This is a genomic window from Marinobacter sp. 1_MG-2023 (genome assembly GCF_030549045.1).
In the GTDB taxonomy this organism is placed as follows: Bacteria; Pseudomonadota; Gammaproteobacteria; order Pseudomonadales; family Oleiphilaceae; genus Marinobacter.
On sequence record NZ_JAUOST010000002.1, the window covers coordinates 576716 to 740606 of the forward strand.

Annotated in this window: 157 protein-coding genes and 1 pseudogene (1 of these 158 only partly in view); 51 read left to right on the plus strand and 107 right to left on the minus strand. The window is 53.8% G+C overall.

Features of this window, described 5'->3' with window-relative positions; genetic code table 11:
* From Q4606_RS08655 to Q4606_RS08740, 18 genes are all read right to left on the minus strand, one after another.
* Positions 1-123 carry the 5' end (the start) of an ion channel gene (locus Q4606_RS08655; protein WP_303607276.1) on the minus strand. It extends 891 nt beyond the left edge of the window, so the window shows 123 of its 1014 coding nt (coding positions 1-123); the start codon lies at positions 121-123; its stop codon lies beyond the left edge, outside the window.
* Positions 124-126: 3 nt separating this feature from the next.
* Positions 127-717, minus strand: a complete 591-nt coding sequence (locus tag Q4606_RS08660) for a hypothetical protein (RefSeq protein WP_303607277.1) — start codon at positions 715-717, stop codon at positions 127-129.
* A 219-nt stretch (positions 718-936) separates the two neighbouring features.
* On the minus strand, positions 937-1890 hold the full coding sequence (thpD, locus tag Q4606_RS08665) for an ectoine hydroxylase (RefSeq protein ID WP_303607278.1): 954 nt from the start codon (positions 1888-1890) through the stop codon (positions 937-939).
* Positions 1891-1941: 51 nt separating this feature from the next.
* Positions 1942-2463, minus strand: a complete 522-nt coding sequence (locus tag Q4606_RS08670) for a hypothetical protein (RefSeq protein ID WP_303607279.1) — start codon at positions 2461-2463, stop codon at positions 1942-1944.
* Between the two features lie 102 nt (positions 2464-2565).
* On the minus strand, positions 2566-2757 hold the full coding sequence (locus tag Q4606_RS08675) for a CsbD family protein (protein WP_303593861.1): 192 nt from the start codon (positions 2755-2757) through the stop codon (positions 2566-2568).
* Between the two features lie 99 nt (positions 2758-2856).
* Positions 2857-3027: a DUF1328 domain-containing protein gene (locus Q4606_RS08680; RefSeq protein ID WP_303593863.1), complete on the minus strand. Its 171-nt coding sequence runs from the start codon at positions 3025-3027 to the stop codon at positions 2857-2859.
* A gap of 394 nt (positions 3028-3421) precedes the next feature.
* Positions 3422-4417 carry a branched-chain amino acid ABC transporter permease gene (locus Q4606_RS08685; protein ID WP_303607280.1) on the minus strand — a complete coding sequence of 332 codons (996 nt, stop codon included), beginning with the start codon at positions 4415-4417 and terminating at the stop codon, positions 3422-3424.
* Between the two features lie 2 nt (positions 4418-4419).
* Complete coding sequence (locus tag Q4606_RS08690; protein ID WP_303593867.1) at positions 4420-5307, minus strand: branched-chain amino acid ABC transporter permease; 888 nt, start codon at positions 5305-5307, stop codon at positions 4420-4422.
* A 115-nt stretch (positions 5308-5422) separates the two neighbouring features.
* Entirely contained in the window at positions 5423-6637 is a 1215-nt protein-coding gene (locus tag Q4606_RS08695) for an ABC transporter substrate-binding protein (protein ID WP_303607281.1), read from the minus strand.
* A 78-nt stretch (positions 6638-6715) separates the two neighbouring features.
* Positions 6716-7438: an ABC transporter ATP-binding protein gene (locus tag Q4606_RS08700; RefSeq protein ID WP_303593869.1), complete on the minus strand. Its 723-nt coding sequence runs from the start codon at positions 7436-7438 to the stop codon at positions 6716-6718.
* Positions 7435-8229: an ABC transporter ATP-binding protein gene (locus tag Q4606_RS08705; RefSeq protein ID WP_303593870.1), complete on the minus strand. Its 795-nt coding sequence runs from the start codon at positions 8227-8229 to the stop codon at positions 7435-7437. Before Q4606_RS08705 ends, Q4606_RS08700 begins: the two co-directional genes overlap by 4 nt.
* Before the next feature lie 77 nt (positions 8230-8306).
* A complete protein-coding gene (locus Q4606_RS08710) occupies positions 8307-8732 on the minus strand; it encodes a PaaI family thioesterase (protein ID WP_303593871.1) in 426 nt (141 codons plus the stop codon).
* Positions 8729-10378, minus strand: a complete 1650-nt coding sequence (locus Q4606_RS08715) for an AMP-binding protein (protein WP_303607282.1) — start codon at positions 10376-10378, stop codon at positions 8729-8731. Before Q4606_RS08715 ends, Q4606_RS08710 begins: the two co-directional genes overlap by 4 nt.
* Positions 10379-10471: 93 nt before the next feature.
* Complete coding sequence (locus Q4606_RS08720; RefSeq protein WP_303593875.1) at positions 10472-11515, minus strand: proline racemase family protein; 1044 nt, start codon at positions 11513-11515, stop codon at positions 10472-10474.
* Positions 11512-12657, minus strand: a complete 1146-nt coding sequence (locus Q4606_RS08725; protein ID WP_303593877.1) for a zinc-binding dehydrogenase — start codon at positions 12655-12657, stop codon at positions 11512-11514. Before Q4606_RS08725 ends, Q4606_RS08720 begins: the two co-directional genes overlap by 4 nt.
* Positions 12658-12773: 116 nt before the next feature.
* Positions 12774-13886 carry an AI-2E family transporter gene (locus Q4606_RS08730; RefSeq protein WP_303607283.1) on the minus strand — a complete coding sequence of 371 codons (1113 nt, stop codon included), beginning with the start codon at positions 13884-13886 and terminating at the stop codon, positions 12774-12776.
* 166 nt (positions 13887-14052) lie between these two features.
* Positions 14053-14496 (minus strand): DUF4124 domain-containing protein, encoded by a 444-nt coding sequence (locus Q4606_RS08735; RefSeq protein ID WP_303607284.1) that lies wholly within the window; start codon positions 14494-14496, stop codon positions 14053-14055.
* A 224-nt stretch (positions 14497-14720) separates the two neighbouring features.
* Entirely contained in the window at positions 14721-16682 is a 1962-nt protein-coding gene (locus Q4606_RS08740) for a type VI secretion system Vgr family protein (protein ID WP_303607285.1), read from the minus strand.
* Positions 16683-16866: 184 nt separating this feature from the next.
* Here Q4606_RS08740 and Q4606_RS08745 point away from each other — a divergent pair, with 184 nt between their 5' ends.
* Positions 16867-17109, plus strand: a complete 243-nt coding sequence (locus tag Q4606_RS08745; RefSeq protein WP_303607286.1) for an RNA-binding protein — start codon at positions 16867-16869, stop codon at positions 17107-17109.
* Positions 17110-17127: 18 nt separating this feature from the next.
* Here Q4606_RS08745 and Q4606_RS08750 read toward each other — a convergent pair whose 3' ends face one another.
* The 8 genes from Q4606_RS08750 to Q4606_RS08785 form a co-directional block, all read right to left on the minus strand.
* A complete protein-coding gene (locus tag Q4606_RS08750) occupies positions 17128-17427 on the minus strand; it encodes a YkgJ family cysteine cluster protein (protein WP_303593886.1) in 300 nt (99 codons plus the stop codon).
* 37 nt (positions 17428-17464) lie between these two features.
* A complete protein-coding gene (locus tag Q4606_RS08755; protein ID WP_303607367.1) occupies positions 17465-19648 on the minus strand; it encodes an OsmC domain/YcaO domain-containing protein in 2184 nt (727 codons plus the stop codon).
* A gap of 114 nt (positions 19649-19762) precedes the next feature.
* Entirely contained in the window at positions 19763-20695 is a 933-nt protein-coding gene (locus Q4606_RS08760; protein ID WP_303607287.1) for a DMT family transporter, read from the minus strand.
* A 209-nt stretch (positions 20696-20904) separates the two neighbouring features.
* Positions 20905-21792 carry a 3-hydroxyisobutyrate dehydrogenase gene (gene mmsB / locus Q4606_RS08765; RefSeq protein ID WP_303607288.1) on the minus strand — a complete coding sequence of 296 codons (888 nt, stop codon included), beginning with the start codon at positions 21790-21792 and terminating at the stop codon, positions 20905-20907.
* A gap of 69 nt (positions 21793-21861) precedes the next feature.
* On the minus strand, positions 21862-22944 hold the full coding sequence (locus Q4606_RS08770) for an enoyl-CoA hydratase/isomerase family protein (protein ID WP_303607289.1): 1083 nt from the start codon (positions 22942-22944) through the stop codon (positions 21862-21864).
* A 24-nt stretch (positions 22945-22968) separates the two neighbouring features.
* Positions 22969-23748, minus strand: coding sequence for an enoyl-CoA hydratase (locus Q4606_RS08775; RefSeq protein WP_303607290.1), 780 nt, complete (start codon positions 23746-23748; stop codon positions 22969-22971).
* A 26-nt stretch (positions 23749-23774) separates the two neighbouring features.
* Complete coding sequence (locus tag Q4606_RS08780; protein WP_303593896.1) at positions 23775-24941, minus strand: acyl-CoA dehydrogenase family protein; 1167 nt, start codon at positions 24939-24941, stop codon at positions 23775-23777.
* A gap of 93 nt (positions 24942-25034) precedes the next feature.
* Complete coding sequence (locus Q4606_RS08785; RefSeq protein WP_303593898.1) at positions 25035-26525, minus strand: CoA-acylating methylmalonate-semialdehyde dehydrogenase; 1491 nt, start codon at positions 26523-26525, stop codon at positions 25035-25037.
* 165 nt (positions 26526-26690) lie between these two features.
* Between Q4606_RS08785 and Q4606_RS08790 the strand changes: the two genes are divergently transcribed.
* The 7 genes from Q4606_RS08790 (at position 26691) to Q4606_RS08820 (ending at position 33528) form a co-directional block, all read left to right on the plus strand.
* Entirely contained in the window at positions 26691-27566 is an 876-nt protein-coding gene (locus tag Q4606_RS08790; protein ID WP_303607291.1) for an AraC family transcriptional regulator, read from the plus strand.
* Between the two features lie 102 nt (positions 27567-27668).
* Complete coding sequence (locus tag Q4606_RS08795; RefSeq protein ID WP_303607292.1) at positions 27669-28097, plus strand: SRPBCC family protein; 429 nt, start codon at positions 27669-27671, stop codon at positions 28095-28097.
* A 147-nt stretch (positions 28098-28244) separates the two neighbouring features.
* Entirely contained in the window at positions 28245-29045 is an 801-nt protein-coding gene (locus Q4606_RS08800) for an MBL fold metallo-hydrolase (RefSeq protein ID WP_303593904.1), read from the plus strand.
* A gap of 94 nt (positions 29046-29139) precedes the next feature.
* The gene (locus Q4606_RS08805) at positions 29140-29865 is read left to right on the plus strand and encodes a YebC/PmpR family DNA-binding transcriptional regulator (protein WP_303607293.1); all 726 of its coding nucleotides are present in this window, start codon (positions 29140-29142) and stop codon (positions 29863-29865) included.
* The gene (locus Q4606_RS08810; RefSeq protein ID WP_303607294.1) at positions 29862-30596 is read left to right on the plus strand and encodes a glutamine amidotransferase; all 735 of its coding nucleotides are present in this window, start codon (positions 29862-29864) and stop codon (positions 30594-30596) included. Before Q4606_RS08805 ends, Q4606_RS08810 begins: the two co-directional genes overlap by 4 nt.
* A gap of 26 nt (positions 30597-30622) precedes the next feature.
* A complete protein-coding gene (locus Q4606_RS08815) occupies positions 30623-32068 on the plus strand; it encodes a phospholipase D family protein (protein ID WP_303607295.1) in 1446 nt (481 codons plus the stop codon).
* A gap of 152 nt (positions 32069-32220) precedes the next feature.
* On the plus strand, positions 32221-33528 hold the full coding sequence (locus Q4606_RS08820; protein ID WP_303593912.1) for a short-chain fatty acid transporter: 1308 nt from the start codon (positions 32221-32223) through the stop codon (positions 33526-33528).
* Between the two features lie 40 nt (positions 33529-33568).
* Here Q4606_RS08820 and Q4606_RS08825 read toward each other — a convergent pair whose 3' ends face one another.
* Both Q4606_RS08825 and Q4606_RS08830 read right to left on the minus strand, forming a co-directional pair.
* On the minus strand, positions 33569-34234 hold the full coding sequence (locus Q4606_RS08825) for a class I SAM-dependent methyltransferase (protein ID WP_303607296.1): 666 nt from the start codon (positions 34232-34234) through the stop codon (positions 33569-33571).
* Positions 34231-34953, minus strand: coding sequence for an ABC transporter substrate-binding protein (locus Q4606_RS08830; protein WP_303607297.1), 723 nt, complete (start codon positions 34951-34953; stop codon positions 34231-34233). Before Q4606_RS08830 ends, Q4606_RS08825 begins: the two co-directional genes overlap by 4 nt.
* Positions 34954-35091: 138 nt before the next feature.
* Here Q4606_RS08830 and rluF point away from each other — a divergent pair, with 138 nt between their 5' ends.
* Positions 35092-36042 (plus strand): 23S rRNA pseudouridine(2604) synthase RluF, encoded by a 951-nt coding sequence (gene rluF, locus Q4606_RS08835; protein WP_303593916.1) that lies wholly within the window; start codon positions 35092-35094, stop codon positions 36040-36042.
* Between the two features lie 29 nt (positions 36043-36071).
* On the opposite strand, the gene Q4606_RS08840 is transcribed toward rluF, so the two are convergent.
* Both Q4606_RS08840 and Q4606_RS08845 read right to left on the minus strand, forming a co-directional pair.
* Positions 36072-36773, minus strand: coding sequence for an SDR family oxidoreductase (locus Q4606_RS08840; protein WP_303607298.1), 702 nt, complete (start codon positions 36771-36773; stop codon positions 36072-36074).
* 47 nt (positions 36774-36820) lie between these two features.
* Complete coding sequence (locus tag Q4606_RS08845; RefSeq protein WP_303607299.1) at positions 36821-37135, minus strand: DUF2007 domain-containing protein; 315 nt, start codon at positions 37133-37135, stop codon at positions 36821-36823.
* Between the two features lie 139 nt (positions 37136-37274).
* On the opposite strand from Q4606_RS08845, the gene Q4606_RS08850 reads away from it, so the two are divergent.
* Positions 37275-38351 carry an alpha/beta hydrolase gene (locus Q4606_RS08850; RefSeq protein ID WP_303607300.1) on the plus strand — a complete coding sequence of 359 codons (1077 nt, stop codon included), beginning with the start codon at positions 37275-37277 and terminating at the stop codon, positions 38349-38351.
* Here the strand turns inward: Q4606_RS08850 and arfB are convergent.
* On the minus strand, positions 38342-38755 hold the full coding sequence (arfB, locus tag Q4606_RS08855; protein ID WP_303593920.1) for an alternative ribosome rescue aminoacyl-tRNA hydrolase ArfB: 414 nt from the start codon (positions 38753-38755) through the stop codon (positions 38342-38344). The two genes, Q4606_RS08850 and arfB, sit on opposite strands and share 10 nt — an antisense overlap.
* Before the next feature lie 93 nt (positions 38756-38848).
* On the opposite strand from arfB, the gene Q4606_RS08860 reads away from it, so the two are divergent.
* Positions 38849-39349 (plus strand): C40 family peptidase, encoded by a 501-nt coding sequence (locus tag Q4606_RS08860; protein WP_303607301.1) that lies wholly within the window; start codon positions 38849-38851, stop codon positions 39347-39349.
* A gap of 2 nt (positions 39350-39351) precedes the next feature.
* Here Q4606_RS08860 and Q4606_RS08865 read toward each other — a convergent pair whose 3' ends face one another.
* Positions 39352-39960 (minus strand): LysE/ArgO family amino acid transporter, encoded by a 609-nt coding sequence (locus Q4606_RS08865; protein WP_303607302.1) that lies wholly within the window; start codon positions 39958-39960, stop codon positions 39352-39354.
* A gap of 88 nt (positions 39961-40048) precedes the next feature.
* Here Q4606_RS08865 and Q4606_RS08870 point away from each other — a divergent pair, with 88 nt between their 5' ends.
* Positions 40049-40915: a LysR family transcriptional regulator ArgP gene (locus Q4606_RS08870; RefSeq protein ID WP_303593926.1), complete on the plus strand. Its 867-nt coding sequence runs from the start codon at positions 40049-40051 to the stop codon at positions 40913-40915.
* Here the strand turns inward: Q4606_RS08870 and Q4606_RS08875 are convergent.
* On the minus strand, positions 40912-41514 hold the full coding sequence (locus Q4606_RS08875; RefSeq protein WP_303607303.1) for a CPBP family intramembrane glutamic endopeptidase: 603 nt from the start codon (positions 41512-41514) through the stop codon (positions 40912-40914). The genes Q4606_RS08870 and Q4606_RS08875 overlap by 4 nt on opposite strands.
* Positions 41515-42369 (minus strand): crotonase/enoyl-CoA hydratase family protein, encoded by an 855-nt coding sequence (locus Q4606_RS08880; protein ID WP_303593928.1) that lies wholly within the window; start codon positions 42367-42369, stop codon positions 41515-41517. It lies immediately after the preceding gene.
* Positions 42370-42662: 293 nt separating this feature from the next.
* Here Q4606_RS08880 and Q4606_RS08885 point away from each other — a divergent pair, with 293 nt between their 5' ends.
* The gene (locus Q4606_RS08885; protein ID WP_071266268.1) at positions 42663-42869 is read left to right on the plus strand and encodes a cold-shock protein; all 207 of its coding nucleotides are present in this window, start codon (positions 42663-42665) and stop codon (positions 42867-42869) included.
* A gap of 56 nt (positions 42870-42925) precedes the next feature.
* On the opposite strand, the gene Q4606_RS08890 is transcribed toward Q4606_RS08885, so the two are convergent.
* On the minus strand, positions 42926-43999 hold the full coding sequence (locus tag Q4606_RS08890) for a GGDEF domain-containing protein (protein ID WP_303593934.1): 1074 nt from the start codon (positions 43997-43999) through the stop codon (positions 42926-42928).
* Between the two features lie 267 nt (positions 44000-44266).
* On the opposite strand from Q4606_RS08890, the gene Q4606_RS18215 reads away from it, so the two are divergent.
* Positions 44267-44443: a CCGSCS motif protein gene (locus Q4606_RS18215; protein WP_368497018.1), complete on the plus strand. Its 177-nt coding sequence runs from the start codon at positions 44267-44269 to the stop codon at positions 44441-44443.
* 70 nt (positions 44444-44513) lie between these two features.
* On the opposite strand, the gene Q4606_RS08895 is transcribed toward Q4606_RS18215, so the two are convergent.
* Both Q4606_RS08895 and Q4606_RS08900 read right to left on the minus strand, forming a co-directional pair.
* Positions 44514-45023, minus strand: coding sequence for a copper chaperone PCu(A)C (locus tag Q4606_RS08895; RefSeq protein WP_303593936.1), 510 nt, complete (start codon positions 45021-45023; stop codon positions 44514-44516).
* A 157-nt stretch (positions 45024-45180) separates the two neighbouring features.
* On the minus strand, positions 45181-45519 hold the full coding sequence (locus Q4606_RS08900; protein WP_303593938.1) for a zinc ribbon domain-containing protein YjdM: 339 nt from the start codon (positions 45517-45519) through the stop codon (positions 45181-45183).
* Positions 45520-45686: 167 nt separating this feature from the next.
* Here Q4606_RS08900 and Q4606_RS08905 point away from each other — a divergent pair, with 167 nt between their 5' ends.
* Both Q4606_RS08905 and Q4606_RS08910 read left to right on the plus strand, forming a co-directional pair.
* Positions 45687-46148, plus strand: a complete 462-nt coding sequence (locus Q4606_RS08905; RefSeq protein WP_303593940.1) for a YaiI/YqxD family protein — start codon at positions 45687-45689, stop codon at positions 46146-46148.
* A 188-nt stretch (positions 46149-46336) separates the two neighbouring features.
* Positions 46337-47461: a PQQ-dependent sugar dehydrogenase gene (locus Q4606_RS08910; RefSeq protein ID WP_303607304.1), complete on the plus strand. Its 1125-nt coding sequence runs from the start codon at positions 46337-46339 to the stop codon at positions 47459-47461.
* Here Q4606_RS08910 and Q4606_RS08915 read toward each other — a convergent pair.
* Together Q4606_RS08915 and Q4606_RS08920 are read right to left on the minus strand one after the other, a co-directional pair.
* Positions 47455-47868, minus strand: coding sequence for a GFA family protein (locus Q4606_RS08915; protein WP_303593943.1), 414 nt, complete (start codon positions 47866-47868; stop codon positions 47455-47457). The genes Q4606_RS08910 and Q4606_RS08915 overlap by 7 nt on opposite strands.
* Before the next feature lie 100 nt (positions 47869-47968).
* Positions 47969-48736, minus strand: coding sequence for a glutathione S-transferase N-terminal domain-containing protein (locus Q4606_RS08920; RefSeq protein ID WP_303607305.1), 768 nt, complete (start codon positions 48734-48736; stop codon positions 47969-47971).
* Positions 48737-49041: 305 nt separating this feature from the next.
* Between Q4606_RS08920 and dacB the strand changes: the two genes are divergently transcribed.
* Complete coding sequence (gene dacB / locus Q4606_RS08925; RefSeq protein ID WP_303607306.1) at positions 49042-50610, plus strand: D-alanyl-D-alanine carboxypeptidase/D-alanyl-D-alanine-endopeptidase; 1569 nt, start codon at positions 49042-49044, stop codon at positions 50608-50610.
* A 65-nt stretch (positions 50611-50675) separates the two neighbouring features.
* Here the strand turns inward: dacB and Q4606_RS08930 are convergent, their stop codons facing one another.
* Both Q4606_RS08930 and Q4606_RS08935 read right to left on the minus strand, forming a co-directional pair.
* Positions 50676-51698 (minus strand): fasciclin domain-containing protein, encoded by a 1023-nt coding sequence (locus Q4606_RS08930; protein ID WP_303593948.1) that lies wholly within the window; start codon positions 51696-51698, stop codon positions 50676-50678.
* A 132-nt stretch (positions 51699-51830) separates the two neighbouring features.
* On the minus strand, positions 51831-52097 hold the full coding sequence (locus tag Q4606_RS08935) for a DUF2798 domain-containing protein (RefSeq protein ID WP_303607307.1): 267 nt from the start codon (positions 52095-52097) through the stop codon (positions 51831-51833).
* A gap of 142 nt (positions 52098-52239) precedes the next feature.
* Here Q4606_RS08935 and Q4606_RS08940 point away from each other — a divergent pair, with 142 nt between their 5' ends.
* Positions 52240-53154: a DUF6279 family lipoprotein gene (locus Q4606_RS08940; protein WP_303607308.1), complete on the plus strand. Its 915-nt coding sequence runs from the start codon at positions 52240-52242 to the stop codon at positions 53152-53154.
* Here Q4606_RS08940 and Q4606_RS08945 read toward each other — a convergent pair.
* Genes Q4606_RS08945 through Q4606_RS08965 form a run of 5 tightly spaced genes read right to left on the minus strand, consistent with a single transcriptional unit; the run spans position 53151 to position 57795 of the window.
* Entirely contained in the window at positions 53151-53921 is a 771-nt protein-coding gene (locus tag Q4606_RS08945; RefSeq protein ID WP_303593952.1) for an SDR family oxidoreductase, read from the minus strand. The two genes, Q4606_RS08940 and Q4606_RS08945, sit on opposite strands and share 4 nt — an antisense overlap.
* A gap of 17 nt (positions 53922-53938) precedes the next feature.
* Positions 53939-54628, minus strand: coding sequence for a histidine phosphatase family protein (locus Q4606_RS08950; RefSeq protein WP_303593954.1), 690 nt, complete (start codon positions 54626-54628; stop codon positions 53939-53941).
* A complete protein-coding gene (locus tag Q4606_RS08955; protein WP_303607309.1) occupies positions 54628-55692 on the minus strand; it encodes a phosphotransferase family protein in 1065 nt (354 codons plus the stop codon). The genes Q4606_RS08950 and Q4606_RS08955 overlap by 1 nt, the downstream gene beginning before the upstream one ends.
* Before the next feature lie 31 nt (positions 55693-55723).
* Positions 55724-56545, minus strand: a complete 822-nt coding sequence (locus tag Q4606_RS08960; RefSeq protein WP_303607310.1) for an SDR family oxidoreductase — start codon at positions 56543-56545, stop codon at positions 55724-55726.
* 38 nt (positions 56546-56583) lie between these two features.
* Positions 56584-57795, minus strand: coding sequence for an acyl-CoA dehydrogenase family protein (locus Q4606_RS08965; protein ID WP_303593960.1), 1212 nt, complete (start codon positions 57793-57795; stop codon positions 56584-56586).
* A gap of 146 nt (positions 57796-57941) precedes the next feature.
* Between Q4606_RS08965 and Q4606_RS08970 the strand changes: the two genes are divergently transcribed.
* Entirely contained in the window at positions 57942-58835 is an 894-nt protein-coding gene (locus Q4606_RS08970; protein ID WP_303593961.1) for a LysR family transcriptional regulator, read from the plus strand.
* Here the strand turns inward: Q4606_RS08970 and Q4606_RS08975 are convergent.
* Complete coding sequence (locus Q4606_RS08975) at positions 58829-59185, minus strand: hypothetical protein (protein WP_303593962.1); 357 nt, start codon at positions 59183-59185, stop codon at positions 58829-58831. The genes Q4606_RS08970 and Q4606_RS08975 overlap by 7 nt on opposite strands.
* 186 nt (positions 59186-59371) lie before the next feature.
* On the opposite strand from Q4606_RS08975, the gene Q4606_RS08980 reads away from it, so the two are divergent.
* On the plus strand, positions 59372-60538 hold the full coding sequence (locus tag Q4606_RS08980; protein ID WP_303607311.1) for an isocitrate/isopropylmalate dehydrogenase family protein: 1167 nt from the start codon (positions 59372-59374) through the stop codon (positions 60536-60538).
* A 55-nt stretch (positions 60539-60593) separates the two neighbouring features.
* Here Q4606_RS08980 and Q4606_RS08985 read toward each other — a convergent pair whose 3' ends face one another.
* The 3 genes from Q4606_RS08985 to Q4606_RS08995 are packed head-to-tail and all read right to left on the minus strand — an operon-like array spanning position 60594 to position 62646.
* Positions 60594-61166: a DUF1439 domain-containing protein gene (locus Q4606_RS08985; RefSeq protein ID WP_303594352.1), complete on the minus strand. Its 573-nt coding sequence runs from the start codon at positions 61164-61166 to the stop codon at positions 60594-60596.
* 52 nt (positions 61167-61218) lie between these two features.
* Positions 61219-61410 carry a CPXCG motif-containing cysteine-rich protein gene (locus Q4606_RS08990; protein WP_303593964.1) on the minus strand — a complete coding sequence of 64 codons (192 nt, stop codon included), beginning with the start codon at positions 61408-61410 and terminating at the stop codon, positions 61219-61221.
* 9 nt (positions 61411-61419) lie between these two features.
* Positions 61420-62646 carry a pyridoxal phosphate-dependent aminotransferase gene (locus Q4606_RS08995; protein ID WP_303593966.1) on the minus strand — a complete coding sequence of 409 codons (1227 nt, stop codon included), beginning with the start codon at positions 62644-62646 and terminating at the stop codon, positions 61420-61422.
* Between the two features lie 268 nt (positions 62647-62914).
* Here Q4606_RS08995 and Q4606_RS09000 point away from each other — a divergent pair, with 268 nt between their 5' ends.
* Positions 62915-63898: a D-2-hydroxyacid dehydrogenase gene (locus Q4606_RS09000; RefSeq protein WP_303607312.1), complete on the plus strand. Its 984-nt coding sequence runs from the start codon at positions 62915-62917 to the stop codon at positions 63896-63898.
* A 77-nt stretch (positions 63899-63975) separates the two neighbouring features.
* Here Q4606_RS09000 and Q4606_RS09005 read toward each other — a convergent pair whose 3' ends face one another.
* The 4 genes from Q4606_RS09005 to Q4606_RS09020 form a co-directional block, all read right to left on the minus strand.
* Positions 63976-64641 carry a response regulator transcription factor gene (locus Q4606_RS09005; RefSeq protein ID WP_303593968.1) on the minus strand — a complete coding sequence of 222 codons (666 nt, stop codon included), beginning with the start codon at positions 64639-64641 and terminating at the stop codon, positions 63976-63978.
* Between the two features lie 40 nt (positions 64642-64681).
* On the minus strand, positions 64682-66631 hold the full coding sequence (gene acs, locus Q4606_RS09010) for an acetate--CoA ligase (protein ID WP_303607313.1): 1950 nt from the start codon (positions 66629-66631) through the stop codon (positions 64682-64684).
* A gap of 155 nt (positions 66632-66786) precedes the next feature.
* On the minus strand, positions 66787-68337 hold the full coding sequence (locus Q4606_RS09015) for a fatty acyl-CoA reductase (RefSeq protein ID WP_303607314.1): 1551 nt from the start codon (positions 68335-68337) through the stop codon (positions 66787-66789).
* A 168-nt stretch (positions 68338-68505) separates the two neighbouring features.
* On the minus strand, positions 68506-69819 hold the full coding sequence (locus Q4606_RS09020; protein ID WP_303607315.1) for an AAA family ATPase: 1314 nt from the start codon (positions 69817-69819) through the stop codon (positions 68506-68508).
* Positions 69820-70024: 205 nt separating this feature from the next.
* Here Q4606_RS09020 and Q4606_RS09025 point away from each other — a divergent pair, with 205 nt between their 5' ends.
* The 4 genes from Q4606_RS09025 (at position 70025) to Q4606_RS09040 (ending at position 76158) form a co-directional block, all read left to right on the plus strand.
* Positions 70025-72007 carry an HDOD domain-containing protein gene (locus Q4606_RS09025; RefSeq protein ID WP_303607316.1) on the plus strand — a complete coding sequence of 661 codons (1983 nt, stop codon included), beginning with the start codon at positions 70025-70027 and terminating at the stop codon, positions 72005-72007.
* 23 nt (positions 72008-72030) lie between these two features.
* Positions 72031-74208 carry an EAL domain-containing protein gene (locus Q4606_RS09030; protein ID WP_303593977.1) on the plus strand — a complete coding sequence of 726 codons (2178 nt, stop codon included), beginning with the start codon at positions 72031-72033 and terminating at the stop codon, positions 74206-74208.
* A gap of 248 nt (positions 74209-74456) precedes the next feature.
* On the plus strand, positions 74457-75110 hold the full coding sequence (locus Q4606_RS09035; protein WP_303593979.1) for a class I SAM-dependent methyltransferase: 654 nt from the start codon (positions 74457-74459) through the stop codon (positions 75108-75110).
* Between the two features lie 40 nt (positions 75111-75150).
* Positions 75151-76158, plus strand: coding sequence for a DUF2156 domain-containing protein (locus tag Q4606_RS09040; RefSeq protein WP_303607317.1), 1008 nt, complete (start codon positions 75151-75153; stop codon positions 76156-76158).
* Here Q4606_RS09040 and murI read toward each other — a convergent pair.
* Positions 76153-76986 (minus strand): glutamate racemase, encoded by an 834-nt coding sequence (gene murI / locus Q4606_RS09045; RefSeq protein ID WP_303607318.1) that lies wholly within the window; start codon positions 76984-76986, stop codon positions 76153-76155. The two genes, Q4606_RS09040 and murI, sit on opposite strands and share 6 nt — an antisense overlap.
* Positions 76983-77810: an NAD(+) diphosphatase gene (gene nudC, locus Q4606_RS09050; protein WP_303607319.1), complete on the minus strand. Its 828-nt coding sequence runs from the start codon at positions 77808-77810 to the stop codon at positions 76983-76985. The genes murI and nudC overlap by 4 nt, the downstream gene beginning before the upstream one ends.
* 139 nt (positions 77811-77949) lie before the next feature.
* Between nudC and plsB the strand changes: the two genes are divergently transcribed.
* Positions 77950-80418, plus strand: a complete 2469-nt coding sequence (plsB, locus tag Q4606_RS09055; protein WP_303593984.1) for a glycerol-3-phosphate 1-O-acyltransferase PlsB — start codon at positions 77950-77952, stop codon at positions 80416-80418.
* 30 nt (positions 80419-80448) lie between these two features.
* Here the strand turns inward: plsB and Q4606_RS09060 are convergent, their stop codons facing one another.
* The 6 genes from Q4606_RS09060 to ppc all read right to left on the minus strand — a co-directional run bounded on the left by Q4606_RS09060 (position 80449) and on the right by ppc (position 87416).
* A complete protein-coding gene (locus Q4606_RS09060) occupies positions 80449-81312 on the minus strand; it encodes a class I SAM-dependent methyltransferase (RefSeq protein ID WP_303607320.1) in 864 nt (287 codons plus the stop codon).
* Positions 81312-81671, minus strand: coding sequence for a UDP pyrophosphate phosphatase (locus tag Q4606_RS09065; RefSeq protein WP_303593988.1), 360 nt, complete (start codon positions 81669-81671; stop codon positions 81312-81314). The genes Q4606_RS09060 and Q4606_RS09065 overlap by 1 nt, the downstream gene beginning before the upstream one ends.
* 77 nt (positions 81672-81748) lie before the next feature.
* Positions 81749-82447 (minus strand): tRNA (adenosine(37)-N6)-threonylcarbamoyltransferase complex dimerization subunit type 1 TsaB, encoded by a 699-nt coding sequence (gene tsaB / locus Q4606_RS09070; protein WP_303593990.1) that lies wholly within the window; start codon positions 82445-82447, stop codon positions 81749-81751.
* Between the two features lie 33 nt (positions 82448-82480).
* A complete protein-coding gene (adk, locus tag Q4606_RS09075; RefSeq protein ID WP_303607321.1) occupies positions 82481-83134 on the minus strand; it encodes an adenylate kinase in 654 nt (217 codons plus the stop codon).
* A 201-nt stretch (positions 83135-83335) separates the two neighbouring features.
* The gene (locus tag Q4606_RS09080) at positions 83336-84709 is read right to left on the minus strand and encodes an HDOD domain-containing protein (protein WP_303594353.1); all 1374 of its coding nucleotides are present in this window, start codon (positions 84707-84709) and stop codon (positions 83336-83338) included.
* A gap of 61 nt (positions 84710-84770) precedes the next feature.
* Entirely contained in the window at positions 84771-87416 is a 2646-nt protein-coding gene (gene ppc, locus Q4606_RS09085; RefSeq protein ID WP_303607322.1) for a phosphoenolpyruvate carboxylase, read from the minus strand.
* Positions 87417-87539: 123 nt separating this feature from the next.
* Here ppc and Q4606_RS09090 point away from each other — a divergent pair, with 123 nt between their 5' ends.
* Positions 87540-87773, plus strand: coding sequence for a hypothetical protein (locus tag Q4606_RS09090; protein ID WP_303593995.1), 234 nt, complete (start codon positions 87540-87542; stop codon positions 87771-87773).
* A 26-nt stretch (positions 87774-87799) separates the two neighbouring features.
* Here Q4606_RS09090 and Q4606_RS09095 read toward each other — a convergent pair whose 3' ends face one another.
* From Q4606_RS09095 to cysM, 5 genes are all read right to left on the minus strand, one after another.
* Positions 87800-88144, minus strand: a complete 345-nt coding sequence (locus Q4606_RS09095) for a pilin assembly protein (protein WP_303593997.1) — start codon at positions 88142-88144, stop codon at positions 87800-87802.
* A gap of 134 nt (positions 88145-88278) precedes the next feature.
* Positions 88279-89133, minus strand: a complete 855-nt coding sequence (mazG, locus tag Q4606_RS09100; protein WP_303593999.1) for a nucleoside triphosphate pyrophosphohydrolase — start codon at positions 89131-89133, stop codon at positions 88279-88281.
* Positions 89130-91370, minus strand: coding sequence for a GTP diphosphokinase (gene relA, locus Q4606_RS09105; RefSeq protein WP_303594001.1), 2241 nt, complete (start codon positions 91368-91370; stop codon positions 89130-89132). Before relA ends, mazG begins: the two co-directional genes overlap by 4 nt.
* A gap of 58 nt (positions 91371-91428) precedes the next feature.
* Positions 91429-92778 (minus strand): 23S rRNA (uracil(1939)-C(5))-methyltransferase RlmD, encoded by a 1350-nt coding sequence (gene rlmD, locus Q4606_RS09110; protein ID WP_303607323.1) that lies wholly within the window; start codon positions 92776-92778, stop codon positions 91429-91431.
* 26 nt (positions 92779-92804) lie between these two features.
* Complete coding sequence (gene cysM, locus Q4606_RS09115) at positions 92805-93698, minus strand: cysteine synthase CysM (protein WP_303594005.1); 894 nt, start codon at positions 93696-93698, stop codon at positions 92805-92807.
* Positions 93699-93921: 223 nt separating this feature from the next.
* On the opposite strand from cysM, the gene Q4606_RS09120 reads away from it, so the two are divergent.
* Positions 93922-96798, plus strand: coding sequence for a response regulator (locus Q4606_RS09120; RefSeq protein ID WP_303607324.1), 2877 nt, complete (start codon positions 93922-93924; stop codon positions 96796-96798).
* Positions 96799-96828: 30 nt separating this feature from the next.
* Here Q4606_RS09120 and pdxJ read toward each other — a convergent pair whose 3' ends face one another.
* The 13 genes from pdxJ to rpoE all read right to left on the minus strand — a co-directional run bounded on the left by pdxJ (position 96829) and on the right by rpoE (position 110122).
* Positions 96829-97569 (minus strand): pyridoxine 5'-phosphate synthase, encoded by a 741-nt coding sequence (gene pdxJ / locus Q4606_RS09125; RefSeq protein ID WP_303607325.1) that lies wholly within the window; start codon positions 97567-97569, stop codon positions 96829-96831.
* Positions 97559-98287, minus strand: a complete 729-nt coding sequence (gene recO / locus Q4606_RS09130; RefSeq protein ID WP_303607326.1) for a DNA repair protein RecO — start codon at positions 98285-98287, stop codon at positions 97559-97561. The genes pdxJ and recO overlap by 11 nt, the downstream gene beginning before the upstream one ends.
* A 31-nt stretch (positions 98288-98318) precedes the next feature.
* Positions 98319-99236, minus strand: coding sequence for a GTPase Era (gene era, locus Q4606_RS09135; protein ID WP_303594011.1), 918 nt, complete (start codon positions 99234-99236; stop codon positions 98319-98321).
* Complete coding sequence (rnc, locus tag Q4606_RS09140) at positions 99236-99925, minus strand: ribonuclease III (protein ID WP_303594013.1); 690 nt, start codon at positions 99923-99925, stop codon at positions 99236-99238. The genes era and rnc overlap by 1 nt, the downstream gene beginning before the upstream one ends.
* The gene (locus Q4606_RS09145) at positions 99922-100311 is read right to left on the minus strand and encodes a DUF4845 domain-containing protein (RefSeq protein WP_303594015.1); all 390 of its coding nucleotides are present in this window, start codon (positions 100309-100311) and stop codon (positions 99922-99924) included. Before Q4606_RS09145 ends, rnc begins: the two co-directional genes overlap by 4 nt.
* Positions 100312-100338: 27 nt before the next feature.
* Entirely contained in the window at positions 100339-101118 is a 780-nt protein-coding gene (gene lepB, locus Q4606_RS09150) for a signal peptidase I (RefSeq protein ID WP_303594017.1), read from the minus strand.
* Positions 101119-101129: 11 nt separating this feature from the next.
* A complete protein-coding gene (gene lepA / locus Q4606_RS09155; protein WP_303594019.1) occupies positions 101130-102932 on the minus strand; it encodes a translation elongation factor 4 in 1803 nt (600 codons plus the stop codon).
* A 105-nt stretch (positions 102933-103037) separates the two neighbouring features.
* The gene (locus Q4606_RS09160) at positions 103038-105761 is read right to left on the minus strand and encodes an EAL domain-containing protein (protein ID WP_303594021.1); all 2724 of its coding nucleotides are present in this window, start codon (positions 105759-105761) and stop codon (positions 103038-103040) included.
* A gap of 135 nt (positions 105762-105896) precedes the next feature.
* Positions 105897-107276, minus strand: coding sequence for a DegQ family serine endoprotease (locus Q4606_RS09165; RefSeq protein ID WP_303607368.1), 1380 nt, complete (start codon positions 107274-107276; stop codon positions 105897-105899).
* Between the two features lie 114 nt (positions 107277-107390).
* Positions 107391-107858 carry a SoxR reducing system RseC family protein gene (locus Q4606_RS09170; protein WP_303607327.1) on the minus strand — a complete coding sequence of 156 codons (468 nt, stop codon included), beginning with the start codon at positions 107856-107858 and terminating at the stop codon, positions 107391-107393.
* Positions 107855-108898: a MucB/RseB C-terminal domain-containing protein gene (locus tag Q4606_RS09175; RefSeq protein ID WP_303607328.1), complete on the minus strand. Its 1044-nt coding sequence runs from the start codon at positions 108896-108898 to the stop codon at positions 107855-107857. Before Q4606_RS09175 ends, Q4606_RS09170 begins: the two co-directional genes overlap by 4 nt.
* 21 nt (positions 108899-108919) lie before the next feature.
* The gene (locus tag Q4606_RS09180; RefSeq protein WP_303607329.1) at positions 108920-109489 is read right to left on the minus strand and encodes a sigma-E factor negative regulatory protein; all 570 of its coding nucleotides are present in this window, start codon (positions 109487-109489) and stop codon (positions 108920-108922) included.
* Positions 109490-109504: 15 nt separating this feature from the next.
* Complete coding sequence (gene rpoE, locus Q4606_RS09185; protein ID WP_303607369.1) at positions 109505-110122, minus strand: RNA polymerase sigma factor RpoE; 618 nt, start codon at positions 110120-110122, stop codon at positions 109505-109507.
* 202 nt (positions 110123-110324) lie between these two features.
* Here rpoE and nadB point away from each other — a divergent pair, with 202 nt between their 5' ends.
* From nadB to Q4606_RS09210, 5 genes are all read left to right on the plus strand, one after another.
* The gene (gene nadB / locus Q4606_RS09190; RefSeq protein WP_303607330.1) at positions 110325-111929 is read left to right on the plus strand and encodes an L-aspartate oxidase; all 1605 of its coding nucleotides are present in this window, start codon (positions 110325-110327) and stop codon (positions 111927-111929) included.
* 11 nt (positions 111930-111940) lie between these two features.
* Positions 111941-112207 (plus strand): succinate dehydrogenase assembly factor 2, encoded by a 267-nt coding sequence (locus tag Q4606_RS09195; protein ID WP_303594029.1) that lies wholly within the window; start codon positions 111941-111943, stop codon positions 112205-112207.
* Positions 112191-112652 (plus strand): hypothetical protein, encoded by a 462-nt coding sequence (locus Q4606_RS09200; protein ID WP_303607331.1) that lies wholly within the window; start codon positions 112191-112193, stop codon positions 112650-112652. The genes Q4606_RS09195 and Q4606_RS09200 overlap by 17 nt, the downstream gene beginning before the upstream one ends.
* Before the next feature lie 21 nt (positions 112653-112673).
* Positions 112674-113684, plus strand: a complete 1011-nt coding sequence (locus tag Q4606_RS09205) for a folate-binding protein YgfZ (RefSeq protein WP_303607332.1) — start codon at positions 112674-112676, stop codon at positions 113682-113684.
* A gap of 118 nt (positions 113685-113802) precedes the next feature.
* Positions 113803-114636 (plus strand): HDOD domain-containing protein, encoded by an 834-nt coding sequence (locus Q4606_RS09210; protein ID WP_303607333.1) that lies wholly within the window; start codon positions 113803-113805, stop codon positions 114634-114636.
* Positions 114637-114640: 4 nt separating this feature from the next.
* Here Q4606_RS09210 and ung read toward each other — a convergent pair.
* From ung to ffh, 13 genes and pseudogenes are all read right to left on the minus strand, one after another.
* A pseudogene (ung, locus tag Q4606_RS09215) lies at positions 114641-115354 on the minus strand (uracil-DNA glycosylase); the annotation flags it as partial.
* Between the two features lie 2 nt (positions 115355-115356).
* Complete coding sequence (gene lysS / locus Q4606_RS09220; RefSeq protein ID WP_303607334.1) at positions 115357-116889, minus strand: lysine--tRNA ligase; 1533 nt, start codon at positions 116887-116889, stop codon at positions 115357-115359.
* A gap of 53 nt (positions 116890-116942) precedes the next feature.
* Positions 116943-118038 (minus strand): peptide chain release factor 2 gene (gene prfB, locus Q4606_RS09225; protein WP_303594039.1). Its coding sequence is split into 2 segments (ribosomal slippage): positions 116943-117965 and positions 117967-118038, totalling 1095 coding nucleotides; the frame shifts between segments, so codons are not numbered across the junction.
* Between the two features lie 393 nt (positions 118039-118431).
* A complete protein-coding gene (gene recJ, locus Q4606_RS09230) occupies positions 118432-120165 on the minus strand; it encodes a single-stranded-DNA-specific exonuclease RecJ (RefSeq protein ID WP_303594040.1) in 1734 nt (577 codons plus the stop codon).
* Between the two features lie 6 nt (positions 120166-120171).
* Positions 120172-121572 carry a threonine synthase gene (gene thrC, locus Q4606_RS09235; RefSeq protein ID WP_303607335.1) on the minus strand — a complete coding sequence of 467 codons (1401 nt, stop codon included), beginning with the start codon at positions 121570-121572 and terminating at the stop codon, positions 120172-120174.
* Between the two features lie 26 nt (positions 121573-121598).
* Positions 121599-122900: a homoserine dehydrogenase gene (locus Q4606_RS09240; RefSeq protein ID WP_303607336.1), complete on the minus strand. Its 1302-nt coding sequence runs from the start codon at positions 122898-122900 to the stop codon at positions 121599-121601.
* Positions 122901-123074: 174 nt separating this feature from the next.
* The gene (locus Q4606_RS09245; protein ID WP_303594044.1) at positions 123075-123806 is read right to left on the minus strand and encodes a DsbC family protein; all 732 of its coding nucleotides are present in this window, start codon (positions 123804-123806) and stop codon (positions 123075-123077) included.
* Between the two features lie 145 nt (positions 123807-123951).
* Positions 123952-124854, minus strand: coding sequence for a site-specific tyrosine recombinase XerD (gene xerD / locus Q4606_RS09250; RefSeq protein ID WP_303607337.1), 903 nt, complete (start codon positions 124852-124854; stop codon positions 123952-123954).
* A 115-nt stretch (positions 124855-124969) separates the two neighbouring features.
* Positions 124970-125326: a 50S ribosomal protein L19 gene (gene rplS / locus Q4606_RS09255; RefSeq protein ID WP_303594046.1), complete on the minus strand. Its 357-nt coding sequence runs from the start codon at positions 125324-125326 to the stop codon at positions 124970-124972.
* 25 nt (positions 125327-125351) lie between these two features.
* Positions 125352-126110, minus strand: a complete 759-nt coding sequence (trmD, locus tag Q4606_RS09260) for a tRNA (guanosine(37)-N1)-methyltransferase TrmD (protein WP_303594047.1) — start codon at positions 126108-126110, stop codon at positions 125352-125354.
* 3 nt (positions 126111-126113) lie between these two features.
* Positions 126114-126641, minus strand: coding sequence for a ribosome maturation factor RimM (rimM, locus tag Q4606_RS09265; RefSeq protein WP_303594048.1), 528 nt, complete (start codon positions 126639-126641; stop codon positions 126114-126116).
* 26 nt (positions 126642-126667) lie between these two features.
* Positions 126668-126907, minus strand: coding sequence for a 30S ribosomal protein S16 (gene rpsP / locus Q4606_RS09270; RefSeq protein WP_303594049.1), 240 nt, complete (start codon positions 126905-126907; stop codon positions 126668-126670).
* Between the two features lie 165 nt (positions 126908-127072).
* Complete coding sequence (gene ffh, locus Q4606_RS09275; RefSeq protein WP_303594050.1) at positions 127073-128461, minus strand: signal recognition particle protein; 1389 nt, start codon at positions 128459-128461, stop codon at positions 127073-127075.
* 181 nt (positions 128462-128642) lie between these two features.
* On the opposite strand from ffh, the gene Q4606_RS09280 reads away from it, so the two are divergent.
* From Q4606_RS09280 to Q4606_RS09300, 5 genes are all read left to right on the plus strand, one after another.
* Positions 128643-129449: an inner membrane protein YpjD gene (locus Q4606_RS09280; RefSeq protein ID WP_303594052.1), complete on the plus strand. Its 807-nt coding sequence runs from the start codon at positions 128643-128645 to the stop codon at positions 129447-129449.
* A gap of 82 nt (positions 129450-129531) precedes the next feature.
* On the plus strand, positions 129532-130815 hold the full coding sequence (locus Q4606_RS09285) for an HlyC/CorC family transporter (protein WP_303607338.1): 1284 nt from the start codon (positions 129532-129534) through the stop codon (positions 130813-130815).
* 152 nt (positions 130816-130967) lie between these two features.
* The gene (locus Q4606_RS09290) at positions 130968-131570 is read left to right on the plus strand and encodes a Yip1 family protein (RefSeq protein WP_303607339.1); all 603 of its coding nucleotides are present in this window, start codon (positions 130968-130970) and stop codon (positions 131568-131570) included.
* Between the two features lie 217 nt (positions 131571-131787).
* Complete coding sequence (locus Q4606_RS09295) at positions 131788-133986, plus strand: DUF1631 domain-containing protein (RefSeq protein ID WP_303607340.1); 2199 nt, start codon at positions 131788-131790, stop codon at positions 133984-133986.
* A gap of 84 nt (positions 133987-134070) precedes the next feature.
* Entirely contained in the window at positions 134071-134820 is a 750-nt protein-coding gene (locus Q4606_RS09300) for a TonB family protein (protein ID WP_303607341.1), read from the plus strand.
* Between the two features lie 16 nt (positions 134821-134836).
* Here Q4606_RS09300 and grxD read toward each other — a convergent pair whose 3' ends face one another.
* On the minus strand, positions 134837-135163 hold the full coding sequence (grxD, locus tag Q4606_RS09305) for a Grx4 family monothiol glutaredoxin (protein WP_303607342.1): 327 nt from the start codon (positions 135161-135163) through the stop codon (positions 134837-134839).
* Between the two features lie 243 nt (positions 135164-135406).
* Between grxD and argF the strand changes: the two genes are divergently transcribed.
* Together argF and Q4606_RS09315 are read left to right on the plus strand one after the other, a co-directional pair.
* Positions 135407-136321, plus strand: a complete 915-nt coding sequence (gene argF, locus Q4606_RS09310) for an ornithine carbamoyltransferase (RefSeq protein WP_303594063.1) — start codon at positions 135407-135409, stop codon at positions 136319-136321.
* A 5-nt stretch (positions 136322-136326) separates the two neighbouring features.
* Positions 136327-137400, plus strand: a complete 1074-nt coding sequence (locus Q4606_RS09315; RefSeq protein WP_303607343.1) for an ABC transporter ATP-binding protein — start codon at positions 136327-136329, stop codon at positions 137398-137400.
* A gap of 8 nt (positions 137401-137408) precedes the next feature.
* Here the strand turns inward: Q4606_RS09315 and glpK are convergent, their stop codons facing one another.
* The 7 genes from glpK to Q4606_RS09350 form a co-directional block, all read right to left on the minus strand.
* Positions 137409-138890 (minus strand): glycerol kinase GlpK, encoded by a 1482-nt coding sequence (glpK, locus tag Q4606_RS09320; RefSeq protein ID WP_303607344.1) that lies wholly within the window; start codon positions 138888-138890, stop codon positions 137409-137411.
* Between the two features lie 301 nt (positions 138891-139191).
* Positions 139192-140760 carry an ATP-binding protein gene (locus Q4606_RS09325; protein WP_303607345.1) on the minus strand — a complete coding sequence of 523 codons (1569 nt, stop codon included), beginning with the start codon at positions 140758-140760 and terminating at the stop codon, positions 139192-139194.
* A 64-nt stretch (positions 140761-140824) separates the two neighbouring features.
* Positions 140825-141562, minus strand: coding sequence for a response regulator (locus Q4606_RS09330; RefSeq protein WP_303594068.1), 738 nt, complete (start codon positions 141560-141562; stop codon positions 140825-140827).
* 175 nt (positions 141563-141737) lie between these two features.
* Positions 141738-142205, minus strand: a complete 468-nt coding sequence (locus Q4606_RS09335) for a peptidylprolyl isomerase (protein WP_303594071.1) — start codon at positions 142203-142205, stop codon at positions 141738-141740.
* Positions 142205-144415, minus strand: coding sequence for an acetyl-CoA hydrolase/transferase C-terminal domain-containing protein (locus tag Q4606_RS09340; protein WP_303607346.1), 2211 nt, complete (start codon positions 144413-144415; stop codon positions 142205-142207). The genes Q4606_RS09335 and Q4606_RS09340 overlap by 1 nt, the downstream gene beginning before the upstream one ends.
* Before the next feature lie 224 nt (positions 144416-144639).
* A complete protein-coding gene (locus tag Q4606_RS09345; RefSeq protein ID WP_303607347.1) occupies positions 144640-144960 on the minus strand; it encodes a hypothetical protein in 321 nt (106 codons plus the stop codon).
* Between the two features lie 241 nt (positions 144961-145201).
* Entirely contained in the window at positions 145202-146239 is a 1038-nt protein-coding gene (locus tag Q4606_RS09350) for an NADP(H)-dependent aldo-keto reductase (protein ID WP_303607348.1), read from the minus strand.
* A 119-nt stretch (positions 146240-146358) separates the two neighbouring features.
* Between Q4606_RS09350 and Q4606_RS09355 the strand changes: the two genes are divergently transcribed.
* Positions 146359-147579, plus strand: coding sequence for a glycosyltransferase family 1 protein (locus tag Q4606_RS09355; RefSeq protein ID WP_303607349.1), 1221 nt, complete (start codon positions 146359-146361; stop codon positions 147577-147579).
* Entirely contained in the window at positions 147545-148117 is a 573-nt protein-coding gene (locus Q4606_RS09360; RefSeq protein ID WP_303594079.1) for a phosphatase PAP2 family protein, read from the plus strand. Before Q4606_RS09355 ends, Q4606_RS09360 begins: the two co-directional genes overlap by 35 nt.
* Before the next feature lie 2 nt (positions 148118-148119).
* Here Q4606_RS09360 and dinB read toward each other — a convergent pair whose 3' ends face one another.
* Positions 148120-149184, minus strand: a complete 1065-nt coding sequence (gene dinB, locus Q4606_RS09365) for a DNA polymerase IV (RefSeq protein ID WP_303594080.1) — start codon at positions 149182-149184, stop codon at positions 148120-148122.
* 115 nt (positions 149185-149299) lie between these two features.
* On the opposite strand from dinB, the gene Q4606_RS09370 reads away from it, so the two are divergent.
* The 5 genes from Q4606_RS09370 to minE all read left to right on the plus strand — a co-directional run bounded on the left by Q4606_RS09370 (position 149300) and on the right by minE (position 151867).
* Positions 149300-149578 (plus strand): DUF1244 domain-containing protein, encoded by a 279-nt coding sequence (locus Q4606_RS09370; protein WP_303607350.1) that lies wholly within the window; start codon positions 149300-149302, stop codon positions 149576-149578.
* Positions 149578-149967 (plus strand): HopJ type III effector protein, encoded by a 390-nt coding sequence (locus Q4606_RS09375; protein ID WP_303594083.1) that lies wholly within the window; start codon positions 149578-149580, stop codon positions 149965-149967. Before Q4606_RS09370 ends, Q4606_RS09375 begins: the two co-directional genes overlap by 1 nt.
* Complete coding sequence (minC, locus tag Q4606_RS09380) at positions 149964-150722, plus strand: septum site-determining protein MinC (protein WP_303594085.1); 759 nt, start codon at positions 149964-149966, stop codon at positions 150720-150722. The genes Q4606_RS09375 and minC overlap by 4 nt, the downstream gene beginning before the upstream one ends.
* A 77-nt stretch (positions 150723-150799) precedes the next feature.
* Positions 150800-151612 carry a septum site-determining protein MinD gene (gene minD, locus Q4606_RS09385; RefSeq protein WP_303594087.1) on the plus strand — a complete coding sequence of 271 codons (813 nt, stop codon included), beginning with the start codon at positions 150800-150802 and terminating at the stop codon, positions 151610-151612.
* Positions 151613-151615: 3 nt separating this feature from the next.
* Positions 151616-151867 (plus strand): cell division topological specificity factor MinE, encoded by a 252-nt coding sequence (gene minE / locus Q4606_RS09390; RefSeq protein WP_303594088.1) that lies wholly within the window; start codon positions 151616-151618, stop codon positions 151865-151867.
* Between the two features lie 82 nt (positions 151868-151949).
* Here the strand turns inward: minE and Q4606_RS09395 are convergent, their stop codons facing one another.
* Entirely contained in the window at positions 151950-152957 is a 1008-nt protein-coding gene (locus tag Q4606_RS09395) for a DUF2804 domain-containing protein (protein WP_303607351.1), read from the minus strand.
* A 135-nt stretch (positions 152958-153092) separates the two neighbouring features.
* Between Q4606_RS09395 and Q4606_RS09400 the strand changes: the two genes are divergently transcribed.
* From Q4606_RS09400 to Q4606_RS09410, 3 genes are all read left to right on the plus strand, one after another.
* Positions 153093-153833, plus strand: coding sequence for an START domain-containing protein (locus tag Q4606_RS09400; RefSeq protein ID WP_303607352.1), 741 nt, complete (start codon positions 153093-153095; stop codon positions 153831-153833).
* A gap of 66 nt (positions 153834-153899) precedes the next feature.
* A complete protein-coding gene (locus tag Q4606_RS09405; RefSeq protein WP_303594094.1) occupies positions 153900-154391 on the plus strand; it encodes an HPP family protein in 492 nt (163 codons plus the stop codon).
* A 51-nt stretch (positions 154392-154442) separates the two neighbouring features.
* Positions 154443-155798, plus strand: a complete 1356-nt coding sequence (locus tag Q4606_RS09410) for a PhoH family protein (protein WP_303607370.1) — start codon at positions 154443-154445, stop codon at positions 155796-155798.
* A 17-nt stretch (positions 155799-155815) separates the two neighbouring features.
* Here the strand turns inward: Q4606_RS09410 and Q4606_RS09415 are convergent, their stop codons facing one another.
* The 4 genes from Q4606_RS09415 to Q4606_RS09430 form a co-directional block, all read right to left on the minus strand.
* Positions 155816-157168, minus strand: a complete 1353-nt coding sequence (locus tag Q4606_RS09415) for a sigma-54 dependent transcriptional regulator (RefSeq protein WP_303607353.1) — start codon at positions 157166-157168, stop codon at positions 155816-155818.
* Complete coding sequence (locus Q4606_RS09420) at positions 157165-158979, minus strand: ATP-binding protein (protein WP_303607354.1); 1815 nt, start codon at positions 158977-158979, stop codon at positions 157165-157167. The genes Q4606_RS09415 and Q4606_RS09420 overlap by 4 nt, the downstream gene beginning before the upstream one ends.
* A 136-nt stretch (positions 158980-159115) precedes the next feature.
* The gene (locus Q4606_RS09425; RefSeq protein ID WP_303594099.1) at positions 159116-161296 is read right to left on the minus strand and encodes a TRAP transporter permease; all 2181 of its coding nucleotides are present in this window, start codon (positions 161294-161296) and stop codon (positions 159116-159118) included.
* Positions 161297-161392: 96 nt separating this feature from the next.
* On the minus strand, positions 161393-162370 hold the full coding sequence (locus Q4606_RS09430; protein ID WP_303594101.1) for a TAXI family TRAP transporter solute-binding subunit: 978 nt from the start codon (positions 162368-162370) through the stop codon (positions 161393-161395).
* A 575-nt stretch (positions 162371-162945) separates the two neighbouring features.
* On the opposite strand from Q4606_RS09430, the gene Q4606_RS09435 reads away from it, so the two are divergent.
* Positions 162946-163371 carry a hypothetical protein gene (locus tag Q4606_RS09435; RefSeq protein ID WP_303607355.1) on the plus strand — a complete coding sequence of 142 codons (426 nt, stop codon included), beginning with the start codon at positions 162946-162948 and terminating at the stop codon, positions 163369-163371.
* Positions 163372-163891 lie beyond the last annotated feature (520 nt).

Consider the following 163891-nt stretch of genomic DNA (forward strand, 5'->3'; position numbering starts at 1 on the left):
AAATCTCGACAGAGTACCCGTTGAGGAAGCTGTCATTGCGGTAGCAATGAAATCCAGCCACACGCCGGCAACAATTAAAATACCTGCCACTGTAAAAGCGACTGTCTCAAAACCAGTCGCCATCGCCTACCTCCCTGCCCGGCTCGCCTGTTCGGCGGCAGATCGATTATCAACACCTTGCTCCCGGTCAGCGCGCTGAAACGAGGAAGAGGACGAAAAATCTGTCGCGTTCAGCGTTTCAACGGATTTACGCAGCTGTCGGCGTTGCCACATAGATGCCAACTGCTTTGTATCCCAGGACGTTGGTACAAGGCCAAAATGACTTTCGCTCGCCTTGAAATCAAAACTGCGCTCTGCCCCAATCGGCATATTTTCGGGTCCATAAATTCCTATCAGTCGCAGTGTAAGACGGTGAAACTCAAGATTGCCTTCGGGCGCGTCAGTCTCCATCTGGATACCCTCACTTCGGGCCAGGCGCTGGATCAATTCACAAAAAGTACCGATATGTATAAAGCCTCCGGGCTCAATCGGCCCTTGCCTGGTATTTTCCTTTACGCTCATTGATAAAGGCTTGTCTGACGACCCGGTACGCTTCTGATCATCTTCGTCGCCTTCGTTGTAATCCTGCTCGAAATCGGTCACATCCATGGTGATAACGCCTTCCGAAGTTTCGAGTTTCGCAATTATGTATTCGATAAACACGGACTCTGCGCTCATATTACTTATGAGGCAGAGTGCATTGATGTCTTTATTACGACCTCTATTTATAATCAGGCGAGGGCTACGCTGTCTCCGAAAGCCCAGGTACAGAAGTTGGGCATAAACTACCCATATAATTACCGATCCCAGGCTCGCGCACACAGAAAGTACCTGATGGTGCTTTGCTATCCACTCATACACGCATACGTCCCCTTCGCATAATCTTGTTAGCAGACCTTATTTCTTGAGCAGTGGCACGCCCTGGTGAGAAAGTTCGGGGAAATCATCATGCATCGACAAAGGCGCGCAATTTTTCCGAACCCCCAGATGTTCAGGACGTTCACGCTTCGCCGCGTACGGCTCACCTAACTTATTATCAACACTGTTATAAACGAAGAACAGATTTGAACGAGGCCAGGGTGACATATTCTTGTTAGACGCATGCAAGGTATTACACTCAAACAACAGCAAGGATCCAGCCGGACCTTTAGGTGCCTCAATACCACCACGCTCCGCCAGTCTCGCTAAACTATCACGGTCAGGAACGCCCACTTGCTGGGCTTTGAGGGAGTCTCGCCAGTTAAGGTCGGGGGTTTCACCCACGCAAGGTACAAAATAATGGTGCGAGCCAGGGATCAACATCAATGGTCCGTTAAACTCGTTGTTGTCGGTGAGCATCAAGGAGGCACTCACTGCCCTCATGCGCGGCATTCCATCTTCCGCATGCCAGGTTTCGAAATCCGAGTGCCAATCGAAACCACTACCCTCAAAGCCGAACTTGTCGTTAATGCGAGACTGATGGATATAAACCTCGCTACCCAGGAGTTGGCGCACCATTCCCAGTATCCGGGGGTCTCGGGTTAAACGACTGAAGTTATCGGATAGTTCGTGCATACCAAAAACGGATCGTAGCTCTCCGCTCTTCGGATCGCTAATGACCTTATCCGACTCCTTAAGTTTTTCGTCTTTTGCCATTTCCACAAGCTCATCAAAAAACGGCATCATCCGTTCTTGACTGAAAAAGCCTTTAAACCACAAAAACCCGTCTCTCTCGTAACGCGAAAGAGACACTTCATCAAGAGGGCCTTCCCAGCGATGCTGATTTCGCGAGTGGACAACGGGATCCGATCTCAGGAACGGATCTTTCTGGTGTTTTAACCGGGAAGGGAATGAATCCTTTCTCTTAACCATATCGACACCTCACTCAAATTCTGACAGAACCAACTTCCACTTTAATGGGCCCTACAGGGTTTGTACGCTATTACCCATCGCTGTCTTCGCCAGCTTCTGCTGTTCAATGCTGTCGCAGTGGGCCACTACCGTCCAGCGACCGTCATCTTTGGCCATACGCGCCTTTTCGATCACAATGTCATGATCAGGTCGCAGAGATACCGCGCCTGCGATGAGAAGGGCCAGCACAGAGAACAAAAAGCCTAAAGCGATAAATGTCAGCACAGGGCTGGACCGGGTCAGTTCCGGGCCAAGGGTTACCATCAGGGCGGCAACAACCAGTCCGATCACAAGGCCAACCAACCCGAATCGCACATGTGCTTGAACCAGAGAACGGGCTATACCCTGTGTCTCAGGCTCCACTTTACGCTCCATGCCAGGATCATTTGGCTGGATGACCTGGACCTGCTCACGGGAAACGCCCAGACTTTCGAGCGACTCCAGACAACGCTCCGCAGCATCCTGACTATCAAATTCCTCGCTGATTTTGTGGGAATACTCTTCTCCCAGAACCGATCTATCGTGTTCAGACATCTTGTCATCCCCCGTAAGATTAGGACGCTGAGCAAACCTTCGATGGCCCCTGTTACCGATTGCGCATGACGCGCAATCGGTAACAGGGCATAGCGACGATAACTACTTAGTGAGCCTGTCCCACTCTTTCTCAGCTTCGTCCCTTTTCATGCCGTACTTTTCCTGAATTTTGCCAACAAAGTGCTCTCTCTTACCCGCGATCTCGTCGACATCGTCATCTGTCAACTTACCCCAGTTTTCGCGCACTTTTCCTTTAAGCTGTTTCCAGTTTCCTTCCATAATATCGTCATTCATGATTTTCTCCTCTTGGCTCAAAACAGCATAATGATGTCGCTGTAGTGATTTAAAGTTGGCATTACATTGGCATTACAATATACGCTGTTTAACCGGCGCTTATGGCCCACGCCCTTTCATTGCATTCATAACGAGAGAAACAACAAGCAATACAACGAAAATGAAAAACAGAACTTTAGCGATGCCTGCTGCCGTACCTGCGATACCGCCAAAGCCCAGTACGCCTGCAATGATAGCGACAACCAGACAAACCAATGCCCAATACAACATGATTTTTCCTCCCTTTTAAATGACTCCTAAACAATCCATTACTTCGCGTTTTGGAGCCAAAACATTTAACAGCTCGGATTTTATAAAATCACCATAAGGCTAATAAAAACTCTTATGCTGTTCCGAAACGCTCGCCTACAAACTGGCATATAACTTTATATAGCACAACAAATGAGCCACTCACCCAAGCTTAAAAAACCAACCAAAAATATATAAATTTCTGATTCACCTGAATTTTACTTATTGATTATCATTTATTAAGACTCCGGTAATGCAAAAATACGCTAAAAGAAATTTGGGCACGGATGGCGGTTATCGTTCTACTTAGTAAAGCGGACAAATAAAAAGGGCCACTATTAAAGTGGCCCTTTTACGGTGTACGGAGCTATATTCACTACCCCAAATTTTTCCTCACGAACTTCTGAATTTCACCCACGATACCGCTGCGGAACGCCAGCACGGTGATGACAAAGACACCACCAAGGATCGGGTCGACCCAGTCTCTGAGTGGGCCTTGAGCAAGTTGATACTCAACGTTAACCACAAACATTGCACCTATAACAGGCCCCAACAAAGTGCCCATCCCGCCCACAAGCGTCATCAGAATAACTTCACCGGACATGTGCCAATGCGCATCATTCAGAGAGGCCAACTGGAATACCACAGACTTCATGGAGCCCGCCAGGCCGGCCAGTGCTGCCGAGATCACAAATGCAAGTATCTTGTAACGATCCACTTTGTAGCCCAGGGATACGGCACGCGGCTCGTTCTGTTTAATGGCTTTGAGCACCTGACCATAGGGGCTGCCGACGATCCGTTGAACCAACAAGTAGCAACCGAGAAAGACAGCCAGCACGAAGTAATACATGTTCAGGTTGTCTTCAAGATTGATAAACCCGAGCAGCTCCCCTCTGGGTACGCCGTGCATACCATCCTCACCACCGGTAAACGGCGACTGTACAAAGAAGAAGAACACCAACTGGGCCAATGCCAGAGTTACCATGGCAAAGTATATGCCCTGGCGACGAATGGAGAGGAGAGCAAAAGCCAACCCGAGCACAGTTGCCACCAGCGTACCGGCAATAATCCCCATCTCTGTAGTGAGGCCACTATAGTTGCTGAGCAGATAGCCCGTTGTGTATCCGCCCGTCGCGAGAAACGCCGCATGGCCAAAAGACAGAAGCCCGGTGAACCCGAACAACAGGTTGAAGGCGACGGCAAACAGCGCGAAGCACAGGATTTTCATCAGGAACACAGGGTAAATCACAAACGGTGCAAGCAGCAGCAACACCAACAGGAACCCGTTCAGCATCAGTTTTCTGCGGTCCTCAGCTTTTTGCTGTTTGAGGATAGATTGATGAATCTGGGAGTGGATATCGGTCTGGCTCATGATTATGCCTCCTTGCCGAACAGGCCATTGGGCCGGATCATCAGCACAACTACCATGACCAGAAAGATCACAGCAGACGACGCAGGCGGGTAGAAGGTTTTGGTTAGCCCCTCTACTACACCCATGAGAATGCCGGTAATAATGGCGCCACCAATGGAGCCCATACCGCCGATAACCACCACAGCGAACACCACAATCAGAATGTGCGAGCCCATTACGGGGGTTACCGAGTAGATAGGTGCAGCGAGCACACCCGCAAACGCAGCGAGCATAACGCCAAACCCGTATGTAAGGCTGACCAGCAAAGGCACATTTATACCAAAGCCCTGCATAAGCTGGGAGTCTTCAGTACCTGCACGCAGGTAGGCACCCAACTTGGTTTTCTCAATCATGAACCAGGTGCCAAAGCACACAATAAGGGCGGCCACGATTACCCAGGCGCGGTAGTAAGGCATGAACATAAACCCGAGGTTTATACCGCCTTTGAACACATCAGGCATCGCATAGCGAAGGCCGGATACACCATAAATATTGGTGAGAATGCCTTGCATGATCAACGCGACACCGAACGTCAGGAGCAGGCTGTAAATATGATCCTGCCCGGCGATGCGACGGAGAAGAAAGTATTCGAGAAGTACCCCGGCTATGCCAACCAGAACAGGCGCCAGGAAAAGAGCCACCCAGTAGTTCACCCCCAGGGTGTCGAACATGATGACCGTGGCCATGGCGCCGAGCATGTACATGGCACCATGGGCAAAGTTGATAATTTTGAGAAGGCCGAAAATAACAGCCAGCCCGAGACTCAAGAGCGCGTAAAAAGCACCGTTGATTATCCCGATCAGAAGCTGGCCAGACAGCACCGCCATGGGCACGCCGAAAATCATGGACATGTTGCTAACTCCAGAAGCAGCACAGACATTGAATCAATTTTTATTTTTGCGTAATGCTTTGAGCCGTGTTTTGCGCTCCCCGGCAAACGCCAGGGAGCTCACACTTGCTTACGCGTTACTTGCTGCTAACCAGCGCGCATTTGCTATCCGAAAGCGGGCGAAACGCCTCATCACCTGGAATGGTGCGGATAATTTTGTACAGATCCCATTCGTTGCTGGACTCTTCCGGAGTTTTGACTTGTGCCAGGTACATGTCATGAACCATACGGCCATCTTCACGGATGCGGCCATTTTTGGCGAACATGTCGTTAATTGGCGTATCCATCATCTGTTTGCGTACAGTCTGCGAATCATCGGAGCCTGTTGCCGCAATAGCGTTCAAGTAATGGATCGTACTGGAGTAGATGCCCGCATGAACCATAGTCGGTCTTACGCCGGTTTCATCCCAAAAGCGGTCGGACCAGGCCCGGGCTTCTTCATCCTTATCCCAGTACCAGCCGGTGGTCAGCTGAATACCCTGAGCGGTTTCAGCACCCAGTGCGTGAACGTCAGTCAGAAACAGCAGCAGCGCGGCCAGAGTCTGGCCCGACTGGGTTAAACCGAATTCTGCAGCAGTGGTAATGGCATTGGTGGTATCAGCTCCGGCGTTTGCCAGGGCGATAACATCGGCACCAGAGGCCTGCGCCTGCAGGATGAATGAGGAGAAATCCGGAGTCGGGAACGGGTGGCGAATGCTACCGATTATTTCCCCGCCATTGGATTCGACCATACGGGTAACGTCTGCTTCCAGGGAGTGCCCGAATGCGTAGTCGGCTGTCAGGATATACCAGCTTTTGCCGCCTTCCTTAACGATCGCGGTAGGCGTACCGACTGACAATGGATAGGTATCATAAGCGTAATGGATATGATTCGGGGTGCAGTGTTCGTTGGTAATACTGGATGCGGCAGAGCCGTTAACCAGACCAAGCTTGTTGTTCTCTTCAATAACTTTGGTCGCGGCGATGGTTACAGAAGATGCAACGAGGCCCGCCACCATATCGACGTTATCGTTCTCCACCCAACGACGCACTGTACTGGAGGCTACGTCCGGACTGTTACGATCGTCCGCGGTAACAATTTCAATCTTGGCACCTTTAACCGTGCCACCGAAATCGGCGACGGCCATTTCCAGTGCCTTCAGGCCATTCGGACCGGCCAGGTCACGATAGGTACCGGACATATCGGCCAGGTAGCCAATCTTTACCGTATCATTGGTGATGTCCGCCTGGGCACCGCCTACCATCAGGGCTGAAGCGACAGCTGAGGTCAGAAGCTTTTTCATAATTGTCATTATTATTTCTCCGCTACTGTTTTGCGTTGGTTCGGTTTTTGTTGCTCTTTTTTTACTTTCACATACATCTATCCGAGTTCAGACACCCAAATAGCCATCCAGCACCGACTGTTTTGCTTCCAACTCGCCGGCACTGACTTCCTCTACAATCCGGCCATGCTCAACCACGTAATGACGGTCGGCCAATGGCGCTGCAAAGTGGAAGTTTTGCTCTACCAGAATGATGGTAAGACCCTTGTTTTTCAGATCTACCAAGACCTCGCCCAGCTTCTCTACAATAACGGGAGCCAGACCTTCGGTGATTTCGTCCAGTAAAAGCATGTTGGCGCCCGTACGCAGGATGCGCGCAAGAGCCAACATTTGTTGTTCCCCACCTGATAACTTGGTGCCCTGGCTGAAGCGGCGCTCATAGAGATTGGGGAACATTGTGTAAATTTCTTCCAGGCTCATGCCACCACTGCGCACAACCGGCGGCAAGGTAAGGTTTTCATGCACGCTGAGGGAGGCGAAAATTCCCCGGTGCTCGGGGCAATACCCGACGCCCAACCTGGCAATATTGTGGGGGGCACAGGACATGGTCTCCTCGCCGTTTATCATGATTGAGCCAGTGCGTCGGCCCACCATATTCATGATCGCTTTAAGAGTGGTGCTTCTGCCCGCACCATTGCGGCCGAGCAGCGTAACCAGTTCGCCCCGTTTAACGACCAAATCAATACCATGCAAAATGTGGGATTCACCATAAAATGCGTGAAGCCCCGAGATGCGCAGCTGATCGTACTCCCTCGTCGCGTCCTGGCTCATTGGGTGGCCTCCTCTGCTGCTACCGCTCCCCGTTCACCACTGGCGCCGGTCCCCATGTAGACCTCACGAACCCTGGGATCAGCAGAAACTGCCTCATAATCACCCTCGGTGAGCACGGAGCCTTGAGCCAGTACGGTTATCCGATCGCACAGCTTGGAAACAACACTCAGGTTGTGCTCGACCATCAGAACCGTTCGCCCCTTAGCCGCCTTACGAACCAGCTCCACAACTCGGTCAACGTCTTCCGTCCCCATGCCTTGGGTCGGCTCATCGAGTAGCAGTATTTCCGGCTCCATGGCCAGAGTAGTTGCCAGCTCGAGGGCACGTTTTCGGCCATAGGCCAGTTCAACCGTCATGGTGTTTGCAAATTCAGTGAGGCCAACGGACTCCAGAAGCTCCATGGCATGCTCGTTCAGTCGATTCAGCGAAGCACCTGACTTCCAGAAGCTGAAAGAGCTTCCTTCGAAGCTTTGCAGCGCAACACGGATATTTTCCAGGGCTGTCATATGGGGAAAAACAGCAGAGATCTGAAACGAGCGAACCATACCTTTGCGGGCAATGGCAGCAGACTTCATGGGCGTAATATCTTCGCCTTTAAAGAGAATCTGTCCACGTGTCGGGATCAGGAACTTGGTGAGCAGGTTGAACACGGTCGTCTTACCAGCACCATTGGGGCCGATAAGAGCATGTATGTGGCCTTTCTGAATCTTCAGATTCACGTCGTCGACCGCAACAAAACCCTTGAACTCTTTAACAAGGTTTCGGGTCTCCAGTACGAACTGGTCACTCATGAGCCAATCTACCTTTTGTTATTGTTGTACATTTGTACTTGTCTACAGATTAGATTGACGTTTACGTAGACGTCAATCTAATTCTCATGTTTTTTTGGCGGTATGGAGTAAGTCATCGTTGAGTGGGCAACCGGCTCTTCCCCGCCTTCCGAGTAAACAAAAACCTCACCCACTCCCATGGTGCGCCCCACCTTAAGCATGGTTGCCCTGGCCCAGATCGGGGTATGGGCGGCGGGCTTGCGCAAAAAGTTGATATTGAGATTGGTGGTCACTGCCAGAGGCACCAGGCCAATCCTGCTCAGTAGCGCTGCATAGAGGGTTACATCCGCCAGTCCCATCATCACCGGGCCGGACACCGTCCCGCCCGGCCTGAGGTGCCCGTCGTCGACATCCAGGCTCATCTCGGCCCAGCCGTCGCCAAGCTTCCTCAGGGTGCCGTAGGCGGCTCCCTGGGGAAACTGCTCCTGAAGAAACCGGTCCAGCTCTTCAAAAGTGATTTTCATGAACCCGGCTCTTCCTGAGCACGGTTGCGCAACACGAAACGCTGAATCTTGCCGCTGGGCGTCTTTGGAAGCTCGTCCACGAATTCAATTTCCCGAGGGAAGGCATGCGTCGAAAGCCTGCGGCGAACCAGCTCCTGTAGCTCATCCCGCAGAGCCTGATCATCAGCCGGCTGCTGATCGCCTTTGATCACCACGTAGGCCTTGATGATCGAGCCACGCTTTTCATCAGGCTTGGCAACGACCCCGGATTCAGCAACCGCTGCGTGCTCCAGCAGAGTGCTTTCCACATCGGCAGGACCCACCCTGTAACCGGCCGTGGTAATAATATCGTCGTCGCGACCACTGAAGGAGAAACTGCCATCACCGTGGCAGATCGCCATATCGCCGGTGAGGTAGTAGCCTTTTACGAACGGGTCTTTTTCACCCCAGGTGTAGCCATCGAAGTGAAACAGGGGAGATGCCTTTACATCCACCGCAATCTGCCCAACCTCACCTTCACCCACTTCTTCGTTTTTTTCATTCAGGGCAACGACTCTGTGACCTGGCGATGAATAGCCCATTGCACCCTGGCGCATGGGGTGGGCAAGCTCATGGAAGTTACAGCAGGTCATACCGGTTTCTGTCTGTCCATAGTGATCCATGACCGGGCAGAAATGACGGTTTTTGATCCAGCTGACCACTTCCGGGTTCAGCGGTTCACCCGCACTACTGGCAACACGAAGCCCGAGGTTCTCGCCCTCAGGGAGAACGTGATCATTGGCCTTAAGAAGGCGATAGGCCGTAGGTGCCGCTGCAAGATTGGTGATCTTGTATTTGCGGATCATGTCGTAGGTGGACTCGGGCGTGAACGCTCCCGGATTGAAGTGGGTAGCGTGCCCCATCAGAAGCGGCCCGACTACTGCGTAATACAAACCGTAGGCCCAACCCGGATCTGCGACGTTCCAGAAGGTATCGTCATCACGCAGGCCAACGGCGTACTTCATGTATACATAGAAGGCCATCAGAGCTCGGGCTGGCACGGCCACGCCTTTCGACTTGCCAACGGTGCCCGAGGTAAACATTTGCAGGAATGGATCTGTGCCCTTGACCATAACCGGCTCAAAATCAGCGCTCTGCTCGGCAAGAGTGCTATGGAAGTCCGGAACCTCAGCACCCACTTCCCCGGCATCAACACAGAGAACTGGCGGACAATCCTTTACATCGTCGAGTTTCGGGTAGTTTGTCGGATCTGTCACGACCAGCTTTGTGCCAGCGCGTTCTAACCGATACTCGATAGCGCCGGACCCGAAGGCTGTAAACAGCGGCTGGTAAACGCCGCCTACACGCAAGGTGCCGGCAATAACAATAAGCAGCTCTGGCCCCCGGGGCAGCAGGCCGGCAACCCGGTCGCCTTTGCCAATGCCCTGGGAAGCCAGATAGTTCGCAAACCGGGCAGACTGCTCTTTCAGCTCAGCAAAGGTGAGCACACCATCGCCACCGCCATCTTTTTCGTAGAAGAGCGCCACTTTCCCGGGGTCAGTCGCCCACTTGTCGCAAATTTCATGACAAACGTTCAACCCGTTCTCCAGACTTCCGTCCAGAATGTCCGCCTCAAGTGCGGCGGCATCGAAGTTTTTATAAACGTCAGCGTATTCCGGAAGACTCATGATCAACTCCTGCTATTTTTATCATTGAATGCATGGATGAAGATTTATCATAGCCTTCACTTTACGTAAAGGTAAACTTTAGGCGAACGAGTGTCAGGATGATGATCTATTGGTGAGAATATGATGAAGACCATCACAGTCTACGAGCGAGTCGTCGCAGTTCACCACAATATCCGACCGCGCAATAACATAGCTCTTTCCGGTTATATTGTTTTTCACGACCTGATAACGGCCTTCCTGCTCGATTGCCGAGAACTCACCAATAAAGCCGGTCTCCCTGAGCGACACCGTCTCCAACTTGTCTCCCGGCTTTATAAGCCCTTCATAATTCATGAGCGCCAGCCTCGCAGAAGTACCCGTACCGGTCGTGCTCCGACAAATCACGCCCGGGTGCACGTAGGTCGCTGAACGGGACCGGTAGTAGCCATCAGCCACCTGTTCAACCGGCCCCATGAAGTGCAGGAATGGCAGAGGGCCGACATCCCCAAGGGTATAATGGGAAAAGCCCCGCTCAGCCTGAATCGCCTCAACAATGGCGTGGGCAGCTCTTGCGAGATCGCGTTCCTCGTCCAGGGTGAGATCAAATCCAAGCGGTTGTGCATCCACCAGTGCGTAAAACCCACCACTGTAGGCCACGCTGTATGTAACCGTGCCTAGTGAAGGGACATTGATTGTCGCTCGATGGGTCTCTATATAGCTTGGAAGACCTTCGCAGGTGATCGCCTCAACCACTCCGTTTTCAACCAGGGCGTCGATGTGGACCAGGCCTGCCGGAGATTCAAGGATGAAGCTTTGTCTCCCCTCCTTTTTAGGCACAATGCCAGTTTCAAGCACTGCCGTCGCAGTACATATGGTGTTAGAGCCGGAATAGATCGGGTACCCCATCACTTCCATAATGATGTACCCCGCCGCCGCACGGGGGTCGGATGGCGGAACCAGCAAGTCCACAGACATCTCGGGAATGCCGTAGGGCTCTTCAAGCAACAGCTTTCTCAAACCGTCTGCATCGTCACGCAGATACTCCATTTGCGCTCGCACCGTGTCGCCAGGCAAGGGGTCAATGCCTCCGGTCACTATGCGACTGACATCCCCTCCAGCGTGGGTATCGATAAGTTGAATTGTCAGTTCTTGAGTCATGAGTTGCTCTCCAGAGACCAGGGTTTTCCGTGCTCTTCCCACTGAGAATCGGGAACAATCACAATCTTGCCCAGATAATTGCTACCACGATTCATGAAATAGCGCTCCGCCTGATGCAGCTCCGAAAGCCGGAAAGCACCGTGAAGCACCGGCCTGAGTTGTCCGCCACGAATCCAGGCCACCAGTTGCTCTGCTTCCTCCCGGGTGCCATGGGATACGCCAAAGATCTGCACCTGATACAGGTAAATCCGTGTCCAGAGGATTTCACTGATGTTTCCACCACTGGCGCCGGCAATGCTCAGGCGTGGATATGTTTCACGGGCATTCATGTCAAAGATCATGGTATCGATGAATCGGTCGGTCATATCACCGCCGACCAGATCCATTACAGCGTCAAAGGGCTTGCCGCCAGTTTCCGCTTTTACGCGCTCAACAAAGCTGTCCATATCTGAACGATCGAGCACTGCCTCAGCTCCCAACTCCCTGAGAGCCGCCGCTTTGTCCGCTTTACTCAGGGCGTAAGGTATGGCCCCCATAACCCGGCAGAGCTGGATCAGAGCTGTGCCTACACCGCCACTTGCGCCGGTAACGAGGACACGCTCTCCAGCTGTGACGTTGGCAGATGTAAGCATGTGCATGGCCGTTTGATAGGAACACATTCCCATTGCTGCCAGCTCGGAATCCGCCAGATCCTCATTTAGCACGGCATGAAACTGGTCGGATGGAACGGCGATGTATTCCGCGTATCCACCGTCCGCGCCATGGCCGTAATAATCAGGGGTCAGGTTTATGTCCCGCCGGTCAGTGGCATAAATGTTGAAGTCCAGCAGACCCCGCTCACCAACTCGGTTGCTATCAACATCGGAGCCCACAGCAACAATGCGTCCGGCTATATCAGCGCCCTGAATGCGAGGAAAAGTCAGAGTGGGTTTACCTCCCATCTGAAATGAAGTGGTTTCACCCTTTTTGGTGGGGTACAGGCCTTCTCTGGCCTTACGGTCTGTATTGTTTTTGGCAGTAGCGGTTACCTGAACCAGAACCTCACCCGCCGCCGGGGATGGCGTGGGCATATCTTTATATTCAAGTTTATCAATATCACCATGGCCGGTTAGAACCATGGCTTTCATCGACTTGGGGATCATGAGGAGACAACCCTCCCTATCTGCGAAATGTAAGGCATCCCGTCAGGATAGGTGACATCTTCCCCTGTGTCAGGGGGGGGGTGCAGGTATTTGTTCCCTATTGAAAACCGACCATTCTAGCGGGCAATCACTTTATAGATAGGTCGCAACCTGGGGATCTGTTTCAGAACGACCTGAATAACCGTCATCAATGGTACTGCCAACAAAACGCCTACCGGCCCCCATAACCAGCCCCAGAAAAAAATCGAAACGAAGATAATGATAGGGTTGATAGCCATGCGGAAGCCGTGAATCCAGGGCTCGATAAAGAAGCCCACCATTGTGGTCAGGGCAAGATAACCCACCGGTGCAACCGCCATCATCCACAAAGTATCCAGGCTTACTGCAGAGACAACCGCCAGCAACAGAATGGTGAGAATAACACCCAGGTAAGGAATAAAACGCGCCAAGCCAGCAACCAACCCCCAGACTGCAGGATCAGGCAAGCCCACCGCCCAGGCCATCAGGCCTGTAGCCACCCCGACGGCGGTATTGCTGATACCGAGAACAGCCAGATACTGGGCGATCTGATGCTGGGAATCCCGGCTGATGCGCATTACCCTTCTGCGCTGACTTCTCGGCAACTGCCGTACAAAATTCAGCATTAGCCTGTCACCACTGACCAGAAGGAAATAAGTCAGGGCCATGGCGAGAGCGAGGCCCGCCACTCCATCCCGGGCTTTGCTCATAAGCTGGGCTCGCCAGGACTCGGTCTGCAGAACTACGGTTGTTGGCTCCGCGTCAGGCTTTTTCCCATCTCCATCTGAGAGACCACTAACAGAGTCCTCCACCTTCTGGGCAGACTCCGTCACCTTGCTGATCTGCCGTTTCAGTTCGCTTTCGCCGACCAGCAAACGGGAAATACCTTCAGGAGCCTTCCCTGCCCACTCCAATGCGGGTGTGGCAACGGCCATAGTTACCCCTGCGATAGCTGCAAGTAACGACAACACCAGGATCAGTGAACTGATCACCCTGGGGATGTGTAGACCTGAGCACATTCGAGACACCAAGGGTGACAACAACAGGCTAGTGAGAAGCGCCAGCACCATGGGCAATATGATCTGATGCGCAAGGTACAAGGTGTAAAGCACACCCAGAATAAACAGCCCATAGATTGGCGTGGCGAGATCGGCCAGTGTTTTTCCGGGCTCGGGAGCGGGTTGTTTACCCGAATGCTGTTCGTCATCCATATAAAAACCATTACCTGTCGACATGCAGCGATTAAAGGCGCCGCATGCCTGAATTGGTGCCCCCCCGAAGGTTTCGGCTGGCAAGCGGACCAGTGTACCTTTGGTGAAGCTTTATCGCATTATAGAATGGCTTAGGTTGGGGTGAGGGCAACACACCGAAATTGACTCAATTCTTGCATTCATTCTGGACACGCGAGCGAAACTCGTTACGGATGCGCTCGTTTTCATCATCATTCACGAAAACGCGTTCCCCGTCCTTATTCAGCCGGTAAATTCCCGAAACACTTTTCAGATATTTCAGACGCGCCTCCAAGGATTCACAGTGAACTCTATGCTTGGCGGCTTTAGTGGCCTGACTGGCTTGCGCCTGTTCCCGGGCGTTGCGCTCTTTTTCAGCTTGTTGAAGAAACTCATTCACTCGCTGCTTTCGTTCACTGGCTACTGAATCAATGGAGGAAGGTGCTATGTCCAGGTGCACTTCGTCAGAAACCGCATTCACGGGTGGTCGATCACCAAAGTGAGTCTGGCCGTTTTCATCAACCCAGCGATAGGCGCCAGCTTGGGTGATTGGGGCTGCCATGATTAAAAAAGTGAATATGAGCCCTTTCATCAAATTTGTTCTCTTTATTCAAGTAATGTGTGCAAAGGAACCAGGAAGCGAAAACGCTTCATGCATTTATTATACGGAAACGGGCTGCATCGGCCACGGCGTATCCCTTACGCAGCTGAATGGCCGGCTCATTGCAGACCTGATTTCTGGCGTAGATAGCGAACTGGGTCGGTTCTGGATCGTTAACAGAAACGCGATTCCAGTACCGTCTGGTTGATTGTGTTCTATGTCGACCCAGGTATCTCAGGTACGGCCACCTTTTGGCCACTTCCCGTTCCAGCCGCTCCGCCGGCGTTCATTTTGATTGCTGCCCCGCCGATGGCCACACCGCTGGGGTCAATCTTTACAAAGCTGCCGCCAGCCTTAAGGGTTATTTCAGCCCCCGCTTCAATAACGGCATTCTGTCCAGCCTTGATATGAAGCTCTGTTCCGGAGTCACTGAGCCAGGCAGTACCGGCTTTCAGGTGGAGCGTACCGGTTACGTTGAAACTGTGGTCCTTGCCGGTCTGTTCGCGCTTTTCCCCGTCGATGGTTTGATGTTCGTTGCCTTTGATATGGGTGAAGAGGTCATTCTCAACAGTCAGATGACTATCGTTTTTAATGACTTCAGTGCGATTATTTTCAGTGAGCAGGTCCAGATCTTTCTGGGCGTGAATGTAGACCTGCTCCTCGCCCACTTCATCTTCAAAACGCAGCTCGTTACTACCCTCGCCCTTATGCGTTTGAGTCTTCAGGGTGGTGCGGGTTTTATGTTCTGGCAACGCATAGGGAGGCATGTTGGTGGCGTGGTAGGTGCACCCGGTAATAATAGGCTGATCCGGGTCGCCGTCCAGGAAAGAGACGATGACTTCATTACCGATTCTGGGCAGGGCCATAAAGCCATACTGGCCACCGGCCCAGCCCTGGCTGACTCTTAGCCAGGCACTGCTATGCTCATCGTTCTCCGTGCTCTCTACCCCATTTCGGCGCTGGCGCCGATCCCAGGGAAAGCGCACTTTTACCCGACCAAACTCATCGCAGTGGATTTCCTCACCTTCGGGACCGGTAACAATGGCGATCTGAGGCCCGTCCATCAGGGGGCGATAGGCGCGTTTCGGCCGCCAGGTTTTGTCGGTGGGTATGGCACTGAAGGTATTGTGGTAGGAGGTGGGTTCAGAACCGCCCTCTTCTTCCATTGCCTGGGGTTGTTTGCCGATATGGGTAACGGCTGTAAGCAGCCAGTCCCGGTTCAGCTTTGGGTTGTCGTGACCGGTCAGCCTGGTTTTGGCGCCGCAGGAAAAGTCCGGGCGGCTGCTTTCGCCCATTGCCGTGCTGGCGTCGTTTCTCAAGGCGTCCAGCCGCGCTTCGGTAAAAGGCTGGCCGCTGGCGTCGGCCTTGAACCGGCCCGGGTAGTCGAAGTGCTCATAGTCCTGGCGTTGACTGGGGCTGGCGCCACTCTGTTCGTGCATCAGGGCGTAGGCAGGGTTCCTGAAGGTGTAGTCCTTCATGGTCACGGAGGCGGCACGGACCCGTTCTTCGTAGCGGAAGCAGAACACGGCAGCTTGCTGGGTGCTGCCACCGGCTTTGCCATTGTATTCGGCGGTTTCCAGTCTGGGTGCATTGCCGTGATGGTCCGCAATCAGGAATCCGGGCTTCTCCTTTCCTCCTTTCTTACCGTCTACGCTGCCGTGCTGATAGCGATAATGCCAGCCTTCTTCTGCGGCCAGACGCTGAATAAACGCCAGATCACTTTCCCGGTGCTGTACGCAGTATTCCCGCTCCTGAGGTGTGCGCTTGAGCTCAAACACCAAGTCCATAATGCCCCGTTCCTCCAGGAGGGTTCGCACAATAGTGTCTGTGGTCTGGTTCTGGAAGATGCGGCTGTTGTACATCAATCCCAGGCGCCATAAAGGCGGCTGTATGACCAATTCATAAAGGGTGCGGTGGTGGCCGCTATCACCCCGGGCAAACTCGTTCACCACACCTGAGAAGCCGCGAAGGGGCGCGCCGTTTTGCCAAACCACCAGATCTACGGGCTGCTCCAGAACCTCGGAGGCATCAATGCCGGGATCGGTGCTGGCCAGCTCAAGACGGCCGTGAAACAGGTCCGATAGTCGTTCAGTCAGCGTAAAGCCAACCACAGAAAATAAATCAGAGGGGAGTTCGCCAACACGGGCGGTAAACTGCAGTCCGTTTGCCTTGGACATATCTTCAATCCTTGAAGGTATGATTCTGTTTAGATTCGGGCTGGAATTCTGTCGTAAACGCCCTGGTTAATCAAACGTTCACTGGGCCAAAGGCGCAACCTATCTCATCACTGATACAAAACAGCTTGTTCTTGCCAACTCACACTGGAACAATTGCGCTCATCATTCCTCTATATGGCCAATCATGAAACTACTCGTCCGCAACCTCGCACGCACCACAACAGAACAGGAAATTCGGGAGCTTTTTGAAGCCCACGGAACCGTCACTGAGTGCACTCTGGTACTGGATAAAGAAACCGGGAAATCAAAAGGCTTCGGCTTTGTGAAAATGCCGAATGTAAAAGAGGCCAAGCTTGCCAAGGCTCGCCTGCATGAAACCCGAGTGGGCTCAAATCGGATTCGGGTAAAAGTCGCCCAGGATTCGTAGTGGCCATGAAGCCGGTTTTTATTCCACCGGCTCGTTGGCGGCGCGTTCAGCGATACACTCGTAGCCGCCCATTTCGAACTCCCTGCAAATAAACGGCCTGCTCTCATAAATCGAGCAGGACATGGTGCTGCGATCCAATGCTGCACACCAACCATCCTCTGATCGCGCCATGGTCTGGCCGCCCCACTTATCGGTCTCGATAAACCGTTCAGGAACGCCTGTCTCTGAAATCAGCATTACTTCGAGGCGACAGCAACACGCCTCACAATTCGAACAGCTAACGGCGGGAGCTGCCCCCGCCTTCGTGTCTATCAACATCTGTTACTGCGACCATGAGAAAAGTTGCGCCTGGTCACTACACAGCCTTAGCCGCACGGGCAGCGTGGAGTTTTTTGTAGCTTTCGATCAGGCGCAGATGTTTATCCAGGCCTTCCAGCTGCATATTGGTTGGAGTAAGCCCGTAGAAGCGCACACTGCCTTCGACTGAACCAACAACCGCATTCATAATCTCTTCGCCAAACATGCGCTGGAGATTAAACAGGTAATCACTCAACTCAAGCTCGTCATCCAGAGTGATCTCCAGCACGGCATTCACAGCTCGATAAAACAGCCCACGCTCAACCGTGTTGTCGTTGAACTGGATAAAGGTCTCAACCTGCTCAAGCGCTTCTTCGTAACGTTGCAGCGCCAGATTGATCAGCAGCTTTAATTCGAGAATGGTTAGCTGACCCCAAACGGTGTTTTCGTCGAATTCGATACCAATCAGGGTAATAATATCCGTATGTTCATCGATCTGGCTCTCGTCCAGCCGTTCAACCAATGCACTCAATTGCTCATCGCTCAGTGAGTGAAGATTGAGAATATCTTCACGGTAATCCAGAGCTTTATTGGTGTTATCCCAGATCAGATCTTCGACCTCGTAAACTTCAGAATAGCCGGGTACCAGCATGCGGCAAACGGGAGCGCCCAGATCTTCAAAAACCGCTGTGTACACTTCTTTGCCCATGTCTTCAAGAATGCTGAACAGGCAGGCGGCTTCTTCCTCGTTGGTACCCGAGAAGTCCCATTCATTGAATTCATAGTCGGGCTTGGCACTGAAGAAACGCCAGGAAACAACCCCGCTGGAATCAATAAAGTGCTCCACATAATTGTTTGGCTCAGAAACTGCGAAGCTGTTAAACGTCGGTGGCGGCAAATCGTTCAGGCCCTCAAAACTACGCCCCTGCATCAATTCTGTAAGGCTGCGTTCCAGCGCCACTTCCATAGTGGCGTGCGCGCCGAAGGAGGCAAAAACACCGCAGGTTTTCGGATTCATCAAAGTGACGCAGGCCACCGGAAACTGACCACCAAGAGAGGCATCTTTTACCAGGACCGGGTACCCCTGAGCCTCCAGCGCCCGAATACCCTCAAGAATGCCTGGGTATTTTTCCAGCACGTGCAAAGGCACATCAGGCAATGAAATTTCTTCCTGGATAATCTGTTTTTTGACCGCTCGTTCAAAGATTTCCGACAGACACTGAACCTGCGCTTCCTGCAACGTGTTACCGGCACTCATGCCGTTGCTGAGAAACAGGTTTTCGATCAGATTCGAAGGAAAGTACACCTCTTGCCCATCGGAGTGGCGCACAAACGGCAATGAGCAAATTCCGCGTGCAACATTGCCAGAGTTGGTGTCGATCAGGTTAGAGCCGCAAAGCTCGTCTTCCGGGTTATAGATGGCCAGGCAATGGTCATCCAGAATCTCTTCTGGTAGCTCGTCATTGGGCCCCGGCTTGAACCATCGCTCCCTCGGATAATGAACGAAATCGCTATTGGCAATTTCTTCACCGAAGAACTGATCGTTGTAAAAGAAATTACAGTTAAGGCGCTCAATAAACTCACCCAGCGCCGAACACAGAGCACTTTCTTTGGTGGCACCCTTACCGTTGGTAAAGCACATCGGCGAAGCCGCATCTCGCATGTGCAGTGACCACACGTGAGGCACTATGTTGCGCCAGGACGCGATTTCAATCTTCATGCCCAGATCCGCCAGAATGGCGGTCATGTTGGCTATGGTTTGCTCCAAAGGAAGGTCTTTACCAGCAATGTAGGTACTGGCGCCGTCCTCCGGTTTCGCAATCAGCAGGGCTTGTGCGTCGGCATCCAGGCTATCCACCAATTCAATCTGGAAGTCCGGACCGGTTTGCACAACTTTTTTAACGGTACAGCGATCAATTGATCGAACTATGCCCTGGCGATGCTTTTCGGAAAGATCTTCAGGCAACTCTACCTGGATCTTGAAAATCTGTTTGTAGCGATTTTCAGGATCCACAATATTGTTCTGGGACAGGCGGATATTGTCGGTTGGAATATCCCGCGCCAGGCAGTACACCTTCACAAAATAGGCAGCGCACAACGCTGACGAAGCCAAAAAGTAGTCAAATGGACCGGGTGCCGAGCCGTCACCTTTGTAGCGAATAGGCTGATCGGCAATCACCGAGAAGTCATCAAACTTGGCTTCGACTCGGAGGTTGTCGAGATAATTGACGTTGATTTCCATTGCGAGGGTACCCGGTTTGTAGATTTCGGCGCGCTTCGGCCATGCAGGGCCGCCATTATAGACTTTACGCTGCGTCACTCATACCTAGTACCAATCACTACCCTGGCTACGCACTCACTCAGCTGGGCGAGTAACCACTGGCCGGAAGATCCGCCACACCCGTTGCAATTTTTCTTTCGGCAGAATCACCAGCAGGTTGCCGGCAAGCACCAGCGAGACGCCGGCAACCGCCTCTATAGTCCAGTGGTAATCTTCGAATACCGTAGAGAGCGCAAGTGCCACGATCGGGAAAAGCACCATGCAGTAGGCTGCCCGCTCCGGCCCTATTCGCCCGAGCAGAGTAAGGAAACTCCCGAAGCCCAGCACCGATCCAACCAGGGCCAGGTAAGCCAGGGAGCCCGTATAGGTCCAAGTGGTGTCAAAAACAAACGCCTCACCCCTGCCCCAGGCAATGAGCGCCAGTGTAAGGGCGCCATAAGCCATGCCATAGGCGTTGCTCTGCATGACAGGCAGTTTTGCAGACTGGTTGCGGGCCGAGAGCATATTCCCGAACGAAGTGATAAAAGTTCCTACCAGGCTAAGGATGATCGCGCGCAAGGTCGTGCCATCTGCGTCCAAAGCGCGAACTTCCGGTAAAAATACCAGGCAAATACCCACAAGCCCCAGAGCTGCCCCGCCGATAACTGCCCGGGGCACGCGATTGCCAAAAAACAGGGCACCATTGATGATGTTCATCACGATAATTGTGGAGAACACCACCGCAATTAATCCACTCGTGATGTCGGCAGAAGCCTGATAAACCAGCATGTAGTTGAACCCGAATAACATGAGGCCCTGGCCCGCCATCCAGAGATGCTGACGAAATCCGAACCTCATATTCCTCCGCGTAAGGCTGCACCAAAGCATCAACACCAGCGCAGACAACCCGAAGCGGTAGGCAATGGAGACATCGCCCGGGACCTCACCGAGTTGCAGGGGTATCGCTATAAACGTCGATCCCCAGATCAGAACGGTGGATAAGTAGAGTACAAAGGTATTCGTCAGCATAGGTAAAACAGCCTGCAACCATGGTCAGTAACCGGCCAGGTTTTACGAACCGCCGATCCAACATTCAGAAAACTCATTGTCCTACTTATAGTTATCTTGCTCAACAGTTTTTACACTGACATACGGCGACATTCAGGACAGGAAAAGATGAGCTGGGAGAGGGGCTCAGAAGGAGATTCCGGGGCACGGAAACCGTGCCCCGGAGGGTTTTACTCAGGCTTGTAAAGGCGCTGGATACTGGAGAAATCCAGCGCTCCATTGCCCTGCCCTGCGTGGAGCTCAAACAGGTTTCGTGCGAGAGAGCCCATGGGAATCGCTGCGTGGCTCTTCACGGCGTTATCGAACGCCAGGCCAAGATCCTTGTTCATCAAATCAACAAGAAAGCCACCTTCGTATCCCCGTGAGGCAGGCGCTGCTTCCATGACTCCAGGCCAGGGGTTATAAACATTCAATGCCCAGTTACCACCAGAGCTCTGCTTCATGACTTCCGAGAGAACTGCTGGATCCAGACCGTTTTTCACACCCAGTGCAAGGGCTTCACTTGTGCCTGCCATCAGGATGGCCAAAAGCATGTTGTTGCAGATTTTGGCAACCTGCCCCGCGCCATGATCGCCGGCATGGAAAATGTTCTTGCCCATGTCCTCAAGTATTGGCTTCGCTTTATTGAAAGTGCCTTCATCGCCACCGCAGATAAAGCTCAGAGTGCCCGCTTTGGCACCACCCACACCGCCTGAGACCGGAGCATCAAGGAACGGAATGTGTTTGGCCTCAGCCTGCTCAGCCACACCGCGAGCGGTTTCCGGAGAGATAGTAGACGAATCAATAACCAGAGTGCCTTCGGGCAGCGCAGCCAGCAAGCCATCTTCACCCAGATACACAGCTTCGACGTGCTTGCCTGCCGGCAGCATGGTGATCACACATTCTGCGCCCCTGGCGGCTTCATGGGCCGTAGCCGCGGTTTTTGCGCCTTCGGAAACCAGTGCAGCAACCGCATCTTTCGACAGGTCAAAAACGGTTACATCGTGCCCGGCTTTTACAAGGTTGCTGGCCATAGGGCCACCCATGTTGCCAAGGCCAATAAAGGTAATCGTTGCCATAATCATCCCCTTGTTTTTGTATTCGGTTGAATAGGCCGCTGCTCGTATCAAGCCAGACGGCCTGTTTGGCTAATTTGCGAAAAAGCTGTCGATCCACTCGCTGTCCATTTCCGCCAGCGAAGCGTAACGCCAGCGCGGCTGCTTATCCTTGTCGATAAGGAGCGCACGAACACCCTCGGCAAACTCTCCTTTGCTCAGGCAATTGACCGACAATGTCAGCTCCTTGGCCAATACTTCGCTGAGGCTATCCTGGCGGCAATTGCGCAGGTGCTGCCAGCACAGTGCCAACGACGTGGGTGAAGCGGCTTCCAATGGGCGGGTTGCCTTACCAAGCCAACCTTCAGCACTCGAAAGCTCCTTCATCTGTGCAACCATATCGGTAAGGTTGTCCGCATCGGTAACACGATTAATCTCATCAAAATGAGTTCGTACGTGAGACTCGGGTAATTCACTCGCGCTTTGATTTTCGTGCTGCCGGAGCACGCTGCCGACCACGGCAAAAGCGTCTTTGTCCTGCCAGTTCTGAGCAACCAGGTCAGCAACGACTTCAGCTTTCAGTTCGTGTTTGATAAAGCGATCGGCAAGGCCCACGAACAGCGCATCGGCTGCGTTCATGCGGGCGCCGGTCAATCCCAGAAACAGCCCTGTGCGGCCGGGAGCCCGGTTCAGAAACCAGCCGGCCGCAACATCCGGGTATAGCCCGATACTGCTTTCAGGCATAGCCAACATGGATGCTTCCGTGACCACCCTGTGGGAGGCGCCAGCCATGATGCCAATGCCGCCACCCATAACAATACCGTGGCCCCAGCACACCACAGGCTTGGGAAACGAGTGGATAAGGTGGTCCATCTCGTATTCTTCTGTGAAAAAGGCTTCGCCTTCGCTTTTACCGCCCACGCTCTGTGGTTCGGTCATACTGCGGTAAAGCGCCACAATATCGCCGCCGGCACAAAATGCCTTGTCGCCTTCGGCCTCGATCCAGACAGCACGAACTCGGTCGTCATCGGCCCAGCGCTTGAGCATGGGGGTCAGCATCCGAATCATCTCGAGGGAGAGCGAGTTAAGCGCTTTAGGCGTATTTAGCCGGGCAACGGCAATCAAGGCGTCGTCAGCGGTTTTCCACTCTTCAAAAACAATCGGTTGATGGCTCATATCAAATCCTTGGACCGGTAGGTTTCAGCGGTTTTTCCATTCCGGTTTACGCTTTTCCAGGAAGGCATTCACGCCTTCTTTCTGGTCTTCAGTTGAAAACAGTTCAACAAACAGCTCGCGCTCCATACGCCAGCTATCGGAATGGCTGCGACCGTCACGGGAGCTCATTACCAGAGTCTTGCAGCGCGCGACCGACGACGGGCTTTGCTTGCAGGCCATTTCCGCCAATTCCAGCGCCTTTTCCAGGCTCTTCCCACTGGCAACCACTTCTTCAACCAGACCGATTTGCAGCGCCTTGTCGGCTTTCACCCGCTCACCGCACATAATCATGCGCTTGGCCCAACCTTCACCTACCAGCCACGGCAGGTTCTGGGTGCCGCCAGCACACGGCAGCAAACCAACAGACGCTTCCGGCAAGGCCATCTGGGCATGTTCTTCTGCAATCCGGATATCACAGGCAAGTGCGCATTCCAGTCCACCGCCCATGGCGTACCCGTTTACTGCAGCAATCGAAACGCCGCGAAACTCTGTCAGTGCCGCAAACGCTTCTCCAAAGAGCTGAGCCATCTGGTTGGCACGAGCCTTGTCGCCATCAGCAAAGGTTTTAAGATCTGCACCGGCAGAGAAAAACTTCTCACCTTGCCCGGTCAGAACCAGAGCAAAAATGTTGGTATCTTCATTAAGCTCACGAACCGTTTTTGTTAAAGCCGGTAAGGAGTCCGCGGTCCAGGTATTGGCTGGCGGATTATTGATGGTAAGAACCGCAATATGGCCACGTTTTTCGAGCTGAATCAGATCGCTCATCTTGTTTCTCCTGTTATTGTTGCGGTTTATTGAATGGCCTCGGCCACACCGTTGTCCAGCACGCGGCGGGCAACAATCAAGCGCATGATTTCGTTGGTACCTTCCAGGATCTGGTGCACGCGCAGGTCGCGCAAGAAACGCTCCAGAGGGTATTCCCGGATATAGCCATAACCGCCATGCAGCTGAAGTGCGTCATTCACCACGTCAAAGCAGGCATCGGTTGCAAAACGTTTAGCCATGGCACAGTGCAGTGTGGCTTCGGTATCGCCGCTGTCCAGCTTGAACGCCCCCAGGCGAACCATCTGTCGGGCAGCCACGAGATTGGTTGCCATATCTGCCAGCTTGAACTGCAACGCCTGGAAGGCGGCCAAAGGTTTGCCGAACTGTTCACGCTCGTGCATATAGTTGCGGGCTCTCAGCAGCGCAGCTTGCGCTCCGCCGAGAGAACAGGTGGCAATATTGAGGCGGCCGCCATCGAGGCCTTTCATGGCAATGGCAAAGCCGTCACCCTCTTCACCTACCCGGCTGGTTGCGGGAACACGAACGTTTTCAAGATTAATCGTGCGGGTGGGCTGGCTGTGCCACCCCATTTTCTCTTCGTTCTTGCCGTAGGAAACACCTTCGGCATCCGCGGGAATCACGAAGGTCGAAATACCTTTGGCTCCGGAATCTGCTGCACCGGTGCGCGCCATCAGCACAAGAATGTCGGTATCACCTGCCCCGGAAATAAAAACCTTGCTGCCGTTGATCACATAACTGTCGCCATCACGAACAGCCTTGGTTCGGAGATTCGCTGCATCAGAACCGGCACCCGGCTCAGTCAGGCAGTAAGAAGCAAGCTGCTCACCACTGGCCAGTTTAGGCACAACCTCTTGTTTGAGATCATCAGAGGCGAAGCTCGCAACCATCCAGGTTGCCATATTATGGATGGTTATAAACGCAGCTGTGGAGGGGCATGCAGCTGCGAGCTCTTCCACGATAACAGACGTATCCAGCCTCGAAAGGCCCATACCCCCAAGCGCTTCCGGGGTGTAAATCCCCATGAAGCCCATTTCACCGGCTTCTTTTAAAACATCTACAGGGAAAATATGCTCGTCATCCCATTTGGCCGCATGGGGCGCCATGGATTTTTCAGCAAAGGTACGAGCCGCTTCACGGAAGGCCAGCTGGTCTTCAGTCAGATTAAAGTCCATCGTCAGGCTCCAGATTAAAAGGTCCTGGGTCACGCGGAATGAAAAAGGGGCCGAAAACAGGTTTCGGCCCAAGTCATCCCACCGTCAACGCAATTAACGCAACTGAATAGAGAAGTTGGCTTCCGCTGTCGCCTCACTGGAGAACCAGCGTGACGTAACAGTTTTAGTCTCAGTATAGAAGCGCACGGCCTGCTTGCCGTAAGCGTGCTGATCACCGTAGAAAGACCCCTTCCAACCGGTGAAGGAGAAGAACGGCAGGGGCACAGGAATGGGGATATTCACGCCAACCTGACCGACTTCAATTTCATGCTGGAACTTGCGGGCTGCGCCGCCTGAACTGGTAAAGATTGAAACACCGTTACCGTAAGGGCTGTTGTTGATCAGGGTAATGGCGTCTGCCAGGCTTTCCTCTTCCATGCAGGTCAGTACCGGACCGAAGATTTCCTCGTTATAGATGTCCATCTCGGTGGTCACGCCTGAGAACAGGGTGGGGCCAACCCAGTTGCCGTTCGGCAAGCCATCAACTGTGCAGCCACGGCCGTCCAGAAGCAGGTTGGCGCCCTGAGCTTCGCCAGTGGCAATGAGTGATTCAACGCGATCTTTGGCTTTGGCAGAGATCACCGGGCCGTAACTGGCACCGGAATCATTCCAGGCACCCGGGCGAACTTTTGCCATGGCTTCTTTCAGCTCCGGAATCCAGGCCTGCGCTTCACCTACAAACACAGCTACGGAAATAGCCATACAACGCTGGCCTGCCGCACCTACAGAAGCACCTACCAGGGCATTGATAACCTGCTGCTTGTCAGCATCCGGCAGGATAACCATGTGGTTCTTGGCACCGGCGAAGCTCTGAACACGCTTCATGTTTTGAGTGCCAGTCTCGTAGATATAACGGCCAACCGGCACAGACCCTACGAAGGACACTGCTTTGATTGCAGGATCAGTCAGCAGCACATCCACTTGCGCCTTACCACCGTGCACTACCTGCAGAACGCCTTTCGGTGCGCCGGCCTCTTCAAACAGTTCAGCAAGACGCATCGGAGTCAGCGGATCCTGCTCGGACGGTTTAAGAATAAAGGTGTTACCGCAGGCAATCGCCATGGGGAACATCCACAACGGAATCATCGCAGGGAAGTTAAACGGGGTGATACCTGCGCAAACGCCCAGCGGCTGGATCCAGGAATGGGTATCCACTTCACGCGCTACGTTTTCAACCGTTTCGCCCATCATCATGGAAGCTACGTTGGCTGCGTGCTCAACTACTTCAATGCCACGCCACACGTCGCCTTTGGCATCATCAAATGTTTTACCGGTTTCCTGTGACAGGATCTCAGCAATTTCATCGTGGTGCTGTTTCAGTAGGGCCTGGTAACGCAGCATTACGCGGGCACGCTCGGAAACCGGAACTTCTTTCCAGGATTTGAATACTTCCCCGGCAGTATCGATGGCTTTGCGCATTTCAGCGTCTGTGGTACTGGGTGCCCGGGCGATCACCTCGTTGGTGGCCGGGTCGGTAACGTCAATCCATTCGTTGGTCTGGCTCTGAACAAATTCACCTGCCAGGTACAGTGGAACGTTCTTCATCTTGAGATCCCCATTTGTTGTTGTGCGAGATTCGGGCCAAAGCAACAGGGCTTCAGCAATGTATGGGTAAGACCATAGCACGCCACCCGGAACTTGAAGATTGACTAAATTTCGCACTTGATGGACTATCTTTCGATTACCAAACAACAAACGACTGCGAAAACCATGACACAGACCTCCATGTGGCCGGTACCGAGGGACAGCATCCGTTACGTGGTACCAGCCCCCATCATCAGGCTTTTGTCTGAACACCCGCTTACCCGTGACCTGTATCCGCTGGCTTTCGGTCACTACCGACGAGCCGCAGGCCATCACATGCATCGCGAACACCATCGCGACAGTCTTTTGATCTACTGCACCGAAGGAAAAGCCTTTCTGAACGTGAAAGGTGAGCCCTACACCGTCGAAGCAGGGGATCTTCTGTTGCTGCCGGCCGGCGCCAGCCACAGATACACCGCCGACCCCGAGAACCCCTGGACGATTCACTGGGTGCATTACACCGGGCCACTGGCAGGTGAGTTTCACAAGTACATGGGGTTAAACGATTCGACCCCAATCCGCCATCTGGGGCGACAACCACGCCTTTTGGTTGACTTTAACGGGTTGCTTTCAGTTCGCCAGACAGGTTTCCGCGCCCGCGGACTAATTCATGCGGCAAACCGCTTGCGGCAGCTGCTGGCAGCCGTTCCGATCAGCGTCGATGAAACCAGCCATGAGCGGCAGGCCGAACTCGAAACCATCAATAATTATATGCGCGAACACCTTGATGAACGAATTACTCTGGAACAGCTTGCGGATCTTGCCGGGCTTACCCCGACCCACTTTGCGACTCGCTACAAGGAGCAGACAGGAACCTCTCCCATTCAGCATTTTCTGCATCTGAAAGTAGAGAGAGCCTGTCAGATGCTGGACACCACAAACCTGAGCTTTACAGAAGTCAGCCACCGTCTTGGTTATGACGATGCCTACTATTTCTCCCGCCTGTTCAAAAAAGTCATGGGACAGTCACCAAGGGACTATCGACTTGCTTCCAGACATTAACCCGTACAGAGGGTTAGTTATCAATCTTCCGCGGCGTGCAACTTTTGTTGTAGATATTAAACCGCTAGTCTGAGTATCAAAAGCAACAACAAGAGCATATTGATGGCTACACATACCTTTGAAATTGATGAAACCTTCAACATACCGCGCAGCAGGGTTTTTGCGCTGTTTGCCGACCATCACCGCTTCGGAAAGCTTCTCGGGGCGCCCGTGAAGCGGATAAAGGACAGTAATCAGGCAGACCCTAACGGCCTCGGTTCCGTACGCAAGCTTGGCATCGGCCCAGTCGGGCTAGAGGAAACCATAACCTGCTTTGAGCCCGACTTGCTGATCGAGTACACCATCACCAGCTTTAGCCCGATCCGAAATCATCTGGGCCGCATCCGCTTTGAAGATACACCGGAGGGGCTCACTCGCGTGCGCTATCGCATCTCATTTGACGATCTTGTGCCGTTTACCGGCAAACTCGTCAGTGCCGCCCTGGAGAGTGCCATCCGGCGTGGAGTCAGGCAGGTACCCAGGCTGGCATAATCCGGGCTCATAAAGGACACAAAACGTTACTTGATGGATCTCAGATAATTGACCTGACGCAATGGTTGTTTTTCGTCAATTTTGTAATCTCCGCGCAACTGGCAACATCCGGCCCTCCAAGCCGACACTTACCCTGCGGAGTTCAAAATGGCAAACGAGCCAATTATTCTTTTTGATAATGGGCACCACAAGTGTCTGATGTTCGATTCTCTGGTGACCGGTGAGGGCGTCCAGTCCAATCAGTTTCTGATCGTTGACGGCAAACACGAAGCGCTGATCGACCCGGGTGGGGACCTTACCTATACTCCGCTTGCGATGGCTGCATCCAAGTTCATGAACATCAAGGACATGGACTATGTATTTGCCTCGCACCAGGACCCCGACATCATTGGAGCCATTGACCGTTGGATCGTCCATACCAGCGCGAAGATCGTGACATCGAAGCTGTGGGCCAGATTCCTCCCCCATCTGGTCTCCAGTTACGTTACCAATCAACTCAGCGGCAGTGTTTACGATCGCATTGTCAGCATCCCGGATACAGGCGCCAACGTAAGATTCGGCGAGTCCTACCTCCAGTGTCTGCCGGCCCACTTTATGCACTCTGTAGGAAACCTGCAGTTTTACGATCCGGTCTCGAAAATCCTGTTTTCCGGCGACCTCGGCGCATCGATAGGTGCTGAAGACGACCACATGCCCGTAAGCGATTTTGATCGACACATTCCCCACATGGTCGGCTTTCATCGGCGTTATATTGCCTCACAAAAGGTGTGCCGGTTGTGGGCGAACATGATTCGGGACATGGATGTATCCATGATCGTACCCCAGCACGGGAAACGGTTCGAAGGCCCCGCAATGGTGGATCGATTTCTGAACTGGGTCAGCAATATTGAGTGCGGCATCGACCTGATGGCCCAGGACAATTACCGCCCTCCCGTCGATTACGTCTGAGCACTTGGGGGCAGTCCAGCAAATAGGCCTGTCCCAAATCGCTATTCTTGCGTAAAATCCTGCCTTTTCTCCAGCAAGTAAAGGGCAGCGCAAAATGGGCAGAGCCTACCAGAACCGCAAAGAATCCATGGCCAAGACAGCTCAGGCCAAAACCAAGGTATACAGCAAATACGGGCGCGAAATTTACATGAGCGCCAAATCCGGCGGCACAGACCCGGATGGCAACCTATCCCTGCGCGGTCTTATAGATCGTGCCAAAAAGGATCAGGTGCCTAGCCACGTTATCGAAAAAGCCATCGATAAAGCCCGGGGTGGTGCCGGTGAAGATTACTCACCCGCCCGTTATGAAGGCTATGGCCCTGGCAACTGCATGGTGATTGTGGATTGCCTTACCGATAACCCTAACCGTACCTTCGGCGATGTTCGTCTGGCCTTCACCAAAACAAAGTGCAAGATCGGAACACCCGGCACCGTCGCTCATATGTTTGACCATAGCGCGATATTCGTTTTCAAAGGCGACGACGATGAAGCTGTGCTTGAAGCACTGATGGAAGCCGACGTCGACGTAACTGATATTGAGAACGAAGACGGCCAGATCACGGTATTCACCCCGAACACCGAATACGCCAAAGCCCGTCAGGCACTGACAACCGCTTTTGCCGACATTGATTTCGACGTCGACGAGATCCAGTTCCTGCCAAAAACCACCACGCCTGTGGAAGGCGACGACATTCCCATGTTTGAAAAATTTTGCGACATGCTGAATGAACTGGACGATGTACAGAACATTTTCCACAACGCGGAATTACCCGACCAGTGAGCCAGCCCAACCCAAGAGTGGTGATCCTTAAAACGGGCAGCACCTACCCGGCCATCAAAGACCAGTTCGGTGATTTCGATGAATGGTTCGTGCGCGGGCTCTCGCCCGGGCTCGACATTACCGTGCTCAATACGGACGCAGGAGAGTTGCCCGGAGACCCAGCCGACTGGGACGGAATTGTTGTGACAGGCTCCCCGGCGATGGTCAGTGACCGTGAACCCTGGAGCGAAAAGGCCGCCGAATGGCTGGCCCAGGCCGTAGACAAGGCTGTTCCTTTGCTCGGTGTGTGTTACGGGCACCAACTTCTGGCCCACGCACTGGGCGGTGAGGTTGGCTACCACCCAGACGGTCGGGAAAGTGGCACGCATAGCGTCGCGCTGCTGGAAAGCGCACAGTATGACCCGCTGTTCCGCGGCATGCCAGGAAGCTTCGACGCCCAGCTAACCCACAAACAATCCGTGCTGCGCCTGCCCAAAGACGCCATTCTGCTTGGCCGGAACGAATTCGAACCACACCAAGCGTTTCGGGTGGGTAAATTCGCCTGGGGTGTGCAATTTCACCCTGAATTTTCGGCGGCCATCATGAAGGCCTATCTCGGCGTGCAGGCACCGGACCTGGAGCGTGAAGGGCTTGATTCACAAGCCATGATCGACTCGGTTACCAGTTCCCCTGACGCCTCTGGGCTTCTGGAACGCTTCTCCTCTCTGGTCTTTGAGAACCGAACCAGCTAATACCACACAGTAAGCACTGGAGCCGTATGTCTCTGAAGGTACTACTCGCACTCGTTGTTCTGACGCTTATTGGTATAGGTTTTTATCATAGCTACAAGCCCATACCCCAGGGCATCAGTTACAACGGTGACGACCACCCCTTACACGATGCGGTTCTGTTAACAGATACCACCTATCATCACAGCGATGGGTCAGAAACACGCGACCATGAAATCTTCAACGAAATACTGCGCCTGGTCAGCCAGGCCAGATCCTTCGTTCTTGTCGATATGTTCCTCTACAACAGCAGCAGCCCGGAGGACGTTGAACATCGGCAGCTTTCAGAACAGCTTACGGAAGCATTGATCCAGCGAAAGACTGAGCAGCCGGAGTTGGAAATTATTGTTATCTCTGACCCATTAAACACTCTCTATGGAGGTTCCGTTTCACCCTGGTTTCAGGCGCTACGGGAGGCAGGTATTGAGGTAACAGTAACCAATCTCCGGCCGCTTCGTGACAGTAACCCTGCATGGTCAGCCATCTGGCGACTCTGCTGTCAGTGGTTCGGAAATAATTCAGAGGGGGGCTGGCTGCCGAACGCCCTGGGGACAGAGCCAGTTACCATACGCAGCTACCTTGCATTGCCCAACTTCAAGGCAAACCACCGGAAGGTTTTGGTAACGGATGAAGGCAACCGGCTACGCGCCCTGGTAACCTCCGCCAACCCTCACGATGGCAGTAGCCGGCACAGCAACACAGCCATCAGTTTTACGGGCCCGGCGGTAACCGACATTCTGAAAACAGAGCAAGCTGTATTGGCCCTGTCGGACCAGGCCAACCCCAGCCTGGACACCCTGATCAACGCACCAAATACGGGCCAACCAGCAAACCAGAGCGACGCCGGCAGGATAGCGGTTAAAACAGAATCAGCCATTCTAGACTCTGCGCTCCAGATGATTTCCGAAGCCCAAAGTGGCAGCCAGTTGGATCTCGCGTTCTTCTACCTCTCACACCGGGAAATTGTTGGTGCCCTGCTCGATGCTCACCACCGCGACGTGCATGTGCGTGTGCTTCTCGACGCCAACAATGAAGCCTTCGGCCATCAGAAAAGCGGCATACCCAACCGGCAGGTCGCCCTTGAACTTCACAGGGCGGGCATCCCCGTGCGCTGGTGTAACACTTTTGGTGAGCAGTGCCACAGCAAATTACTGATCCTGCGCCCTCTTACCGGCCATACCGAGCTGTTGCTTGGCTCAGCAAACTTCACACGCCGCAATCTCGATGATCTGAACCTGGAAACTGATGTGTGGGTTTCCGTCCCAGCTGATTCTGAGGTAGCCATGAAGGCTGTCGATTTCTTCGAACGGCAGTGGCAATCCGGCCCTGGCAGCGATCCTGTCATGAGTCTGCCCTACGAGCGCTGGGCAGATGATTCAACACTGCGTTACTGGCGCTACCGCTTGATGGAAGCAACCGGGCTTTCAACTTTCTGAACCAGTACGTCTGCATTCTCTGGTTGTATAAGCCTTAGCTCTCCAGAAGGCTTAACCTACCTCCTGTCTGACCCATCAGGCTTCGCTTGGTTTCCCGCCCGGAATCACCTATGCTCCTCTACGTCAAACCTAACAAAAACAAGGGGATAATAATGTTAGATAAAGCTGCTCGACCCATGGTCAGCCTGGTGGATAAATATCTGCCAGACCCATATATTTTTGTATTGATTCTATCCCTGTTCGCATTCATCGCAGCCATGGTATTTGAAGGCCACGGCCCGATGGCAGTGATCGAAATGTGGGGTAACGGTTTCTGGAACCTGCTCACTTTCTCGATGCAGATGTTGCTGGTTCTGGTTACGGGGTTCATGCTTGCCAGCACCCCGTTTGTTCGCGGCATACTGAACCGAATTGCTGCAGTTGCCAGCACGCCAGGCCAGGCGATTGTTCTGGTTACCTTCGTAGCGCTTATTGCTAGTTGGATTAACTGGGGGTTCGGCCTTGTAGTTGGTGCTCTCTTTGCGAAAGCTCTTGCCCGGCAGGTCAGGGTCCACTACCCGTTATTGATCGCAAGTGCCTACTCCGGTTTTATCGTCTGGCATGGCGGTCTCGCCGGTTCAATCCCTCTGGTGATCGCGACCGACGGGCACTTCACCGCCGATGTGATCGGTGTGATTGGCACCGGCGAAACTATCTTTGCGTTTTTCAACCTTGCGATCATCGTGGCGCTGTTTATTGTTGTTCCTCTGGTAAACCGCTTGATGCTGCCCCCTGAGAAAGAGAGCGTCTATGTCGACCCCGCCGTCCTGGATGACGAGCCCGATACCCGCGTTTCTATTCACCGGCCGGCTGATCACCTGGAAAATAGTCGGACATTGGCCTGGCTCATTGGTTTCAGTGGTCTCGCGTTTATCTTTCAGTACTTCATGGACGGTGGTGGCCTGAACCTGAACATAGTCAATTTCATGTTCCTGTTCCTTGCAATTATCCTGCACCAGACGCCGAAGAGGCTGCTCGACAGCTTGCATGAAGCGGTGAAGGGTGGTTCGGGTATCGTTATTCAGTTCCCGTTCTATGCCGGCATCATGGGAGTGATGACCGCCTCGGGCCTGGCTGCCAGCATTTCCTCCGGTTTTGTCTCCATGGCAACAGCTGAGAGCCTGCCATTCTGGAGCTTCATCAGCGCCGGGCTGGTGAACATTTTCGTACCCTCTGGGGGTGGTCAGTGGGCGGTGCAGGCACCTGTCATGCTGCCAGCAGCTCAGGAGCTTGGTGCAAGCATTCCACGGGTGGCCATGGCCGTTGCATGGGGCGATGCGTGGACCAACCTCTTGCAACCCTTCTGGGCGCTACCTGTACTCGCCATTGCAGGGCTAAAAGCCAAAGACATTATGGGATACTGTCTCATCCTGCTGATAATCACGGGCGTGATCATCAGTGTCGGCCTTACCTGGCTATAAAGGCTCAAGGGAAACAACCGGGGACATATGGTCCCCGGTCTCATAAAGGCTTATGAAAAATGGCGACATCTTTTCTTGGCACCGAAAGGACCCAGCCCAAGTGATCGGCTATCTGGGCCAAAGTCTTCTCCCGATAAAACACAACATGTGTGGGGTCCCTACGGTAATGCCAGTTATCAAACCGTTCGTCACAGGTCTGAAAACACGTCATTACACCAAGCCACCCGCCGGGCTTTAACAAGCCGTCCAGTTGACGCAACACCTTTGCCGGCCGATGCAGGTGCTCGACCACTTCGGTACAGGTAATGAAATCATACTGGCGACCCAGCGCTGCCTGAGAAGGGTAGAAAAAAGGGTCGTAAAGTTTTACCTCCATTCCCGCTTCGCGCAGCATGCCAGCAAGGGCTGGCCCTGGCCCACAGCCGAAATCCAGCCCCAGAGCGCCCGGCTGAATGCACTCAAGCAGAGGCACCACAAGCTTGTTGAGGAAGGCCCGGTAACCCGGATCCGCCGGATCATTATCATGAAGATTATAAACGGTCTGCTCTTCTTCAGACGTAAGCCAGTTAGCCTGCGCCATGATGGTTGCCTCGCAGTGCGGGCAACGCAGATATTCCCGCCCTTGCACTGCACGAAAGCGCGTCAGCCTGCCCTGCCCGCAAACACTGCAGGCCGAGCCTTCACATAGAATGACCTCGGCCATCATGGACGATTTGCGTAAAATGTCTCCAGAGCACTGGAAAACGCTTCTAGGAACTCTGTTGATGTTTCGGGACTGAAGGCCAGATATACCGGTCCGACGCTAACGGGCCTCTCAGAAGCCTTTATTTTATAGACAATATCCAGCCGTTCCGCCTGAATCCCGGCAACATACCGGTTAGCCAGTATGGCGTCGAGCCGCCCGAGCAGCAGCATCTTCAGTCCCGACTCGATAGAGGGCATTTCTACTCGTTCAAAATGGAGTGCAGACGCGATCTCCGGTGAGTAGGTGTAGCCGGGGGAGACACCAACCCTCATACCTTTCAATGAGTCCAGGTCTTCATAGTCAAAAGTATGGTCCTGTTTCGTATAGACGGCTGTTTCACTGATCAAAAGGGCCTTCTCCGGGAACTGGAACACTTTCTCTCGCTCGGGCGTTATGCCAATACCAACAATGCCGTCACGCTCGTTCTTCAGAGTCAGACGTTGAGCTCGCTTCCAGGGCACAAAGTCCAGTTTTACGTCATACCCCATACTCTCGAGCACCTCTCTTGAGATCTCCCAAAGGACACCACTGGGACCTTGCGGAGTATCGTCAATTAGCCCTGGCCACTCCTCAGTCACCAAATGAATCGTCTGCGCCGAGACCGGAAGCGCAATCACGAGGCAAAGGGCGGCACAGGCTTTGAAGAAATTCAGCGACCGGATAAAGCGACGGGGGCTCATGGTTCAGAACGACCTTAAAAACGGATGTTTACAACCTGAAAGAATGACAGACTCCACGCCAAAGCACCAACCGTCTGGCTGCGAGAGCGGCAGTCGCCTGTTATGATGCCAGCACCCAGATACGCAACCGGATAATCGATGACAAGTAATCACTCTACGCGCCTTAATAAATACATCAGTGAAAGCGGCATGTGTTCCCGCCGGGAGGCAGATCGCTACATTGAACAGGGCAATGTCTATATTAATGGCAAGCGGGCCAGTGTCGGAGATCAGGTATTACCGTCAGACACAGTCAGAGTAAACGGCCAGGTTATCGAACCCCGCGCCGAAGAAGACCTGGTGTTTATTGCCCTGAACAAGCCAGTGGGCATTGTAAGCACCACCGACGACACGGAAAAATACAATATTCAGCGCTTTGTTGGCCACAGCGCGCGGATATTTCCGATCGGCCGCCTCGATAAGGACTCCCAGGGGCTGATTTTCATGACCAGCAATGGCGACCTGGTGAATAAAATCCTGCGCGCCGGCAATAATCATGAAAAAGAATATTTGGTGACAGTCGACAAACCAATCACCAAATCGTTTATTGAGGGTATGGCGGGGGGCGTTCCAATTCTCGGCACCATGACCAAAAAGTGCAAAGTGGTGCAAGAGAGTCGTTTTGTATTTCGCATAACACTGGTGCAAGGACTGAACCGCCAGATTCGTAGAATGAGCGAACATTTCGGGTTTGAAGTCACCCGGCTGGAACGTGTTCGCATTATGAACATTAACCTGAAAGGGCTTGCTGTGGGCCAATGGCGGGATCTTACGGAGAAGGAGCTGGCCAGTCTTTTTGAAGCGATTCGTGATTCAACTTCTGATGCCGTAACGGATAAGCCTGCCGCAGTTAAAAAGAAACCTGCCCGAAAACCCAGCCGTTCATCCGATCAATCCTCACGGCCACCGGAATCAGGTCGCAAAGGCAGGCCTAAAGCTCCGGGAGCCAGGCCGAAACCACCAGGAGGGCGGCCTGAAACCGGCAAAAAACCCAAATCATCAAAGCGCCCCAAAGCCGGAAAACCCCGACAACGCAGCGTTAAACGATAAGCAGGGCCGAGCGTTAAGGGGCTGCGCTCTTATTCGGCAGGCGTTGGCCGCACCAGAATTTCGTTTACATCCACATGGGAAGGCTGAGACACCGCGTAAATAACAGCGCGGGCGATGTCGTCTGGCATCAACGCATGCGCCGGTTGTTTATCGAAAAATGGCGTATCAACCATCCCTGGCTCTATCAGGGTGACCCGCACCCCAGAGCCGCGCAGTTCTTCCCGAACGCCATAGCCAATCGCGGAAACAGCCCACTTGGTTGCGCTGTACATTGAACCGGGAATCGTCACTCTGCCTGCGGCAGAGCCTGTCAGTAACAAGTGCCCCTTGCTTTCCCGAAGAGCTGGCAGGCAATGCTGAATGGTCAGCCCGACCCCGTAAATATTGGTAAGAATCATATCTTTCCATACTTCGGGGTCAGCTTCGCTGAAACCGCCGGGCTCCCCTCCGCGACCAGCGTTGGCAAACACCGTGTCAATGCGACCGAAGGTCTGCAGGGCCTGCTCGACCATCGCTTTCTGGTCATCAGCGCTCTGCACGTCGCACTCTACAATCAATACCCTGCTGTCACCGCCGAGCTCCGCCTGCAAGGCTTTCAATTTGTCGGCCGAGCGTGCTGCAAGCACAAGCCTGTAACCTTCTTTGGCCGCAGCCCGGGCCGTTGCCGCACCAATGCCTGAAGATGCACCGGTGATCAACATTACCGGGTTTTTCGAGTGGCTATCCGCCATAAGCTTTATTCTCCGTTTATCAAATAAATATCATCTACAGGTACTTCTCAAAGATTCAGCCAGATCACCGCCAACACTGCGATAACCAGCAAAAACCACCGGACATAAGAATCGGGTTTATCATCATTTCGTTCCCTTGCCCGGGCAACACGATGGCTTGCCTCATACTCTGCAATCAACTGCCGGGCCGGGAAGAGATCGTCATCTTCTACGTGAACATTGCTGAAACCTGCTGCGCCAATCTCACCCATAGCACCCTGCAGGTAATGACCACCTACATAAGCTTCAATGTCGTTGGCATTCAGCAATCCGGCCACAATATGCGCTTCAGTGATGTCTCTGGCCCGATAGGCTATTTGCATCACCCTTCTCCTTTTGTGAGATTAAGGAGCCTCTGACAGACGCCTTGAGGAGCAAAAATCGCGAAAATCTGCGATGCTTTGTACACAGAGCTTAGTGCCCCAGCATTAACAGAGCCAACTTTCAGGATACGGACAGCTTATGTTCTGGATTATCGCCGTCGTTATTTTATTAATCGTCGCATTGACGTTGTTTCTGTTTCGCATTGAAGATTTGTCTTATCTGGACGATGACAAGTACGCCGCGAGCGAGGCGAGCCCCAGCGCAGAAAATGACAAGGTTCTGGACCGCATTCGGGAAATGGGCAGGGCTGGCAAAGGCCTTCACGGCAAAGCGCGACTGATAGCATTGCGTAAGCATATGGACAGCCTGAGTGATGGCCTGACGTTCGAGTCCGAATTCCGCCAGTGCAATAACCCGAACGGCGAATGGGTCATTGCCCCGGGTGTCGACACCCGGCGGCGAATTCTCTACATCCACGGTGGCGCCTGGGCCGCGGGCAGTCCCCGCAGCCATCGATCCATTACAGACCGCCTGTCTCACATTGCCAATGCCGCTGTCTTCGCCGTCGATTATCGCCTTATGCCAGAGTACCGTTTCATGGATGGTGTACGTGATTGTCGCAAAGCCTACACCTGGTTGACAGAAAACGGCCCGGAGGGGCCGGGGGAAGCCACGTTTATTCTGGTGGCAGGAGATTCCGCCGGTGGCAGCCATACCCTTGGCCTGCTGGCATGGATTCGAGAAAGCGGCCTGCGCCAGGCAGATGGCGCCATAGCGTTTTCTCCCTCCACCGACCTAACCCTGAGTGCGCCGAGCAACCGCGGTAATATCGCAACAGACCCAATGCTGGGGCCAATGCTTGGCGGCCTGTCGAAAATTCCCCGGCCGGTTCTCTGGTGGGCCACGCTCGCTGCATTTCGCACTTCGCCCACCAGTCCGGTCGCATCACCACTGCTAGGCAATCTTGCCAATTTGCCGCCCATACTGATTCAGGCCAGTGACACAGAGATGCTTCTGGATAACGCCAGGCGATACGCAGCGAAAGCAAAAGCTCAGGGTTCGAAGGTGGAGCTACACACCTGGCCAGGCATGGTTCATGTCTGGCAGATTTTCACGCCGGTACTACCGGAGGCCGAAGAAGCTTTCGCCGATATAAAAGAATTCATCAGGGACATCGAATCCACCAAGCAGGAACCCGACACAGCTCAAATCTGAACTTTGCCGCGCAGGGCTTTGGTTTTGCCTTTTTGCGTCTTGCGGTCAACCCTTTTGCGGCGGGCAGATTTTGAAGGGCGGGTGGCTCGGCGCGCCTTCTGTACCTTGACCGCCTCGTGTATCAATTCCTTGAGGCGTTCAAGAGCATCCTCTTTGTTCAGCTCTAACGTACGGAAAGACTGAGCCTTGATGACTATCACGCCTTCCTTGCTTATACGCTGATCCTGCAGCGCCATCAGGCGCTCTTTATAAAACGGCGGCAGCGCAGAATTCAGCACATCGAAACGCAGATGCACCGCCGAGGCTACTTTATTGACGTTCTGGCCACCGGCGCCCTGTGCCCGGATCTGGGTAATTTCTATTTCCCAGTCGGCGATTTCAACAGCATTTGATATTTTCAGCATTCGCTAATGTTATCAAATCCCGGAAACCGTAACCTGACTTCCCGGGAATTCGGTAATAAAGTGGAATTAAAGAACAGTAGCTCAGGAAAAAGCATGATTCAGGCTTTCAGGTACGTCATCATTCTGGCTTTCACCTCCCTTGTTCTGGGTGGCTGCGCCAGCAATCAGCAATTGCAGCCCGGAAGTGCCGCTCTGCAATACTCCCCTGCAGAGTCCGCACCGGGTTCTGTGAAAGCTGAAAAACTATGGCAAGCCTTTGAACGTTATCAAGGCACACCTTACCAGTACGGCGGCACAACAAGCCGCGGCTTCGACTGTTCAGGGTTCATCACAACAGCGTACAGTGAAAGCCTGGGACAACAACTGCCGCGCACAACCTCACAAATGCTGAGGCACGGAGATGTAGTGCATCGGAACAGCGTCGAGCCCGGTGATATCGTATTCTTTCGAATAGCGGGGAAAGACCAACACGCTGGTATTTATATGGGTGACAACCTCTTTATTCACGCGTCGACGTCTTCCGGCGTCATTATGTCGGAACTTGACGGATACTACTGGAGAGATCGCTTTTCCGGCGCCCGGCGGTTCGACTGACGCTAGAGGCTTCCATTAAGAGCCAGTTGAAGGGCGATCGCCGCCATCATCATACCGATTACACCGTCAATAATACGCCAGGCCAGCGGACGTGACAGAACAGGTGCCAACGCCGAACCACTCCACGCCAGTAAACCGAACCAGAGAACTGACGCACTGCTGGCGCCCGCGACAAAGGTCGTTGCGTTCTCCTGCTGAGCGCCCACCGCCGGAATAAGCAGCAGGGTATCCAGATACACATGGGGGTTCAGTAAGGTGACTGCCAGCGTGGTAAACAGAACGCCCTTCAAGCTGCGGCGTGTTACTTCAGCGGTTTCAAGTGCCGCACGGCCGCGACTGGCCCGCACAAATGCCTGGAGTGCGAGCCACCCAAGGAATACCACCCCCAGCCACCGTAGAATTTCCAATGCCTGCGGCATGGCCATCAGCGCCGCGCTTACCCCGAACATGCCAAGCGAGAAAAGGGCAATATCCGCAGCCATACACAAACCGGCCGCCCACCAATGATGTTCACGCCGAATGGCCTGGCTAAGCACATAGGCATTCTGCGCTCCAATGGCAACAATGATGCCGCCACCTACAATTAATCCCGTCAAATAACTTTCAATCACGGCCCTTCACTCCATTTTGATGCGAAAAGAATAGCCGCTGGAAGCTATACTTGAAATTCATATTGATAATGATGCATCAGTTTTACTTATGATCGATTATAAATTACTGGAAGCCCTCGCTACGGTTATAGAGACCGGTGGCTTTGAACGGGCTGGCATTGTGCTGGGTCTGAGCCAATCCGCCATTTCACAGCGCATTCGAACCCTGGAAGTACGCATCGGACAACCGGTTCTGATTCGCGGCCCGGTTACCAGAGCCACACCGGCTGGGCAGCAGCTATTGAACCACGTTCAGCAGGTTCAACTGCTTGAGCGGGACCTGGCAAAATCACTGCCGACCCTTTCCGAGCCTGCTGCGCGGTTGCGCATCGCCCTCAATGCCGACAGCCTGGCAACCTGGTGGGCAAGTGCTGTGGGTGAATTCTGCCGGGAAGAATCTTTGTTGCTGGACATGGTAGTCGAAGACCAGGACATAGCTCTACGCAGGATGCGCGAAGGTGATGTCGCCGCCTGCCTGTGCAGCAATCCGCAACCAGTAGCAGGGGCCCGCTGCGTGCCGCTTGGCACCATGACCTACCTGCCCTTGGCGACGCCTGCATACCAGGCCAGGTATTTCAGCCAGGGCTTTGATGAACAGAGCTTGCAGACAGCACCGGTTATTGTATTCGGGCCAAATGATCAGTTGCAGCACCGGTTTTTGGCTCAAAGTGGCTACCACGGCGCCTTCCCCTATCATCTATGCCCTTCTTCTGAAGGCTTTGTAAAATTGGCACTGGCCGGCATGGGTTACGGCATGATTCCGGAGAGTCAGGCTAAGCGTGAGCTCGAGGCGGGGCAACTGGTCAGCATTGCTCCCGGCCAATCTCTTGAAGTCGAGCTGTACTGGCATTTTTGGCGCCACAGCGGAAGGGTTATGGAGCGGCTGACGACCGCATTGAAAGCAGCGCACCCTTAATCATTCGGTCGAATCCTAATCCCAAACCATTGAGGATACCGAAGCAGAAAATACAGCGCGATCATGTCATAAACACCGTGCCAAACCATAACCAGAAGAATGCTGTCGGTAATCACATAGGTCAGCCCGAACACCAGCCCAAGGCATGTCGCGATCACAAAGTAAGTAAAGGATGCGTAGTGCACCAGGCCAAAAAGAACTGATGCAGCCAATACAGCGGTAGTGGCATTCGTGTGCACATTGAGCCAGCCCTGCAACGCACCCCGAAACAGTAATTCTTCGCCTACACCGGCAAAGACTGAGAGCAAAAAAAGCACCCTCCAGGAATACCCGGATGCAAACCTGTGCAAACCGCGCATTTGGCGGTCAAGGTTGTCGGGCAACAGGCGTGGAATTTGCGTGAGCAGAAGCAGAGCACCGTAGGTGCACAGAGCGCCCAGCACACCAAAAAGCACACTGAATAACAGCCTGTCTCCGGAGAAACCCACTGGAATGTCTGCAAAGAGGATTGCCAAAAGCCCGATGACCCCGATTCCACCCTGAAATGCCAGGGCGGTAACCGGAGAAATTTTCGACTTCGGCTGTTTATTCAGAGCCATTTATTGCTCAAAAAGCCCTTTTACAGCAAACAGGTCATCGTACTTGGGCGCCTGTTTTTGCGCTTTAGCCTGGAAGGTTTTCATCATGTCGGTAGGGCGGAACATGCCAGCCTGCCAGGTTGCCATGTACTTGAGGCTGTCGGCTACGGTGTGATCACGGCTGTAATTCAGCATCTCTTTACAACCAGTGACCGCAAGCGGCGAATTGGCCGCAATCTGAGCGGCTATGTCCATAACACCGGTAATCAACGCTTCCTGATCTGCATAAAGAGCATTTACAAACCCCAGATCCTTTGCTTCCTGAGCAGAAAACTTACGACCGGTATAGGCCAGCTCTCGCACAACGCCTTCCGGCATCAACTTGGGCAAACGCTGAAGAGTTCCAACGTCGGCTGTCATACCAAGTTCGGTTTCCTTGATCGTGAAGTATGCGTCTTCCGTGCAGTAACGGCTGTCCGCTGCACACACCAAATCCAGAGCCCCGCCGATGCAGCCGCCGTGGATGGCCGTCAATACCGGCAGGCGAACGTTCTCCAGGGAAGTCAGCGTATCCTGTAGCTGGAGTACAACCCGTCTCAGGTTTTCCGCCATCCGACCAGGATCACCGCTCATGGGAACAGCCTTTGAGTCAGTAAAAACCCCAAGATCCATTCCCGCAGAAAAATGCTTACCCGTAGATGACACAACAATAACCCGGGCATCGGTTTTCGATTCGATTTCCTGCATGCACCTGGGCAGTTCAAGCCAGAATGCTTTCGTCATGGTATTCATCGCTTCCGGGCGACTGAACTGCACATGGGCAATCTTGTTTTCGACGGTGATAGAAAAACTTTCGTAATTGGATAGCTCAGACAAGACAAAACTCCTTTATCAATTTATAAAAACTCTGAAATGCTGAGGCAAACATACCTCATGTTGCTGAAAATGTCGGGTTTATGCCTACAAGAAAGTTCTTTGCTTTTCAGCAACCAACAGGTACAGTTCACTCCGTTGGAAAGATTTAGCAAAGCACTTCATCAATAAGACGCATTTCAGTAGTTGTACGTCCTGTTTTTGATCACGCCCGTTTTTTGTTTCCGCATACCGCTGACCAGCCATCCAAACGATGAACTGGCGGCACTTTAAATGATTGAATTCAGGATTATATTATGTCTACTGTTACCGGTACTGTTAAGTTCTTCAACGAAGCAAAAGGTTTTGGCTTTATCACTCGTGAAGGCGGCCCCGACGTATTTGTTCACTACAGCGCTATTCAGGGCGGCGGTTTCAAGACTCTGGCTGAAGGCCAGCAAGTCGATTTCACCGTGACTCAGGGCCAGAAAGGTCCTCAGGCTGAGAACGTTGTTGCTGTTTAATTAACAGACAACGCTAAAAAAAGGCAGCTCCGGCTGCCTTTTTTGTTGCCCTCGTTTTATTGCTCCGGGGCTCCCCCACACTCTACTCGATTTCGACCTCCAGCCTTACCACGGTATAGCGCCCTGTCTGCGCGACCTATAACAGAACCGCGGTCGTCATTTTCATACATTTCACTCACACCAACGCTGGTCGTTACATCAATTGGCTCACCTGTAACCATCTTCCAATCGTGACTGCGAAGTGCAACCCTGATCCTTTCGGCGCTTGCCAACGCACTTTCAAGCCTGGTATCCGGAAGAATAACCAGAAATTCCTCCCCACCCCAACGCGCAACTATATCCTGAGTTCGCAGCTGAGCCGGAATTAGCTGCCCGATCTCTGCCAGTATTTTGTCACCCATTTCATGGCCATAACGATCGTTAATTGGTTTGAAATGGTCGACATCAAGCAGCATAAAGGTCACAGGGCGCCCCACCCTCCGAAAGCGTGCGATTTCATTATCGGCCAGATCACTTCCGTGGCGACGATTAAACAGGCCTGTCAGCGAATCGACCGTAGCCAGCTTACGAAGCTTACGTTGCGCTGAAACCACCATGCTCATGTAAAAGAAAGACAGGTAGGCAAACATCGCGAATACGACGCTTAGATTAAACAGGTGAACGCCCAGCAAGGCTTCAGGTGAGATTGGCTGAACCGGCTCGATAAACCACATGAGAATATCAAGCGCTATGTAGTAGCCCCAAAGACCAATTAATAACGAATAAATCGTGCTGCGCCGCACGGAGCTAATGCACAGCGCCGGAATGAACATCAGCAAATAATAATGAAAGCCACTGCCCCACCCGAGCATTATCGTACCAAGTGCCGAGTGAACAATAACTTCCAGCCAGATCAACGCGATAGCCAGACGGTTCTGCCTGCGCTCAAGGGCGTAATAAGCGGCAGCGTACATAGCGACACTGCCAACATTTATCCAGGCAAGAATGGGCGACCCGAGAAAATGAAACATGAAGAAGAAAGAGATATCGACAGCCGCTGCAATCTGGCACGCACGGCGGGCAACCTGCCAGAATTTCAGCCCCCGCTCACGCCGCGATGCAGGGTTAACAGTACTATTATCGTTATTCATATACTGCAAATTTCCCTGCAACAGAGCAGCCTGTTCTATCTGAATTTCGCCATTGAGCGCCCGGGCAAAAACACCGGGAAGCGAACCTGCTTACTATAGGTATATTCGCGCATGACTGTAGCACAAAAGCGAAACTCTGAATCCTTTTTCAGCAGGCTTGCGGTCACTTCCCACTCAAACAGCCGAAACATCCGTTGACTCCCCGCTTGACGCAAAATAAGATACATTGCATATGAATCTTATAGAAACCCAAAAGAGATATTTCTGATGACACAGTTATTTAAAGAAGTAGCCAGCCCCAAAAACGCTGACAAAGCAGAACAGGGAAAACCTGAAGATGGGATCGGTGCGCAAGCCGCCGGAGGGTCCGACAGCACCGAAAAAGAAACTGTAAAGAAAGGTAAACACGGAGACTCAGGCGTCTGCTGCGGGGGTTGTTCTTAAAAGCAAACCAAGTCAATAACATTGGCAGTGACGCCCTGAGGGCGTCACTGGCCACTCAAACCAGAGAACATCAGTGGTCCATGTGGTGCCCGGAATGGTCCATTTCGGGCTTTTTCATGTCACTGTCCAGCGACTCTACGGTGAGCTCTACTTCAATCGCGTCTGCGCCTTCAAACTCCAGCGTCACGGGAATATTTTCGCCCTCCTTCAGCGGTTTCGGCAGTTTTTCCAGCATCAAATGGTAACTGTGCGGCTTGAGCTCTACCGCTTTACCAGCCGGAATTACCAGCCCACTTTTCAACGGCTGCATACGCATAACACCGTCTCTCATTTGCGTTTCATGGATTGAAACATGGCCCGCTCTGGGCGTACTCGCGCTGACCAGTGTGATATCCCTGTCGCCGTGATTTTCGATCACCATATAACCGACACCCATAGGCGTCCCTGGCGGAGTCGGCCGACTCCAGGGATGATCAATAGCAATGTTTCCATGAGAGTACTCATGGGCCATCGCAACATTGGCAAAGACCGATACGATCAATGCGCTAGTGGCAAACAGCAATGTTATTAGTTTTTTCATGATATCTCGCGTCGCTACTGTTGAACGGTTGAACATTTGTATCAGTTTCTGAAGCTACAGTGCCGACAGTGTTGCGCTCAGACCGGTTCAGCGCAAGTGACGGACTGCGTCGAATAGTCGCAGCCTTCAGAGCAGCCGGAACTCGACGCTGCCAGTCTCAGGCTTTTTTTACAAACTCGGATTTAAGTTTCATGGCGCCAATACCATCAATCTTGCAATCAATGTCATGGTCGCCGTCTACCAGACGAATGCTCTTAACCTTGGTGCCAACTTTTACAACCGAGCTTGAACCCTTGACCTTCAGATCCTTGATGACAGTAACGGCGTCGCCGTCCTGAAGCTCGTTACCGTTGGCATCGCGAACGACCTTTCCCGCATCGGCTTCAGCCGCCTCTGCTGCTGTCCATTCATGGCCACACTCGGGGCAAACTAACTGAACGCCATCTTCATAGGTATATTCAGAAGCACACTGGGGACATGGTGGGAGTTGTGACATTTCAGTTTCCTGTTCGTTGAATTGAAACAGGATTATACCACCAACGTCGTGGTGAGAAGCTTGCAAGAACTCTGGCGATGCCGACAATTACAATCAGGTATCTACTACCAGGCTCACAACAACAAAAGGTAAACTCTCAACAAACTGAACCAACGAAGGAGCCATTCATGCCAATCTGGGTCGATGCCGACGCCTGCCCCGTGCCCATCAAGGAAATTCTCTGCCGTGCTGCCACGCGCTGGCAAATACAGACTACCTTCATAGCAAACCATGTCATCAAGCTGCCGCCCGGCCCTCATATCAAGGCCAGACAGGTTATGCAGGGTTTCGATGTGGCGGACAACGAGATCATGGATCAGCTTAGTGCCGGAGATCTCGTAATTACCCAGGATATCCCGTTAGCGGCCGAAGCTATTGAGAAAGGTGCCGATGTTTTTAACCCGAGGGGTCAGGCCTTCACGAAGGAAAATATTCGCCAGCGCCTAGCTATGAGGAACTTTATGGAAGAGATGCGTAACGCTGGACAGGTTACTGGCGGCCAGGCTCCATTCAACCAGACCGACAAAAAAGAATTTGCTGACAAGCTGGACCGGTGGCTACAGCGCAACCGCAAGCCCGACAATAACTAAGGTAACAAAAAGACCGGCGCCCGCCGCAATCTTCAGCCCTTCCATCATTTCCTGTTCTGCCGTCATGGCTGTATCTCCCTGGCCTAATGGTGTAAACAGATCGTATGAAAAACATCTGCCTTGATTCAGCAACTGCACAATTATATTAATGATAGTGATTATCATTTGCAATACAAAGAGAGGCTCATATGCAAACTGCCCGATCCTTGGTAACACTCATCGGCTTGTTTCTTTCGGGGCTACCCCTCATCGCCTCAAGCCAGACCTATACCGGCGAAGATACTCGCTTCATGCTGGAAACCGTCGCCGAGGATCTCGAGCACCCCTGGAGCCTGGCCTTTCTTCCCGATGGTTCCATGCTCGTTACAGAGCGGGCTGGCAGGCTACGCGTCATCCAGGATGGAAAGTTGTTGCCGCAAGCCGTTCAAGGGCTTCCTAAACCTGCTGTATCAGGCCAGGGCGGGCTTTTCGATATAGTTCTGCATCCGGAGTTTTCAGAAAACCGGACACTGTTCCTCAGCTACGCACACAACTCCGGCGACGGAATGACTACTCGGGTAGCGCGTGCAATCTATGACGACGGAAGGCTGAAAGACGTGAAGATCATCTTCGAAGCGCTCCCGCGTTCCGGTGGTTCCCGCCACTTCGGGGGCCGAATGGCTTTCGACGCACCTGGCTACCTTTATATTTCCGTTGGGGACCGCGGCGACAAGGATCGGGCTCAGGACACTGAAGACGACGCAGGCGGGGTCCACCGTGTCACCATTAATGGCGAACCGGCACCTGGCAATCCGGGGCTTAATAACTCGGCCATTAATAGCACCCTGTTTACCTGGGGAAACCGGAACATTCAGGGCATGAGCGTTCATCCCGAAACCGGTGAGATCTGGACTCATGAACACGGCCCGCGAGGCGGCGACGAGGTCAACATCTTAAAAGCCCGCACCAACTATGGATGGCCGGAGATAACATACGGTATTGGTTACTCCGGCATTCCAATCAGCTTGCGAACCGAAGAAGAAGGTATGGCACAACCCCTGCACTACTGGGACCCGTCTATTGCACCTTCAGGCATGGCGTTTTACCGCGGCTCTGAGTTTCCTGAATGGCAAGGCAGTTGGTTCGTTGGGGCGTTAAAATTGCGGAAACTGGTTCGGCTTGAAGTGACAAACGGAGAAGTGACCACGGAAGAAGACTTACTCACCGATCTTGAAGAACGCATTCGAGATGTCAGGACAGGCCCGGACGGAAGCCTATGGCTGCTAACGGACTCCTCGCGGGGCAAAGTCTACCGAATAGTGCCGGTTCAGTGAGGATCGCCAGTACGCTCGGTTTTTTCGTACTGGGGTAAGGTATCGGTAATCTCATACCAATCCGATTTCGAACCGGTGTAGACATGCTGCGCCGGCCCCTTTCCCAGAGGCTCGTTGATCACGCCAACACGCAGCCGGAGAATGCCGGGAATTGCGTCAACGCGACTGTACAACTGGCTTCCGCAACGACTGCAGAAGGCTCGGTATTTCCCCGGGCGCGATTCGTATTCCGTCAGCTTGTCTTCTCCGGATAAAAACCGGAAACGCACTTTCTGCACCGGGGAGCTCGCAGAGAACGCACTGCCGTGAGCGCGGCGACACTGGCTGCAATGGCAAAGAGAAAGCGGGCCCAGCGGGCCCTCATATTCAAAAGTAATATCACCACACAGACACTGACCGGTATACATAGACTTCCTCTTGATCATTTCCCGGGAGCTTTAAAGCTATTCGATAGCCAACCATGATACCTGCCATGGCGCCGGCGAAACAGCGCGAACGACCTTTGTTTTAGCCATATTGCGCGTTCAGATAATCCAGTATGCAGGCAGACTCGAACAACCCCTCCCCGGTATTCGGATCCTCAAGATAAGGCACCTGAACCCTGCCGTGCGCCTTGAAGAAAGCATCGCGCTTTCCGCCAGGTGCCGGCGCGTATGGCCCTGGCTTGATGCGCTGCTTCGCTGGGCCGATTTCGGTCCAGTGCTCCTTACCCAGGTTATGCAGAGTGTAAGGGATCTCCAGCTCACAAAGCCTCTCTCGCACCAGCCGGGAGAAAGGGCTGCCTTCAAAACTCCACAAGTGCAGCGGCTGCTCCGGCTGTTTTCCCGAAGCGGCTCTTAGACCTCTCATGGCGCTGGCTACAGAAGCAAATGAACCCAAAACCGGCTGCCAAACACGCTCGCGGTAGTACCCAGGCACAGGTCGACCTGCATACTGGAGGAACAGGTACTTGATGATAGCTTCCGACTCGTACATCACCGTCTGCGTATTCTGGTCGACCAGCATAGGAAATTGTTGCTTGCCCCCTGCGGCCTCTGCCTGTCTACGGAATATGTGGCCACCTTTCGGGCAAGGCCGGATCTCAACATCAAGATTAAGCGCGGTCAGAGCTTCGCGCACCCGACGGCAGTAGGGGCAGCCTTCCATGTCGTAAAGCACGAGAGGCTGCTCCGGCTGTGGCACTTCGCTTACCACCAGGCATCCACGCCACGCTGTAAACGATGAGGTTGCGACGGAGCCCAGTACGTTCGCGTGGTGAGCGAGTTTATTAAACATAATCAAATCCTCAATTGGTAACCCGACCATTATCATTAAATAACAAGGCTTTCCATTGGCTTACGATTGCGGGAACGACCGACAAGAGCGCATCAGCCGGTATCTTCTTGACGCCTGCATCTCCGCTTCCACCACACTGACTTACACTCGGTCACAAAAACCCATTATAAACAAGCAGGCTACTGGCATTTTTTAACGTCATGTAGAGGTTTTCTGCATAGTACAACAAGCAAAGATGAGCTATTGTTAATTTTAGGAATCTAATTTTCGCAGCTTTTCAAGCAACCACTATGGTGATGCCGGGTATGCCGTATTCAAACAGCGCAGGGAAAGTCACTCTTCGGCAAAAGCGTCCAGCGCTGGCCCTCGCTGCAGCACTTGTTCTGACACCTGCCCTGGCATACTTGCCCTCAGCGCTGGCTGACGACAACGACAGTTCTGGCTATAGCAGCAACCGCCTCTGGGCCACTCAGATGCGTGACTACGCAATGAAATCCCTGAAAAGCGACGAAGCTCTCAGCATGGCAGCGGTGCCTCTGAATGGCCCCGGGCTTGATCAGAACATCAATGCCGATGTACCCATGAGCCCCGGCTCTATCATGAAGGTAGTTACCACTTACGCAGCCCTGGAAATTCTCGGGCCTACCCATCACTGGGATACAGATTTTCTCACCGATGGAGAAATGGTCGGAGATACCCTAAAAGGCAGCCTCTACGTGCGCTTCGGCGGAGACCCGAAACTCACCTTTGAAAGACTCTGGACAACCCTACGGGAACTTCGGGACATGGGAATCACCCGCATTGACGGTGATCTCGTTCTGGATGGCAGCTATTTTGAAGTCGATGGAGGTTTTCCCGCGTTTGAAGACAATGGCAACAACCCATATGCGCCATTTCTGGTTGAGCCGTCTGCCTATCTGACCAACCTCAATCTCATGCACTTTCAAGTGCGTGCTGACGAACGCGGCACTCAGGCCTGGAGCACTCCAGCCCTCGGCGAGATAGCTATCGACAATAGGGTAACGGCCGTGGCCGAAGGATCCTGTCCTTCACGCCGTAGCTTTGAGTGGAAACCGATATTTCAGGAGGGCGGCAAAGTCACAGTGCGGGTAACTGGCGAGCTGCCGCAAGGCTGTCGCACAACAAAATACCTTTCACTGCTACCCCACGAGCAATACAGCGCCTCCATGATTCGCTCACTGCTTGGTGAGATGGGCATTATCGTATCCGGTGGAAACCTGAACGGTATAACTCCGGAAAATGCCCGACTGGTTATGAAAACCACATCGCCAGATCTCGTCACTATGGTGCGGGATATAAACAAATGGAGCAGTAACGTGATGGCACGGCAATTATTGCTGACCATCGGGGCGCAGAACCGGCTGGATAACGAGAATGACGACAGGGTTGCCGGCATACGCGTGATTTACGATTGGCTGGAACGCAAAGGCATAGACACCTCCGGGATGGTGATTGACAACGGAGCTGGCCTCACCCGCCATGGCAGGATTACCGCAAGACAAGGCACGAAAATCCTGCAACATGCCTGGAACAGCCCCTACGCTTCAGACCTCATGGCCTCCATGCCGATAATCGCCATGGATGGAACCATGGCCCGCCGCCTGCGCAACACCGGCATGGATGGCGAAGGCCGTATTAAAACCGGTTACCTCGAAAACGTGCGGTCAATTGCCGGTTTCACGCGGGATGAGAACAACACAACCTGGGCGGTTGTAGGAATGGTGAACAATGACCCTGCCTGGAATGGACAGGCTGTGCTGGATCGGGTTCTGTATTCCCTGCATTTCCGGCCGCCTACAGGGACGGCACTTTCTCGGGTAGATTCAGGCAAGTCGAGCACTTCCGTCCAATAAAAAAGGCCGGCTGAATTAGCCGGCCCAACACTCGTTATTTAAGCAAAACAACAGTTTTTTAAGTATCAGTCGACTGAAAAAATCACCTTGTCGATCACATGAATCACGCCGTTGTTCGCTTCAACGTCTGCTTCGGTGACCGCACTTCCCTCGATAACCAGAGCGTTATTTTGAATGTCCACGTTCAAAGTGGTGCCAGCCAAGTTTGTTACTGTACCGCCGTTCGAAGCATAGGCCGTAAGTGAACCTACCTCAGCTCCCAGAATGTGTTGGCTTAGAATGGACGACAGATTAGGATCGTTGAGCAAGTCACTTGCCGTAATGTTGAGATCTGCCAATAGCGCTTCAAAAGCGGCATCCGTTGGCGCAAACACCGTCAAGGTCGAATCTTCATCCGAAGCTGCAGCGAGCAGATCGGAAGCGCCATCAGTACCAAGTGCGGCTAACAGGATTGTGAACTCAGCACCTTCTTCAGCGCCTGCTAGCGCCGTTACGATACCCGCAATCGTGGAATTTGTATCACTGAGATCGCTCGGGGGAGGAAGGAGTACTTTATCGATGATGTGAATAACGCCATTAGTCGCGTCTACATCAGGACCGGTTACTCGAGAGGTGTTTACATACAGTACGTCCTCACTATTTTCCTGGGATATTGAGAGGGCGACGTTTTCACCGTTCACCGTTGGAACCAGGTTTTGAGGGATAGGGCTTTGCGCGACACTGATCGCTGCGTCTGCCTTCACTTCACCCACTGATGTTGCAAGAACATGGTATTTCAGAACCGTGTTTAACAAATCCGTGCTGGCCAACAACTGCTCTGCAGTGATGCCCAAGTCATTCAATAAAGCTTGGAACGCTGCGTCTGTAGGAGCGAATACTGTTAACTCATCATCTCCCCCAAGCAGTGCCGCAATAGCGGGGTCTGCTTCAAGCACTGCCGCTTCAAGGACCGTCGTGTTTTCATTTTCGACAGCGATTTCCAGAATATTTTGCGTTGCAGGATTTTCTGCGACGTTATCATCATCACTACAACCCACCAGCATAACACTGCCGGCCAAAACCATAGTTAGTGCAACTTTTGTTTTCATTGTCTCGAGCCCTCTGTTCCAAGGTTAGTTAACAGAATCAAGTGGTTTGAAACTGCACAGATTCAGCATCTGCACTGTGCGTACAAGCAACTTACGGGGAGGCAATAAAAACGGATTAGAGAATTTTACATTTCAGTTTACGGGCGTACGCTTACTGTCTTCGGTGGGCCGCCCCAGGGTCATTTCGGTTAATTTCACTGCTATAGGTGCTAAAAAGGTGACCAGAGGGAAAGCCACAGCCCATGCCACCAGAAAAGCGGGGAGCCAACGATAAAAAAACTGGTTGTCTATACCAGTGTTGATGAAGGTAATTACTGCGGACATCAGCAGCGACATCATTCCGGACATGTAGAATCCAAAAACAATTTGGCGTAAACGTGCGGGTTTAATTCGACTCATGAGTGCTCCTCGTCAGATTACAGGTCTCCGGACAACAGCATCCGAAAACCTGCACATGCCGTATGATTGTTTAGATAAACACTGGATATTAATAAGCTAGCGATCTTTTTTCGATAGGTTTGTTTACCGAGTCAGGCTTTATATGGATCAGTATGAGCATTCTTTTCAGGTTCGAGCCAAACGGGCTGTCATCCTGCTGCTCGTCACTATTTTTGTCGTTTCAGGATGCAGCTCCACTAAACTTGCATACCGCTACGCAGACTGGGGCATTATCTGGTGGGTTGAAGACTTCATTACACTCACTGAACCCCAGAAACAGCAGCTGAATGCAGACATAGATAACCTGAAAGATTGGCACTGCAGCACCGAGCTTCCGCGTTATCGCTCATGGTTGGACAACCTTCAAAGCGACCTGGCTACAGGCGATCCGGGGCCTGCAGAAGTCAGTGGCCTTCAAAGCCAGCTGGCAACATTTATCCCGCCACTTTTGAACCAGGTCGCTCCCATTGCTACGAATTTGCTATCCAGCCTCAGCGATGAACAGGTGCGCGAGCTAGCAGACAATATGGCGGAAAAACAGCAGGAACTGGAGAAGGAATTTCTCTCTGGTAGTTCGGAGCAGATCGCAAAGGCAAGGGCTGAACGGACGGCAGAGCGCGCTGAACGATGGTTAGGAAGCCTGAATGGCCGGCAACAAACCAGCATTAACAACTGGTCGGAAAATCGCGCCGGGCAAACAACAATCTGGCTGGAGGGGCGCAAACACTGGCAGGAAGCCCTGCTCGAAGCCCTTAGAGAACGCGATGAGCCAGGTTTCGATGCCAGAATCACTGATCTCATCAATAATCCGGAAGCCGCACGGGGCGAAGCTTATTCAGAGATGATGGATACAAGTATGGAAGCCATGACTTCACTTATTCAGGATCTGCTGCTGGCAAGCCATCCATCACACCTGGACCACCTCGCCCGCCAAGCCTCGAAATTGAGCGGCGACTTCAAAGCTCTCACTTGCCAACCGGGCTCCGAAGTCGCATCACAGGCTCTTACGAGTCGTTAAATCGTAAGATAGCCGCCATCTGCATTAATGCAGGCGCCCGTAGTGTAGCTGGAAGCATCCGACACCAGATACAGAACCGTGCCCGCCATTTCGCTCGGATCTGCCACACGCTTCATGGGAATGTGCGCCATAGCCTGTTTCTTGATCGCATCGTTGGTCGTCAGGGCACTGGCAAACTTGGTGTCTGTCAGCCCGGGCAACAGTGCGTTTACGCGAATCTTCTGCTGGCCCAGCTCCATGGCGAAGGATTTGGTCATGGAAATAACTGCGGCCTTGGTCACTGAGTAAATGCCCTGGAAGTGGCCCGGGTTTACGCCGTTGACCGATGCCACGTTCACAATCGAACCACCGCCATTTTTCTTCATCAGCTGCGCTCCTCGAGCACACATGAAGAAGTAACCACGAATATTCACGTCTACCGTTTTCTGGAAAGCACCAAGATCTGTATCTTCCGCTGGCCCAAAATAAGGGTTGGCTGCCGCATTGTTAACAAGAATATCCAGTTTGCCGTGTTCTTTCTCAATGTAGGCCCAGATAGCCTCGATCTGATCCATTTCGCCAATGTGACAGGCATAGGCTTCTGCGCTACCACCGGCCTCACGGATACTGCTGGCAACAGCTTCACAGCCGTCAATCTTGCGGCTGGTAACAATGACATGGGCGCCGTAATCCGCCAGCGTGCGGGCAATGCTCTCGCCGATACCACGGCTGGCACCGGTAATAAGAGCCGTTTTGCCAGTCAGATCAAACAGGTCTTTCTTGCTCATTCGTTCACCTCAATGTGTTATCGGAAGGTCACCAGGGCGGGGTCTTCCGCTTCCAGGTGGCTGTAATTGTTGAAAACAGACAAACTACGGCGCCCGGCGGAATAGAGAACACGGGTAACGCTGGTATTGGCGATTACCGAGTTCAGAGCCAGTGCCCGTTCGTCTTCAAGGCCCAAAAGGCGCTGACACATAACCGCTATGGGGCCTCCAGATGTAGAAACGAGTACATCACCCCCGTCTGCGTACTCAATCATTTCATCAAAAGCCGCAAGAACCCGTTTTTTGAAATCGGTCCAGGTTTCGGCATATTCCGCGTCATATTCCCCGGATGCCCAGCGCTGAACCGCTTTCACGAATTCCTTCTGAAAAGCTGCCGCCGGTTTAGGAAACGTCGCGAGATCTCTTGCCATCACCTGCCGGTCGCTCCACTCTGGCCGATAACAATTCACAACCGAGATATGGTCGAACTCGTTAAAACCGGGAGCGACCTGCATATCCGGTAGCTGCGCACCGTAGCCGGTTGCGATGGCTTCAACGGTTTCCCGGTGACGCTGCAAATCGCCGCCAAAGATTGCTGCAGGCTTGATCTTGTCGACCATCCAGCTACCCAGAACCTTTCCCTGCTCCCAGCCTCTGGGCGAAAGCTGATCGTAGTTTTCCTTTCCAAAGCTGGCCTGGCCGTGGCGCACAAGGTACACAGTTGCCATTAAAGAGCACTCTCTGAGATCAACCGCTGACAGCGTTTCTCCAGATAGTTTGCAGCATGGCCGAAAGCGGCAAAACGTTTGTCACTGGTCTGGCCATGATAGAAACGGTAATAGATCTGCTGGACAATCACCGCCAACCGGAACAAGCCGTAGATTTCGTAAAAATCGAAGTTATCTGCCCGAAAACCAGACTGCTCCATATAGTAGGCGACGACTTCCTTGCGCGTAAGCATACCCGGGCGATGGGTAGGCTGACGGCGTAGCATCTGGAACGGACCTTCGTCGTCTGCCTCAATCCAGTAGGCAAGCGTGTTGCCGAGATCCATCAAAGGATCGCCAATTGTCGCCATTTCCCAGTCCAGCACCCCGATGACTTCAAAGGGGTTGTCCGGGTTGAGTACCACATTGTCAAAACGGAAATCGTTGTGAATCACAACCTGGGCAATATCATCTGGCATCTTGTCGTTCAGCCAGGACATAACCGCTTCAAAATCGCCGACATCATCTGTGCGAGCCTTGCGGAAACGGTCACTCCAACCGCCGATCTGCCGCTGGACATACCCGTCACCCTTGCCCAATGAATCCAGGCCCGCGGCCCTGGCGTCAACTCGATGCAAGTCCACCATCTTGTCAATTACGCTCAGGCAGAGCTTGCGTGTGTCAGCCTCACTCAACTCCAGGTCTTTCGGGAAATCCTGGCGCAGAATGATGCCCTTCATTCGCTCCATCACATAGAAGTCGCACCCCAGCACATCGTGATCATCACAAATAGCGATAATGTCAGGCACATATGGATAAACGGGCTTCAGAGCCTGCATCACCTTCGCTTCGCGAAGCATGTCGTGAGCAGACTTTGCAATCTTGCCAAACGGCGGGCGGCGCAAAACGAACGATCGATCGCCGTAGTCCACCTGATACGTCAGGTTGGAAGCACCACCCGGGTACTGGCGGATCACCGGCTCGCCCGAAAGGTCCGGGATGGCACCTTTCATAAACCGGTCGACGGCCGAAAGGTCCAACTCCTCTCCTTCGCGGATATCTTCCGCCTGGTCAATCTGGGTCATTCAAGACTCTCCTTTTGTTCCCGCGTTCCGGTCAGGCCTTGGCCTTACCGCCCATTTTCTTCATCCAGCGCTTGCTCTCTTCAAACATCAGCTTATCAAAAGCCCAGGGAGCGTAACGCTTGAGTATCCACATGCGGCGTTCTTTCACATGCGGCAAAACCCAGAAATTCTTGTTCTTGACCGAGCGCACAATGTCTTCTGCAACATGATCTGCAGAGATAGTAGAGCGCTTCATCAGCTTGGTCACGTTCTGTTGAATGCCCGGAATGTCTGAACGCATGCTGTTGGTAAGATTGGTCTGGAAAAACGCCGGGCACACGCAGCTGACATGGATACCGTCACTCCGTAATTCCTGGCTCAAAGTCTCCGACAGCGCGATCACTCCGGCCTTGGACACATTGTAACTATTCATCATCGGCGCCAGCATCAGGCCCGCCATAGACGCAATGTTCACAAAGGTACCTGAACCCTGTTTCTTGAACTGGGGCGTAAACGCCTTGCAGCCCCGCACCACTCCAAGCACATTGATATCCAGTATCCATTCCCAGTCAGCCATGGTGGTATCTTCAATTGAACCGGCAGAGGCTACGCCGGCATTGTTCACCACCACATCAACGCCGCCCCACTTTTCCGTAAGATCCGCGCAGACTTTTTCCAGATCCGTCAGCCGCCGGACATCACACTCAACAAAATAGCCCTCGCCACCCACATTGTTGATTTCCTGTTCAACACCAACGCCCTGTTCAGGGTTAATGTCACCGATACAGACCCTGGCGCCTTCTCTGGCATAGCGCAACGCAATGGCCCGGCCAAGGCCGCTAGCGCCGCCTGTTACGAATACTCTTTGTGTCATGTGTTTGTCCGTTGTTTGTTTTTAAATAAAACGAAGAATCAGTTTTTATACTTGCGCAACTCAAGGCGAGCAACCGTGGCACGATGCACCTCGTCCGGACCATCTGCCAAACGCAGTACACGAGCATAGGCAAACAATTGGGTCAGTGGGAAGTCGTCATCGCTCACGCCGGCGCCACCATGGATCTGAATAGCCTGATCAACAATTGTTTGAAGCATATTGGGAATCACCGCTTTGATCATGGCAACCTCCTGAATCGCACCCGCAATACCCTTGGTGTCCAGAGCCCAGGCGCATTTCAGCGTCAATAAGCGTGCCTGCTCAATCGACATGCGGGCGTTGGCAATAATATCCGGGTTACCACCCAGCTTGGCCAAAGGACGACCGAACGCCTCACGGCTCATCGCCCGCCTGACCAGCAGTTCCAGTGTGCGTTCAGCCGCACCAATCGCTCGCATACAGTGATGCACCCGGCCTGGCCCAAGGCGACCCTGGGCAATTTCAAAGCCACGGCCGGGGCCTGCAATAAAGGCACTCTTCGGCAAGCGCACGTTATCAAACAGTACTTCGCCATGGCCGTAAGGCTCGTCATACTCACCGAACACCGGGAGCATACGTTCAATCTTTACACCCGGGGCATCCAGCGGCACCAGAACCATGGAGTGACGGCGATGTTTATGGGCATCCGGATCAGACAGGCCCATAAAAATAGCAACCTTGCAGTCCGGGTGGCCAATACCTGTGCTCCACCACTTACGGCCATTGAGCACCACTTCGTCACCTTCCACAATCGCAGTTGCTTCCATAGTGGTTGCATCAGATGAAGCCACTGCCGGCTCGGTCATACAAAACGCAGAGCGGATCTCGCCACTCAGCAAACGCGGCAGCCATTCGGCCTTTTGCTCCTCGGAACCGTAATGGATCAGAACCTCCATGTTGCCGGTATCCGGCGCATTACAGTTGAAGATTTCAGGCGCTATAAAGCTGCGACCTGTTTCTTCTGCAATCAGGGCGTAGTCAGAGTTGAGAAGGCCACAACCGTGCTTTTCATCCGGGAAAAACATGTTCCAGAGCCCTTGAGCTTTGGCCTTTTCCTTCAGCTCCTTGATAACTGGTAACACAACCCAACGATTTTCAAGCGAGGCCAGCTCTTTGTGGTACTGAGCTTCCACCGGGAAGATTTCTTCCGCCATAAACGCTTTTACACGCTTTAGATAATCCTGACCCTTTTCAGAGATACTGAAATCCATTGCCGAACCCTCGTAGAAATTGCACAAGCTGGTGCGATGAATATAAGCACGATGAACCCAGTCTAAAGTTGCACTAACTATTACGCGACTGAATTATTCTTATCATTTATTATTAACCATACTTATTAACTTGAGGCATCGTAGTTATGGCCGGGAACCGCCTGGATCTCAATCTTCTGCATGTTTTCGACACCATATACCGTGAGGGCAGTCTTACCCGTGCTGCGAAGGCCTTGCACCTTACTCAGCCGGCGGTGAGCCATTCTCTGTCGCGTCTGCGTGATCATTTCGACGACCCGCTGTTCACGCGCCAGGGCAACCAGATGGTGCCAACGCCTCTGGCTCGTCGCTTTCTGGAATCCATGAAACCCGGTCTTACCCAGATTCAGGGCGCGGTTAATCAGTTTCACGCGTTTGATCCGGCGAATCAGCGCAAGACCTATTCTCTGGGCTTGAGAGATGTTCTGGAGTCGACTTTTCTGCCGCAGCTCATGCAACGGCTGGACCCGTATCCGGAACTTGAGATTGTCAGCAAGCGTATTCCACGCAGGGATATGGAAACCCAGCTCGCGGCCGGCAAGCTGGATTTCGCTGTCGACGTGCTGTTACCAATCAGCAGCCAGACATCACACGAATTATTGAGGCAGGACAGACTCGTTGTTCTGGCCCGGGAGGGTCACCCACTGGCATCACAGGCTCTGGATATGAACGGGTATCTTTCAGCGCGTCATGTGCTGGTTTCATCACGCACGGAAGGGCCAGGAATTGAGGATTTCGCGTTATCGCGGCTAGGGGTTCAGCGCAGTATTCGCCTGCGTTGCCAACATTACTACGCCGCCTGCCGGGTTGTTGAAGCAACCGATCTTCTGCTGACCATGCCGGAAACCTACGCCAGAATCATTTCAGAACAGGCCAGCATTACCATTATGAACCCACCGGCAGACCTGCCCTCTCTCGACGTGCACCTCTACTGGCACAAGGCTTACGGTCAGGAGCCGGCGTTAATCTGGTTCAGGGAACTGCTCAAGGCTATTCAGTAGGCGCCAACGGCCGCCAGAAAGCCGAAAAAGCCAATAGCCGTGATACCAAGCGAGGCAACCACAATGCCGAAGCCCCACCAGACCGCTGCACCATCCGAAATAGCAACACCGTGGCCACGCAGGGTGCGGTAAAACGCCCATGGACCAAGAATAAACGCTCCGACTACTGCAAATACAAGCCCCACACTGATACCGGCAAATGTCCAGGTTGCAAGCACGGTTGCACGATCCGATAGCCCCTCTCGAACCCCATGGTGCTCAAGAAACTTCTTGCAAAAGAACCAGACCAATGCGAACAGGACAACAACGAAAACGATGCCGCCAATGATGGTAATGAGTCGGTAGAGCAAAGAGATCGTCCTGTGAGTTCGTCATACAAATTTCGAGCATCAGCTCGCCCACTGCCGCAAACACTATAACGTCCAGCCGAGGGTGGGTAAAACGGCTTTATTGGCCTGCGTGGTGGCGTCTTGTGTTTGGGAAGCTAAACTGGGCTTGTTATCTATACGAGTCAACTCGAAAAAGGAGTCGCCAACATGGCCCAAACTATCCGCATCGCCGTAACACCGGGAGACGGGATCGGTCCGGAAGTCGTGGGGGAAGCCATACGCTGCCTCGAAACCCTGCGTACCAAACATGGTTTGGACCTTGAGTGGACGAGCTTTCCCTGGCCGTCCCATGCCTGGCATCAGGAACACGGCGAATCCATGCCCGACGATGCACTGGCTCAGCTCAAAGCCTACGACGCAATATTGCTGGGTGCCCTGGGTGATCCGGGCCCACTGGATGACCCGAGCCGTTATCTTTTGACCGACAGCGTCTCGCTAGCCCCCCTTCTGGACATGCGCAAAGGCTTTGACCAATGGGTATGCGAACGCCCTGCCCGCCTGTTACCGGGGGCCCGGCAGTACCTTGCAGACGAACGCGCGAAAGATATCGATATGCTGGTGATTCGGGAGAATTCCGAAGGTGAGTACGTAAGCCAGGGCGGTCGCCTGCGCAAAGGCACGGAGGATGAGATTGCGACGCAGATGGAGGTGTTTACCCGCAAGGCCACCAACCGCATTATTCGCTATGGTTTCGAGCAGGCCCGCACCCGGGCTGCAGACCGGGTTAAAGAAGGCCGTACCAGAACCTTCCGCTCCCTTGATGGCTCTCAGGATGGTCGAGCCTGCGAAAGCCAGGTTTGCCTGATCACCAAGCGAAACGCCCTCCGCTATTGGGGCGATATGTACACCGAAGCGTTCGAAGAAATCAGCAAGGAGTTTCCGGATGTCGCTACGCATCACGAACTGGTCGATGCGGCCTGTATGAAGTTCGTTCAGAGCCCCTGGGCCTTCGATGTGGTGGTCGCCAGCAACCTGCAAGGAGATATTCTTACGGATCTTGCAGCCGTGCTGTCGGGTGGCATGGGCGTTGCGCCATCCTGTAACCTGAACCCCACAGACCCGGACATGCCATCCATGTTCGAGCCTACTCATGGCAGCGCTCCGGACATCGCTGGCAAGGGCCTGGCAGACCCCACAGCCATGCTGTTTACCACAGCACGCATGCTGGAATGGTTAGGGCGGAAAGATCCGTCGATGGCGACTGCTGGCAAGGAGCTGTTTGATGCCGTGGCCGCAGACCTGGCGGATAGTGCCGGGGCCCGGCGGGAAACCAAGGAAATCGGCGACGCGATCTGCCAAAGGCTGTCAGCCTGAAAAAGCAGTGACAGAGCCAGAAAGGGTTTTCTGGCTCTGTCTCATTCATAAACGTTTACTCGTCAGCCATCACGAATTCCAGACGACCCGGCGCCACCCGGATATCCATAGGCACCATGCCGAACATCCGCTGAGCCAGATTGGTGTCATCCAGGCGGTATACAGGCATGGTCTCAAGCATCTGGGCTACAACCCGCATCACACTCTCGGTGACCGGTGCCAGATCGCCTTTGAAGAAACCCGCATCAACACTGCTTTCCAGCAGTTTTATTCTGCGAATGTAAATAGCCTTTTCCGTGCTGTCGTAGACCGGCGCGCCCTCAATCTTCAAGGCAATATCAACCGGCAGTTTGGCCAGAAACGCGTTCAACGCAACCTGCCCGTTCAAATCCACCACCGCGACATCCCGGCCGTCCGGCCCCAGGGTAATGTCGGCACTGTCGAGACTCAAGCTGAGTGGAGAGCCACTTTTCAGCTGCGTGCGATCGTAATCACTAACCACATCCTGAAGATGCTTCTCCAGCTCTCCTTCCGAAATTGAATAAGGTGAAATGCTGGCACAGCCACTGGACAAAGCAAGCACCAGAAACACCATGCCCCAAAGGCGACTCAGGTGCAGTTTATTCATCATCACTCTCCATTGGTTAAGCCGCCACTATCTGGCGGCAAACCCGGACTGGCTATTCGTTTTCAGCCCGGGCATCTACGTGAGGGATGAGATTATCGTCGAAAACCACCTTCAATAGAATGGGCTGACAACACACCTGACAGTCTTCCACGTATTCCTGCTCCGCCACTGACTGATCGACACTGATCTCCAGCGCCTCCCCGCAGTAGGGGCATTGGATAAGTACAGAGTCCAGAGCCGACATAGGCACTCCTCAGAACTGTTGTTTAGCCATCCACGGAATGATGCGATCAAACGCCGCATCGAGCTTCTCACAGGTCGTGGAGAAACTGATACGAACCGCGTTGGTCGAGCCTTCGCCAAAGGCATCACCCGGTACCATACACACCCCGGTTTCCTTGAGCATGCGCAGCGCCAGATCAGAACCATCAACATGGGGCGGCAAAGCGGGAAATGCGAAAAAGGCACCACCAGGCTTATACCCGGTCATGTAAGGGGTCTGCTCTATCAGGTCCACGACTTTGTCCCGGCGCTCCCGATAGATATCCACCATGTCTTTTACACACTGCTGGTCACCTGTCAGTGCTGCCACACCCGCGAACTGCGAAGGCGTATTGGCAACGGAAGTCGTAAACATATGAAAGCGTCGCAAGGATTTGATTGCAGCCTGGCTGGCAATCACCCAACCTACACGCAGTCCCGCCATACTGTAGGTTTTCGAAAAACTGCTGATGCACATGATGTTATCCAGATCCATGGAACAGTTCAGGACACTGGCAAAATCATCGTCATCAAAAATAAGGTGGTCATACACTTCGTCGGCATAAACCTGGATACCCCGGTATGCGCACTCTTCCAGAATGGTTTCCACGGTAGTGCGGGGATATACAGCACCCGTCGGGTTATTCGGGTTGTTGAGGATCAGGGCAAAGGTGCGTGGCCCCATGGCACGAATCACCTCATCAGGATCAAGCTGATGATTATTCTCTGCCTGAGTCGATACGAACTTCACCTCGCCGCCGTTCATACGGATCAAAGGTGCGTACAACAAGAAGGAGGGATCCGTCACGATGAACTGTCGCCCTGGTGCTGCTGTAGCGGCAATTGCCAGGTACATAGCTTCAGTGGCCCCGCTGGTAACCAGAATGTTGTCTCTGGTCAGCTTGCGGTTATAGCGTTTGCTGTAATAGTCCCTCAGCGCTACCAGTAACTCAGGCAGCCCGGCGTCCATGGTATAGCCGGTTTGCCCTGCGTTCAGGGCCTCGATGTAAGCATCAACAATATGCCTGGGTGTCGGCAGATCCGGCTGACCAATGGAAAGATGAATGACATCTTTCATACTGGCCGCCATATTAACCATACGCCGGATTCCCGGCACCGGAACTGCCTGCATAGCAGGGTTCCAACTGGCCTTGGTTTTCCGGTACTTCACTTTCCGCGGTGTATCCTGGCCGGTATCTCTGTTGGCGGCGCCTGCCATAAAAACCTCCTGCAACGGGAACGGGGGCAAATAAAAAACTACCATTGCAGGTTAGCCAGTAAGGCAAGGGCATACAAGACAAAAGCAGACAAACATTGGATAGGTATAAATACGTGCCAATAAAGGGCTGTCCGGATACAGCAGGATCAGGCCAAGGTTGACCCGGTGGCGTCTGCCTACCAGACTGTACTGAGGGCTCGACAGCGGGTATGACAAGCCTCGGAAAACACACATACGACCACCAGCCATCTGACCAATCGGAGGTTCAATGACTCAGCGCAGCAAGCCTGTGGTAACCGTTCTCACCTCGCCCGGTGAGCAAGAGCCACCGGGAATGGATTCACTCAGGGCGCGAGCCGAAGTACGCTTCGCCAGTGACGAGGCAACTCTGAGGAGCACCCTGCCCGGCACAGATATTATGATGGTGACGGATTTTCGCACCGAGGCGCTCGAGGCCGCTTGGGGTTGTGCTGACAAGCTGCAATGGATCCACGCGACCAGTGCCGGGGTGGACGCTCTTATGTTCCCTGCCCTGACTGAAGGCAACGTGGTTGTCACTAACGCCAGGGGCATATTTGATCGGACTATCGCAGAATATGTGCTGTGCACCATTCTGATGTTCGCCAAGGATTTCCCGGGTTCCATCCGATTGCAAATGAAGCACCAATGGAAGCACCGGGATACAGAACGAGCCGAGGGCAAACAGGTTCTCGTCGTTGGTGCAGGATCCATCGGCCGTCAGATCGGGCGCCTTGTTGCAGCTGCTGGCCTGAAACCTCATGGAATTGCCAGAACAGCCCGCAAAGACGACCCCGACTTCGTTGCCGTTCATGGCAATGACGATCTCTATGATCAGCTCGGCCATGCTGATTACGTGGTTATCGCCGCACCGCTTACACCACAAACGGAGGGGCTGTTTGACGAAAAAGCATTTAAATCCATGAAGAGCACAGCCCGCTTGATCAACATTGGGCGCGGGCCGATTGTTAAGACCGACGACCTGATTGCGGCGCTCAAAAGCGGCGAAATAGCCGGCGCGGGGCTGGATGTGTTCGAGGAAGAGCCACTACCCGAGGATCACCCGCTCTGGGATATGGAGAATGTGACCATGACGGCGCACATGGCCGGAGATTTTATCGGCTGGAAGCGGGCCCTTACCGATCAGTTTCTCGAGAACTTTGACCGTTGGCATAAAGGCGAAGACTTGTTCAACCTGGTCAACAAGGAGCTGGGTTACGCAGGAAGTAAATAATCCGACCCGAGCTGCAAATACATAAAAAACGGGAACCAACAGGTTCCCGTTTTTTATTCAGACCAACAAACTGACGCTCAGCTTCCGGACAACGACTGGTCAGAGGGATCGATTTCCATCTGCTGTATCGCGATAACCGCCTGCGTGCGGTTACGAACCCCAAGCTTACGGAATACCGCCGTAATATGTGCCTTGATAGTAGCCTCAGACACATCCAGATCGTAAGCAATCTGCTTATTCAGCAGGCCTTCCGCCAACATACCCAGCACCCGGAACTGCTGCGGGGTCAGGGATGCCAGTTTCTCGGAGAAATCAGTCGTATCCGTATGCATCCGCTCAAGCTTGTCTGCTACACCTTCCGGCAACCAGACATCGCCTTCGAGCACGGCGCGAATTGCCTCCGTAATGGTAGGCAAAGGCGCCGACTTTGGAATAAAGCCGGACGCCCCATAATCAATGGAGCGCCGCATCACCTGAAGTTGCTCCGAACCTGACACAACCACCACCGGTAATCCGGGATACTGCCCACGCATGAACACCAACCCGGAAAAACCATGGGCACCTGGCATATTGAGATCGAGCAGAACCAGATCTGCATCCGGGTGCGAATCTACCGACGCCTGCAGCGCCTTGATGCTTTCTACTTCTACGGTTTCAGCATCAGGCACCGCTTGATTGACCGCCTGTTTCAGGGCAGCCCGAAACAATGGGTGATCATCAGCGACGATAATTGTTTGTGTCATTAAACAGATTCCTCACAGGTTTATGGCCTGCTTTCAGACCTTATTTGAACTCGCGACTTCCGATGAGCTCGTCCACCACACCCGGGTCTGCAAGTGTCGAGGTATCGCCCAGCTGGTCGTGCTCATTTGCAGCAATCTTACGCAATATCCGGCGCATAATCTTGCCTGACCGGGTTTTTGGCAAGCCCGGCGCCCACTGAATCACATCCGGAGACGCGATCGGGCCGATTTCCTTGCGCACCCATTGTACCAGTTCCTTCTTGAGCTCGTCTGAAGGCTCTTCGCCCTGCATCAGGGTTACATAGACATAGATGCCCTGGCCCTTGATGTCGTGAGGGAAGCCAACAACAGCGGCTTCGGCAACCTTGTCGTGAGCCACCAGAGCGCTTTCAACCTCCGCGGTACCCAGGCGGTGCCCGGAAACGTTGAGCACGTCATCAACACGACCGGTAATCCAGTAGTAACCATCTTCATCGCGACGAGCACCGTCGCCGGTGAAGTACATGCCTTTATAGGCACTGAAATAGGTCTGGGCAAAACGTTCGTGGTCGCCATAAATCGTGCGCATCTGGCCCGGCCAGCTGTCCAGGATCACGAGGTTACCATCAGTCTTGCCTTCGAGCAGGTTACCCTCGTTATCGACAAGCGCTGGCTGGACACCGAAGAACGGAACTGTTGCTGAGCCCGGCTTCAGGTCGATCGCACCCGGCAAGGGCGCAATCAGGATGCCGCCGGTTTCTGTCTGCCACCAGGTATCTACGATGGGGCATTCGCTGTTGCCGATAACGCGATGGTACCACTCCCAAGCCTCAGGATTGATCGGCTCACCAACAGAACCAAGCAATTTCAGGCTCTTGCGGGTAGTGCCATCCATACAGGCTTCACCTTCAGCCATCAGAGCCCGGATTGCAGTCGGTGCGGTGTACAGAATGTTGACTTGATGCTTGTCGACAATCTGCCCCATACGAGAGCTGTCCGGGTAGTTCGGCACGCCCTCGAACAATACGGAGATCGCACCATTACATAACGGTCCATACAGAATGTAGCTATGACCGGTCACCCAGCCAAAATCGGCAGTACACCAGTAAACATCACCGTCGTGGTAATCGAACACATACTGGTGAGTCATAGAGGCGTAGACCATGTAACCGCCAGTCGTATGCAAAACACCTTTGGGCGCACCAGTTGAACCCGACGTATAAAGCATGAACAGGGGATCTTCTGCGTTCATCGGCTCTGGAGGACAGTCGGCAGAGGCAGACTTCATCAGGTCTTCATAACGCGCATCGCGACCTTCAACCCAGGGTACGTCTTTATTGCCGGTACGGCTAACAACGATGACTTTCTCAACCTGGGCGTCGTCTTCATTTTTGAGCGCCGCATCCACATTCTTTTTCAGCGGAATCTTGCGGCCGCCGCGCAGACCTTCGTCAGAAGTGATCACAAAACGGGACTTGCCGTTGGCAACGCGGGCACCCAGAGCCTCTGGCGAGAAGCCGCCGAAAACTACAGAGTGGATTGCACCAATCCGCGCACACGCCAACATAGCGACAGCGGTTTCAACAATCATCGGCATGTAGATGGTGACTACATCACCTTTTTTCACGCCCAGACCTTTCAGAACGTTGGCAAACTTGCTGGTTTCTTCGTGCAGTTCGCGATAGGTAACGTGACGGGAGTCGGCAGGGTCATCGCCTTCGAAAATAATGGCAGTCTGGTCACCGCGTGTGGCGAGATGACGATCGAGGCAGTTGGCTGAAGCATTCAGCTGGCCGTCTTCAAACCACTTGATCGAAAGGTTGTTGTAATCAAAAGTCGTGTTCTTGACCTTGGAATAGGGTTTGATCCAGTCAAGGCGCTTACCATGCTCACCCCAGAAAGTATCTGGCTCCTCAACAGATTGACGATACATTTCGTCATACTGTTCCCGGTTCACCAAGGCCCGTGCGGCCACATCCGGGCTTACCGGATAAAGATGCTTATCAGTCATTGTGTTCCCCCTTGATCAGAGTCTGTTGTTTTTGTCGGTACCATTAATTCAAAGCGATAAGGCACATCAGCCCTATGGACACATGCATCTAGTTCACCATGTGTGCCACTAAACAATGAATTAGACGAACGTCCTAACAAGCTCCAACTTTATCCTCATGCCGCCTGCGTTCGGGCCTTTGAGGAGCGCAACCGAGCCTTCCGCCGGGGCTTGAGCGCGAAGCGATTCAGACCTGCGAGATGGATCTTGCGCAGATACACCTCCCAGTCGATCTGGCGTGCATCCACCGGGAACAAAGCTTTGTCTGCCTCCCCCATACGCGACGCCAGGGCCAACAAGTCATCATTGTGGAAAATATAGTCCGGTGCAGTATAGAAGCCAAAAATGGTGGCCAATGAGCGGGTAGTATCAAGATTTCGCAATGTTTTGAGATCACGCTCCTTTGCCAGCACACCCAGCCGACGCATAACACTCTGCGCCACACCAAGCGGAAGACGAGCACCGCTTGCCAGAGCATCGAACATTGTCCGGTTCACGGCAATAAAGGGCTTGATCGGCTGGCGATAGAAAAGCCTATCATAGGCAGCGAAATTGGTTTTGGCCTCCGCCATCAGGTGATCAATAAACTCGCCCAGAGTCACCGGATTGGAGCTGCCACTGCAACACTGATAGATGCGTCGACGGGGAGGCTCACCAAGAGCTTCTGCGACTGCCAGGACAATAGAGTTCGCTACAAGGTCAACGGGAATGACATCAATAGTACCGGAGCGCTTACCGGGGAATACCGTTACCTTTTCTCTCGCGTAGGCAAGAATAATGGCATCAGCAACTTTTACGCCCTCAATCCAGCCTGGCACCGGCTCTTCAAGAGCACTCTCAATAATCGATGGGCGCACGATCGTGAGGGCGCGGCCGTCGAGTGCCTTCATCAACCATTGCTCACCCAGCCACTTGGTAAAGGTATAGGTATCGCTCCAGCCGTAGCGGTTGGCCTCGCGGATACCCAGATCCACCAACTTTCGCTCCAGTATTTTACCTGAGTAGCGAGAGCGCACATCCGCAATACTGTCTTCAAGCAACCGGACCAGCTCGTCGATCTCATAGTAACCAGCAGGGTTAAGCGGTATATCCTCGCCAGCGGGCGGCTTGGCCACCGACTCAGTAACCTGTCCCGAGTTCATGCCATTAACGTAGCAGGTTGATACCTGAACAACCGCAAGCGCCGGGTTCTGACGGGCCAACTCTGCAATATTTTCCAGACATTGCGTGTTGATGGATAAAGCTTTATCCAGCTCTTCACGAAAGTTAACACTGGCAGCGGAGTTAATAACGGCGTCAATACTGCCAGACAGCTCTCGCAAGGCCTCTGGTTCCAGACCAAAATCAGGCTGCGTTACTTCTCCCGTGACACAATGCAGTCGCTCTTTCAGAAAGACGTCGAAGGACTCGCCCTTCTCCTGGCGCAAGCGATCAAAAACAGAGGAGGTTGCAATTTCTTCAAGAAATCGACTTCGAGCGTCAGGATGCCGCACGTTGCCTCTTATCAAAAGATGCACGCCGCCAATGTCCGGTACTGCACGAATCAGCTTTTCCAGCACGACCTTGCCTAGAAAGCCCGTGGTGCCCGTAATCAGGACATGCTTGCCACGAAGCTGTTCGAGCACTTTTGAAGACGAGACTCCCGACTGATTTTGCGACTTTCGCATTCTGAAAACTCCTTTTCCGGATCCCTGCAGCACTTGATCCTTACACAATCCCTTTGACAGTGCCGTGACAGACTCCATGGTTACTATGAGCACGCTACGCGACAAAGACGGCTTAAGAAATGACGAATTAACCGGCATGTCTTGCTTACAGTATTTAACTGGAAAGTCTCAGCCGTCAATATTTCTCTTGCCGGCTAAGGAACGCAGAAAGTTATTCAAGGAAATATCAGAGGGTTGTTCTTTCAAAGCCCTGACAAGCTTGTCCTGATCACCAAAACTGATGCTGTCGTATGAGGGCTCGGGAAGCACAGGGTGCGTCGGCTCCTGCTCGTTTAATCCAGAATCCGGCGATATGCAGACATCCTCGGCAAGGTGCCTCAAATGGTTTGCCATGTGCTCGCGCTGCTCAGGAGAAAGAGGTTGCCAGTCAATCGCCCCAAGCCCCGCCTGAATAATTTCAACAGTATCGCTGTCCGGCGCCTTGCCTAAAAGAGCGAACAATCGCGTGAACACATCGTAGCGGAGCAAAGCGTTCTCCGGTGTCGGTGCGAGCAGGGTTTCCAGCTCACTCACAGCCTGCAGGCAGCGTTCGCGGGGGCTGGCCGGTGCTGAAACAGGCTCAACCGCCTTTTTCTTTTGCTCCGACTGCCGTTTCGAAACGGAATGCCAGTAGGCTGCAATACCGGCTTTTCTTGCAGGCAATTGAGACAAGCGCACATCAAGCATGTCTGCCAGTGTGATGAACTGACGGCACGAAGGGTCGGCGGGCGGCAGCAGTGCGACCGGCCTCTGGTTCAGCACCGACTGGCGCAGGGTCTCATCGCGCCAGATGCCCCCCATGTAATGGAGAGAGCATTGCAGATGTCTCCGGGCTGCCGAATCGAGACGCTGGAACACCGAGCGGGCCTGGCTGGCGCCCTGCGCCATGTTAATCAGCACGCTTGGCATTCGCCGGTAGCCGCGACGCCTCAGTACTTTGATCAGGGAAAACGCATCCGTGAGCGAGGCCGGGTCCGGGGTAACGACAACACACGCCAGCTGAGCCGCTGCAATCATGTGCATAGACGTAGGTTGAAGGCCGGCAGCTGTGTCCGTTATGACGTAATCGTAACGGCTTTCAAGCTTTGATAGAGCTCGCAAAATACGAAAGCTCTCTTCCGGCTCCATATCCATACATTCCTGGACACCAGAAGCGCCTGGCACAATATGCAGCCCGTAATCGGCTTCCAGCAGTATATCCTCAAGCCTGCACTCACCGGCTACCACATTGGCAAGCGTCCGTTCCGGATAGAGCCCCAGCATAATACTGACGTTGGCAAGATCGGTGTCACCGTCCAGCAACAGCACCCGCTTATGATTTCGAGCCAGGGTAAGTGCCAGATTAAGAGCTACCGATGTTTTTCCAACTCCACCCTTACCACCGGTCACGGCAATGGTCCTGGGGTAGTCTGTGTTTGGCTTGGGAGCTTCCTGAGCATTCATGACGGGCGATTTTACATCCTTGAAACAACAACAAAAGGAGCTCTAGTCTGTAAAAATTGTACACATATCGCGTTATAATGAATATGCTGTTCAAAAAAAGCACAGCGATAGTTTTCAATCCGTGCTTTTTTGTCTAAGCTCATTCACTGGAAGTGAAAATGAACAGAATTTCAGAAACTGACCCCGGCGTGCGTCTGGCAACCTTATGAATGCAATATCCGACCTTCAGCTCCCTAGCCTTCCGGAGGTCACGCTACGTGCGCTCGAAATTTGCAACAAGGATGGAAACTACCGCGAGATCAGCGAAGTAATAGCCTCGGATACCGCTCTCGTGGTTCGAATTCTGGCACTGGCTAACTCTGCACTCTATGGCCCAACACCCGGGATCCGGTCAATAGACCAGGCGCTAATGCGCCTTGGAACCAGACGTTTCAAAACACTGATACTCACCGCTGCTCTGCGCCAGATTCTGTTTGAGTTGGGTGGCGGTGCCTGGCAGCAGTTGCGGGATTTCTGGCGGCACGCCCTGACAACTGCACTGACTGCACGAGCCCTGGCAACCCTCACCCGGTACCCGGAAGCCGACGAAGCCTTCATGCTGGGCATGCTTCATAATGTCGGGGAACTGATTGACGTAAAATCACCAGATACGGAAACCGGGCAGCAGTATACGAACCGGCAACCCGATATCGCCGCGGAATTGGTTACCTCCTGGGGGCTGGGACCTCTGGCAGCCGACGCTATGCGCTATCAACAAGCGCTGCCCTCAGAGTTGCTGGATGCCGGGCATCTGGTCAAAGTCATCGCACTCTCCACTCGCCTGGCGCTCTCAGATTCGGCAGGTATTGCGGCCGCGGGCACCATGTTCGGGCTCAGTGAAGAGCTGACCCACGAGATCAACCGGCGCATCAGCCATGATGTGTCTGCGATGGCCGATTCTTTGGGTATACCACTGATCAACAGCTACGACGCAGAGCCGGCATCAAAACAACTCCGACAAACTGTATTGCGGCACGCCATCGCACAACAAGCCCTCGGCTTCGCAGATCTTACCGGCAAGAGTGGCGCAATTCTGGCCGAAACGGTAAACAGCCTGACTTTGATTACCGGGTTGCCTGCATTATATTTCGCGAGCAACGATGACAGCCTTGAACTTCTTTCCGGTACCACCGGGCCGCACCCGAACCTTGTCGTGTCCGCACAGGCAGGCGGTAGCGTACTCACAGAAGCTTTCACCTCGCGAATACTTATCAGCCTCAAGGATAAGGCGCCAACAGTACTTGATCGTCAGCTTTTATCGCTGCTGCGAACACAATCTCTGACAGCCATTCCTATAGTCACAGGCGACAAGTGCCCTGGCGTGTTTGTATTGGGTACTGACGGCAGAACATCCGACTCAACCACGGACCTCATAGATCTGTTTATCCGCCAATTGTCCGCCGTGCTTCAGGAAAAGACTTCAGCTTATGAGGCCGAAAAGGAAAGCGAAGGGATAAACCATGAAATCGCCATCGAAAAGCTGCGAGAACAGGTACATGAGATCAGCAATCCGCTGACCATAATACGACAATACCTGCATCAGCTGCGCAATCGGCTTGATGACCCCAGCGCCCGTGAAGATCTGGACATTGTGCGGGACGAGCTGGATCGTGCAGCTAACCTGTTGCTACAGATGAACAACGGAAACACCGGTGACACAGGCGAGGATACGTCGGATCTCAATGCGGAACTGCGAAGCCTTGCCCGTGTGCTTGATCACAGCCTCTTCGGTGACAGCAAGCTGCACTTTAACGTGCTAATGTGTAGTACTTCGACGCGTGTCATTGCCGGTCCGCCAGCCATCCGCCAGATTCTGATCAACCTGATCAGAAATGCCGTGGAGAGCCTGCGCGATGCCGGTGGGGTCGTTTCGCTGAAAACATCCGCACCGATATGGCAAGGCCGCCGTAACTGGGTGGAAATGGAAATTTCAGATACCGGCCCTGGCATTCCCCAAGAAGTCCGGGATGCCCTGTTTACGCCGGGGAAAACGACGAAAGGAGCAGGCCACAGTGGCCTGGGCTTAAGTATTGTAAAACAGCTTGTTGATGACATGGAGGGCATTATTGCTTGCCATACGGGGCAGGAAGGCACCACCTTCCGGATTTTGCTGCCGGCGGCCAGCCAGGAAACAAGCAAATCTGAGTGACGTAGAAAAACGGATACACAAAGATGGCACCTGAACAGTCCAACAGGCCTTTCTCACGGGTGACGACCGCTCGCATTCTGGTGGTTGATGACGAGCCACGCTTGGTGGACGCGCTGGCTTCGCTGCTCCGAAGTTGCGGTTACGATGTAACCGAGGCCCACGGAGGAAGGCACGCCTGTGAATTGATAGATACCCTGCGCTTTGACCTGGTGCTGCTGGACTTACGCATGCCAGAGGTCGACGGTTTTGCCGTGATGGCCCACCTTGCGAACCAACAACCTGAATGCGGCAGTATCGTGATCAGTGGAGAAAGCTCATTCACCGCTGTCAGCCGCGCGCTGCGGCGCGGTGCTCTGGATTACGTCCGCAAGCCCTTTGATCCTGAAGAGCTGATCGCTACAGTAAAAGGCGTCGTCGGCAAACAATCTCTGCTTAAAGCTCACGAAGACATTCAGGTGCGACTCGAGAAATCTGAAGCCCTGCACCGTTACATTGTAAACAGCTCACCCGATATCGTCTTCATGCTCGATGCAGGCGGCCGCTTTTGTTTTATCAACAGCAAAATTGAAATCCTGCTGGGGTACAAGCCGACTGAGCTGTGTGGCCAGCATTTCCGGAACATTCTGGACGACCGTGACTTTGCCAAAGGTACCAATGCGCTCAATGCTCCGGATATCAGTGCAGATAACCCCCGCACCCTGGAGATCCGCCTTAAAACCCGTGGCAGCCGGCGGGCGACGAGACATTTTGAAATAACCGCCTTCCCCATCGATCCACAAAACTGGACACATGACCACAATACCGGGGGCAGTGGCAGTGGCCAAAGAGCCTGCTATTACGGAACCGCCCGGGACGTCACCGAACGCAAGGAAGCTGAGGCCTTTATTAACTTCCAGGCTTATCACGACCTGCTCACACGCCTGCCAAACCGCGCTCTGTTCAAAGACCGTCTTGAGCTGGCCATCACCCATGCTCGCCGCGGAGGCCAGCAACTGGCCGTGATGTTTCTCGATCTCGACCGCTTTAAAATCATTAATGACACCCTCGGCCACGCCATGGGCGACAGGCTTCTGCAAGCGGTAACCCAGCGGCTTGAAAGCTGCATACGCAAGGGCGACACCTTGTCGCGCTTCGGTGGTGATGAGTTCACTTTGCTGTTGCCATCCGTTCATGGCCACGAGGATGCAAGCCAGATCGCGAAGAAGCTGATCAAAACGCTCAAAGCACCCTTCCTTTTGGGTGAACATGAAGTGTTCGTAGGCGTCAGCATTGGTATTGCTATCTACCCGGAGGCAGGTGACAGCATGGATCAGCTGATCCAGAACGCTGATATCGCTATGTACCATGTCAAAGCCCGGGGCAAAGACAGCTATCGCTTTTTCTCCGAGAGTATGAGCATCGACAGCACCAACCGTCTGCACCTGGAGAGAGACCTGCGCCTGGCGCTTGAGAGAGATGAACTCCGGGTATATTACCAGCCTCAGGTTTGCGCAAGCACCAACCGGATTATGGGGCTCGAGGCGCTGGTACGCTGGCAACACCCTGAGCGCGGTTTACTCTACCCCAGGGATTTTCTTGGCTTGGCAGAAGAAACCAAGCTGATCGGTCAACTGAGCGAGCAGGTTCTGGATCAAGCCTGTCGTGATGTCGGCCAATGGATTCGCTCCGGCCATAAGGATCTGCGTCTGGCCGTTAACCTCTCTCCTATTGAGGTAGAACACCCCCGGTTTGTGGAGACGCTTATGGAAAGGGTGGAAGCTAGCCGTTTCCCACCTGGCAACCTGGAAATCGAAATCACGGAAAACGTGATCATGAATGACCTGGAACAGATCAGCCAAAAACTCCGGGAGCTTGCAAACATAGGCGTGCGTATTGCAATCGATGATTTCGGCACTGGCTATTCATCACTCAACTATATACACAGGCTTCCTATCCACACCCTGAAGGTAGACCAGTCTTTCGTCAAAGCCATCCGTGGCGGTGCGGATGATGCCTGTATTGTTAACGCTATTATTGCCATGGCTCACGGACTTAAACTGGAAATTGTCGCCGAAGGCGTGGAGACGGATAAACAACTTCAGTACCTGAGGACCCTTGGCTGCCATCAGGTTCAGGGCTTCTTTTATGGGCCGGCACAACCCGCAACAGATATTGACAAATTACTGGTCCAGAAAAGCATTCGCACCCCCGTAGCTGGCTGATTCCGACACTCCACCCCACAAAATTCTGTCCTACAATCCGATCTAAAACCTTGACCCTGTCTGCAAAGTATTGCTTTGCGTTAACTTGTGTATCCGGAAATGCGCATTGCTGCACATATTTTCCCCACCTCGTTTCATAAGCTCGGATCAACAAGGCATTGGCCATCGAAACGCCCGCACCTACCGCCGGGAAAAAATGACAATAACGGTGGCAATATCCCAGCTAACAAAAACAGGCAGCAGTCATCATGCGCGACAAATACCGTTATATCGGTCCCGTATACGATTTCCTCAGCAATCTCTACAGCGGCAAGAACATCCACCGATGTAAAACTGCCATGTTGGACGTAGAAACGGTAAAGCCCGGAGACCGCATCCTGTTTGCCGGCGTTGGCCATGGTCGTGATGCCCTGCGCGCAGCTGAGCTGGGCGCCGATGTTACCGTTGTTGACCTGTCGGAAACCATGTTGCGGAAGTTCGGAGAGGCCCAGGAAAGCGAAGCCCCTCAATTGACTATTCGTCGCATTCACAGCGACATAATGAACGTGGATGAGTTTGGCCGGTACGACATGGTCGTTGCCAATTTTTTCCTGAACGTATTTGACGAAAACATGATGGTGCGTGTCCTGGAGCATCTGATTAAGCTAGGCAAGGCAGACGCCCGTGTTGTTGTGGGTGATTTTTGCTACCCAACCGGCAATGTGTTCTCTCGAACATTTAAAAAACTCTACTGGTACATGGCCGTTTTCACCTTCTGGCTATTCGCCAACAATGCCTTTCACAAAATCTACAACTACCCGGAACACATGCGGCGCCTGGGCCTTGAGGTCACAGAGAAAAAGCACTTCAAACTGATGAACATGGACTGCTACTGGTCGATTCTCGGCCGCAAGCAAGCGTAAGAGACAGCCTGACAGATAATAACAATCGGGGAGAATCACCATGTCAGACCAGACCCTTGCACTTGGCCGGACCACAGGACTTGAAAGCACTGCATTTACTTTTAGCGAGAGAGTGGGCTACCTGAAGAGGTTCGGCGCACACTCCCAGTCCTTCTCTACTCTGCAGCCAGGCATGCAGTATTTCGATGTGCCAGGCAAAGGCTACCTCGCCTATATGCGCAAGTGGGGCGCCACCATTGTTCTTTCTGACCCGGTATGTGCACCGGAGAATTTTGGAGAGCTTCTTGAACGCTTCCAGGAGCGCTTTCACAATGCCGCCTACGTTCAGGTTTCCAAGCCTGTTGTGGACTATTTGCATGCGCGTTTCGGATTGTATGGCACACAGTTTGGCAGCGAATCACGAATTGACCTGGGCAAGTGGTCCCTCAGAGGCAAGAAAAAACAGATCCTGCGTACAGCGTTGAACCAGGCCGAAAAAAACGGAATAACTGTTCAGGAACGTTTCAGCGACGATCACACGCGCGAAATCTCGGAAGCCTGGATCCGAACGCGGAAATGCAAAAGCAATGAGATCCGCTTTCTGATTCGTCCAATGGAAATGGATTACAGGGAGAATGAGCGCCATTTCTACGCCTATCAGAATGGCAAGGCTGTCGGCTTTATCTACTTTGACCCGATATATCGCAATAACGAAATCATCAGTTACGTGCCAAACATTTCCCGCGCCAACGCAGACTTCAAGCAGGGCATCTTTTATACCCTGATGGCGCATGCCATGGCAGCATTCAAGGCGGAGGGCATCCCGTATCTCGACCTTGGACTCATTCCGTTATCCCTTGATGCCACGACGGAGCATCAGGAAAGCCGGCTTCTGAAACAAACCTTACATGGCCTCTACAACAGGGGGAGCTTCATTTACAACTTCAAGGGCCTGGAGTTTACCAAGTCAAGATTCCGGGGCGACAATTTCAAAACCTACTGCTGCCATAAACGGAGAATACCGGCACTGGAGTTTCTGGCCATGTTCAAACTGACACAGTTACTATAATGTTTCTGGCCAGTTCCCGGTAACCAGCTTTGGCTGCAGGCCCAGGCCTGCCATGTAGCTGGCAATCCCCGCCGGGGCCTTACCTGTGAAGAGAGCTTCAGCCACGGGCGTTCCCAGCACCCTGCTTGGCTCACGCGCTTCTATAGGCTTACCGGCTTGCGCCAGCAGCCACACAACGCGGCGGGCAATCGCATCTCCTGAATCCACCCAGAATTTTACCTCCGGCAGACTCTGCTTAAGGCTTGTTAGCAAAAGCGGATAATGGGTACATCCCAGAACAACAGTGTCGACACCGGCATCGCGCAATTTCCTGACCGCACCATCAAGATTGCACTGAGGCACAGGCACACCCCGCGCCAGATCCTCTGCCCACTGAACGAGCCCAGGGTGGCCCACTCGCTCTACCTGGCAGTCGGGCGCAAATTCCCTGATCAACTCATCAAGGTAAGGTCGGCGCACTGTTGCAGGAGTGGCCAGAATGCCAATGCGCCGGTTCTTTGTTTGCGTTGCCGCTGGTTTTACTGCCGGTACCACCCCAACCACAGGCACGTCTGTTATGGCTCGCAAGTTCGGCAATGCAACGGTACTGGCCGTATTACAGGCAACGACAATGGCATCGCAAGGGTACTGCTCAAGCGCTTTTGAAATCAGCCTGCAACAGCGTTCAACCACGACAGATTCCGACAATGCTCCGTAAGGGAACGCCGCATTGTCGGCCAGATACACAATCGATGCGATGGGAAGTTGCTCATGCACACGGGCCGCAACGCTCAATCCGCCGACGCCGGAGTCGAAAACCAGAATACGGGGAGGTTCACGTTCACTCAACGCTCCACGCCTCCCCCGGCGATCACTCGTTCCATATCGCGTATCAGCCGCCCGGAAATGGTGGTATCCGGAGGAATCGGCGGTCTGCTCCCGGGTAAAAACCAGCCAGCATCTGCCAACTCATCTTCCTGAAGAATCAGTTCACCACCTGCGTAGTCGGCAAAGAATCCTGCCATCAACTGGTGTGGAAACGGCCAGGGCTGGGATGCCTGATATTGAATATTGGTTACATCCAGGCCGGTTTCCTCTTTAACCTCACGAACAACCGCACCTTCCAGGCTTTCGCCCGGCTCCACAAAACCCGCAATCAGGCTATAGAAATTGCGCTTGACCCGGGAGGATCTCGCCAGAAGATAGCGATCCTCATTGCGAATAACCACGATCACGCAAGGCGCAAGGCGCGGGTACCAGGGAATATTACAGCTACTGCACCACCTTGCCCGCTCTCGCGGATGAAAGCCTGTTCTGCCGCCGCAACGCCCACAATACTGATGATCCTGAAACCACTGCCACACCTGAAAGCCGGTACTGAGCATGGCCGCTGGTACATCACTGATCATCAGCAAGGCATCACGCAAAGGAACAATGTCATGGCCGGCAATCAGGGGCTCCGGCACCTCAGTCACGAAAACCGGCCGGCCGTCAACGTTTCCCAGCGAGATAAAACCAGCATTTCGGGGATTGGCAGGAAGGCTCTCCAGAGGCTGCAACCAGTCACCCTTGGGCTTGAAAACACCAGACCCCGACAGCGCCAGCACAAGATCGCCCTGCTCGGGCCCCTGCGTGGTCCAGCCCGGGCTCCACTGAATCGTTGATGTCGCCATCTGCAATTGCACCTTCGTGATAAACAAGCAAAACAGGAATGTATCACACAGCCATAGCCACCAAGAATGCAGCAGTGGCTTTCCGGCCCGTTCGCAACCAAGTAAACTTGGCGCCTGTTTTTCATCGGAGCGACATTTTATGCGTCTTTACCAGGGTATTCGAAGCCTGATTCTGACCTTTTTCCGGAAAATACTATTTTTATGGGTCCGGACAGATGTCAGCGGGAACAGCGTCGATGCTTTGGGGCTATCGCCCGAAAAACCAGTTTGTTACGTGCTGCAGTACAGCTCACTTTCCAACCGGCTGGTGCTGGAACAGGAAGTGATTCGGGCCAAGCTGCCGGGCGCTACCACGTCGCTACCGGTAAAAAACGGCCCGTCACATTCGTTTTTTTTCCTCTATCGCCGCGTGGGAGGCCTGTTTCGCAGGCGCCAGACACCTACACCGACCACCGAATTCCAGGCCTTGGTTCGTTACGGCCTGGAGAACCCTGAACAGGATGTTCAGATTATTCCGGTATCCCTGTTCTGGGGCCGCTCCCCGGATAAAGAAAAGTCGTTGGTGAAGCTGTTGCTTTCCGACACCTGGTCTGTCGCCGGCCGACTGCAGAAGTTTCTTGTTATTCTGGTGCACGGCCGCAATACCTATGTGCAATTCAATAAGCCGTTGTCGCTTGAGCAGGTTATCAATGAGTACCGTCACAGCGAAGAGCGCGCCAACCGCAAACTTGCACGTATTCTACGCACCCATTTCCGCAAGGTTCGGCAAGCCGTTCTTGGCCCCGACCTTTCTCACCGCAGAACACTGGTAGAAGGCTTGCTAAGAACCCAGGCGGTGAAAGAGGCTATTCGGGAAACGGCAGTTGCCGAGGACATTGCTCCGGCAAAGGTTCGTGCCCGGGCGTTCAAATACGCCGATGAAATAGCCGCCAATATGTCGGTCGTTACCATCCGCGTGTTCGAGGTACTTCTTGCCTGGCTATGGAACCGCCTCTATAACGGCGTCTCGGTCAATAATATTCGCGTAGTGACCGAAACCGCCCAGAACAACGCCGTTGTCTATGTGCCGTGCCACCGCTCCCACATCGACTACCTTCTTCTATCTTATGTGCTGTACAAAAACGGCCTGATGCCGCCACATATCGCCGCTGGAATTAACCTCAACATGCCGGTTGTCGGGCCGATTCTGCGCCGGGGCGGGGCCTTTTTCATGCGCCGAAGCTTCCGCGACAACCCCCTGTACTCAACGGTATTCAATGAGTATATGCATGTCATGCTCACACGCGGCTATTCCATTGAGTATTTCGTAGAGGGCGGCCGGAGTCGTACTGGCCGGATGTTGCAGCCTCGCCCCGGCATGCTTTCCATGACCGTGCGCAGCTTTTTGCGCGACCATCGCAAGCCAATCGTTTTTGTTCCTGTGTACATCGGGTATGAGAAAGTCATGGAGGGTCGTTCTTACCTAGGGGAACTCCGCGGTAAGAAAAAACAGAAAGAGAGCGTGTTCGGCCTCGCCAAAACTGCTCGAAAACTCGGTAACTCCTTTGGCCAGGTTGCGGTCAACTTTGGTGAAGCCATACACCTCTCTGATGTCCTGGACGACGTTCACGTCAGTTGGCGGGATGAGGCCTACGATTCCGAATACCGCCCTGCCTGGCTTACCAAAGCGGTTACAGAACTGTCTCTTCGAGTCGCCTCCAATATCAACGCGGCGGTTTCCGTCAACCCCATTGGCATGATCGCAACCGTGCTTCTTGGCGCCGAAAGGCTGGCGATGGATGAGGGCCAGCTAATCCGCCTCGCGGATCAGTATGCGGCGCTTCTGAAAGCCTTCCCTTACGCCGAAACGGTAACCCTCCCGGAAGGTAGTGGCAAAGACTGGGTAGCCTACTGCGAGTCCATGGGGCTGGTCTCGCGCCAACCCCAGAAACTGGGAGACATTATCGGGCTGGAAGGTAGCAATGCCATTCTGATGACTTACTACCGAAACAACATCCAGCACCTCTTTGCATTGCCTTCTCTGGTGGCCAGCCTGTTTGAAAACAAGAGTTCGCTGGCCAGGGACAAGATTGTAAACCTGGCAAGCGTCGCCTACCCCTACGTGCAATCAGAACTGTTCCTGAAATATCAACCCGACGAAGCGGAAGCGGTAATCAACCAGTGGATTGATGTGCTGGTACAACAGGGCCTGCTGGTAGCTCAGGACAACGAACGAATCGCCCACCCGGAAGAAGGCACCGAAGCCATGCTTCGTCTGAAGGTGCTCTCACGATTCATCATCCAGACCGTAGAGCGTTACCACATCGCTCTGGGCATACTGCGCAAGTACGGCTCCGGCAAGATCACCGCGGCCGAACTTGAAGAACAGAGCACACTGCTGGCCGAGCGCATGTCCATACTGTTCGGGCTTAATGCGCCTGAGTTTTTCGACAAAACCCTATTCCGGAATTTTATCGCCAACATGCAGAAGGATGGTGTTATTACCACCGATGATAACGGGCTGCTTTGTTATGGTGATGGGCTGGATGAAGTGGCAGATGATGCGAGGCTGGTACTGAGTGTTGAGAAGCGCCAGGCGATTCAGCAAGTGACCATGCTGGGCGTTTGAGGCGTACACGAAAGACCGGCAATCATACGCCTAGCGCGGCAAGGCGCGGATGGGGTAGATATCGTAGCGGCTGCTCTTGCCTTCTATCCGGGTACCTGGCTCGGCCCCGCCGATTGCGGGAGCCTTGCGCGGGCGCTTCACCACAACCCTGTACCTTGCTGCAGCCAAGGCAGCCTCCAGCAGTGCTTCTGAATCGTCATCATCCCCTACAACCGTTCGAAACACCTGCATTTCTTTCTTCACAAGCGCCGACTTTACCCTGTGAGGAAACATGGGGTCGAGATAGATCACGTCAGCAAGGGTACCTTGATTGGAGCTCTCGTCATCACCACCGTCCACTGCAGCATTGCGCAGCCAATCAATACTACTACCGGAATGAAGCGTCATCCGCGCGATGATCGGAGCACAATCCACATTCAACGATGCCCGCGCCAACCCGTCTGCCAACAGCGCATGAATCACCGGGTTCCGCTCGAAAAGACTCACCCTGCACCCCAGGCTGGCAAGCACAAACGCATCCTGGCCCAGACCTGCTGTCGCATCCAGGACATGCAGGTCGGCTTTTGTTTTCTGCAATCCGACCGCACGGGCTACAAGCTGGCCGGAGCCACCACCATGTTCCCGGCGGTAACCCATCTTACCGGTGACAAACTCTGCCCTTACCGGGCCAGGCGCGTTTTTGCCAGCCACCTGCAAACACAAACCATGTTCATCCAGAAACAACAATGCACTCACATTCCGGATATCTTTAGGGCTGGCAACGCCCAGATAGGGTAATGAAAGATCAGTACTGAGCGCCAGTGCCTGGCGATCGTCACCCAGGGGACTTCTCGCTATCGCCAGTGGAATGGTTTCATCAGTGGAGGAGGCATTCGAAGCTTTGGCGCGAGACATCAGACCAGAATATCAATTCCGGCGAGCGCTGTGCCGCCAGATTCCTGTCCTGCTGCTGCAACACTTGCGAACGTAGATAGTGCCCGGGCCGCGGGGAGCGGCACCTCATCCGCCCGGAAGCGTTCCAGGCGCACATCCTCAGATGCCCTGCGAGCTTCTACACGACGCTCAGGGTTATCACCGACGTTTCGTTCAGATGCTGGCACATTCGTGCTGTCTGCAAGATCTCGGCGGGCTGTTTCGGCTGCTTTCTCAGGAGCAGAGGCAGGAGCGCGGGCAACATCAGTGCGTTCACGCACAGGGCTATTGGTGCCCGACTGATAGGAAAGTGTACTGCCTGGATTAATACCACCAATCATGGTCAGGGTACCGCTCGCTCAGGGAAAATAATGACTCGTTATAGAAGTATGAAAGAAGTCTGCACCGATTAAAAGACTTACTCGCGGCCCGGCAGTTTCTTCCAGGTGACTTCATCGCGGATGTAGACTGGTTGAGCCTGCTCTGCCCGCACAGCCAAGCCTTGATTAAACTTCGCATAGGCCAAGCGTGCAACCCAGCTCGCCCGGGGAATAAGAGCTTCATCTACGGAATTGATTCGTTCTGACACGTCGGCTGGCATACCGTCACGATATGCCCAACCCTGGCTTGCGCCAACCCAGTTTGCAACGCCAGCTTCCAGGGAAACCCTGGACGGCGAACAAACACGCTCGTCGCCCAGCAGCTCCGGCAAGCCCGAGTGGTTGCGGAAACACCCCCAATAGAGCTCGCTCATGCGGGCATCAAACGCAACAGCAACCCCCTCGCCCTCACCTACCTGCATGGCTTCAATAGCACCCAGCGCAACCGCTTCCAGTGAAGAGACAGGCACCACGGGGAGATCAAGCCCCCAGGCCAGCCCCTGGATCACACCCGTGGCAATACGAACTCCGGTAAAGGAGCCCGGTCCACAGGCAAACGCCAACGCATCAAGTTCTGCAGGTTTCAGCGCTTGCTCCGCCAGTAATCCGCGAACCATCGGCATCAACAGGCGGGTGTGGCCCCTGGGAGCGATCTCAAACTTCTCGAAAACCTCACCATCAACAAAAAGGGCTGCCGAGCAGCCCTCTGAGGAGGTATCCAGTGCCAAAATTTTCACAAGCGGGCGCTGCCTCGGCGGAACGTCGTTGAATTATTTGAGTTTGGCAAGAATCTGATCGCGAATGCTGTCCAGGCTGCCAACACCTTTTACGCTCACATACTCAGGCGCAAGTTCCGGCTGTTTTTCTGCCAGGCCCTGATAATAGCCAATCAAAGGTGCCGTCTGATCATGATAAATCTGCAGACGTTTGCGAATAGTCTCTTCTTTGTCGTCCGGGCGCTGCATCAGCGGCTCACCGGTTTCGTCGTCCTTGCCTTCCACTTTCGGTGGATCGTATTTGACATGATAGATGCGACCACTGCCTTCGTGCACACGACGACCAGAAAGCCGGCTGACAATCTCTTCGTCATCTACCGCAATCTCGACAACGTAGTCGATAACAATACCCTGGTTTTTCAAGGCTTCGGCCTGGGGAATGGTGCGGGGGAAGCCGTCGAGCAAATAGCCATTTGCACAATCTGGCTGCTGAACCCGTTCTTCAATCAGAGCAATGATTATGTCATCGGATACCAGGCCGCCGGTTGCCATAACTTCCTTGACCTGTTTCCCAAGGTCCGACTCAGCCTTGACGGCTGCCCGAAGCATGTCACCGGTAGATATCTGAGGAATGCCAAAGCGTTCAGTTATGAACTGGGCCTGAGTCCCCTTTCCCGCGCCAGGTGCGCCTAACATGATGATTCGCATAACGCTGTGCTCCCATTTTCGTCATTATAGTTTGAAAAGTTGCGGCAAAGATCTATGTCTTTGCGACAACTTCTCCTTCCGGAAAAGGTGTCAGCCGGATTCGATGATGGCGCATTATACGAACTCAGTCACCTCAGAGAAAGTCGACCTCCGTATCATCTCCGGGAAACGGACTTGCCGCAGAAGCCGGGAAGGTTACTGTCAGGCGGTCAGAGATAATGCAAGCGCGTCGAGATCCGGGGCAACCTGATCGACCTGAGCCATCAGATCACCTACGAATGCTGGCTCCAGCCCCAAACCCTGCAGAAGTGCAGGAACATCATCAGGGTTAAATTCATCACCAATACCCCGATCTTTTAACAACGCATTGGCGAGCTGGACGATCATGACGTAGTTCTCATTCTCGCCGTGATAACCAGGCTGCTGATGAACACCGGCTGCTTTGACCACCGGATCAGGCAACTCCCATAACCTGTGCAAAATACCACCGATAGCACCGTGCCCAACGGCAATAATTTCCTGCTCGCCACCCTGGCCGAATACCTGTTGTTCCAGCGACTGCATACTGGCCTCAGGATTAGCTTCGCGCAGTCTGTTGAGCTCTTTGAACTCAATAGGAAACAGGTGTCCCACCAGCAATAAGCCAAAGTTATGCAACAGGCCACATAAGTAGGCAAGGCCTTTATCGGCACCACAACTGGGTGCCATGGTCTGGCACAGGAATGCGCAGTAGAGTGAGTGGCGCCAGAAGTTATCCATCCCAAGAATGCCGGATCTGGGGACATCAAACGCACGTACCGAAGCAATACCCATCGCAATATGGGCAACACGATCAAACCCCAGAACCCGGGTTACCGCGTCCTGCACGGAGTTGATCTGGCCCGGATAGTGAAACAAAGCTGAACGCGCATAACGCATAACCTGCGCGGTCAGGCTCGGATCGAACTCTATGAGTTCTGCCAGTTCACGGGCGGTTGCTTCGGTATTCGAAGTCAGGCGCAGAATGCGCAGTGCCAGAGCCGGCATGGGCGGCAATCGGTACAGTTTTTTCAGCTTGCTGGCCACCTCCGCCAACGTCAGCGCATCCCGGGCACCCTCATTGCCTGGGCCACGGATCGCCACATGCCCTTCCCTTGACCCTGCCATCGCAAGACGCAAAGAGCGGCCGTCCAGTTCAACCATAGAATGATCCGTGCCACTGGAAAACAAAACCCGCTCGAACCGGTCAATGCCTTCGTCCAGCAACACGGGCAAGTCGTAGGCATTGCCAATTGGTGGCGTGAACCCGGGATCACAGTCGCTGAACAGCCTCATGGTCTGTTGGACCGTGAGAGGCTGCAGGTGCCGGCCCGTCATTTGCCGGAGGGCATCGGCATCAAGCGAACTGTCATATCTGTGAACCACCATCACAATGCCGCTGATATCGATCAGCAACGTTGCTTTAATGACATCCTCACGGGCAGACCCCAGAGCGGACACCGCCGAATCCAGGCTTGAAGCCTGCTCGATGGGTCGCTCTTTGTAGGCTATGTCCTGTTGATCGAAAAAACGCTGCAATCGCGTTGCGAGAGCCACACCAATACTCCTGTTGTCCATGGCAGGAGCTCTGCGCGCCCCTCGTCCGTCCCCGGTGCTGTTAACCTGTGTTACGCATACCGGCAGCAATGCCCGCCATTGTAACCTTAAGTGCGCGTTCTACCAGCTCAGGAACCTCTCCCTTGCCTTCGCTTTCACGATCGCGCTTCAGCAGCTCCGCCTGAAGATAATGCAAGGGATCTGTATAAGGGTTGCGCACACGCATCGAGTGGGCAAAAACTGGCTCATGTTCCAGTAGCTCGCTCTGCTCCTTAAGCTCCAGAAGGCGCTGGACACAGCCTTCAAGCCGCTTACTCAAGCTGGCGCCAAGCTCTTTCAGCTTTTCGTCGCTCAACAGGGTTTTTTCATAATAGCCGGCGATACGCAGGTCGGCCTTGGCCAAAACCATTTCAAGCATATCTACGTAAGTGCGGAAAAATGGCCAACCCTGCATCATCTCGCGCAACATGGGCAATCGCCCGTCTCTGGCCGCCTCTTCAAGCGCTACGTCACTACCCAGCCAGCTCGGCAGCATCAGTCGTATCTGAGTCCAGGCAAAAATCCAGGGAATTGCCCGCAGGCTCTCGACACCGCCTGAAGCCTTACGGCGCGCAGGCCGGCTACCCAGAGCGAGCTTCCCCAGCGCCTGTTCAGGCGTAACCTGGCGGAAGTAGGGTACAAAATCCGGATTATCCCTGACCACTTCGCGGTAGGCCTTCAGCGAGCGCTCAGTCAGCCAGTCCATGGTTTCACGCCATTTTTCCTCCGGCTCGGGCGGAGGCAGCAGGGTGGCTTCGATTGCCGCTGTGGTGTACAGCGTCAGGCTTTGTACCGCCAGTTGGGGCAGGCCAAACTTGAAGCGAATCATTTCACCTTGCTCGGTAATCCTGAAGCTGCCGTTCACCGAGCCGGGAGGTTGAGACAGAATTGCACGATTCGCCGGACCACCACCCCGGCCAACGGTTCCCCCGCGGCCGTGAAACAGTGTCAGGTGAACGCCGTACTGGCTCGCTACCTGGGTGAGCTTTTCCTGCGCCTGATACTGAGCCCAGGCCGCCATAAGCTGGCCGGCATCCTTCGACGAATCCGAATAACCAATCATGACTTCCTGCCGGCCCTGGCAATAATCCCGGTACCACTCGACCTCATACAGCGCCGCCATGCTGTCGGGCGCTCCGCGCAAGTCGTCCAGCGTTTCAAACAGAGGAACCACTCGCATGGGGAATTTCATTCCCGATTCGCGGAGCAACAGGATAACGCTGAGCACATCGGAAGGCTTGCTGGCCATGGAGATGACATAAGAACCCAGCGCTTCAGGCGTTTGCTGCGCAACGACCTCACAGGTGTCCAGCACCTCACGCACCGGCTCAGAAGGCTCCCAGCTCCTGGGGACAAGCGGTCGACGCCCCTGAAGCTCCCTTAACAGGAATGCCTGACGCTCGCTTTCAGTCCAAGACAGATAGTCGCCCAGACCAAGATACTCCACCATCTCGGCTACCGCTTCGGCGTGACGGGTGGCCTCTTGACGAATATCCAGACGAATCAACGGAAGGCCAAACGTGTGAGCCCGGCGAATGGTGTCCAGCAACGCGCCTTCGGCTATATGTTCCAGCCCGCACTCAACCAGTGAGCGATAGCAAAGCTCCAGCGGTGCCGTCAGATCCCGGTTTTCGAACAAGATTCCGCTAGTGTCTGCAGGCTCTCCACTGACACTGGCTTCAGCCCAATCCCGGGTTTTCAGCAGGCGCTCGCGAAGTTCAGCCAGCACATGGCGGTATGGCTCCCGGGAATCCCCCGCCAGGCTGCGCAGTTCGTCGCTCGCCTGCCACATGGAAAGCTCTGCCCGTAGCGCACGAATATCCCGGAGAAAAAGATCCGCTGCCATCCAGCGCCCAAGCATAAATACCTTTTGCGTCACCTCGTGAGTGACATTCGGATTGCCGTCCCTGTCGCCGCCCATCCACGAGGCGATGCGAACAGGTGACGCCTGCAGGGGCAACCCCTTCCCTGTCGCCTTCTGCAGCGACCCGTCCAGGTTGTCAAGAAATCGCGGCAAAGCCTGCCAAAGGCTGTTTTCAATAACTGCAAAACCCCATTTGGCCTCATCAACAGCCGTGGGGCGCTCATGCCGGATCTCGTCTGTGTGCCAGGCTTCTGCCACCAGCCGCGACAGGCGTTCTGTAATCGCCTCTTGCTCCGCCGGCATAAGATCATCATGATCCAGGCTGGCCAGACACTCTGACATTTCATCGTACTTCATAATCAGCGTGCGCCGCGCAACTTCCGTCGGATGAGCTGTCAGCACAAATTCGACACGCATGTCTGCCACACATTTATGAAGTGCTTCGGGGCTGACACCGCTATTTTTCAACCGCTCGAAAACATCTGAAACAGGCTCCACCATCAGATCAGATTGATGGTCGCGCTTACGACGAATGCCGTGGTATTGCTCTGCGAGGTTCGCAAGGTTGAGGAACTGGTTAAATGCCCTGGTAACCGGTAACAGTTCGTCATCACTCAATTTACCGAGAAGGTTAACCAGACGCTGGCCAGACCCGCTTTCCTGTCGCCGGTCGGATTTGGCGGCAGCCCGGATTTCCTCAATAAGATCAAAACAATCCCGACCAGGGTGGCGTTGAATGCTCTGCCCCAGAAGCTCGCCCAACATACGGACATTTTCGCGAAGATCAGGGTGTAGCTCAGTCACATTGGCGTCCTTTTGAATTGACGGAGACAAAGTAAACTAACGATACTAAGGAACTGCCGGAAAAGTCTATTGGCCATTGATGCCGTAGCTATGACAGTGAGGCCATATCTATGAGGAGTGCCCATGAAAGTAACGGACCTGCATAAGCAATGGGAACAACAGAAAAAGCCTGTTGAGCGAACCCACGACTATAACCTCAGGCTTCCCCTGGAAGACGCTGCGAGAATCTCTGCGCTGGCAGAGCTGTATCCCGATCGCAGCGAAAGTGACATTCTGAATGATGTGATTGCCGCAGCCCTGGATGACCTTGCCAGCCAGGGCCCGCTAAAAGAAAAGTTGGGCGGTAAAAGCAGTTAAACCAGCGGAGCCAGAAGCCTGCTCGATCACGCTGCGGATTCGAGCTGGCGGGCTTTCAGGCGCTTGATATGTTTCTGACTCAGGCGCACGAATTCCGGGGTAACGCCCTGGTCCTCATATATTTCAAATCCGTCCTCGTCATGGGCAACCACCTTGGTGCCCTGAACGTAGGGGAAACCGGTTTCTATTTCATCAAGAGAGGAGGAAATCAGGTCGCGCATGAGATCCTGAGGCGATTTCAACGGGTAGATAACCGCCAATTTTTCAAGCATCCGATGATGCTGGTCAGACAAGGCCATAAAGCTGGCATCCCGGGTAAGTCTGCCTCTTGCATGCTTGTCCCAATAACTGACCAGATCTTTGATTTTCATCGAGTCTGACTCCTGCATCCTGTTGAAGGCACACAGCGCACAAACAATGAGCGCCCTTTCGTGCAAGTGTAGACCAAGCTCAGGAACAGAAGCCCAGGAAATTGGTAACGGATTGTACCTACGCTTTCCGGCTGTCAGCTTTTCTTTTCAATACCCTTAACGGATTGCCAGATCTCGTCGAGTGCTTCCAGGGTTTCTTCATCAAAGGATCGGCCCTCACGTTCCAGAACCTGCTCGATGGCCCGGAATCGTGCCTCAAACTTATGGTTGGTGCGACCGACTGCCTGCTCCGGATTAACCTTCATGAAGCGCGCCAGGTTCACACACACAAATAGCAGATCGCCCAGTTCATCCTCTACGGCGTCGCGATCACCCTCTCCGGATTCGGCGGCCTGCCAGGCTTCCTTCAACTCATCGATTTCTTCATGGAGTTTATCAAACACCGGGCCGACGTCTGGCCAGTCAAAACCATGGCGAGCTGCACGCTTTTGCAACTTCTCGGCCCGCACCATCGCCGGCAGCGCCCGGGCAATACCATCCAGCCGGCTTGGAGATGCTGCCGCCGACGATTTTTCGGGCTGGTTCTGAGCCCTCTCCTCTGCCTTGATGCGCTCCCAACTTTCTTTGATCCAGGCTTCGTCTGGCCGGTTATCCGGGTCTATGCGGCTTTCCAGAGTACCCTCAGGAAAGACATGGGGATGACGGCGCACCAGCTTGCGCACCAGGTGATCCACCACCGCATCAAAACTGAAAAGGCCCTCTTCCGCCCCTATCTGCGAGTAGAAAATCACCTGGAACAGCAGATCGCCCAACTCATCTTTCAAGTTAGGGTAGTCTTCCCTTTCGATGGCATCGGCTACTTCGTGGGCCTCCTCCAGAGTATGCGGCACAATACTTCTGAACGTCTGCTTCGTGTCCCAGGGACAACCGGTTTCCGGATCTCTCAATCTGGACATCAGAACTTTCAGATCATCAATGGAATAGCTCATGAGCGCTTACGCCTGACGTCAATAACATTGGGCAGGTTACGTATCTGGGCCAACAAGCGTGCCAACTGCTCCAGACTGTGAATTTCCACGGTCACCACCATGGTTGCCGTGTTGTCATCACGGTTGGTCACGGTGTGGAGAGACAGAACATCGCTCTTTGAAGACGACAATACCTGGGTAATATCCCTCAGAAGGCCCGATCTGTCATAGGCTTCAACCTCGATATCCACCGGGTAAACGGAGGCCTGTTTACCACCCCAACTCACCTCGATAATCCGGTTGGGCTCAAACTCCTGCAGATTCAGAAAGGTCAGGCAATCCTGGCGATGAACGGTCACGCCGCGCCCAACGGTAATGTAACCCCCGATGGGATCACCGGGGAGCGGCTTGCAACATTTTGCCACCTGAGTCTTCAGCTTTCCCACACCAAGAATGTGAATATCAGACTCGGTATCGTAGGGTTTGCGTCGTTGGGCGGTCAGCTTCAGGTCGAGCTGTTCAGACTTTGGCTCCAGCATTTGCTGGGCCACGTTGGCAACGTGTGCAGGGCGCAGGTCACCAGCGCCGATAGCGGCATACATATCTTCGACACTGTGGTAATTCACTTTTACGGCCAGCTCGCCAAGGTCAACATCATGCAACGAAAGACGTCTGAATTCGTCTTCAATGATGGCGCGGCCGTCTGTTACGTTGCGTTCGCGGTTCTGTTGTTTGAACCAGTGAGTTACCTTTGCCCGAGCCCGGGAAGTCTGAATGTACCCAAGACTGGGGTTCAGCCAGTCCCTGCTGGGCGCAGCATTATTTTTGGACGTAAGAATGAAAACCTGCTCTCCGGTTTTCAAAGGGTATGTCAGAGGGACAATGCGACTGTTTACCCGGGCACCGCGGCAGGCATGGCCGATTTCAGTGTGCACGCGGTAAGCAAAATCAACAGGTGTGGCGCCCTGAGGAAGATCAACGACATGTCCTTCCGGTGTAAAGATGTATATCCGGTCAGAGACCACATCTGATTTGAGATGGTCTGACAAGCCTGACAGGTCTCCAAGCTCTTCCTGCCACTCCAGCACCTGCCGGAGCCAGTTGATCTTGGCATCATAGCCCGAAGATTTATTGGCCTTATCCGTGCCTTTATAGAGCCAGTGCGCGCAAACCCCCAGCTCCGCATCTTCATGCATCGCATGGGTACGAATCTGAACTTCCAGAACCTTCCCATCAGGCCCGATCACTGCCGTATGCAACGACTGATAGCCATTCTCCTTGGGGCTGGCCACGTAATCGTCAAACTCATTGGGTATGTGACGCCAGAGCGTGTGCACTATCCCGAGAGCTGCGTAACAGTCCCTTACCTCAGGAACCAGAATCCGTACAGCTCGAATGTCGTACACCTGGGAAAAATCTATCCCCTTTATGCGCATTTTTCGCCAGATGCTGTAGATATGCTTGGCACGGCCTGAAAGCGAGGCGTCGATACCCGAGGCCTTCAACTCGGTCTGCAGGGTATCAATGACACGGCGGATATAGCCGTCACGGTCGAGACGCTTTTCGTCCAGGAGCTTGGCAATTTTCTTGTATGCCGTCTCGTGCAAATAACGGAACGACAGATCTTCCAGCTCCCACTTGATATGACCAATACCCAGTCGGTGGGCCAGCGGCGCGTATATATCGAACACTTCCCGGGCAACCCGCATGCGCTTTTCTTCAGGCGCATTTTTCACACCACGAATAGCGCAGGTGCGCTCCGCGAGCTTGATCAGGGCAACCCGGACATCATCAATCATGGTAACCAGCATTTTGCGGACGTTGTCCAACTGGCCTTCGCTCTGCCCGAGCACGTTGCCCTTGAGCGGGTGGTGAATGGAGGAGATGGCAGCCATTTGCTGCACGCCATTAATAAGACCTGCTATCTCGTCACCAAACTCCTTACGGATGACCTCAAGGGCGACCCGCTCCTCCCGCACCGCGCGGTAAAGAATGGCGGCCACAAGGCTGGCTTGATCCAGACGCAGCTCTGCGAGCACCTGAGCCATTTCAATGCCAATTCGAAAGCTGCTTGAGCCGGAAGCCCACTGACGGTCTTCCCGGAAAGCCTGCAAATCGATTTCAGCTGCTTTTTCGCAGGCCCTGCGAAACTGCTTCACGTCATCCAGATGAGCCTGAGAGGCGATCTGTTGGACCCAGCCTTCAATATCGATCTGGCCATCGCCAGTCATTGCATAGTCTTCTCGAACTTTTACCATATCAGTCTTGTTAGTCCCGGAGGTTCACCCAGCAGTCCTTTGCTGAGCACAACGACATTCAGTGTGAGTCCCGCTCAAACAGCGCAATAGACTCTACGTGTGTAGTGTGAGGAAACATATCCATCACACCAGCCCGCACGAGGCGATACCCGTTGCGCGCCATCACTCCTGCATCCCGGGCTAGGGTGGCCGGGTTGCATGATACATATACGATACGGCTGGCATTAAAGGCGGTCAGGTATTTGCAGATTTCCTCCGCACCGGAACGCGGCGGGTCGATAAGAATTTTATCAAAGCCCTCTTTTGCCCAGCCCTGCCCCGTAAAGTCACCGTGCAAATCGGCGCCGTGGAATGACACATTCGCAAGCCCGTTCATTTCCGCATTCTCCCGGCCCCGCGCCACCATAGCGTCATCACCCTCGACTCCTACAACCTGGCCGCCTTTGCGCGCCAGGGGCAGCGTAAAGTTACCCAGGCCGCAGAACAGGTCCAGAACACGCTCACCCGGCTGCACGTCCAGCCATTCCACGGCCTTGTTTACCATGTCTTTATTTATGCCTGCATTGACCTGGGTAAAGTCCATCGGATGAAATTTCATAGTCAGGTCAAAGGCATCAAGCCGGTAACTGAGGCGTTCATCCTGTCTACCCGCTGATTCCGGCCAGATACGATGGACGGTATCCGGGCCTTTGGGTTGCAGATAGATATGCAAATCATGGGCCTGACCAAAGGCAATCAGCTTTTCCCTGTCACCGCTACTCAGGTCATCCATATTGCGAAAAACCATGGCCGCCATATCATCTCCACAGGCAACCTCAACCTGGGGGATACGGGCATAGGCATCCATGCTATGTAACAAGGTACGCAGAGGAAGTATGCGCTCACCAATGCGTGGATCCAGCACCACACAACGGTCGATATCGGTGAGAAAGCTGTTACGCTTCTCCCTGAAACCTACCAGCACCGATTCCCGAGCCTTAACAAAACGCACACCCATACGCGCTTTGCGCCGGTAGCCGAGCGTGCTTTCCGGAAGCATTGGTTCAATCCACTCCTCAGGTTCTATGCCTCCAAAATGTGCAAACTGCTCACGCAACGTGTCTTCCTTGAACCCAATCTGTGCATCGCTGCTCATGTGCTGAAGGCTGCAACCACCGCACAGGTCTGCATATTCGCAGGGCGGCTTCTGGCGATCAGGCGCTGCCTGTAGTACTTCTAGTGTGCGCAGCTCATCGAACTTGCTTCGCGTGGACACCACCTTGGCCATGACCGTTTCGCCCGGCAAGGCACCGTCCACGAACAGGATCTTTCCATCCTGACGAGCGATACCGCGGCCATCATGGCTGAGTTTTTCCACTTCACAGCGCACGGGTTCCGTAGGAAGTACCTTCCTGCGTCTTCTGCTCATAGTCTGTTCTCTTGATATCGTCAGATTCAGGCGCCGGGGAAGACACCTGTTGATAAATAGCGGTCGCCACGATCGCAAATAATGGCCACGATGATGGCATTTTCAACCTGCTTTGACAGTTGCAGCGCTGCTGCAATAGAACCACCGGATGAAACACCGCAAAAAATGCCTTCCTGCTCGGCCAGGGCACGCATGGTTTCCTCAGCCTCTTGTTGCCCGATGTCTAGCACCTGGTCCACCCGGGTCGCATCGTAAATACGGGGCAAATACGCTTCCTGCCAGCGGCGGATACCGGGTATGGAGGCGCCTTCTTTTGGCTGCAAGCCAATAATGCGGATATCGGGATTGCGTTCTTTAAGGTAGCGGGAAACGCCCATAATGGTACCAGTGGTTCCCATGGAGCTGACAAAGTGGGTTACCCGACCTTCGGTCTGTTCCCAGATTTCCGGGCCCGTGGTTCGATAGTGTGCCAAAGGGTTATCCTGGTTGCTGAACTGATCAAGCACCTTACCTTTACCTTCCGCCTGCATTTTCAGAGCCTTGTCCCGGGCAACTTCCATGCCCTCATCACTGCTGACAGTGATGATTTCAGCACCATACGCGCGCATGGATGCGCGGCGCTCCTCGCTCATATTTGCGGGCATGATTAGAACCATTCGATAGCCTTTGATAGCCGCAGCCATCGCCAGAGCGATACCTGTGTTACCACTGGTTGCCTCAATCAGCGTATCGCCTGGCTGAATCTCGCCACGGCGTTCGGCTTCCTGAATCATCCCTATGGCGGGCCGGTCTTTTACAGAACCGGCAGGGTTATTACCCTCCAGCTTTGCCAGAATCACGTTGCTGGTATCGCCGGGAAGGCGCTGCAATCGAACCAGAGGCGTATGCCCGACATAATCTTCAATCGTGGGAAAATGCATATGAGAACCCTGTGGTACACTTTTGGGTTGGCATGATACGCCTTATGGCACCGGTCGCCCAATACAGCTTCTCGCTAAAACCATGACTGGAGGCTATAAAAAAAGTGTCTTTTTCCACTCAGCCGGCACTGATTGTAAGGTTATCTGTGCCCGGATAGCCTACTATTACAAGGACGTAACCCGCGTAAACAAGCGGCGTTAAGATATATTTTAGGAATTTCGTATGCGACGTTGGGGTATTCGCAAAAAAGTGCTGGTGGTAACTCTTGTTCCCACCCTTCTCACCACCCTGATACTGGGGCTGTTTTTTACCTACAGCTGGGTTAACAATATTGAGAGCCTGCTAAGAGATCGCGGCGAATCCCTGTCCCGCCAACTTGCAGCCGGTTCGGAATACGGATTGTTCACTGCAAATCGCAGCCTGCTGAGCAGTCTTTCCAACGCGTTACTCGAAGAACAGGATGTGCGCTCGATTACGTTCTTTGACAGTGACCGCCGTCGCTTGCTGCACACAGGCCCGGGTAGTTCCGACAATCTTGATAGCAACGAGCTGACCAGTGATCGGGCGAGCCGCATTGCCCGCGCCACAAGTACGCGCTTTGTACATCCGGTTTTCCTCCAGGATCTGATGATCCAGTCCGTGCTTGACCCGGACACCCGACAGTCGGCCGCTCAACAACGTGAGCCCATGGGCTGGGTAGCTGTGGAGATGTCCCACATACGCACCGAGAAAGAAACCTACAAAGCTCTTCTGATCTCTTTATTGCTGATTCTTGGCGGCGTGGTTTTCAGCCTTCTTATTGCACTGCGCCTGAGCCGAGCATTTACCGGCCCGGTGTTCGAGCTGAACGCGGCAGTGGCAAAACTAAAAGAGGGAAAACTCGACACCCGTGTACATACCGGGGCAGGCCCGGAATTTGAACAGCTGGAGTCAGGTCTGAACGCCATGGCGGAAGGGCTAAGCACTGCCCAGGCAGAAATGCAGCAGAACATCGACCAGGCGACAGAAGATCTGCGTGAGACTTTGGAAACCATTGAAATCCAGAACATTGAACTGGATCTTGCGCGCAAGGAAGCCCTGGAAGCCAGCCGGATAAAGTCTGAATTTCTGGCGAATATGTCCCATGAGATCCGGACCCCACTTAACGGAATTATCGGCTTCACCGAATTACTGCTCAAAAGCCCGCTACCCCGCCAACAAAGGGACCATTTGAGCACCATACGCAAGTCTTCCGAAATTCTTCTGACGATCATTAACGACATTCTGGATTTTTCGAAGATTGAGGCCGGCAAGCTGATCCTGGACCGCGTTCCATTCCAGCTGAGGGATATTGTCGAAGACGTCATGGTTATGCTGGCACCTGCTGCCCACAGCAAAAACCTGGACCTCGTGCCTCTGGTTTATAACGATGTGCCAGACAACATCATGGGCGACCCTCTGCGGGTCAAACAGGTAATCACCAACCTGGTCAACAACGCCATTAAGTTTACCCAAACCGGTGAAGTGGTATTGCGCGCCAGTCTTGAGGATGAGGACAAAGAAAACAACCGGGTTACCCTTCGTCTGAGCATTACAGATTCCGGTGTGGGGTTATCCCGGGTCCAGCAGCAATCGTTGTTCAACGCATTCAATCAGGCAGACGCCTCTACTGCCAGGCAGTATGGCGGTACGGGACTGGGCCTGGCTATTTCAAAGCGTTTGGTGGAGGAGATGGGTGGCAAGATTGGCCTGCAGAGTGAGCTTGGGAAAGGTTCCACTTTCTGGTTTACCCTGACACCGGAGCTGTCTTCTGGCGGTGAGGCAATTGCGCCCCGAGACGCCCTTCGGGGCGAGCGGGTTATCTACCTGGAACACCAAAAAACCTGTGGCCTTGCAGTTGAGCATCTTTTGCGGGAATGGGGCATAACGGTTGACCGCGTCGCATCGCCTGGCGCCATGCAGGAGCAGGTCGAGAATGCACAAAAGAGCCAGTCAGGATACGCGGCAGCGATCGTTGGAATCACCAGGCACCTGCTCAATTCAAACCAGTACTGTGAACTGGTGCGGACGCTGGAGGTCGAGCGCGATTGCCGAACTCTGTTACTGACACCAACCCTGGAAGTCCACGACACCTCTCTGGCCGGACTGGCAAGCGGCCACCTGTCCAAACCGGTGTGCCGTGACGCACTTTATGACGAACTGCTTCTTCTGGTACACGGCATTAACACTTCCGGGCAAGGCATTTCACGCCAGGAGCATGCCGCCCGCCTGCCTATCCCAGACGATATGCCCAGAGTACTGGCCGTAGACGATAACGAGGCCAATCTGAAACTGGTCATGACTTTATTGCAGGATTACCAGATAGACGTGGAAGGCGCATCAAGCGGCTTTGAGGCTCTTAGCAAAGCCCGGCAAAAGGCTTTTGATCTTGTTTTCATGGACCTTCAGATGCCTGGCATGGACGGCGTGGAAACAACCTCACGCCTTCGCGAGATGGACAACAACAACCACAGAACAACGATCATTGCCCTGACGGCACACGCACTCGCCGACGAGCAGGAACGCCTGACCAGACAAGGTTTCGACGGTTACCTACCCAAGCCGATCAGCAGCGCACAGCTTGCAGAAACCATTCAGGAGTGCACAGGCTACCAATGCCGTAGCATCCGTCAGGCTGACCAGCCTGCTGTACCGGAAGTCCGTGATACGAGACGCGCTTTAAGACCCTCCACGCGCAAAATGCAGCGCGACTGTGTAAGCGTAGCTGAAAGCATTCAGCTCGCAGCTGGCAAAACAGATCTGGCTGAGGAGTTGTTCAGCATGCTTCTGGAACAGCTGCCTGCTGAACTGAACCGGATTGCCCGGCTCTGGGATGAGCGCAATCTGGAAGAGCTGCTGGAATGTGTCCACAGACTTCACGGCGCAACACGCTACTGCGGTGTTCCGGAGCTGCGGTCGGCAGCAAATCGCCTGGAAACAGCACTCAAACGGTCAGCATCAGACGTGGAGCTGCAAAAGAACCTGCTGGTTTCTGCTATCGAACGGCTGCAAATCTGGAGTGAGAAGACCGACTGGCAGGAGATGTTTCGGGAGCACCACCAGCAAGCTGAAACCAACTGATAGTGCACTCGCGGCGGTGCCAGAAATGGATCAGGCTCTTCCACGCGCCCGGTCAAGGATCACATTCATATCCCGGACAGCTTCTTTGAGGCCACAAAATACCGCCCTGGCAATAATGGCGTGGCCAATATTCAGTTCATTGATACCCGGGATGGCGGCAACCCGCTCAGTATTGTGATAGTGCAACCCGTGGCCCGCGTTCACAATCAAGCCCTTTTTGCGCGCATAGGACACGGCCTCCGCCAGAATCTTGAAGGCGGTGTCCTGTGCCTCTGGACCAACCGCCTCAGCGTACTCACCCGTATGGAGCTCGACAACCGGTGCACCACAGCGCACCGCTGCATCAATCTGTGCGCGATCCGGATCGATAAACAGAGATACTTCCGCACCCAGTCTGGCCAGTCGTTCGCATGCGCTGGCAACACGACTTTCCTGGCCGTCCACGTCGAGCCCTCCTTCCGTCGTCAGCTCTTCCCGTTTTTCCGGAACCAGGCATACGCACTCGGGCCGCACTTTCTCGGCGAATTCCAGCATGGCGTCCGTAACGGCCATCTCGAGATTCATTTTGGTTTGCAGCACTTCTTTGAGCAGCAACACATCGCGATCCTGGATGTGTCGACGGTCTTCCCTGGGGTGGATGGTTATGCCATCCGCACCGGCCTCTTCCGCCATTAGCGCAGCCTGTACCGGATCGGGGTAACGTGTTCCCCGGGCCTCACGTAAGGTGGCAATATGATCGATATTGACGCCAAGCAATACTCTAGGATTCATGTCGTTCTCCCCTGAGATGATTGAAAAGACTGCGACTGTTCAACGGACGCCCCTGAAGCAGGTAGTCTGTCAGTACGCGCATTACCCGCTTTGATATCCGGCGGCTTGCGACGCTTTCATAATCCCCGGCCGCAAGTGCCAGCAGCGTTTCTCCGGGCAAGTTCTGTAAACGCACACCAATCGAGACAGCAGCGACGATACCCTGCTCAGGATCATAGCAATAGCTTTGAGCAGCACTGACAGGCTGACCGGTATCCGTTGCCAGCGCCCAGGAAAAATCGAACCCAAGGGCGGCCGCAAACGCCTGCTCGAACTTTCGCAGTACCGGTTCAACATCGGATGTCTGTGCAAGCTGTGCCAGGGCTTCAATGTATGCGGCAAAAAGAGTCTGATGAGGATCCGCCTGGGGCAGCACCCGTTGTATCAGCTCATTCAAATACAAACCACTGTAAAGGGATAGGGTACGGTGCAAAGCTGGGCCGTCACGAACATCTATGTGGGTCAGGGTTTTCAGGTCGCCGCGCCCTATCCAGCCCAACATCAGGGGCTGAAAGGGTTGGAGCTGAGCCTTCAGTGGACTTTTACTGCCGCTGGCACCGCGGGCTATCACGCTCATACGGCCATGGTTCAGAGTAAAAAGATCAACCATGAGACTGGTTTCCCGCCACGGACGACGGTGAATCACATAGGCGGGTTCCTGCTGCGCTTCTCTTCTCATGGTGCCTCGGGGGGCATAATGGGCTCTGGCGTCAGAGGTCGTTCATGCCCAGGCTCTTGAGCGCACGGTCACTGTCGGCCCAGCCACGCTTTACCTTGACCCACAACTTGAGCATGACCTTGCTATCGAACATGCGCTCCATATCGGCTCGGGCGTCCTGACCGATGCTGCGCAGCCGATCGCCCTTATCACCAATCATGATTTTTTTCTGGCCTTCGCGCTCCACAAGAATCAACGCCGATATATGAAGGGTCTTACCATCATGTTTGAACTCTTCAATTTCCACGGCAACGGAGTACGGCAGTTCGGCACCCAGTTGACGGGTGATTTTTTCACGCACCATCTCCGATGCCATGAAGCGTTCACTGCGATCGGTTATCTGATCATCGGGATAGAAATGAACACTCTCAGGCAGAAAACGACCAACTGTCTCCTCCAGCGGCTTCAGGTTAGTTTCCTTCAGCGCCGACATCGGAATAATTTCAGCAAATTCGCGCTTTCTGGAAAGCATGTCCAGGTGTGGCAGCAGGCTTTCCCGATTTTCAATCCGGTCAACCTTGTTCACCGCCAGAATAACGGGACATTCCAGCTTGCTCAGTTTCTCAAGCACCATCTCATCCGCCGTAGTCCAGGCAAGCTGATCCACCACGAATACCACCACGTCCACACCCGATAGCGCAGAGGTGGCAGCCTTGTTCATATAGCGGTTCAGGGCCCTGGGTTCCTCCAGGTGCATCCCGGGTGTATCCACATAGATTGCCTGCACCGGGCCCTCGGTTTTAATCCCGAGCACCTTGTGGCGAGTGGTTTGTGGTTTACGGGAGGTAATGCTCAGTTTCTGTCCCAGGATATGGTTCAGCAACGTCGACTTACCGACATTGGGGCGGCCAACAATGGCCACAAAACCGCAACGGCTGTCGGGGTTCTCCGGACGCGTAATATCGTTCATCAGGGTGTCTCCACGCCGAGTTGTTTCAGCGCGCTGCGTGCCGCTTCCTGCTCCGCCACGCGGCGACTGCTTCCGACTCCGCTGGTAGTTCGGTCCAGCGAAGACAACACACAAGACACATGAAATGTCTGGTTGTGAGCCTCTCCGTCTACAGATATAACTTCATACCGGGGCAGAGGGAACTGCCTCGACTGAAGATACTCCTGCAAGCGGGTCTTGGGATCTTTCTGGGTATCCTGCAGGTCCAACTGCTTCAGCCTGTGCTCAAACCATCGCAATATCTGTTCGCGGCAGGTCTCGAAATCGCTGTCGAGATAGATAGCACCAATGATGGACTCTACCGCATCGGCAAGAATGGATTCACGGCGAAAGCCGCCACTCTTCAGCTCGCCTGAACCAAGCCGCATGTAGCTTCCCAGCTGGAATTCGCGGCCAATCTCGGCCAGCGTTACGCCCTTCACCATTCGTGCCCGCAAACGGCTCAGCTGGCCTTCCCGGGCTTTCTCAAAGTTCAGAAACAGATACTCGGCGATGACCATATTGACAATAGAGTCACCGAGAAATTCCAGCCGTTCGTTATTCTGGTTACCATAACTCCGATGCGTCAGCGCCAGCGTAAGCCGCTCTGGCGACTTGAACTGGTAGCCAATACATCGCTGTAACTGATCCAGGTCCGGCTGCGAACTCACTTGCCCTTCATCTCATATCTGTGCTGGAAGTGAACAACAGTGTCTATGTTGCGAAAGATATTATTGCGAACTTCGTAATCCACATTGATCACGACAAGCTCACCGTCTTTTTCAACCGTAATATCTTTGGCATCAAAACCGCGAATATTGTTTACGCTGAGGCGCTTGTTCATCAGGGTACGGATCTGAGCCGGCCCCATCCGGGACAAACCCTCGGTACCATCCAGGCCTTCCAACGCTTCCTGAATGGTGAGGTCGTCCATATAGGCCGGCCCGACCTTGATAACCAAAGTAAGCAAACTGCCAAAAAACAGCACCATGACCAGAATGACAAGCGCCGAAGCACCACCCTGGCGGCTCATGGCGGATAGATTATTTTTCTTCATTACAACTGAACTCCAGAATAGTAAAAATTACTCAATTCCGCCCACCCGCTTGAAGGATGGCAGACTGGTTAAGGATTTCCAGTGCATCCAGATCGCAAAAGCCTTACCCACGACCAACTCGTCCGGAACCGTACCCCAGTATCGGCTGTCGTTGCTGTTGTCGCGGTTGTCGCCCATAACGAAATAGTGCCCCTCTGGCACCTGCCACTCGCCTTCGCCCGCAGCTCCCGGACGGCCCATGGTCAGGAAAATATCATGTTCCACTGTGCCCAGGTCTTCGCGGCGCACTTCTACCGGCGGCAGGCGCACAACAAACTCGCTGTCTATCTGCTCGTCGTTAATGAAAAGCTGCTTGTTACGATAGCGAACTCTATCTCCCGGAAGGCCAATTACACGCTTGATATAATTGGTTTTTCCGTCTTCGGGATAACGGAACACCATTACATCACCCCGATCAGGATCGCCGACCTCCAGCACTTTGGTTCCGGCAACAGGTAAACGCAGCCCATAGGCGTACTTGTTGACCAGAATAAAGTCTCCGACTTCCAGCGTTGGCAGCATGGAGCCTGAAGGAATTTGGAAGGGCTCCACCAGAAACGACCGGAGGATCAACACAATGGCCAATACCGGAAAAAATGAACGGCTAAGGTCAACCAGATACGGCTCTTTAGGCTCTTCCTCATCATGAGCTGCATCATCAGGGAGCGCTGCAAGGCGACGCTTACGCAAAAACAGTATATCGGCTAGCCAGATCAGCCCTGACGCAAAGGTCAGAACAACCAGAACCAGTGGAAAATCAATATCCATCCAGATGCCTTTTAATTATCGACTTTCAACACGGCAAGAAACGCTTCCTGAGGCACTTCGACATTGCCCACCTGCTTCATGCGTTTTTTACCTTCCTTCTGCTTCTGGAGCAGTTTTTTCTTTCGGCTGACATCACCGCCGTAACATTTTGCGGTTACGTTTTTACGCAGTGCTTTCACACTGACCCTGGACACCACCTGATTTCCAATGGCAGCTTGAATGGCGATATCAAACATCTGCCGGGGGATCAGGTCTTTCATCTTCTCAATCAACTGACGCCCCTTGTAGTGGGACTGCTCTTTATGGACGATTAAAGCCAGGGCGTCCACGCGCTCACCGTTGATAAGCACATCGAGACGTACAAGATTTGCCTGCTGGAAGCGCACGAAGTGGTAATCCAGAGACGCAAACCCGCGACTGGCAGATTTGATCCGATCAAAGAAATCGAGCACCACTTCGGCCATCGGCAATTCGTAAGTCAGCTGCACCTGATTGGTCGTAAAGTGCATATTCTTCTGAACGCCCCGCTTCTCTTCACAAAGCGCAATTACATTACCCAGATGTTCCTGGGGTACAAGAATATTCGCTTCTACTATGGGTTCACGCATTTCCTCAATTGAGCCAATATCCGGCAACTTTGAGGGACTGTCCACCGACAGCGTCTCTCTTTGCTTGGTCAGCACCTCGTAAATAACCGTAGGTGCGGTCGTAATCAGATTGATATCGTATTCACGCTCGAGCCGCTCCTGAATAATCTCCATGTGCAGCATGCCGAGGAAACCACAGCGGAAACCAAAACCCAGGGCATCAGAACTCTCAGGCTCATAAAACAGCGAAGCGTCGTTCAAGGTGAGCTTTTCCAGCGCGTCGCGGAAATCGTTGTAGTCGTCAGCGCTTACCGGGAAGAGGCCTGCGTAAACCTGCGGCTGTACCTTCTTGAACCCCGGCAGCATTGGCGTTTCGGCAGCAAACTTGTGATGCACAATTGTGTCACCTACCGGAGCGCCGTGAATATCTTTGATACCGGCAACCACAAAACCCACATCACCGGCTTCCAATATGTTGGTGTCATAAGGCTTGGGGTTGAAAATCCCCACCTTGTCAGCGTTCCAGGCTTTCCCAGTAGATTTGATAACAATCTTGTCGCCCTTTCTCATAACGCCTTGGGTAACCCGGACAAGAGACACCACACCCAGATAGTTATCGAACCAGGAATCTATGATCAAGGCCTGCAAGGGCTCCTTCCGATCGCCCTGAGGTGGTGGTACTTTCCTGATCAGGTCTTCCAGTACGTCTTCAACGCCCATTCCGCTCTTGGCCGAGCAACGTACCGCATCAGAAGCATCAATACCGATGATATCTTCTATCTCAGCAGCAACCCGCTCAGGCTCTGCCTGGGGCAGATCCATCTTGTTCAGAACGGGCACAACTTCCAGGCCCTGCTCGATGGCGGTATAGCAGTTGGCAACAGACTGGGCTTCCACTCCCTGGCCGGCATCCACTACCAGCAGTGCACCTTCACAGGCATAAAGCGAACGCGATACTTCATAGGAAAAATCGACATGACCGGGCGTATCGATAAAGTTCAGCTTGTATACTTCACCATCCTGCGCTGTGTAATGAAGCGTGACACATTGAGCCTTGATGGTGATGCCCCGTTCGCGCTCCAGATCCATGGAGTCCAGCACCTGCGCGGCCATTTCCCTGTCGGTCAGGCCTCCGCAAACCTGGATAAAGCGGTCTGCAAGCGTGGATTTTCCATGGTCAATGTGGGCGATAATGGAGAAGTTACGGATTCGGCTCAGTTCAGTCACAGACAATGAATACTCATAATAATACGGAGGATTGAGCCCGGAGAGACCACTACCAGCATCCGGGGCCGGCGTGATTTTACCGGTAACCGGCCGCCATTGCCATGATCAGCAACTAAGCGGCCGCTCATACTGCCGGATAAGAAAGCCAATCAGGGCGTCTTCATCCAACGGATAGCTGAACAGGTTGCCCTGGCACTGGGTGCAACCGGCGGACTTCAGGAAGCTCAGTTGTTGCGGCGTTTCTACACCTTCAGCGACCACGGTGAGGTGAAGTTTCTGCGCCAGCGCAATCACCGCAGAGGCCACGTCGGTTGCGCTGACATTGTAAGGAATATCGCGAATAAAGCGGTGGTCAATTTTTATCACATCAAGAGGGAGCTGCTGCAGAGAAACCAGGGAGCAGGATCCAGCCCCGAAGTCGTCGAGTATCAGGCAGACACCAAGGTCATTGAGCGACACTAGAAGCTCACGCAGCATGCGCGGATCTTCGTTCAGCAACTCGACCGGCATTTCCAGCTCCAGCTTCTCAGGCGAAACCCCCGTCTCGGTAATTACTCTACGGACCATATCGAGAAAGCGGGAATCCGTGATCTGCATTACCGACAGGTTGACCGCCATTTTCAGCGCTTCAAAACCCGCCCGCTCCAGCGCCTGCACTTGAATACAGGCCTGGCGCAATGCCAACTCACCAAGACGCACAATCAGGCCGGTTTCTTCGGCCAGTCCGATAAACTGCTGCGCCGACACCAGGCCCTTTTCCGGATGGTGCCAGCGCAGGAAAGCTTCAACCCCAATCACCCGCCCGCTGATCAGATCCACCTTGGGCTGGTAATGCAGAACGAAGCGCTCACCCTCAAGGGCGCTCGCCAGCTCTTCTTGCTGGAGTAAGCGGCGAGCAGCTTTGATATTCATGGCAGGGGTAAAGAACTGATAAGTATTCCGCCCCATTTCCTTGGCCCGGTACATCGCCAGATCCGCATACTTCATCAAAGCGCCGGGGTCTTCGCTATCGTGAGGGATCATTGTGATACCGATGCTGACAGTAATGCCCACTTCATGGTCACTCAGGCGAATCCGCTGGCAGAGCCTTCGCAAAATAGTTTCCGCAACTTTGGAGACCGCTTCCGAACCAGCGACCTGTGACAGCAATACAACAAATTCATCACCCCCAAGCCTTGCCACTGAATCTTCTTCGCGCACACAGCCCTCAAGCCATTTGGCAACCTGGCACAAAAGCTCGTCGCCCGCGTCGTGGCCCAGTGTATCGTTAATACGCTTGAAGCCATCAAGATCAAGGAACATCAGCGCTGCCGGCTCGCCGCTTCTGCGGCTTCGGTGCACTACATTATTGAGGCGATCACGGAATAACTGGCGGTTGGCCAGCCCGGTAAGGGGATCGTAAAACGCAAGGCGGTGCAGCTCTGACTGGGCCGCTTTCAGCTGGGTCAAGTCACGCAGGCTCAACACGATACCGTTAACCCCAGGGACTGTCAGCATGGCGGTAAAAGTGCCTTCCATGTCGCGCCAGCCGCCGTCAGCATCGCAGATGCGCGCCCGCACAACAGGCATCTGCTTGCCTGGCGCCTCCATGGCATCATCAAAGCCCTGCTTGAGCCTGGGCCAGTCGTCTTCATGCACAAGACTTTCCAGCGCCAACTCCTGAACTTCGTCAGGATCAAATCCCAGAATATCAAAACTGGACGGACTGGCATAAAGCGGCGTACCAAACTCATCCATAACCAGCGTAACGTTAGCCGCACCCTCAGTAATCGCGCGATAACGTCCGGCGCCGATTTGCGCCATAAGACGTGAATGAATCAATACCAGTGCCACAACAAAAAGTAGCAGGCTGATGGCAATACCACTGCCAAGCACAATAGACGGGCGCGGATCGGACGCCAGATAGTCAAAGGCCGGCGTGGACCGGGTCTGCAACAACCAGTCCCGTCCGCCATGACTTACGGTCTGGCTCATTTCAAAACTGTATTCGTTATCCAGGGAACCAAGATTCGAGCCGTACATCAGGTTTTCACGGGCAACCACGCCGTTATCGTAAATACGGACATCGAGAAACGGAGAAATCAGGCCAATGATGCCATCGAGAAGGTTGTTCATACGGAATGCACTGAACACGAAGCCGGCCAGCATCATACGACGCTCCGCTCGTATTTCCGGCACCTGTCCGCCCTGATAAACAGGGTAATACATGAGGAAGCTGGCCTGCCCCTCCTCCAGCTCTTCCTGGACCAGGACCACCTTGGCCGTTACCGTTGGAATCGCACGATCACGCGAACGTTCCATAGCCTTACGGTGAACGGGATCACTGAAAGCGTCATAACCCAAAGCTTTTCGATTGCTTTCGGTTCCGGGCTCGAGGTACACCATGGGGTAATAGAAAGGGCCTGTTCCCAATGGCTTCACCAGATAATTGTAAACCCCTTCTTCACGCACCGAAGCAATGTGATCGGCCATCCCCCGCACTTCGATGCGCTCAACGTACCCGATACCCTGAATACCCGGGTAATATCGGTTAATGTCGACCTTATGAACATATTCTCGCCATTGATCACGGGATACCTTACCCGCGACCGCGAAAAGTCCAGCACTGCCCGCCAGAACCTGTTCGTAGTTGAGCAAACGCTCCTCAATGGCGGTTTTCAATTGCAGAGACTGGGTTCGGAACCTCGCCTCCGTGCGGTCATCCACCAACCGGATGGAAAACTGCCAGGACGCGACGGTTACAATAATGGTTACGACCAAAAGCAGCCATGCAAGCCAGGCATTACGAGGGTTCAGCAGTTTCAGAAGGGGGAGATCCTTTGTGTTCATACCTGGCCTGATCCGTTCCGTGGCAGCTCTTTTTATTTCAGGAAGGCAGTATAACAAAAGCTCCGAAGTCTGTCGTTTCCAACACCAGGTTTCGGAGCTTTTCGTAACAATATGCTTCTTTTCAGGCAGCTACAATCAGGGTTTCATTACAAGATAAATTGCCCGACCCTGGCGAACTACCCGCACGGATACGGCTCGCCCCTCAGGCAGCGACCTGACCACCTGCCGGAAATCCTCGACCGATGCCACAGCCGTCCTGTTTATCTCAGTGATCACATCCCGGTCGCGAATACCTGCATCATAGGCTGGCCCTCTGCCGACACCGGTCACTATAACACCACCCGATACACCAATAGAGTCAGCCAGGTCCTGTGGCAAAGGCTCAACCGTCAGTCCCAGAGGCGCTGATGATGAGCTGCCACCAGAGGGCGACGTTTGCCGGGAACCACTTTCATCGGGCAACTGGCCAATTTCGACATCCAGCGCGATTTCTTTCCCGCCACGCAGAACCGTTAGGCGGGCCGTCTCACCTACAGGTGTGCGGCCCACCATGGGTGGCAAGTCAGACGATAGCTGAATATCGTCGCCGTCGTACTCAAGAACGATATCTCCAGACTGCAAGCCGCCCTCCTCGGCCGGAGAGCCATTCATAACTTCTGCAATCAGCGCGCCCCGCGGACGCTTGAGGCCAAACGATTCGGCCAGATCACGGTTCACTTCCTGGATAAGCACGCCCAGCCAGCCGCGGGAGACAGTGCCTTTGTCGCGAATCTGCCGAAAAACACTCATGGCATCATCAATGGGAATAGCAAAAGAAACCCCCATGAAACCACCGGAGCGCGTGTAAATCTGCGAGTTAATACCGATTACTTCGCCGTCAAGATTAAACAGCGGACCACCTGAGTTACCCGGATTTATGGCAACATCAGTCTGAATGAACGGCACGTAGTTTTCTGAGGGGAGCGAACGACCCAAGGCACTGACGATACCCGCCGTAACCGTGTAGTCAAAACCAAACGGCGAGCCAATCGCAAACACCCACTCTCCCACCTTGAGATCTCTGGAGCGCCCTGTTTTTACAACCGGCAGATCGTCACCATTCTCGATTTTCAGAACAGCCATGTCCGAACGCGCATCTGTACCCACCAGAGTTGCGGGTAGCTCGCGGCGATCATTGAGCCGAACAATAATCTCATCGGCACCTTCGACCACATGATTATTGGTCAACACGTAACCGTCTTTGGAGACGATAAAGCCCGAACCCATGGAACGCCGCGGCTGAGAGCTACCCGGCGCTCCCTCGAAAGGAGACTGGGGACCACGAAAGAACTCCTGGAAAAATTCTGGCAATTGATCCAGCTGCCGCTCATCAAAAGGTAAGCCGTGGAAGCGTGCGTTACCCGTAGTGGCAGCACTGGTAGTACTTATGTTCACTACGGCGCCTGCATTCTCCTCAACCAGGCCGGTAAAATCCGGCAAGCCACGGGCAGCGCCTGCCTGACTCCAGGCCAGCATCACAAAAGCGACCAGTGTTAACAGCAAAGAAGCCGGCAACCCCTGAACGAGTGATGCCGGGGAAAAGCGGATAACCGCTGTTGTCATTCTCAGCATGTCAGAATCCCCTGAATATCATATTAGCGAGTCTGGATGAGACACCACTCCGGCCGGGATACGGTTAATCCGGAGTAGCGTGGGTTCATAGTTTCCGGTATTCCGGCTCTGCAAACGCCGGCTTACGAAAAAGCCGAAAGCAAGCCCTGCAACAGCGCCCACCATGGCCACAAAGTCACTACCACCGGACAGGTAGTGTCCAAACATACAGGCAGACACCATGAGCAATAGCGGAAGCGCGTACACCAGCAATGAAGCGCTCAGAAGCGCGCTTTCATCAATACCAAGTGTCACTTCTTCGCCAACACACGCATTTACGGAATTAACAACCCGTACCTGATTGGCCCGACCGCCCGTAGCTGACGCCAGAACCTTCTGCCCACAACCATTGCGTGCAGCACAGCTCTGGCAAGCACTGGCGCGAATGGTCTGGACCCACGCGTGCTCGCCCGTCACGGCAACTACTTTGCCGGTCTCGGTGATCACTGCTCACCCGCACTCAGGGCAAACGTTTTTTCAATCTGTACCGACTCTGCAACTTGCCGGGCCGCTGCTGGTGGTATTTCGCCCACAACCGTTACAAGAAACATCTGCTTTCCACTCTGCAGCTGACGCATATAAATCGTTGTTGCACCGACACGGGAAGCACCGGTGGGCATGCTTACTCTTCCTGCGGGCTCCACGAACACAGAGAAGGCAGCCAGCCCATCAGAAAATGCAACGGTCTGCCCCTTCCCCGTAATAGGCGCTGCCGCAGGCTCAAAACCCTCAGGTCGCCAGTCGAGTTGCCACCCCTGCATGCGTGGCGTTTGGGCCGACTCGCCCTGCAAACCGGCACGCTGATCGGTATCGCTCAGAGTTCGAGAGACCTCGAGGCCTTCTGTACGAATCTCTAACTCGCTGTCAGAAATATCGTCCGTAATCTCAAGACTGGTGAACTGGAAGTGCTCCAGCACCTCGCCGCTGGAAGAACGGACATGGCTTTTTACCAAAAGACCGGTGGACTTTTCCAGCCAGAGGCGATGGCTGTAACGATATTGGTCTTTGGCGGTCAGAGCGACAGTAACCACGTCGTAGCCCGCAATACGGTCTTCACCCTTGAGTTCAGCTCTATACCATCTGCTTACAGGGATGAGTTGACTGGCGAAAACCTCAGCAAAAGGCCCTGAGGGAATAACCTGATCCAGCTTTACCCGGCCCTGGTTCGGGAGCACGCAAACGACATTCACACCCCTGCGAACAATTTCTCCGCTGCCTCCATCCTGCAAAACCAGACGTTCCTCCACCATGCCATCATGGTAGCGATGGGCAATCTGCATGGAGTGCACACTGGCCCCCCTGGCATAGACAAAGACGCCGCGATAGGAGGTCATATTAAGGGCAGGCGCAAGCTTTTCAAGCCAGTAGACTGCTGTTTTTTCGCCAGCGACCGCATAGGCCGGCACGGCCAGCACCAACGCCAATGCGAGGAGTCCGCGCAATGACAGCTCAGTCAGACTCAGGCCAAAATAACGGGGTTTGCTCATGAGCACCTTCATTACTTGATATCAGTATCCGCCATTAGCGCTAACAAGACGGGCATAGCCTACTGAACCCTGCCCGGCGCCTACACTGTTGTGCTGAGCGTGTTCCAGCAGATATCGGTTCATGTGTTCCCACTGTTTTTCATCGAGCCCCTGAAGGGCAACTTCCTGAACCGGCGCGACCTCGCCGACAGATTCTGCTCCCGGTCTCTGCTCTGAGGGCGCTGACGCCAGATCACCTGGAGAGGTTTCTCCAGAGTCCCAGCCAGCACCGGCACCAAAGCCTAACAGCAAAGCAAAAGCAACCATGGCCACCGCCGGCCACTGCCAGTTGCGCGGCGCTTCCCGGGTCTGCGGTGCCGGCGACACCTGTGACCTGGTACGGCCGTCTAGCGCTTCACGCACTGCCGCACTTACATCAACACCCTCAGCCGGCGAATGGCCCCGGTGCATCAGGTCATGAATACCTTGCCACCGCTGCCACTGCGCATGCACATCGCTCTGTTCCTCGTGGGATAGCAGGCGCCGGACCGAAAGCTCATCGGCCTCATCGTCCATCATGGCCGACAGTGTTTCTCTGAGACGATCATCCATAGGATGCACCCTCAATTACGTCACGGAATGATTGAGCAAGGGTCCGAGATGCCTGTCAACGGCATCCCGGGCCCGGAATATACGCGAGCGCACGGTCCCGATGGGGCACTCCAGAATTCGCGCAATGTCTTCATAGCTGAGCCCATCGTACTCTCGCAGCAGGAAGGCCGATCTCAGTTCCTCTGGCAAATTGGCTATCGCTTTTCTCAACTCGTTCTGAAGCTGATCACGCTGAAGTAAACGCTCAGGCGACGCAATGTCGCGTAAGCGCCTGCCGTCATCGTAGTTCTCTGCCTCAGCAGAATCAGCGCTGCCTTGCGGCCGGCGACTGCGAGATTCAAGATGATTTTTCGCGGTATTCACCGCAATGCGGTACAGCCAGGTATAGAAGGCACTGTCACCACGAAAGCGATCTATGGCCCGGTAAGCTTTGATGAACGCTTCCTGGGTAAGATCCATGACTTCCTGGCTATCGTAAACGTACCGACTGATGATTGAAGCGACCCTCGATTGGTATTTAACAACCAGAAGATCGAACGCTGCGCGGTCCCCGTTTCGCACTTTGCGAACGAGCTGCAGGTCGGTCTGGCTATCTGGTTGCTCAGCCTGTTTCTGGTCGTTTTCGGGTACCATGGACGTTACGCCGGTGCGCTCTGTTTTCCTGGCCAGCTTTCCGGCCGTTACGAGTTTCTGGTGGTTCATGCTCACTGTCCGGCGCCCGTTTATGTAAACGACAACCCACCCCATCGGGCAGGTCATCCATCAGGCCAAATAGACAGCAAGCGCAAAGTTTAGTTCAATACACCTCTACATTATGGCCCGCGATACCGACCCGATGCCACAGTCCTACGAATACGATGTTCTTATTATCGGCAGCGGTGCTGCCGGCCTGACCGTTGCGCTTAACCTTCCGGAACACCTGAAGGTGGGTGTTGTCAGCAAGGCCGATATCAGCAGCGGCGCCACACTCTGGGCCCAGGGCGGCATAGCTGCTGTTCTGGACGACGAGGACTCCACTGAAAACCATGTGCAGGATACCCTGGCTGCAGGCGGCGGCTTGTGCAGCGAAGATGCTGTGCGATTTACCGTAGATCACAGCAAGGAAAGCATCGAGTGGCTAATCGGCACCGGCGTCGACTTTACCCGGGATACCGACGCCCAATTCCACCTCACCCGTGAAGGCGGTCACAGTCACCGCCGTATTATTCACGCAGCCGATGCCACGGGGCATGCAGTTTCAACGACATTGACTGCCCAGGCCCAGGCTCGTCCCAATGTTGAGCTCATGTCCGGGCGTGTTGCGGTCGATCTCATCACCAATCGCAAACTCGCCTTGCCGGGGAACCGTTGCGTAGGCGCCTACATACTGAATCTTGAAGATAACCACGTAGAACTTTTCCGGGCGCGCTTCACGGTCATCGCAACCGGCGGTGCATCCAAGGCGTATCGATACACCACCAATCCTGACGGCGCATCCGGTGATGGCATAGCTATGGCCTGGCGTGCAGGCTGTCGTGTTGGCAACATGGAATTCAACCAGTTCCACCCGACCTGTCTGTACCACCCTCATGCCAAGTCATTCCTGATCACCGAAGCGGTGCGAGGTGAAGGAGGTCTCCTGAAACTGCCCGATGGCTCGCGCTTTATGGATCGCTTTGACAAGCGTGGAGAACTCGCACCGCGGGACATAGTAGCCCGCGCAATAGACCACGAGATGAAGCGGCTGGGCGCCGATCACCTGTATCTGGACATAAGCCACAAACCAACAGATTTTATCCGCCACCACTTCCCGACCATTTACGAAAAGTGTCTGGAGTTTGGCATCGACATTACCCGGGAACCCATTCCCGTAGTACCTGCGGCGCACTATACTTGTGGCGGCATAGTCAGCGATGAGCGGGCACGAACGGATATCAACCAGCTTTACGTTGTTGGCGAGGCCGGATTTACCGGGCTTCACGGAGCCAATCGCATGGCCAGCAACTCATTGTTGGAATGTTTGGTTTATGGCCGGGCAGCAGCCGCCGACATTGCGCGCAGGGAGGCAGACATTCCGCCTCCACCCGAAGCGCCGGCGTGGGATGAAAGCCAGGTGCGTGATTCTGATGAAGATGTAGTTATTTCTCACAACTGGGACGAGTTACGCCACTTCATGTGGGATTACGTGGGCATAGTTCGCACCACCAAACGCCTTCAGCGGGCGAAACACAGAGTGGATCTTCTGTCCGCCGAAATCGGCGAGTTTTACAACAATTACCGGGTAACCAATGATCTCCTGGAACTCAGGAACCTGGTAACCGTGTCTGATCTGATTATCTGCTCAGCGCTTCAACGCAAAGAAAGCCGGGGCCTGCATTACACCCTGGATTACCCGGGACTGCTGCACGAGGCCCGTGATACCGTGCTGACACCAACCACCTACAGAACACCTTCGCCGTAAAGAGAGCAATTATGCAAGACACTCAAGCAGAAAACCCGGAGTTCAAACGCCTCTGGTGGCATAGCCGCCGCGGCATGCTGGAACTGGATGTCCTGCTGGTTCCGTTTCTGGAGGAAGCCTACCTTGATCTGGATGAAGAAGATCAGGAGCGCTACAAGAAACTTCTGAGCTGCGAGGACGCCGATATGTTCGAATGGTTCATGCAACGCAGCCGCCCTGACGATGCAGACCTGCAACGTATCGTTGACATGATCCTTAATCGTGTCCAGCCGGATTGATCTGACACTCTCGCGCTGTGCTGCAGCTGGCTGCCTGGCCGCTGCACCATGGCTGACCGCCTTCACTTTCGCCCTGATTGCTGGTACAGCCGGCAAGAACTGGATGTTCATATTAGCCCCACTGGCCCTCGCGGGCGCGATCTTTCAGTATCGATTAAATGGATTACTGGCAGGACCATCGGCCGTTCTCGGCCTTCACCAGGAACAGGGCACCCTCTATGCACGCCTTGGAAACGGGCGGATTCTGGCTGTGAACGCGAGTCCCGCAAGCCGTATCTGCTCAAATGTGGCACTCTTGAAACTGGAGCCCACCACCTCCACATCGTCTACATACCCGGTTGTGTTACTCTCAGGAAAACGGATTGCGGGTAACGTATCCGAAGATCAGTTTCGTCGCCTGAGAATGCGGCTCCGACTGGGCCGCACCCAGCATTCATTTGAATAGTCTTCTGCCCGGAGTTTTCCCATGACTGGTACAGAAACACCTGTTTCAGCCACGCCCGTTTATACATCAGCCGAGATTCCGACGCCGGCCACAGGCCGCACTCTATTGACCAACCGCATTCTGGTTCGCATCTCCGGGCCGGGCACTGACAAATTCCTGCAAGGCCAACTCAGCCAGAACCTTGAAGACGTCAAACTCGGCACATCACCGCGCGCCGCAGGCGCAACACCCAAGGGCCGTGCCTACTGCCTGACTCGACTGGTACGTGATGGGGACGACGTTCTGATGGACCTCCCAGCCGAGCTGGCAGAACCCATCATGGCTCACTTGCGCAAATATATGATGCTGTTTCGCGGCACGTCTATGACAGTAGAGGATGAGGGGCAAATCATCGGTCTACTGGGCGATGAAGCCGCGTCGGCACTTGCCGGAGAAGAGATGCGTAAACTGGTATCGCCCGGGGATACTCTCCCGCTCGATTCCGGCTTTCTGATCCGTACAGAAGATACAGCAGAAGGGCTGTCCCGATTTGAAGCCTGGCAACCCGTCGCAGGCGGTCTGAAGCTGGATTCCATTCCGGAGAAAACGCTTGCGGACTGGCAGGCATCCGAAATTGCGGCAGGCGTGCCGATGCTCAGTGCAGCCACCAGCGAATCCTACGTACCGCAGATGCTCAATTGGCAACATCTCGGCGGAGTGCATTTCAAAAAAGGCTGTTATACCGGCCAGGAAGTTATTGCCCGGATGCACTTTCTCGGACAACTCAAAAAGAGCCTGTTCCGCTTCCACATGGTGAATGCCAGCTCTGTACCCACACCGGGAACACTCATCATGGCAGGCGAACGATCAGTTGGCGAGGTCGTCAACGCAGTCGGGTTCAGTGATGGGTCTTGCCAGCTGCTTGCGGTGGTCCGACATGACAGCGCCCATGGCCAACTTATCGCTGAAGGCCAACCAGATGCCTTTTTGCAACTGCAGCCTTTGCCATATAGCGTTACCGAACGTGAAGATGGCGCAACCAACGATACATAAGTTGACAGGCAAGCCTGCGAAAATTTGCTATAAATAGATCTTATTATTCTGACCTTCGGGGTGTCAGGCCTGTGCAAATAAGCCTCTCCCGAACTGCCAAGCGGATCCTTATCGAGCCATGTCGAATATTGCCGAAACCATCAAAGCGGACCTTACTGCCGCGATTGAGAACGATAAACTGATACTCCCTACCCTGCCCGAAGCTGCGCTTCAGGTGCGCGAGATCGCCGAATCTGAAGACTCAGCCATTGGTGATCTGGTTAAGGTTATCAGCAATGATACGGCTCTCTCTGCACGCATTATCCGCGTTTGCAACAGCCCGCTTTTCCGGGGCAACCGAGCGATAGAGAACCTGAATATGGCAGTAAGCAGGCTTGGCATGGCTTACACCAGCAGTCTGGCCATGGGCCTGGCCATGCAGCAGATGTTCCAGGCAACCTCGGACATGATCGACAAGCGCCTGCGCGCAACCTGGCAAACCAGTACCGAAGTTGCGGGGGTTTGCCACGTACTGGCCCAGCACTACACAAAACTGAAACCGGATCAGGCCACCCTTGCCGGTTTGGTGCACCTGATTGGCGTACTGCCGATTTTGCGCTACGTGGAAGACGAAGATGTGCAGATCAGCAGCATAATGCTGGATAACGTTATTGAGCAGCTGCACCCTAGAATCGGAGCAGCCATTCTCAAAAAGTGGGACTTCCCGAAAGAACTGCAAAATGTTCCGCTGGAATACGCCAACTTCAAGAGAGAAATACCTTCAGCCGACTACGCCGACCTGGTTATGGTGGCTAACCTTCAGCTGATTGCAGACTCTGAGCATAATTGGGCACAGATGGACTGGACTGCCATTTCAGCTTTTGATCGTCTTGGCCTTGATCCGAATATCGACATGAGCGAAGAAGAAGACCTGAACGCTCAAATGGAAGCTGCCATGGCCTTGCTTCAATAGCCGATATCAGGTCTGCCTTGGAGGGCAGCGCCCAGTTTACGGGCTCCTGCCCTCGCTCCTGGAGCCACTCATTGGCCCGGGAGAAGTGCTGGCAACCGAAGAATCCGCGGTAGGCGCTCAGGGGTGACGGATGCGGCCCCTCCAGTACCAAATGCTTGCTGCGATCAATGTACCGCCCCTTCTTGCGGGCATAACTACCCCAAAGCAGAAATACAACACCCTCACACTCGCGATTTACCGTTTCGATCACTCGGTCTGTAAACGTCTCCCAACCTTTTCCCTGATGCGCACCAGCCTGACCCTGAACCACCGTAAGCACACTGTTGAGCAGTAACACGCCCTGCTCCGCCCAAGGTTGCAGGCAACCGTGGTCCGGCCGCGCAATACCCAGATCGCTCTGGATTTCTTTGAACATGTTGACGAGCGACGGCGGCACGGGAACGTCCGGCCTGACTGAAAAGCACAGGCCATGGGCCTGACCTGGGCCGTGATAGGGGTCCTGACCAAGAATAACAACACGCACCTTTTCCAGAGGCGTGCTGTTCAAGGCGTTAAAACAATGGGAGCTGTCCGGGAAGAGAACCTTCCCGGCACTTTCTTCGGCAGCCAGAAACTCTGCCAACACCTGCATGTAGGGCTGGCTAAATTCCGTTCCGAGGTGTTCTTTCCAGCCCCGGTCGGGCCTGAGATGGCTAGCCAGTACCTCAACCGGGTGCATGGTTATTCCTCCGACTTGGAGCTCTCAGCTTTATGCTCGGGGCGCATAGCCGGGAACAGGATAACGTCGCGAATGGATGGAGAATTGGTCAGCAGCATAGCCAGCCGATCAATGCCGATGCCCTCACCCGCCGTTGGTGGCAAGCCATACTCCAGCGCCATCACATAGTCTTCATCGTAGAACATAGCCTCGTCGTCGCCGGCATCTTTCTCGGCAACCTGAGCCTGGAAGCGCTCAGCCTGGTCTTCGGCATCGTTAAGCTCTGAAAAGCCGTTGGCGATCTCACGACCACCCACAAAAAACTCGAAGCGCTCGGTCACAAATGGGTTGCTGTCTTTGCAGCGCGCAAGCGGCGACACTTCTTTAGGGTATTCGGTGATGAACGTAGGCTGCATCAGGCGATGCTCTGCGGTCGCTTCAAAGATCTCGATTTGAATCTTGCCCAGACCCCAGCCGTTTTTCACATGGATACCCAGATCTTTTGCAACCTGGCGCGCGGAAGATTCATCCGCTAATTGCTCGGCAGTGACATCCGGAGAGAAACGCAAGATGGCATCGACCACCGTCAAGCGCTCAAAAGGCTTGCCGAAGTCGTACTCGATGGACTCTTCTGTGCCATCGGCCAGCATCCGGGTATTCACCACCGTGGTGCTGCCCAGTACCTGCTCAGCAATTGTGCGCAGCATGTCTTCGGTAAGATCCATCAGATCGTTGTAATCGGCATATGCCTGATAGAATTCCACCATGGTAAATTCGGGATTATGACGGGTAGAAAGCCCTTCGTTCCGGAAGTTACGGTTTATCTCGAACACCCGTTCAAAGCCACCTACAACCAGGCGCTTCAGGTACAGTTCCGGCGCAATGCGCAGGTACATGTCCATACTAAGCGCATTGTGATGGGTAACAAACGGCCGCGCAGTTGCGCCACCGGGAATTACCTGCAACATGGGAGTTTCCACTTCCATGAAGTCGCGGTCAGCAAAAAACTGGCGCATGGCGGTAATGATTTTAGAGCGGGCCAGGAATACCCGGCGACTGTCCTCGTTCACCATCAAATCCACGTACCGCTGACGGTAACGGGCTTCAGTATCGGTCAGGCCTTTGTGCTTCTCCGGCAGCGGACGCAGAGACTTGGTGAGCAAAACATACTCATCCATGGTCACATACAGATCGCCCTTGCCGGATTTGCACAAGGTACCCCGCACACCCACGATATCACCCAGATCCCAGTGCTTGGTGTCTTTCTGCACGTCTTTAGTGGCATAAATCTGCATGCGGCCGGTCATGTCCTGGACCACCTTGAATGCCTTACGGTCAAGCATCATACGGCCCGCGATGGCCGCCTTGATCCCCATAGACTCCAGCTCTTCCTTGCTATATTCACCGTATTTAGCCTGCAATTCTGCTGCAGTGACATCACGACGGAAGTCATTGGGGAACGGATTGCCACCTTCACGCAGCTCTGCCAGCTTGGCACGGCGCTCAGCAATCAGCCTGTTGTCCTCTTGCGGTGCATTCTTGGTGTGTTCAGTCATGTTGGCTCACTAAAAAATCAGGGGTGTCCGGGTTGGCGTGGTAATGGCGCTGGTTACAGCGCCATTTTCAGGCTGGCTTCAATAAACTTGTCGATATCACCATCCAACACCGCCTGGGTGTTGCTGGTTTCAACCTTGGTACGCAAATCCTTGATGCGGCCATCATCCAGAACGTAAGAACGAATCTGGCTACCCCATCCAATGTCAGACTTTGCATCCTCGGCCTTTTGCTTCTCGGCATTACGCTCCAGCATCTCACGCTCATAAAGCTTTGCCTTAAGCTGCTTCATGGCCTGATCCTTGTTCTGATGCTGGCTTCGACCAGCCTGACAGGCCACAACAACGCCCGTAGGGTTGTGGGTCAGACGCACCGCAGATTCTGTCCGGTTAACGTGCTGACCACCGGCGCCAGAGGCACGGTAAACATCCACTCGAAGATCTGCAGGATTGATTTCAATCTCGAAACTGTCATCCACTTCGGGCGACACAAACACCGAAGAAAAAGAAGTGTGGCGACGGTTGCCGGAATCGAACGGCGACTTGCGAACCAGACGATGAACGCCGGTCTCAGTGCGCGCCCAACCGAACGCGTACTCGCCCTGAATATGGATGGTGGCACTCTTCACACCCGCCACATCACCTTCTTGCAATTCTACAATCTCTGTCTTGAAGCCACGACTCTCAGCCCAGCGCAGGTACATGCGCAGAAGCATATTCGCCCAGTCCTGTGCCTCAGTGCCGCCAGACCCTGCCTGAATTTCCAGGTAGGCACTGTTGGCGTCCATCTCGCCGGAAAACATGCGCCGGAACTCAAGCTTTTCGAGTTTGACATCGAGAGTCTGAAGATCGGATTCGATCTCGGTTACCGTATCTGCATCGTCTTCCTCTACAGCCATTTCCAGCAGGCTTTCTGCATCGGAAAGACCGGTTGTAAGGTTGTCGATGGTACTGACAATCAGATCAAGATCAGAACGCTCTTTACCCAGCGCCTGCGCGCGCTCTGGATCATCCCACACAGTGGGCATTTCCATCTCACGCTCTACTTCTACTAGCCGCTCACTACGCTGATCGTAGTCAAAGATACCCCCTGAGCGCTTCAGTACGCTCACGAAGCTCTTTAATCTTCGTCACAATGGGATTAACTTCCATAAGAACACTACTCAATGTTGGAAAATGATGCGTAAAAACAGTGGCGGGATTCTACCCGAATTTTAACGGTAAATCAGCCGTTGCCGCCTAGTTTGGCGCAAGCGCTGATCAGGAACGGCCTGCCGGGAGACGCTGTGAATACGTCCCTGTAAGCTTGACGAAAACATCCATGTTTTCGACACTCCCCGCAGGCCGCTCCTGACCAGCGCCCGATGTTGGGAGCAAACTGCATGCTACCAAACATAGTTATCCACTGTTGACCTACCCGCGCTTTCAAATCGGTTAGGGGGCGGGGGCTCTTTTCTGCCGGAAAAAGATGTCTGAGCGCAGCGAGTTGCTTTTTCCAGAAGAAAAGAGCTCCCGCCTCCTGACCAGCCTCCAAAACCAGACAAGCTAGGAAAGCGGCTCCAGATAATCTACTAACAGCTGAAGATTAGTCCGCCCCCGAAACGTATTGGCATCAGGCTTATAAACCACCCGTGCACCTGTGCGCGTGTAATCAGGAACCTCCGGCCCGGTATTGAACGCTATAGCGTCAATGATGCCGCTGCCATCTGCTGGCTGCAAAACCAGCTTCAAATGATTTTCGCCAACAATACGCTGGCTGACCACTTTGAACTCACCGTCAAACAAAGGCTCTGGAAAATGCTGCCCCCAGGGACCCGCACGTTTCAGTAACGCCGCTGTTTCCAGAGAAAGCTCATCAGAACTAAGAGGGCCATCAGTCGTGATGGCAGCCTCAAGATCTGCGGCAGTGAGAGCATCCCGAACAGCCCGATCGAAGGCTTCGGAAAATGCATCCAGATCGCTCCGGGCCAAAGTCATGCCAGCGGCCATAGCGTGACCACCGTATTTGTGCATCATCCCCGGGTGGCGAGAATCGACGACCGCCAGCACATCGCGGATATGCAGCCCCGGAATTGAACGGGCAGAACCTTTTATGTCCACACCGTTTTCGTCTGGCGCAAAAGCAATCGTTGGCCTGTGAGTCTGCTCCCGTATCCGGGCTGCAAGAATGCCGATCACGCCCTGGTGCCAATCCTCATCGAACAAAGCCAGCCCCCAGGGCAGTCCTTCCAGGTCCAGCGACATGGAGGCGAGCAAATCCTGCGCCTGCGTCTTCATGTCTTTTTCAATGGTGCGCCGTTCCCGGTTAAAAGTATCGAGTTCACGGGCAAGACGCCGGGCTTCGTCCGGGCTATCGGCCAGCAGGCAGGCTATGCCAACACTCATGTCGTCCAGCCGGCCGGCTGCATTGAGGCGTGGACCAACCACAAACCCGAGATCCGTTGAGCTGATGTTTGCGTGTTCGCGGCCAGCCACTTCAAGCAGTGCGAGAATTCCCGGGCGGGCTTCGCCCTGACGGATTCGGCGCAGGCCCTGCTCAACGAAGATGCGGTTGTTATGATCCAGCGGCACAACATCAGCTACTGTGCCTAGTGCAACCAGGTCCAGAAGCGCCCCCAGATTGGGCTCAGGTTGGGGCAGGCGCCCTGCTTCCCTCAACTTTTTACGCAGCGCCGTGAGCACATAAAACATCACGCCTACGCCGGCGGCGTTTTTGCTCAGGAAGGCACAACCGGGCTGATTGGGATTTACTATCGCATCGGCGTCCGGCAGCGTTTCGCCGGCCAGATGGTGATCCGTAACCACCACCTTGATACCCAGTTTCTTCGCCGCGCTTACACCTTCGATGGCAGAGATTCCGTTATCCACCGTCACCATAAGATCCGGCAACTCCCCTTCATCCCGTAGACGTTCGATAATCCCCGGGGTCAATCCGTACCCATCCGCAAAGCGACTGGGCACCCGGAAATCAACGCTCCGCAGCCCAAGCATGGAAAGCCCAAGCATCGCTACCGCAGTACTTGTCGCGCCATCAGCATCGAAATCACCAAGCACAAGCACCCGCTGGTTGCTGGCAATGGCGTCCGCCAATAGCTCAACTGCACGATCAATGCCACGCAGTTTGAAGGGTGAGGCAAGATGTCGAAGGGTATAGCTTAACTGTTCGTCAGAGCTAACGCCGCGGGCGGCATACAGACGGCGGAGCAAGGGAGGCAGGTCTTGCCCCCAGCCCGGAGTGTTATCCGGGCTGGGGCGACGCAGGATCTTTTTGGGTGTCATACTTGGTCAGGCATTCTTCCAGTGCTTGGCAATAAATGCCTGCACACCCGCCCGATCGTTATCAAGCACGGTATAGCGCTCTTCGCGATCAAAAAGATCGGCCATATGCGGCGGAAGCTCAGGCTTCACAGTCAGCCCGGAGTCGACGATCGCATCCGGGAATTTGGCCGGGTGAGCAGTTCCAAGTGTGATCATCGGCACCTGGAGATCCCGACGACAAGCGCGAGCTGCATGCACGCCGATGGCCGTGTGCGGATCCAGCAGGTATTCATTCTGCTCATAAACTTCACGGATGGTGTCACAGGTAGTTTTGTCATCAACTGCAGCACTGTCGAAGAGCTTGCGGGCGTGCTTCCAACGGTAGTCTTCGATACTCACCGGACCTTTCGCGGCATTATCCAGCAACTGTTTAACCGCCAGCCCGTCCCGGCCGTGCAGATCAAACAGCAAGCGTTCAAAGTTGCTGGACACCATGATATCCATGCTTGGCGAAAGCGTGTGCTCAAGCTGATGCTGCTCGTACTTGTTACCGCTCATGAAGCGATGGAGGATGTCGTTCTTGTTGGTCGCGATAACCAGCTGAGATACGGGCAGACCCATTTTCCGTGCCAGATAGCCGGCAAAGATATCCCCGAAGTTACCGGTAGGTACGGAGAACGCCATGCTGCGATCAGGGCCACCAAGTGCCAACGAGGCATGAAAGTAATAAACGATCTGAGCCATGATGCGGGCCCAGTTGATCGAATTAACCGCCGCCAGTCTGGCTTTACCACCCAGAAACGACTGATCGCTGAAACTTTCCTTGACCATGCGCTGACAGTCATCAAAATTGCCCCGAATGGCAAGGTTATGAATATTGTCACCCTTAACCGTAGTCATCTGACGGCGCTGTACTTCAGATACTCGCTCGAAGGGATGCAAAATAAAAATATCCACATGCTCGCAGCGACGGCAACCTTCGATGGCCGCAGATCCGGTATCCCCGGAGGTAGCACCCATAATCACGGCATGCTCTTTGCGCTTTCCAAGCACATAATCCAACAGGCGACCCAATAACTGCAGCGCAAAGTCCTTGAATGCCAATGTGGGTCCGCGGAAAAGCTCCATCACCCACTCATTGGTATCAAGCTGGACCAGCGGAGCGACAGCCTTGTGCGCAAAAACACTGTAGGTTTCATCCAGCATCTGCCGAAAATCAGCCTCGGGAATGGCCTCTTCCACAAACGGGAACATGATATTGAACGCAAGCTCGGTGTACGGAAGCCCCCGCCAACTGCGGATTTCTTCCAGACTGAAGTGCGGGAGCGATTCCGGAACATAAAGGCCACCGTCCGGTGCCAGACCGGTGAGCAGAACGTCTTCAAAGCCCAGTGCGGGGGCTTCTCCCCGCGTACTGATATATCTCACGTGCGTACCTGTCAGTTATAGTTTTTTCAGTTGAAATTTTCGGCGCGAATGCGAACCACCGGGCCATCGGTATCAGAGAGCAATTCCAGCTCTTCGATAGCACGGTTGATCTGTCGTTCCTGCACTGTATGGGTGAGGATTATGATGGGAATGCGGCCATCTTTAACCTCGGACTCTTTCTGCATGATCGACTCGATGTTGATGCCATGCTCACTCAGTATCGAGGCTATCTTGGCCAGCACACCCGGGCGGTCCAGAGCGGTTATGCGAAGGAAATAGGCAGACTGTATGTCTTCCATGGAAAGCACATTCAGATCGTCCAACGCACCCGGCACAAACCCGAGATACGGCACCCGTAACGAGCTCTCACTCGCCACAATTCGGGCAACATCTACAACATCTGCAATCACAGCCGAAGCCGTTGCTTCATCACCGGCACCCGGCCCGTAATACATGGTCTGGCCGACCGCATCGCCATCCACAAGAACGGCGTTCAGAACACCATCAACCTGGGCAATAAGGTGACTCTGGGGAACCAGGGTCGGGTGTACACGAAGCTCAATACCCTCTTCCCGACGACGAGCGATGCCCAGGTGCTTGATGCGATAACCAAGCTGTTCCGCATGAGCAATATCGTAGGGCGTGATCTGCGAAATCCCTTCGGTAAAGGCTTTTTCAAACTGAAGAGGAACACCAAAGCCTGCAGAAGCGAGAATGGTCAGCTTGTGTGCAGCGTCGATACCCTCAACATCAAAGGTGGGATCCGCTTCCGCGTAACCAAGATCCTGGGCCTCTTTGAGAACCTCGGCAAAGGGCCGACCCGCACGCATTTCTGTAAGGATGTAATTGCCCGTGCCGTTGATAATCCCTGCAATCCAATCAATGCGGTTCCCAGCCAGGCCTTCTCGGATAGCCTTCATTACGGGGATACCACCGGCAACACCGGCTTCATAAGCGACCACAACTCCGGCCTTTTCTGCAGCGTCAAAAATCTCGTTGCCGTGGACAGCAATCAGAGCCTTGTTCGCAGTAACCACATGCTTGCCATTGCGGATAGCTGAAAGCACAAGCTCCCGCGCTGTCTCATAGCCGCCAATAAGTTCGACAACCACGTTAACTTCAGGATCGTTCACCACGTCGAATATCTCGGTGCTGAAGGCGACGCTGCCAAGATCTATATCGTCACGACTGCGGCGACTGGCTACCCGGGTAATCCGGATATTACAGCCCGCACGGCCAGCAATAATTGCGGCGTTGCGAGTCAATACATTGAATGTACCGCCGCCAACGGTTCCCAGTCCGCAGATTCCGACATTGACGTCTTTCAAGCTCTCACCTCTGATCCCGAAGGGGTGCTGATGAATTGTAGATTGCAGCATTGCTATTTCGCGACGCTGAAAGGCCGCACAGTATACCGGTTCAGGGCTCGCTGAATAAGCCCTGAACCGAAAGCTTGTCACATAAGCGTGACGGCTCGTAGTGCACTGCCGTTCGAAAAGGCCTTAGAGCAGACCCAGCCCCTCGGCAAGGTTCTTCGCAGGCACATAACCACGCACAATATTGCCATCCTCCAGCACAATAGCCGGAGTACCGGTTACACCTACGCGCTGACCAAGCTCAAACTGCTCGAGCACCGGATTTTCACAGGTAGCCGCCGCAACCGCATCACCGGCTTTGGCAGCGTCCATCGCTGATTCCTTATCTTCTGCACACCAGACAGACACATACTTCACGAACGATGGCTGGCCCGGCCCTGAGCGCGGATACGCATAGTAATTCACTGTAATTCCGTAATCGTTAAGCTGCGGAACTTCGTCGTGAAGCTTGCGGCAATACGGGCAGTCAATGTCGGTAAACACATCAATCACCACTTTCTCGTCACTGGCCTTGTAACTGATAACGCCTTCATCGCCATAGCTTTCCATGATCTCGTGACGATCCGCAGCTCTTGCCGCTTCCGTAACGTTCGCGATGCCAGTGCTGGTAACTTTGAGCAAGTCCCCGGTCAGCAGGTACTGGCCATCCTGCGTTGTATAGATGGTATCGCCGTTGTTGCTCTGGACTTCATAAAGCCCCTTCGCTTCGGATTCCTTCACAGACAATACTTTCAACCCCGGAACGGCACTGGAAAGGCGCTCGCTGATACGGTCTTCTACATCACCCGCAACACTGAAGGGTGAACCCAACACGCCAGCCACCATCACGGCCACCATAAAAAAACGTTTTACATTCATTCTGGCAAACACACCTTTTCAGTAGGGTACTTAATCAAGCTTGCGGAAACACTCACACTAGCCAGGAAACAATCAAAAAAACCAACTCTGCGACACCAAGCCGCCACAAAAGTTCAAAGCGCTACCTTACCTAATAATCTCAGGTTCAACCACGAGGATGATGGGCCTGGTGCAAGGATTGCAGGCGCTGACGCGCCACATGGGTGTAAATCTGCGTTGTCGAAAGATCCGAATGACCCAGCAACATCTGAACTACACGCAAGTCGGCACCATGGTTAAGCAGATGGGTTGCAAAGGCATGCCTGAGCGTATGGGGGGAGAGATGCTTGCGGATACCTGTACGGATGGCGTAATGCCGCACCCGGTGCCAGAAGGTTTGCCGGGTCATCGCAGTCGGCCGATTGCCAGGAAACAGCGCATCACAGGCCCGACCCTTCAGCAGTTCAGGGCGCCCCTCTTTCATATACAGTTCAAGCCAGTCCACTGCCTCTTCACCCAAGGGAACCAGACGCTCCTTATCGCCTTTACCGGTAACGCGTATAACACCCTGGCGGAGATTTACCTGGTCAACACGCAAACCTGTAAGCTCAGACACCCGCAAGCCACAGCCGTAGAGAATCTCCAGCATAGCTTTGTCCCGCTGCTCAATCGGTAAGTCGGGATCAGGTTCTGCCAGGAGAGCGTCTACTTCCTCTTCGGTCAGGGAGTCCGGTAATCGTCTCGGCAGGCGTGGGCTGTCTATGCGCAACGTGGGGTCCTCAGCGACCAACCGTTCCCGAAGTAAAAACCGGTAAAACCGGCGAATTCCCGAGAGCCGACGGGCCGCCGTTGACGTTTTTATGCCCTCAGCGAGCCCGTTGGCCATCCACGCCAGCAAATCCGTCCGTCGCACCTCCGTCAGAAGGGGCTGCCCAGGCTGACCTTCCAGCCAGACGACTAACCGCTGCAGGTCGCTACAATATGCCTGCCGGGTTTTCTCACCCAGGCCGTCCTCAAGCCAGACTGCATCAACAAATCGGACAATTACCGCTTCATCCTCTGGTCTCACCCCGTAGCCCTCTGGCAACTCTATATTCACAAAGGTACATTCTGGCTCGCCAGAAACAAAAAAGGCAGCCCTAAGGCTGCCTTTTTCACTGCAAGGTTGCTCAGCACATGGCTGATCAGCCCAGCTTTTCCTTGATACGTGCTGCCTTACCAGAAAGGTCACGCAAGTAGTAAAGCTTGGCTTGACGCACGTCACCACGACGCTTCACTGAAATGCTGTCGATCAGCTTGGAGAAGGTCTGGAACGTACGCTCAACGCCGACGCCGTAAGAAATTTTACGCACGGTGAACGACGAGTTCATGCCACGGTTACGCTTACCAATAACAACGCCTTCGAACGCCTGCAGACGTTCACGGTTGCCTTCAGTAACACGAACCTGAATAACCACGGTGTCACCCGGCGCAAACGCGGGGACTTCCTTGGTCATCTGTTCTGTTTCGAGTTGATTGATGATGTTGTTCTTGCCGCTCATCGTAATGCTCCTGATACCCAATCTTTTAATGCCCTGATGATTCAGAGGCACACGGTTCGTTTAAAATCTCACCCAGTAGCTCACGCTCTTCGCCCGTAAGCACCCGCTTTTCCAACAGGTCGGGGCGTCGCTCCCAGGTTCGCCTCAGCGACTGCTTGAGTCGCCAACGCCGGATCTGATCATGGTGACCGCCCAACAAAATATCCGGCACCGCCTGACCTTCGTATACTTCGGGCCGGGTGTAGTGCGGACAATCCAGCAAACCGTCAGCAAAAGAATCCTGCTCTGCCGACTGCGCATGACCCAGCGCTCCGGGGATGAGGCGTGTAACCGCATCAATGACAACCATAGCTGCCAGTTCGCCACCAGAGAGTACAAAGTCTCCCAGTGATATTTCCCGGTCGACTTCTGCCGTTATCAGGCGCTCATCAACACCTTCATATCGACCTGCTACCAGAATCAAATGTTCTTCTGCAGCAAGCGACTCAACAACAGCCTGACTCAGAGTTTCGCCTTGAGGCGAAAGATAAACCACGCAAGCTTTCCCAGGCGCAGCTTCTTTCGCTGCGTGAATGGCATCCCTTAGCGGCTGAATTTTCATCAGCATGCCGGGGCCGCCACCGTAAGGCCTGTCGTCAACAGTACGGTGACGATCATGGGTGAACTCGCGAGGGTTCCAGCTATTAACGGTCAAAAGACCGTCGCGCACTGCCCTGCTTGTTATCCCGTAATCTGTTACCGCCTGGAACATCTCTGGAAACAGGCTTACTGCACCAATCCACACCCGTCAGAACTCCGGATCCCAGTCTACGACCATTTTACGCTCTGCCAGATCTACTTCCCGGACAACCTTATCAGGAAGATAGGGAATCAAGCGCTCGCGCTGATCAATGGAGCCTGCTGTAGCATGCACCACCAAGACATCATTGGAACCGGTTTCTATCAGGTGATCCACACGACCGAAGCATTCACCCTCAACCGTGAACACATCAAGACCCTGTAACTGAAGCCAGTAAAACTCCCCTTCGGGGAGCTCGGGCAACTCAGCAGTCGGGACCTTGACCTCGGCCCCACAATAAGTGCGAGCCAGCTCACGATCGTTAATACCTTTAAGCCTGACAACGATCGCCTGCCCTTGGCGACGACCTTCCTCAAGCTTTGCAGGAATACGTTTGCCGTCCAGATCAAGAACCCAGTCGGTATAGTTCAGTATTCCTTCTCTGGGGTCGGTGAAGGAAAAAACCTTGAGCCACCCTTTAACCCCAAATACCGAGGTAATCCGACCGACTACAGTTTCCTGAGGATTCTGCGTCATACAACAACCCCGGTGGTCAGTAAAACTTACACAGCAGCCTTGAGCAATTGCGCAACGCGATCACTGGTTTGTGCACCCTGGCCAATCCAGAAATCTACACGGTCGCGATCAACACGAAGGCGCTCTTCCTGACCGCGGGCGATCGGGTTAAAAAATCCAACGCGCTCAATGAAGGCGCCGTCGCGTGCTCTGCGACTGTCGGTTACTGTCAGATGATAGAACGGGCGCTTCTTGGAACCGCCACGAGCCAAACGGATTGTTACCATTTAACCAATATCCTGTTCTGTTAATACGAACTTTGTACGTTTCACGCCTACCACAATGGTGGTTAACGCGGAGACCCATACTCGAAAGGGGCGCTATTCTATGCTAAATGCGCTTCAAAGAAAACAGGGAAACAGACTGTTTCTAGGTTTTCCGTGTAAGGCTTTTTACATACGACCAAACGGAGGCATCCCACCGCCGCCACCGCCCGGCGGCATCATACCACCCAGACCGCGCATCATATTCGCCATACCGCCCTTTTTGCTGAACTTTTTCATCATCTTCTGCATCTGCTTATGCTGCTTGAGCAGACGATTCACATCCTGTATCTGCGTACCGGAGCCAGTCGCAATCCGGCGCTTGCGGGAGTTGTTGATGACATCCGGGTAACGGCGCTCCTTTGCGGTCATCGAACAAATAATCGCTTCCAGCTGCCCCATCGATTTATCGTTAACCTGCTGCTGGGCAGCCTGAGCCATCTGCCCCATGCCCGGCAGCTTGTCCATCAAGCCACCGATTCCACCCATACTCTTCATTTGCTGAAGCTGGTCACGGAAGTCCTCAAGATCAAAACTTTTGCCTTTTTTGATCTTTTTGGTGAGCTTCTGCGCCTTTTTCTGATCGAGCTTGCGCTCGGCCTCTTCAATAAGAGAGAGCACGTCGCCCATACCAAGAATGCGCGACGCCACCCGATCCGGATGAAACGGCTCAAGAGCGTCGGTTTTTTCGCCAACACCAAGAAACTTGATGGGTTTGCCGGTAATGTGCCGCACAGACAGTGCCGCACCGCCGCGGGCATCACCATCGGTCTTTGTCAGCACTACGCCAGTCAGCGGCAAAGCGTCGTTAAATGCCTTGGCCGTGTTTGCAGCATCCTGACCTGTCATGGCATCAACCACAAACAGGGTTTCAACCGGCTTGACGGCTTTATGCAAGCGACCGATCTCGCCCATCATTTGTTCATCAACGTGCAAACGCCCGGCGGTATCCAGAATCACTACATCAATGTGCTTCTTGCGGGCGGCGGCAACCGCGCCTTCAGCGATGGTGACAGGATCCTGGTCAGCACTGCTGGGGAAAAACTCAACACCCACTTCACCTGCCAGGGTTTCCAGCTGCTTGATAGCCGCCGGGCGATAGACGTCAGCACTCACTACCATGACCGATTTTTTCTGTCGCTCTTTCAAGAAACGCGACAGTTTTGCAACCGTAGTCGTTTTACCCGCGCCCTGAAGGCCGGCCATCATAACTACCGCGGGCGGCTGAACGGCAAGATTGAGGGTTTCATTCCCCTCACCCATTACCCGCTCCAGCTCCTGCTGGACAACCTTTACAAACACCTGTCCCGGGGTAAGGCTGCGCTGGACTTCCTGACCAATGGCGCGCTGCCGGACGCCCTCAACAAAGTCTTTTACCACCGGCAGGGCAACGTCTGCCTCAAGCAGCGCCATGCGCACTTCCCGGAGAGTGTCCTTTATATTGTCGTCGGTGAGCCGCGCCTGACCGGAAATCTTGCGCAGGCTACCGGAAAGTCGGTCTTGGAGGTTTTCAAACATGTTGCTCTTCCGTACCCCGGATAAATTGAGTGCACAAACCTCAGAGCCGGCTTCGGCTCCTTGATTCCTGTTGCATAATCGCGACATTATAACCAGACTATCGTCCTGAAACGACCAACCCGGTCAAATCGGCAGCTATGCCTGCCGATCTCCAGCCAGCACAGTGGTTTATAAGGAAGTCATGGGAACGCTGATTCTCGCGGTCACCGCTCTTTTTCTGTACAGCGTCGGCACCGCCTTGCAGGCGCTTCATTTTCGTGGACGCGTGCACAGCAACATTGCCATTACGACACTTATCGGCATGCTGGCTCTTACCGCCCACGGAGTTTTGATAACCCAGACTATTCTCCACGATGGCGGTGTCGACTTCGGCTTGTTCAAAAGCTCGGTACTGATTTCCTGGCTAATCGTTTTCCTTTTACTGGGACTCAACCTCAAAAAGCCGGTTCAAAGCCTCTTTCTGGGGGTCTATCCTCTAGCAGCCCTGACCATCATCATGGCATTGGTCACGCACACACCCTCGCGGGTGGTTTCTGATGAGAGCTATGGCGTACTTTCTCACATCGCACTGTCAGTTACAGCCTACAGCCTGTTTTCTCTGGCGGCTATACAGGCGACCCTGCTTTATTTCCAGAACCGCCAACTGAAGCGCAACTATAACAGCTCGATATTGCGCAACCTGCCACCACTGCAAACCATGGAATCCCTGCTTTTTGAAATGCTATGGGCAGGCGTTGTCATGCTTATTCTCGCCATCGTGACGGGCGCCATTTTTATAGAAAACCTGTTTGCCCAGAATCTTGCCCACAAAACTATATTCTCGCTGCTGTCACTGCTGGTTTTCGTCGCACTGCTTGTAGGGCGTTATACAAAAGGCTGGCGCGGCATGACTGCAAGCCGCTGGACACTGGCCGGGTGCGCCCTGCTTATGGTGGCCTTCTATGGCAGCAAGTTTGCCATCGAACTGGTATTCCAGAAGGGCGGTTAATATCCCGCCCTTAACATCTTGACACCAGACACAATCACAACCTACTTTCGCTACTTGTCAGCAACATAAGGACACCCCTGGTTTGGACGGTACATCGCTTACTGCGCTGTCGATTATTCTCGTCGGGCTGATCATGCTGTCGGCATTTTTCTCCAGCTCTGAAACCGGCATGATGTCACTCAACCGGTATCGCCTCAAACACATGGCGAAAACCGGCCATAAAGGCGCAAAACGGGCACAGGGGTTGCTGCAGCGCACCGATCAACTTATCGGCATCATTCTTATTGGCAACAACTTCGTCAATATCCTGGCGTCGTCTATCGCCACGGTCATTGCAATCCGCATTTGGGGCGATGCCGGCATAGCCATTGCGACATTGCTCCTGACGATCGTTATCCTTATTTTTGCCGAAGTCACACCCAAGACCCTGGCCTCCCTGTTTCCGGAAAAAATCGCATTCCCGGCGAGCTACGTGCTCGGCCCGCTCCTGAAGGTTCTATACCCGATCGTTTGGGCCGTGAACCTGTTCACAGGAGCCATCCTGAGAATTTTGAGAATTTCTCCGAATGACGCGGCCAGCGACCACCTGAGCCGGGAAGAGCTAAGAACTCTGGTGAACGAAGCCGGCGCACTGATTCCAGCGAAGCACAAAGATATGCTTGTGAGCATCCTGGACCTGGAGAAAGTGACGGTAAACGACATCATGGTGCCGCGAAACGAAGTCTCCGGCATAGACCTGGACGACGACACGGACACTATTTTGCGCCAACTGAGGAACAGCCAGCATACCCGACTGCCGGTTTTCAAAGGCGACATCAATGACATTCAGGGCATTCTGCACCTACGCAGCGCAACCAAATTGCTGCAAGAGCAAGAAATCAATAAAGCCATGATCATGCAGCTCTGCCAGGAACCCTACTTCATTCCTGAAAGTACCCCGCTGAACACTCAGCTCATCAACTTCCAGAAAGGCAAGCGTCGTTTCGGGATAGTTGTGGACGAATATGGCGATGTACTCGGGCTCGCTACCCTGGAGGACATTCTCGAAGAGATTGTTGGCGAGTTCACAACGGATTATGCGGCGACGAGTCCCGACATCATTCCGCAGGAGGACGGCACCTTCATTATTGACGGCACGACCGCCGTACGCACCATCAACAAGACTCTGGGATGGAAACTGCCTACAGACGGGCCGAAAACCTTGAACGGCCTTATTACAGAAACCCTTGAAAATATTCCGGACACCAACGTTTGCATGAAAGTAGACGGGCACCGGGTCGAAGTTCTCCAAATCAAGGACAATGTTGTAAAAGCAGCGATCGTACATCCGAAAAAGCGCAAAAAACGCGCGCTATCCATGGCCTGACAATGCCCTTTCCGGTCAGGTTTGATAGACGTTCCGGTTATAGCGCAGCCTCTTCTTGGAAGATCAAAATTTAACCATCTCCTTGACGCATATCAAACTACCACCAACACTGAGGGTGAGTTCAAAAAATAATAATCGCAAGGAGCTTGTCCATGAGTCTGACACATACCTTTGGCCTTCTGACCCACCCTGACGAGCAGTGGGAGGCGATTCGAAAAGAATCCGAATCTGTTACTCGCCTATACACGGGACACGTATTACTTCTCGCACTTATACCTGCTCTTGCAGGCTTCATCGGAACCACTCAAGTAGGCTGGCAAATCGGTGATGGCCAAGTTACGCGCCTCTCGGTCGATAGCGCGCTTAGCCTGTCCGTGCTGTTCTACGCGGCCATGCTGGCCGGCATCTTCATTCTCGGCAAGTTCATTGATTTTTTTGCAGCAACTTACGACGCGGCGGATCAGGCACCAAGGGGGGTTACAATGGCCGCCTACACCGCCACACCCATGTTCCTGATAGGCGTTATCGCGGCTTACCCGAACATCTGGGTAAATATGCTGGCCGGGCTCGTTGCTATCGCGTACGCGGTGTACCTGCTTTATGAAGGCCTACCCATCCTGATGAAAATTCCGGAAGAGCGCGGATTCATGTTTGCCACAGCCGTACTTACCGTAGGGCTTGTGATGTTTGTTGCACTACTTGCTATCAGCGTCGTGATCTGGAGCGTAGGAATCGGTCCGATTTACGTATCATGAAGGTTAGAGCCCGGCATTCGTGTCAGTAAACCAGAAAGGGTGCTCCATGGGAGCACCCTTTATTTTTTAGAATAAGCACTCGGGTTAGTTTTTATTCATGTTAACGCAACCCAAAATGCGGTAAATTTAATCTATAATCAAGAATCAGCCCTATAATCAAAAAATAGATAGTCAAGCTCGGTCATGTACCCGGTTGAGCCGTAAACAGGAGTCGGCCATGAATAAGCAGTCCGGCATACATTACCTCCGTGAGCACAGAGAGGCAGGAAGCAACCAGCCGGTTCCTGTGGAGGTCACACGCATCCGCGACACCGTTGTTGCCGGATTGGGTGACCTGTTGCAAGGCGCTTTTGATGCCGTTGATGATTCGCTGTTCGAGCTGGCCAACAACGCCCGCAGCAACAATGAACAGAATCGCTATTTTGAAGCCATGCGGGAAATTCGCATCAAGCGAAAAGGTGTAGAGCGCCACTTCCAGAATACAGTTGCGCAGTTTTTTTCCAACCCACCTCATACTGGCTCATTTCAAGAAGACGCCCTTGGGCGGCAGGCAAATGCGGACAACCTCGCACTGGTCGGTAATGATGACCTCGAAGAACAGGTTGCGCTGAACGCCATGATCACCAAAGCCAAGGCGCATTTTCAGGGGCCTCTTTTGCAGCTCCAGACCCGCTTCAGCCAGGTCTACGAAGGCGCTACTGACGAAGCGCCGGTAAACCCCATGGCGCCAGAGCACCTGTGCAGTGCCTTTACTGAAGCCATTCAGGCCCTGGAAATTCAGATCCGCGAACGCTTAATCCTGCTCAAGCAGTTTGATCGATACGTTGTATCCAACCTGGGCATGCTTCTGGATGAAGCGAACAGAATTCTTATTCAGGCAGGTGTTATCCCGAATTTCCGTTATCACGGCAAAACCGGAGAACAGCACGTTGCACCTGACGGCCAATCGACCGCCCAGGCTCCGGACGGGTCAGAGGAAAACCGCCGGGAGGCCACAGAAGGCAGCAATGCCGTCTTTGAACAGATTCATCAGTTACTGGCCCGTCAGCGGGCGAACGCAGGTATACCATCCCGGCAGAATGATCCAAATATTCGGATTATCGGGGGGAATGAACTGGCAAGCTTGCTGGCATCATTGCCCTTCTCTACTCAGGATACTGAAACAGGAAACAACCTCAGCGAAGGTGAGCCGCTTACCATTGATGTTCGCGATGTGGTGCACCAGATTCTTGCCCAGGCTAATACCAGCGATGGCAAAAAGCCCGCACTCAAAGAGGTCGATGAGGATCTGATCAACCTTGTTTCCATGCTTTTTGAGTTCATCCTCGATGACTACAATCTCTCTGCCCCGGTTCAGGTTCTGATAAGCAGACTGCAGATACCTATCCTCAAGGTCGTCATAAAAGATAAGAGCTTTTTCAGCAAGACCACACACCCTGCGCGAAAGCTGCTTAACGCTCTTGCCCGTGCAGGCATTGGCTGGAGCAACAGCGACGAGAAAGCCAGAGACAAGCTTTACGATAAGATTCACGGGATCGTGCAGAGGATCCTTAACGAGTTCGACGGAGACATCGTCTTATTTGAAACACTTAACGATGAGTTTGAAGAATTTCTGGCCCGGGAAAATCGTAAAGCATCTCTCGTAGAACAACGTACTCGTGAATCAGAGCGGGGGCGCATCAAGTCCCAGAAAGCACAGGAACTGGTAGACCGGGTGATCAAAGAACGCGTAGCCCGTTATCGGCTACCGGAGCCTACTTATAACATTCTGGTCAATGGCTGGAGCCGCGTTATGTTCCTGGCCTATCTTCGTGACGACGTGGAGCACCGCTGGCAGGAAAGCGTGAAAGTTGTTGATGACCTGATCTGGTGCCTCCATCCACATCAGGAAGACGCAGAAAGGGATCAGTGGGTTCGCGTTGTGCCCGGCCTCCTCAAGTCACTGCGCGCTGGGCTGGAAGAGGTTTCGTATAACGCCTCGAAACTTGACCAGACCATGAGCCAGCTCAAGCACGAACTGGCGGAGGCCTTCCGTGCGAGCTCCAGTGCAGAGCTTGTTGAGGAATCTCCGACACAGGAGCCTGAGCAGGATGACCTCAAGAGCCATATGCAGCCTCAGCCCGAGGATGCGGCCATCGCTGAGTTTGTTGCACAGATCGACGGCATCGAGATAGGCAATTGGGTGGAGTTCCGTCTGGTAAATGGGGCAAGTTTCCGGTGCAAGCTCTCGGCGATCATTGAAGAAGCCGACTGCTTCGTCTTTGTTAATCGCATGGGCCTGAAAGTCATTGAAAAGACACGCGTTGAACTTGCCCACGAAATGCGGCGTGGAAGAATGACTCTGCTGGAACAAGGCGCATTCATTGATCGGGCACTGGACGCCGTTGTCGGCTCCCTGCGCAGCAAAACTGCCTGAACCGGCGCGGATCCTCGGTTAACCTGAGGGTCCGCAGATTCGGCGCAGCTGATCATCCGGTAATAATGGAGTAACCTGAGGTCAATGCTGGAACATGGCAGCAACAATAGCCTTCCGGCGAAGTATCGGATCGCGCTCGCCCTATCAACCGCTTTCCTGATTCACACGCTGTTGCTATCTGGCATTCCTTACGTCGTTCCGGATCCTCCAGTCAATCACCGACAGCAACTCGAACTCGAACTGGTCGCAGCGGGCATTGCTCCCGAGACCGCGCCATCTGTCTATACGACAGACCGAGACGGGAAAAACCTCGTGCGCAATCCACCATTTGAGGCTACGCCAGACCAAAGCGAACCATCGCAGCAAAAACCCGTGCTGACAGCCAACCGCTCTGAGCAAAAGACCACCGCAGCTGAACTCGCGAAGCCCGCAACACCCTCACGCCCTGCACACAAGCCATCAAAATCTGGCGCCCGCAAGCAGTCGCCAGACAGCCAAAGCAAAGAAAACACGACCAGGATTACGCAATCGCCTTCCGAACAGGATCCTTACCTGATCAAACTTGCCATGCACCTGGCTACGCAGCTTGAAAGCCGGCGCATACCTGCCATCAGGGAATTGACTCATTCGCACAGCATGGAGATGGAACTTCGTCTACTGGGGAATGGCGCACTTACCAGAGTGAGAGTAATCAAATCGACAGGTATCGAGCAGATAGATACCGCAGCATACCGGGCCGCGCTTGCTGCCAGCCCCTACCCTGAACCACCGCCCGATGAGAACGGAAAGAGCCGCTTCGAAGTTAAACTGGTGTTTGCTCCGTCGCGGCTCTGAAAAGCAGAAAAGATAATCAGGCTTCAGTCTGTTTGGCAGCCTCTTTGACCAGCTTCGCCAACTCACCGTTCTCAGACATTTCCATAATAATGTCACAGCCACCTACCAACTCGCCGTTAACATACAGCTGAGGGTAAGTAGGCCAGCTTGAATAAACTTTCAGGCCTTCGCGCAACTCCTGATTATCAAGAATATTAACGAATGCAAAGCGCTCGCCGCACGCCATCAGAGCCTGTGACGTTTTGGCAGAAAAACCACACTGAGGAGCCTGGGGCGACCCCTTCATGTATAGGATAATCGTGTTTTCCGAGAGCTGCGATTTAATGGTTTCGTTGATGTCCATGAACATTCACCTTTAATTGAAAACGGAACAGTGTCTTGCGCTTTCTTACGCTGTTGCATCTGATCTATTGAAAACCATTGTACACTTCTGGCGAGCCCCTCAACAAACTCTGCAATTTGACGCAGAGCAAGCCCCCAAACCGCAGCGTTGTCATCAATGGCGCGAAGGGCTAGACTTGATGCCCCCTTTTTTCATCAATAACTTTTCACTCATCCAAGGCTTCATTACGGTAAGGGCCATCCTATGGCAGCAAGGCATTTTCTGACACTGAATGACATGACCACCAACGAGCTGGAGAGCCTTGTGGATCATGGAACCAGGCTCCGGAACGAATGGCGCCAAGGCAAGGTAAGGGACTCACTTAAAAATCGCGTGCTGGCGATGATTTTTGAAAAGTCCTCAACTCGCACCCGAGTCTCGTTCGAAGCGGGTATGACCCAACTGGGTGGCTCTGCAATGTTTCTTTCTCCACGGGACACGCAGTTGGGCCGCGGGGAACCTATAGAAGACTCTGCGATCGTCATCTCCAGCATGGTGGATGCCGTGATGATCCGCACCTTTGCTCATGAAACCGTTGAAAAGTTTGCAAAAGCATCACGGGCACCGGTTATCAACGCGTTGACCGATGATTTCCACCCCTGCCAGTTGTTGGCCGATATGCAGACTTACCGCGAGCATCGCGGCAGCATTAGAGGCGCCACGGTGGCCTGGATTGGTGATGGCAATAATATGTGTCACTCCTACATTAATGCAGCCACGCAGTTCGATTTTCACCTGAACATCGCAACGCCCGAAGGTTACGAGCCAGATCCAGAACTGGTGAAGGCCCACAGTGACCGAGTCACACTCATGCGTGAGCCAGCGGACGCTGCGCGCAACGCAAACCTGCTGGTTACCGATGTATGGGCTTCGATGGGCCAGGAAGATGAACAGAAGGCCCGCGAGAAAGCGTTCAGCAACTATCAGATCAACCAGGCGCTGATGGCTGTAGCGGAAAAAGACGCACTGCTTATGCACTGTCTGCCCGCTCACCGTGGTGAGGAAATTTCTGCTGATATGATAGAGCACCCGAATTCCGTCATCTGGGACGAAGCCGAAAACCGGCTTCACGCCCAGAAAGCCCTGCTGGAATTCCTGATCCTGAACCGCCTGGACTAAGATTTATGAGCTCGCCCGACAACACCGCTCACAACTGGTTGCTCGAAGTAAACAATCTGACCTGTGGGTACGGCGGAGACGCTGTTGTAAAAGACGTCAACTTCGCTCTCAGCCACGGAGATATCGGCTGCTTGCTCGGGCCCAGCGGTTGCGGAAAAAGTACGATATTGCGGGCTTTGGCAGGCTTTCTTCCGCTGACCGGCGGTGAGATACGCCTGCAATCCCAACAGATAAGCCTGCCCGGAAGAACACTGGCGCCCGAAAAGCGTCGCATCGGTATGGTTTTCCAGGACTATGCTCTGTTTCCACATTTGAGCATCGCCGACAACGTGGGCTTCGGATTACGCGGGCTGGACAAAGCCGAGAAGCGGCAGAAAGTTATGGACCTGCTTCACGTTGTCCACTTGCAGGATCTGGCAGACAACTACCCCCATGAACTTTCCGGCGGCCAGCAGCAAAGGGTTGCCCTCGCGCGGGCGCTCGCCCCTGAGCCGACGCTGATTCTGCTCGATGAACCCTTCTCCAACCTAGACACAGACCTGCGCCGCAGGCTCAGCCTCGACGTTCGTGAAATCCTGAAAACCCTTGGCATCAGTGCCATTCTGGTGACTCACGATCAGCAGGAAGCCTTCGCAATGTGCGACCAGGTAGCCGTACTACAAAGTGGCAAGATCCAGCAGTGGGACGTGCCTTACAACCTCTACCATGAGCCAGTGAATCGCTTTGTGGCAAGCTTTGTGGGACAAGGTGGATTTATACCGGGCAAAGCCGTGGGGCCGGACATCATAGAGTCTGAACTGGGTATCATTCACGGAAACCGGGCCTACAAGTGGCCTCCCGGCACTCTGGTAGACGTGCTTATCCGCCCTGATGACATTGTCTACGATGCGGAATCAGACCTGCGTCCGAAAGTGGTGGAGAAGACCTTTGCGGGCACCTCCACGCTTTACCGGTTCCGCTGCTCTGAAGATACCGAATTCGAGGCACTGTTCAGAAGCCATCTGGACTTTCACCTGGGCGAGTCAGTACCGGTGCGGGTCGAAGCCGACCACCTCATCGCTTTCGAACGCAACAGCTGATCAAAGGATCAGTTGTTGCTGACCCTCTCTATCGCATCCAGCCAGCCCGCGTACAGCGACTCACGCAGCGCGGGGCGCATTTCTGAGTGGAACTGCCGCTCACATTCCCAGAGTTCCGCAATCTGCTCCAGGCTCTCGTAAACACCGGTTTGCAGGCCGGCAAGATAAGCCGCGCCTAAAGCCGTCGTTTCTGTGACCCGGGGGCGATCAACCGTAACGTTCAGAATATCTGCCAGGAACTGCATCAGCCAGTCATTGACAACCATACCCCCGTCGACCCTGAGTGACCCCAGAGTTGCCCCGTCATTCAGAATTGCCCGGACCAGGTCCTTGGTCTGATAACAGACAGATTGCAGCCCGGCCGTAACTATCTCACCAATCCCCGTATCCCGTGTCAGCCCCATGATGGCGCCACGAGCGTGCGGATCCCAGTGGGGAGCACCCAGCCCGGTAAACGCGGGCACCAGATAAACCGAATTTTCCACGCCCACGGTTTCCGCATGGACGGAGGATTCGTTGGCATGGCTTATCAACTTCAAGCCGTCACGCAACCACTGCATGGCGGCGCCAGCCACAAATATACTGCCCTCCACCGCATAGCAGGGTTTGCCACCAAGACGATAAGCCACTGTAGTTAGCAGGCGGTTCTCGGAACGCACTGCTTTCGAGCCTGTATTGGCCACCAGAAAACACCCCGTGCCATAGGTGCTCTTGGCCATTCCTGGCTTGAAGCAGGCTTGCCCTATCAGTGCCGCCTGCTGATCACCCGCGATGCCGGCCACCATGACCGGCGCACCAAGCCAATGAGGCTCGATTTCACCAAAATCCGCCGCACTGTCGAGAACATCAGGCAACAACGAATACGGGACACGAAACAGCGATAGCAGCTCATCATCCCAACGCTGTTCATGAATATTGAACAGCGCAGTTCTGGACGCGTTACTGGCGTCCGTATAGTGCGAGCGCCCTCCCGTCAGATTCCAGAGTAGCCAACTGTCTATCGTGCCGAACGCAAGCTCACCCGCTTCGGCCCGAGCACGGGCACCTTCCACATTATCAAGTATCCACGCAATTTTTGTGGCAGAGAAGTAAGGATCGATCAGCAGGCCGGTACGCTCGACGACCGCGCTTTCATGGCCGTCGGTTTTAAGCTTGGTACACAGTGAGGCTGTGCGCCTGTCCTGCCAAACAATCGCGCGATGGATAGGCTTACCTGTCGCCCGCTCCCAAATAACCGTAGTTTCGCGCTGGTTGGTAATGCCGATTCCTGCGAGTTCCGAGGCGTCAACTGAAGCCTGCTCAAGCGCACCTCGACATACACTGAGGGTGCTCTCCCAGATTTCGGTGGCGTCATGTTCAACCCTGCCGTCACTGGGAAAGTACTGGGGAAATTCCTGCTGATCTGCAGCAACACTGGTACCACGCTGGTCGAACACGATCGCACGGGAACTGGTGGTGCCCTGATCAATGGCAAGCAGATATCGGGTCATTACGAATCCTGGCGTCTGATTGTTTACCGGATTCTAGCAGCAGGTTCCAGGAAATAAGAGCATTGGCGAGGATTCGGGAGAGAAACCCCGGAAAGAAGGTGCAGGTTATGCAAAAAAGAAAAAAAAGGACCGGAAACCGGCCCTCAAATGACGAATGAAACAAGGAAAATTCGTAAGAACCACAACGTAGAAGTCATCTCTTACAACCTGATTATCTGTTTCACCTGCAAAAAGTTCAGTAGTCCTTGTGTAGCCGCTTTGTTACATCAGGTGAGAGCCTGAGACCTGTCTCACACTCTCATCAACAACCTGGCTCCAACGGTTTTTTACGCGGCCAGACCAGGCTAAAGCGAGCGCCACCCAGGCTGTCGCTGCGGCTCACGAACGCCTGCCCGTTATGCCAGTAAAGTATACGGCGCACTATAGAAAGGCCAAGCCCATACCCGCCGGAGGTGCGGGTACGACTGTCATCAAGCCGGGCGAATGCGGTAAACACTTTCTCCCACTCTTCTTCCGGTATACCCGGGCCATCATCTTCCACATCGATCCGACAATGGTCCTCATCAATGTGGCAACGGACCAGCACCTTACCCGCCGCATAGCGCCCGGCATTCCCCACAAGATTCTGGATAGCACGATGGATGTAGCGTGGTTCTACGTCAGCCATAGCCCAACGTTCCGTCGCTTCATCGATATCACCTTCGATGCACAGAGCTGGGCGAACACGCTGCTGCTCCTCTACAACCTGCTTCACAATATCGGTTATAGAAGCTTCCTGTAGCGAAAAGACCGGGCCACCCTGTTCCAGACGTGCGTACGTCAGGATCTCGTCAATCAGCTCATCAAGCTCCTGAATGTCCCCATCAATACCATCAAGTTGTTTCTGAAGAGCTTCCTGGCCCTGGCAATCCTCGATCATCTGTACGCCAAAACGTATACGAGCGACCGGAGTTCTCAATTCGTGGGAAACCGCATGAATCATTTCACGCTGAACATTCACAAGCCGCTGTATGTGCTCAGCCATACCGTTAAACGACACCGCTAATCGAGAGACAATCGTGCCCTCTCCGGCTTCTACACGAGCACCCATTTCACCCCGCGCAATCCGTACCGCAACAGACTCGACTTTGCGCAGGTTGCTGTCCAGGTAACGAAGCGCAAGAAGCAGCGACAGCGCCAGCACACTACCTGACACCACCACTAACATAAGAATGACTGGCCATGCCCAAGGGTTAAAGGGCGCAGGCAGGGTGACCTGAATCAGCTCGCCATCAGCCAGCTGCACAAGTACCCGCCCCTTACCTTTGTCTTGATAGAAAACGGAACCGCGGCTGTGCACCCGATCCAGAACCGCATCATCCGGTAAAGCCCCGGGGCCCTGGATTCTCAGAATGGATAGATTCAGTCCTGCCGCCAGCCGCTCAGAGGCGTCGTCCCGCTCCTCTGCCCCAACTGCATCGAGGTGCATCCGCGTAATCTGCGCAGAGGCAGCAGCTATATCCTGATAGGGCTCAGATGTCCTTAGCTGCAAGGCTTCCCCATGGAACCCGCTCGCCAGAAACCGGTAACCCAGGCTATCTTCCACGGCTACCACCTGACCATAGCCCAACCGCTCACGAATAACCGGAGAGAGCGACAACTCCCCGGCACCTGCAGCTTTGAAGTCATATTGGGAGACAAGCCAGTGATACTGCTGCTCCGGTGCAGGCGAGGAGGCCAGCCAGCGCATCAATGGCTCAGAGAACCGCTCATGCCAGAACTGAGAACGTACGGAGTTGATACCCGTAAAAAGGACAACACAAAGCAGAACCACCAGTGCAGCAAGACCGGCAAGGCGGACGTATAACTTGAGGTAAAACTTCAGGGGCATGTCAACGAACCCTGGCAGGAATACGCCGGCCGGAAACCCCGAGCCGGCGATGAAGACTGAATCGTCAGGCTTCCTTTACAAACAGATAGCCTTTGCTTCGAACCGTCTTGATCCTGCGTGGATGGATGGGGTCATCGCCGATTTTCGGGCGAATCCGGGAGACCCTGACGTCAATGGATCTATCCTGACCATCATATTCGATGCCCCGCAAGGCGGTGAAAATCTCTTCCCGGCTCAACACCCTTCCGGCATTGCTGGCCAGCAACCAGAGCAGGTCAAACTCAGCACTGGTCAAATCGATACTGACATCGCTCAACCAGGCTTCACGCATGGAGCGGTCAACAACCAGATCGTTGAATTGCAGGCGGGTAGGTTCCTCGCCGCCAGCTTCATCCGCATTATTCTGCGAATTTTCTGTCACACGGCGCAGCATGGCGCGAATTCGAGCCAGAAGCACGCGGGGCTTGACGGGTTTACCGATGTAATCATCCGCGCCCATTTCAAGACCAAGCACTTGGTCCAGGTCATCCGTGCGCGCAGTGAGCATGATGATAGGGCCGGAAAAAAACGGTCTTACACGGCGACAAATTGAAAGGCCATCTTCACCGGGCAACATCAGATCCAACACCACAAGATCTGGCTGCTCGTTGCGGATGCGCTCAACCGCCGGGCCTCCATGCGTTTCGACTGTTACAGCCAAGCCGTTACTCTCGAGGTATTCCCGGGTCAGCTCGGCCAGCCGCTCATCATCTTCGACAATAAGAATTCGCCAACTTTCGTTCGTCTGTTCCACGCGGTCCATCTCTGGTTTTATTTTTCCAAGTTCAGTTGTCCATCTGTCTCCGACGATACAGACAACCTGATGTAACAGCAATTATACATGCTATTCAAAAATATACATGGAACGTTCCATCAGTTACACCCAGTCACATACATTGGCCGGATTCACCGCAACCGGAACGAAGCCAACTCAGTTGTTATAGCGGCCGGCCCTGGGCAATTTCTTCGTCTGTCGCCTCACGGCGCCCAATGATTTCCAGATCAAAATACAGGGTAAAGCCAGCTAACGGATGGTTGGCATCAACCCGAATAAGGTTACCGTCAATGCCCATAACCTGAACAATCTGCGCATTGTCGCCGGTGTTGGTTTGGAACTTCATTCCAACCTGAAGGTTTTCCACACCTTCGAACATCGACTTGGGAATCTTCCGCACCAGATCTTCCCTGTGCTCACCATAAGCCATGGAAGGCGGCACGGTTACCTCAAGACAATCCCCGGCGTTACGATCTTTCACTGCCTCCTGGATACCCTTGATAATATCGGGGCTGCCGTAGAGAAAATGCAGAGGCTCACTGCCCTCTGAGGTATCAACCAACTCGCCGAGTTTGTTCTTCAGCACGTAGTGAACAGTAAAAACGTCCGGTCTTTTTTGGGAATCTTGCATCAGGGTTTCGAGTTTCCTGTATCCGATGGGTTTTCTGTCAGTTGCAGGCCGTGGACCACAAGGCGTTGATCCAGTTTTTCACGCAGCCCTGAAGGCTGGTCAAGGCCCATTCGTTGCAGTAGCTCTGTGTAGCGGCCCTCTTCATCTTTGGCCCGAAGAGCCTGCAAGAGAGTGAATAGTTTACCACGGCGGCTCGCCGTTTCAGACTTGAGTTTCTTAAGGGCTTTGCCCAATACCAGCTCCTGATCGGTAAAATCCCGACCAAAGGGAAACGCCGGAAACCAATCTTTGCCGCCAGCCTCTGAAAACAACTTTGCGATGGCATCTGGCGTATTGTTCAGCCAACTCTCCGGAAGCCGGAACGCTGAATCAACCTTTCCGGCTTTCTGGGCCTGGCTAAGCAGAGACTGTTGAAAACGGGAATCCGCAATGCGGATCAGGCGCAGATAGACTTGCTCATCCGGCTGACCGCGCAGGTCAGCAATTCCGTATTCGGTGATCACCACATCACGGAGATGACGGGGAATCGTGCAGTGGCCGTAGTTGAATATAATGTTCGAGACCGCCTCACCCTTGGTTTTGCGGGTACTGCGCAAGGCGATAATAGAACGAGCACCGGGCAGCTCATGCGCCATAGACACAAAATTGTACTGACCTCCAACGCCACTGATCACCCGACCATCCTCAAGCCCATCCGAAACTGCAGCGCCACTAAGTGTGTACATCATTGCAGTATTTATGAACCGGCTATGAACACGCTGAGCGGCCTTGAGACGTTGGTTACCGAAGCGGTGATCATAAAGATGATTAATGAAGTTAACGCTGGTCATACAGATTCGATCACGGTCCTCATCAGAGAGCTCGCGCAGCAACTGATAGAACTGTTTGGGCCCCAGATAAAAGCCACCATGCATGGCAACACCACCGCTTAGCTTGTCCCCTAGCGCCAGGGCCCCAATAGCCTCCCTGGACTCAGGCTTATCCAGATCACCATCCAGCGTATGGTCACCTACCCGCAAGCGACCACCTTTGAATTCAACTTCATTTCGCAGAATCCCGTAACGGGTCAGCCAGGTCACGTCGCGGGCGCGCAAGGGCGAGTCAATCAGCCCTTCACGTCGCAAAACATCCAGAGTTGTCAGGGAAACAGCACTCCTAATCTCACCGTTATTAATCAGCGTTTGCAGATCGGCATGGTCATAAACTTCGCGCCGGAGAATACCCTCCTGCAGAAGATACAGAAAGCCATCCACCATCATTTCGCTGCAGCCGTATAGCCCCTGCTCAAACGGCCCGACACCACCTTCTTTTACTGCAAGGGGGAAGTACTCCGCGACTTTCAGATAGTCAAAAACAGCCTTCCAGGCATCGTTATTCTTGTGGCGCAAAATAGCACTATGCACAAGCGCAGCGCCGAGCGAACCTATGCCCAACTGCAGCGTGCCACCATCCTTCAACAAGGTACTGGCGTAAAAGCCAATCAAATGGTCTTCCGGGCTTATGGCCATCTGGGGCGCGGAAAACATCGGATATTCCGAAGCCTCGTGTTCAAAAATCATATCGAACTGGTCTTCGGATATAGCGGCGTCACGACCAAACCAGGGTAGCTGGCGATTGACTTCACCTACGATAGCTACCGGGGAACCCGCTGCCTCCAGATCTCTGAGCATTGGGACAAGATCCAGAGTCAGGTCCGGGTTACAGCTCATGCTCACCATGCCCGGAGAGTCATGCAACTCACCCGGCGCGACCATCTGGGCGACTACATTCACCCCCATATCCATCAGATCGCGCGCCGCGTGCGTGTAGTTCGTGGATATGTAGTGGCGCTGCTGGCTCCGATTGTTGAGGGCACTGCCGGCTTTGAAAAAGAACTCCGAAACCTGAACATTGGAGGGCAACCGGTTATTGCTGACATCCTGAGCATACTGCAGGTCCGGAATGCCATCGTACAGGCGTTCCGCTATCGGACCCATAAAGCGTTTTTCCAGAGAGGAACTACCTGAGGGGGCGAGTAATGAAAGCGCTGTGAATATCCGCAGATCTATCTCCGGATCGTCCTTTGCCCTCTGATAGAGCGCATTCACAAAGCGGATCGGCTTTCCAAGCCCCAAGGGCAAACCCAGCGTAATCTTTTTACCAACCCGGCGGATTACCTCATCCACACAACGTTCCGTGTCATCCAAACGCTCAATGCTGTTTACCGCCATATCAAAACCCTCATTGGTCGATCAGCTTTTATAATATGAGGATCATCACATGACCTATGTGATCAGACAATGCATCAGATCATGAATACGACCATTAACCGGCCTTGAGCCCACGGGACAGAATAAGAGAGGAGGTAAAACATATCGCTCAAAGCGAGCGCGAAAAGATCTTAAAGCGGGATTAACTGCGAACTAAAAAAGTGCGAGGGGTGCGGTAACCGGGATCAGAACTTCCACTTCAGATTCAGGCAGGCGCCTTCATTCAAAAGTGCAATCCCATGGTCGGCCTGCGCAGGCTGAGAGGCGTATTGCTTGCCCGTACTCTCGCTACGAACCAGCGACAGACTCAGCAAGCGCGACCCGATTTCGGCAACGGCATCAGCGTCGTCATCATAATCGCCAGACATCCGCTGCTGTAGCTCGTAGACGTCTTCAGTGGTCATGATTTCGCTCAGTTCATCAAACCCGTGCCCAGCAGCTTCGGCGCGAACTACAAACGCGGCGACGTTGAGAACCAGCAATGTGATAAATATGCGAATAATCATGATGTTTGCGATGACCTTTCAACCGGATCAGAAGTTTACTTATACCATAGCCTAAAGTCTAACCCCTGAGCGGCGAAAAGATGTGAAATTGCACACAATTGCGACGCCTTTTTGTCACAGCTTCACTCACTTTTTGTCAAAAAATGATCCCCTGTATTGCAGAATGTAACAGCCAACCTAACCAAAACAAAAATAGCTATACTATTCAATAATTTATAATCAAGCCAAGCCGTATCTTTCATCACGGACAAGGATAGGTAAACTCCCCGTGAATCGCCTCAATCGCTTCAAGTGTATCCGGGCTTAGCTGCACGCTGAGCGAGCCGAGGTTTTCCTGAAGCTGCTCCATGGTGGTGGCACCAATAATATTGCTGGTCAAAAAGCTCCGGCTGTTTACAAAAGCCAGGGCCATCTGAGCCGGGGAAAGATTGTTCTGGTGGGCAAGTTCAACATAGGCGCGAGTTGCATCCGCACCACCCCCGTTGTTGTAGCGGCTGAAGCGCTCAAAGAGTGTAAGGCGTGCTTTTTCAGGCCACTTACCACCCATGTATTTGCCAGTTAGCATCCCGAAGGCCAGAGGTGAATAGGCCAGCAAGCCAGTACGCTCCCGGTGGGCAATTTCCGCGGTACCGACTTCAAAAGACCGATTCAGCAAATTATAGGGGTTCTGAATGCTGGCGATCCGCGGCAAGTCTAGTTCTGTGGCCAGACGCAGATATTCCATAATGCCCCAGGGCGTCTCGTTGGAGAGCCCTATATGCCGCACCTTTCCCGCATCCACCAGCTCTCCGAGGGCAGACAGTGTTTCCTCTATCGGCGTGAACTTCTCTTTCGGGTCGTGCTCATAACCAAGCTTGCCGAAAAAGTTGGTGTTACGGTCCGGCCAATGCACCTGGTAAAGATCGATATAGTCCGTCTGCAAGCGCTTCAGGCTGGCATCACAAGCTTCAATAATATGATTGCGGGTCAGGCGGGGGCCATTGCGCAGATAGCTCAATCCGTTGCCAGGCCCGGCGACTTTCGAGGCAATCACCAAATCGTCGCGGCGCCCGCGTTGCGCCAGCCAGTTGCCCAGGTAGGTTTCAGTCAGCCCCTGGGTTTCTGCACGCGGCGGCACCGGGTACATTTCTGCCGCATCAATAAAATTCACACCTTCAGAGGTCGCGTAATCCAGCTGTTCAAAAGCTTCCTGCTCAGTGTTCTGCTCGCCCCAGGTCATGGTTCCCAGGCAAATCAGGCTGACGTCAATGTCGGTACTTCCAAGCTTTCGGGTTTGCATAGCGTTAGCGTCTCCGCTTCAGATTATTGAGCGAGTAATGAAAACGTCGCAGGAGTGTCGCGTAACTGTCACTCAGCTCTCTCATAGTGAATGCACGCAAAGCAACTCCTGGAAGCATCGTGATTAAAAGCAATCAGGCTAATCCGCGAGAGCAACACATTACCATCGTTTCTGAAACGTTTCCGCCGGAAATCAATGGCGTTGCCAATACGTTGAAACACCTGTGCCAGGGACTCATTCAGAAGGGTCACAGGGTCACTGTTGTTCGCCCACGGCAACGTGGCGAACGCAAGAACATTGCGCCAACTACAAATGAAGCCTTGTTCTCCCGGGAATATATTGTGACCGGCCTGCCCTTGCCCGGCTATGCAGACCTGCGGTTCGGTGTAACCACCAGCGGCGAACTCCGGCGACTCTGGCAAACCAACCGGCCGGATACAATCTATGTGGCCACCCAGGGGCCTCTGGGCATAGCTGCCGCGTCTGCGGCCCGAAAAATGGGAATACCGGTCAGCTCAGGATTTCACACCAACTTCCACCAGTACAGCCGATACTACGGCGTCGGCGTTCTTGAAAAGCTGCTTTGCAGCTACGGCCGCTGGTTTCACAACCGCACAGCCATCACCCTGGTTCCCACCAAAAAGATGCAGCAGGTCACCGCAAAAATGGGCATCACCTCCACCGGTGTCTGGAGCCGCGGGGTCGATTGCAATCACTTTGCACCACACAAACGGGACGAATCACTTCGCGCAAGCTGGGGGCTCGACGACAACAGCCCCGCAGTGCTTTATGCGGGGCGGCTAGCCGCAGAAAAAAACCTAAAAATGGCGGTGGCTTGCTACGAACGCATACACAAGCTGCACCCCCGGGCCAAATTTGTGCTGGTGGGCGATGGCCCCATGCGAAAACAACTGGCCGAGAAACACCCCGACTACATTTTTTGCGGCACCCAGCGGGGCAATGATCTCGCCCGCCACTACGCCTCCTGCGACCTGTTCCTGTTCCCAAGCAAAACCGACACCTTTGGCAACGTTGTGCTTGAAGCAATGGCCAGCGGTCTCGCCGTCATTGCTTACGATGACGCCGCAGCCCGGGAACACATCCGGAACGAGGAAAACGGCATAAAGGCTCCGCTGACCATGGATGAGAAATTTGTCAGCGGAGCACTCCGGCTGATTAACCAACCAACCCTGCTTAACCGTATTCGCGAGCAGGCCCGGCAGGATGCCCTGAAACTGAGCTGGAATTCGCAGATAGAACAATTCGAGCAGCTCGTGCTAAACCAAAGCCCAAAGGCCCGATACTATGCAAACAACAAGCAAAGCATCTCGCTTCTTTGAATCGGCAGATCAACGCGAGTACGCCTTCTGCCAGCGCATCAACCGAATAGTCAGATTCCGGGTAGTACTCCATTACTTTCAGCTGGTGAGCCGTTTGGGTGACGGATGGTTCTGGTACGCACTGATTCTAGCCATCCCCTTCCTGAGTCCAGAATCTGGTGCCGGCCTGGCACTGCTGATGACGCTGACAGGTCTGACCTGCACCCTGACCTATAAACTTCTCAAGCACAGGCTGATCCGCGAACGACCGTTTATATCCTTTCCTTCTATTAATTGCGGTACGCCGCCACTAGATCGCTACAGCTTTCCTTCCGGACACACACTTCACGCCGCATGCTTTCAGGCCATGCTGTTCGCCACCACACCCACCCTGGCACTCGCCACTCTTCCATTTACATTAAGCGTGGCCGCATCCCGGGTTGTGCTCGGACTGCACTACCCTACCGACGTTGTAGCTGGGGCCTTGATAGGAAGCCTGATGGGTTATCTGTCAACTGTGTACTTTCTCACCGATTTCATCGCCTTGTTTCCAGGCTGACATCAATCGAACAACCGGAGCTGGGTGACGGGCGCATCATCATTGCGAAAACGCACACCCAGGCCCAAAAGGCGGACCGGCCGCTCGCGGTTGGTTACCAGCTCGGTCAGAAGCGGCAGATAGTCCTCAAAAGCCGGCTCTTTTATATTCTCCCGCACGCGTTCCAGTGTGTGCGTGGAAAAATCACTGTACCGTATTTTGATAAACAGCTTATGGATGGGCTTCTCGCGACCCTTGCGGGAAAGCCGCAAGTTAAGGTCGGCAACCAGTGATGCCAGCACAGTTTCGCAGGCCGACATGTCGGGTAGATCCTGAGAGAAGGTACGCTCGACACTCACAGACTTGGCAATCCGCGAAACAACCACGGGCCGATCATCCCGGCCATAGGCCATTTCGTGCAGGCGATATCCCTGTTTACCAAAACGCTCAATCAGCACCTCAGCGCCCAGCGCCTGCAAATCACCACAAGTCTCTGCGCCGAGTGCGTGTAGTTTGGCCGCCGTCACCTGCCCCACCCCGAACAGCTTCTCAATCTTTAGATTCCGCACAAAATCGTCGATATCCTCGGGTTTTACTACAAACAAGCCATCAGGCTTTTGCCAGTCGCTGGCAATCTTGGCGAGGAATTTGTTGGGCGCCACACCCGCAGAAATGGTAATCCCCACCTCATTTTTTACCCGCTCCCGCAGGTAACGGGCCATTAGAGTGGCACTGCCCCGGTGATCAGCAACATCAGATACATCCAGAAAAGCCTCATCCAGAGACAAAGGCTCAACAAGATCTGTGAGTTCGCGGAGGATTGTCATAATCTGCTGGGAAGCTGCCCGATAACGGGGGATATCCGTTGGCACGGTTACCAGGCCCGGGCACAAACGCCGGGCTTCACTGCCCGGCATAGCCGAACGCACACCAAACGCGCGGGCCTTGTAATTACAGGTAGTGACAACACCTCGGCCGCCTGCACCGCCCACGGCAAGGGGAACATCACGCAGAGTTGGGTCATCACGCATCTCTACTGCCGCATAAAAGCAGTCACAATCCACGTGGATGATCTTGCGTTGAGGCATAATGACTGCGCTCGCGTCGGGTTTCTGTACATTTATACAGCCTTGTATCTTAAAGTAAGATGCTGAGAATGTCAGGAACCCCTAAGATCACTACCTGATATCATCGAGAGGCCTCATGACAAACCCCATTCCAGACTCAGAACGCACCGAGATAGAAGCAGCCGCATTTCGTCGCCTGGTTGGGCATTTACGGGACAACCCGGAGGTTCAAAACATAGACCTGATGAATCTGGCCGGGTTCTGCCGCAACTGCCTCTCCAAATGGTACCGGGCTGAGGCCAGCGAGCGAGGCTTTGAGATCTCTGACCCCGAAGCCCGCGAAGAAATCTATGGCATGCCCTACGAAGAGTGGAAGGCGGCTAACCAGACCGGCCCCAAGCAGGATCACAAATAATGAACGTGAACGATGCACTGCGTATCCACCTGGCTTCGCTGGATGGTGGCCATGCGGATTTCGGTGACACCCTGGCGCTGATCGAACAGCACTTTCATTACGAGCCGACGGGGTTCCATAACGGTCCGGAATTCAATGCAGCCGGTGAGAACGCAGGCTCCTGCCAGGTATTTGGTATAGCTCAATACTGCAATCTGAACGAAGCCGACACTCTCAAGCTATTTGCGCAGCATTATCAGCAGGTTCTGGACAACCCGGCGGATGACAGCCACGGCAACATCCGGCAGTTTATCAGCACAGGCTGGTCCGGCATCCGTTTTGATAATGCGCCGCTGCGCCTGCGCGAAGCACCATATGAGCCAGACATCAGGGAAGAGACCCATTCATGAGCGACACCGCCACCTCCGGGGTAAAACAGGGGTTCCAGCTGAGAAGCGCCAGCGTTTCCATGACAGCGCTCGAACTCTACTACTTCGACGATAACGAATTCGAAGAATCACTGAAGAACACGATCAGCCAGGCTCCCGGCTTTTTCCGGGATACCCCTCTTATCATCAGCCTGGAAAAATACGAAGGCCTGGACAGCGAGCTGGATTTTTTCAAAATTATCGGCACCTGCCGCCGAAACAACATCCACGTGATTGGCGTTCGCGGCGGCACAAATGATCAACGCCGTCTGGCCAGGGGAGCCTCTCTAGCCCTGATGCCGGGCAACGGCCAGAGAGATCGGGCCCATGAAACCGGCGCCGCACCTGAAAAAGTACCAGAGTCCCCTGCTGCACCTGTACCTCCGGCGGCGCCGGCAGTCGTTCCGGCCAAGATAATCACCCAGCCCGTTCGTTCGGGCCAGCAAGTCCTTGCACCGGAGGGAGACCTGGTTATTCTGTCATCGGTTCAGGCGGGCGCTGAAGTGCTGGCCGCAGGCAACATTCACATCTATGGACCACTGCGAGGCCGGGCCCTGGCAGGTATCCACGGTGCCGAGTCTGCAAGAATCTTTTGCCAATCACTTGAGGCAGAGCTTGTGTCCATTGCCGGACACTATAAAATCTCCGAAGATCTTCAAGACAGTGGCTGGAAAAACGCTGTACAGATTCAACTCAGGGACGATCTGTTGGCGGTAACGCCACTGGATAAGGCCTGATACCGGAATCGAACCTAATAATTTGACCGGTTTAACCGGCAGACACGACGAATCCACCGAGAAACAGGAATTGAACCTTGGCCAGAATCATTGTCGTTACCTCAGGAAAGGGCGGCGTTGGTAAAACCACCACCAGCGCCTCCATAAGCACCGGGATTGCCAAGCGTGGCCACAAAACCGTCGTGATTGACTTCGACGTAGGCCTACGCAACCTCGACCTGATCATGAACTGCGAACGCCGTGTAGTGTATGACTTCGTAAATGTCATACAGGGCGAAGCAACGCTGAATCAGGCGCTGATCCGGGACAAACGGGTCGATACGCTCTATATCCTCCCAACATCCCAGACCAAGGAGAAGGAAGCTCTCACTAAAGAGGGCGTTGAAAAAGTCATCAACGAACTCTCCGAAACCTTCGATTACATCATCTGCGATTCGCCAGCAGGCATCGAGCACGGTGCGATGATGGCTTTGTACTATGCGGATGAAGCCGTTGTTGTAACCAATCCCGAAGTTTCCTCCGTTCGGGACTCGGACCGCATTCTGGGCATTCTGCAAAGCAAGTCCCGACGCGCTGAAATGGGCCAGGATCCGGTCAAGGAGCATCTACTGCTGACTCGTTATAACCCGGACCGGGTTGAGCGCGGCGAAATGCTTTCTGTCGGGGATGTTCAGGAGATTCTCGCCATTCCGTTGCTGGGCGTTATCCCCGAAAGCCAGATTGTTCTCAACTCCTCAAACCAGGGGTTGCCGGTTATTCTGGAAGCCGAGAGCGATGCCGGCCAGGCTTACGATGACGCAGTTGCACGCCTTCTGGGGGAGGAGCGTGAACAACGCTTCATGACCAACCAGAAAAAGGGCTTCTTCTCACGGATGTTTAAAGGAGGCTGACGGATGAGTTTCCTCGATTATTTCAGAGGCAAAAAGACCAGCTCTGCCAATGTGGCAAAAGAGCGGTTACAGATCATAGTGGCTCACGAACGCGGCCAGCGCGATCAGCCCGATTATCTGCCGCAGATGCAGCAGGAGCTGCTGGAAGTGATCCGCAAATATGTCCAGATCAGTGATGATATGGTGCAGGTTGAAGTTGACCGTAATGGCAGCTGCTCCGTTCTGGAACTGAACGTTACCCTGCCGGAACGCTGAGCCAGTTCAGGCCAGACAGACCGACATAACAAAGCACCTGTCCGTGTTCTGCGGGCAGGTGCTTTTTACTTAGGCCTGGGCGCTACCACCGGGCGAAATGATCCTCTACCAAGCCCTTCAAGCCCTGAACAGCAACTTTCTTGCCCTCCTCATCAGTAAGGGTGCCATTAAAGGTACCAACATACTGACGGAAATTAGACGCCAGTATGCCTGCATTCAGTTTCTCCTTACGCGCCGCTGCCGGTTCAAAATGCAGATCCACCCGCCCATCTTCAGTGGTTACATGCCAGTCGCCGCCAGGGTGGTATCGGTCGAAGTGAAACCGGGCAGCACCGAGCTTCTGGCATTGCCCGCCCAGCCATAGCGCATTTTCTGTCATACCGGTTTCATTAACGCCAGCGGCCAGATTAAGCCCTATTGAACGGCCATCTGTTAGTTGCCCGGCCAGGCTCGCCCAGTTCCAGGCGGTTTCACGGCGCATGAAACCACAACTCCAGTCAATGGCGCCATGGGAGGCCTCGTCACACCGCCAGATGCGATGCCCCCAGCGAATTTCACCCTCTACCGACAAACCCGCCGACTTACGGGTAAACACCCAACCGTTGTAACCGGCAGGGCACACAAGCCGCAGAGGATCATTATCCTCTGTCAGCCTGAGCTCCACGCGTATACCCCCTGGGGCAGACACCGAAATAGACCGCCCCCCGGCAAAAGGCAGGATACGCATGGAAACATCCCCTTTAATGAAGGCAGCTGAACCATGCTCCGGGTAGGGTTCTATTCGAGTCCCCCTGCCCAGGGGGCTCATAAAGCTGTGCTCAAGCATCTGCCCAGATGCGAAATCATAAAGGTAGAAAAAACCATTCCCCAATAGTTTCAGGTCCACCATCGCCAACCCGAATACCCACCCCGGGCCGGTCGCACTCACAAACTGGAACTGGTTGAAACGCCAACGCCGGGCCAGCTTGGAACGCGGGCGATCCATCACCGTTCGCAAGTCGTAATCCAGATAGTTTATTTCGTCTACCGGTTGGTGAAGCACACCCGGAGAGATGTGCCCTTTCGCATCGATCAGCTTTGTGTTGGTCATGTTTATAGTCAAATCAGGCCGTTTTCACGAACTGCTTCCCCGGGCCGCTACCTGGTTCACAATCCCCGTTTCGGGAGCTATAAGGCCCAACACCTCGTGTTAGACTCAGCCCACGATAATAAGGAAGTGTAGCTTATGAGCAAGACCGGAGCCCATGGCTTGAGACGCTGGGCCTCAGTCATCAGCGGCGTAATTTGCGCCCTTTTGGTTTCAGCCATGGCCGCGGCCACAGCCCGCGCGGCACTGCCCGCCGAAAACAGCGAAGCATGGAAGCTGCGCAAGGAGGTTGGCGATATTCGGATCTACACCACGGACCAGAACGACTCCAGCTTTCAGGCGTTCAAAGCGGAAGCTCTGCTCGACGCGCCCATCGAATCCGTCATGGCCGTGATGGTGAACCCCGCATCCTGTGTCGAGTGGGTACTTAACTGCACAGAATCCTATGGTGTAGATAAAAACAGCTTCAACGATCGCTACGCCTACTCAGTAAACGACATGCCATGGCCGGTGACAGACCGGGATTATGTGCTTCGCATTCGCACCCGGGGAAACGAAAGCTCCGGCGAAATCACCATGGAAATGAGCGCCACTCCCGGCAAACGGGCAGAGAACAGCAACCGGGTAAGAGTTGACCGTTCAGACACTCTGTACAGGTTTACCCCCGAAGGCCGCAAAACCCGAATGATATGGGTACAACATACCGATCCCAACGGCGCCCTCCCCGGCTGGTTGGTGAATACACTCCTTGTCGATATACCCTTGAGTTCCATGCAAGAGCTGCAACGGACAGCAGGTCTGGAGCAGTACCAGGGCTTCCGGCTGGTGTACGACGAAGATGGTCAACTGGTTGATGTACGGCAACCGCATGACAACTGAGACGTGACGGACAGAAAATGAAAGGCTAAGCTTTGATGCAAGACTTCCCATGGCAGAGATCACCCAATGACAGTGCTCGCATTTGAAATAATGACGCCCAGCATCAAGGCCGTACCTCAATCCTGGACAATGGATCGTCTGGCCCGATTTCTGACCGATAACGAAATAACCGGCAGCCCGGTCACAGATGAGTCGGGCGAAATTGTCGGCATTGCAACACTCAAAGACATTACGGAATTCCGCTGGAATGCCAAGCAGTCTGAGGCCGACAACGAACTTACAGAAGAGGACCAGCAGGAAGCACGTCGTTTGCGCATGGTGCTTTTTGAGGAAATGGGCAAAGTTCCGGTGGAAGTCCGGGATATCATGACACCCATCGTTTTATCGGTAGACGAGATCACGCCCGTACGCGATATAGCAGAGATCATGATGCGAGAGCACCTGCATCGTATTTTTGTCACAAGAGATTCAAAAATAACCGGTATTGTAACTACCTATGATATGCTGAAAGTCATCTCGAATGAGGAGCTTACGAAACGCTGCGCCAGTAACAACTGAACCATCACAGAGGTAGCGCCTGCTATGCCCGAAGCACCGGCAAAACGAACAATGTATGTCCTCGATACCAACGTCCTGATCCACGACCCGAACGCCCTCCTGAATTTTGAAGAACACGATGTCATCATTCCGATGACTGTCCTTGAAGAACTCGACGGCCTTAAATCCGGCAAGCAAAGTGTAGCGGCTGATTGTCGCCAGGCAATCCGCAACATTGACCGACTGCTTGGTGAGGCGAGCCCCAAGGATATTGAAAAAGGCGTTCCCATTGTACGGGCTACAAAGGCAGAGCCTCTGGGCACTCTGACCATTTTGATGAGTACCGAGCACACCGGCAGCAACTCATTGCCGGAGCATCTGAACGACAACAAGATTATCAATACACTTGCTGCGCTTCAGGAGCGGCACAAGTCCCGGGACATCATTCTCGTCAGCAAAGACATCAACATGCGGCTGAAAGCCCGTGGCTTTGGTGTTGAGGCCCAGGATTACCATAACGACCAGTTGGTTGATGATATTGACCTGCTGCCAAAAGGCTACATCGAATTCCCGAACTCCTTCTGGGACACCATTGCCAAAGTGGAAACCGTGCAGCGGGAAGGGGTAACTGAACACGTTCTCCAGCGGGAAGGCGAGCTGGCCAAACTCAACATCAACGAGTTCGTACTTGATGAGCAGGGGTTTATCGGCAGAGCCGTCAACATTACCGATACCCAGGTAATCATCAGGGATCTGCACCAGCACGATCTGATGAATGAAGAAGTATGGGGCCTGGTGCCTCGGGATATCTATCAGGCCATGGCCCTCAACCTGCTTCTGGACCCGGATATCCATCTGGTGAACCTCACCGGTTCAGCCGGTTCAGGCAAGACCATTCTGGCGCTGGCTGCCTGCATCGAGATGACCGTTGCAAGCAAACTCTACAAACGGATTATCGCCACACGCTCAACCCAGGGCCTGGATGAAGACATTGGTTTTCTGCCCGGAACCGAGGCGGAGAAAATGGAGCCCTGGCTGGGCGCCATCGTGGATAACCTGGAAGCACTGCACGAAGACGATGAGAACATGACAGCCAGTGTGGACTATATTCTCAGCAAGGTACCCCTGCACTTCAAATCCATGAACTATATTCGAGGCCGCAGCTTCCAGCACAGCCTGATCATTATTGATGAATCCCAGAACCTGACTCCGCACCAGATCAAGACCATCATTACCCGTGCGGGCAACGGTTCCAAGGTAATCTGCCTGGGCAACCTGGCGCAGATCGACACACCTTACCTGAGCGCTTTGAGTTCCGGCCTGACCTACATGACCGAACGCTTCAAGGCCTTCAACCACGGTGGGCACATTCACCTGCAAGGTGTGCCGCGCTCGCTATTGGCGGAGTTTGCGGAAGCTAACCTGTAGAACGGGTTGGACAAGGCTCAGTCTTTGAATTGAGCCTTGTCCAGGCCATGCTTTTTCATTTTGTCGTAGAGGGTTTTACGGGCCAGGCCAAGCTGTACCATGGTGTCTTTGATGCTTCCATGGCAAGCATTCAGCGCACTGGTGAGCACGGAGTGCTCGAAGCTGTCCATCATTTCGGTGAGGGTGCGCCGCCCACTGACATCGGCCTTGGCAGCTGGCTCACCTTCCTCCAGAGCCGCTGGGCCAAGCAGTACGTAACGTTCTGCCAGATTGCGCAATTCACGAACGTTTCCTGGCCAGCTGTGGTGCATAAGCCGCGCAGCCTGACTGGCATCCAAGGGAACGCTTTCCCGGTCGTAACGCGCCGCAGCAATCAGAACAAAGTGGTGGAACAACATCGGGATGTCTTCCTTACGCTCGCGCAACGGCGGAATATCCACTTTCACCACATTCAGCCGGTAATACAGATCCGCACGAAAACTGCCCTCATCACTGAGCATTTTGAGATCCGCTTTGGTGGCCGCAATAATGCGGACATCCAGTTCCTGCACCTGATTGCTGCCCAGGCGTTCGACTTTCTGTTCCTCAAGTACCCGGAGCAGCTTGATCTGCAATGGCATAGGCATGCTTTCTACTTCATCCAGGAACAACGTACCCTGGTGGGCATGCTCAATCTTGCCAATACGGCGCTTTTCCGCCCCGGTAAAGGCACCAGCCTCGTGGCCAAACAGCTCACTTTCAATCAGATTCTCCGGCACAGCACCACAATTGATCGCCACAAAATTATGGGTGGCGCGCGGGCTGTTCTCGTGAATATACCGGGCCAGCGCATCCTTACCTGAGCCGGTCTCGCCAGACAACAGAATATTGGCGGAGATATCCAGAATCGGCGTAATGGTATCCATCACCTTTTGCATGCTGGGCGTGCCACCGAGAATTCTCGGGCCAGGCCGGGCCATATGGCGTAGCTGGGCTTTGAGGCGACGATTCTCAAGCGCAAGGTGCCGCTTCTCAAGCGCATGCCGCAGCAATTCGATCAGCTCGTCGTGATTGAACGGCTTCTCGATAAAATCATAGGCGCCCTTCTGCATGGCGGAAACCGCCGTGCTGATGTCGCCCTGCCCGGTCAGGATAATAACGGGAATGGTCTTATCCAGAGCCTGAACGGCACTCAGCAGCTCAAGCCCGTCCATACCCGGCATATTGTAGTCACACAGCACCACACCGTTGTATTCCGGGCTAATCGTTTCAAGGCCTGCTTCCGCACTCTCGAAGCAACGCACAGGCAGATCCTCCAGCGTCAGTGCCTGCGCAATGGCCTTACAGATGTGTGGGTCATCATCCACAAAGATCACTGAGGGTTCTGTCATTCCGTGGCCTCACGTTTTGTCAGAGTGAATTCAAATTCCGCACCGGGTGCATCGTTGCGGTTGCGACCGGTCAACCTGCCGCCCAGGGCGTCGGCAATCTGCCTGGAGATAGACAAACCAAGCCCGAGCCCTTGCTTGACTGACTTGGTAGTAAAGAAAGGCTCAAAAATCTGCTCGGTATTCGCCGGCAGCCCGGAGCCGTTGTCCCGAACCAGACAGCGCCAGCTCCCCTCTTTTTCCTCAACCTCTATCGTAATTTCGGGTTGCTCCTCGCCTTCAACAGCCTGTACCGCGTTGGCCAGCAGATTAACCATCACCTGCTCTATGCGGATCAGATCCCCGTGGCAAAACACCGCCTGCTCAGGGCGCGCCCATCTGATATCAACACCCGCACTGCTTTTCTGTGCCGTGATGATTTTCAGAGAGGCATCCACCGACAGGCGGAAATCAACAATCGTTGGCGGGCCTTCAGACTTGCGGGCAAACACCTTGAACTGCCGGGTGAGCTCCGCCATTTTGTCGCACAACAGCACTATTTCACTGAGGTTTGCGTCGACCATATCGGCGGCGCCTTTCTCCAGAAAGCGGCGGCTGTTTCTGGCGTAGGTCTGGATAGCAGTAAGCGGCTGGCTCATTTCATGGTTCAGGCCTGCAGACATTTGCCCCAGCACCGCCAGCTTTGCCGCCTGAATCAGCTCCTGCTGGGTTTCCCGCAGCTCGCTTTGGGTACGCTCACGCTCCCGTATCTCATCCAGTAGCTTGCGGTTGGATCGCTCCAGATCCACCGTTCGTTCTGCTACGCTGAGCTCTAGCTGTTCGCCCCTGAGAGCCAGCTCCGCTTCGCGACGATAACGCTCACGCAGGTAGAGCCAGGCCAGAAAACCGCCAAAAAAGACAGCCATACCTCCCGCCACAAACCCCAGCCGAGCCCAGATAACCGAACGCGTGCTCACCATAACCTGCAGCGTCCAGTCCAGCCTCGGCAGAGGTGTGCGAATGCTCAGGTATTCATGGCCACCGCCATTTTCGCGAACCCGCACTGTCTCGGAGGAGCCGGACAAGCCGGGGGGCTTATCCTCGTAATCCAGGGCAACCGGTTTAAGATCACGGCCCGGGTAGCGCTGGCGCGACACTTCACCCGGGGCTTCCTCTGCGCTGCGGGTAAAATCCCGGTACAGCCATTGGGGTTTACTGGCGAGGAAACTTACGCCTGCCTCATCCAACACCACCATTTCCGATTCGCGTAAGGAACCCGGCCTTTGCCACTGGGATTCCAGTTCATGAACCAGCACCTTTACCGTAACAATGCCCAGAATCTCGGGGCCCTTTCCGCGAACAGGGTGGGAAAAATAGAGGCCCCGAACATTAGACATAAGCCCGAGTGCAAAGTAGACAGCGGAATGGCCGCTTTCCATGGCCTCGAAAAAATAGGGTCTGAATGCGAAATTCCTGCCTACAAAGCTGTCTGCCTGCTGGTAGTTATTGGCTGCAATCGTAAGCCCTGTGGTGTCCATCAGATAAACATCGGAACTACCCACAATCGTGGCCATGCGCTGCATTTCTTCATTGGCCTGGTGAATAGTAGTGGGATCGTCTGGAGAACTCAGAGCGGCCGCAAGCAACGGGTGCTCGGCCATCAGCTCGGGAATGGGCAGGTATCGGTTAAGCTCGTTCCCGACAAGCTGGCGATAACGGAAAGATTCCTCAAGGCCGTCCTGTTCAACTTGCCGGTAGCCAACCCAGCCACCCAGTACCCAGGACACCGCAAGGGTAATCACAAAAACAAAAAAAGCGCCTATCCGGTAGGACATAGCCCGGTTCCCGCAACACCGTTAAAGGACGCCAGAGTATAGACCGGCCCTCCCAAGGACAAGCGCAAGGCCAAGCACAGGGAGGGCGAGCGCGCTTTGTGCTACGCCCTCCCCGAGCTTATGAGCGCCGGAACACTCAGGCGGCTGCCAGGCGACCCTTACGCTGACGCTGCATCAGGAATGCCGCTACGGCGAGGGCAATACCTGCCAGATCAGACACCAGGCCACCCTCAATCATCAATAGCGCAGAGCCAATGAGCAACAGACGAGCTATCCAGGAAGCCGATACATTGGCAAACCATCCCAACACGCCGCCAGACAGCAGATAAACACCAAAGAGCGCAGTAACCAATGCACGGGCGATATCAAACCAGCCTGCTTCCATCAACAGTGCGCCGTTGTAGAAGAACATGAAAGGTACGATGAACGCTGCAATACCAATGCGGAAAGACGCCACAGAGGTTTGCATGGCATTGGCACCGGAAATCCCTGCCGCGGCATAGGAGGCCAGGGCAACAGGAGGCGTAATCGCCGAAACCACCGCAAAATAGAACACAAAGAAGTGCGCCGTCAGCGGCTCAATACCCAATTGCACCAGACCCGGCGCCACCACCGAAGCGGCCACGGCGTAAGCCGCCGTTGTTGGCATACCCATGCCCAGAAGAATGGAGATGAACATGGCAAAAATCAGTGCCAGAAGCTGACTGGCTTCTGCCACATCAAGCAACAGCACCGAGAAGCGCGCACCAACACCGGTCAGGGAAATAACACCTACAATAACGCCCGCTGCCGCACACACCACAATAATCTGTATTGCCATGTACGAGGCGATTTCCAGAGCATGCAGAACCGCGCGAACGCCCATCTTGTTCGGTGAGAACCAGCTGACAACCGCCGCAGATATCATTGCCAGAGTACCCGCACGTATTACCGAATACCCCATGAACAAGGCCACCACCAGTATGATGATCGGTATAAACAGGTAGCACTGCTTAACCATGGTACGCAACTTCGGCAGCTCATCTTCCCGCATGCCACGCATGCCGGTTTTGGCAGCTTCAAAATCCACCATGAAGTAGACGGACGCGAAATACAGGATGGCAGGAATAATGGCCGCAATGGCGATCTCGGTATAAGGAATACCGGTAATCTCGGCCATGATGAAGGCACCTGCCCCCATAATCGGCGGCATGATCTGGCCACCGGTAGAGGCCGCCGCTTCCACAGCGCCGGCGGATTTTTTGCTATAGCCCACTTTTTTCATCAGCGGGATGGTCAGCGACCCGGTAGACACCACGTTACCGGCGCTGGTGCCGTTGATCATACCCATCAGGCCTGAGGCAAAAATGGATACCTTTGCAGGGCCGCCCCGCGAGCGACCAGCCGCCGCAAACGCGAAGTTAACGAAGTAGTCACCCACTTTTGAAGCCTGCAGAAAAGCAGCAAAGATAATGAACAGAATAATGTACGTGGACGACACCGCCGTGGTGGGCCCAAGAATACCGGCATCGGTATAAACCTGGCTGAAAAAGCGCTGCACAGACAGCCCGGGGTAGCCAAGGAACCCTGGCAAATAAGGCCCTGCAAACACATACGCCAGAAACACCAGCCCGATGATGACCAGCGCCAGACCAGCCACCCGGCGGGTAAGCTCCATAATCAGTGCTGTGCCCGCAACAGCTGCGAAGGATATGCCCACAGGAGCAAACGACGTGCCCGTGGACATACGCATGGCGGTGTTATAAGCCACCAGAAAGTAAGCTGCAACGGCAATTGAACACACAATCAGCACGAGATCCGGCACGCTGAAACGCGCACGTTCACGCTGATGAAACCAGCTCAGCACAATACCCACCGCAGTAGCCGCCAACAGGGGCCAGCCAAAGTGCCAGGTTTCCAGCTCAACCGGAATACGCATGGCGCCGTTCTGAACCAACTGCCAGAACGAGAATGTTTGATAAAGCGCATAAAACGCCGGTAAAAGAGCAGCAGCACCAATCCATGTTGTCCAGCGATGGCGTGCAGAACCCTCTTCTGCAGACACGAAGCGAGCGCCGGCAAACAGAACAAAACCAAGAACAAGCGCCCCGGCGATGTGAACGATCCGGAACGACCAGGTTTCCAGCGGCGAGATGTTCAGCGCATAAAGATGGAAAGATGAGTAAACAATGGCAAGCAAAGTAACAAATTTAAGCATGCCGCCTTCAAACAGCCTGCGATTTGCCTCTACAGGTTCCTTGTCCACGTCATGGGCAAGTACATGGTCTTCGCCCACCTCTACGTCGGAAAAGTCTTTAGGGTGTCGTTCAAGTGTCATTGGGTATCCTGCCTGCAGGCAAATCGGAGCCGGCAGCTTGCCGGCTGTTGTTCAGGGGCCTTGCGGCCCCTTCATTCAAGCATTCAGATCAGAAACTTATTTGATCTTGCTTTCTTCGATGGTGTAACCGTTCTCGTTGAACCAGCGAGCTGCGCCTTTGTGCCAGGGCAGAACATTGTTCTTGCTGTAGTTCTCGGGAATAGAGTTACGAGCAGCCTTGTGGATGGATACCATCCTTTCGTTCTGCTCCATGGTCAGCTTGGTGATTTCATACACGAAGCTTTCCGGCATATCGCAGTTCACCATGGCAAAATTCCACATGGAAACCACACGCGACGGCTCATCCAGAGACTGGTAGGTGCTTGCCGGAATGGTGAATTCAGATACCGGGAAGTTATCGGTAACCTTCTTCGCTTCCTCATCCGTCATGCTGATGATGTTCACATCTGTTTGAACTTCCAACTGGCTAACAGCCGGGATTGGAATACCCGCGGCAAAGGCCACAACATCAATCAGGCCATCCTGAAGCTGACCACCAAGATCAGACCAGCTGCCGTTACGACGCTCGAAGTCCACGCCCAGGGTTTCCATCATGCGCGGGAAATAAGTATCGGAAGTTGAGCCTGCCGGGCCAAAACCGATGGTGGCACCATCCGGAATTTCGGAAATAGAAGTAATGCCCGAGCTGCTAAGCGCAGTCACAGAGAAAGGCGTCTCGTACATGGGGAACATGGCACAAACGTTGTCCATCTTCATGCCTGGTGCCAGCGGGCTGTTGCCATCCATGGATTCCCGGGCCGGGCCCATGGTGGTCAAACCGAACTTGAGGTCACCGGTATGCACCAGCGCCATGTTCTGCATCGGGCCGCCAGTGATTTCAGCACCGCCGGAAACACCCAGATTTTCTGCAACAAAGTTGGCCCAACCGGAGCCATAGGCGAAGTATGTACCACCCTGGCTGGCGGTTCCCACTGTAAAGTTACTTGGCCATCCATCCCGATCCTGGGCAACAGCAGGATTAGCAACAACAAGAGTAGAGGCAAAAGCCACTGCCATAACGGCTTGGGTCTTCATAGAGAATGCTCCCTGGTTCATTTTGTTTATTGGGTGCTCGACGGAGCCCGAAAGGGCTGCGATCAGGAGCGCTTTGCAAAGAGTAGGCCAGATTAAAAAACACCTATAAAACAGAGACTTTCTGAAAAACAGAAAATCAAACACCAAAGAATGGGTACATTCTCACCCATTATAAAAGCCCCATGGGTCGAATTCCGCCACACTGAGCTGAATGACTAGAGCACTGGTAGAGGCCCCTCCCCTCTCCCAAACAAAAAATCCGCTACAGCCCGAATTGCCCTTCCAATTTCCGCAGCTGTACTTCTATACAGTATGATTGACCGGGCAAAATAAAGACTTCTCGCGATTACATCGAGAGAACCGGAAAAGTAGACTAAGCTGTTGTTAAATTTAGGACTTAATACGTGGGGCGGATTTGAAAAAGTGGCATTATCGAGAACGCACTTTTTTGCAATATCGCGGAACGCGGTCTAGTTGCTGTTAGGCATCTATGAGACAGGAATACTGTTTTTCCTGTTCTGGGATTATCGATCCTAGCTAGCTTGGTTAGTTTGGTAGCCATAGTCTCGATTCCTATGGTTGTTTCTCTCGATTCTGGGCGTGTCGGTCCTTCGCCTTATCATCAGGAAATTGAAGATCTTTACGAAAAAACTAGCAAAGGCCTTCCTCCTTCAGCCCCTGAGTGGGCCCGGTTGGACGAAGCGATTACTGAGAACAACATGTGGTTTGAACAGCGGTTACAAACGCCACAGAGCGGTATAGGGCCGTTAGGGGTTTTAGAACTGAAAAGCTCTAAACTCGCACCGTTTCTCGCAGTGATTTGGGCAGGAGCTTTCTTAATCGCTACTAGGCGAGGAGTTAAACCAACCGCACTGCTGATGCTCGCCTTTCCATTGGTGCTTTACAGTCTAAACCTATATTCAGTTTTGGCAGCCATCGTGGCAGCAGGGTCGATTGCAGTAGTGTATTTCGTGCGCTTGAGATTGAGCGCTAAAGCCTAACAAGGCCAGGCACGGCGACGCCTTTTTCGTTGCGGCTGAGCCTCGACTACAAAGCCGCGCATGCTGGCGGCGTTATGTGAAGCTATAAAATGAAGAGTGTCAGTCAACGAAAAACAAAATTTGTTTGGTTCTTAGGGACCATGATATTTCTTGTTTTCAGGTTTTTAACTGACAATTTACAACCAGAAAGCTTTGTGGTTGGACTATTATTTTGCGTTTTGAATCTATGGTGGTTTTTGGTGCCGGTTGTCGCAGGTAAAGATATTTCTGTCCCTAGCTTTCCAAATATAAAGTTGAAAAAGGGTGAGGCAGACTATGCCCGCTATTTATTTTTTAGTTTAGGTGTCTTCGGGTACGTGGTGGCGCTTTTTGCCTAATCACATAACCAGTCACTTAAGTTTGTTCCCGGCCTGTCGGCCGTCCACCGGACGCCACTGTCGTGGCGCTGATCTTGCACCGCTTTAGTGGACGGTCATTTACCGGACACTAAAGGGGGCCTGTCATGGGGCACACCCACAAG

What these genes read in the sequence shown, in the direction of transcription:
- Q4606_RS08775 (WP_303607290.1), bottom strand. Translation starts at nt 23,748, where the DNA reads ATGAGCGATCTGATTCAGCTCGAAAAACGTGGCCATATTGCGGTTCTT.
- Q4606_RS08905 (WP_303593940.1), top strand. Translation starts at nt 45,687, where the DNA reads ATGCCAATCTGGGTCGATGCCGACGCCTGCCCCGTGCCCATCAAGGAA.
- recJ (WP_303594040.1), bottom strand. Translation starts at nt 120,165, where the DNA reads ATGACACCCAAAAAGATCCTGCGTCGCCCCAGCCCGGATAACACTCCG.
- Q4606_RS09375 (WP_303594083.1), top strand. Translation starts at nt 149,578, where the DNA reads ATGAACGTGAACGATGCACTGCGTATCCACCTGGCTTCGCTGGATGGT.
- Q4606_RS09195 (WP_303594029.1), top strand. Translation starts at nt 111,941, where the DNA reads ATGCAAGACACTCAAGCAGAAAACCCGGAGTTCAAACGCCTCTGGTGG.
- Q4606_RS18215 (WP_368497018.1), top strand. Translation starts at nt 44,267, where the DNA reads ATGACACAGTTATTTAAAGAAGTAGCCAGCCCCAAAAACGCTGACAAA.
- Q4606_RS09040 (WP_303607317.1), top strand. Translation starts at nt 75,151, where the DNA reads ATGTCAGACCAGACCCTTGCACTTGGCCGGACCACAGGACTTGAAAGC.
- Q4606_RS08825 (WP_303607296.1), bottom strand. Translation starts at nt 34,234, where the DNA reads ATGATGGCCGAGGTCATTCTATGTGAAGGCTCGGCCTGCAGTGTTTGC.
- Q4606_RS08850 (WP_303607300.1), top strand. Translation starts at nt 37,275, where the DNA reads ATGTTCTGGATTATCGCCGTCGTTATTTTATTAATCGTCGCATTGACG.
- Q4606_RS08770 (WP_303607289.1), bottom strand. Translation starts at nt 22,944, where the DNA reads ATGAGCCATCAACCGATTGTTTTTGAAGAGTGGAAAACCGCTGACGAC.
- Q4606_RS08930 (WP_303593948.1), bottom strand. Translation starts at nt 51,698, where the DNA reads ATGAAAACAAAAGTTGCACTAACTATGGTTTTGGCCGGCAGTGTTATG.
- Q4606_RS08830 (WP_303607297.1), bottom strand. Translation starts at nt 34,953, where the DNA reads ATGAGCCCCCGTCGCTTTATCCGGTCGCTGAATTTCTTCAAAGCCTGT.
- minE (WP_303594088.1), top strand. Translation starts at nt 151,616, where the DNA reads ATGAGTTTCCTCGATTATTTCAGAGGCAAAAAGACCAGCTCTGCCAAT.
- Q4606_RS09245 (WP_303594044.1), bottom strand. Translation starts at nt 123,806, where the DNA reads ATGAATGTAAAACGTTTTTTTATGGTGGCCGTGATGGTGGCTGGCGTG.
- Q4606_RS09340 (WP_303607346.1), bottom strand. Translation starts at nt 144,415, where the DNA reads ATGGCGGTAAACAGCATTGAGCGTTTGGATGACACGGAACGTTGTGTG.
- adk (WP_303607321.1), bottom strand. Translation starts at nt 83,134, where the DNA reads ATGCGAATCATCATGTTAGGCGCACCTGGCGCGGGAAAGGGGACTCAG.
- Q4606_RS08720 (WP_303593875.1), bottom strand. Translation starts at nt 11,515, where the DNA reads ATGACTCAAGAACTGACAATTCAACTTATCGATACCCACGCTGGAGGG.
- Q4606_RS09290 (WP_303607339.1), top strand. Translation starts at nt 130,968, where the DNA reads ATGAGTCTGACACATACCTTTGGCCTTCTGACCCACCCTGACGAGCAG.
- Q4606_RS08915 (WP_303593943.1), bottom strand. Translation starts at nt 47,868, where the DNA reads ATGTATACCGGTCAGTGTCTGTGTGGTGATATTACTTTTGAATATGAG.
- Q4606_RS08945 (WP_303593952.1), bottom strand. Translation starts at nt 53,921, where the DNA reads ATGAGCAAGAAAGACCTGTTTGATCTGACTGGCAAAACGGCTCTTATT.
- Q4606_RS08745 (WP_303607286.1), top strand. Translation starts at nt 16,867, where the DNA reads ATGAAACTACTCGTCCGCAACCTCGCACGCACCACAACAGAACAGGAA.
- Q4606_RS09020 (WP_303607315.1), bottom strand. Translation starts at nt 69,819, where the DNA reads ATGAATGCTCAGGAAGCTCCCAAGCCAAACACAGACTACCCCAGGACC.
- pdxJ (WP_303607325.1), bottom strand. Translation starts at nt 97,569, where the DNA reads ATGAATCCTAGAGTATTGCTTGGCGTCAATATCGATCATATTGCCACC.
- Q4606_RS08990 (WP_303593964.1), bottom strand. Translation starts at nt 61,410, where the DNA reads ATGTCGGCTCTGGACTCTGTACTTATCCAATGCCCCTACTGCGGGGAG.
- Q4606_RS08690 (WP_303593867.1), bottom strand. Translation starts at nt 5,307, where the DNA reads ATGTCCATGATTTTCGGCGTGCCCATGGCGGTGCTGTCTGGCCAGCTT.
- Q4606_RS08935 (WP_303607307.1), bottom strand. Translation starts at nt 52,097, where the DNA reads ATGAGTCGAATTAAACCCGCACGTTTACGCCAAATTGTTTTTGGATTC.
- Q4606_RS08805 (WP_303607293.1), top strand. Translation starts at nt 29,140, where the DNA reads ATGGGCAGAGCCTACCAGAACCGCAAAGAATCCATGGCCAAGACAGCT.
- Q4606_RS09335 (WP_303594071.1), bottom strand. Translation starts at nt 142,205, where the DNA reads ATGCAAGATTCCCAAAAAAGACCGGACGTTTTTACTGTTCACTACGTG.
- Q4606_RS08985 (WP_303594352.1), bottom strand. Translation starts at nt 61,166, where the DNA reads ATGAATAAACTGCACCTGAGTCGCCTTTGGGGCATGGTGTTTCTGGTG.
- Q4606_RS09065 (WP_303593988.1), bottom strand. Translation starts at nt 81,671, where the DNA reads ATGATTGGTGGTATTAATCCAGGCAGTACACTTTCCTATCAGTCGGGC.
- ffh (WP_303594050.1), bottom strand. Translation starts at nt 128,461, where the DNA reads ATGTTTGAAAACCTCCAAGACCGACTTTCCGGTAGCCTGCGCAAGATT.
- Q4606_RS08695 (WP_303607281.1), bottom strand. Translation starts at nt 6,637, where the DNA reads ATGACAATTATGAAAAAGCTTCTGACCTCAGCTGTCGCTTCAGCCCTG.
- Q4606_RS08760 (WP_303607287.1), bottom strand. Translation starts at nt 20,695, where the DNA reads ATGCTGACGAATACCTTTGTACTCTACTTATCCACCGTTCTGATCTGG.
- Q4606_RS09435 (WP_303607355.1), top strand. Translation starts at nt 162,946, where the DNA reads ATGGTTGTTTCTCTCGATTCTGGGCGTGTCGGTCCTTCGCCTTATCAT.
- Q4606_RS09345 (WP_303607347.1), bottom strand. Translation starts at nt 144,960, where the DNA reads ATGATTATTCGCATATTTATCACATTGCTGGTTCTCAACGTCGCCGCG.
- Q4606_RS09395 (WP_303607351.1), bottom strand. Translation starts at nt 152,957, where the DNA reads ATGACCAACACAAAGCTGATCGATGCGAAAGGGCACATCTCTCCGGGT.
- Q4606_RS08860 (WP_303607301.1), top strand. Translation starts at nt 38,849, where the DNA reads ATGATTCAGGCTTTCAGGTACGTCATCATTCTGGCTTTCACCTCCCTT.
- Q4606_RS09025 (WP_303607316.1), top strand. Translation starts at nt 70,025, where the DNA reads ATGAATGCAATATCCGACCTTCAGCTCCCTAGCCTTCCGGAGGTCACG.
- Q4606_RS08710 (WP_303593871.1), bottom strand. Translation starts at nt 8,732, where the DNA reads ATGAAAATCACTTTTGAAGAGCTGGACCGGTTTCTTCAGGAGCAGTTT.
- Q4606_RS09350 (WP_303607348.1), bottom strand. Translation starts at nt 146,239, where the DNA reads ATGCAAACCCGAAAGCTTGGAAGTACCGACATTGACGTCAGCCTGATT.
- Q4606_RS08750 (WP_303593886.1), bottom strand. Translation starts at nt 17,427, where the DNA reads ATGTTGATAGACACGAAGGCGGGGGCAGCTCCCGCCGTTAGCTGTTCG.
- Q4606_RS08670 (WP_303607279.1), bottom strand. Translation starts at nt 2,463, where the DNA reads ATGTCTGAACACGATAGATCGGTTCTGGGAGAAGAGTATTCCCACAAA.
- Q4606_RS08680 (WP_303593863.1), bottom strand. Translation starts at nt 3,027, where the DNA reads ATGTTGTATTGGGCATTGGTTTGTCTGGTTGTCGCTATCATTGCAGGC.
- Q4606_RS08970 (WP_303593961.1), top strand. Translation starts at nt 57,942, where the DNA reads ATGGCCGGGAACCGCCTGGATCTCAATCTTCTGCATGTTTTCGACACC.
- Q4606_RS08960 (WP_303607310.1), bottom strand. Translation starts at nt 56,545, where the DNA reads ATGACACAAAGAGTATTCGTAACAGGCGGCGCTAGCGGCCTTGGCCGG.
- Q4606_RS09000 (WP_303607312.1), top strand. Translation starts at nt 62,915, where the DNA reads ATGACTCAGCGCAGCAAGCCTGTGGTAACCGTTCTCACCTCGCCCGGT.
- Q4606_RS09405 (WP_303594094.1), top strand. Translation starts at nt 153,900, where the DNA reads ATGACAGTGCTCGCATTTGAAATAATGACGCCCAGCATCAAGGCCGTA.
- Q4606_RS08725 (WP_303593877.1), bottom strand. Translation starts at nt 12,657, where the DNA reads ATGATCCCCAAGTCGATGAAAGCCATGGTTCTAACCGGCCATGGTGAT.
- rimM (WP_303594048.1), bottom strand. Translation starts at nt 126,641, where the DNA reads ATGACGCAGAATCCTCAGGAAACTGTAGTCGGTCGGATTACCTCGGTA.
- Q4606_RS08660 (WP_303607277.1), bottom strand. Translation starts at nt 717, where the DNA reads ATGAGCGCAGAGTCCGTGTTTATCGAATACATAATTGCGAAACTCGAA.
- Q4606_RS09280 (WP_303594052.1), top strand. Translation starts at nt 128,643, where the DNA reads ATGGGAACGCTGATTCTCGCGGTCACCGCTCTTTTTCTGTACAGCGTC.
- Q4606_RS08920 (WP_303607305.1), bottom strand. Translation starts at nt 48,736, where the DNA reads ATGTTTAATAAACTCGCTCACCACGCGAACGTACTGGGCTCCGTCGCA.
- Q4606_RS09330 (WP_303594068.1), bottom strand. Translation starts at nt 141,562, where the DNA reads ATGGACCGCGTGGAACAGACGAACGAAAGTTGGCGAATTCTTATTGTC.
- rpsP (WP_303594049.1), bottom strand. Translation starts at nt 126,907, where the DNA reads ATGGTAACAATCCGTTTGGCTCGTGGCGGTTCCAAGAAGCGCCCGTTC.
- mmsB (WP_303607288.1), bottom strand. Translation starts at nt 21,792, where the DNA reads ATGGCAACGATTACCTTTATTGGCCTTGGCAACATGGGTGGCCCTATG.
- Q4606_RS09175 (WP_303607328.1), bottom strand. Translation starts at nt 108,898, where the DNA reads ATGAGCAAACCCCGTTATTTTGGCCTGAGTCTGACTGAGCTGTCATTG.
- Q4606_RS08900 (WP_303593938.1), bottom strand. Translation starts at nt 45,519, where the DNA reads ATGTCACAACTCCCACCATGTCCCCAGTGTGCTTCTGAATATACCTAT.
- Q4606_RS08965 (WP_303593960.1), bottom strand. Translation starts at nt 57,795, where the DNA reads ATGGATTTCAGTATCTCTGAAAAGGGTCAGGATTATCTAAAGCGTGTA.
- rluF (WP_303593916.1), top strand. Translation starts at nt 35,092, where the DNA reads ATGACAAGTAATCACTCTACGCGCCTTAATAAATACATCAGTGAAAGC.
- Q4606_RS08730 (WP_303607283.1), bottom strand. Translation starts at nt 13,886, where the DNA reads ATGGATGACGAACAGCATTCGGGTAAACAACCCGCTCCCGAGCCCGGA.
- Q4606_RS09430 (WP_303594101.1), bottom strand. Translation starts at nt 162,370, where the DNA reads ATGAAGACCCAAGCCGTTATGGCAGTGGCTTTTGCCTCTACTCTTGTT.
- Q4606_RS09095 (WP_303593997.1), bottom strand. Translation starts at nt 88,144, where the DNA reads ATGAAAATCAAAGATCTGGTCAGTTATTGGGACAAGCATGCAAGAGGC.
- Q4606_RS08885 (WP_071266268.1), top strand. Translation starts at nt 42,663, where the DNA reads ATGTCTACTGTTACCGGTACTGTTAAGTTCTTCAACGAAGCAAAAGGT.
- Q4606_RS09090 (WP_303593995.1), top strand. Translation starts at nt 87,540, where the DNA reads ATGAAAGTAACGGACCTGCATAAGCAATGGGAACAACAGAAAAAGCCT.
- Q4606_RS08705 (WP_303593870.1), bottom strand. Translation starts at nt 8,229, where the DNA reads ATGAGTGACCAGTTCGTACTGGAGACCCGAAACCTTGTTAAAGAGTTC.
- Q4606_RS09165 (WP_303607368.1), bottom strand. Translation starts at nt 107,276, where the DNA reads ATGCTGGCCTGGAGTCAGGCAGGCGCTGCCCGTGGCTTGCCGGATTTT.
- Q4606_RS08890 (WP_303593934.1), bottom strand. Translation starts at nt 43,999, where the DNA reads ATGAATAACGATAATAGTACTGTTAACCCTGCATCGCGGCGTGAGCGG.
- mazG (WP_303593999.1), bottom strand. Translation starts at nt 89,133, where the DNA reads ATGAGCTATTCCATTGATGATCTGAAAGTTCTGATGTCCAGATTGAGA.
- plsB (WP_303593984.1), top strand. Translation starts at nt 77,950, where the DNA reads ATGCGTCTTTACCAGGGTATTCGAAGCCTGATTCTGACCTTTTTCCGG.
- minC (WP_303594085.1), top strand. Translation starts at nt 149,964, where the DNA reads ATGAGCGACACCGCCACCTCCGGGGTAAAACAGGGGTTCCAGCTGAGA.
- dinB (WP_303594080.1), bottom strand. Translation starts at nt 149,184, where the DNA reads ATGCCTCAACGCAAGATCATCCACGTGGATTGTGACTGCTTTTATGCG.
- Q4606_RS09180 (WP_303607329.1), bottom strand. Translation starts at nt 109,489, where the DNA reads ATGGATGATCGTCTCAGAGAAACACTGTCGGCCATGATGGACGATGAG.
- Q4606_RS09160 (WP_303594021.1), bottom strand. Translation starts at nt 105,761, where the DNA reads ATGAACACAAAGGATCTCCCCCTTCTGAAACTGCTGAACCCTCGTAAT.
- Q4606_RS08875 (WP_303607303.1), bottom strand. Translation starts at nt 41,514, where the DNA reads ATGGCTCTGAATAAACAGCCGAAGTCGAAAATTTCTCCGGTTACCGCC.
- arfB (WP_303593920.1), bottom strand. Translation starts at nt 38,755, where the DNA reads ATGCTGAAAATATCAAATGCTGTTGAAATCGCCGACTGGGAAATAGAA.
- Q4606_RS08870 (WP_303593926.1), top strand. Translation starts at nt 40,049, where the DNA reads ATGATCGATTATAAATTACTGGAAGCCCTCGCTACGGTTATAGAGACC.
- Q4606_RS08755 (WP_303607367.1), bottom strand. Translation starts at nt 19,648, where the DNA reads ATGGAAATCAACGTCAATTATCTCGACAACCTCCGAGTCGAAGCCAAG.
- Q4606_RS08895 (WP_303593936.1), bottom strand. Translation starts at nt 45,023, where the DNA reads ATGAAAAAACTAATAACATTGCTGTTTGCCACTAGCGCATTGATCGTA.
- Q4606_RS09005 (WP_303593968.1), bottom strand. Translation starts at nt 64,641, where the DNA reads ATGACACAAACAATTATCGTCGCTGATGATCACCCATTGTTTCGGGCT.
- Q4606_RS08740 (WP_303607285.1), bottom strand. Translation starts at nt 16,682, where the DNA reads ATGTCCAAGGCAAACGGACTGCAGTTTACCGCCCGTGTTGGCGAACTC.
- Q4606_RS08995 (WP_303593966.1), bottom strand. Translation starts at nt 62,646, where the DNA reads ATGGCAGGCGCCGCCAACAGAGATACCGGCCAGGATACACCGCGGAAA.
- rlmD (WP_303607323.1), bottom strand. Translation starts at nt 92,778, where the DNA reads ATGAGCAGAAGACGCAGGAAGGTACTTCCTACGGAACCCGTGCGCTGT.
- Q4606_RS08795 (WP_303607292.1), top strand. Translation starts at nt 27,669, where the DNA reads ATGGCTACACATACCTTTGAAATTGATGAAACCTTCAACATACCGCGC.
- Q4606_RS09035 (WP_303593979.1), top strand. Translation starts at nt 74,457, where the DNA reads ATGCGCGACAAATACCGTTATATCGGTCCCGTATACGATTTCCTCAGC.
- Q4606_RS08715 (WP_303607282.1), bottom strand. Translation starts at nt 10,378, where the DNA reads ATGAGTCTTCCGGAATACGCTGACGTTTATAAAAACTTCGATGCCGCC.
- Q4606_RS08675 (WP_303593861.1), bottom strand. Translation starts at nt 2,757, where the DNA reads ATGAATGACGATATTATGGAAGGAAACTGGAAACAGCTTAAAGGAAAA.
- Q4606_RS08700 (WP_303593869.1), bottom strand. Translation starts at nt 7,438, where the DNA reads ATGAGCCAGGACGCGACGAGGGAGTACGATCAGCTGCGCATCTCGGGG.
- lepB (WP_303594017.1), bottom strand. Translation starts at nt 101,118, where the DNA reads ATGGATATTGATTTTCCACTGGTTCTGGTTGTTCTGACCTTTGCGTCA.
- Q4606_RS09315 (WP_303607343.1), top strand. Translation starts at nt 136,327, where the DNA reads ATGAGCTCGCCCGACAACACCGCTCACAACTGGTTGCTCGAAGTAAAC.
- Q4606_RS08940 (WP_303607308.1), top strand. Translation starts at nt 52,240, where the DNA reads ATGGATCAGTATGAGCATTCTTTTCAGGTTCGAGCCAAACGGGCTGTC.
- recO (WP_303607326.1), bottom strand. Translation starts at nt 98,287, where the DNA reads ATGAGAAGAGAAGCGCAGCAGGAACCCGCCTATGTGATTCACCGTCGT.
- Q4606_RS09425 (WP_303594099.1), bottom strand. Translation starts at nt 161,296, where the DNA reads ATGACACTTGAACGACACCCTAAAGACTTTTCCGACGTAGAGGTGGGC.
- rpoE (WP_303607369.1), bottom strand. Translation starts at nt 110,122, where the DNA reads ATGGTACCCGAAAACGACCAGAAACAGGCTGAGCAACCAGATAGCCAG.
- Q4606_RS09145 (WP_303594015.1), bottom strand. Translation starts at nt 100,311, where the DNA reads ATGAAGAAAAATAATCTATCCGCCATGAGCCGCCAGGGTGGTGCTTCG.
- Q4606_RS09410 (WP_303607370.1), top strand. Translation starts at nt 154,443, where the DNA reads ATGTATGTCCTCGATACCAACGTCCTGATCCACGACCCGAACGCCCTC.
- Q4606_RS09120 (WP_303607324.1), top strand. Translation starts at nt 93,922, where the DNA reads ATGCGACGTTGGGGTATTCGCAAAAAAGTGCTGGTGGTAACTCTTGTT.
- glpK (WP_303607344.1), bottom strand. Translation starts at nt 138,890, where the DNA reads ATGACCCGATATCTGCTTGCCATTGATCAGGGCACCACCAGTTCCCGT.
- Q4606_RS08980 (WP_303607311.1), top strand. Translation starts at nt 59,372, where the DNA reads ATGGCCCAAACTATCCGCATCGCCGTAACACCGGGAGACGGGATCGGT.
- Q4606_RS08785 (WP_303593898.1), bottom strand. Translation starts at nt 26,525, where the DNA reads ATGAAGAACGTTCCACTGTACCTGGCAGGTGAATTTGTTCAGAGCCAG.
- Q4606_RS08815 (WP_303607295.1), top strand. Translation starts at nt 30,623, where the DNA reads ATGTCTCTGAAGGTACTACTCGCACTCGTTGTTCTGACGCTTATTGGT.
- Q4606_RS08950 (WP_303593954.1), bottom strand. Translation starts at nt 54,628, where the DNA reads ATGGCAACTGTGTACCTTGTGCGCCACGGCCAGGCCAGCTTTGGAAAG.
- Q4606_RS08790 (WP_303607291.1), top strand. Translation starts at nt 26,691, where the DNA reads ATGACACAGACCTCCATGTGGCCGGTACCGAGGGACAGCATCCGTTAC.
- Q4606_RS09210 (WP_303607333.1), top strand. Translation starts at nt 113,803, where the DNA reads ATGTCGAATATTGCCGAAACCATCAAAGCGGACCTTACTGCCGCGATT.
- Q4606_RS08780 (WP_303593896.1), bottom strand. Translation starts at nt 24,941, where the DNA reads ATGGACTTTAATCTGACTGAAGACCAGCTGGCCTTCCGTGAAGCGGCT.
- Q4606_RS09400 (WP_303607352.1), top strand. Translation starts at nt 153,093, where the DNA reads ATGAGCAAGACCGGAGCCCATGGCTTGAGACGCTGGGCCTCAGTCATC.
- Q4606_RS08800 (WP_303593904.1), top strand. Translation starts at nt 28,245, where the DNA reads ATGGCAAACGAGCCAATTATTCTTTTTGATAATGGGCACCACAAGTGT.
- Q4606_RS08910 (WP_303607304.1), top strand. Translation starts at nt 46,337, where the DNA reads ATGCAAACTGCCCGATCCTTGGTAACACTCATCGGCTTGTTTCTTTCG.
- Q4606_RS09030 (WP_303593977.1), top strand. Translation starts at nt 72,031, where the DNA reads ATGGCACCTGAACAGTCCAACAGGCCTTTCTCACGGGTGACGACCGCT.
- thpD (WP_303607278.1), bottom strand. Translation starts at nt 1,890, where the DNA reads ATGGTTAAGAGAAAGGATTCATTCCCTTCCCGGTTAAAACACCAGAAA.
- Q4606_RS08955 (WP_303607309.1), bottom strand. Translation starts at nt 55,692, where the DNA reads ATGACCCAGATTGACCAGGCGGAAGATATCCGCGAAGGAGAGGAGTTG.
- relA (WP_303594001.1), bottom strand. Translation starts at nt 91,370, where the DNA reads ATGGTAAAAGTTCGAGAAGACTATGCAATGACTGGCGATGGCCAGATC.
- acs (WP_303607313.1), bottom strand. Translation starts at nt 66,631, where the DNA reads ATGACTGATAAGCATCTTTATCCGGTAAGCCCGGATGTGGCCGCACGG.
- Q4606_RS08820 (WP_303593912.1), top strand. Translation starts at nt 32,221, where the DNA reads ATGTTAGATAAAGCTGCTCGACCCATGGTCAGCCTGGTGGATAAATAT.
- Q4606_RS08685 (WP_303607280.1), bottom strand. Translation starts at nt 4,417, where the DNA reads ATGAGCCAGACCGATATCCACTCCCAGATTCATCAATCTATCCTCAAA.
- Q4606_RS09205 (WP_303607332.1), top strand. Translation starts at nt 112,674, where the DNA reads ATGACTGGTACAGAAACACCTGTTTCAGCCACGCCCGTTTATACATCA.
- nudC (WP_303607319.1), bottom strand. Translation starts at nt 77,810, where the DNA reads ATGGCGACATCAACGATTCAGTGGAGCCCGGGCTGGACCACGCAGGGG.
- era (WP_303594011.1), bottom strand. Translation starts at nt 99,236, where the DNA reads ATGAACGATATTACGCGTCCGGAGAACCCCGACAGCCGTTGCGGTTTT.
- Q4606_RS08845 (WP_303607299.1), bottom strand. Translation starts at nt 37,135, where the DNA reads ATGCAAATAGCCTATCGGGCCAGAGACATCACTGAAGCGCATATTGTG.
- lysS (WP_303607334.1), bottom strand. Translation starts at nt 116,889, where the DNA reads ATGACTGAACACACCAAGAATGCACCGCAAGAGGACAACAGGCTGATT.
- nadB (WP_303607330.1), top strand. Translation starts at nt 110,325, where the DNA reads ATGCCACAGTCCTACGAATACGATGTTCTTATTATCGGCAGCGGTGCT.
- argF (WP_303594063.1), top strand. Translation starts at nt 135,407, where the DNA reads ATGGCAGCAAGGCATTTTCTGACACTGAATGACATGACCACCAACGAG.
- cysM (WP_303594005.1), bottom strand. Translation starts at nt 93,698, where the DNA reads ATGCATTTTCCCACGATTGAAGATTATGTCGGGCATACGCCTCTGGTT.
- Q4606_RS09360 (WP_303594079.1), top strand. Translation starts at nt 147,545, where the DNA reads ATGCAAACAACAAGCAAAGCATCTCGCTTCTTTGAATCGGCAGATCAA.
- Q4606_RS09325 (WP_303607345.1), bottom strand. Translation starts at nt 140,760, where the DNA reads ATGCCCCTGAAGTTTTACCTCAAGTTATACGTCCGCCTTGCCGGTCTT.
- Q4606_RS09060 (WP_303607320.1), bottom strand. Translation starts at nt 81,312, where the DNA reads ATGTCTCGCGCCAAAGCTTCGAATGCCTCCTCCACTGATGAAACCATT.
- Q4606_RS09415 (WP_303607353.1), bottom strand. Translation starts at nt 157,168, where the DNA reads ATGACAGAACCCTCAGTGATCTTTGTGGATGATGACCCACACATCTGT.
- Q4606_RS09015 (WP_303607314.1), bottom strand. Translation starts at nt 68,337, where the DNA reads ATGCGAAAGTCGCAAAATCAGTCGGGAGTCTCGTCTTCAAAAGTGCTC.
- Q4606_RS09295 (WP_303607340.1), top strand. Translation starts at nt 131,788, where the DNA reads ATGAATAAGCAGTCCGGCATACATTACCTCCGTGAGCACAGAGAGGCA.
- Q4606_RS08735 (WP_303607284.1), bottom strand. Translation starts at nt 14,496, where the DNA reads ATGAAAGGGCTCATATTCACTTTTTTAATCATGGCAGCCCCAATCACC.
- Q4606_RS08840 (WP_303607298.1), bottom strand. Translation starts at nt 36,773, where the DNA reads ATGGCGGATAGCCACTCGAAAAACCCGGTAATGTTGATCACCGGTGCA.
- Q4606_RS09370 (WP_303607350.1), top strand. Translation starts at nt 149,300, where the DNA reads ATGACAAACCCCATTCCAGACTCAGAACGCACCGAGATAGAAGCAGCC.
- Q4606_RS09300 (WP_303607341.1), top strand. Translation starts at nt 134,071, where the DNA reads ATGCTGGAACATGGCAGCAACAATAGCCTTCCGGCGAAGTATCGGATC.
- grxD (WP_303607342.1), bottom strand. Translation starts at nt 135,163, where the DNA reads ATGGACATCAACGAAACCATTAAATCGCAGCTCTCGGAAAACACGATT.
- Q4606_RS09420 (WP_303607354.1), bottom strand. Translation starts at nt 158,979, where the DNA reads ATGTCCTACCGGATAGGCGCTTTTTTTGTTTTTGTGATTACCCTTGCG.
- dacB (WP_303607306.1), top strand. Translation starts at nt 49,042, where the DNA reads ATGCCGTATTCAAACAGCGCAGGGAAAGTCACTCTTCGGCAAAAGCGT.
- rplS (WP_303594046.1), bottom strand. Translation starts at nt 125,326, where the DNA reads ATGAGCGGCAAGAACAACATCATCAATCAACTCGAAACAGAACAGATG.